Below are 226762 nucleotides of genomic sequence, written 5' to 3'. Positions count from 1 at the left end.
CGCCGTCGAGCGAGTCGCGGCCGTAGACGTCCATGAGCAGCGTCCAGGTGGCGCCCAGCCCGTCGTACGCCTCGTCGACGTCGTCGTCGCCGCGGGACGGCGCGCCCTCCTCGCGCACGACCACCCCGGGCAGCGCCGTGCGGCCCTGGGCGTCGAAGACGCGCCGGCTCGGCCCGGGCTCGCCCGGGCGCGTCGGCCGCCGGGTCAGCCGGACGGCCCGGACCGCCCGGTCCACGGTCAGGGTGCGCTGCGCCGGCTCGGCGAGCGCGGCGTCGCCGGCCCGCGCGAGGCGGTCCAGGAGGAACGGCGGGACGACGCCCGGGCACCGGCGGGCGGTGCGGGGCGTGGCGGGGGCGTCGCTGCTGCGCATGGGCGGGACCCTGCCAGGAGCCTCCGACAGTCCGCGACGGCGCGGCGCGGACTCCCGGCGGCCCGGCGCCGCGAGCGGGGTCATCATGGTGGCGTGGCCCTGTACCGCGACGAGGGCGTCGTCCTGCGCACCCAGAAGCTCGGCGAGGCCGACCGCATCGTCTCCCTGCTCACCCGCGAGCACGGGCGGGTGCGCGCGGTCGCCAAGGGCGTGCGCCGCACCCGCTCGCGCTTCGGCGCCCGGCTCGAGCCGTTCATGCACGTCGACCTGCAGCTGTACGAGGGCCGCTCGCTCGACACCGTCACCCAGGCCGAGACGCTGACGCCCTTCGGGGGCCCCCTCACGGCCGACTACGCGCGCTGGACCGCCGGCACCGCCATGCTCGAGACCGCCGAGCGGCTCACCGGCGAGGAGCGCGAGCCCGCGGTGCAGCACTTCCTCCTGCTCGTCGGCGGGCTGCGCGCCCTCTCCACCGGCGCCCACGCCCCCGGGCTCGTGCTCGACGCCTTCCTCGTGCGCTCGCTCGCCGTCGCCGGGTACGCCCCCTCGTTCTCGGCCTGCGCCGGGTGCGGCCTCGAGCCCGACCCCGGCCGCCCGCACGGCTGGTTCGCCGTGGCGAACGGCGGCGCCGCGTGCGCCGACTGCCGCCCGCCCGGCAGCGCGTCGCCGGCCGGGCCCACCATGGAGCTGCTCTCGGCCCTGCTCTCCGGCGACTGGGCCACCGCCGACGCCAGCGACGACCGGCACCGCCGGGAGGCGAGCGGGCTCGTCGCGGCGTACCTGCAGTGGCACCTCGAGCGCGGGCTGCGCTCGCTCCCGCACGTCGAGCGGGTGTGATCCCGCCCGCGGGCCCGCTGGTAGCGTCCGCCGGGTGGTCGACCGGCTGAGGAGGGGCGCGCGGCGCCGCGACGTGGTCCCCCCGCCGCCGCACCCGAGCGGCGCCCGGCCGCCGCAGCTGCCCCCGGCGCTCGTGCCCGCGCACGTGGCCGTCGTCATGGACGGCAACGGCCGCTGGGCCCAGCAGCGCGGCCTGGCGCGCACCAAGGGCCACGAGGCCGGTGAGGGCGCGCTCTTCGACGTCGTCTGCGGGGCGATCGAGGCGGGGGTGCGGCACCTGTCGGCGTACGCCTTCTCGACCGAGAACTGGCGCCGCTCGCCCGAGGAGGTCCGCTTCCTCATGGGCTTCAACCGCGACGTCATCCGCCGCCGGCGCGACGAGATGCACGCGATGGGCGTGCGGGTGCGCTGGGCCGGGCGGCGCGGGCGGCTGTGGAAGAGCGTCATCGCCGAGCTCGAGGAGGCCGAGGAGCTCACCCGCGGCAACGACGTGCTGACGCTGCAGTTCTGCGTCAACTACGGCGGGCGGGCCGAGATCGCCGACGCCGCGGCGGCCGTCGCCCGCGAGGTGGCCGCCGGGCGGCTCGACCCGGCGAAGGTCGACGAGAAGGTGCTCGCGCGGCACCTCGACGAGCCGGACGTGCCCGACGTGGACCTGTTCCTGCGCTCCTCCGGCGAGCAGCGCATCTCGAACTTCCTGCTCTGGCAGTCGGCCTACGCCGAGCTCGTCTTCCTCGACACCCTGTGGCCCGACGTCGACCGGCGGACCCTCTGGCACGCCCTCGAGGTGTACGCCGCGCGCGACCGCCGCTACGGCGGCGCCCCGCCGTCGTCGCCGGTGGGGTCGCCGCCCCCGCCGCCCGGCTGAGCCCGTCGTCCACAGCCCGTGCGCGCCGCGGTTCCCCCGGCGCCGCCGGCCTGGCACGATGCGGCGGGTGACGGCCAGCACCGAGCAGCGCGCCCCCGCCCCGCCGGACCGGCGCCGGCTGCCGCGCCCGGGCAGCCTCGAGGTGCTCACCGCGGTCCTCGTGCTGCTCGTGCTGCTGCGGGGGCAGGTCGCGGGGCTCGTCGACCACCCGGCCGTGCAGACCTGGTCGACGGTGTTCGTCTCCGTCACCGTGCAGGCGCTGCCGTTCCTCGTGAGCGGGGTGCTGCTCTCGGCCGTGCTCACGGCGTACGTCCCCCCGCAGGCGCTCGCCCGGGCCCTCCCGCGCCGCCCGGCGCTGGCGGTCCCCGTCGCCGGCGGCGCGGGGATGCTGCTGCCCGGCTGCGAGTGCGCGTCGGTGCCGGTGGCGGGCAGCCTCGTGCGCCGCGGCGTCGCCCCCGCCGCGGCGCTGACCTTCCTGCTCGCCGCGCCGGCGGTGAACCCGATCGTGCTGGTGTCGACGGCGGTGGCCTTCCCCGGTCAGCCCGAGGTCGTCCTGGCGCGCTTCCTCGCCTCCTTCGCCACGGCGGTCGCCCTGGGCTGGGCCTGGCTGCGCCTCGGGCGCACCGACCTGCTGCGCCTGCGCAGCCCGCACCTGCCCGAGGGTTCCCCCCGCGGCGCGGTCTTCCGCGCGGCGATGCAGCACGACGTCCTGCACGCCGGCGGGTTCCTCGTCGTCGGCGGCGCGGTCGCCGCGACCTTCGGCGTGGCGCTCCCCACCTCGGTGGTCGACGCGCTGGCCGAGCAGCCGGTGCTCGCCGTGCTCGCGCTCGCCCTGCTCGCGGTGGCCGTGGCGATCTGCTCGGAGGCCGACGCCTTCGTGGCGGCGTCGTTCAGCTCGGTCTCGCCGACGGCGCAGCTCGCCTTCATGGTGGTGGGCCCCGCCGTGGACGTGAAGCTGATCGCCATGCAGTCCGGCACCTTCGGCGGCGCGTTCGCGGCGCGCTTCGCCCCGGCGACCTTCGGGGTCGCGGTCCTGTCCAGCGCGCTCGTCGGGTGGTGGCTGCTGTGAGGCGCGACGTCCAGGCCGTCCTGCTCGTGCTCCTCGGCGGGGTCGTGCTGCGCCTGAGCCTCGACGGCACGTACCTGCGGTACGTCAAGGAGCAGATGCAGTGGCCGCTGGCCGCCTCGGGCGCGGTGCTGCTGGCGCTCGGCCTCGTGGGCGCGTGGCGCGACGGGCTGCTCGCGGTGCGGGGCGGGCGGGGCGGCGACGGGGGGCACGGCGGGCACGAGGGGCACGAGGGGCACGAGGGGCATGAGGCCGACCAGGCGCAGGGCCGCGGCCCGCACCCCGCGGAGGGCGCGCTCGTCGACGACGGGCACGGGCACGGCGACGGCGGCCCGCGCGTCGCCTGGGCGCTGCTCGCGCCGGTGCTGGCCCTGCTGCTCGTGGCGCCGCCGGCCTTGGGCGCCTGGGCGGCGGAGCGGGGGACCGCGCGGGTGGCCGCGCCGCCCGAGCCCGGCTTCGACCCGCTGCCCGAGGGCCGCACGGTGGAGCTGGCGCTGGGCGACTACGCGACCCGGGCGGTCTGGGACGAGGGGCGCTCGCTGCGCGGGCGGGAGGTCGCCCTCACCGGGTTCGCGACGCCGGCGCAGGACGGCGGGTGGTTCGTCACCCGCATCGCGCTGTCCTGCTGCGCGGCCGACGGGCGCCCGGTCAAGGTGCTGGTGCGCGACGCGCCCGCCCCCGAGCGGGGCGCGTGGGTGCGCGTGACGGGGGAGTGGGTCCCCGGCGGCGGGACGATGTCCGACACCGCGGTGCCGCACGTCGCGGCGCGGGCGGTGGAGCCCGTGCCGGAGCCGGCGGACCCGTACGAGGGGTAGGGCCCGCCGGCCCGGCGACGCCGGCAGGTCAGCCGCGCGGCTCGCTGACCTTGCAGTGCTTGGTCGAGGCGAGGCCGGACGCCATCTTCAGCGCGCCGGACAGGTGCCGCAGGAACATCGGCTCGCTGTACGCCTCCACCTGGTGGCCCATGCCGGTGTAGACCGAGCGGCCGCCGTCGTAGCGCTGGCACCAGGTGATCGGGTGGTCGTCGCCCATGCCCTCGGACCCGGTGTAGCCGCGCGGGTCGTACGTGTCCTCGTCGACGGTGGCGAGGACGCGCACGTACGGGCGCGGGTTGGTGCGGAAGTTGTACCACTCCTCGGTGCGCTCCCAGAAGCGCGGCAGCGCCGAGGTGGCCTTGGTGCGCGGCCCCTCGACGACGACCGTCGCCTCCTGGAACTGCTCGTTGACCGCGCCCGGGTGGTCGAGGAAGTAGGCGCCGACGAGGCCGCCGTACCAGGGCCAGTCGTACTCGGTGTCGGAGGCGGCGTGCACGCCGAGGTAGCCGCCGCCGCGCTGGATGTAGCGCTCGAAGGCGCGCTCCTGCGGCTCGTCGAGCACGTCGCCGGTGGTCGACATGAAGACCACGGCGTCGTACTTGCGCAGGTTCCGGTCGGTGAAGGCGCCGGCGTCCTCGGTCGTGTCGACCGCGATGCCGGCGGGCCGGCCGAGGCGCTCGATCGCGCGGACGCCGGCGGGGATCGAGTCGTGCCGGAAGGCCGCGGTCTTCGAGAAGACGAGCACGCGCGCCTTCTCCTGCTGGGGCTTCGCCTCGCCGGTGGCGGGTGCGGCGACGCCGACGCCCACGCAGGCCGCCGCAGCGGCGAGCGCGAGCAGGGGACGGATCCTCATCGATCGATCTCCGTACGTGAGGGGCCGGGCCCCCGTGGACCCGGACGAGGGCCTGAACTTCGCAGAAGCACCCGTCCCAGGTCAACGACCGTCCGCGGAGCGGTCCCTCAGGCGTCGTCGCCCGCGGCGCGGCGCGCGGTGCACTCCGCGCACAGGCCGAAGACCTCGACCGTGTGGCTCACCTCGGTGAAGCCGTGCTCGGCGGCCACGGCGCTGGCCCAGCGCTCGACCGCCGGCCCCTCGACCTCGACGGTGCGACCGCACGAGCGGCAGACGAGGTGGTGGTGGTGCCCGCGGCTGCAGCGGCGGTAGACCGACTCGCCGTCGGGGTTGCGCAGGACGTCGACCTCCTGCGCGTCCGCCAGCGCCTGCAGGGTGCGGTAGACGGTCGTGAGGCCCACCGCCTCGCCGCGCTGCTTGAGCAGGTCGTGCAGCTCCTGGGCGCTGCGGAACTCGTCGACGTCCGCCAGGGCCGCGCGCACCGCCGTCCGCTGGCGCGTCGAGCGCGTCCCCGCCGCGGGCACCCGCTGGTCCGTCACGTCCGCTCCCCGCTGCTCGTCGTGCTGCTCAGTGCTCGTCGTAGTGCCCGCCGTGGGCGGCGTGCCGGTGCCCGTCGTGGACGTAGTCGAGGTGGTCGTCGTGGACGACCTCCTCGTGACCGCAGCCGGGCCCGTGGCGGTGGAGGTGGTCCTCCGCCTCCTCGTGCCCGCCCGCGCGGCGCCGGTCGCGCAGCCCCGCCCACGCCGCGGCGAGCGCGAAGAGGGCGATGGCCAGCAGGACGATGGTGCCACCCGACGGCGTGTCCGCCTGGTAGGAGACCACGACGCCGCCGGTGCTCACCACCACCCCCACGAGCACCGCGAGCGCGAGGGTGCCCCGGAAGCTGCCCTGCAGCAGCTGCGCCGTGGCGACCGGCAGCACCATGAGGGCGCTGATGAGGAGCAGGCCCACCACCCGCATCGACACCACCACCGTGAGGGCGGTCGTCACCGCGAGGAGCACGTTGAGCGCGAGGACCGGCAGGCCGGCGGCGCGGGCGTACTCCTCGTCGTTGCTCACGGCGAAGAGCCGCGGCGCCAGGCCGAGGGTCACCACGAGCACGGCGACGGCGAGCGCGGCGAAGACGACGAGGTCGCGCCCGCTCGTCGTGGTGATCGCGCCGAAGAGGTACGCGTCGAAGTTGGTCGGGGTGCCCCCGGGCGCGCGGCTGACGATGACCACGCCGCCCGCCAGGCCGCCGTAGAACATCACCGCGAGGGCGACGTCGCCGCTCGTGCGCCCGCGGGCCCGCACGAGCTCGATGGCCGTCGCGCCGAGCGCGGCCACGACGAGCGCCGTGAGCACGGGCTCGGTGCTCGTGAGCAGCCCGAGCGCGACGCCGGTCAGCGCCACGTGCCCGAGCCCGTCGCCGATGAGGGAGAGCCGGCGCTGCACCAGGTAGACCCCGACGGTCGGCGCCGCGAGCCCCACGAGCAGGGCGGCCACGAGCGCGCGGCGCATGAAGTCGTAGTCGAGGAAGGACAGGTCCACGCAGGGCTCCGGCGGGTCGTCAGGGGTCGGGGGTCAGCCCGCGGGGCGGTCCAGTCTGACGGCGCCCAGGCCGGTGCCGCGCTCGGCCGGTGCCGCGCCGTGGGCGTGGTGCGGGTCCCCGCCGAACCAGGCGGCGACCGGCCCGTCGTACGTCGCGCGCCCGTCCCGCAGCGCCACGACCCGGGTGACGACCGGCTCCAGCGGGCCGAGCTCGTGGGCCACGAGCAGGATCGTCGTGCCGCCGGCGACGAGGCGGGCCATGGTGTCGGCGAGGATCTCCTGGTTGGCCGCGTCGACGCCCGCCGTGGGCTCGTCCATGACGAGCACCTCCGGCTCCGAGGCCAGCGCCCGGGCGATGAGCGTGCGCCGCTGCTGGCCCCCCGACAGGTGCGCGACGTCCTCGTGCTGCTTCTCGAGCAGGTGGACCGTGCGCAGCGCCGCCTCGACGACCTCGCGGTCGCGCGCGGTGGTCAGCGAGAACGGGCGCTTGCGGGCCAGGCGGCCCGACGCGACGACCTCGCGGACGGTCGACGGGACGCCGCTGGTCACGGTGTGGCGCTGGGGGACGTACCCGATCCGGGCGCGCTCGCGGAAGCGCTGCGCCGGGACGCCGAAGAGCTCGAGGGCGCCGCCGGACAGCGGCACGAGGCCGAGCACCACCCGCACGAGGGTGGACTTGCCCGAGCCGTTGGGCCCGAGCAGCGCCACGACCTCCCCGCGGCGCAGCGCGAAGTCGACGCCCCGCAGCACCGGGCGGCCCTCGTACCCCGCCACCGCGCCCGCCAGCCGGACCACCGGCTCCGCCGGGCGCGCGGCGCTCATGCGCAGGACTGCCCGGAGCGCAGGGCCTCGAGGTTGGCGCGCATGACGGCAAGGTAGTCCTCGCCGGCGCTGTCGTCGGTGATGCCCTCGAGCGGGTCGAGCACCGCGGTCTCGACGCCCGCCTCGCGCGCGACCGTCTCGGCGGTCTGCGGGCTCACGAGGACCTCGGAGTAGACCGTCGTCACGCCGCGCTCCCGCACGAGGTCGACGAGCTCGGCGATCCCGGCCGCGGTCGGCTCGGCCTCCGGGCTGACGCCGGTGAGGCCGACCTGCTCGAAGCCGTAGCGGTCCGCGAGGTAGCCGAAGGCGGTGTGGCTCGTGACCAGGGTGTCCACGCGGCAGTCGGCGAGGCCCTCGCGCATCTGCGCGTCGAGCTCCTCGAGGTCCGCGCGCAGCGCCGCCGCCCGCTCCTCGTAGCCCGCGGCGCCGTCGGGGTCCTCCTGCGCCAGGCGCTCGGCGAGCGCGTCGCCGACGTCGGCGAGGCGCGTCGGGTCGAGCCAGAAGTGCGGGTCGGCGCCCTCGTGCTCGTGCCCGGCGTGCTCCTCGGCGGGCTCCTCGCCCCCGGTCGCGTGCTCCTCGGCCGCGTGCTCCTCGGCCGCGTGCTCCTCGGCCGCGTGCTCCTCGGCCGCGTGCTCCTCGGCGTCGTGGGCGTGCTCGTCGGCGTGCTCCTCGCCCTCGTGGGCGTGGTCGTGCTCCTCCTCCGACGCGGCGAGGTCCAGGCGCGCGGCCCCCTCCACGTCGAGCGAGGAGTCCGCGGCCTGCTCCTGGACCGCCTCGTCGACCGAGGGCTGGAAGCCGTGCAGGTAGACGACGAGGTCGGCCTCGGACAGCGCCCCGACCTCGCGGGCGGTGAGCTCGAGGTCGTGCGGCTCGGCGCCCGGGGCCGTGAGCCCGCGCACCTCGACGGCGTCGCCGCCGACGCGCCCCGCGACGTACTCCAGCGGGTAGAAGCTCGCGACCACCGCGAGCCCGCCGTCCCCGGACCCCGCGCTCGCCGACCCGCCGGCGTCGTCGCCGCAGGCCGCGAGGGCGCTGGTGGCGAGCAGGGCGAGGGCGGTGGCGCCGGCGGCGGGGCGGAGCTTGAACATGGCAACGATTGTCGGTGGCGCACGGCGGGCCTGTCAAAGCGGTCGGCCGGGGCGCCTAGGCTCGCGCCGTGCTCGTGGTGACCCGCTACGCCGTCGCGCCCGAGGGTGCCGCCGCCTTCCTCGCCGAGGCGCGCGAGGTCCTCGACGTCCTCGCCGCGCAGGCGGGGTGCGAGGGCGGCGAGGTCGGGCGCGCCACCGACGACCCGGGCCTGTGGACGCTGGCCACCCGCTGGGCGGGGGTGGGGGCGTACCGGCGGGCGCTGTCGGCGTACGACGTGCGGGTGCGCGCCGTGCCGCTGCTGTCCCGCGCGCTCGACGAGCCGACGGCGTACGAGGTCCTGGACCGCCGCCCCGAGCCGGCCGCCGGCACGACGGCGCGGGCCGCGGACGCCGGCACGGTCGGCGTCGGCCGGGCCAGCGCGCCGCACGTCCCGACCGACCTCGACGGGGCGGGCGGGACGCCGTCCGCGGGGCGGTAGCCTGGCCGCTCGCCGACACCCAGCCGGATGGAGCACACCCCTCGTGGCCAGCACCGACGCAGGCATCGACACCATCGTCAGCCTCTCGAAGCGCAGGGGGTTCGTCTTCCCCAGCAGCGAGATCTACGGCGGCACCCGCTCCGCGTGGGACTACGGGCCGCTGGGCGTCGAGCTCAAGGAGAACGTCCGCCGCCAGTGGTGGAAGGCGATGGTCCAGGGCCGCGAGGACGTCGTCGGCATCGACTCCGCCGTCATCCTCGCCACCGACGTCTGGCGCGCCTCCGGCCACCTCGACGCCTTCGTCGACCCGCTCACCGAGTGCCAGTCCTGCCACAAGCGGTTCCGGGCGGACCACCTCGAGGAGGCGTACGAGGCCAAGCACGGCCGCGCCCCCGCGGACGGGCTCAAGGACGTCAACTGCCCGAACTGCGGCACCAAGGGCGCGTTCACCGAGCCGCGGATGTTCAACGGCCTGCTCAAGACGTACCTCGGCCCGACGGAGAACGAGGAGGGCCTGCACTTCCTGCGGCCGGAGACCGCGCAGGGCATCTTCGTCAACTTCTCCAACGTCATGCAGGCGGCGCGGCGAAAGCCGCCGTTCGGCATCGGCCAGACCGGCAAGTCGTTCCGCAACGAGATCACGCCGGGCAACTTCATCTTCCGCACCCGCGAGTTCGAGCAGATGGAGATGGAGTTCTTCGTCGAGCCGGGCACCGACGAGCAGTGGCACGAGTACTGGCTCAAGGAGCGGTGGGACTGGTACGTCGACCTCGGCCTCGACCCCGCGAACATGCGGTTCTTCGAGCACCCGCAGGAGAAGCTGTCGCACTACTCGAAGCGGACCGTCGACATCGAGTACCGCTTCCGCTTCGGCGGCACCGAGTTCGCCGAGCTCGAGGGCATCGCCAACCGCACCGACTTCGACCTGTCGACGCACGCGAAGCACTCCGGCGTGGACCTGTCCTACTTCGACCAGGAGAAGGGCGAGCGCTGGGTCCCGTACGTCATCGAGCCGGCAGCCGGCCTCACCCGCGCGACCCTGGCGTTCCTGCTCGACGCCTACCGCGTGGACGAGGCGCCCAACGCGAAGGGCAAGCTCGAGAAGCGCACGGTGCTCGGCTTCGACCGGCGCCTCGCCCCCGTCAAGGCCGCCGTGCTGCCGCTGTCGCGCAACGCCGACCTCTCGCCCAAGGCCCGCGACCTCGCCGCGCAGCTGCGCAAGAGCTGGAACGTCGAGTTCGACGACGCCGGCGCCATCGGCCGCCGGTACCGCCGGCAGGACGAGATCGGCACGCCGTTCTGCGTCACCGTCGACTTCGAGACCCTCGACGACCAGGCCGTGACCGTCCGCGAGCGCGACTCGATGCAGCAGGAGCGCGTCGGGCTCGACCAGGTCGAGGCCTGGCTCGCCGCCCGGCTGCTGGGCTGCTGAGGCCCGCTCCGCCGCGCGCACCGCTGCTCCGGATCCCCCGGATCCGCAGAAGGCGCCCCTCTGGCGGCTAGATCGCCACGAGGGCGCCTTCTGCGGTTCCAGGGTGGCGCTGTCCACAGGCGCACGGACCGCGGATCGTCCCCAGGTGCGCGCAGCGGACGCAGCGCGCGGAGCCGGCGCGCCGTCATCGTCGACCGGTGCCCCGCCGTGCCGAGTACGACGTGCCCGCGCTCGAGGCCCTGCTGCGGGCCCAGGACGCCGTCGTGACGCACCGCCAGCTGCGGGAGGTGGGCATGGCGTCGGGCACCTGGGGTCACCGCACGCGGCCGGGCGGTCCGTGGCAGCGACTGCTCCCCGGTGTCGTGCTCGCGCACGGGGGGACGCCGACGTCGACGCAGCGCGCGAGGGCCGCCGTGCTCTACGGGGGAGCGGGGTCCGTCCTCACGGGCGCGGAGGCGCTGCGCCGGTCGGGGCTGCGCGCCGCCGCGGGTGCGCCGGAGGTCGAGCTGCTGGTGCCGCACGCGAGGAGGCGCAAGAGCGTCGGCTTCGTGGTCGTGGAGAGGACCGTGCGCCTGCCGCGCGCCCGTGAGGTCGACGGCGTGCCGGTCGCCCCGGTCGCTCGCGCCGTCATCGACCGGTGCAGGCGGCTGGACGACCTCGACCTGGTGCGCCAGATCGTCTCCGAAGCGGTCCAGCGGTCCCGGTGCGACGAGGCGCAGCTGGCCCGCGAGCTCCGCCAAGCGCAACGGCGCGGCACGCTGCGGCCACGAGCGGCGCTCGCCGAGGTGGCGGCCGGGGTGCGCAGCGTGGCGGAGGCCAGGGCGCGCCGTCTGCTCCTCGCCGCGCAGCTGCCGGCCGCGTCCTGGAACGTCGACCTCGTCGACGAGGCCGGGCGCTTCGTCGCGCGACCGGACGCGTACTGGCCCCAGTGCGGCGTCGCGCTCGAGGTGGACTCGCGGGAGTGGCACCTGTCACCGGCGCGGTGGCAGGCCGACCAGCGCCGACGACGGGCGCTGGCGAGCCTCGGGGTGCTCGTCCTCCCGGTCACGCCGCAGCAGCTCCGTGACGACGCCGCGAGCGTCGTGGAGCAGCTGCGGTCCGCGCTCGCCGTGGGTGCCGGACGCCCTGCGCCGGCGGTACGCGTGTCGTCCGGGACGCGGGCCTCGTAGCCGCGGTCGGGAACCGCAGAAGGTGCCCTTGTGGTGGCTAGATCGCTAGAAGGGCGCCTTCTGCGGTTCCCGGGGAACCGTCGGCGTCCGTGCAGCGAGGGCGTGCGCCGAGGGGTGCGGGCACGGGCGCGTACCGTGGTCCGGTGCTGCCCGCGAGCCCGCTCCACCTCGGACCCCACCGCGTCGACCCGCCCGTCGTGCTGGCGCCGATGGCGGGCATCACGGGGTCGGCGTTCCGGCGGCTGTGCCGCGAGCTGAGCGGCACCAGCGGCGGGCTGTACGTCAGCGAGATGGTCACGTCCCGCGCGCTCGTCGAGCGCGATGCGGAGACGCTGCGGATGGTGACGTTCCACCCGGAGGAGTCGCGCCCGGGGATGGTGCGCTCGGTGCAGCTCTACGGCGTGGACCCGCGGACCGTCGGCGAGGCCGTGCGGATCGTCGTGGGGGAGGGGCGCGCGGACCACGTCGACCTGAACTTCGGCTGCCCGGTGCCCAAGGTGACCCGCAAGGGCGGGGGGTCGGCGCTGCCGTACAAGCGGCCGCTGCTGCGCGCGATCCTGCGCGAGGCGGTCGCGGCGGCGGACGGCGTGCCGGTGACGGTGAAGATGCGCAAGGGCATCGACGACGAGCACCTGACGTACCTCGACGCCGGCGCGATCGCGCAGGAGGAGGGCGTGGCCTGGGTGGCGCTGCACGGGCGCACCGCCGTGCAGCACTACAGCGGGCAGGCCGACTGGGACGCGATCGCCGTGCTCAAGCGCGAGCTCGACGTCCCGGTGCTCGGCAACGGCGACGTCTGGAGCGCCGCGGACGCCCTGCGGATGACCGCGCGCACCGGGTGCGACGGCGTGGTCGTGGGCCGCGGGTGCCTGGGCCGGCCGTGGCTGTTCGCCCAGCTCGCCACCGCGTTCCGGGGCGAGCCGCTGCCGGCCGACCCGGACCTGCGCGGCGTCGCCGCGGTCATGGTGCGCCACGCCGAGCTGCTCACCGAGGAGCTCGGCGAGGACAAGGGCGTGCGCGACCTGCGCAAGCACGTGGCGTGGTACCTCAAGGGCTTCGCGGTCGGCTCGGACCTGCGCCGGGCGCTCGCCATGGTGCGCGACCTCGACGAGCTGCGGGCGCTGCTCGACCGGCTCGACCTGGACCAGCCCTACCCGGTCGCGGTGCTCGACGCGCCCCGCGGGCGGACGACCGCGCAGAAGCGGGTGGCCCTGCCCGAGGGGTGGCTCGACGACCCGTACGATGCCGCCGTCCCCGCGGGCGCCGAGCTCGTCACCAGCGGGGGTTGAGGCGCCGCCGACGACGTCGGTGCATCACCGCTCCACCTCCGGCGCTCTCCTGCCGAGAGGTGTGGTGGACGTCACCGCACCGACCCTCCTCGGGAGCCCGCCATGATGCGTCGCACCGCCGCCGCGCAGCTGCCCCAGCCCCGCAACGCCGAGCGGGCGGTGCAGGCCCGCCGGGCCGTCCTCGCCGCCGAGCTCACCACGCAGCGCGCGGCGCTCGCGGCCCGCGAGGCCGACCTGCAGCGGGCGCTCGACGCCGCGCGGGCCGGGCGCGCCGCCGAGGCGGCCGGCCTGGCCGACCTGCGGGCCCTGCGCCAGTCCGTGGCGTGGCACCGCGAGAGCCTCGAGCGGCTCGCCGGGCGCCTCACCGGCTGACGCAGGGCCGGGTCCGGCGGGGCTACTGCCCCCGGCCGGACTCCTGCTGCAGCCGGTCGATCTGCTCCGACGCCTCGGCCTTGGTGAGGTCGTCGGGCGCCTCCTCGCCGGCCTCGCGGGCCAGCGTCTCCAGGTAGCTCTTCTGCGGTCCGGTCATGGGCTCGTCGCCGGTCGTCCAGTCCTTCGGGTCCTTCTCGGCGCCGCTGCTCAGGGAGTCCTTGTCTGCCATGTGCCGGACCTACCCCTCGACCCCCGCCTCCACGCGCAGGTCGACCACCTGTTCGAGCGCGACCGTCGTGGAGAGCCGCAGCACGGGCAGGTCGGCCGCGTCCGGCGGGGGCTCCTCGACCCCGTCGTCGAGCACGACGAGGCCCGCCCCCTCCCGCAGCGGCCCGGCCGGCTGGCCCGGGCGCAGGAAGCGGAACTCCGGCGCGGACGTCACCTCCGCCGCCATCGCCGCGCTGTCCTCCGGGGTCGGCGGTCGGGCGATCGACGTGGACAGCTTGCCGGGCGGCGCGTCGGCCGGTGCCGGCCCCGGGTGCGGCGCCCAGTCCCCGAGCGCCGGGCCCGGGGCCACCCAGAGCGTCGTGCCGGGCGTGCAGAGCCCGGCGAGCAGCCCCGCGGTCGTCGCGCCCGCGCCGGGGGCCAGCTCCAGGCGGTACGAGTCCCCGTCGCGCACCGCGTCGAGGGCGGCCCGCTGCTCGGGGGTCGGCTCGTCGTGCCCGAGCAGCGCCAGCGCGGAGTAGAGGTCCAGCGCCCGCTCGTGCCCGCGGCGCAGCGGCCAGCGGGGGAACGCGGCCTTCGGCCAGAGGTACGGCAGGTCGTCGGGCACGTCGGGGAAGAGCGGGCGGTAGAAGTCCGGGTCCTTGCGCACCAGCGCGGAGCGGTGGCTGACGTGCAGGGCGTCGAGCCCGAGCCACGGCGGCAGCTGGCCCCGGTCGTGCAGCTCCTGCAGCGACGGCGGCGGCAGCTCGGCGAAGTCCGCCAGCGCGGTGCGGGTGGCGTCGGCCCGCCCCCGCGACTCCCACTCGTCGACGGTCGCGACGCCGTACGCGACGAGGGCGGGCACGAAGCCGCGCCACATGCGCACGGCCGGGTGGTTGCGCCAGCCGTAGGTGGTCCAGGTCAGCGCGCGCAGGATCTGCAGGGTCTCGACCCGCTGCTTGCCGAGCCGCCGGTCGTCGAGCGACGCGGCGCTGCGCCGGAAGTCCGGATGGGTCAGGAACGTCTGCACGAACGTCACCTTCGCTGGTCGGATGTGAGGAAACCCCTGTCGAGCGGCCGTCCCCGCGGGTACCGTCCGTCGCACCCGCGGGGGTCGGCTGCGTCGTCAGGAGGACCTGTGCCCACCTACGTCTACGACTTCACCCAGGGCGGCATGGACCAGCGGGACCTGCTCGGCGGCAAGGGGGCCAACCTCGCCGAGATGACCCGCCTCGGGCTCCCGGTCCCGCCCGGGTTCACCATCACCACCGAGGCGTGCCGCGCCTGGCTGGCCACCGGGCAGGAGCCGGAGGGCCTGCGCGCGCAGGTCGACGAGCACCTGGCGGGGCTCGAGGCGCGCATGGGCCGGCGCCTCGGGCAGCCGGACGACCCGCTGCTGGTCAGCGTGCGCTCCGGGGCGAAGTTCTCCATGCCCGGGATGATGGAGACGGTCCTCGACGTCGGGCTCAACGACGAGAGCGTGCGGGGCCTGGCCGAGCGGTCCGGCGACGAGCGGTTCGCCTGGGACTCGTACCGCCGGCTCCTGCAGATGTTCGGCACGACCGTCCTGGGGATCGCGGCGGAGCACTTCCACGACGCGCTGGGCGAGGTGGCGTCGCTGCACCAGGCGCCCTGCGACCTCGACCTCGGCGCGCCGGAGTGGCGGGAGGTCGTCGACGCGTACAAGGGGCTGGTCCGCGAGCACGCCGGGCGGGAGTTCCCGCAGGACCCCCGCGAGCAGCTCGACCTCGCGGTGCGCGCGGTCTTCGACTCGTGGAACGCCGAGCGCGCCGTGCTCTACCGCCGCCAGGAGCGGATCCCCGGCGACCTCGGCACGGCGGTGAACGTCGTGGCCATGGTGTTCGGCAACCTCGGAACGGGCTCCGGCACCGGTGTGGCCTTCACCCGCGACCCCGCGACCGGCCAGCAGGGCGTCTACGGCGACTACCTGCAGAACGCCCAGGGCGAGGACGTCGTCGCGGGCACCCGCAACACGCTGCCCCTCGCGGAGATGGAGCGGATCGACGCCCGGTCGTACGCGGAGCTGCTGCGCACCATGGAGGTCCTCGAGGGCCACTACCGCGACCTGTGCGACATCGAGTTCACCGTCGAGCGCGGCACGCTGTGGCTGCTGCAGACCCGCGTCGGCAAGCGCACGGCCGCCGCCGCGTTCCGGATCGCGTGCCAGCTCGTCGACCAGGGCCTCATCGACGAGGACGAGGCGGTGCGGCGCGTCTCGGGCGAGCAGCTCGCCCAGCTGATGTTCCCGCGGTTCGCGACGGGCACCTCGGCCGAGCGGGTCGCCCGCGGGATGGGCGCCTCGCCGGGCGCCGCGGTCGGCAGGGCCGTCTTCGACTCCGCCGCGGCCGTCGCACGGTCCCGCGCCGGGGAGGACGTGGTCCTGGTGCGGCGCGAGACCAACCCCGACGACCTCGACGGCATGATCGCGGCGCGCGGCGTCCTTACCTCGCGCGGCGGCAAGACCTCGCACGCCGCGGTCGTCGCCCGCGGCATGGGCAGGACGTGCGTCTGCGGCGCCGACGCGCTGGACGTCGACGCCGCGGCGCGGCGGATGGTCGTGCGACGCCCCGGCGCCGCCCCGCTCGTCGTGGACGAGGGCGAGGTCATCAGCATCGACGGCTCCTCTGGGGACGTGTTCCTGGGCGAGGTGCCCGTCGTCGACAGCCCGGTCGTCGAGTACTTCGAGGGCCGGCTCGACCCGGGGGGCGAGGAGGCCGACGACCTCGTCCGGGCGGTGCACCGGCTCATGTCCCGGGCCGACGCGGCGCGCCGGCTGCGGGTCCGCGCGAACGCGGACAACGGCGAGGACGCGGCGCGGGCGCGGCGCTTCGGGGCGGAGGGCGTCGGCCTGTGCCGCACCGAGCACATGTTCCTCGGCGAGCGCCGGCGCTCCGTGGAGCGCCTGATCCTCGCCGACGACGAGGACGAGCAGGAGGAGGCGCTCGCCGCGCTGCTGCCCCTGCAGCGCGGCGACTTCGAGCGGCTCCTCGCCGCGATGGACGGGCTGCCGGTCACGGTGCGCCTGCTCGACCCGCCGCTGCACGAGTTCCTGCCGGACCTCACCGAGCTGTCGGTGCGGGTCGCCGTGGCGCAGGCGCGCGGCGGGGCCGACGAGGCCGACGAGCGGATGCTGCAGGCCGTGCACCGCCTCCACGAGCAGAACCCGATGCTCGGCCTGCGCGGGGTGCGCCTCGGGCTCGTCGTCCCGGGCCTGTTCACCATGCAGGTGCGGGCCCTCGCCGAGGCCGCGGCGGCGCGCACGCAGGAGGGGGGCCGCCCGCGGGTGGAGGTGATGATCCCGCTCGTCGGCAGCGTGCAGGAGCTCGAGCTGGTGCGCGAGCGGTCCGAGGAGGTGCTGCGCGAGGTCGAGCGCGCCACGGGGGTGGAGCTGGCCGCGCTCATCGGCACGATGGTCGAGCTGCCGCGGGCCGCGCTCACCGCCGGCCAGATCGCCGGGGCCGCGCAGTTCTTCTCCTTCGGCACGAACGACCTGACGCAGATGACGTGGGGCTTCAGCCGCGACGACGTCGAGGCAGCGTTCTTCCCCGCGTACCTGGAGCGGGGGGTCTTCGGGGTCTCGCCGTTCGAGTCGCTCGACGTCGACGGCGTCGGCCGGCTCGTCGAGATCGCGGTCCGCGAGGGGCGGGCGGCCCGCCCCGACCTCAAGCTGGGGGTCTGCGGCGAGCACGGCGGCGACCCGGCCTCGGTGCACTTCTTCCACCGGGTCGGCCTGGACTACGTCTCCTGCTCGCCGTTCCGGGTGCCGGTCGCACGCCTCGAGGCGGGCCGCGCCGCCCTGGCGGAGGGGGGCGGCAGCGACAGCCGCTGACGGTGCCGGGCCGTAGGGTCGCGCCCGTGCCGCACAGCCCCGCCGCGCCCTACGACGGGCACGCCCGCGCCCGCTGGGCGCCGGAGCCGCCGAAGCAGTCCGCGCGCGGCGACTTCGCCCGGGACCGGGCGCGCGTGGTGCACTCCAGCGCGCTGCGCCGCCTGGCCGGCAAGACCCAGGTCGTCGGCCCGACCTCCGACGACTTCGTGCGCAACCGCCTCACGCACACCCTCGAGGTGGCGCAGGTCGGGCGCGACCTCGGGGCGGCCCTCGGCTGCGACCCCGACGTCGTCGAGACCGCCTGCCTGGCCCACGACCTGGGCCACCCGCCGTTCGGGCACAACGGCGAGGTGGCCCTCGACGAGGCGGCGGCCCCGTGCGGCGGCTTCGAGGGCAACGCGCACACGCTGCGCCTGCTCACCCGGCTCGAGGCCAAGACCACCGGGCCCGGCGGGCGCAGCACCGGGCTCAACCTCACCCGCGCCAGCCTCGACGCGGCCACGAAGTACCCGTGGGGCCGCGAGCGCGACCGGCGCAAGTACGGCGTCTTCGCCGAGGACCGCGAGGTCTTCGCCTGGCTGCGCGCGGGGGCGCCCGACGGGCGGCGGTGCGTCGAGGCGCAGGTCATGGACTGGGCCGACGACGTCGCCTACTCGGTGCACGACGTCGAGGACGCCGTGCAGTCCGGCGCGGTGGACCTGCGCGCGCTGCGCGACCCCGCCGAGCGGGCGGTCCTCGCCCGCGTCGCGCGCGACGCCTACGCGCCCGACGCCGCGCCGGAGGACCTGCTCGCCGCGCTCGACCGGCTGCTCGCCCTGCCTTGGTGGCCGGGGCCGTACGACGGCAGCCGCCGCGCGCTGGCCGGCCTCAAGGAGCTCACGAGCCGGCTCGTCGGGCGCTTCACCGGCGCGGCGGAGGCCGCCACCCGCGCGACGCACGGCGGCGGGCCGCTCACCCGCTACGCGGCCGACCTCGTCGTGCCGCCCGCCGCGCGGCTCGAGGTGGCGGTGCTCAAGGGGGTGGCCGCGCACTGGGTGATGCGCGCCGAGCGCCACCTCGCGGTCCTGGCCGGGCAGCGCGCGCTGCTGGCCGAGCTCGTCGAGCGGCTCGAGGCCGGCGCCCCCGCGGCGCTGGCCCCGGTGTTCCGCGCCGACTGGGCCGCGGCCGGCGACGACGCGGCCCGGCGGCGGGTCGTGGTGGACCAGGTGGCGAGCCTCACCGACCCCAGCGCGGTCGCCCTCCACAGGGCCCTCACCGCGGGGCCCGGGGTCCCCGGCCCGACGTAGGATCCGGCGCGTGGCCGGGCGCATCAGGGACGAGGACGTGGCGCTGGTCAAGGAGCGGGCCGACCTCGCGCAGGTCGTCGGCGACCGCCTGACCCTGCGCAGCGCCGGCGGCGGCAGCCTCAAGGGCCTGTGCCCCTTCCACGACGAGAAGACCCCGTCGTTCAACGTGCGCCCCGACCGCGGGGTCTGGCACTGCTTCGGCTGCGGCGAGGGCGGCGACGTCATCTCGTTCGTGCGCAAGGTCGACCACCTCGACTTCACCGAGGCGGTCGAGCGGCTCGCCGACCGCTTCGGGGTGCGCCTGCGCTACGACGACGACGGCCCGGCGAGCGGGGCCCCGGTCCGCCGCACCGGCGTGAGGACCCGGCTGACCCAGGCGCACGCCGCGGCCGCGGAGTTCTACCAGGCCCAGCTCGCGACCCTGCCCGACGCGGTCGCCGGGCGGCGGTTCCTCGCCGAGCGCGGGTTCACCCAGGACGACGCCCGGCACTTCGGGGTGGGCTACTCGCCGCGCACCTGGGACGCGCTGGTGCAGCACCTGCGCAGCAAGGGCTTCCGCGACGAGGAGATCGTCGAGGGCGGGCTGGGCCGCCGCCGCAACGACGGCTCGGGGGTCATCGACCGCTTCGTCGGCCGGCTCATGTGGCCCATCCGCGACCGCTCCGGCGACGTGGTCGGGTTCGGCGCGCGCCGCCTGCACGACGACGACCGGATCGAGGCGAAGTACCTCAACACCTCCGAGACGCCGGTCTTCAAGAAGTCGCAGGTGCTCTACGGCGTCGACCTGGCCAAGCGCTCGATCCCGCAGCGCATGCAGGCGGTCGTCGTGGAGGGCTACACCGACGTCATGGCCTGCCACCTCGCGGGCGTGACGACCGCGGTCGCCACCTGCGGCACCGCCTTCGGCGACGAGCACGTCAAGATCCTGCGCCAGCTGCTCATGGACCAGGACGAGCTGCGCGGCGAGGTCGTCTTCACCTTCGACGGCGACGCGGCCGGGCAGAAGGCCGCGCTCAAGGCGTTCGACACCGACCAGCGCTTCGTCACGCAGACCTTCGTCGCGGTGGAGCCGTCGGGGATGGACCCGTGCGAGCTGCGCCAGCACGCGGGCGACGAGGCGGTGCGCGAGCTCGTCGCCCGCCGGGTCCCGCTCTTCGAGTTCGCGCTGCGGAGCACGGTCGGGCGCTACGACCTGGGCACCGCCGAGGGGCGGGTGTCCGCGCTGCGCGCCGCCGCGCCGGTGCTGGGGCGCATCCGCGACCGCTCCCTGCGCCCGGAGTACGTGCGCACCGTCGCCGGCTGGCTCGGGCTGGAGGTCGAGGCGGTGGCGGGCGCGGTGCGCCGCGCCGCCGGCGAGGGCGGTCGCGAGGAGGTGGCGGGCGCGCGCCGCGCCCCGGCGCGCCCCGAGGTGCCGGCCCGGGCCGGCGGCCCGGCCCGGCCCGACCCGGGCGACCCCGTGCTCTTCGTCGAGCGCGAGGCGCTCAAGCTCGCCCTGCAGGCGCCCCGGCTGGCGGGGGAGGGGTACGACCTGCTCGAGGCGTCCTGCTTCACCGCCCCGGCCTACGCCGCCGTGCACGCCGCGGTGGTCGGGGCCGGCGGCTGCGCGGGGGCGCAGGAGGGGCCGGCCTGGCCCGCGCGGGTGTCCGACGCGGCCGCGGACGACGGGGTGCGCGCGCTCGCGACCGAGCTCGCCGTCGAGGCGCCGCGGGACCGGGCGTGGAGCGCGCGCTACGCCGCCGAGCTGGTCGCCCGGCTCGAGGAGATGGCCGCGACGCGGCGGCTCGTGGAGGTCAAGGCGCGGCTGCAGCGGGTCAACCCGGTGGAGGAGCCGGAGGCGTACAACCGCCTGGCGGGCGAGCTGTTCGCGCTCGAGGGGCACCGGCGGCGGCTGCGCGAGCGCGGCATCGGCGCGGGGGAGCACGCCGACCGCTAGGCACGCTGCGTGCCCGCACGTGCACGGCACGTCGGGCCGGTCGTGGGAGACCAAGGCGTTGCCCCCCGCCGGGCGAAAACCTGGCGGCACGGGGGGTGACGCGGGGCACACTGGTCCCGTGCCGAAGGCCGTAGCGCGCGATGACGCGGGCGCAGCAGCGCCGATGCAAGCCCTGCCCGTCGCCCTGCCCGCCCCGCGGGCGGTCCGCGACGCCGTGCCGGCCCTCGCCCAGGGCCACCCGGTCGTGACCGCGACGGCCGTGCCCGCCCCCTCCGCCCCGGCCGCCCCCGCCGCACCACCCGGCCTGCGGGCCGTGCCCGCCCCGGGCGGGGAGGAGGAGCCCGACGAGGCCGCGCTCGCCGCCGCCGCCGCGGAGGTGGCCGTCGAGCCGGAGGAGCCCGACCTCGCGCCCTCCCTCGACGACGGAGGGCGCAGCACCACCGACCTCGTCCGGGTCTACCTGCGCGAGATCGGCCGGGTCGCCCTGCTGACCGCGGCGCAGGAGGTCGACCTGGCCCGGCGGATCGAGGCCGGGCTCTTCGCGGCGGAGAAGCTCGAGTCCACCGCGGTGGCCGACCCGGCCCTGCGCCGCGACCTGCGCCGGGTGGCCGACGACGGCGCCCTGGCCAAGGCCCAGCTCGTCGAGGCCAACCTGCGCCTGGTCGTGTCCATCGCCAAGCGGTACGCCGGGCGCGGGCTGCCGTTCCTCGACCTGGTCCAGGAGGGCAACCTCGGGCTGATCCGCGCGGTGGAGAAGTTCGACTACACCCGCGGCTTCAAGTTCTCGACCTACGCGAGCTGGTGGATCCGCCAGGCCATCTCCCGCGCCATCGCCGACCAGGCCCGCACGATCCGGGTCCCGGTGCACATGGTCGAGACGATCAACCGGCTGCTGCGCACGCAGCGCCAGATGGTCCAGGAGCTCGGGCGCGAGCCCACGGCCGAGGAGCTCGGCGCGCGGGTGGACCTGCCGCCGGAGCGCGTCGCGGAGATCCGGCGCATCGCCGTCGAGCCGGTGTCGCTGCACCTGCCGGTCGGCGAGGACGACGGCTCCGAGCTCGGCGACCTCATCGAGGACGGCGAGGCGCAGGCGCCGCTGGAGTCGGCGTCGTACCTGCTGCTGCAGCACCACCTCGAGCGGGTGCTGCACCACCTCGGCGAGCGCGAGCGCGACGTCGTGCGCCTGCGCTACGGGCTCACCGACGGCGAGCCGCACACCCTCGAGGAGGTGGGGCGGGTGTTCGGGGTGACCCGCGAGCGGGTGCGCCAGATCGAGGCCAAGACGCTCGCCAAGCTGCGCCACCCGCAGTACGCGGGGCAGCTGCGCGACTACCTCGCCTGACGCGGCGCCGTCGCACCGCTCCCCGCCCGCCCTCCCGCGCCCGGAGCGGCTGCGGCATCATCGCCGCGTGCCCACCGATGCGCTCGTCGCCGGGGTCGACAGCTCGACCCAGTCCTGCAAGGTCGTCGTCTGCGAGGCCCGTACGGGCCGCGTCGTCCGCGAGGGGAGGGCGGCGCACCCCGACGGCTCCGAGGTCCACCCGGACGCCTGGTGGACCGCGCTGCAGGAGGCCTCCGGCGGTGGCCTCCTCGAGGGGGTCTCCGCCCTCGCGGTCGGCGGGCAGCAGCACGGCATGGTCGCCCTCGACGGCGACGGCGCCGTGGTGCGCGACGCGCTGCTGTGGAACGACGGGCGCTCCGCGGGCGCGGCCGAGGAGCTCGTCGACGAGCTCGGCGGGCCCGGCGCCTGGGCCTCGGCGGTCGGGTCGGTGCCCGTCGCGAGCTTCACCGTCACCAAGCTGCGCTGGCTCGCCGAGCACGAGCCCGAGCGGGCGCGGCGGGTCGAGGCCGTCGTGCTGCCCCACGACCACCTCACGGCGCGGCTGCTCGGCGGCGGTCGCGTCGACCTCGGGCGGCTGGCGACCGACCGCGGCGACGCCTCGGGCACCGGCTACTGGTCCCCGGCGACCGGGGAGTACCGCGAGGACCTCCTCGAGCGCGCCCTCGGGCGCCGCACGGCCCTGCCCCGCGTCCTGGGCCCGGCCGAGGCCGCGGGCCGCACGCCCGACGGGGTGCTCGTGGGCGCGGGCACCGGCGACAACATGGCCGCCGCCCTCGGCCTGGGCGCGGAGCCCGGCGACGTGGTCGTGAGCCTCGGCACGAGCGGGGTGGTGAGCGCCGTGCACGACGCCCCCACCGCCGACGCCGCCGGGCTCGTCGCCGGCTTCGCGGACGCCACGGGCCGCTTCCTGCCGCTCGTCTGCACGCTCAACGCCGCGCGGGTCCTCACCGCGACCGCGGCGATGCTGGGCACCGACCTCGACGGGCTCTCCGAGCTGGCCCTCGCCGCGCCGCCCGGCGCCGGCGGGCTGGTCCTGCTGCCCTACCTCGACGGCGAGCGCACGCCGGTGCTGCCCGACGCCACGGGCACCCTCACCGGCATGACCCGCGCGAACATGCAGCCGGCGAACGTCGCGCGCGCCGCCGTCGAGGGGATGCTGTGCGGCCTCGCCGACGGCCTCGAGGCGCTGCGGGCGCTGGGCGTCCAGCCGCGCCGCGTGCTGCTCGTCGGTGGTGCCGCGCGCTCCGCGGCGGTCCAGGCGGTCGCGCCGCAGGTGCTCGGCGCGCCGGTGACCGTGCCGCCGCCCGGGGAGTACGTCGCCCTGGGCGCCGCCCGCCAGGCCGCCTGGGCGCTCGCCGCGCAGGAGGGCGGCGCCCCCGAGCCGCCCGTCTGGGAGCCCCGGGGCGCGGTCGTGCGCCCCCTGGAGGACCCGGCGACGGGCGCCGGGGTCCGCTCCCGGTACGCCGAGGCGCGCCACTTCGTCCACTCAGTGTGAGAAGTTCGGCCGAAACGCTTCCCAAGGACGCCGTACCGGTCTAGTGTCCCGGTGACCCGGGCGGGCAGCGAGGCCCCGCCCATGCCGAGGAGGGCACAGGTGCGGCGTCCCATGCGACCGGAGAACGTGCACCAGGCGCGCCTCCTCAAGCTGCTCCGCGACGACGGCCCGCGCTCGCGCGCCGAGCTCGGCGACGCCGTGGCGCTCTCCAAGACCAAGGTCGCGCTCGAGCTCGACCGCCTCGTCGAGCTCGGGCTCGTCGTCGGCGCCGGCCTGGCCGAGTCGCGCGGCGGGCGCCGCTCGAGCATCGTCCAGCTCGCGCCGACCCTGCGCTTCCTCGCCGTCGACATCGGCGCCACTTCGGTGGACGTGGCGGTCACCGACGGGCGGCTGCAGGTGCTCGAGCACCTGCGCGAGCCGATGGACGTGCGCCGCGGACCGATGCCCGTGCTCGACCTCGTGCTCGACCTCGTCGGCAAGCTGCGCGCCTCGGGGGCGGCCGACGACGTGCACGGCGTCGGCGTCGGCGTGCCGGGGCCGGTGAGCTTCCGCGAGGGCGTCCCGGTCGTGCCGCCGATCATGCCGGGCTGGGACCACTTCCCGGTGCGCGAGACGATCGGCCAGGCGCTCGGGTGCCCCGTGCTCGTCGACAACGACGCCAACATCATGGCGCTGGGCGAGCTGCACGCCGGCACCGCCCGCTCGGTCCACGACTTCCTCTTCGTCAAGGTCGGCACCGGCATCGGCTGCGGCATCGTCGTCGAGGGCTCGGTCTACCGCGGGATGAGCGGCAGCGCCGGCGACATCGGGCACATGAGCGTCGAGGACGACGGCCCGGTCTGCACCTGCGGGCGCACCGGCTGCCTCGAGGCCCGCTTCGGCGGCGCCGCGCTCGCCCGCGACGCCGAGACGGCCGCCCGCAGCGGCCGGTCCTCGCTCCTCGCCGACCGGCTGGCGGAGGCGGGCGCGCTCAGCGCCGCCGACGTCGCCGTGGCCGCCGCCTCCGGCGACCCCGTGGCGGTCGACCTGGTCCGCGAGGGGGGCCAGCGCCTCGGGCGCGTGCTCGCCTCGCTCGTGAGCTTCTTCAACCCCGGCATGGTGGTCATCGGCGGCGGCGTGGCGGGCCTCGGGCACGCCCTGCTCGCCGAGGTGCGCGGCGTCGTCTACCGCCGCTCGCTGCCGCTGGCCACCGGCAACCTGCCCATCGTGCTGTCCGAGCTGGGCGCCGACGCCGGCATCGTCGGCGGCGCCCGGCTCATCTCCGACCACGTGCTCAGCGCATGAGCGCCCAGCCCCCTGGAGGTCACTGCATGACCGACGCCCCCCTCCTGCGCATGACCGGGATCGTCAAGGTCTTCCCCGGCGTGCGCGCGCTCGACGGGGTCGACCTCGACGTCCTGCCGGGCGAGGTGCACTGCCTGCTCGGCCAGAACGGCGCGGGCAAGTCCACGCTCATCAAGGTGCTCGCCGGCGTGCACCAGCCCGACGGCGGCACCGTCCACTGGCAGGGCGAGGAGGTGACCTTCGCCCGCCCGCTCGACGCGATCCACCGCGGCCTCGCGACGATGTACCAGGAGCTCGACCTCGTCGACGGCCTCACCGTCGCGGAGAACGTGTTCCTGGGCCACGAGAAGTCGCGGGCCGGCTTCATGCGCCGCGCCGAGGCGGCCGAGGAGACGCGGGCGCTCATGAAGCGCCTGGGCCACAGCGGCCTGTCCCCGCACCGCGAGGTCGGCGACCTCTCGGCCGCGGAGAAGCAGATCGTCTCCATGGCCAGGGCCCTGAGCCACGACGCCCGGCTCATCGTCATGGACGAGCCGTCCGCCGTGCTCGACGCCGACGAGGTCGCCAACCTCTTCCGGGTGGTGCGCGAGCTGACGTCCCAGGGCGTCGCGATCGTCTACATCTCGCACCGGCTCGAGGAGATCCGCGAGATCGGCGACCGCGTCACCGTCCTCAAGGACGGCCGCACCGTCGCGCAGGACCTCCCGGCCCGCACGACCCCCACGGCCGACGTCATCAAGCTCATGACCGGCCGCTCGATCGAGTACGTCTTCCCGCCGCGCAAGCCGCTCGCGGCCGACGCGCCGGAGGTGCTGCGGGTCGAGGGGCTCGCGCGCGACGGCGAGTTCGAGGACGTCTCGTTCTCCGTCCGCGCGGGCGAGATCGTCGGCCTGGCCGGGCTCGTGGGCGCGGGGCGCTCGGAGATCCTCGAGACGGTGTACGGCGCGCGCAAGTCCACCGCCGGCTCGGTCAGCGTGCGCGGCAAGACGATGCGCGCCGGCTCGCTCGGCGCGACCATCGGCGCGGGCATGGGCCTGGCCCCCGAGGAGCGCAAGAGCCAGGGCCTGCTCATGGGCGAGCCGGTCTACCGCAACGTCTCGATCTCCTCGATGCGCCGCTTCGCCACGGGCTCGTGGCTCAAGCGCAAGCAGGAGTTCGAGGCGGCCGCGGAGATCACCCGCTCGCTCGACGTGCGCCCGTCGGACCCGCGCCGCGAGGTGCGCACCCTCTCCGGCGGCAACCAGCAGAAGGTGGTCCTGGGCCGCTGGCTGCTCAAGGGCTGCGACGTGCTCCTGCTCGACGAGCCGACCCGCGGCGTCGACGTGGGTGCGCGCAGCGAGATCTACAACCTCGTCCGCAAGCTCGCCGACGACGGCGTCGCCGTCGTCCTCGTGTCGAGCGAGGTGCCCGAGGTGCTCGGTCTGGCCGACCGGGTCCTCGTCGTCCGCGAGGGCCGCGTGGTCCGCGAGGCGCCGGCGGACGAGCTCGACGAACACACGGTCCTCGACCTGGTCATGGAAGGAAGCGCAGCATGAGCGAGCAGACGCGGGGGACGGCCTCCCCGCCGCAGATCGACAGCCCCGGGGCGCAGCCCGTGCCGCAGAACGTGCCGGGCGCCGCGGGCTCCAGCGTCGCGAGCGGCTCGGTCGCCGCGCGCTGGGCCGCGAGCGGGGCGGGGCGCAACGTCGGCCTCGTCGTCGCGCTGCTGCTGCTGTGCGTCATCGGTGCGATCACCGGCGGCGAGCAGTTCCTCAGCACGAGCAACCTGCGGATCAACCTCGAGCTCGCCGCCACCATCGGCGTCATCAGCATCGGGATGACGTTCGTCATCACCGGCGGCGGCATCGACCTCTCGGTCGGTGCGATCGTGGCGCTGGCGTCGGTGTGGTGCACGACCCTGGCCACGCAGCAGTACGCCGAGGACTACGGCTTCATGGTCATGGTGCTGTGCGCCGTGCTCGTCGGCGCCGGCGTCGGTCTCGTCAACGGCGTGCTCATCGCGTACGGCGGGATCGTGCCGTTCATCATGACCCTGGCGATGCTCGCCTCGGCGCGCGGCCTCGCCGAGCTCATCTCGGACAACCGCAGCCAGGTCGTCACGGTGCAGTCCTTCCGCGACGTCTTCCGCGGCGACCTGCTCGGGGTGCCCGTCCTCGTCATCATGTTCGCCGCCGTGGCCGTCGCGGGCTGGTTCCTGCTCAACCGCACGACCTTCGGCCGGCGCACCATCGCCGTCGGCGGCAACCCGGAGGCGGCGCGCCTCGCCGGCATCGACGTCAAGCGCCACACCATGTGGCTGTACGTCCTGCTCGGCGCGCTCTGCGGCCTCGCCGCGGTGATGATCACCGCGCGCACGACGACCGGCGTGAGCACCCACGGCACGCTGTACGAGCTCGACGCCATCGCGGCGGTCGTCATCGGCGGCACCCTGCTCTCCGGCGGGCGCGGCACGATCGTCGGCACCGTCTTCGGCGTCCTGATCTTCACGGTGCTGGCCAACGTCTTCGTCATCAACAACCTGACGTCCTCGTCGCAGGCCATCGCCCGCGGCGCGGTCATCGTCGTGGCGGTCCTGCTCCAGGCGCGCCTGGCCCGCAGCAGCCGCGCGACCTAGGGCGGCGCCACCCGCTCCACCCGCACCACCCCCGCTCCACCCCGGCACGACCCGCACCACCCCACCCCGCACGCGCCGGGCGCACGCCCGGCAGCACCACCGCAGCACATGAGACTCGACGAGGAGAACCACATGGCACGCACCGACCTGCCCGCGCTCGCCGCCCTGGGCCGCCGCCGCTTCCTGCTGGGCGGCGCCGCCATCGGCGCGGGCGCGGTCCTGGCGGGCTGCACCGGCAACGAGCCCGAGAGCACCTCCGAGGGCCAGGCCGCCGCCCCGGCCGGCGACAACGCCGAGACCGGCCGCGCCGTCACCATCGGCTTCTCCGCGCCGGCGGCCGACCACGGCTGGATGGCCGCGATCACCGACAACGCCGAGAGCCGCGCCGAGCAGTTCGAGGACGTCACCCTCGAGGCGACCGAGGGCACGAACGACCCCAGCGCGCAGATCGCCGCGGTCGAGACGCTCCTCAACGGCGGCATCGACGCGCTCGTGATCCTGCCGTTCGACGGCAACGCCCTCACCGAGATCGGCCGCCGCGCGACCGACCAGGGCATCCCGGTCATCAACCTCGACCGCGTGTTCTCGACGCCGCTGGCCTACCGCACCTACATCGGCGGCGACAACTACGGCATGGGCGTCGCGGCCGGCAACTTCATCGGCCAGCAGCTGCGCGACGCCGGCGTCAGCAACCCGATCATCGGCGAGATCGCCGGCATCGACGCGCTGCCGCTGACCCAGGACCGCAGCCGCGGCTTCCGCGAGGCCCTCGCGACGTTCGGCTTCCAGGTCGGCCCGCGCCAGGCGGCCGAGTTCACGGTGGAGTCCGGCGAGTCGGTCACGGCCAACCTGCTGCAGGCCGCGCCGCGCCTCGACGCGCTGTGGAACCACGACGACGACCAGGGCATCGGCGTCCTCGCGGCCATCGACAACGCCGGGCGCGACGAGTTCATCATGGTCGGCGGCGCCGGCTCGGCCAACGCCATGGAGCTCATCCAGTCCGGGGACAGCGTCCTCAAGGCCACCGTCACCTACCCGCCGACCATGGCGGGCGACGCGGTCTCGCTGGCCCGCCTGGTCGCGCAGGGCCGCGGCATGAGCGACCTGGTCGAGCCGTCCATCCCGTCGTCCATCGTCGTCGCCTCGGGCACCGTCACGGCCGACAACGTCGAGGAGTACCTGCCGCTCGGCTTCCGGTCCTGACGGCTGGGTCCTGTCCGACGGAGCACTCATCCCTGGAGACCGCATGACGAGCACGAGGCCGACGCTGGGCATCGGCATGGTCGGCTACGCCTTCATGGGCGCCGCGCACTCGCAGGCGTGGCGCTCGGCGGGCCGCTTCTTCGACCTGCCGATGGAGCCGGCGATGGTCGCCCTCGCGGGCCGCAGCCGCGAGCGGACGACCGAGGCGGCCCAGCGCATGGGCTGGGCCTCGGTGGAGACCGACTGGAAGGCGCTCGTCGACCGCGACGACGTCGACCTCGTCGACATCTGCACCCCCGGCGACACGCACGTCGAGATCGCCGTGGCCGCGCTGGAGGCGGGCAAGCACGTCCTGTGCGAGAAGCCCCTCGCCAACACGGTGGCGGAGGCCGAGCAGATGGTGGCCGCCGCGGAGCGCGCCGCCGAGCGCGGCGTGCGCAGCATGGTGGCGTTCAACTACCGCCGGGTCCCGGCGGTCGCGCTGGCGCGCCAGCTGGTGGCCGACGGCCGCCTGGGGGAGGTGCGCCACGTGCGCGCCGTCTACCTGCAGGACTGGCTCGTCGACCCGGAGGCGCCGCTGGCGTGGCGCCTGCAGAAGGACAAGGCGGGGTCGGGGGCCCTGGGCGACATCGGCGCGCACATCGTCGACGCCACCCAGTTCATCCTCGGCGACCGGCTGTCCGGCGTCTCCGGGCTCATGGAGACCTTCGTCAAGGAGCGGCCGCTCCCGGAGAGCTCGCACGGGCTCTCCGGGCGCGGCGGCGCCGAGCGCGGCGAGGTCACCGTGGACGACGCGGCCGTGTTCATCGGCCGCTTCGGCGGCGGGGCGCTGGCCACGTACGAGGCCACCCGCTTCGCCACCGGGCGCAAGAACGCCCTGCGCATCGAGGTCAACGGCAGCCTCGGCAGCCTGGCCTTCGACTTCGAGCGCATGAACGAGCTGGAGTTCCACGACGGCACCGAGGACCCCGCCACCGGCGGGTTCCGGCGGGTGCTGGTCACCGAGCCCCAGCACCCGTACGTCGGCGCGTGGTGGCCGGCGGGGCACGGCCTGGGCTACGAGCACTCGTTCAGCCACGAGGTCGTGGACCTGGTCCGCGCCATCGGCGAGGGGCAGGACCCCACGCCGTCGTTCGCCGACGGCCTGCAGGTGCAGCGCGTCCTGGCCGCGGTCGAGGAGTCCGCGGGCCGGGGCAGCGGCTGGGTCCCGGTGGAGGGGTGACCCCCTCCCCGTGACCGACCTGCGCGCCCTGGTCGAGCTCGTCCGCCTGCCCGCCGCGCTCACCGTCCCCGGCGACCCGCTCGCCGGGGCGGCCGCGGCGGGCCGGGCGGGCGGGCGGCGCGCGGCCGCCCTGCCGGCGGCGTCGGCCTGCCTCTACTGGGCGGGCATGGCGCTCAACGACTGGGCGGACCGCGAGCTCGACGCCACCGAGCGGCCCGAGCGGCCGCTGCCCTCCGGCCGGGTGGCCCCCGGCACGGCGCTCGCCCTCGCCGGCGGGCTCACCGCCGCCGGGCTCGGGCTCGCCGCCTGGGCCGGCGGGCGCGACGCGCTCGCCGTCGCGGTGCCGCTGGCCGGCACCGTGTGGGCGTACGACCTGCTGCTCAAGCCGACCGCCGCGGGGCCGGTGGCGATGGGCGCCGCGCGCACGCTCGACGTGCTGCTCGGTGCCGGCGCCGCCGGCGCCCGCGCCGCCCTGCCGGCCGCCCTGGCGGTCGGCGCCCACACCGTGGGGGTGACCGTGCTCAGCCGCGACGAGGTGCACGGCTCGTCCGGCCCGCTCGTGCCCGCGGCCGCGCTGGCCACCACGGGCGCGGTCGCGCTCGCCGCGGCCGCCGGGCCCGCCCGGGGCGGCCCCCGCTCGCGGGCGGCCGCCGCGGCGCTGGCGACGGCCTACGCCGCGACGGCGCTGCCCGCGCAGCGCGCCGCCCTGCGCGAGCCGACGGGCCCCGTCGTCCGCCGCGCGGTCGGCGCGGGACTGCAGGCGCTCGTCCCGCTGCAAGCGGCGCTCACGGCCCGTAGCGGCCGGTACGCCGCGGCGGTGGCCCTGCTCGCCTCCGCGCCCGTGGGCCGCGCGCTGGTCCGTAGGGTGGCGGCGACATGAACGACGTGCCCGAGGTCGTCCCCGCCGCCGCTGCCGGAGCCCCCGCGGTCGCCACCGTCGCCGACGTGTGGGCCCTGCTGGGTCCGGAGGCCACCGCCTGGCTGCGCCAGGCCGTCGCCGACGTGGCGCTGCACCCCGAGCGGGTGCGCTCGCTCTTCCCCGCGGTCGGGCGCCGCTGCGGGCGGGCCCCGCTCGACCCGTCCGACCCGCAGGGGCTGCTGCACGGCACCGTCGACGACGCCGCGCGCCTGGTCCTGCTCGTGGCCCTGCCGCTCTCCGGCGAGGCGCTCGCGACCGAGGTCGGCGCGCTCTACCGCTACGGCGACGCCGCCGAGCGCCGCGGGGTGCTGCGCGCCCTGCAGCACCTCGACGCGCCGCACCGCGTGGACGGGGTGGGGGACCGGCTGGTCCCGGTGCTGCACGACGCCCTGCGCACCAACGACGTGCGCCTCGTGGCCGGCGCCCTCGGGCCGTACGCCCGCCACCTCGACGCCTCCGCCTGGCGCCAGGCCGTGCTCAAGTGCGTCTTCGTCGGCGTGCCGCTCGCCGCGGTGCACGACCTCGCCGAGCGCTCCGACGAGCAGCTCGCGACCATGCTCGTGGCCTACGCGCACGAGCGGGTGGCCGCCGGGCGCGACGTCCCGGCCGACGTGTGGGACGTCGTGGACCGCTTCCCGCACGTGCTCGCCGCGTCCCCGATCCACGGCGAGCTGGCCTCGCCGGTGCCCGAGCGCGCGGCGGCGGCCCGCCGTGCGCTGCAGGGCCGGCCGGCTGCCCCGACCACCACCACCGTCACGGACGACGAGGCCCAGGGGGGCTCCTGACGTGCGCATCTTCGACCCGCACATCCACATGACGTCGCGCACGACCGACGACTACGAGGCGATGCACGCCGCGGGCGTGCGCGCGGTCGTGGAGCCGGCGTTCTGGCTCGGCCAGCCCCGGACCAGCGTCGGGTCGTTCGTCGACTACTTCGACTCGCTCGTGGGCTGGGAGCCGTTCCGCGCGGCGCAGTTCGGCATCCGCCACCACTGCACCATCGCGCTGAACCCCAAGGAGGCCAACGACCCGCGCTGCGCGGAGGTGCTCGACGTCCTGCCGCGCTACCTCGCCAAGGACGGCGTCGTCGCCGTCGGTGAGGTCGGCTACGACTCGATGACCGACGCGGAGGAGAAGGCCTTCCAGGCGCAGCTGCAGCTCGCCCTGGAGCACGACCTGCCGGTCATGGTGCACACCCCGCACCGCGACAAGGCGGCCGGCACGCGCCGCACCCTCGACGTCGTCCGCGAGTCGGGCATCGCGCCGGAGCGCGTCGTCGTCGACCACCTCAACGAGATGACGGTCGGCCTCGTGCACGACGCGGGGGCGTGGATGGGCTTCTCGATCTACCCCGACACCAAGATGGACGAGCACCGCATGGTGCGGATCCTGCAGGAGCACGGGACCGAGCGGGTCCTCGTCAACTCGGCGGCGGACTGGGGCCGCAGCGACGTGCTGAAGACCCGGCGCACGGGCGAGGCCATGCTGGCGGCCGGCTACGACGAGGACGCGGTCGACCAGGTCCTGTGGCGCAACCCCGTCGCGTTCTACGGCCAGAGCGGGCGCCTCGTCCTCGACGAGACCGGTCCGGCCGACGCGTCGGCGACGTTCCTCGGCAGCTCGGTGCTGCGCGGCTCCAGGGAGGGCTGAGCCGTGCGCCTGCGCCACCGGTCCGGCGCGACGGTGCACCTGGCCTACTGCACCAACGTCCACCCGGCCGAGGACCTCGACGGCGTGCTGGGCCAGCTCGCGCGCTTCGGCGAGCCGGTGCGCGCCGACGTCGGCTCGCCCGTGCTCGGGCTCGGGCTGTGGCTCGCCCACGACGTGGCGCGCGCCCTCGACGACGACCCGGCGGCCGTCGCCCGGCTGCGCGGGGAGCTGGGCCGGCGCGGGCTCGAGGTGGTCACGCTCAACGGCTTCCCGTACCGGGGCTTCCAGGCCGAGCGGGTCAAGCTCGAGGTCTACCGGCCGGACTGGGCGCAGCGCGAGCGCCTGGAGCACACGCTGCGGCTGGCCCGCGTCCTCGCGGCCCTGCTGCCGGACGACGCGGCCCGCGGGAGCATCTCCTCGCTGCCCTTCGGCTGGCGGGCCTGGTGGGGACCGGAGCGCCAGCGCGCCGCCGACGCCCACCTGCGCGAGCTGGCGGAGGGGCTGCGCGCGGTGCGCCGCGCGACGGGCCGGGAGGTCCGGGTCGGCCTGGAGCCCGAGCCGGGGTGCACCGTGGAGACGGTCGAGCAGGGCGTGCGGCTGGTGCGCGACCTGGCTCCCGACGTGCTCGGGCTGAGCCTGGACGCCTGCCACCTCGCGGTCGGCTTCGAGCGCCCCGACGACGTCGTCGCGCAGGTGCGCGCGGCCGGCGTGCCCGTCGTCAAGCTGCAGGCCTCGGCCGCCCTGCACGCGGACGACCCGTCCGACCCGACGGTGCGGGCGGCCCTGGGGGCGTTCTCCGAGGAGCGCTTCGTGCACCAGGTGCGCGAGGAGCGCCCCGGCGCGACGGGGCCGCTGCCCGGCACGGACGACCTTCCGGAGGCGCTGGACGGCGCGCTGCCGGGGGACCGGGCCTGGCGCGTGCACTTCCACGTGCCGGTGCACGCCGAGCCGGCCGGGCCGCTGCGCTCCACGGCCCCCGAGCTCTCGGCCACGCTGCGCGCGGTCGTGGCCGGCGAGGACCCCCTCACCGACCACGTGGAGGTCGAGACGTACACCTGGGGCGTGCTGCCGGAGGGCGCGCACCCGGGCGACGACGCCGGCGTGGTGCGCGGCATCGCCGCCGAGGTGGCCTGGGTGCGCGACGAGCTCGTCGCCGCCGGTGTCGACAAGGAGGACGCATGACCGAGGGGCGCCCGACCCCCCTGCTGGTGCTCGACGTCGTGGGGCTGACCCCGCGCCTGCTCGAGCACATGCCCGCGGTGCGTGCGGTCGCGGACAGCGGTTTCCGGGCCGAGCTCGGCACCGTCCTGCCGGCCGTCACCTGCTCGGTGCAGTCGACCTTCCTCACCGGCCTCACGCCGGCGCAGCACGGGGTCGTGGGCAACGGCTGGTACTTCCGGGACCTCGGCGAGGTCTTCCTCTGGCGCCAGCACAACCGCCTCGTGCAGGGCGAGAAGGTCTGGGAGACCGCCCGGCGGGCCCACCCCGGCTACCGGGCCGCCAACGTCTGCTGGTGGTACGCCATGGGCGCCACCACGGACGTCACGGTCACCCCGCGCCCCGTCTACCACGCCGACGGGCGCAAGTCGCCGGACTGCTACGTGCGCCCGGCGGCGCTGCACGACGAGCTCGTGCGCGAGCTGGGCGAGTTCCCGCTGTTCCAGTACTGGGGCCCGACCGCGTCCATCGCGTCCTCGCGCTGGATCGTCGAGGCCGCCCGCAAGGTCATGCCCGAGCAGGACCTCACGCTCGTCTACGTGCCCCACCTGGACTACGACCTGCAGCGCTGCGGGCCCGACGGGCCCGAGGCCGTCGCCGCGGCGCGCGAGGTCGACGCGGTGCTGGCGCCGCTGCTGGCCGACGCCAGGCGGCTGGGGGCGACCGTCGTCGTCCTGTCCGAGTACGGCATCACCGCCGCCCGCCGCGCCGTCGACGTCAACCGGGTGCTGCGCCGCGAGGGGCTGCTCGAGGTCTACCGCAACGCCAGCGGCGAGCTGCTCGACCCGTGGACCTCCCGCGCCTTCGCGGTGGCGGACCACCAGGTGGCGCACGTCTACGTCGCCGACCCGCAGGACGTGCCGCGGGTGCGCGCGCTGCTCGAGCCGCTCGACGGCGTCGCGGAGGTGCTCGACCGCGAGGGGCAGGCGGCGCACGGCCTGGACCACGAGCGCGCGGGCGAGCTCGTCCTCGTCGCCGAGCCGGACGCCTGGTTCACCTACTACTACTGGCTGGACGACGCCGACGCGCCCGACTTCGCGCGCGGGGTGGAGATCCACAAGAAGCCGGGCTACGACCCCGCCGAGCTCTTCATGGACCCGAAGGACCCGCTCGTCAAGGCCAAGGCCGGGGCGAACCTCGTGCGCAAGAAGGTCGGGCTGCGCTACGCGATGAACGTCGTGCCGCTCGACCCCTCACCGGTGCGCGGCTCGCACGGGCGCCTGCCGGACGACCCCGCCGACGGGCCGGTGCTGCTCTGCAGCGACCCCGGGCCCGCGCGCGGGCGCTACGAGGCGACCGAGGTGCGCGACCTGCTGCTGCGCCTCGCCGGGCTCGACGTCCCCGCCGGGGCGCCCGCCGGGGGCTGACCCCCCGGGGACGGCCCCGCGCCGCACTGCCACTCTCGTCCCGACCCCTCACAGAGACGGAGCACCCGCGCATGGCACGACCGATCACCCTGTTCACCGGCCAGTGGGCCGACCTGCCCTTCGAGGAGGTCGCGCGCCTGGCGGGGGAGTGGGGCTACGACGGCCTCGAGATCGCCTGCTGGGGCGACCACCTCGACGTGTGGCGGGCGGTGGAGGACGACGCGTACGTCCAGAGCCGCCGCGACATCCTCGAGAAGAACGGCCTCAAGGTCTTCGCGATCTCGAACCACCTCAAGGGCCAGGCGGTCTGCGACGACCCGATCGACCAGCGGCACCAGGAGATCCTCCCGGCGCGCATCTGGGGCGACGGCGACGCCGAGGGCGTGCGCCAGCGGGCCGCCGAGGAGATGAAGATGACGGCCCGCGCCGCGCGCAAGCTCGGCGTGGACGTCGTCGTCGGCTTCACCGGCTCGAGCATCTGGAAGACCGTCGCGATGTTCCCGCCGGTGCCGGAGTCGATGATCGAGGCCGGCTACCAGGACTTCGCCGACCGCTGGAACCCGATCCTCGACGTCTTCGACGACGAGGGGGTGCGCTTCGCCCACGAGGTCCACCCGTCCGAGATCGCGTACGACTACTGGACGACGGTGCGCACCATGGAGGCCATCGGGCACCGGCCCGCGTTCGGCCTCAACTGGGACCCGTCGCACTTCGTGTGGCAGGACCTCGACCCGGTCTCGTTCATGTGGGACTTCCGCGACCGGATCTACCACGTGGACTGCAAGGACGCCAAGCGCCGCGTGGGCAACGGCCGCAACGGGCGCATGGGCTCGCACCTGCCCTGGGCGGACCCGCGCCGCGGCTGGGACTTCGTGTCCACCGGCCACGGCGACGTGCCCTGGGAGGACAGCTTCCGCATGCTCAACACGATCGGGTACGACGGCCCGATCTCGGTGGAGTGGGAGGACGCCGGCATGGACCGCCTCGTCGGCGCCCCCGAGGCGCTGGCGTTCGTGCGCCGGCTCGCCTTCGACCCGCCGTCGGCGGCCTTCGACGCGGCCTTCAGCACCAGCAGCTGACGCCCCCGCCGCAGACCGGCGGCCGGCCCGCAACCGGCCCGCAGCCCGACCAGCAGCCGCCCGGCACCCCGCGCAGGGGCGCCGGGCGGCTGCGGCGTCTTCTGCCACTGAAGGGACGAAGTCGCGCGGTGCCGCGTACCAAGTCATGAGAAAGTCGGGGAAAGGGTCTTCACACGGCGGAGAAGAGTCGTTAACGTCCCGGCTCAGCAGGACGGAGCACCACTGTGCGCGCCGTCCTCGCTCACGGCAGCGGCACGACGCCCGCCGCCCGGCGCAGCGCGGCCCCGGACGAAGGAGAAGTCAGCATGTGCAACGGTCTGGTCCACAAGGCGTGCCCCGAGGAGATGGCGGCGCTCGCCTCGCGCCGCGGCTTCCTCAAGGCGGCTGCCGGCACCGCCGCCCTCGTGGGTGCCGGGGGCGCGCTCGCCGGTGCCACCGCGGCCCCCGCGGCCGCTGCGGCCGGCGAGCAGCGCATCCCCGTGCGGCGCATCAGCATCCAGCTCTACACGCTGCGCGACATCCTGTCCCAGGACGTCGACGGCACCCTCGCGGCGCTCGCGAGCTACGGCTACAAGCAGGTCGAGGCGGCCGGCGTCCCCGGGGGCCTGACCCCCGAGGAGTTCCGCGAGGCCCTGGACGACCACGGCATCAAGGCCACCTCGGCCCACATCGGCATCCCGCAGCCCTTCGACGCGGCGACGTGGCGCGAGCAGCTGCGCGTGGCGAACGTCCTCGGCGCCACCTACGTGAACCACCCCTACTTCGGCACCGACGAGAACGGCCCGATCCGCGACGCGGCCAAGTACGTGGCCCTCGCGGCGGACCTCAACAAGGCCGGCCGGATCGCGCGCAACTTCCGGCTGCAGTTCGGCTACCACAACCACCACAACGAGTTCCTGCGCCAGTCCGACGGCCGCACGGGCATGGACATCCTGTTCCAGGAGACCGACCCGACGCTCGTCCACTTCCAGCTGGACCTCTACTGGGCGTGGCGGGGCGCGGCCGACCCGGTCGACATCATCAACGCCCACCGCGGGCGCATCCGCCAGTTCCACGTCAAGGACATGGGCGTGGACGGGCTGTTCGAGGACCCGGGCAAGGGCCTCATCGACTTCCCGCGCATCTTCGCCCAGGCCCGCAAGGGCGGCACGGTGGAGTTCATCGTGGAGCGCGACAACGCCGGCACCGCGCCGCGCCAGCCCGCGGACGCCCTGGACACCGCTGAGGTCGGCTTCGACTTCCTGCGCAACGTCCGCTTCTGATCCCCTGCAGGACCCCCCACCCCCGTCGAAGGAGACGAACCACGTGCGTAGGGCACTCCCGCTCGCGGTGCTCGCCACGGCGCTCGGCGGCCTCACGGCCACCGTCCCGCTGACCACGGCGACCGCCGCCCCCTCGAAGGCCCCCGCGGCCGCGCAGGCGCCCGACCAGAGCGCCTTCCAGAAGGTCACCCTCAACGACCGTCCCGGCGAGCCGATCAGCCTCGCCGTCACGCCGGACGGGCGCGTGCTGCACACCGCCCGCGACGGCCGGGTCTTCATCCACGACCCGAAGACGGGGCTCAACCCCCTCGCGGCCAAGGTGCCGGTCTACCTGCACGACGAGGAGGGCCTGCAGGGCGTCGCGGTCGACCCCAACTTCGCGAAGAACAAGTGGGTCTACCTCTACTACTCCCCCCTCGAGGGCGACACCCCCGAGGACGACCCGCTGACGCCGGACGTCAACGAGGGCGACGCGCCCTTCGAGATCACCGACGAGCAGTACGAGTCGTTCAAGGGCGCCCTGCGCCTGTCGCGCTTCAAGCTGATCGGCAACGAGCTCAAGCTCGACACCGAGCAGGAGATCCTCGAGGTCCCCGTCGACCGCGGCATCTGCTGCCACGTCGGCGGCCAGATCGACTTCGACAGCAAGGGCAACCTCTACCTGTCGACCGGTGACGACTCGAACCCGTTCGAGTCCGACGGCTACGTGCCGGTCGACGACCGCGAGGGCCGCCACCCGGCGTTCGACGCCCGCCGCACCTCGGGCAACACGAACGACCTGCGCGGCAAGCTCCTGCGCATCAAGCCGAAGGCCGGCGGCGGCTACACCATCCCCAAGGGCAACCTCTTCGCCCCGGGGACGGAGAAGACCCGTCCCGAGATCTACGCGATGGGCCTGCGCAACCCGTTCCGCTTCGACGTGGACCCGCAGACCGACACGGTCTACATGGCGGACTACTCGCCGGACGCCAACCAGCCGAGCGACGACCGCGGCCCCGCGGGCCACGGCCGCTGGATGGTCATCGACGAGCCCGCCAACTACGGCTGGCCGTTCTGCGTGCAGCCGGACATCCCCTACCGGGACTACGACTTCGCGACGGAGACCCCGGGCGACTACTTCAACTGCAAGGCCGTCGTCAACGACTCGCCGTACAACACCGGCCTCGAGGTCCTGCCGCCGGTGGCGCACTCGGAGATCATCTACTCCTACGGCGCGTCGCGGCAGTTCCCGGAGCTCGGCACCGGCGGCATCGGCCCGATGGCCGGCCCGGCGTACGACTTCAAGCACGCCTCGAAGTCCGCGATCAAGTGGCCGGCGTACTACGACGGCAAGCCGCTCTTCTACGAGTGGACCCGTGACTTCGTCCAGGCGGTCACCACGGGTCCCGGTGGCGAGGTGGCGAGCCTCGAGCGCGTCGCGCCGGACGTCGTCGTCGACGGCCCGATGGACATGGAGTTCGGCCCCGACGGCGCGCTCTACGTCCTGGAGTACGGCACCGGCTACTTCGCCGAGCTGCCGGAGGCCCAGCTGGCCCGCATCGACTACACCCGCGGCAACCGCACGCCGGAGCCCAAGGTCGCGGCCGACGTCGTCGAGGGCCAGACGCCGCTGACCGTCACGTTCTCCAGCGAGGGCACGACGGACGCCGACGGCGACAGCCTGCGCTACCGCTGGGACTTCGACGCGGACGGCAAGGTCGACTCGTACCGCCAGAACCCGACGTTCACCTACGAGGAGAACGGCGCGTACGACGCGACCCTGACCGTCATCGACGAGACCGGCCGCCGGGCGTCCGCCTCGGTCCGGGTCATCGTCGGCAACGAGGCCCCGGTCGTCACCTTCGTCACCCCGCAGACCGGTGACACCTTCGCCTTCGGCGACGCGGTCCGCTTCGAGGTCCAGGTGACCGACGACCAGCCGGTCGACTGCAACAACGTCATCGTGTCCTACGTCCTGGGCCACGACGACCACGGTCACCCGCTGACGGCCGCCCGCGGCTGCTCGGGCACCATCCAGACCCCGCTGGAGACCGGCCACGCCGGTGCGAGCAACCTCCGCGGCGTCTTCCAGGCGACCTACACGGACACCCCGGAGGACGGCCTGCCGGCCCGCTCCGGCACCGCCGAGGTCGTCCTCGAGCCCAGCAACGGCTGAGACCGCCGCTGAGCCCGACCGCACGGCAGCGCTGAGCACGACCCGGCGCTGAGCAGGACCACGGGAGGGGCGTCGCCTTCGGGCGGCGCCCCTCTCGGCGTGCGACGGCCCGGGCGGCTCCGGCCGCCGGCGCGCGCCGTACGCTCGCGGGGTGCGCCTGCCCTCCCTGCCCGTCGCGCTGACCCCGCGCCGGCGCCCCCGCCCGCCCCGCGACCTGCCGCTCGAGGCGGGGGAGCGGGTGCTGGCCGGGGTCCCCGGGGCGTGGGCCACCCAGCGCGCCCTGCTGCTCGCCGCCGGGCCGGGCTGGGACCGGCTGCCGTGGCACGAGGTGCTCGCCGCCACCTGGGACGACGAGCGCGGCGCGCTGGCGGTGGAGTCGGTGCGCGGAGCGCGCGAGGTCGTGCTCGGCGAGCCCGGGCTGCTGCCGGAGACGGTGCGCGAGCGCGTGCAGTCCAGCATCGTGCTCACCCGGCACGTGCCGGTCCTCGGCCGCCGGGGCGTGCGCGTGGTGGCCCGCCGGGTGCCCGGGCGCGACGGGCTGCTGTGGCAGGAGGTGGCCGACCCCGGGGTGGACCCCGCGGACCCGCGGGTCCGCGCGGCGGTGGACCTCGAGCAGCGGCGCCTGCGCGCCGCGATGCTCTAGGCCGTCGCGAGCGCCTCGAGCGCGTCGGGGTCGCGGCTCACGTGCTCGGCGGGCGCCTGCTCCGGCGGCAGGCCCAGCAGGTCCAGGACAGCGCTCTCCACGGCGCCGTGGGTGGCCGGCGAGCCGTAGACGACGTCCTCGCCGAGGGACTCCAGCGCCGGCATGATCGTGATGCCGTCGTTGAACAGGTCGATGACCCGCGGGTCGATGTAGGAGCTGCGCGCGACGGTCGGGGTGTTGCCGAGGTAGTCCGAGACCTCCTTGACGACCCGGGTCACCGCGCGCTTGCGCGCGGTCGGCGACTGCGGCGCGAGGGTCGACACGGCCAGGCCGACGGCGGTGAGCACCGTGGCGTGCCAGGTCCGGAAGTCCTTCGCGCTCACCTCGCCACCGACGACCGAGCGGACGTACTCGTTGACCTCCGTGCTGCGCACGTCGCGCCACTCCCGGCCGACCTTGTACGCGAGGAGCTCGGGCTTGTCGTCCCGGCGGCGCTGCAGCCCGCGGACGACGGTGCGCACCTCGGGGTCCACGACCGACTGCAGGCGCTCCTTGCCGTGCTTGGCGAGGTACTCGAAGACCACCGTGTCGCCGTGCACGCTGACGTGCTCCCGGCGGATGGTGGCCAGGCCGAAGGTGCCGTTGTCCTCCGCGTACTCCTCGCTGCCGATCCGGAAGAAGCCGAGGTCGAGCAGGCGGAAGGCGCATGCGAGGACGCGCTCGCGGCCGTACCCCTGCTGCGCGAGGTGCCCGGCGACGACCTGGCGCGCGGCCGGGAGCCGGCGCGCGACCTGCAGCACGCGGTCGTGCTTGGCCTGGTCGCGCTGGACCCGCCAGGCGTCGTGGTAGCGGTACTGGCGCCGGCCGGCGGCGTCGGTGCCGACGGCCTGGATGTGGCCGTTGGGCCAGGGGCAGATCCAGACGTCCTGCCAGGCCGGCGGGATGACGAGGTCGCGGGCGCGCTGCACGTCCTCCGGGGACGCCGGCTCGCCGTCCGCGGTCACGTAGGAGAAGCCCCGGCCGCGCCGCACGCGGCGCAGGCCGGGGCCCTGGCTGTCCGAACGCCGGAGGCGCGGCACCGCTCAGCCCTCCTCGGGCTCCAGGTGCATGGCCTGCTCCTCGGGGGAGCCGCCGCCCGGCGAGCCCTCCTCGTAGGCGACCTCGTCCTTCTCCGTGTCGAACTCGGCGTCCCCGTCGGGAGCGACGAGCTGGCCCACCGGGTCGCCCCCGCCGGGACCGGTGCCGCCCTCGACGACCCGGTCGTCCTCGCCGGAGCCGAGCGGGTCGACGTACGGCTCGGGCTCCTCCGCGGCCAGGCGCTCGTCGAGCGTCTCGCCCTCGAGCTCCTCCTGGACCGTCGTGCCCTTGCTGTCCGAGCCGAGGTAGCCGTAGCTGCCCGGCAGGGAGCCCTCCTCGGGCTCGGGGTAGCGGTCGCGCTCGGGCGAGTCGTCGTCGACGACCTCGGGGAAGCCCTGCTCGATCGGGCGGTCCTCGAAGCTGGGGTCGGTCACCGTTCTCCTTCGCGGGGTGGTGTGCTGGTGGCGGGGCCGGTCAGGGCCGGCCGTTGCTGCCCGCCTGCGCGTCGGGGACCTCGATGGTGGTGGTCTCCATCGTCCCCGTGGCGCTGTCGTACGTCGTGAGGGTCACCTCGTCGGTCCCCCCGCCGGTGCCCCCGCCGCTGCCGGCGGAGGAGGCCTTGTCCTTGGCGGTGGACGCGAGGTCCTGGGCGGTCTGGGTCAGCTTGCCCTGCAGGTCGCCGGCGGTCTGCGTCACCTGCTCCTGGACGTCGCCGACCTTCTCCTGCACCCGCGGGTCCTCCCAGTAGCGCCGGGCGGTGCGCGCGATCTGGTCGTAGCGCTCGCGCCCGGCCCGGGCCCCGAGGACGTAGCCCACCGCGGCACCGGTGAGGAAGGCGGCCTTCGTGCGCATGGTGTCTCCCCTGGTAGGTGGTTGGTCGCGCAGGTCTCGGCGCGCTGCCAGCCGATCTACCCCCGGGCCGCCCGGGGTGAACCCCACGGGCCGTGCCGGGGCACGGACGCCGATGAGGTAGGGTCTGGCGCTGAACGAGGGCCTCCGGGCCGTTCGGTCCCGCGTAGCTCAATCGGCAGAGCATCCGACTGTTAATCGGACGGTTACTGGTTCGAGTCCAGTCGCGGGAGCCACCCCCTCCCGGCGGTGGGCCCGCCCCTCGGGGGGCGGTAGCTCAGCCGGTCAGAGCAGGGGACTCATAATCCCTGGGTCGTGGGTTCGAGCCCCACCCGCCCCACCCCCGCTCCTCCGCGCGCCGGCGCACCGCTGCCCGCGGTCCTCGCGGTGCCGCCGCACCGTGCCCCGTCGCCGTGCCCCGTCGCCGTACCCGGCGCCGTGTTCGACGCCGCCGACGGCAGGACAGTGCAGCCGACGACCCGACGGCTCGAGCACCGGGGCCGGCACGGGGCGCAGGCGGGAGCGGGGACACCATGGACAGTCGCGGTGCGCTGGGCACGAGCACGGCGGGGACCGGCCTCGGGGGGTGGGGCCCCGGCGGGGACGGGCACCACGACGGGCACCCGGGCGACCTGGCGGTGCTGCTGGACGCGGGACGCGAGGCCCCTGACGCCCCGGACGGTGCGGCGCTGGGCGAGCCCGGTGGGATCGAGCAGCTGGTCGCCGCCGCGGTGGCGGTCGTCCCGGGCGTCCAGCAGGCCAGCTCCTCCCGCGCCGACGGCTCGGGGGCGCTGCGCAGCGTCGCCGCCACGGGCGTCCTCGCCGCCGAGGTCGACCGGCTGCAGCAGCGCCTCGGCGAGGGGCCGTGCCTCGACGCCCTGCGCGGGGAGCCGGTGGTGGCGGTGTACGACGTCGACGCCGAGGAGCGGTGGCCGGGGTTCCGCGCCGGAGCCGCGGAGCTGGGGCTCGGCGGGTGCCTGCCCGTGCGCGTGCGGGCCGGCGACGAGGACCTCGGGGCGCTCAACGTCCACAGCCCGTGGCCGGGCGCCCTCGACGGCAGCACGCTGGACGCCCTGCTGCTGCTCGTCGCGCAGGCGAGCGCCGACGCGGCCCACGCCGGCCCGGCCGCACCCGTCCTGGCCCGCCTCCCCGCGGTGCTCGGCGACCACGACGTCGTCCGGGTCGCGGCCGGTGTGCTCGTCCAGCGGACGGGCGCCACCCCCGGCGAGGCCCTGCTCGTGCTCACCCGGCTGAGCCGCGCGCTCGCCCGCCCGCTGCCGGTCGTCGCCGCGGACGTGGTGGACCTCGCCGTCACCCGCGCCACCGTCGCCCCGGCCGTCGGGTCGCGGCGGCGGTCCTGACGCTGCGGCAGCCGCCGCGCGACCCCGCGACCGGTCCTGCGCGTCGGGGCGCTCCCGGGTGTTCGGCATCGTCGACCGCTCGCCCTTGTCGCCCACCGTGCAGCACCCGAGACTCCTCGCTGTCACACCCCCGGGCTGCCGGACGGCGACGACGCCGCGGCAGCCCCCTCGACGACGAGGAGCGAACGTGATCAGCAGCAGACTCCGCGGTGCCCGCGACGCGGTGCTGGCAGCGGGCCTGGCGGCCGCGCTGGCCGCGGCCCTGGCCCCGGCGACGGCGCCGCCCGCACGGGCCGCGGCCCCGGTGCGCGGCGAGGCCGCGACGGTGACCGGCCCCCTCGCGACGACCCGGGACTCGCACCCCTTCGGCGGCGCGGCCTTCCAGGAGGTCCCGCAGGACCTCGCCGACGTCGGCTACGTCGAGGAGGAGTACCTCGCGAGCGGTGAGTCCGACGTCTACTCGTGGCCCGCCGACGCGCCCGCGGTAGTCCGCACCGAGGACGCCCCGTACACCACGCGCGTCCTCGTGCGCCGGCCGGCGAAGGGCGCGGCGTTCAGCGGCAACGTCGTCGTCGAGATGCTCAACCCGTCGAACCTCTTCGACCTCAACATCGGCTGGGCCCTGGCCCACGAGCAGATGATCGCCAACGGCGACACCTGGGTGGGCATCACCGCCAAGCCCATCGCCGTCGACGCGCTGAAGACCTTCGACCCCGAGCGGTACGGCGACCTGTCCTTCGCCAACCCGCTGCCGCTCGACGACCCGGCGAACTGCGAGACCGTGGCCGCGGACAGCTCGCGCACCACGGAGAACGGCCTCGTCTGGGACATCTACACGCAGGTCGGCAACTGGCTGCGCAGCGACGCCCGGTCCAACCCGCTGCGCTACGGCACCCGCCACACCAAGGTGACGAAGGCGTACGGCCTGGGCTACTCCCAGACCGGCGGCTACCTCGTCAACTACATGAAGGCCATCCACCCGCTCGTCGTGCAGGCGCAGGGCCGGCCGACGTACGACGCGTACCTCGTCGGGGTCGCGGGCGGCGGCTTCGCCGGGGCGTACCCGATGAACCAGTGCGAGCCGGCACCGCCGGTCGGCGACCCGCGCCGCAGCCTCTACGGCGTCGGGGTGCCGGTGATCCAGATGATGTCGCAGTCGGACTACCTGCGCGGCATCGGCTCGCGCCGCCCCGACAGCGACACCCCGGGGGACCGGTTCCGGCACTACGAGATGGCCGGCGCGGGGCACGCCACCCCCGACGAGCTCTACTACTCCGCCCGCGCCGAGGACATCGTGCAGGCGGACCGCGCCGTGCCGCCGCAGTCCTGCGACCAGGGCCCGCGCAGCCGCTTCCCCAGCGACATCTTCTTCAACGCGGCGCTGCGCAACCTGGACCGCTGGGTGCGCGCCGACGTGCCGCCGCCGCACGCCGACCCGATCGTCGTCCGGTACGGCGAGCCGGTGCTCGACCGCTTCGGCAACGTCCGGGGCGGCATCCGCTCGCCGTACCTCGAGGTGCCGACGAGCACCTGGTACGGCACCGCCACCGGCGCGTCGTTCTGCTTCATCGCCGGCTACGAGGTGCCGTTCCGCCAGGCCCGGCTCGAGCGGCTGTACGAGGTGAGGGACGGGCGGAGCCCGGAGTACGTGCGGGCCGTGACGCGCAGCGCGCAGCGCCTGGAGCGCCAGGGCTTCCTGACCTCCTTCGACGCGCGCCAGATCATCCGGGAGGCGCGGACCACCGACATCTTCCGCTGACGACCCGCTGGACCACCCGACGTCCCCGCAGCGCCCCCGCGCACCCGTGCGCGGGGGCGCTGCCGTGTCCGGTGGTGCACGAGGTAGCAGCACTGGTGCTGTCGATGTAGCAGTCCTACTATCGGCGGCAGCGGTCCGGCCGGCGGGGAGGTGCACGGTGCGGGGGAGTGGCGCGGCGGTCGTGCGGGCGCGCGGCCTGCGGATGGCGTACGGGACCCACGAGGTGCTCGGCGGGGTCGACCTCGACGTGGCCGCCGGGGAGGTCGTCTGCCTGCTGGGGCCCAACGGCGCCGGCAAGACGACGACGCTGGAGGTCCTGGAGGGCTTCCGGGTCCCCTCGGCGGGCGAGGTCGCGGTGCTCGGGCAGGACCCCGCGCGGGCCGACGACGCCTGGCGGGCCAGGGTCGGTGTGGTCCTGCAGTCCTGGCGCGACCACTCGCGCTGGACCCCGCGGCGCCTCCTCGAGGGGCTGGGCGGCTACTACGCCCCGTACGCCGTGCCGGGCCGGCCCCGCCCCCTGCCGGCGGACGAGCTGCTGGGGCTCGTCGGGCTGCGCGCGCAGGCGGACCAGCGTCTCGGCACGCTGTCCGGCGGCCAGCGGCGGCGCCTCGACGTCGCCGTGGGCATCGTCGGGCGCCCGGACGTGCTGTTCCTCGACGAGCCGACGGCCGGGCTCGACCCGCGCGGCCGGCACGACGTGCACGAGCTCGTCCACCGGCTCTGCGACCTCGAGGGCACGACGGTCCTGCTCACGACGCACGACCTGGCCGAGGCGGAGCGGCTGTCCGACCGCATCCTCGTGCTCGCCGGGGGCCGCATCGTCGCCGACGGCAGCCCCGACGCGCTCGCGCGGGAGGTGGCGGCCACCAGCGAGGTGCGCTGGAGCCGCGGCGGCGAGCGCTTCGTGCACGCCACCGACGACGCGACGGGCTTCGTGCGCGGGCTGCTGGCCCAGCACGGCGACGTCGAGGACCTCGAGGTCCGCCGGGCGAGCCTGGAGGACACGTACCTCGAGATGGTGCGGCGCCACGAGCAGCCGGGCGCCGTGCCGCCCGCGCGCGGCGTGGAGGTGGTCCGGTGAGCGCCCCCGTCGCCCCCGCCGCCCCGGCCGGCGCGACCCGCCACGCGGTGCGGCTCGGCCTGCGCCGCGGCTGGACCGAGTTCCTCCTCAGCGTGCGCAGCCCGCAGGACCAGGGCTTCTACCTCTTCACCGCCGTGGTGTCCGTCGGCTACCTGTGGCTCAACCGCGACGGCGAGGTCGAGGGGACGACGCTGTCCTTCCCGACCGTGGCCCTGCCCAGCGTCCTCGCCGCGCTCGCCGCCTTCGGCGTCTTCATGGGGCCGGTCTTCGCGCTCGCCATGGAGCGCGAGGACGGCACCCTGCTGCGGCACAAGGCGGTCCCGCACGGGATGCAGGGCTGCGTCACCGGCCAGCTCGTCCTGCACGCGCTCTCGGCGGTGCCGCAGCTGCTCGTCGTGCTCGTGCCCAGCTGGCTGCTCTTCGACGGGCTGGTGCGCACCGGGGCGGGCGGGTGGCTCGTGCTCGCCGGCGTCGTCGTGCTGGGGATGGCCGCGCTCCTGCCCTGGGGCATGGTCGTCGGGGCGCTCGTGCCCAGCACCCAGAAGGCCGGCACCTGGGGGATGCTGCCCGTCCTGGTCGTCGTCGGCATCTCCGGCGTCTTCGTGCCGCTGCAGCAGATGTGGGGCTGGCTCCAGGCGGTCGCGCAGGTCTTCCCGGTCTACTGGCTGGGGCTCGGGCTGCGCTCGGCCGTCCTCCCGGACGCGGCCGCGGCCCTCGAGGTCGGCGGCTCGTGGCGCACCGGCACGACGGTCGCCGTCCTCGGCGCGTGGTGCGTCGTGGGCCTGCTCGTCGCCCCGCCGGTGCTGCGCCGGATGGCCCGCCGGCAGTCGGGGTCGCAGGTGCAGGCGGCCCGCGACGCGGCGCTGCAGTGGGTGCGGTGACGCGGGTGCCGGGCACCGAGGCCGTGCACAACCGCATCGCGCTGCTGCGCGCCGAGCAGGGCGTCACGCGCCGCGAGCTCGCCGACGCGCTCGGGGTGCACTACCAGACGGTCGGCTACCTCGAGCGCGGCGAGTACAGCCCCAGCCTGCACCTCGCCCTGCGGATCGCCGCCTTCTTCGGCCTGCCCGTCGAGGCGGTCTTCTCCACCGAGCCCTTCCCGCGGGTCAGCGACCTGCACCGGCGCTCCGGCTGAGGGCGGCGCCCCTGCGGGCGCGACGGGCGGCGGAGACCAGGGGCGCGCGGTGCGGCCCGCGCGACGTCACGCCGCCCGTCGCACCCCGCACGGATGCCCTGCCGGGCGGCCCCCCACTCACCCGGGGCAGGAGTGGTCGCGGGTGGACGCCCGGACGGCGCGCGCGGCGCTGCCGAGGTCGGGGGCCAGCGGGACGCCCGCGGCCTCGAGCGCGTCGAGCAGCGCGTTGCACGGGCACCCCGCCGTCACCACCCGCAGGTGCTCGTCCGCGACCGCCGCCTCGGCGCACAGCCGGACGAGCGCGGCCTGGCCCGGGCGGTCGCCCGGCAGCAGGTCGTCGAGGTGGACGACGACCGGGGCGCGCCGGGCCAGGGGGCGCTGCAGCCCGGCGCGCAGCGCGGCGACGACGGGCTCGTCGAGCGGGCCGGACGGGGCGAGCACGTCCACGCCGCGGTGGACGTACGAGGTGACGGGCACGGGGGCACTCCTCGTGGGGCACCGGGACCGGCCGCTGCGCTGGAGCCGGGTGCCGCGGCTGCCCCCTCCCCCGCGCCCCACACCTCCCGCGCGACGCACCTGCCCGGGCCCCCGTCCCGCGACTAGACGTCCCGGTGCGCGAGCCGGTCGCGCAGGCGGTCCACGAAGCCCACGCCCGGGCCGACGAGCTTGTGGAACAGCTCGGAGTGCGGGGCGGCCGGGTGCGGCCGGGTCGGCGCGAGCTGCTCGGCGCGGCGCACCTGCTCGGCCATCTCCAGCATGCGCTCGCGCGGCACCCGGGCCCGCAGCAGGGGGAACTGCTCGCCCTCCTCGTCGCGCACGTGGTCGCGCAGGGTGGCCTCGAGCCGGCCCACCACCTCGAGGAACTGCGCGTCGGCGGCGTCGAGGCCCTCGAGCGCCTTGAGCTGCTCCTCGAGCTCCTGGTGCTCGCGGGTGTCGTGCTCGACCGCCGCCTCGCCGTCGGGCAGGTGGTCCCGGACCGCCGGGTAGACGTGCATCTCCTCGGCGACCGCGTGGCGCATGAGCTCGGCGGTGAGGACGTCCGCCAGGTCGCGGCGGACCTCGGGCCGTCCGGCCGCCTGGATCTCGTCGACGAGGTCGAGGAACTGGCGGTGCTGCCGGGTGAGGACGTCGACGACGTCGTCGCCGGGGGCGCTGTCGTACGGGCGGTCGGTCACGGGGTCCTCCAGGGGAGCGCGGCGCGGTCGATCACCGCGCGGGTACCCGCGGGGGAGCGCCCCACGCGCCGCGCGCTCAGTCCGCGTCGCAGTCCACGCCGAGCGCGGCCGTCCCGCCGAGCGCACCGCCGGCCGCCAGCAGGCCGAGCGCGCCCCAGCGCCGTTCCGGCGCGTCGTCGGTGGTGAGGTGCACGGCCTCGGTGGCCTCGAGCGGCACGCGCTCGGGCATCGTCCGGTAGTCGGGCTCGGTCACGACGGCCTCCTCGCTGGTCACCGCTCGGGACCCCTCAGAGCACCAGCGCCCCGGCCTCGAGGTCGAGCAGCGCGCGCTTGCGCTCCAGGCCGCCAGCGTAGCCCGTGAGCGTGCCGCGCGCCCCGACCACGCGGTGGCAGGGGACGACGATCGACAGCGGGTTGCGCCCGTTGGCCAGCCCCACGGCGCGCGCCGCGCCGGGCGCCCCCAGCCGGCGGGCCAGGTCCCCGTACGAGGCCGTGCCGCCGTAGGGGATGGACCGCAGCGCCTCCCAGACGCGCAGCTGGAAGGCCGAGCCGCGGGGGGCGAGCGGCAGGTCGAAGGCGCGCAGGTCCCCGGCGAAGTACGCGGCGAGCTGCTCCGACGCGGTGCGCAGCACCGGGTGCGCGTCGTCGCTCCTCCACGTCCCCCGGTCCGCCGGAGGGTGGCGGTGCGGGGTGAAGAGCACCGCCCGCAGGCCGTCGTCGCCCGCGGCGACGAGCAGGTCGCCCACGGGACTGGGCAGGACGGTCGTCCAGGTGGTGGTCACGCGGTCCTCCGGGAGGGCTCGGCGGGCTGGTCGAAGACGCCGAGGCTCGACCAGGCGTGCAGGAGGGCGTACGAGCGCCAGGGCGCCCAGCCGGCTGCGGCGCGGGCGGCCCCGGCGGGCGAGGCGTCCGCGACGCCGAGCCCGGCAAGTGCTTTCCGGGCGGCGAGGTCGCCGGGCAGGAACACGTCCGGGTCGCCGAGCGCGCGCAGCCGCACGTACGACGCCGTCCACGGGCCGATGCCGGGCAGGGCGACGAGGCGCGCGGCGGCCTCGTCCCGGTCGACGCCGCGCTCCAGGCGCAGGCGGCCGGTGTGCAGCGCTCCCGCCAGGGACCGCAGCGCCCCACCGCGCGCCCGCGGCAGGGCCAGCGTGGCGGGGTCGAGGTCGGCGAGCGCCTCGGGGTCCGGGAAGAGGTGCGTCAGCCCGCCGCTCGGCTGAGCAAGCGGTTGCCCGTGCGTGAGGACCAGGCGCCCGGCGTGGGTGCGCGCCGCGGCCAGCGAGACCTGCTGGCCCAGCACGGCCCGTACGGCCAGCTCGGCCCCGTCGTCGTGGCCGGGCACCCGCAGTCCGGGGCGCCCGCGCACCAGGTGGCCGAGCAGCGGGTCGGCGCCGAGGAGCGCGTCGACCGCCTCCGGGTCGGCGTCGAGGTCGAACGTGCGCCGGGCGCGCTCCACCGCGGCGCCGACGTCGCGCAGGTCCGCGAGGTCGAGCTCGGCCCGCACCGCGTCCCCGTCCGGCGTGAGCGCCACGACCCCCGGGCCGTGCGGCAGGCGCAGGGTGCGGCGGTAGGTGCCGTCCACGACCTCCTCCACCCCCACGACGGCGTGGGCGGCGAGGAAGGCCACGACCGCCGCCCCGTCGAAGGGCGGGCGGGCCGCGAGGCGCAGCACCAGGCGGCCCGCGCCCGGCGCCGGCGCACCGGGCGCCGCGGCGGTGCGGCCGCGGCGCCCGGCGGCCGCGCGCAGCTCCCCGGGGGCGGCGGCGTACACCTCGCGCACCGTGTCGTTGAACTGCCGGACGCTGGAGAAGCCGGCGGCGAAGGCGACGTCGGCCAGGGGCAGCCCGGTCGTCTCGACGAGCAGGCGCGCCGCGTGGGCCCGCCGGGCCCGGGCCAGCGCGAGCGGCCCCGCCCCGAGCTCGCCGACGAGCTGGCGGTGCAGGTGGCGCTCGCTCAGGCCGAGGCGCCGGGCGAGGCCGGGGACGCCCTCGCGGTCGACGACGCCGTCGGCGATGAGCCGCATCGCGCGCCCCGCCACGTCGGAGCGGACGTCCCAGTCGGGCGAGCCCGGGACGGCGTCGGGGCGGCAGCGCTTGCAGGCGCGCAGCCCGGCGCCCTGGGCGGCGGCGGTGGAGCGGAAGAAGCGGACGTTGGCCCGTCGCGGCGTGACCGCGGGGCAGCTCGGGCGGCAGTAGATGCCGGTGCTCGTGACGCCGGTCCAGAAGACGCCGTCGAACCGCGGGTCGCGGCTCTGCACGGCGCGGTAGCACCGCTCGGCGTCGTCGGTGAGGAGGTCCACGCCAGCGATCCTGCCACCGCGCCGGTCCCGCTTCCGGCGGGAATCGGACGCGTGCGTGGGCAGCCCCGCGGGGCGGCACGGAAGGTGCTTGCAGCATGCAACTGCCGGGGTACGCTCGTCGGGTGACCGCCCCCGCCCCCGCGCCCCGCACGGTGCAGGCGCTGTACGCCGTCGTGCGGGGCCTGTCCGCGCCGTCGGCGCGCGACGCCCGCCCGCCGAGCACCTGGCACCTGCTCAAGCTCCTCTCCGCGCGCCCGCTGCGCACCGCCGACCTGGCCGCGCTGTCCGCGCTCGACGCGTCGACGGTGAGCCGGCACGTCAGCGGCCTCGAGGACGACGGGCTCGTGCGGCGCGAGCCCGACCCGGGCGACCGGCGCTCCAGCCGGATCGTCCTGACCCCGGCGGGGGAGCGGGCGTACGACGAGGCCGTCGCCCGGCGCGCCGACCTGCTCGGGTCGGCGACCCGGGAGTGGGCCGACGCCGACCGGGAAGCCCTGGCCCGACTCCTCGAGCGGCTGGCCGACGCGCTGCTGCCGGCCGCCGACGCCCACCACCCCGCGCAGGAGGCCTGACGTGGCGAGCACGACCCCCGACGCCCGCGCCGCCGCGGGCGGCCCCGGCCCCGACGGGGGCGAGGAGCCGCAGTACCTCAGCCACCGCCAGATCCTCGTGGTGATGGCCGGCGTCATGAGCGGCATGCTGCTGGCCGCCCTCGACCAGAGCATCGTCGGGACGGCGCTGCCGACCATCACCAGCGAGCTCGGCGGGCTCGACAAGCTCTCGTGGGTCGTCACGGCGTACCTGCTCACGGCGACGGCGATGACGCCGCTGTGGGGCAAGCTGTCCGACCTCTACGGGCGCCGCCTGGTCTTCCAGACCGCGATCGGGATCTTCCTCGTCGGGTCGGCGCTGTGCGGCTTCGCCCAGGACATCTACCAGCTCATCGGCTTCCGGGCGCTGCAGGGCGTGGGCGGCGGCGGGCTCTTCGCGATCGCGCTCAGCATCATCGGCGACGTCGTCCCCCCGCGCGAGCGCGGCCGGTACGGCGGCTACTTCGGCGCCGTCTTCGGCGTCTCGAGCGTCGCCGGGCCGCTGCTCGGCGGCTTCTTCACCGACGGCCCCGGCTGGCGCTGGATCTTCTACATCAACCTCCCGATCGGCGGCGCCGCGCTCGTCATCACCTCGGTCGCGCTCGCCGGGGCCCGCACCACCCGCCGCCGCCACGCCATCGACTGGCTCGGCGCGCTGCTCGTCGTGGCCTCGGTGACCGCGCTCCTGCTCTACCTGGAGTGGCGAGGGCGCGACTACGGCTGGGCCGAGGGCGGCGCGCTCGCGCTGCTCGGCGCGGCGCTCGCGCTCGCCGCCCTCTTCGTCCTCGTCGAGACCCGGGCCGCCGAGCCGATCATCCCGATGTCGCTCTTCCGGAACCCGGTGTTCGCCGGCGGCAACCTCTTCACGTTCCTCGGCGGCGCCGCGATGTTCGGCGGCATCATCTACCTGCCGGTCTACTTCCAGACGGTCCAGCAGATGTCCGCGACGCGCTCCGGCCTCGCGATGCTGCCGGTCGTCCTGGGCATCCTCAGCGCCTCGATCACCTGCGGGCGCCTGCTCGACCGCACCGGGCGCTACAAGCCCTTCCCGGTGGTGGGCGCCGTCCTGCTCGTCGCCGCGTTCCTGCTGCTCAGCCGGGTCAGCCCCGAGACGCCCTACCTCGAGATCGCGGCGTACATGCTGCTGCTCGGCATCGGCCTCGGCTGCCAGATGCAGACCCTCATCACCGCCATCCAGTCCTCGGTGCGCCCCAGCGAGATCGGCGCCGCCACGGGCTCGGTGACCTTCTTCCGCCAGATGGGCGGTTCCATCGGCACCGCCGTCTTCGGCGCCGTGCTCTCCAGCCGCCTCGCGACGTACCTCGCCGAGGAGCTGCAGGGCGCGCCGGGCGGCGCGCAGGCGGCCTCCGGCGTCGACCCCAACGACGTGGCCGCCATCCGCGCCCTGCCCGAGGCCGTGCGCGAGCGGGTGCTCAGCGCCTTCGCGCGCGCCATGGACGACGTCTTCCTCACGGCGGTCCCGCTGCTCGTCCTCGCCCTGCTCGTCGCCCTGCTGCTCAAGGACGTGCGGATCCAGCAGGGGCCGGTGGCCGCGGGCCCGGCCGGGCCGCCCGCCGTCGACCCGGCCCCCGCGCCCACGGCCGCCCCGGCGCCCGCCGCCGAGCGCGTCCCCCCGGGGGCTGGGCCGGCCCCCGCGCCGGCCCCCGCGCCGGCCCCCGCGCCGGCCCCCGCGCCGGGCGCTGGGCCGGGCCCCGCGCCGGGCGCGGTCGCGGGCACCGTGCGCGGGCAGGACGGCGCCCCCCTGGCGGGGGCGGTGCTCACGCTCACCGACGCCGCGGGGCACCAGGTGGACCTCGCCCGCACCGGCGCCGACGGCGCGTACCGCCTCGTGCCGCCGGACGGCGGCGCTCACCTGCTCATCGCGACGGCGCCCGGGCACCAGCCCTCGGCGACGATGGTCTCCGTCGGCGCCGAGCAGGTCCGCCGCGACGTCCGCCTCGAGGCCGCGGCGCGCATCGAGGGCCGGGTGCTGCGCCACGAGCCGGCAGGGCCGGTGCCGGGAGCGCGGGTCACGCTCAGCGACGCCCGGGGCGAGGTCGTCGCCGCGGCCACGGCGGACGAGGACGGGGCGTACGCCTTCGCCGACCTGCCGCCCGGCGACTTCGTCGTCTCGGCCGCGGCGCCCGGGCACCGCCCCGCCCTCGAGCGGGTCCCCGTCGACGGCGCGGCGACCCTGCAGCGCGACCTCCTGCTCGCGGCCACCGGCGCGCTCGCCGGCACGGTCCGCCGGGCCGGTGACGGCGCGCCGCTCGCGGGCGCGACGGTCACGCTCGTCGACGCCACCGGCGTCGTCGTCGGCAGCGAGGTCACCGGAGCCGGCGGCACGTACGCCTTCGCCGACCTCGCCACCGGCGCCTACGTCCTCACCGCGAGCGGCTACGCGCCGGTCGCGCACGAGGTCGAGGTGCGCCCCGGCGGCGAGGACGAGCACGACGTGGTCCTCGGCGGCGGCGCCTGACCCGTCCCCGCGGAGCCGCCCGGGCCCGGACCGCGGGCGGCGGCGGCGCGCGTCCCGGGGCGCGGGCCGCCGCGGTCCTAGGGTGGTGCCGTGCCCGCCACCCCGCGCCGCCCGCGGCGCCCCACGACGCTCTACGGCCTGCCGCTGCCCAGCGCGCGGCACGGCGTCGGCTCGGTCGCCGCGGTGGCCGGCACCGGGCGGCTGTGGACGATGGCGGCCCGCTTCGGCCCCGAGCGGCTCGTCGACGGGTCCGACCTCGCCCGGATCACGGCGGACGTGCACGCCAACCTCGAGCGCCTCGAGGGGCTCGACGCGATCACGGGCACCGGCCCCGGCACGGGGGACGGGGCCCCGTGAGCGACCGCCGCCGCACCGACCGGCCCGCGGGGGCTCCCGCCGCCCCGGCCGCGGCCCCCGCCCCGCCCACCGGACCGCTGCCCTCGCCGGACGCGGTGCAGCGCTACGAGCAGGTGCTCCCCGGCGCCGCGGACCGCATCATGAAGCTGCTGGAGAGCCAGTCCGAGCACCGGATGGACATGGAGACCGCCCTCGTCGAAGGGGCCCTGCGCACCGAGCGGCTGGGGCAGGTCTTCGGCCTCGGCATCGTCGTGCTCGTCTTCGCCGTCTCCGCCTGGCTCATCGACGGCGGGCACGGCATCTCCGGGACCGTCCTCGGCGTCACCGACCTCGTCGCCCTCATCGCGGTCTTCCTGCGCGGGCGCGGCGACACCTCGCAGCCGTGAGCAGCCTGAGAAGTCGCTGAGAGTACGCCCGCCGGGACGCTCCCCGCGGGCGTACCGGCGCCGCGGCGGGTCACCATGGCTGCATGGCCCACCCCACCACCGCCGGCGCGGAGCTCGAGCGCGCCCTGTTCGAGGTCAAGCGCGTCATCGTCGGCCAGGACCGGATGGTCGAGCGGATGCTCGTCGCGGTCCTCGCCCGCGGCCACGTGCTCCTGGAGGGCGTGCCCGGCGTCGCGAAGACGCTCGCGGTGCAGACGCTGGCGCAGGTCGTCGGCGGGTCCTTCGCCCGCATCCAGTTCACCCCGGACCTCGTGCCGAGCGACGTCGTCGGCACCCGGGTCTACAAGCCCTCGACGGAGTCGTTCGACGTCGAGCCCGGCCCGGTGTTCGCGAACTTCGTCCTCGCCGACGAGGTCAACCGCGCCCCGGCCAAGGTGCAGTCCGCGCTGCTGGAGGTCATGGCCGAGCGGCAGGTGAGCCTCGGCGGCACGACGTACCGCGTCCCCGACCCGTTCCTCGTCCTCGCCACCCAGAACCCCATCGAGAGCGACGGTGTCTACCAGCTGCCCGAGGCGCAGCGGGACCGGTTCCTGCTCAAGGTCCACGTGCCGTACCCGACCGCAGCCGAGGAGGTCGCCATCGTCGGGCGGATGAGCGTGGCCCCGCCCAGCGCGTCGCAGGTGCTCGACCCGGACCGGCTGCGCGCGCTGCAGGGGGCGGCCGACCGGGTGTTCGTGCACCACGCCGTCGTCGAGTACGCCGTCCGGCTCGTCCTGGCCACCCGCGACCCGGCCGCGCACGGGGTGCCCGAGGTGGGGCGGGCCCTCGCGTACGGCGCCGGCCCGCGCGCCTCGCTCGGCCTCGTCGCGGCGGCGCGGGCCCTCGCGCTGCTGCGTGGGCGGGACTACGTGCTGCCGGGCGACGTCGGCGACGTCGCCGAGGACGTCCTGCCGCACCGGCTCGTGCTGTCCTTCGACGCCCTCGCCGACGGCATCGACCCCCGCCAAGTCGTCGAGCGGGTGCGCGCCGTCGTGCCCCAGCCGCGGGTCAGCCCCGGGCAGGACGCCGCTGCGGGGGCGCCGGCAGCGGCGGGCGCCGGCGGGGGAGCGCACGCGGCCGACGAGCCGACCGTGGTCCTCGACCACGAGGAGCGCGGCGCGTGAGCGGGGTCCTCCCGCTCGTCCCCGGGGCGCGTCCGGGGGCGCCCGGCGCGCCGGAGGCGGCGCTGCGGCGCCTCGAGCTCACCGTGACCCGGCGCCTCGACGGCCTGCTCCAGGGCCAGCACCTGGGGCTGGTGCCCGGCCACGGCTCGGAGCCGGCGGAGTCGCGCGAGTACGTCCCCGGCGAGGACGACGTGCGCCGGATGGACTGGGCGGTGACCGCCCGCACCACGGTCCCGCACGTGCGGGACCTCGTCGCCGACCGCGAGCTCGAGACGACGCTGGTGGTGGACGCCAGCGCGAGCATGGACTTCGGCACCGCCCTCATGGAGAAGCGCGACCTGGCCGCGGGCGCCGCGGCGGCCGTCGGCTTCCTCACCCTGCGCGGCGGCAACCGGCTCGGCGCCGTCGTCGCCCACGAGCGCGGCGTGCGCCGGCTCCCCGCCGCGCAGGGGCGCGAGCCGCTGCTGCGCCTGCTGCGCCTGCTCGTGACCGCGCCGCGCTCGGAGGCGGACCGGCGCGGACCCGCGCCCGGCGGGGCGGACCTCGCCGCCGCCCTGGGGACGGCGCTGGCGCAGGCGCGCCGCCGCGGGCTCGTCGTCGTGGTCTCCGACTTCCTCGACGGGGACCCGGTGGACGGCGACGTGCCGTGGGAGCGCCCGCTGCGCCTGCTCGCCGCGCGCCACGACGTGCTCGCCGTCGAGGTCGCCGACCCGCGCGAGCACGAGCTGCCGGACGTCGGGCTGCTCGCCGTGGTCGACCCGGAGACCGGCGCCCGCCGCGACGTCTGGACGGGCTCGCGGCGCCTGCGCGAGCGCTACGCCGCCGCGGCCGCCGAGCGGCGCGACGCCCTCGCGGCGGTGCTGCGGCGCAGCGGCGCGCGGCACCTGGCGCTGCGCACCGACCGCGACTGGGTGCGCGACGTCGCCCGGCACGTGCTCGCCGAGCGGCGCACCCGGGCGCTGGGGGCCCGCCGGTGAACCCGCTCACGCTCTCCTTCGAGGCCCCCGCCCGGCTGTGGCTGCTCCTCGGCGTCCTCGCGCTCGTCGTCCTCTACTTGCTGGCCCAGCGCCGCCGGCGCGACTACGCCGTCCGCTTCACCGCCCTGGCGCTGCTCGACAAGGTCGCGCCGCGCCGGCCGGCGTGGCGACGGCACGTGCCCGCCGCGGCGTTCCTGGGCTGCGTCGCCCTGCTCGTGCTCGCCGTGGCCCGCCCCGAGGCCGACACCCGGGTGCCGCGGGAGCGGGCGAGCGTGATCGTCGCCGTCGACACCTCGATCTCCATGCAGGCGACCGACGTGGAGCCCTCGCGCTTCGCCGTGGCCAAGGAGGCGGCGGCGGACTTCGTCGACGAGCTGCCGGAGGACTTCGCCGTCGGGCTGGTGTCCTTCAACGGCGGGGCCACGCTCGAGGTGGCCCCGACCCGGGACCACGAGGCGCTGGCGGCCGCGGTGCAGCGCCTGCAGCTCGGGCCCTCCACCGCCATCGGCGAGGCGGTGTACGCCTCGCTCGCCGCCATCGAGGCCGAGGCCGCGTCGGTGCAGGGCGGCGACGGGACCCCGGCCCCGGCGCGCATCGTGCTGCTCAGCGACGGGACCAACACCGTCGGGCGCGGGCCGGAGGACGCGGCCGACGCGGCGTCCGAGGCGGGGGTCCCCGTCTCCACCATCGCGTACGGCACCGAGGACGGCGTCGTGGAGACCCAGGGCCAGCTCGTCCCGGTGCCGGTGGACGCCGAGGCGCTGGCCGCCCTCGCCGAGGCGACCGGGGGGCAGGCGTACGAGGCCGCGACGGGCGACGAGCTCGGCGAGGTGTACGACGACATCGGCGCGTCGATCGGCTACCGGGTGGAGCGGCGCGACGCGACGACCTGGTTCGTCGGGGGAGCGCTGCTGCTCGCCCTCGCGGCGGCCGCCGGGTCGCTGCGGTGGTTCGCGCGCCTGCCCTGACCCGGGCGTCCCGGCCGGCGCCCCCACCCCCAGCAGGGACCCCGGCAGCGGGGGCCGGCAGCACGGCCCCGGACGCACGTCGGCCCTGGACGCACGTCGGCCCCGGTCCCCCTGAGGGGGGCCGGGGCCGGTGCGCGGCGGGCGGCTGCGCGCCGCTGTCAGCGGGTCGTCGTCAGAGGGCGCGGACCTGCTCGGCCTGCGGGCCCTTCTGGCCCTGCGTGACCTCGAACTCGACGCGCTGACCCTCGTCGAGCGAGCGGTAGCCGCTGCCCATGATGGCCGAGAAGTGGACGAAGACGTCGGCCGAGCCGTCGTCGACGGCGATGAAGCCGTAGCCCTTCTCGGCGTTGAACCACTTCACGGTGCCCTGCGCCATGCTGCTTCTCCTCGGTGGAACCTGCAGGTCGGCCGCGCGTGGTGCGCGGCAGGGTGCGTCCGGCTCCCACCGGCGTGCTGAGCACCACTGCGGGCTTCGGTCGACCGCTCGGAGCGTACACCGCGTGCGCGCACGCGCACGAGGGTCGCGCAGGGCGACACGCGCGGTGCTGCTGGTGCTGGCGGGACGCGTGGTGCAGACTGTGCGAGGAGCAGGAGCCGCAGGGACGTCCGCGGGTCGAGGTCGCAGGGGAAGGCGCACCTCGGACAGCAGGAGGTTCCGGTGACGACTCGTGGTGTGGTGTTCGTGCACGCCGCTCCCGCCGCGCTGTGCCCGCACGTCGAGTGGGCGCTCGGCGCGGTCCTCGGCATGCGCGTGTCCCTGGACTGGACGCCGCAGCCCGCCGCGCCCGGCACCTACCGGGCCGAGCTGTCGTGGCAGGGCCGCGCCGGTCTGGGCGCCTCGCTGTCCTCCGCGCTGCGCCGCTGGACGCCGCTGCGCTTCGAGGTCACCGAGGAGCCGTCCCGCGGCACCGAGGGCGAGCGCTACGCGTACACCCCCGACCTCGGCCTCTGGCGCGGCACCACCGGCGTGCACGGCGACGTCCTCGTGGGTGAGGACCGGCTGCGCACGGCCATGGAGCGCGCCGCCGCGGGGGAGGGCACGCTCGAGGGCGAGGTCCGCGCCCTGCTCGGCGCCGCCTGGGACGAGGAGCTCGAGCCCTTCCGCCACGCCGGCGAGGGCGCGCCGGTCCGCTGGCTGCACCAGGTCGTCTGACGGACCCCGCCCTGGTCCGCGGGGCCGCAGGGGGCGCGGGCGGGGAGTTGCATGATCGCGGCCGGGCGGTCGCATGATCGCGGCCGGGCGGTCGCATGATCGCGGGCGGGGAGTTGCATGATCGCGGCCGGGGGCTGCAGTCCTGCAGGTCCCCGGCCGCGATCATGCGCCTGCCCGGCGCCGCCGGGGCTAGAGCGGGATGTTGCCGTGCTGCCCGCGGGTGCGGGGGGCCTCGGCGATGACGCGGGCGATCGCGCCGCGGGTCACGGCGGGCTCGACGACCTCGTCGACGACGCCGATCTCCTGGGCGCGGGCGAGGCCGCCGGCGAGCACCTCGTGCTCCTCGGCGAGCTCGACCTCCACCTGGGCCCGGGCGTCCTCGGGCACCTCGGCGAGCTTGCGCCGGTGCAGGATGCGCACCGCCGCGACCGCGCCCATGACGGCGACCTGCGCGCCGGGCCAGGCGAACACCCGGGTCGCGCCGAGCGAGCGGGAGTTCATGGCGATGTACGCGCCGCCGTACGCCTTGCGGGTCACCAGCGTGACCCGCGGGACCGTGGCCTCGGCGAAGGCGTGCAGCAGCTTCGCGCCGCGGCGCACCACGCCGTCCCACTCCTGGCCGACGCCGGGCAGGTAGCCCGGCACGTCGACCACGACGACGAGGGGCACGCCGAACGCGTCGCACATCCGCACGAAGCGGGCGGCCTTCTCCGCCGAGGCGGAGTCGAGGCAGCCGCCGAGGCGCATCGGGTTGTTGGCGACGACGCCGACGGTGCGCCCGCCGAACCGCCCGAGCGTCGTCACGACGTTCGGCGCCCAGCGCGGGTGCAGCTCGAGCGCCGACCGGTCGTCGAGCAGGTCGGCGATGAGGGGGTGCACGTCGTACGCCCGCTTGAACGACTCCGGCAGCGAGGCGGCCAGGTCGACGTCGGCGACCGCGCCGAGGTCCAGCTCGCCCTGGTCGCCGAGGAGGGCGGCGAGGCGGCGAGCCTCGTCGTACGCGTCCTGCTCGGTCTCGGCGACGACGTGGACGACGCCGGAGCGGCGCCCGTGCGGCTCCGGGCCGCCGAGGCGCAGGGCGTCGACGTCCTCGCCGGTGACGGAGCGGACGACGTCCGGGCCGGTGACGAAGACGCGCCCGTCGGGGCCGAGGATGACGACGTCGGTGAGGGCGGGGCCGTACGCGGCGCCGCCGGCGGCCGGCCCGAGCACGACGCTGATCTGCGGGACCTTGCCCGAGGCCCGCGTCATGATCGCGAAGACCTGCCCGACGGCGTGCAGCGAGACGACGCCCTCGCGCAGCCGCGCGCCGCCGGAGGCCCACAGGCCGACGACGGGGACGCCGTCGGCGAGGGCGCGCTCGTACGCGGTGAGGATGACCCGGCAGCCCTCCTCGCCCATCGCGCCGCCCTGGATCGTCGGGTCGGACGCGAACGCGACGACCCGCGCGCCCTCGACCAGCCCGACCGCGGCGAGCATGCCGCTGCGGTCGACGTCGGTGATGAGCTCGCAGGTGCCCTCGTCGAAGTAGCGGCGCAGGCGCAGGACCGGGCTGCGCGGGTCGATCTCGACCGCGAGGTCGGACCCGCTGGCGGTGGCCGTCACGACGCCCGGTCCGCGCGCAGCACGAGGGCCACGTTGTGCCCGCCGAAGCCGAAGGAGTTGTTGAGCGAGACGCCCTCGCCGATCGGGCGCGGCTCGTTGGCGACGACGTCGAGGCCGATGTGGTCGTCCGGGTCGTCGACGTTGATGGTCGGCGGGATGGTGCCGTGGCGCATCGCGAGGATGCAGGCGATGGACTCCACGGCCCCGGCGGCGCCGAGCAGGTGCCCGGTCATCGACTTCGTCGAGGTCACCGGGATCTCGCGGCCGCGGTCGCCGAAGGCGGCGCGGATGGCGAGCGCCTCGGCGATGTCGCCGACCGGCGTGGACGTGGCGTGCGCGTTGACGTGCGCGATGTCCGACGGGGTGACGCCGGCGTCCTGCAGCGCGGCGAGCATGGCGCGCGAGGCGCCCTTGCCGTCGGGCTCGGGCGCGGCGATGTGGTGCGCGTCGGACGTCATGCCCGCGCCGAGCACCTCGGCGTAGACCGTCGCCCCGCGCGCCCTGGCGTGCGCCTCGGACTCCAGGACGACCACGCCCGCGCCCTCGCCCATGACGAAGCCGTCGCGGCCCTTGTCGTAGGGCCGGGAGGCCCGGGCGGGCTCGTCGTTGCGCGTCGACAGGGCCTGCATCGAGTTGAAGGCGGCCAGCGGCAGCACGTGGATGCACGCCTCGGTGCCGCCGGCGATGACGACGTCGGCGCGGCCGGAGCGGATCATCTCGGTGCCGTAGGCGATGGCCTCGGCGCCCGACGCGCAGGCGCTCACCGGGGTGTGCACGCCGGCGCGCGCCTCGACCTCGAGGCCGATGGCGGCGGCGGGGCTGTTGCCCATGAGCATCGGCACCGTCAGCGGCAGGACGCCGCGCGGGCCGCGCGCCTTGAGGCGGTCGTACGCGTCGAGCAGCGTCGTGACGCCGCCGATGCCCGACGCCACGGCGACGCCGATGCGGTCGCCGTCCACCTCGGGGGCGCCGGCGTCCTTCCAGGCCTCGCGGGCCGCGACGAGCGCGAACTGCGCCGAGCGGTCCCAGCGCTTGGTCTCGGGCTTGCTCAGCACCTCGGCCGGCTCCACGGCGATGGTGGCGGCGATGCGGACGGGGAGCTGGTGCTCCTCCACCCACGGGTAGGGGAGCGTCCGGACGCCCGAGCGGCCCTCGAGCAGGGCCGACCAGGTCGACGCGACGTCGCCCCCGAGGGGGGTGGTCGCACCCAGTCCGGTGACGACGACGGTGGTCCGCTGGTCGGCCCCGCTCATGTCAGGCGCTCTGCTTGGCGATGTACGAGACCGCGTCGCCGACCGTCTTGAGGTCCTTGACGTCGTCGTCCGGGATGCGCACGCCGAACTTCTCCTCAGCGTTGACGACGATGGTCATCATCGACAGCGAGTCGATGTCGAGGTCGTCGGTGAACGACTTCTGCGGCTGGACGTCGTCGGTCGGGAGACCGGTCTCCTCGTTGATGATCTCTGCGAGACCGCTGAGGATCTCCTGCTCGCTGGCCATGCTGGGTGCTCCTCGTTGTCGGGGTCTGGGGGTGGTGCCCGTACGGGCGGTGGGCAGCCTACGGGCGGGCGGGGGGCGGCCCCGGGGGCGCCGCGCTAGGGCAGGACGACGACCTGCCCGGCGTACACGAGCCCGGCGCCGAAGCCCAGCAGCAGGGCGAGGTCGCCGCTGCGGGCCTCGCCCCGCTCGCGCAGGCGGTCCAGCGCGAGGGGGATCGACGCGCCGGAGGTGTTGCCGGTCGTCGTCACGTCGCGCGCGACGACGGTGTCCTCGGGCAGGCCGAGCTTCTTGAGGATCGCGTCGGTGATGCGGTTGTTCGCCTGGTGCGGGACGAACACGTCGACGTCCTCCACCCGCAGGCCGGCGGCCTCGACGGCCCGGCGCGCCACGCCGGGCATCTCGGTCACCGCCCAGCGGAACACCGGCTGGCCCTGCATGCCGATGTGCGGGAACGCCGCCTCCGCCGCGCCGTCGCCGATGTCGACGCCCTGGCGAGCGAGCACGGTCCACGGCTCGGGCTGGGCGATGACGTGCTTCTGGGAACCGTCCGAGCCGTAGACCGTCGGGCCGATCCCGGGGGTGTCCGACGGCGACACGAGGGCCGCGCCCGCGCCGTCGGCGAAGATGAAGGACGAGCCGCGGTCGTGCTTGTCGATGAAGTCGGTCATCTTCTCGACGCCCACGACGAGGACGTGCTCGGCGGAGCCGGAGCGCACCATGTCGTCCGCCATCCCGACGCCGTACGTGAACCCGGCGCAGGCCGCCGACAGGTCCACCGCGCCGGCCCCGCGGGTGCCGAGCCGGTCGGCGAGCTCGGCCGCCGCCGAGGGCGTCTGGTACGGGTGCGTGATCGTCGCGAGCAGGACGCTGTCGACCTGCTCGGGGCCGATCCCGGCGTGCGCGAGCGCCTTGCCCGACGCGGCGAGCGCCATGTCGACGACGGTCTCGTCGGGGGCCGCGAAGTGGCGCAGGCGGATGCCGGTGCGCTCCTGGATCCACGCGTCGCTCGAGTCGATCCAGCGGCAGATCTCGTCGTTGTCGACGACCCGGGACGGGCGGTAGCCGCCGATCCCGGTGATCCGCGCCCCGGCCCGCTGCGCCCGCGGCGTGATCGCCGGGCTCACGCGAGCACCGCCTCGGGGTGGGCCGCCTCGGGGTGCAGCCGCACGAGGGGCTGCCCCGGCCGCACGGGGTCGCCGTCCTCGACGAGGAGCTCGACGACCGTGCCGCCGTGGGGCGCGCTGACGGTGTGCTCGTCGCGGTGCGTCGCGACGACGCCGACGGGGGCGCCCGGCTCCAGGGTGGCCCCGGGGGTGGTGCCGGCGGCGCGCCACGTGCCCGCGCTCGGCGCGACGAGCAGCCGCCACGTCGGGGTGGTCGACAGCGGCGACGGCGTGCCGTGCTCCTGCACGAGGCGCCGGGCCGCGTCGAGGTCGTCGGGGGTCTTCAGGGCGAGGGTCTCGACGCCGGGGAGGTTGCGCTTCACCAGTCCGGTCAGGGTGCCGGCCGGCGGGACCTCGATGACGGCGGTGACGCCGAGGTCGGCCATGGTGCGCATGCAGAGGTCCCAGCGGACCGGGCTGGCCACCTGCCCGACGATGCGGTCGAGGGCGTCGCGGCCGTCGTGCACGACGGCGCCGTCGCGGTTGCTCAGCAGCCGGGTGCGCGGGTCGTGCGTGGTGATGGCGCGGGCGTAGCGCTCGAGCCGCGACACCGCCGGCGCCATGTGGTGCGTGTGGAAGGCGCCCGCGACGGACAGCGGGATCACCCGGGCCTTCGCGGGCGGCGCGGCCCTGAGCGCGTCGACCTGCGCGACGGTGCCCGCGGCGACGACCTGCCCCGTCCCGTTGTGGTTCGCGGCGGTCAGCCCGTGCTGCTCGATCGCGGCGAGGACCTCGTCGTGGTCGCCGCCGACGACCGCAGCCATCGTCGTCGGGGTCGTGGCGCTCGCGGCGGCCATGGCGCGCCCGCGCTCGCGGACGAGGACCATGCCCTGCTCGGCGCTGAGGACCCCGGTGCCGACCGCGGCGGTGATCTCGCCGACGCTGTGCCCGGCGCCCGCGCCGACCTGGCCGAACGCGTCGCCGGGGTGCGGGAAGAGGGCCAGGAGGGACACGAGGCCGGCCGCGACGATGAGCGGCTGCGCCACCGCGGTGTCGCGGATCGTCTCGGCGTCCGAGGTCGTGCCGTGCGCCACCAGGTCGAGGCCCGCGGCGGCGGACAGCCACGTGAGGCGGTCCTCGAAGCCGGGGACCTCGAGCCACGGAGCGAGGAAGCCGGGCGTCTGGGCGCCCTGGCCGGGCGCGAGGATCACGAGCACGGCCCCACGGTGCCCCCTCGCGGGGCCGGGGCGCGGTAGGCACGGGAACCACGTTCGGCCCCGGTCGTTGTGAGTGGCTCACAACGACGGCGCCGCCGGGTCAAGGGCGGGTCAGGCCCGGGTCACACGCCGGGGTCAGGGGCGCGCCGCGGGCGCCGGCGCCGGTGGCGGGGCTGCGGCGAGCCGGCCCAGGGCGAGCGCGAGGCGCAGCGCGAAGGCCTGGCGCTCGTCGTGCGGGGAGTAGCCGGTGACGTCGACGACGCGCCGCAGGCGGTAGCGGACGGTGTTGGGGTGCACGAAGAGCAGCCGCGCGGCGGCCTCGAAGGAGGGGGCCTGCTCGAGGTACGTCGCGAGCGTCTCGAGCAGCGCGTTGCCGGCCTGCTCCAGGGGGACGTACACCTCCTCGACCAGGCGCCGCCGCGCTCCGGGGTCGCCGCCGACGGCCCGCTCCGGCAGCAGCTCGTCCGACGGCACCGGGCGGGGCGCGAGCGGCCAGGCCCGTACGACCGACAGCCCCTGCAGCGCCTCCTCGGCCGAGCGCGCCGCGCCGAGCAGGTCGGCGGCCAGGGGGCCGACGACCACGGGGCCGGGGGCGAACTCGTCGACGACGTGCAGCGCGGCCTTCTCCGGCTCCTCGACGCCGCCCAGCACCGCGACCAGGCGGTCGCCCTGCACGCCGGTGAGGACGTCGAGCTTGGCCGAGCGCGCCCGCCGACGCAGGCCCTCGACGACCGCGTCGGTGGGCGTCGCGGGGGTGGAGCCGACCGCGACGACGACCCCGGCGTGCCCGTGCCAGCCGAGGGCCGCCGCCCTGCTGCGCACCGAGTCGTCGACCTCGCCGCGCAGCAGCGCGTCGACGACGAGCGCCTCGAGCCGGGCGTCCCAGGCGCCGCGCGACTCCGCCGCCTGCGCGTAGACCCGGGCGGCCGCGAACGCCACCTCGCGCGAGTAGCGCAGCACGCCCTCGCGCAGCGCGGTCGACCCGCCGGGCGCGGCGATGTCGTCGATGCGCTCCTCGACCACCTGGAGGACCACGCGGACCAGCTCCACCGTCTGCTGCAGCGTGACGACGCGGGCCAGCTCGCGGGGGGCGATCCCGAAGACGTCGGCGCTGATGGTCCCCTTGGCCCCCGACTGGCGCATCCACTCGACGAACTGCGCGATGCCGGCCTGCGCGACGAGGTTCACCCACGAGCGGTTCTCCGCGGCCATCCGCCGGTACCAGGGCAGCGTCTCGTCCATGCGCAGGATCGCCGCCGCCGACAGCTCGTCCATCCGCCGCTGCAGGCGCCGCACGGTGGCGGACGGCGCGCGGGTCATGCCGTGGACCCTAGTCCGCCCCGGCCGGCACCGGGTGGGGCCCGGTTGTGGCGGGGTGACAAGGGAGGGCCGGGTCGCTCAGCAGGGCGGGCCGTCGTCGGGGCCCGGTCAGGCGCGGTGGGCCTTGGCATGCTGCCGGCGGGCGGTGGTGGCGCGCAGGGGTGTGGAGGGGCTGGGGGTGGGGCCGGTGGTGTGCTGGCGTCCGGTGCGGCTGGTCCAGCTCGTCGTCCCGGCAGGGCCGGCTTCGCTGCGCCATCGTCCGAAGGACTTCTGGCCGTGGTGGCGGGCGCACAGCGGCCGCAGGGTTCGCCGCGCTGGTGGGTCCGCCGTCGTGCCACTCGTGGACGTGGTCGAGCTCTGTCCGGGAGGCGGGGCGGGCGCAGCCGGGGAACGCGCACACGTGGGAGCTGGCGAGGATGTGGTCCCGGGGGCTGAGTGGGTTGGTAGCGGGTGCGCCGTGGTCGAGCAGGTGCCCGGTGACGTCGTCGTGGACCCAGCGCTGCCACTCGGTGTCCGCGGCCATCGCGCGGGCGAGGTGGGCGGGCAGGATCCCGGCGCCCTCGCCGAGGCCGGGCCCGGTGAGGACGGCGGGTTCGGAGCGTAGGCCGAGCAGGGTGTGCAGGTCGACGTGCACGTGCATGACGACGCGCTGCCCGTGCACGCTCGGCAGGGCGGGGTCCTCCAGGGCGTGCAGGGCCCAGGTGCGCAGGGCGTGCAGGCGGTGCTGACCCAGCAGCAGGTCCTCCGGCGCATACCCAGGGCCGCGACCATGCACGACGGGGGCCGCATCCCCGGTCTCGTGGTCGGGTCCCGTCGCGTGCTGGTCGGGTGTTGCCCCCTTCGCGCATGATCGCGGCGGTTCGGTGGGGGTCGCTGTCGCGCGGGGGTGCGCTTCGGCGTGGGCGGCGTGGGCGGCGTGGGCGGCGTGGGCGGCGGCGTCGTCCGGCGTCTCCGCGTCGAGCAGCAGCTCCAGGACCGCGACCGACGGCGCGCACCGCGACAACCCGCCCGACGAGCGGCGCTCCGCGGCCTCGCCCGCCAGCCGCTCGGCCTCGGCCCACCGCTCGGCGGACCACGCCTCGCCCGGGTCCGGTGCCGCTGCCATGGCCAGAGCCCAGCACGACGCTCGAACCGGTGTTCGCACGATGGCTCGGGCGCCGGGTCAGAACGAGTCGAGCAGGCGCAGCGGGCCGCCGGCAGCGAGCAGGTCGAGCACCGAGGGGTCGCTGCCGACGTCGGCCAGCCCGGCGAGGGCCACGGCGGCGCCGCTGGCCGAGCCCGAGAGCAGCAGGGCCAGGGCGCGCGGGCCGAGGGCAGCCGCCGGGGGAGCGTCGGTGGGGCGCAGCGCGCCGCGGCCCCCCTCGACCGCGAGCTCCCACGTGCCGGTGTTCCACGGGGCCGCGGGGTCCTCGACGCGCAGCACCAGCCGGCCGGCGACGGCGGTGGGCCACCCGCGGTCCTCGACGGCGCGGACGAGGTCGACCGCGCGGAGCATCCACGTCTCGCGCTCGTGCACCCGCGCCCGCTCGACCGGCAGGCGCGCGGCGAGGGGGCCGCCGGGGACGGCGCGCAGCCGTACGGTCGGGGCCACCGACGCCCAGCCGCGCAGCAGGGCGACCAGTCCGTCGGCGCCCGCGGGCGTCGCGGCGGCGAGGTCCTGGACGGCGAGGACGCCGCCGGGGCCGTATCCGCCCTCGCGGCTCCACAGCGCCCACGCGACGACGCGGCCCGCGTCCTCGACGAGCGTCAGCCCGTCGGCGTCGTCCAGGGCAGCCCCGCGCGGGGCGAAGGCGGTGAGGAGCCCGTCGGTGGCGCGGGCGCCGGCGGCGTACGCGTCCTGGGCCGCCGGCAGGTCCTCCTCGGTCCCGCCGCGCAGGGTGGTCCGCGGGGCGAGGACCGGCAGGTCCGCGGTCGGCAGGTCGAGGGTCGTGAGGTCCCCGGCGACCTCCCACCCGAGGGCCCGGTACGGCCCCGCCGTGGTCGGGAAGAGCGCGCTCGTCGCGACGCCGCGCTCGCGGGCCCCCGCCAGCAGCGCGGTGAGCAGGGCACGCCCGACGCCCTGCCCGCGGGCCTCGGGGGCGACGGCGACGCCGCCCACGTCCGCGGCGCGGACGGCCCGCCCGCCCCACCAGCGCTCCTGGTGCAGGTCGACGGCCTTCCCGACGAGCCGCCCGCGGGCGTCGAACGCGCCCCAGCGGGTCAGGCCCGGCGCCGGCTCCAGCGCCCAGCGGGGCGGCTCCGCCGCCCGGCCGGCGAACGCCTCCTTGCCCAGCCGCCAGGCGGCGTGCAGGTCGTCGGGCTCGAGCGGGCGGACGTCGGCGGCGGGCACGCGCCGACGCTAGCCGCCCCGGCGCTCAGAGCGGCGCGACCGTCCCCGGCAGCAGCGGCACCGGCGGACCGGGGACGGTGACGCCCCACGGGGGGAGGAAGGGCGGCGTGCCCGGCGGTGCCGGGGGGGCCTCCTGCAGCACCAGGCGCGCCACGTCCCACCGCTCGCCGTTCCGCTGGGCCACGCACGTCCACGGGCCCTTCCCCGACCAGCCCCCGACGGTCGCTCGCCGCGCACGGCCCGCCTCGTCGATCTGTGCGCCGGCGGATCCGACCTCCCACGTCGAGCCCTCGGGTGGTCCCCACCTCCGCGATCCCTCGTCCCAGCAGGCGTCGAAGGCCGGCTCCAGGTCCGTCTGGACGTCCGCCGCCCGCGCGACGAGGACTGGATCGCCGCTGAGCGCCGGGTCCTCCGGCGGCACCGGGACGGCACCGGCGGCGGCGCCCGGCGCGGACGCGTCGGGGCCGAGGTCCGAGCACCCGGCCAGCACCGGCGCCCCGGCAGCGAGGAGCGCGCCCAGCAGCAGGAGGGAGCGGCGCACGGCAGCGAGGCTAGCGGCGGCGGACCGGACCGGCGCCGGTCCGCCCTCGGGGGCCACCCGAACGGCCCCCGCCCGTCGCGCACCGTCCTGCTCAGGGCACCGGGCCGGTGGCCCGCGCGGCGGCCCGGCGCACCGCGTCGACGGCGACGCGCACGTCCTGGCCGCTGGTCGTCCAGTTGCTCACCGACACCCGCAGCACCTCGCGCCCGCGCCACCGCGACCCGGACATCCAGGTGGTGCCGTCGGCGAGCAGCGCGGCCGCCACCGCCCGCGTCCGCGCGTCGTCGCCGAAGCTCGCGCAGACCTGCGTGTAGGCGACGTCGTTGAGCACCTCGGCGCCGGGCACGGCCGCGATGCCCTCGGCGAGCTGGCAGGCGCGCAGGTGCAGGCGGTCCACGAGGTCCGCGACGCCCGTGCGGCCGAGGGAGCGCAGCGCCGCCCACACCGGCACGCCGCGGGCGCGCCGGGACAGCTCGGGCACCCGGTCGAGCGGGTCGCCGGGCCCCTCCGCGTGCACGAGGTAGCTCGCGCGCATCCCCAGCGCGTCGCGCACCGCCCGCGGCCGGGCGACGACGGCGAGGCCGCAGTCGTACGGCACGTTGAGCGTCTTGTGCGCGTCGGTCGCCCAGGAGTCGGCCGCCTCGACCCCGGCGACGAGGTGCCGCAGCCGCGGCGAGGCCGCCGCCCACAGGCCGAACGCGCCGTCGACGTGCACCCAGGCACCGTGCTCGTGGGCCAGGGCGGTGGCGGCGCCCAGCGGGTCGAAGGCGCCCGAGTGCAGGTTGCCGGCCTGCAGGACGACGAGGGTCGGGCCGCTGCCGCCCTCGAGCGCCTCCGCGAGCGCGTCCAGGCGCAGCCGCCCCTGCTCGTCGGCGGCGACCGGGGTGGGGGTGCCGAGGCCGAGGTAGCGCAGCGCGAGGTCGACCGTCGAGTGCCGGTCCTCCCCGACGAGCACGCGCACCCGCGGCGCGCCGGTGAGGCCGTCGCGGTCGAGGTCCCAGCCCGCGTCCGTCAGCACCTGCTGGCGCCCGGCCGCGAGGCCGGTGAAGTTGGCCATCGTGGCGCCGGTGACGAAGCCGACGTCCGCCCCGGCGGGCAGGCCGAGCAGGTCCAGCACCCACGCCGCCGCGGCCTCCTCGGCGGCGACGGTGCCGGGGGTGGCGTACCGCATCCCGCTGTTCTGGTCCCAGCCGCTGACCATCCAGTCGGCGGCCAGCGCGGCGGGCAGCGTCCCGCCGATGACCCAGCCGAAGAAGCGGCCCGACGGCATGGCCATGAGCCCGGGCTCCACGCCGTCGGCGAGCCGGTCGACCACGGCCGCCGGGTCCTCCGGCCCGTCGGGGAGCGGCCCGCCGAGGGCGTCGGCGAGGGCGTCCGCGTCCAGGCGCGGGGGTACGGCCCGCTCCGGCAGCGTGCCGAGCCAGGCGAGGGTGCGGTCCCGGGCGCGCTCGAGCGCGGCGGCGTACGGCTCCGGCGGCGTCATGGCACCACCCTGGCCCCGCGGGCGGCGTCCGCGCCAGCAGGTGCGGCGCCCGGGGCCGGGCGCGGTCACGCGGCCCCGTCGTCCCGGTCACCCGGGAGCATGGGCGGGTGCCGCGCCACCCCGTGCTCCTCGTCGCCCTGCCGCTGGCCGCGTTCGCCGGGCTCGTCGCGCTCGGCGGCGCCCTGCAGCCCGGGTACGACCAGGGCCGCGACTACGTGAGCAGCCTCGCCGCCGTCGGCGCGCGGGCGCCCGCGGTCGGCGTCGCCGCGGTCGCGGTGCTGGCGCTCGCCCACGCGGCGGGCGCCCTCGTGCTGCGCCGGGCGACCGGCGCGCGGGCGGCGCCGGCGCTGCTCCTGGGCTGCGCGGCGGCGGGGCTCGTCGTCGCCGCCGCGCGCATCCCGTGCCCCGGCGGGTCCGCGGGCTGCGGGACCGGCGCGCCGGCCGCCGCGCCCACGACCGCGGGCGACGTGCACGGCGCGGCCGTGGCGGCGTACGCGGTGCTGGTCGCGCTCGCCATGCTCGCCGCCGCCCGGCCGGCGCTGCGCGCAGGGCACCGCCTGCTCGCCGCGGCATCGCCGGTGCTCGCCGTCGCGTCGCTCGCCCTCGTGCTCGCGCAGGACGCGGCCGCGAGCCCCGGCGGCCTCCAGCGCGCGTGGCTCGCGGTGAGCGCGGCGTGGCTGCTCCTGGCGGCTGGCGCCGCCGCGGCCGGGCGCGGTAGGACGGGGCCGTGAGCGACGTCCCGGGACCGGTCGGCCCGGTCGAGGCCCTGAAGCGCATCGCGTTCCTGCTCGAGCGGGCCCACGAGCCGACGTACCGGGTCAGGGCCTTCCGCACGGCCGCCGCGGCCGTCGAGGCGCTGGGGCCGGGGGAGGTGGAGCGGCGCGTCGCGGACGGCACGCTCACCCAGCTGCCGGGCGTCGGCAAGACCACGGCGCTGGTCGTCAGCGAGGCCGTGGGCGGCGAGGTGCCGGTCTACCTGCGCCGGCTCGAGGCGACGGGCGGGCGGCCGGTCGCCGAGGGCGGCGCCGAGCTGCGGGCGCTGCTGCGCGGCGACCTGCACACCCACAGCGACTGGTCCGACGGCGGCAGCCCGGTGCGCGAGATGGCCGAGACGGCCCGCGACCTCGGGCACGCGTACGTCGCCCTCACCGACCACAGCCCCCGGCTCACCGTCGCGAACGGGCTGTCCCCGGAGCGGCTGCGCCGCCAGCTCGACCTCGTGGCGGAGCTCAACGCCGAGCTGGCGCCGTTCCGCATCCTCACCGGCATCGAGTGCGACATCAACGAGGACGGCTCGCTGGACCAGGAGCCCGAGCTGCTGGCCCGGCTCGACGTCGTCGTCGCCTCGGTGCACTCCAAGCTGCGCATGCCCGCCGAGGACATGACCCGGCGCATGGTCGCGGCCGTCGCGAACCCGCACACCGACGTGCTCGGGCACTGCACGGGGCGCAACGTCACCCCCCGCGGGCGCAGCGGCCGGGTCCGCCCCGAGTCCGAGTTCGACGCCGAGGTGGTGTTCGAGGCGTGCCGGCGCTTCGACGTCGCGGTCGAGGTCAACTCCCGGCCCGAGCGGCTCGACCCGCCGAAGCGGCTCCTGCGCCTGGCGGTGGAGACGGGCTGCCGGTTCAGCATCGACACGGACGCGCACGCGCCGGGGCAGCTGGACTGGCAGGGCATCGGCTGCGAGCGCGCCGCGGCGTGCGGGGTCGACCCGGCCACGGTCGTCAACACCTGGCCCCTCGAGGAGCTCCTGGCCTGGACCGGCCGCGCCGGCTGACCCGCCCGGCTCAAGGACGGCCGTCCCCCTGCCGACGGGGAGGAGGGGCGCCGCGCCCCGGGAGGGGAGGGCCGCGATGGCCGCGATGTCCGAGAGCCGGGCGCCGCTGCCGCGCGCCGTGCGCGCGGGCGGGGTCGTGGCGGCCGTGGTGCTCGCGACCTACCTCGCCTCGCTGCTCGTGCGGGACCGCTACGACCCGCTCTTCGACCTCGGCGTCGGCAGCGCCGCGTACGTCGTGCCGGGCCTGCTCGTGCTCGCCCGCGCCCGGCTCGTCGAGCGCAACCGCACCGGCTTCGCGCTCGTGGGCTCGGCGGTCCTGCTGCAGGCCGCGGGCAACGCGCTGGACCTCAGCGAGGTGCACCTGCCCGACCCCCTGCCGGGCCTCGCCGCGGTCGACGCGGCGTACCTCGGCGTCTACCCCCTGCTCCTGGCCGGCGTCGTGGCCCTGGCCCGGCACGAGGTGGGCGGCGCCCAGCGCTCGCTGTGGCTCGACGGCCTCATCGCCGCGCTCGGCGGCGCGGCCGCGGGGTCGGTCCTGGGCCTGCGCACGATCCTGCCCGCCCTCGAGGGCGGTCGGCTCGGCGAGGTGCTGTCCACGGCCGCGTACCCGGTGCTGGACCTCGTGCTCGCCGCCCTCGTCCTCGGCGTCGTCACCATCCGCGGGCGCGGCCCGGGGCGCACGTGGACCTGGCTGGCCGCGGGCCTGCTGCTCTTCGCCGCCGGCGACACGGTGTACGCCCTGCGCACCGTCGCGGGCACCTTCGTCTCGGGCACGCTGCTCGACGGCACCTGGGCGGTCGCGCTGGCCGTCGTGGCCGCCGCGGCCTGGGCGCGCGACGACGTCCCGCGCCCGCACGAGGCGGTGCGCAGCGCGCTCGGCGTGCCGGGCGCCTTCGCGCTCGTGACCGTCGGCGTCCTCGTCGCCGGCGGGCGCACGCCCCTGCCCGCGTACGTCGAGGCCCTCGCCGCCGCCACCCTGCTGCTCGTCCTCGCCCGCACGGCCCTCGCGTTCCGCGACCTGCGCGCCCTGGCCGAGAGCCACCGGCTCTCCCGCACCGACGACCTGACCGGCCTGCCCAACCGCCGCGCGTTCCTCGAGCGGCTCGACGAGGCGCTGGCCGAGGCCGCGGAGGGGGAGGAGCCGACGGCGATCGCGCTGCTCGACCTCGACGGGTTCAAGGAGGTCAACGACACCCTCGGGCACCAGGTGGGCGACGAGCTGCTCCGGCTCGTCGGCCCCCGGCTCGTCCCCGCGCTGCGCGCGGGCGACGACCTCGCGCGCCTCGGCGGCGACGAGTTCGCGCTGCTGCTGCGCTGCACCGACGCCGACGGCGCGGCCGAGGTCGCCCGCCGGGTCGCGGCCGCGCTCGCCGAGCCGCTCGAGGTGGCGGGCGTGCCCGTGCGGGTCTCCGGCAGCGTCGGCATCGCCCTGCACCCGCAGGACGCCGCCGACGGGCACGGGCTCCTGCAGTGCGCCGACATCGCCATGTACGCCGCCAAGGCCGAGCGCACCGTCGTGGCCCACTACGACCCGCAGCGCGACACGGCGAGCCGCGAGCGGCTGCGCACCCGCCAGATGCTCCGCCGGGCGATCGAGCAGGACGAGTTCGAGGTCCACTACCAGCCGCAGTGCGCGCTGGGCGGCGGCGCCGCGGTCGGCGTCGAGGCGCTCGTGCGCTGGCGGCACCCCGAGCGCGGGCTCCTGCCGCCGGGCGCCTTCCTCGAGCTCGTCGAGCAGGCCCACCTCATGCCGGCGCTCACGCTCGTCGTGCTCGAGCAGGGCGTGCAGCAGTGCGCCGCCTGGCGCCGGCAGGGGCGCGAGCTCACGGTCTCGGTGAACCTCTCCGCGCGCAGCCTGCTCGACCCCGAGCTGCCCGGGCAGGTCGACGCCCTGCTGCGCCGGCACGCCCTGCCCGCCGCCGCCCTGGTCCTCGAGGTGACCGAGGAGATGATCGTCACCGACCCGGTCCGCTCGCTCGCGACGCTCGACGCGCTGCGCGCCCTCGGCCTGGGCCTCGCCCTCGACGACTACGGCACCGGGTACGCGTCCCTGCGCTACCTGCGGGACCTGCCGTTCGACGAGCTCAAGATCGACCGCTCGTTCGTGCAGGACCTCGGCACCCGCGCCGCCGACACGGCGATCGTGGCCTCGACGACGGAGCTCGCGCACGCGCTGGGCCTGCGCGTGGTCGCCGAGGGCGTGGAGACCGCCGCCGCCCTCGGCCTGCTCGCCGAGCTCGGCGTGGACACCGCCCAGGGCTACCACCTGTGCCGCCCCGTGCCCGCCACCGACCTCTCGGCCTGGCTCGAGGCCCGCGCGGCGGCCGCGCCGCCCCTGCCGGCGGGCGCTCAGCCGCTGGAGCCCGCGCCCCGCTGAGCCGTCCCGGCGCCGGCCCGCGGGCGGGGCGCCGGTGCCGCCGACGCGGCGCTGCCGGCCACGGCGGCGGCCACGAGAGCGGCGCCGAGGGCCCCGAGGGGGCTGAGCCGCTCCCCGAGGAGCAGCACGGACAGGACGGTGGCCGTCAGCGGCTCGAGCAGCGCGGCCACCGCGGCCACCGGGGCGGCCACCCCGGGGAGCCCGCGGAACCAGGCGACGTACGCCGCCGCCGTCGGCAGCAGCCCCAGCGCGGCGACGAGCAGCAGCGCCCGCGGGTCCCCGAGGTCGCCCACCGGCCCGGCGAGCAGCCCGACGGGTAGCAGCAGCAGGCCCCCGGCGAGGAACGCCGGGCCCGCGGACGCCGCGGGCGCCAGCCCCGGCAGGGACCGCCGGGTCGCGAGGGTCATCGCGGTGAAGCCGCCGGCCGCCGCCAGGGCCAGGGCGACGCCGGCGGCCGTGCGCGCCGGGTCGGCGGGCGCGGCCGGCGCCCCCACCAGCAGGACGAGCCCGGTGACGGCGAGGGCGAGCGCCGCCGCGGTCGCGCGTCCGGGCGCCCGCCGGTCGACGGCCGCGGCCGCCAGCGTGACGAGCACCGGGCAGGAGCCGAGGGTCACGAGGGTCGCGAGGCTGACCGAGGTGAGCGCCACCGCGGCGAAGTAGGCGGCCTGGTACGTCGCCGCGCACACCGCGACGACGCCGAGCCGGCGCAGCGCGGCGACCCGCGGCGCCGGGCCGCCCCGCCGCCTGAGCGGGCCGGGGAAGCGGCCGGTGGCGACGAGCCACCAGGTGACGGCCAGGCCGCCGACGACGAGGCGCAGCGCCGCCGTGAGGAGCGGCCCGGTGCCGGCGGTGCGGGACAGGGCGGCCCCGAGCAGCCCGCCGGTGCCCCAGAGCACGGCGGCGAGCGCCACGAGGCGCAGCGGGAGGGTGGGGGTGGACGTGGGCACGGCGCGGCTCCTGCCGGTCGGGGACGGGGGTCCGGCGACGGCGGGGCGGCTCGGGTCGAGGGGCCCCGCGCTCAGCGGCGGGGCGGGGGCGTGCTGGTGCGTCGTGCCACGGGCGGGAGCGTAGGCCAGCGGCGGGGGCCCGCGCACCGGCGTCCCGCACGGCGGGACGATGGGCGGGTGGACGTGCGCCGCGGCGGGGACCGCTACCTCACGCGCGACGGGGGCGTGACGACCCGGCACGCCTTCTCCTTCGGCCCGCACTACGACCCGGGCAACACCGGCCTGGGGCCGCTCCTCGTCCACGACGAGCACGCCCTGGGCCCGCGGGCCGGCTTCGCGCCGCACCGGCACCGCGAGGTCGAGGTCGTCACCTGGGTGCTCGAGGGCGAGGTGCACCACGAGGGGCCGCCGGGGGAGCGGGCGGTGCTCGGGCCCGGCACGGTGCAGCACCTCACCGCGGGCACCGGCGTGGTCCACCGGGAGGTCGCGGGGGACGCGCCGGCGCGGCTGCTGCAGGCGTGGGTCGCCCCCGCCGCCGCGGGGGCCGCCCCTGCGGTCACGCGCAGCGCGGTCCCGCTGGACGCGGGGGTGCGCTGCGCGCTGCGGGTCGGGCCGCACGCCGCGCTGCACCTGGGCCGGCTGCGGCCCGGCGAGCGCGCTCCGGTGCCGTCGGCCCGCCGGGTGCACCTGCACGTCGCCCGCGGGGCGGTGCTCCTCGACGGGGTGGTCCTGGCCGCGGGCGACGCCGCGCGGCTCGACCCGCCCCGCGCGGGCGCCGCCGCGCAGGGCGGGCCGGACGGCGCCGAGCTCGTCGTGTGGGCGCTCGGCCCGACCCCCTGACCCTCAGCGCTGCGGCCGGTACTCGTCCTCCGCCGGCCGGCGGGCCTCGTTCGACGCCGGCACCTGCCACCGCCAGATGAGCGCCCCGGCCACGACCAGCAGCAGGTGCAGCACGTTGTCCCAGGAGTTGAGCGCCAGCGCGTTGGGCCCGGTGTCCTCGTAGTTCGCGAAGACGAGCCCCCACACCAGCACGGCGCCGTAGCCCACGAGCAGGACGAGCCCGTAGAGCCGCGCGTTGGTGAGGCTGCGCCACATGAGCAGGCCCAGCACCCCGAAGAGCAGGTGCACCACGTTGTGCAGCAGGTTCACCCGGAACAGCCACAGCACCCAGCGCTCGCGGTCCGGGTCGAACCCGGTGAGGACGAGCCCCAGCACCCCCACGGCGAGGAAGCCGGCGCCCACGGCGAGGGTGAGCAGGCCGGGCAGGCCCGACGGGTCGGTCTCGTCCTGCGTGCGCAGGCGGGTCAGCAGTGCCATGCGCAGGGTGCTTGCCCCTGCGCCGCGCGCGAAACGCGGGGGCGCGCCCCGGCCGGGCCCTGGCAGCATGCGGCCGGTGAGCGAGCCCAGCGCGCCCGGCGCCCCCTCGACCTGCGCGCCCCCGGCCTTCCGCGACCCCCGCTGGCGGCGGGAGGTCCTCGGCTGGGCGCTGCCGGCGCTGGCCGGCCACGGCCTGCGCCTGACCGGCGCCGTCGAGCAGCCCCGGGTGCGCCCCTGGTCGACCCTCCTGCGCCTGCCGACCAGCGGGGGGCCGGTGTGGCTGAAGGCCCTCGCCGCGGGGACGCGCTACGAGGCGGCCCTGCTCGCGGCCCTCGCCCGCCACGGGGTCGACGCCGTGCCGCGCCCGCTGGCCGTCGAGGCCGAGCGCGGCTGGGTGCTCCTGCCGGACGGCGGGCCGGTGCTGCGCGACGCCGCCGGCGGGCAGGACGCCGGGTGGGCGGCCTGGGAGTCCCTGCTCGTCCGGTACGGCGCCCTGCAGCGCGCCGTCGCGCCGCTGGCCGACGAGCTGCTCGCGCTGGGCGTGCCCGACGTGCGGCCCGCGGCCGTGCCGGGGTACCTCGAGCGCCTGCTCGAGGACCCGGGGGTGGTGGCGCCCGAGCCGGCGCGGCGGGTGCGGGCGCTGCTGCCGCGGGTGCGCGAGTGGTGCGCCGCGCTCGACGAGGGTCCCTGCGCCACGCTGCAGCACGACGACCTGCACGACGGCAACGTGCTCGCCCGCGACGGGACGGTCATCGACTGGGGCGACGCCTCGGTCGCGCACCCCTTCTCCACGCTGCTCGTCGTGCGCCGGGTGCTCCTCGACCGGCACCCCGGCGAGCCGCACCGGGTGCGGCGGGTCGTCGACGCGTACCTCGAGGGGTGGGACGGCGACCCCGCCGCCCTGCGCGCCCTGGTCCCGGTCGCCGAGCGGGTCGGCTGCGTGGGCCGGGCGCTGGCCTGGCAGCGGGCGCTCACCGGTCCCGGCGTCGAGCCCGCCCCCGGCCACCTCGAGGCGCCGGGCGCCTGGCTGCAGGAGCTGCTCGCCGAGCCGGTGGCCTGACGGCCGGGCGCCCTCAGAGCAGCGGCAGCAGCGCGAGGGCCTGCGCCGCCACGCCGGTGAGCAGGCCCAGCAGGACGGCGAGCACGAGCGCCCGCCCGCCGGTCAGTCGGGCGTCACCGCCCGGCAGGCGCCGCTGCAGGTCGTGCGCCAGCGGCTCGCGGGCCGCGCGCCGGCGGCGGGACCACGGCGCGTCGAGGAGCAGCCAGGCCAGCACGCCGAGGGTCGACGGCAGCACGACGAGGAACCAGCACCACGCCCACTTCGTGGCGCGGCGCGGCTGCGGCCCGGCGACCAGCACCACGAGCGCGACCAGCCACGCGGCCCCCCACCGGTCCAGGGCCCGCTCCGCCCAGTCCGGGCCGAGGTCCTCGCGCACCCCCGCGGCCTCCCGGCGCAGGTCGGCGGCGGACGTGCCGCTGCCCACCACGTCGGCGCTGCGCAGCACGGGGGACCCGGTCCGCCAGAAGAGGGTGCGCCCGCCGCCCTCGCGGGCGCGCGGGGCGTCGACGCCGAGGCCGTCGCCGCTCGCCGCGTCCCCGAGCGCCTACGAGGTCACCCGGCCGGCCGCGAGGTCGGCGCGGAACGCCTCGACGTCGCTCGCCACCGGCGTCAGCACCGCGGTGGACAGCCCGAGCCAGAGCGCCCAGGCGAGCAGGGCGGCGCGCCCGGCGGCCCAGGCGCCGTCGACGAGGGCGCCCCGTCGGACGGGGTCGAGGCCGGGCACCCGCCGAGCATGGCAGGGCCCCCGCCGCTGCGTGGGCGTTCGCCACGCAGCGACGGGGGCCGTCACCCGTACGGAGCAGTCCCCGCGCACCCGGGGCTGCGCCGGGTCCTACTCCGAGCCGCCCGTGGAGTCGCCCGCCGGCGGGGCGGTGACGTCGTGCAGGCGGTAGCGCTCGATCGCCTCGCGCGGCGCCTCGCGCTTGACCTCGCCCCGGCGGGCGAGCTCGGCGAGCACGCGGACGACGATCGACCAGGTGTCGACCTTGAAGTGCCGGCGCAGGGCGCCGCGGGTGTCGGACAGGCCGAACCCGTCGGTGCCGAGGGAGGCGAAGTCGCCGGGGACCCACGGCGCGATCTGGTCCTGGACGCTGCGCATCCAGTCCGACACCGCGACGACCGGGCCCGGCTGGCCCTCGAGGCGCTGGGTGACGTACGGCACCCGCTGGCCCTCGTCGGGGTGCTGCCAGTTCCACTCGTCGGCGGCGAGCGCGTCGCGGCGCAGCTCGTTCCACGAGGTCACCGACCACACCGCCGCGTGCACGCCCCACTCCTCGCCGAGGATGCGCTGCGCGTCGAGCGCCCACGGCACCGAGATGCCCGAGGCGAGGATCTGCGCCTTGGGCTGCTCGCTCTGCAGCGCCGGCGAGACGAGGTGCATCCCCTTGACGATGCCCTCGACGTCGACGTCGTCGGGCTGCTTCGGCTGCGGGAACGGCTCGTTGTAGACCGTCAGGTAGTAGTAGACGTTCGGGTCCTCGCCCTCGCGCGGCTCGCCGTACATGCGGCGCAGGCCGTCACGGACGATGTGCCCGAGCTCGTAGGCGAACGCGGGGTCGTACGCCATGACCGCCGGGTTGGTCGAGGCGAGCAGCAGCGAGTGGCCGTCCTCGTGCTGCAGGCCCTCACCGTTGAGCGTGGTGCGCCCCGCCGTGGCGCCGAGGACGAACCCGCGCGCCATCTGGTCGGCCGCGGCCCAGAAGGCGTCGCCGGTCCGCTGGAAGCCGAACATCGAGTAGAAGATGTAGATCGGCACCATCGGCTCGCCGTGGGTGGCGTACGACGTGCCGACCGCGGTCCACGACGCCGTCGAGCCGGCCTCGTTGATGCCCTCGTGGAGGATGACGCCCTTCGTGTCCTCCTTGTAGGACAGCATGAGCTCGCGGTCCACCGAGGTGTAGTTCTGCCCGTGGGGCGAGTAGATCTTCGCCGTCGGGAAGAGCGAGTCCAGGCCGAAGGTGCGCGCCTCGTCGGGGATGATCGGCACGAAGCGCTGGCCGAGGCCCTCGACCTTCATGAGGTCCTTGAGCAGGCGGACGAACGCCATCGTCGTGGCGACCTCCTGCTTGCCCGAGCCGCGCTGCACGACCGCGAAGGCCTTGTCGTCCGGCTGCGGCAGCGGCTTGGCCGCGACCGTGCGGGTCGGCAGGTAGCCGCCGAGCGCGCGGCGCCGCTCGTGCATGTACTCCAGCTCGGCCGAGCCCTCGGCCGGCTTGTAGTACGGCGGCAGCTTCTCGTCGAGCGCGCTGTCGGGGATGTCGAGGTAGAGCCGGTCGCGGAAGGCCTTGAGGTCCTCCAGCGTCAGCTTCTTCATCTGGTGGGTGGCGTTGCGCGCCTCGAAGTGCGAGCCGAGCGTCCAGCCCTTGATCGTCTTGGCGAGGATCACGGTGGGCTGGCCGGTGTGCTCGGTCGCCGCCTTGTACGCCGCGTAGAGCTTGCGGTAGTCGTGCCCGCCGCGCTGCAGCGACCAGATCTCGTCGTCGCTCATCGACTCGACCATGGCGCGGGTCCGCGCGTCGCGGCCGAAGAAGTTCTCCCGGACGTACGCGCCGCTCTCGGCCTTGTACGTCTGGTAGTCGCCGTCCGGGGTGGTGTTCATGAGGTTGACGAGGGCGCCGTCGCGGTCCTGCGCGAGCAGCGGGTCCCAGTTGCGGCCCCACACGACCTTGATGACGTTCCAGCCCGCGCCGCGGAAGAACGACTCGAGCTCCTGGATGACCTTGCCGTTGCCGCGGACCGGGCCGTCGAGGCGCTGCAGGTTGCAGTTGACGACGAAGGTGAGGTTGTCCAGCTCCTCGCGCGCGGCCGCGCCGATCGCGCCGAGCGACTCCGGCTCGTCCATCTCGCCGTCGCCGAGGAACGCCCACACCCGCTGGCCGCTGGTGTCCTTGATGCCGCGGTGGTGCAGGTAGCGGTTGAACCGCGCCTGGTAGATCGCGTTGATCGGCCCGAGGCCCATCGACACCGTGGGGAACTGCCAGAAGTCCGGCATGAGCCGCGGGTGCGGGTACGACGGCAGGCCGCCGCCCGGGCCGGCGTGCGACAGCTCCTGGCGGAAGCCGTCGAGCTGCTGCTCGGTGAGCCGGCCCTCGAGGTAGGCGCGGGCGTACATGCCCGGGGAGGCGTGGCCCTGGAAGAAGACCTGGTCCGCGCCGCCGCCCTCGGCGCCGGGGCCGCGGAAGAAGTGGTTGAAGCCGACCTCGTAGAGCGAGGCGGAGGACGCGTAGGTCGAGATGTGCCCGCCGACGCCCACACCGGGGCGCTGGGCCCGGTGGACCATGATCGCGGCGTTCCAGCGCACGTACGCCCGGATCCGGCGCTCGACGTGCTCGTCGCCCGGGAACCACGGCTCCGCCTCGGGCGGGATCGTGTTGATGTAGTCCGTGGTCGTCAGGCTGGGGACCCCGACGTTGTTCTCACGGGCCCGCTGCAGCAGGCTCAGCATGAGGTAGCGCGCCCGGGCCCGCCCGCCGTGCTCGACCGCCCCGTCGAGGGCCTCGAGCCACTCCCTCGTCTCCTCGGGGTCGATGTCGGGCAGCTGGCTGGGCAGTCCGTTGCTGATGATCGGAGCGCGGTCGCGTCCAGGAGCCACGGTCGTCTCTCTTCGTCGTCGCCGCCGCGTGCACGGCGCCTCGTCTGGCTGTCTCGGTGGGACCACCCTATTCCGCCACCCAACCGGGCCCCACCTCGCGCCGAACGGAGGGGGACAGCACCCCCGACGCAAGGAGCCCCCTCGTGCGCACCACCACCCGCGCCGCCCTGGCGACCGCGCTCGCCCCCGCCGCCCTCGGTGCCGCCCTGCTGGGCGCCGGCCCGGCGGCCGCCGCGGAGACGTACAGCATCACGCTGAGCCCGCAGAACGACAGCGGGGCCAGCGGGACCGCGCTGCTCACCGCCGGGGACGACGGGTCGCTGCGCGTGCGCATCGACGCCGAGGGCCTCGTCCCCGGGGCGCCGCACGCGCAGCACGTGCACGGCGGCGCGGACATGAGCCGGGACTTCATGTGCCCGACGCCCGAGGCGGACGCCGACGGCGACGGCATCGTCAGCACGGCGGAGGGCCTGCCGGACTACGGCGACATCTTCATCTCGCTCACCACCGAGGGCGACACGTCCAAGGACTCCGGCCTCGCCGTCGACCGCTTCCCGGTCGCCGACGCCGAGGGGCGGGTCTCCTACGACCGCACGATCCCGGCCGCCGAGCTGCCCGAGGGCACGCTCGAGGCGATCCGCAACCTGCACGTCGTCCAGCACGGCATCGACGTCAACGGCAACGGCCAGTACGACGCGGAGGCCGGCCCGTCCGAGCTCGACCCGGCCCTGCCGCAGGAGGCCACGGCCCCCGCGGACTGCGGCATGGTCGAGGGCGCGACGATCTCCCACGTGCCCGAGGGCGGCGTGGAGACCGGCCACGGCGCGGTGGCGCACGACGGCGGCGCCTCGAGCGCCCCGCTCGTCGCGGGAGGCGCGGCGCTGGCCGCCGCCGGGGTCCTCTTCGGCCTCTCCCGCCGCGGCGCCCGCCGGGGTGAGCGGGCCTGAGCGCGACCCCGCGGCGCTCCCGCCGCCGCCCCCTGGGGGTGGTGGCGGGCGCGCTGGCCCTCGCGGGCGCGGCGCTCGTCGGGACGGCGGTGGCCGGCGCCGGCGACGACGGGGACGCGGCAGACCCCGTGACGGCGGTGCCGGCGGCCCCTGCCGCGCCGGCCGCGCCGGCCGCGCCGGACGCGCCGGCGGCGGCCCCCTCCGGTACCGCCGCGACGGCCCCGTCCGCAGCGCCCTCCGCCCCGGCCCGCGCACGCGGCGCCGCCCCGCCGGCCGTCGCCGCCCTGCCGCGCAGCCGCCCGGCGCGCGTCGTCGTGCCGGCGCTGGGGCTCGACACCCGGGACCTCGTCGACCTCGGCCTGGGGCGCGACGGCGCGATGGACGTGCCGCAGGGGCCCGCCCCGGTCGGCTGGTACGACCGCAGCCCCACCCCGGGGGAGGCCGGGCCCAGCGTCCTCGCCGCGCACCTGGTGTGGAACGGCGAGCCGGGCGCCTTCGCCCGGCTCGCGACCCTGCGCCGCGGTCAGGAGGTCCGGGTCGAGCGCGAGGACGGCTCGACGGCCGTCTTCGCCGTGACCCGGGTCGCGCAGTACGGCAAGGAGGGGTTCCCCTCGGCCCAGGTCTACGGCAACACCCCCGGGCCCGAGCTGCGCCTCATCACCTGCGCCGGCGCGTACGACGAGGGGGCCGCGCGCTACCTCGACAACGTCGTGGTGTTCGCCCGGATGACCGGGCGGGCCTGAGCCGCGGGCCGGCGGCGCCTACGGTGGGCCGGTGCGCTCCGAGCTGATCGACGTGACCACCGGCCGCTCCGAGGCGGTGCACGACATCACCGCCGCCTGCGCGGCTTTCGTGCGCGAGGAGGGCGGCGACGGCCTGCTGCACGTGTGGGTCCCGCACGCGACGGCGGGCGTCGCCGTCCTCGAGACCGGCGCCGGCAGCGACGAGGACCTGCTCGCCGCGCTGGCCGACCTGCTGCCCGCCGACGACCGCTGGCGGCACCGGCACGGCTCGCCCGGGCACGGGCGCGACCACGTGCTGCCCGCGCTCGTCCCGCCGCACGCGACGGTGCCCGTGCTCGGCGGCGGGCTGGCGCTCGGCACCTGGCAGTCGGTGTGCCTCGTGGACACCAACCGGGACAACCCGCGCCGGCAGGTGCGCCTCAGCCTGCTGCGCGGCTGACGCCGGACCGTTACCGCCGGATGCCCGCGACCGCTTGCGCGGCACCCGAGAGGGCGTGTGGAATGCGCGCACGACCGTCGAGCCGGGAGGGCAGCACGTGAGCACCACCGCGAAGGACGCGGGCGGGTCGTCGGCGCTGGCCGGCCGGCTGGCGCTCAAGGCCGGGCAGGTGGTGCAGGAGCTCGGCTGGGACGAGGACTGCGACGACGACCTGCGCGCCTCGATCGAGGAGGTCACGGGCACCGAGCTCGTCGACGGCGACTACGAGGACGTCGTGGACGTCGTGCTGCTGTGGTGGCGGGAGGACGACGGCGAGCTCGTGGACGCCCTCGTCGACTCGCGCACCGACCTCGGCGACGGCGGGGTCGTCTGGCTCCTCACGCCGAAGTCGGGGCGCCCGGGCCACGTCGAGCCGAGCGACATCGGCGACGCGGCCGTGACCGCGGGGCTCAACCAGACCTCCAGCGTCAGCGCCGCCCCCGACTGGTCCGGCACGCGCCTGGCCTCGCCGAAGGCCGCCCGCAAGCAGCGCTGAGGGCCGCCGGCGGGCCGGCGGCCGTCGAGGGGCCGTCGACGGGACCCGGCGGGCGGCTGCGCTCAGCCGAGGCCCGGCAGGCGCCGTACGAGCCGCCCGACCCCGGAGAGGTAGCGCGTGGCGGTCAGCACCGCCGCGCCCCCGGGCAGGCCGGGCACGTCCTGCACGACCCCCGCGAGCTCGAGCAGCCCGGCGACGTCGTGGGTGCGCAGCTCGCGGCGCACGAGCAGCGGGGGAGCGGCGACCCGCCCCGCCGACACGTCGAGCACGACGGCGGCCTCCGCCTCGATCGCCGGCCAGCCGAGGTCGCCCGCCCGCGCGCCCCGCGCGAGCTCGACCGTCGTCCAGTCCGCGCCGCGCGCGCCGAAGGCCCAGCCCCCGGTCGGGGTCAGCACGGCGGCGGTCAGCGCGGTGCCGGCCCGGGCGCACAGCGCGCCGGTGACGTCGACGAGCGCGCCGACCCCGGCGTGCAGCAGGTCGCGCGCGGGCTCCGGGGCGCCCGCGGGGGCCAGGTCGCCGGCGTGCACCGCGAGCTCGTACGCCGCCGCCGCGACGTGCCCGAGCAGCGGCAGCGGCCCGAGCAGCGAGCGGGTCGGGACGAGCGCCAGGGCGTCGAGCTCGGGGTCCTCGAGCAGGCCGGCCGTGGCCCCGCGCCCGGCCGCGAGCGCGGCGAGGACCTCGTCGTCCGGCGCGCCCCGGTGCGCGGCGAGCAGGGCCTCGTTGTGCGCCTCCTGGTCGAACGCCGCCCCCTGCTCCACGACGGCAGGGTCCGCCGCCGCGGCGCGCGCCTCGTCGAGCAGGCGCACGAGCGTCGGGGCGTCGGGCCAGGAGCCCAGGTGCACGCAGACGTCGCGCGCGCTCCAGCCCGGCAGGCGGCTGGGCCGGTCCAGGGCCCCGTCGTCGGCGAGCGCGCGGGCCAGGGCGAGGAAGCCGTCCCAGGCCGCCAGGACGTGCCCGGCCAGGACCGGGGTCTCGTACGACGCGAGGCCGCGCTCGCCGGGGACCGGCAGGAGCGGACCGGCTGGGGTTGGCACACTGCGCATACTGCCCGACGCGGCGCCGCCGGGCTCGACGAGGAGGAGCGCACCGTGACGCAGGTGGACCAGGCAGCGCAGGCGGAGCGGGCGGCGGGCCCCGGCGTGGGCGAGACCGCCCCGGACTTCGAGCTGCCCGACCAGCACGGCGCGCCGGTGCGCCTGTCCGAGGCGCGCGGGCACCTCGTCGTGCTCGTCTTCTTCCCGCACGCCTTCACGCCGACGTGCACCGGCGAGCTGTGCACGATCCGCGACGAGGGCCCGGCGTTCGGGCGCGAGGACGTGCTCACGCTCGGCGTCTCCTGCGACCCGTCGCCGGCGCTCGGCGCCTTCGCGCGCGCCGAGGGCATCGACTACCCGCTGCTCAGCGACTTCTGGCCGCACGGCGAGGTCGCGAAGCGCTACGGCGTGTTCTTCGAGCCGCGCGGGTTCGCCACCCGGGGCACGTTCGTGCTCGACCGGGAGGGCGTCGTGCGCTGGAAGGTCGTCAACGGCCCCGGCGACCCGCGCAGCACCGAGGACTACCGCCGGGCGCTCGCCGCGCTCTGAGCGCGGCCGCCGGTCCCGCCGGGGCCGGTAGCCTGCCGCCCGCGGGCCCGTAGCTCAGCGGAAGAGCACTCGGCTTACACCCGAGGAGTCGGCGGTTCGAACCCGTCCGGGCCCACGTGAGGACCCCAGCGCTCGGCGAGGTCGTCGACGTCGTCCACGGCCTGTACGACCCCCGCCGGGCCGAGGCGTGGGACGCCGTCGGCCTGCACCTCGGCGACCCGGGGCAGCCGGTGCGCCGGGTGCTGCTCGCCGTGGACCCCGAGGACGTCGTCGTCGACGAGGCGCTGGCGTGGGGGGCCGACCTGCTGCTCACGCACCACCCGCTGTTCCTGCGCGGCGTGCACGGGTTCGCCGCGACGACGCCGAAGGGGCGGCGCGCGCACCGGCTCGTGCGCGCGGGCTGCGCCCTGCTCACCGCGCACACCAACGCCGACGTGGCCGACCCCGGCGTGTCCGACGCCCTGGCGTCCGCGCTGGGCCTGGTCGACCTGCGCCCGCTGCAGCCGCTGCCGGCGGACCCGCTCGACAAGGTCGTGGTCTTCGTGCCGCACGCCGACGCGCCCGCGCTCGTCGACGCCCTCGCCGGCGCGGGGGCCGGGGCGCTCGGGGACTACGACCGCTGCGCCTGGACCACCACCGGCACCGGCACCTTCCGCCCGCTCGACGGCGCACGTCCGGCCGTCGGGCGGGTCGGCGAGGTCGAGGTGGTGCCGGAGACCCGGGTCGAGATGGTCCTGCCCCGGCACCGGCGCGCGGGCGTCGTCGCGGCCCTGCGCCGGGCGCACCCGTACGAGGAGCCGGCCTTCGACGTGCTCGAGCTGGCCGCCGGGGACTCGCGCCGCGGGCTGGGGCGGGTCGGGCGCCTGCCCGAGCCCGAGCCGCTGGCTGCCTTCGTCCGGCGCGCAGCCGCCGCGCTGCCCGCGGCCCCGGCGGGCGTGCGGGCCGCCGGCGACCCGGACCGGCTGGTCCGCCGGGTGGCCGTCTGCGGCGGGGCGGGGGACTCCCTGCTCGGCGCGGCGGCGGCGAGCGGGGCGGACGCGTACGTCACGGCGGACCTGCGCCACCACCCGGTCGTCGAGGCGCTGGGGCCCGAGCGCCCGGCCCTGCTCGACGTGGGGCACTGGGCGAGCGAGCACCCGTGGCTGGCCGACGCGGCCCGCCGGACCGTGGACGCCCTGCGCGCCGCCGGGGCTACGGTGGAGGCCCGCGTCTCCACGGTCCCCACCGACCCCTGGAGCGTGCACGCACCGCCGGCCGGCCCGCCGGCCCACGAGACCAGGAGCCGACGCTGAAGGCTGCACCGACCGACCAGCTGCGCCTGCTCGACCTGCAGGGCATGGACACCCGGCTCGACCAGCTGGCGCACCGCCGCCGCACCCTGCCGGAGAGCGCCGAGCTCGAGCGCGTCGAGGCGCGCCTGCGCGAGCTGCGCGACCTCGTCGTCGCCGCCGAGACCGAGCGCTCGGACGTCGAGCGCGAGCGCGCCAAGGCCGAGACCGACGTCGCCCAGGTCCGCGACCGGGCCCGCCGCGACCAGCAGCGCCTCGACAGCGGGCAGGTGACCTCGGCCAAGCAGCTGTCCGACCTGCAGCACGAGATCGCGTCGCTGGCCCGGCGCCAGTCCGACCTCGAGGACGTCGAGCTCGAGGTGATGGAGCGGCTGGAGTCGGTCGAGGAGCGCCTCGCCGGGCTGGTGGCCGAGCGGGACCGCGCCGAGGCCGAGCGGGCCGAGGTGGCGGCCCGCCGCGACGCCGCCTGGTCCGGGATCGACGACGAGGCGGCGACGACCGCCGACCTGCGCGGGACGCTGGCCGGCCAGGTGGACGCGAAGCTCGTCGCGCTCTACGAGAAGGTGCGGGCGGACCAGGGCGGCACCGGTGCGGCGCCGCTGCGCCAGCGCCGCTGCATGGGCTGCATGCTCGAGCTCACCACCGTCGACATCGGGCGCATCGCCGCCGCGCCGGAGGACGAGGTGCTGCGCTGCGAGGAGTGCGACCGCATCCTCGTGCGCACCCCCGAGTCCGGGCTGTGACGGCCGGCGGGGCGCGCCGGTTCGTCGTGGAGGCCGACGGGGGGTCGCGGGGCAACCCGGGCCCGGCGGCGTACGGCGCCCTGGTGCGCGACGCGGACGGCGAGGTGCTCGCCGAGGTGGCCGAGCACATCGGGCGCGCGACGAACAACGTCGCGGAGTACCGCGGGCTCATCGCGGGCCTGGAGGCCGCGCGCGACCTCGACCCCGGCGCGCGCATCGAGGTCCGGATGGACTCCAAGCTCGTCGTGGAGCAGATGTCGGGCCGCTGGAAGGTCAAGCACCCCGACATGCAGCCGCTGGCGCTGCGGGCGCGCCGGGTGCTGCCGCCGGAGCAGGTGTCGTACACGTGGGTGCCGCGCGAGCGGAACAAGGCGGCCGACCGGCTGGCCAACGAGGCGCTCGACCTCGCGGCGAAGGGCCTGCCGTGGCAGCCCTCGGGCCGGCCGCTGCCGGCGGCCGGGCTCCCGGGCGCCGCGGTGGACGAGGCGCAGCCCGCCCCGGCCCCGGGGCCCGCGCTCGCCGCCGCCGCGGTCGAGGCGCTCGCGCCGCCGACCCGCCTCGTGCTGCTGCGGCACGGGCGCACCGGCGACACCGCCCGCCACGTGTTCTCCGGGTGGGGCGGCGCCGACCCGGCCCTGTCGGAGGACGGCGAGCGCGAGGCGGCGCTGGCCGCGCAGGCGCTGTCCGCGCCGCGCTGGGGGATCGACGCGGTCGTCGCGTCGCCGATGCGCCGCACCCGCCAGACCGCGCAGGCCGTCGCCGACGCGCTGGGCCTGCAGGTGCGCCTCGACGAGGGCTGGCGCGAGCAGTCGTTCGGCGAGTGGGAGGGCCTGACCTTCGGCGAGGTGCGCGAGCGGTCCCCCGAGGCGCTGACGACGTGGCTCTCGTCCCCGGCGGAGCGCCCGCCGGGCGGGGAGTCGCTCGACGAGGCGTCGGCCCGGGTCGCGCTGGCGCGCGACGAGCTCGTGGCGCGCCACACGGGCCGTACGGTCCTCGTCGTCGCCCACCTCACGCCGCTGCTGCAGCTCGTGCGGATGGCCCTCGACGCGCCCGCGCCGACGGTCTTCCGGCTCGCGCTGGAGCCGGCGTCGGTGTCGCGGGTCGACGTCTACACCGACGGCCTGGCGACGCTGCGCCTGCTCAACGACACCTCGCACCTCGCGTGAGCGCCCCCGCGCCCTGGCTCGGGTGGGTCCGCGAGCTGCAGTCGATGGCGCAGGCCGGGCTGACCTACAGCGACAACCCCTACGACCTCGAGCGGTACGCCCGCCTGCGCGGGCTCGCCGCGGCGATGCTCGCCGAGCTCGCCGACGCCGACCCCGAGCGGGTGCGCCTGCTCCTCGAGGCCGAGACCGGCTACCTCACCCCGAAGCTCGACGTGCGCGCCGCCGTGCACGACGCCGAGGGCCGGGTGCTGCTCGTGCGCGAGGTGCAGGACGGGCTCTGGACCCTGCCCGGCGGCTGGGCCGACGTGGGGGAGTCGCTCGCCGAGGGCGCGGTGCGCGAGGTGCGCGAGGAGAGCGGCTACGTCGTGGAGCGCGACCGCCTGCTCGGCTTCTACGAGCGCGAGCGCTGGGGCCACCCGCCCATGCCGGCGTTCACCCTCAAGGCGGTCGTCGCCTGCCGCCTCGTCGGCGGCGCCCCCGCCCACAGCACCGAGACCGACGGCGTCGGCTGGTACGCCCGCGACGCCCTGCCCCCGCTGTCGACCGGGCGCTGCTCCCCGCAGCTGCTCGCCCGGGTCTTCGCGCACCACGACGACCCGTCCCTGCCGCCCGACCTGGACTGAGGTCGCCTGTCGACCACGCGAGGCACCCGTACGGGTGCCTCGCGAGGCGTGCAGGCCTCGTGAGGCACCCGTACGCCTCGTCCGGCGCGCCTCGGGCGCTCACCAGGGCGTGGGGACGAGCAGCGCCGTCGTCGCCGCGGCGACGAGCAGCGGCGCCCCGACGAGCCCGAGGGCGGCCACGTGCCGCCACGGCACCACGAGGCCGCGGGCGGCGCAGCGCTCGCGCCACAGCAGCGTCGCGAGGCTGCCCCACAGCAGCACGAGCGGGCCGACGTCGACGCCGACGAGCAGCGCCAGCACGCGGTCGACCGACCCGCCGGCGACGGGCTCGAGCGCGGCGTACGCCGGCAGGTTGTCGACGAGGTTCGCCCCCGCCGCGGCCACGAGGGCGAGTCGGAGCAGGTCGGGGTACGCCTCGCCGGTGCCGGCCAAGCGGGACAGCGCGCTGTCGAGCCCGTGCTCGTGGCCCGCCTGCACGACGAGGAACAGCCCGACGACGAGCACCGCGAGCCGCCACGGTACGAGCGGGCGGCGCAGGGCCGCGGGGCGCCGCACGGCGACCACGGCCGTGAGCGCGAGCGCGCAGGCGGGCGCGGCGACGGCCACCTCGACCTCGGCGACGACGAGAGCGGCGAAGGACAGCACCGCGAGCGCGGCGGCGCCCAGCAGCCAGGGGTCGCCGGGCGCGGGGCGCGGGGGTACGGGGTAGCGCCCGCGCAGCCGGCGCCGGTAGCGCAGGCCCAGCACGAGCACGGTGAGGGCGACGGCCACCGCGGTCGGCAGGGCGGTGCGGGCGACGTACCCGCCGACGCCGAGGTCCGCCAGGGCGGGGGTGCCGGTGGCGAGCAGGTTCGTGAGGTTCGAGACCGGCAGCAGCAGGGACGGCGTGGCCGAGAGCCACAGCGTGGCCATCGCGAACGGCAGCGCGTCGAGCCCGAGCTGCGCGCAGAGGGCGAGCACCACGGGCGTCAGGAGCACGGCGGTGCTGTCCAGGCTCAGCAGGACGGTGCTCGCCGTGCCGGCGAGGACCACGAGGGCGAACAGGGCCGGCGTGCGGCCGCGCGCGAGGTGCGCGGCCTCCCGGGCGGCGACGTCGAAGAGCCCCGCCTCGTCCGCGAGCTCGGCGAGGACCGTGGCGCCGAGCAGGAAGAGCAGCACCGGTGCGAGCCGCCCGAGGACGTCGAGCGTCCCGTCGAGGCCCACCACGAGCGCGGCCAGGCCCCCGGCCGCCGCGGCGGCGCGGTGCACTCAGGACCTCCCGTCGGGGGACCGGTGGCGCGCGATCGGTGGCATCCGGCCGAGCCTAGGGCCGAGCGCCGCCCGCGCTCGTCGAGGGAGCCCCGGTACCCTCGTCCCTGCGGCGGACGAGCCGGCCGGGCGGTCGCGTCAGGGCCCTTCGGGGTCCTGCCGAGGAAAGTCCGGGCTCCACAGGGCAGGGTGGTGGGCAACGCCCACCCGGGGTGACCCGCGGGACAGTGCCACAGAGAGGAGACCGCCGGGGGCGCTCGCGCCGCCGGTAAGGGTGAAAGGGTGGTGCAAGAGACCACCAGCGGCCGGGGTGACCCGGTCGGCTCGGCAAACCCCACCCGGAGCAAGGCCAGACAGGGGACGTCCGAGGGCTGCCCGCCCGAGTCCCCGGGTAGGCCGCACGAGGCTGTCGGCAACGGCAGTCCGAGATGGATGGCCGCCGCCCCGCGCGAGCGGGGGCACAGAACCCGGCTTACAGGCCGACTCGTCCGCCGCCCCGGCCCGCCGTCCCCGCCCGCCGTCCCGGCCCGCCCGCGCTCACCCGCGGGCGCCCTGCCAGACCAGGTCGTACCCGCCGATCCCGAGCGACGCCCGCAGCGGCCCTCCGCCCGGAGCGGCGACCTCGTACGTCGCGAGCGCCATGTCCCGGTGGCCCACCTCGCCCGGCAGCGGCCCCACGACCCGCACCGCGAGGGGCCGGCCGTCGGCGTCGACGCGCAGCCCTCCGGGCGCGGTGGCGACGGCCCGGCCGCTCAGGTTGACCACGGTCACGTCGAGGCGCTGCGCCGTGCCCCCGGCGGGCTCCGGCGCGCTGACGATCGTGAGCACGCCGGCGGCGTCCGCGTAGCCCTCGTCCCAGGCGGCGGCACCGGTGCCGACGGCCGGGTCGCGGACCGCGTCCCAGGCCCCGGGGCAGCCGGGGCCGCGCACGCGGACGTACCCGATGACGTCGTGGCGGCAGCCGCGAGGGTCGTCGCCGACGGCCGCGAGGAAGCTGCAGCCGGCGCGCAGCGCGGCCGCCAGCGTGCGCAGGCCGCGGCACGAGGGAGTGCTCTCGGCCGGCGTGGGGGTCCGTGCCGAGGCGGCGGCGGTCGCCGCGCCGGCGCCCGTACCACCTGCGCCGCTCCCGTCGCCCGCGGAGCAGCCCGCGAGCAGCAGCGCCGACGCGCACAGCGCCGCGAGCGTCCCCCTGAGCACCCGGACCCCCTCCGCCTGACCCGTCCCCCGGAGCCTAGGGCCCAGCCCCGACAGCCCCGTCCGCCCGGCGGGACCGGCGCCGAGGTCCACCCGTTCAGCCCAGCGCGCCGAGCTCCCGGGCGAGGGCCCGCACCCGCCGGTCGATGTCGTCGCGCACGAGGCGCATGCGCTCCATCCCCTCGATGCCGCGCTCGGACGGCTCGTCGGTCACCCAGGTCTCGACGCGGGTCCCGGGGACCGGCTCGACGCGCGCCTCGCGCCCGAGGACGACGACCACGTCGGCGGCCTCGACGAGCTCCGGGGTGACCGGGCGGGGGACGCCGCCGGCGAGGTCCACGCCGACCTCGGCCAGCGCCTGCACGGACAGCGCGTTGAGGGAGGTGCCGGGAGCCGTGCCCGCCGAGGAGACGTCCACCGCGGCACCCGCGGCGCGGCGCATGAGCCCCTCCGCCATCGGCGACTTGCCGGCGTTGCGGGCGCAGACGAACAGGACGGTCGGGCGTCGTTCCACGGGTCCCATCCTGCCCGGGGCTCAGCCCGCCGCGCGCGGCGCCCGGGCGCGCCGCCACCACGGCGACCGCCAGGCGCCGTCCGGCAGCTCGCGCCGGGCGCCGCAGGCGGCGCAGCGCGCCCGGCGCGGCAGGTCGTCGTACGCGTGCTCGTAGTCCCAGCGCACGTCGTGGCCCGCGTCCTGCCCGGGTCCGGCGCAGGCGCCGGCGGGGCGCAGCAGGGGCCGGCGGGCCGGGCGCAGCAGGGGCCGGCGGGCCGGGCGCAGCAGGGCGAGGGGGAGTGCCATGCCCAATCCCTATCACATCACTAGGGAATAGCGCTACGGGAGGGTGAGGACCTCGGAGCCGGTGTCGGTGACGACGAGGGTGTGCTCGAACTGCGCGGTGCGCCGGCGGTCCTTCGTCAGCACGGTCCAGCCGTCGTCCCACATGTCCCAGCGGTACGTCCCGAGCGTCAGCATCGGCTCGATCGTGAAGGTCATGCCGGGCTCCATGACCGTGGTCGCGGCCGGGTCGTCGTAGTGCGGGACGACGAGGCCCGAGTGGAACGACGTCCCGATGCCGTGCCCCGTGAAGTCGCGCACCACGCCGTACCCGAAGCGCTTGGCGTAGGCCTCGATGACCCGCCCGACGACGTTGAGCTGCCGGCCGGGGCGCACCGCGCGGATGCCGCGCCAGGTGGCCTCGAGGGTGCGCTCGACGAGCAGCCGCGACTCCTCATCGACCTCCCCGACGAGGAAGGTCGCGTTGGTGTCGCCGTGGACGCCGTCGAGGTACGCCGTGATGTCCACGTTGACGATGTCGCCGTCGGACAGCACCGTCGTGTCGGGGATGCCGTGGCAGATGACCTCGTTCACCGAGGTGCACAGCGACTTCGGGAAGCCCCGGTAGCCGAGGGTCGACGGGTACGCCCCCCGCTCCACGAGGTACGCGTGCCCCACCGCGTCGAGCTCGTCGGTGGTCACGCCGGGCGCCACGTGCCGCCCGACCTCCTGCAGCGCCTGCGCGGCGAGCCGCCCCGCCTGGCGCATCCGCTCGACCGTGCCGGGGTCCTGGACCTCCGGCCCCTCGTACGGCGTCGGGGCGGGCCGGCCGACGTACTCCGGGCGCGGGATCTGCGGGGGCACGGGGCGCACGGGCGAGACGGTGCCGGGGACGAGCACGGGCATGGCGCCCAGTCTAGGTCGCGCCCGGCGGGGGGAGGATGCGCGACGGGCAGGGGCAGCAGCGCACCGCAGCGAGACGTGGAGGGCGACGCAGATGGCGCAGGGACCGTTCTTCTTCAACGTGCGCACCGGGCAGGTCGAGGGCCCCGAGGGGGCGCGGGCGCAGGACCGCATGGGTCCGTACGCGACCCGCGAGGAGGCCGAGCGCGCCCTCGAGTCCGCCCGCGAGCGGACCGAGCGCTGGGACCGGGAGGACCGGCGCTGGGAGGAGGGCGACGACGACTGAGGCGCCCGGCAAGCGTTTGCGGACGAGCGCGTCCGGCCGGTCCCGCCGTGGTCGGGGACGGCCGCCGGTGGCAGGATCGCCACCGTGGCGCAGGGCGACGACAGCGGGCAGGACCCGCGGGGGCTCCTCGTGGGCGTCCTCGGGGGGACGGGTGCGCAGGGCCGCGGCCTGGCGCGGCGGCTCGCGCTGGCGGGCGTACGGGTGGTCCTCGGCTCCCGCGACCCCGCCCGCGCGCGGGCGGCGGCCGAGGGGCTGGGGGTCCCGGGGGTCGTCGGTGACGGCAACGACGGGTGCGCCCAGCGTGCCGACCTCGTGGTCGTCGCCGTGCCGTGGGAGGGGCACGCGGAGGTGCTGTCGGCCCTGGCGCCGCAGCTGCAGGGCAAGATCGTCGTGGACTGCGTCAACCCGATCGCGTTCGACGCGCGGGGGGCGTACGCGCTCGAGGTCGCCGAGGGCAGCGCGTGCCAGCAGGCCGCGGCGCTGCTGCCCCGCAGCACCGTCGTCGGGGCGTTCCACCACCTGTCCGCCGTGCTGCTGCTCGACCCCGCGGTGGACGAGATCGACTCCGACGTGCTCGTCGTCGGGGACGACCGGGTGGCCACCGACCTCGTGCAAGCGCTTGCCGGCCTGCTGCCGGGCGTGCGCGGCGTCTACGCCGGGCGGCTGCGCAGCGCCGGGCAGGTCGAGGCCCTGACCGCCAACCTCGTGTCGGTGAACCGCCGCTACCGCACGCACGCCGGGGTGCGCGTCACGCGTCCCTGACGGCCCCGGGCCGTCGACCCGCGAGCGGCACGCCCGAGCGCAGGACCGGCTCGCACTCGCGCACCGGCAGCGGCCGCGCCAGCAGGTAGCCCTGCAGGTGCGGGCACCCCATCGACGTGAGCAGCTCGGCCTGCTCCAGCGTCTCGACGCCCTCGGCCACCGTGCGCAGCCCGAGCGCGTCGCCCATCGCCACGATGCTGCGGGCCAGCGCGACGGCTGCCTCGTCGTCCGCCCGCAGCGGCGCCACGAAGGAGCGGTCGACCTTGAGCACGTCCACGGGCAGCCGGCGCAGGTAGCCCAGCGCCGAGTAGCCCGACCCGAAGTCGTCGACCGCCACCGCGACGCCCAGGCCGCGCACCGCCGCGATGCGCTCGAGCACGAGCCCCGTCTCCTCGACGAGCCCCGACTCGGTGATCTCGACGACGAGCGCCGCCGCCGGCAGGCCGGCCGCCCCCAGGGCCCGGGCGACGTCGTCGACGATCCGCGGGTCGTGCAGCTGGCGCACGGAGAGGTTGACGCTCACCCGCAGGTCGGCGAGGGCGGGCGAGGCGCGCCGGAGCCGCGCCAGGTCGCGGCAGGCGGTGGCCAGCACCCAGCGGCCGATGTCGACGATCGCGCCGGTCTCCTCCGCCACGGGCACGAACGCGCAGGGCGGGACCAGCCCGCGACCGGGACGGCGCCAGCGCAGCAGCGCCTCGACCGCGTACCAGCGGCCCGCCGCCGCGTCGGCGATCGGCTGGTAGTGCAGCTCCAGCTCGCCCCGGTGCACCACCCCCGTGAGCGTCGCCGACAGGTCGAGCCGCTCGCTCGCCGAGTCGCGCATCGTCGCCTCGAAGCGGGCGACCCGCCCCTTGCCCGCCCGCTTGGCGGCGTACATCGTCACGTCGGCGTTGCGCACGAGGTCGTCGGCGGCGCGCACGTCCTCGTCGGCCGTCGCGACGCCCACGCTGGCCCGGAGCGCGAGCGTGAGGCCCGCGACGACGCACGGGTCCTGCAGGGCGGCCAGGACCCGCCCGGCGAGCGCGAGCGCCGTCGCCTCGTCGTGCACGTCCTCGAGGAGCACCGCGAACTCGTCGCCGCCGAGGCGCGCCACCGTGTCGCCGGAGCGGGCGCAGGCGACGAGGCGCCGCGCCACCTCCACGATGACCTGGTCGCCGGCCGCGTGCCCCAGGCTGTCGTTGACGTCCTTGAAGCCGTCGAGGTCGAGCAGCAGGACGGTCGGGCCGGCCGCGCCGCGCCGCAGCAGCGCCTGCTCGAGGCGGTCGGCGAAGAGCAGGCGGTTGGGCAGCCGGGTCAGCGGGTCGTGGAAGGCCTGGTGCGCCAGGCGCTCCTGCAGGGCGTGGCGGTCGGAGATGTCGCGGGTGTTCCACACGACGCCGCCCACGGACGGGTCGGCGGTGAGGTCGCGGCAGGTGCTCTCCAGGACCCGTACGGCACCGTCGTCGCGCACCACGCGCCACTCCACGGTCCGGTCCCCCTGCGCCGCGCGGGGGAGCGCGGCGAGCGCGGCCCGCACCCGGGGGCGGTCGGCGTCGACGACGTGGCCGAGCACGTCGCTGCCCAGCCAGGCGCCGGCGTCCGCGCCGAGCAGCGGGCCGACGGCGGGGCTGACGTACGTCACGACGCCCTCGCGCGTCGTCACGAGCGTGAGGTCCGTCGAGGACTGGACGAGCGTGCGGAACCGGGCGCCCTGGCGCTGGAGCTCGGCGAGCAGCAGGGCGATGCGCCGCCGGGTGCGGGCGACGCCGCGGGAGAGGTCGGCCAGCTCGTCGCGCCCCCGCAGCACCGGCCGGGGCCCCGGGGCGTCGACGGCCACCGCCTCCAGGTCGGCGAGCACGCGGGCGAGGTCCTGGGACGTCGCGCGGAACATCGACAGGAACAGGTACGCCGCCGCGGCGAGCGCGAGGAGGGTGCCGCCGAGCTGCAGGGCCAGCGTCCGGTCGAGCGCGGCCGCCCGGTCCGCCAGCCGGCGGTCGAGCTCGGCGAGCCCCGCCATGGTCAGCGCGTCGGCCTCGTCGACGACGCCGTCCACGCCGAGGTCCTGGCGGGCCGACACCACGGCGTCCAGCGGGTCCACCGTGTGCAGCACGCCCTGGGCCCGCTGGTGCAGCCCGTCGAGGGCGGCGTAGAGGCCGTCGGCGCTGCCCACCGGCAGCGCGGCCGGGCCCAGCGAGGTCCGCAGCGCGGCGGTGCGCTCGGCGAGCCGGTCGGCCGCGTCCTCGAGGCCGCGGCGGTCGAGCCGCGGCCCGTCCTCAGCGCCGGGGCGGTCGTCCAGCGCGCTGTCCTGCAGGTCGCGGGCCGCCTCGAGGGCGGAGGGCAGGTCGTCGAGGAGCATGCCCTCCACGAGCAGGTGCGTCGGCAGGTCGCCGAGCAGGCTCAGCCCGCTGCGGTCGGCCACGCGGGCGGCGTGCGCGTCCAGCGCGTCGAGCGCCTCGTCGTACGCCTCCCGCCGCTGCGGCGCGCCCCGGTCCTGGCCGGGCTCGGCCCGCAGCACGGCGGAGCGGACGGCGGGCCAGCCGCTGCCGCCGCCGTACCGCGCCTCGACGGCGTCGACCTCGCGCAGCAGCAGCCGCGAGGGGCGCGGCGCAGCGCCCGCCACGGTGAGGTCCGAGCGGGCCTGCTCGGTGGCCAGCCGCAGCTCCACGACCGGCCCGAGGTGGGCGAGCCCCTCCCGGGCCCGGGCCGCGGCCGCGCGCTCCTCGCGCACCGACAGGGCCTGCACCGCGAGGGTCGCGACGAGCGGCACGAGGATCGCGACCGCGATGACCGCGAACTTGCCCGAGACCGGCAGGCGCCGCATGAGGCGCTGCCCCGGGCGCAGCAGGCGGCGCGCGAGGCGGGCGGTGCGGCCCCTGGCAGCGCCCACCGCCGGCCCCCTCCCCGGCGCACCGCGCCGCGCCCCCGTCCACCGCCGGCCCGGCTGGCTGCTCAGCCGGACGGGGCCACCGTCCCACGTCGCGGCCCCGCGCGGGGCCCGGGGCACCGGATCGGGCAGGTCCCCCCGGCGGGGCGCTTGCCCCCGCCCCCCGGGGCCGTAGGAGGATCGCCCCATGGGCAAGCAGGAAGACTTCGTCCTCCGGACGCTCGAGGAGCGCGACATCCGCTTCGTGCGGCTGTGGTTCACCGACGTCCTCGGGTTCCTCAAGTCGGTGGCCGTCGCGCCGGCCGAGCTGGAGGGCGCCTTCTCGGAGGGGATCGGCTTCGACGGCTCCGCCATCGAGGGCTTCGCCCGGGTGTCCGAGAGCGACATGATCGCCAAGCCGGACCCCTCGACCTTCCAGGTGCTGCCCTGGCGCGGGGAGAACCCGGGCACCGCCCGCATGTTCTGCGACATCCTCATGCCGGACGGCAGCCCGTCGTACGCCGACCCGCGCTTCGTGCTCAAGCGCGCCCTCTCGCGCGCGGCGGACCTCGGGCTGAGCTTCTACACGCACCCCGAGATCGAGTTCTTCCTCTTCGAGAAGGAGCCCGCGGGCGGCGGCGTGCCGGTGCCGATCGACGCGGGCGGCTACTTCGACCACACCCCGCACGGGGTGGGCCACGACTTCCGCCGCCAGGCGATCACGATGCTCGAGTCGATGGGCATCTCGGTGGAGTTCAGCCACCACGAGGGGGCTCCGGGCCAGCAGGAGATCGACCTGCGCTACGCGGACGCCCTCACCACGGCGGACAACATCATGACCTTCCGCCTGGTCATGAAGGAGGTGGCGCTCGAGCAGGGCGTCTTCGCCTCCTTCATGCCCAAGCCGCTGGCGGCCTGGCCGGGCTCGGGCATGCACACCCACCTCTCGCTCTTCGAGGGCGACCGCAACGCCTTCCACGAGGCGGGGGCCGAGTACCACCTGTCCAAGACCGGTCGGGCCTTCATCGCCGGCCTGCTGCACCACGCGGCCGAGATCACCGCCGTGACGAACCAGTGGGTGAACTCGTACAAGCGCCTGGCAGGGGGCGGCGAGGCGCCGGCGTACATCTGCTGGGGGCACAACAACCGCAGCGCCCTCGTGCGGGTGCCGATGTACAAGCCGCTCAAGGGCCAGTCGACCCGCATCGAGATCCGCTCGCCCGACACCGCCTGCAACCCCTACCTGGCGTACGCCGTCGTGCTCGCCGCCGGGCTGCGCGGCGTCGAGCAGGGGTACGAGCTCCCGGAGGGCGCCGAGGACGACGTCTGGTCGCTGACCGACGCCGAGCGCCGCGCCATGGGCATCGAGCCGCTGCCGGGCAGCCTCGCCGACGCCATCGCCGTCATGGAGTCGAGCGAGCTCGTCGCCGAGACGCTCGGCGAGCACGTGTTCGACTTCTTCCTGCGCAACAAGCGCAGCGAGTGGGAGGAGTACCGCCGGCAGGTCACGCCCTTCGAGCTGGGGCGCTACCTGCCCGTGCTCTGAGCGGGCGCGACGGTGGGTACGGTGCGCGACGTGCCCGCGGAGAGCCCCCTGCGCCTGCTCGTCGTCGAACCGGACGGCGGCTGCCCGCTGGACCGGCTCGGGGGGCAGCTGCGGGAGGCGCTGCCCGGCGCCCTCGTCACCACGTGCCGCCCCTGGGCGGGTGACGCCGTGCCGCCGCGGCCCGCGGCGGACGGGCTCGTCGTGCTCGGCGGGCAGATGGGCGCCCACGACGACGACCTGCACCCCTGGCTCGCCGACGTCCGGTCCCTGCTCGCCGCCGCCGTCGAGGACGCGGCGCCGACGCTGGGGATCTGCCTCGGCGCGCAGCTGCTCGCCGCGGCCGCCGGCGGCACCGTGGAGCGCGGCGCGCACGGGCGCGAGGCGGGCGTCGTCGACGTGGCCTGGCGGCCCGAGGCCGCGGACGACCCGCTGCTCGGCGGGCTGGCCGGGTCGTGGCCAGGGCCGAGCATGCACCAGGACGCCGTCACCGCCCTGCCGCCCGGCGCCGCCTGGCTCGGGGCCGGCGACCTCTACCCGCACCAGGCCTTCCGCGTCGGACCCGCGGCCTGGGGCGTGCAGTTCCACCCCGAGGTGACGGTGCCCGTCTTCGGGGCCTGGGCGCGGCTCGACCTGCCCGACCCGGACCGGGCCGCCGCGGTGACCGCGGAGCTCGCCGACCGCGACGCCGAGGTGGCGGCCGCCGGCGCCGAGCTGGCGCGGCGCTTCGCCCGGCTGGTGCGGCGGCGCGCGGTGCCCGCGTGAGCCCCGCCGGCCGCGCCGCCACCGACACCGGGCGCCTGGCCCGGCTCGGCTTCGCCGACCCGTCCCGGGCGGGCGCGCTGCTGGAGGACCCGGCGCTGGACGGGCTCGGGCGCGAGCCCGCCGTCCTGGAGGGGCTCGCGGCCACCGCCGACCCCGACACCGCGCTCCTCGGGCTGGTCCGGGTGCTGGAGGGCCTGGACGGGCCCGGGCCGCTGCGCGCCGCCCTGCGCGACGACCAGCCCCTGCGCGACCGGCTGCTCGCGGTGCTGGGTGCGAGCACGGCGCTCGGCGACCACCTCGCCCGGCGCGGCGGCGACTGGCGGCTGCTGTCCGGCCCGCTCGACCTGCCCGCGCGGCCGTCGGCCGTACGGGCCGCGCTGCTCACCGCCGTCGGGGCGGACCCCGCCGCCGCGGAGCCGGTCGCCACCGCGGCGGACGCGGCGGACGCGCTGCGGGTGGCGTACCGGCGGGAGGTCCTGCGCCTGGCGGCCGGGGACCTCACCGGGGCGCTCGACCTCGTCGAGGTCGCCGCCTCGCTGGCCGACCTGGCGGGCGCGACGCTCGACGCGGCGCTGGCCGTGGCGCGGGCGGACCTGCCCGAGGACGCCGTGCCCTGCCGGCTCGGCGTGGTCGGCATGGGCAAGTGCGGGGGGCACGAGCTCAACTACGTCAGCGACGTGGACGTCGTCTTCGTCGCGGAGCCGGCCGGCGGCGCCGACGAGCAGGCCGCGCTGCGCACGGCGACCCGGCTGGCGACGGGGCTCATCCGCGTCTGCGGCGCCACCACCGCCGAGGGCACGATCTGGCCGGTCGACGCGGCCCTGCGCCCCGAGGGCAAGAACGGCCCGCTGGTGCGGACGCTCGCCAGCCACCGCGCCTACTACGAGCGGTGGGCGAGGACGTGGGAGTTCCAGGCGCTGCTCAAGGCCCGACCGGTCGCGGGGGACCTGGCGCTGGCGGGGGAGTGGGTCGAGGCCGTCTCCCCGCTCGTGTGGGAGGCGCAGGACCGGCCCGACTTCGTCAGCGAGGTCCAGGCGATGCGGCGGCGGGTCGAGGGCACGCTGCCGGTGGCGCAGGCCGAGCGGGAGCTCAAGCTCGGGCCGGGCGGGCTGCGCGACGTCGAGTTCGCCGTGCAGCTGCTGCAGATGGTGCACGGGCGCTCCGACGACCGGCTGCGCAGCGGGAACACGCTGTCCGCGCTGGAGGAGCTGTCGACGTGGGGCTACGTGGCCCGCGACGACGCGGCGCGGCTCGACCGGGCGTACCGCTTCCTGCGGACCCTGGAGCACCGCCTGCAGCTGCAGCGGCTGCGCCGCACGCACCTCATGCCGCAGGACGACGCCGAGCTGCGCCGGCTCGGGCGCAGCGTGGGTCTGCGCAGCGACCCCGTCACGACCCTGCGCGCGGAGTGGCGCCGCCAGGCCCGCGAGGTGCGGCGGCTGCACGAGAAGCTCTTCTACAGCCCCCTGCTGCAGGCGACCTCGCGGCTGGCGCCGGACGAGGCGCGGCTCACGCCGGAGGCGGCGCGGGCCCGGCTGCAGGCGCTGGGCTACGAGGACCCGGCGGGCGCGCTGCGGCACATCGAGGCCCTCACGGCGGGGGTGAGCCGGCGCGCCGCCATCCAGCGCACCCTGCTGCCGGTCCTGCTCGGGTGGTTCGGCGACTCGCACGACGCCGATGCGGGCCTGCTCGCCTTCCGGCAGGTGTCGGACGCGCTGGGCACCACGCCGTGGTACCTCCGCCTGCTGCGCGACGAGGGCGAGACGGCCGAGCGGATGGCCCGCGTGCTCTCCGCGGGTCGCTACCCGGTGGACCTGCTGCTGCGTGCTCCCGAGGCCGTGCGCATCCTCGCCGACGACGCCGCGCTGGTGCCGCGCCCGGCGGCCGCCCTCGTGGACGAGGTCGTCGCGTCGGTGCGCCGGCACGACGACCCGACCGTGGCGGCCGGCGCCGCCCGGGCCGTGCGGCGCCGCGAGCTGCTGCGCACCGCGACGGCGGACCTGCTCGACCGGCTCGACGTGGACGGCGTCGGGCACGCGCTCTCGGACATCGCGGCCGCGACCGTCGCGGGCGGGCTCGAGGCGGCCGTCCGGGCCATCGAGGCGGAGCGCCGCGACCCGCTGCCGACCCGCGTGGCGGTCATCGCGATGGGGCGGCTCGGCGGGCGCGAGCTCGGCTACGGCAGCGACGCGGACGTCCTCTTCGTGCACGAGCCCCTCGACGGCGCCGACGAGCGCGAGGCGGGGCGCGCGGCCCTCGCGGTGGTGCAGGAGCTGCGGCGGCTGCTCGCCCTGCCAGCGCCGGACCCGCCCCTCGTCGTCGACCCGGACCTGCGGCCGGAGGGGCGCAACGGCCCGCTCGTGCGCTCGCTGGGCTCCTACGCGGCCTACTACGCGCGGTGGTCGCTGGTGTGGGAGGCCCAGGCGCTGCTGCGCGCCGCGCCGGTCGCGGGCGACCCCGACCTCGGCCGGCGCTTCGTCGAGCTCGTGGAGCCGGTGCGGTGGCCCGCGTCCGGCCTGAGCGACCACGACGCCCGCGAGGTCCGTCGCATCAAGGCCCGCGTCGAGGCCGAGCGGCTGCCGCGCGGCGCGGACCCGGGGCTCAACCTCAAGCTGGGCCGCGGGGGCCTCGCGGACGTCGAGTGGACCGTGCAGCTGCTGCAGCTGCAGCACGCCCACGCGGTCCCCGGGCTGCGCACCACGAGCACCGTCGAGGCCCTGCACGCGGCGGTCGGCGCCGACCTGGTGGCCCGCGAGGACGCCGAGGTGCTGCTGGAGGCCTGGCGGCTCGCGTCGGCGCTGCGCAACGGCGTCATGCTCGTGCGCGGGCGGGCCGGCGACCAGCTGCCGACCGACCTGCGCGAGCTCGCCGGCGTCGCCGCCGCCGCGGGGCACCCGGCCTCGCCCACGGGGGCGCTGGTCGACGAGTGGCGGCGGACGACGCGGCGGGCGCGGGCCGTGGTGGAGCGGGTGTTCTACGGGTGACGGGTGCGGGAGCGGGTTGGAGAGCGCAGGAGCGGCTGGACCGCTCCGGGTACCAGCTCGTCCTCGACGAGGCGTTCGCCGGCCCGGACCTGGACCGGGGGCGCTGGGTCGACCACTACCTGCCGCACTGGACGACCCCGGAGCGCTCGGCCGCGCGCTACGCCCTCGGGCCGGACGGGCTGCGGCTGCGCGTCGACGCGGACCAGCCGGCGTGGCTGCCCGAGGACGGTGGACTGCGCGTCTCCAACTTGCAGACCGGGTCGTTCTCCGGCCCCGCCGGCTCCTCCACCGGGCAGATGGCCCACCGCCCCGGGCTCGTCGTGCGCACGCCGCAGCCCACCCGGCGGCTCTGGACGCCGACCGCCGGGCTCGTGGAGGCGGTCCTGCGCGCGAGCCCCGACCCCACCTGCATGCTCGCCGTGTGGCTCGTCGGGCTCGCCGAGGGCGGGCCGGCGACGACCGGCGAGGTCTGCGTGGTCGAGCTCTTCGGCGACGCGCTCGGACGGACCCGGTCCACGGCGCGGGTCGGGGTGAAGGCGCACCAGGACCCGCTCCTGCGCGAGGACGTCGTCGACGTCCGCCTGCCGATCGACGCGACCGAGGAGCACAGCTACGCGGCGGCGTGGGACGAGCGCTCCACCCGCTTCTACGTCGACGACCGCCTCGTCCACGAGAGCCGACAGGGCACGGCGTACCCGCTGCAGCTCATGGTGGACCTCTTCGAGTTCCCGGTGGACGAGCGCCGCGACCCCGCGCGCTACCCCAAGGAGGCGTGGGTGCGCAGGGTCCGGGGGTACGAGCCGGCTCCCCGCTGACGGGTCAGGGGGTGCGCTCGCGCCACCAGCGGCCGAGCGCCTCGCCCTGCTGCTCCAGGAGCGTGGGACCGTCGGCCGAGGCGCGCCCGGCCGAGCCCGCGGCGTCGACGAGGCTGAGCGCGCGCTCGATGCCGGCCGCGCGCAGGGCCGCCTCGTCGAGGGCGACGCGGCCGGCGACGGCGGCGACGACGGCGCCGGCCGAGCGCGCGCGGGCGGCGACGGCCAGCGGGGCCTTGCCGCGCAGGCTCTGCGCGTCGAGCGACCCCTCGCCCACGACGACGAGGTGGGCGCCGCGCACCGCCTCGTCGAGGCCGAGCAGGTCCATGACGAGCTCGGCGCCCGACGCGCTGCGCGCGCCGAGCAGCGCCGCCGCAGCGAAGGCCAGCCCGCCGGCGGCGCCCGCGCCGGGCCGGTCCACGAGGTCCGGGGCCAGGGCGGTGGACCAGGCGCGCAGGCCCTCCTCGAGGCGGCGCACCTCGTCGGGCCCCGCGCCCTTCTGCGGTGCGAAGACGGCCGCCGCCCCGTGCTCGCCGAGCAGCGGGTTGTCCACGTCGCACGCCACGGTGACGGTGAGCCCGGCCAGCCGGGGGTGCAGGCCCGCGCGGTCCACCGCGGCCACCCGGTGCAAGGCGCCTCCGCCCTCCTCGCGGACCTCGTGCCCGTCGGCGTCGAGCAGCCGGGCGCCGAGCGCGCGCGCCAGGCCCGCCCCGCCGTCCGTGGTGGAGGTGCCGCCGAGGCCCAGCACCAGCGCGGTGCAGCCGGCGTCGAGCGCGGCGAGGACGAGCTCGCCGACCCCCCGGGTCGTCGCGGCGAGCGCGGTCGCGGGGCCGGGGTCGAGGAGTGCCAGGCCGGCCGCCTGGGCGCTCTCCACGTACGCCGTCGCACCGCCGGCCCCGTCCCCGGTGCGCGCCCAGCGCGCCCGTACGGGACGGCCCAGGGGCCCGCTGACCTCGGCGTCCTGCAGCGCGGCGCCGCCGGCGGCCAGCGCCTCCAGGGTGCCCTCGCCGCCGTCGGCGACGGGCAGCGCGACGACCTCGGCGCCCGGCAGGGCCCGCAGCAGCCCGCGCCGCACCCGCTCGGCCACCTCCCGCGCGGGGACGGTCCCCTTGAAGGAGTCCGGGGCGACGACGATCCGCGGCGGTGTGCTCACGGCCCGCAGGGTGGCACGCCCGTCCGGGGCCCGCCCGGCGCCGGTGGGGCGTCCCGCCGCGTAGCCGCGCCGCCCACGGGGTACCCGGGACGCACGCCGCGACCGCCGGCCCCGACGAGGAGGGACCCCCGTGAGCACCCCCGACGACCGCGAGCCCCGCGACCCGTACGCCCCGCCGCCCGGCGGGGCCAGCGCGGGCGGCGACCGGCCGCAGGACGCGTACGGCCAGCAGTACGGCCAGCAGCCCGGGTACGGCCAGCAGCCCGGTCACGGCCAGCAGCCCGGGTACGGCCAGCAGCCCGGGTACGGCCAGCAGCCCCAGTACGGCCAGCAGCCCGGGTACGGCCAGGGGTACGGCGGCGCGGGCTACGGGGAACCGGCCCGTGCCCCCCGCAACGGCCTCGGCATCGCGGCGCTGGTCTGCGGCGCCCTGGCGCTGCTCACCTTCTGGACCGTCTTCGGCGGCATCGTGCTCGGCGTGGCGGCCCTGGTGCTCGGCATCCTCGGGCGGGGGCGGGCGAAGCGGGGCGAGGCGACGAACGGCGGGCTGGCCATCACCGGGGCGGTCCTCGGGGTCCTCGGCGCCGCGCTGGCCGTCGCGATCATCGCCATCGGGGTCAGCTTCCTGAACTCCGAGACCGGCCAGTCGCTGCAGGACTGCCTGCGCGAGGCGGGCCAGGACCAGGCGGCGGTCGAGCAGTGCCAGCGGGACCTGCAGGAGGACCTCGGCGGGAACTGAGCGGCTCCGCCGAGCCCCGGCGGCGGGGGGTCCGCGCGGCTACCCTGTCGTGGACGAGGAAGCCGGAGGCGCCCGTGGTGCACCACGTCCCGAGCGCGGCGTACGCGGCCCCCCTGCCCGAGGACCCGGGGGCGGCGCTGCGGCGCATCGCCCGCGAGCACGACCGCTTGGTGTCGGCGCCCCCGGGGGCGGTGCAGGCGCCGCGCTCGGGCGTGCGGCCGGTGGTCGCAGCCTCCTGGCTGCGCTCTCTGCGCAGCGGCGTCGACCCCGCGACGGCCGCTCCCCTCGCGCTCGACGGCGAGGAGCTGCGCGCCTACCGCGCCGCGCACCCGCTCGCCCGGGTCATGCCGCTGCTGCGCGACCTGCTCGTCGACGTGGCGGAGGAGGCGGGCCACCTCGTGGCCGTCGGCGACGCGCACGGCCGGCTGCTGTGGGTCGAGGGGCACCGCGGGCTGCGCGCGCGGGCGGAGGCGATGCGCTTCGTCGAGGGCGCGCTGTGGTCCGAGGACGCCGCGGGCACGAACGCGCCGGGGACCGCGCTCGCGGTGGGCGCGCCGGTCGGCATCTGGACGGCGGAGCACTACGGCGTCGCGGTGCAGCCCTGGTCGTGCGCCGCGGCGCCCGTGCACGACCCGCTGACCCGCGATGTCATCGGCGTCGTCGACGTGACGGGCGAGCCCGACGTGGCCGGCCCGCGCACGCTCGCGCTCGTCCGCGCCGCCGCCGCGGCGGCGGAGGCCGAGCTGTCGCTGCTGCACCGGGCGGAGCGACGGGTGCCGCGGCGCACCGTGCGCGCCGCGCCCGCCCCCACCGCCCCGACCGCCGCGACCGCCGCGACCGCCGCGACCGCCGCGACCGCCGCGACCGCCCCGACCGTCGCGCAGCAGCCGGTCCGCCTCGAGGTGCTGGGCCGGGCGGGCGCCGCGCTCGACGCGGGCGGGCGCCGGCTCGAGCTGTCCCCCCGGCACAGCGAGATCGTGCTGCTGCTCGCGGCCCACCCGCGCGGGCTCACCGGCGAGCAGCTCGACGCCGCGCTCTTCGCCGACGCGGCCGCGGGCGCCACCGTGCGCGCGGAGGTCTTCCGGCTGCGCCGGGCGCTGGGGGAGGACCTGCTGGCCTCGCGGCCGTACCGGCTGGTGGCGCGGGTCGGGACGGACGTCGACGACGTGCGGCGCCACCTCGGCCGCGGCGCCGTGCTGCGCGCGCTCGACGCGTACGAGGGGCCGGTGCTGCCGGGCTCGGACGCGCCGTGGGTGCGCGGGCTGCGCGACGAGCTCGCCGCGGAGCTGCGCGAGGCGGTGCTCGCCTCCCGCAGCGCCAGGGCGCTCGGACGGTGGGCCGGCGGCCCGCACGGGCACGACGACCCGGCGGTTTGGCAGGCGCTCGACGCCGTGCTGCCGTACGGCTCCCCCCGCCGGGCCGCGGTCCGCGCGCGGCTGCGCGGGCTCGGGGCCGTGCCGGCGGCCGCCCCCGCGCCGCCCGCGCCTCGGCGTGCAACGTCGCTGCAACCTCGCAGCGGCTAGCGTCGGGGGCAGCGACCGGCAGTGGCGCCGGTCACGTCTCGACGAGGAGAGCTGATGGCGGTCTACGCGCCCCCCGGCCAGGACGGCAGCCCCGTCACCTACCGGTCCCGCTACGAGAACTGGATCGGTGGCGAGTGGGTGGCCCCCGTCAAGGGCCAGTACTTCGAGAACCCCTCGCCGGTGAACGGCAAGGTCTTCTGCGAGGTCGCGCGCAGCACCGCGGAGGACGTCGAGCTCGCGCTGGACGCCGCCCACGCCGCGGCGCCCGCGTGGGGCCGCACGTCCACCACGGAGCGCGCGGTCATCCTCAACAAGATCGCCGACCGCATCGAGGCCAACCTCGAGATGCTGGCCGTCGGGGAGACCTGGGACAACGGCAAGCCGGTCCGCGAGACGATGGCCGCCGACCTGCCCCTGGCCGTCGACCACTTCCGCTACTTCGCGGGGGTCGTACGGGCCCAGGAGGGCCACATCTCGCAGATCGACGACAACACCGTGGCGTACCACTTCCAGGAGCCGCTGGGCGTCGTCGGGCAGATCATCCCGTGGAACTTCCCGCTGCTCATGGCGACCTGGAAGCTCGCCCCGGCGCTCGCGGCGGGCAACGCGGTCGTCCTGAAGCCGGCCGAGCAGACGCCCGCCTCGATCATGCTGCTCGTCGAGCTCATCGGCGACCTGCTGCCCGCGGGCGTGCTCAACGTCGTCAACGGCTTCGGCGTCGAGGCCGGCAAGCCGCTCGCGTCCAGCCCGCGCATCAGGAAGATCGCCTTCACCGGCGAGACCACCACGGGCCGGCTGATCATGCAGTACGCGAGCCAGAACCTCATCCCGGTCACGCTCGAGCTCGGCGGCAAGAGCCCCAACATCTTCTTCGAGGACGTCGCCGCGACCGAGGACGCGTTCTACGACAAGGCGCTCGAGGGCTTCGCGATGTTCGCCCTCAACCAGGGCGAGGTGTGCACCTGCCCGAGCCGGGCGCTCATCCAGGCCTCGATCTACGACCAGTTCCTCAGCGCGGGTACTGACCGCGTCAAGGCGATCGTGCAGGGCAACCCGCTCGACACCGACACGATGATCGGCGCGCAGGCCAGCAACGACCAGCTCGAGAAGATCCTCAGCTACATCGACATCGGCACGCAGGAGGGCGCGCGCATCATCACCGGCGGCGAGCGCGTCGACCTCGGCGGCGACCTGTCCGGCGGCTACTACGTCGCACCGACGATCTTCGAGGGCACCAACCGGATGCGGGTGTTCCAGGAGGAGATCTTCGGCCCGGTCGTCTCGGTCACGCGCTTCACCGACTACGCCGACGCGATGTCCATCGCGAACGACACGCTGTACGGCCTGGGCGCCGGCGTGTGGTCCCGCGACATCAACACCGCGTACCGGGCGGGCCGCGAGATCCAGGCCGGGCGGGTGTGGACCAACTGCTACCACCAGTACCCGGCGCACGCGGCGTTCGGCGGCTACAAGCAGTCCGGCATCGGCCGGGAGAACCACCGGATGATGCTCGACCACTACCAGCAGACGAAGAACCTGCTCGTGTCGTACGACGAGAACAAGCTCGGGTTCTTCTGACCGTGGGCGGCGACGCGGTCGGCACGGCGGGCACCGGGGAGCAGCACCTCGGGCGCCGCGTCGACGTCACCCCGGAGGCGGCGGAGCTCTTCCGCCGCCTCCGGGCGCAGCACGGGCCGCTCATGGTCCACCAGTCCGGCGGGTGCTGCGACGGCAGCAGCCCCATGTGCTACCCGGACGGCGACTTCCTCACCGGCGACGGGGACGTGCACCTCGGCGACCTGCAGGTCGGCGAGGGCCAGGCGGTGCCCATGTGGATGTCCCGCGCGCAGTTCGAGTACTGGCGGCACACCCACCTGACGGTCGACGTCGTGGACGGCCGCGGCGCCGGCTTCTCGCTGGAGGCGCCGGAGGGGCGGCGGTTCCTCGTCCGCTCCCGGCTGCTCACCGAGGACGAGCTGCGCGACCTCGGCGAGCTCTGAGCGCGGCGCGGCTCAGGAGGGCCTGCCCGGGGTGCCCGGCAGGCCCTCCGGGCCGCGCGCGCCGAGGAGGCGCACGCCCTCGCGCAGGTCGACCAGCGCCGGGGCGAGGCGCAGGGGCGCCCCGGGGTGCACCTCGGCGACGAGGGAGAAGCCCTCCGCGCGCAGCAGCTCGCAGCTCAGCAGCGAGCGGCGGTGGTGCTGCGCGGCGAGGGCGTACCGGGGGACCTGCTCGTCCTCGGGCCGCGCCTCCGTCCGCCGGGCGAGCACGTCCAGCGGCTCGGCGGGGGTCAGCAGCGCGACCGCCGGCAGCCCGGCCCGGTCCGCCGCGACGACGTGGGCGATCCGCGACGGGCGCCGCAGGTGCGTGGCGTCGGCGACGTAGCCGTGACCCGCCTCGAGCAGCGCGCGCTGCGCGGCCTCGGCCCGGCGCACGGCGGTGAGCGAGTAGTCCTGCAGGGCCCGGGGCTCGCGCCCGCTGCGCACGTGCGCCGCGCGGGCGCTGCGGCGCAGGTCGTCGAGCGACACGACGTGGCCCGGGTCGACGCCGGCGCGCACGAGCGCCCCGCGCAGCGTCGTCTTGCCCGACGACGACGGGCCGACGAGCACCACGACGGCGGGGTGCGGGACCACGGGCACGTCCACCCTGCACTCATCACCGTTCGTGACCGGTCCACACGTGCCGGGCCCCGCGACTGCCGGTCCTGCGCCCCCGCCGACGCTCAGATCGACCGCGTCTCCCCGGCCCGGTCGCGGTACGCGGCGTCGACGTCGCCGGCGAGCGCCAGCCCGACCCTCCGGTGCAGGTCCTGCACGGCGGCGGCGTCCTGCGCGAGCACGTCGTCGCCGAGCTGGGCGAGCACGAGCGCGGCCTGGTCGGCGACGTCCCGGCGCTGGTCCTCGTCGCGGGCCGCGACCGCCGTGTCGCGCAGCAGGCGCAGCAGGGCGGTGAGGACGACCGGCTCCGAGCGCCCCGAGCGGCGGACCTGGGCGCAGACGAGGTCGAGGTAGTAGCGCAGGTCGCGGTCGGGCAGCACCGCGCGCACGGCGCCGCCCTCGTCGCGGACCACCTGCGGCCCCAGCCGCCGGCCCTGCAGGCGCACGAGGAGGTCCGCGCAGTAGCCGAGGGCCTCCGCCGCGGTCGTCGGGTCGTTCACGGCGGGGGAGACCGCCTTGAGGGCGATGTCGGTCAGCTGGCGCAGCCCGAACGCGACGTCCTGCTCCTCGGTCCGCTCGAAGCGGAGCACGACCGCCTCCGCCAGGTCGCGGGCGAGGTCCTCGACCGGCACCCCGCGCCCCGGCGGTGCGAAGGCGCTGGCCACGGGCGCCCCCTGCACGACCGCGTCGCCCGGGCGCACCCCGAGCAGGAGCACGACGTCGTGCCGGCGGGCGGCGGCCACCAGGGGCTCCGGGCGCACCACGCTGACGAACCCGCTGCTCCACGCCGGGACGAGCACGCCGCCGGCCGGGCCGGGGAGGTCGGGGGACGGCGCCTCCGGCCCCTCGCCGTACGGGTGGTACGCCGTGCCGATGCTGGCGACGGTGTCGTGGTGCACCGACTCCATCATCGTGTGCACCCGCAGCCGCCGGACGATGTGCGCGACGAAGGCCACGAGCACCACCGCGGCGGCCAGCCCGAGCAGCAGCGACAGGAGCAGGGCGAGCACCGGGAGCGGGCGCTCGGGGTCGAGCCCGCGCAGGGTCGTCAGGGAGACGACGAACGCGGACACGAGCACCGCCATCGCCGCCTGCACCTGCCAGTCGCGGGCGAACGAGCGCAGCAACCGGGGCGAGAACTGCTGCGAGGCGAGCTGCAGCGCGACGACCGTCAGCGAGAAGGTCAGGCTGGCCGCGGTCACCGAGGCGGTCGCCACCGTCTGGAGCAGGGCGGTGGCCGAGGAGGCGTCACCCGGCCACGTGCGCTCGGCCAGCCCGCTCGCCGGCTCGGGGCGCACCCGCAGCAGGAGCAGCGCGACGAGGAACGCCGTACCCGCCCCGACCGCGGGCCAGAACCAGAGGGACGCCCGGACCTCCTCGCTCGAGGGGCGCCGCCGCCCCGACGACCGCCCGGCACCGTCGCCCACGCGCCCCCGCCTCCCGTGCGTCGCGCGGCGCCCGGTCCGGCGCCGCGCCGGGCTGCTGCCCCGGACGCGGACGGGCATGCGCACGGCCCTCAGGCGCCCCCGTCGCGCTCCTGCACCCCGTGCAGGACCTCGCGCTCCTCGCGGGCCTCGCCCATCCAGGTGGCGTGGAGCACGGTGAAGCCGGCGCGGCGCGCGGCGCGCACGACCGCCGGGTCGTCGTCGACGAGCACGTCCAGCGGGCGCTCGCGGGCGAGGCGGCGCAGCAGACCGATCTTCACCACGGCGGCGGGGCGGCGGTCGCCCTCCGGGCGCAGCACGAGCTCGCCGGGGGGCAGCCCGTGCTCGCGCAGCCAGGCCGCGGTGTCGCGGCGGCAGCGCTCCGGCCGCCCGCTGAGCCACACCAGGTCGTGGTCCTGCACGAGCCGGCGCACCACGGCCTCGCCCTCGGGCAGCACCGCGTCGTCCCGGGCCGCGGCGAAGAACGCGTCCCACCGGCGCGGGCGCCCCGCCACGAGGTGCAGCCGGTGCCGCACGTCGGCCACCGTGCCGTCGAGGTCCACCGCGGCGTACGGCAGCGCGTCCACGCGGCGAGCGTACGGGGGCGGCCGGGACGTCCCCGGCCGCGCCTCCTCAGGCCTGCGTCGCGGCCCACTCGGCGAGCCGGCGCTCCTCCTCCTCGGGGCTGACGTCCTCGACGCGGGTCATGACGGCCCAGCGGTGGCCGTACGGGTCCACGATGGACGCGTAGCGGTCGCCGGTGACGAAGGTGTTCGGCTCCTCGCGCACGCGCGCGCCCCGCTCGACCGCGGCGGCGAACACGGCGTCGACGTCGGGGACGTACACGCAGGTCGACGCGGTGACCGCCTGCGCGGACGGGTCCGGCGCCACGAGGCCGTACGCCTCGAGCGGGTCGCTGAGCTGGAGCCGCCCGTCGTCACCGAGGGCGAGCTCCGCGTGCAGCACGTTGCCGTCGGGGCCGTCCATCCGGCTGAGGACGCGCGCGCCGAGGACCGCCTCGTAGAAGGCGACGGCCTCCGCCGCCGGCGAGCAGACGAGGAACGGGGTCAGGGTCGGGTAGCCGTCGGGCCGGCCGTCGGTGATCGCCATGCCGCGATCGTGCTCCCGCGGTCGTCGGCGGGCTTGATGCAACCCGACACCGGCTGAGCCGGCCGTCGCTGCGCGGGGCCTCACTCGGCGGGCAGCAGGAACCAGAGCGCGAGGTAGAGCAGGACCTGGGGGCCGGGCAGCACGCAGGAGACGACGAAGAGGACGCGCACCGTCCCCGTGCCGAGGCCGGTGCCGCGGGCGATCGCGCCGCAGACGCCGCCGATCAGCCGCCGCCGGGGGCGGACCCAGGCGCTGCCGGCCGGGAGGTTCGAGCGGGCCATGGCGTCTCCTCGCGTCGCTGCGGTGGCGCGGCCGCGCCGACCGTCGCCCCATCGTGCCCGACGGCGCCGTCAGCGGGGCGCCGCGCGCGCGTCGAGGCCGACCCCCACCCAGTACGCCAGGTCCCCGTCGTCCTCGATCCGCGGCCGCGGCACGGTGAGCCAGCCGCGGCCCATGGGCCGGTCCTCGCCCATCCACGCGGGCTCGCCGCCCCGAAGCAGCAGGTCGTCGTACCGCGCCGGGTCGGTGCGCACGAGCAGGCTGCCGTCGCGCCCGGCGGCGACGGCCAGCTGCTCGTCGACCATGAAGGAGACGCCCCCGAACATCCGCACCTCCCGGACGTCACCGTGCGGTCGCAGCACCTCGCGCAGGCGCTGCACGAGGGCGTCGCGCGCCGCGGGGGCGGGCCCTGCGGCGCCGCGCGCCGGTGCGGAGCGGGTCACGGGCCACCTCCTCGAGGTCGCGTACGGACCCCGACCGTGGCGCCTGCGCGACCGCGCGTCAAGGGCGGCCCCGGCCCCGGGCCGTGCGGGCGCACCCGCTCGGGCCGGCCGCGGCGCTCGGCACCCCTCGCGGGGCCGCGGCCGCTCGCGCCGACGCGGGGTGGGCGCGTAGGGGGCCCGAGCGGCCTGCTCGACGAGCCCGGACTGGCGCGCCTGGTGCGCCGGACCCGCCGTGCCGTGACCGGCGCGCGGCGCGCCGGGCTGCGCCCGCTGCTCGTGGGCGGCGACTGCGCGGTGGTGCTCGATGCCCTGGCGGCGCTGCGCGACGAGCACGGGCGCGCGGGGCTGCTCATGGCCGACGGCCACGAGGACGCGTGGCCCCCGCGCGCGTCCACCACGGGCGAGGCGTCGGACAGCGAGCTGGGCGTCGCGCTCGGGCTGGTGCCCGACCCTCCCCGGGAGCTGCGCGAGGTGGGCGGCGTCGTGGCCCCGTCGGCCGTCGCCCTGCTCGGCCTGCGCGACCGGGACGAGCTCGACGCCGCGGGAGTCGCGACGCTGGCTGCGGTGGTGGGCACGTCCGTCGGCGCCGCGCACGTGCCGGACCGCCCCGGCGCCCTGGTCCGGGAGGCCCTCCAGCGGCTCGACGCGCCGGCGTGGCGGCTGCACGTCGACCTCGACGTGCAGCGCACCGGCGCCTTCCCCGCGGTCGGCTACCCGCAGCCGGGCGGCCTGACGTGGGACCAGCTGACCGAGCTGGCCGTCACCGCCTGGCGCTCCCCGGGCTGCGCGGGGGCGAGCGTCGCGGTCTACGACCCGGACCTCGACCCGGACCGCCGCAGCGCCCGGCGCCCCGTCGACGTCCTCGGCGAGCTCGTGGGCGACCCCGGCGCCGCAGGGGGCTGAGGGGGCGCGGTCACGCCGCCCGGGCGCGCAGGACCGGCAGGCCGTCGCCCCGCAGGGCGTCGAGCGCCGCGCCGCGACCGGCCACGGCCAGCGCCAGCGCGTCGGCGGGTCCGGCGACCTCGGGGCCGTCGCCGTGCGCCCAGTCGAGGTCGTCCGCCGCGAACCGCAGGCCGTCCACCCTGCCCCGGGCGACGATGCCGCGCGCGGAGCGCCCGACGAGGAAGTCCAGCGACGCCCGCAGCCGCTCCTCGGGCACGTCCCGGGACAGGCCCAGCGGCCACCGGATGTCGAGGCCGTGCACGATCAGGTCGGTGAGGGGGGCCTCGGGGCCGGCGCCGGGCGGGGTGAAGCGCGAGCCGGCCCCGCGCCGCAGCACGTCGACGATCTCGTCGACCGGGCGGCGTGCCTGCCGGCGGGTGAGGCGGTCGTTGGCGCGGTCGACGTCGCCGCGGCAGACGAGCACGGTCGCCAGGAAGGTCGGCACGCCCACCTCGAGCGGCAGGACGAGGTGCGCCGCGACGTCGTGCACGCGCCACCCGGCGCACAGGCTGGGCGCTGCCAGCTGCTCCGCGGACAGGCCCGCCAGCAGGTCGGCCACCGCCCGGCGCTCGTCGGCGATCTCCGCGAAGACGTCCACGGCGGGATCGTGCCACCGCCGGGCGGGCCACGACCGCCGGTCAGCCCCTCCGGAGCTCCTCGGCGAGCATGACGATGATGCCGTCGGGGCCGCGGACGTACGTGAGCCGGTAGACGTCCTCGTAGGTCGCCACGCCGCGCAGCGGGTGGCAGCCGTGCCGCGCGGCGACCTCGAGGGCGGCGTCGAGGTCGTCGACGGAGAAGGCCACGCGGTGCATGCCCACCTGGTTCGGCCGGGTGGGCCCGGCCTCGACCGCCTCCGGGTGGAGGTACTGGAACAGCTCGAGGCGGCCGTGGCCGTCGGGCGTCTGCAGCATCGCGATCCGGGCGTGGTTGCCGTCGAGCCCGACGGCGGTGTCCGTCCACTCGCCGCTGACCTCGTCGCGGCCGAGGACCGTCAGGCCGAGGTCGGTGAAGAAGGCGATCGCCGCCTCGAGGTCCCGGACGGCGATGCCGACGTTCTCGAGCTTGATGGGCATGCGCCGCACCGTACTCAGCCGCGGCCCCGTGCGGGAGCCCGGCGAGGGGCGCGGCGGCGACGACCGGTGGGGCGCGGCCCCGCTGCCCGCCGTCCGTACGCTGCGCCCGGGGAGCCCGGCCTCCCCACGGGTGGACGACGGGAGCTCGACGATGATCCTGCCGGCGGTGCGCGACCCGCGCTTCGTCACCCTCCGCCGCGGGGGGACCCTCACCGACGCGGACCACCACCTGCTCGCGCTGTGGGCGGCGACGTGCGCCGAGCACGTCCTCGGGCTGTTCGAGCGGGCCCGGCCGGAGGACCCGCGACCGCGGCGCGCCGTCGAGCACGCCCGGGCCTGGGCGCGCGGCGAGGTCGGCATGATGCAGGCCCGCGCGGCGGGCGGGCACGCCATGGGCGCCGCCCGGGACCTGGCCGGTGCGCCGCGCCACGCCGCGTACGCCGCGGGGCAGGCCGCGGTGGTCGCCCACGTCGCCGCGCACGAGCTCGGCGCGGCCGCGTACGCCATCAAGGCCGCCCGCGCCGCCGCGCCGGCCGGCACCGCCGAGGCCGCGGGGCGGCGCGAGTGCCGCTGGCAGCGCGAGCAGCTCCCGGCGGAGGTCCGCGAGCTCGTGCTCGACGACCAGCGGCTGCGCAACGCCCTCTGCTGGTCGGTCTTCGACTGCTGAGCGGCGCTCGACGCGCCGGGGACCTCAGCCCACCGCCTGGCGGCGGGCGTCCCGCCCGCGGGGCTGGTGCAGGGGGGAGCCGTGACGGGCCCGGGGGTCGACGAGAACGGCGGAGACGCGGTGGCGATCGGGCGCTAGCGTGCCCGAGCGGGCTCGAGCGAGGAGGCAGGTCGACATGACGAGGCGTCGGAAGGGCCGACCGCAGGACCTCGCGGTGGGGCTCATCGTCAGCACCGGCAGCGAGGCGGAGCTACTGCGCGACCACGTCAGTGACTTCGCCGCAGCCGCTACCGAGCGGCGCATCATCGAGCGGGACGGCTTCATCACCTACGGCGTCGCGGGCATGTCGATGCCCACGGACGAGGTCTAGCCCCTCCTGGTGGCTGGACCGGGTGCCGGGCGGCGGTGCGTCAGCGGCACCACCTCGCCGCTGAGGACGGCGCGGACCGGACACGGCCGTCGTCAGCCGAGCGGGTCACGTACCTGCGCGTCCCCGTGCGGGCCTGGGACGAGGTGCCGACGGCACGACCGTCGTGCTGCTGGCCCTGGCCGGGCTCGTGACCGGGGCGCTGCGCGGGGACCGGTGACGGCTGGCCCTGCCGCGACGCAGGAGAGGCGGGCCCCTGGTCGGGGCCCGCCTCTCCTGGTCGTGCCCGGCGCGGCTCCTGCGAGCCGCGTGCCGGTCAGATGTCGAAGTAGAGCTCGAACTCGTGCGGGTGCGGGCGCAGGCGGATCGGGTCGACCTCGTTCGCGCGCTTCCAGTCGATCCACGTCTCGATGAGGTCCGGCGTGAAGACGCCGCCGTCGAGGAGGTACTCGTGGTCGGCCTCGAGGCGGTCGAGCACCGCGGGGAGCGTGCCCGGCACCTGCGGGATGCTGCCGTGCTCGTCCGGCGGGAGCTCGTACAGGTCCTTGTCGATCGGCTGCGCCGGCTCGATCTTGTTCTTGATGCCGTCGAGCCCGGCCATGAGCATCGCCGAGAAGGCGAGGTACGGGTTGCACGACGGGTCCGGCACGCGGAACTCGATGCGCTTCGCCTTCGGGTTCGCGCCCGTGATCGGGATGCGGATGCAGGCCGAGCGGTTGCGCTGGGAGTAGACCAGGTTGACCGGCGCCTCGTAGCCCGGGACCAGGCGGTGGTACGAGTTCACCGTCGGGTTGGTGAAGGCCAGCAGCGACGGGGCGTGCTTGAGCAGGCCGCCGATGTAGTAGCGCGCCATGTCCGACAGGCCGGCGTAGCCGAGCTCGTCGTAGAAGAGCGGCGAGCCGTCCTTCCACAGCGACTGGTGGCTGTGCATGCCCGAGCCGTTGTCGCCGAAGAGCGGCTTCGGCATGAAGGTCACGGTCTTGCCGGCGGCCCAGGCGGTGTTCTTGATGAGGTACTTGAACATCATGACCTGGTCGGCCGCGTGCTTGAGCGTGGAGAACTTGTAGTTGATCTCCGACTGCCCGGCGGTGCCCACCTCGTGGTGCGCGCGCTCCACCTCGAGGCCGGCGGCGGTGAGCGCCAGGGTCATCTTGTCGCGCAGGTCGGCGTAGTGGTCGACCGGCGGGACGGGGAAGTACCCGCCCTTGTAGCGCGTCTTGTAGCCCCGGTTGCCGCCCTCCTCGGAGCGGCCGGTGTTCCACGCCGCCTCGATGGAGTCGATGTAGTAGTAGCCCGCGTTCTGCTTCGTCTCGAAGCGGACGTCGTCGAAGATGTAGAACTCCGCCTCGGCGCCGAAGAAGGCGGTGTCGGCGATGCCGGTGCCCTTGAGGTGCGCCTCGGCCTTCGCGGCCACGGCCCGCGGGTCGCGGCTGTAGAGCTCGTCGGTGAACGGGTCGACGATGGAGAAGTTCATCGCGATCGTCTTCTCGGCCCGGAACGGGTCCACGAACGCCGTCGACGGGTCCGGGATGAGCTTCATGTCGGACTCGTGGATGGCCTGGAAGCCCCGGATCGAGGAGCCGTCGAACATCTGGCCCTCGGTGAAGAAGTCCTCGGTGAGCGACTGCGCCGGGACGTTGAAGTGCTGCATGACGCCGGGGAGGTCGCAGAACCTCACGTCGACGAACTTGACGTCCTCGTCCCTGATGTAGCGCAGGACCTCGTCCGCGTTGCTGAACATCCATCCTCCGGGTGGGCAGGCGCGGCTGGCTCTCGCCGCGGGCGTGACCAACGTAGGGACCGGCAGTTTCCCGACCATGACTTCCGCGTTTCCCCGGCGTTACGGACCCGCCGGGGCGTGCCGCCACCGTAGACCCTGCACGTGACGGGGGTGCGTCGGTGCCGGGTCGGTGCCGGGTCGGTGCCGGGTCGGTGCCGGGTCGCCGCCGGGCGCGCTCCGCCCGCGGCGCGTAGCCTCGACGGGTGGCGCGTGCGCAGCGGTCGGGGAGGTCGGGCTCGGGCCCGCGGTCGTCCGGGGGTCCCGGGGACGAGGGGCAGCGGGCCCGCCGGCCGGGGCTCGACAGCCGCCAGGTCGTCGGCAGCTGGCTCGAGGGCCCGCGCGCCGCCGCGGAGGCCGCCGGCGTCGCGTTCGGCTACCGCGGCGAGCGGCTCGGCCTGCCCGAGACCGGGCCCGGCAGCGTCGCCGGCTTCGGCCGGCGCCTGGCCGCCCTCGCCGTGGACTGGGTCCTCTGCCTGCTCGTCGCGACGCTCGTCGCCCCCTACGGCAGCCTCGACCACTCCCTCGCGACGCTGGGCGTGCTCGTCGCCGAGGTCGGCGTGCTCACCGGGACGCTCGGCACGAGCGTGGGGCACCGCCTGCTCGGCCTGCGCGTCGTGCGTCTCGACGCCCCGGTGCCCGTCGGCCTCGCGCGCGGGCTGCTGCGCGCCGTGCTCATCGCCCTCGTCGTGCCCGCCGCGGTGTGGGACCGCGACGGGCGCGGGCTGCACGACAAGGCCGTGCGCACCGCCGTCGTGCGCGCCTGAGCCGCGCCCGGGCGCTCAGCGCATCTGCGGCCCGCGGGGCAGGCGCGCGCCCTTGGGCAGCGGCCCCTTGGGCAGCGGGACCGCGGCGGCGCCCATCGCCTTGAGGCGCCGCTGGGTCTCGTCGATCTGTGGGCCGCGCAGCGTGCGCGGCATCTTCTGCACCGTGCGGTTGAGCTTGCCGAGCGCCACCTGGCCCTCGCCGTCGCCGACGACGAGCTCGTGGACGCTGACGTCGGGGACGACCCGGCCGAGCCGCTTGCGCTCCTGGGCCATGAGCCCGCCGAGGCGCCCCGGCGCCCCCTCGCCGACGAGGACGATGCCCGGCGCGCCGACCGCGCGGTGCACCACGTCCTGGCTGCGGGTGACCGCGACCGCCGGCGTGACGTACCAGCCGCGCTTGAGGGTCTGCAGCACCGCGAGCGCCGCGCCCTTCTGGCCCTCGATCTGCGCGTAGGCCGCGCGCTCGGCGCGGCGGCCGAAGACGATCGTCCAGGCGAGGAAGCCGCACAGGACGCCGAGGACGCCCAGGTAGACCGGGTGCCCGACGAGGAAGCCCAGCGCCAGCAGCACGGCGAAAACCCCGAGGCCCCACGCCCCGCTCACCAGCCCGACCCTCGGGTCGACCTTGCGGGTCATGCGGTACGTCGCCCGGATCTGCGCGATCCGTCCCTGCTTGCTGGGGTCGCGCTGCTTCCTCGCCATGGTGCCGAGGATACGGGCCGCGCGGGGTCGCCCGGGCGGGTGCTCAGCCCCGCAGGGCGTCGTGCCGGGCGTCGTGCCGGGCGTCGTCCCGGGCGTCCTGCCGGGCGTCCTGCCGGGGCAGGTGCAGCGCGGCCAGCTCGCGCTGGGCGGCGGCGCGCTCGGCGGCGCGCAGCGCGTCGGCGTGGACCGCCGCCCCGGCGTTGCGCAGGGCCGTCGCGTGCCCGTCCCAGCGGCTCAGCAGCCGGGCCGCGGCGCGCGCCCCGGCCACGAGCAGGGGGGCGGGCGGTGCGGTCGTCCTCGTGCTCATCCCGGCTCCCTCCCGCGGCGCCCCCCGTGGCCACCGCGCCGCTCAGTCCACCGCGCCCCGGTTGCCGCGCGATGACGTCGCGGTCACGCCCCGTCGACGGTCCGGCTGCCCTCCGCCCCGGGCGCCGGGTCGGGCTGCGGGGCGGGCGGGAGGTCGGGCGCGGGGGCGCTGCCGCCCAGGCGGGCCGGCAGCCACCAGCCGTCCTCGGGGGAGGCGGGGCGGTCCTCGTACGCCTCCTGGGCCTGGTGCAGCAGGTCGCTCATCCGGCGGCGCAGCTCCACGGCGGCCGCCTCGACGTCGCCGCCGCGCGGGACGACGAGCGGCTCGCCCACGTACACGTGCACCGGGATGCGGTGGCGCCCCAGCTGCCGCGGGCGCCCCTTCGTCCACACCCGCTGGCTGCCCCACACGGCCGTGGGCAGCAGCGGCACCCCGGCGTCGCGGGCCATGCGCACCGCGCCGGACTTGAAGGGGCCGAGCTCGTAGGTCCGCGAGACGGTGGCCTCGGGGAAGACGCCGACGACCTCGCCCGCCTTCAGGGCGGTGACGGCGGCCCGGTACGAGGCCGCCCCCGCGGCGCGGTCCACGTTGATGTGCCGCATGCCGCGCATGAGCGGCCCTGCCACGCGGTGGTCGAAGACCTCGCGCTTGGCCATGAAGCGGACGTAGCGGCCGGCGGGGCGGGCGGCCAGGCCGACGTACGTGAAGTCCATGTAGCCCAGGTGGTTGCACGCCATGACCGCGCCGCCCTCGCGCGGGACGTGCTCGGTGCCGCGCAGGGTGAACCGCAGCCCCTGCAGCGCGAAGACCGAGCGGGCCAGGCCGATGACGGGCGGGTAGACGAGCTCCACGGCGCGACCGTACCCCCCGCGGGGCGGGGCGGGCGTCAGGACGTGACGCGGGCGGCGCGGGCCTGCTCGTAGAGCCGGCCGGCCCGGTACGACGAGCGCACCAGCGGCCCGGAGAGCACCCCCGCGAAGCCGATCTCCTCGGCGACGCGGGCCAGCTCCACGAACTCCTCCGGCTTGACCCAGCGCTCGACCGGGTGGTGCCGGGGGCTCGGGCGGAGGTACTGGGTGATCGTCACGAGGTCGCAGCCGGCGCCGTGCAGGTCGCGCAGCGCCTCGACGACCTCCTCGGTCGTCTCGCCCATGCCGAGGATGAGGTTGCTCTTGGTGACCAGCCCGTCGGCGCGCGCCGAGGTGAGGACGGAGAGCGAGCGCTCGTACCGGAAGCCGGGGCGGATGCGCTTGAAGATGCGCGGCACGGTCTCCACGTTGTGCGCGAGCACCTCGGGGCGGGAGGAGAAGACCTCCGCCAGCTGCTCGGGCACGGCGTTGAAGTCGGGGATGAGCACCTCGACGCCGGTGCCGGGGTTGAGCGCGTGGATCTGGCGCACCGTCTCGGCGTAGAGCCACGCGCCGCCGTCGGGCTGGTCGTCGCGCGCCACGCCCGTCACCGTGGCGTAGCGCAGGCCCATCGCCTGCACCGACTCGGCCACCCGTCGCGGCTCGTCGCGGTCGAGCTCCACCGGCTTGCCGGTGTCGATCTGGCAGAAGTCGCAGCGGCGGGTGCACTGGTCGCCGCCGATGAGGAACGTCGCCTCGCGGTCCTCCCAGCACTCGTAGATGTTGGGGCAGCCCGCCTCCTCGCACACCGTGTGCAGGCCCTCGCGCCGCACGAGCGACTTCAGCTCGGTGTACTCCGGCCCGGTGCGCACCCTCGTCTTGATCCACGAGGGCTTCTTCTCGATGGGGACCTCGCTGTTGCGGACCTCGAGGCGCAGGAGCTTGCGGCCGTCGGGGGCGACAGCGGTCACGGGGTCCTCCGGGGGGTCGTCGTGCTCGTGCTCGGGTGCGGGGTCGCCGCCCGGCCAGCCTACGTCGGCCGCGCGCGACCCGTCGTGCTCAGGCGGCGGCCGCGGTGCGGACCTCGGACGGGGCCGCGCCGAGCACGTCGGCCAGGTGCCGCTCGACGAGCGGGACCACCTCGGCCACCGCCACGTCGCGGCCGAGCTCGCGCGAGAGCGACGTCACCGACGCGTCGGTGATCCCGCACGGCACGATCCGGTCGAACCACGACAGGTCGGGGTCGGCGTTGAGCGCGAAGCCGTGCATCGCGACGCCGCGCGAGACGCGGATGCCGATGGCGGCGACCTTGCGGTCCTGCTCGCCGTCGCGGCCCAGCACCCAGACGCCGCTGCGGTCCTCGACCCGGGCCGTCGCGACGCCGAGGTCGGCGCAGGTGCGGATGAGCGCCTCCTCGACCCGCCGCACGTGGGCGACGACGTCCACCGGGTCGGGCAGGCGCACCAGCGGGTAGCCGACGAGCTGCCCGGGCCCGTGCCAGGTGATGCGCCCGCCGCGGTCGACGTCGACGACCGGCGTGCCGTCCGTCGGGCGCTCCCAGGAGTTGGTGCGCCGCCCCGCCGTGTAGACCGGCGGGTGCTCGAGCAGCAGCACGGTGTCCGGCACCCGGCCCGCCACCCGCTCGGCGTGCAGCCGGCGCTGCTCGGCCCACGCCGCCTCGTACTCGACCAGCCCCGCGTGCACGTAGACGAGCTCAGCCACGGGACCGACCCTACGCCGCCCCACCGACCGGCGGACCCGTCGGAGCCTGCCCCTAGCCTCTGCGGTCATGGGCACGGGCGCGCTGAGGGTGGGACTGGCCGGCTACGGGTCGGCGGGGCGGACGATCCACGGGCCGCTGCTGACCGCGGTCGGGGGGCTCGAGGTCGCCGTCGTCGTCACCTCCGACGCCGCCCGCGCGGCCGCCGCGCGCGAGGAGCACCCCGGCTGCGCGGTGGTGGCGTCGTACGCCGACCTGCTCGCCCGGGCCGGTGAGCTCGACCTCGTCGTGCTGGCCACCCCGAACGCGGGGCACGTCGAGCAGGCGCGGGCGGCCCTCGAGGCGGGTCTCGCCGTCGTCGTCGACAAGCCGCTCGCGCTCGACGCGGCGTCCGCGCGCTCGCTGGTCGCCGCCGGCGGGCCGCTCACCGTGTTCCAGAACCGCCGGTGGGACCCGGTGCACACGACGCTGCGCCGGGTGCTCGCCGAGGGCGCCCTGGGCGAGGCTGTGCGCCACGAGGCGCGCTACGAGCGGTGGCGCCCGCAGCCCAAGGACCGCTGGCGCGAGGGCCTGACGAGCGAGCAGGGCGGCGGGCTGCTGCTCGACCTGCAGTCCCACCTCGTCGACGGCGCGCTGGACCTCTTCGGGCCGGTGGAGCAGGTCTTCGCCGAGCTGGCGTCGGTGACGACGGTCGGCGACGACGTGGCGTTCCTGGCCCTGCGGCACGCCTCGGGCGTGCGCAGCCACCTCGGCGCCACCTCGCTCGCCGGGGCGCCCGGCCCGCGCGTACGGGTCCTCGGGCGCGGGGGGACGTACGTCGCGGGCCCGATCGACAACGACGTGACGACGCTCGCGCCCACGTGGACCGACGACGCACCGGACCAGCGCGGCTGGCTCGTGCGCGGCGACGAGCGCGAGCCGGTGCGGGCCGAGCCCGCGCGGTGGGAGGAGTTCTACGAGGCCGTCGTGCGCTGGGTCCGGGGCGAGGGCCCGGCGCCCGTCGACCCGGCCGACGCCGTGGCCACGCTCGAGGTGCTGGACGCCGCGCGGCGCTCGGCGCGCGAGGGCGTGGTGGTGCCGATCCGGCACAGCAGTTGACCTGAAGCGCGCTGCAGCTCCTAGCGTCGCCCCATGAGCATGGAGATGACGGCGTGGAACGCGCTCTACCAGGCGATGCACGCGCAGTCCGAGCGCCGTCCCTTCTCCCGGGCGACGGTCGCGCGCATCTGGGCGTTCGCCCGCCCGCACCGGCGCGCGCTCGCCGCGTTCGTGGCCCTGAGCGTCGTCCTCGCGGTGCTCGCCGTGGCGACCCCCGTGCTCGCCGGTCGCGTCGTCGACGCCCTGGTCCAGGACCGCGAGACCTCGCGCGTGGTGTCGCTGGCCGTGCTCATCGCGGTCATCGCCGTGGTCGAGGCGGGGCTGGGCATCGTCGCGAGGGGGCTCTCCGCGAGCATCGGCGAGGGGCTCATCCTCGACCTGCGCACCGCGGTGTTCGACCACGTCCAGCGCATGCCGGTGGCCTTCTTCACCCGCACCCGCACCGGCGCCCTGGTCAGCCGGCTCAACAACGACGTCATCGGCGCGCAGCGCGCCTTCAGCGACACGCTGTCCGGGGTCGTCGGCAACCTCGTGATGCTCGTGCTGACCCTCGTCGTCATGGTCGGGATCTCGTGGCAGGTCACGCTGCTCGCGATGCTGCTGCTGCCGGTGTTCGTCGTGCCGGCGCGCCGGATGGGCCACCGGCTCGCGGCGCTCACCCAGGAGGCGGCCGAGCACGACGCCGCCATGGGCACGCAGATGACCGAGCGCTTCTCCGCGCCCGGCGCGACCCTCGTGAAGCTCTACGGCCGCCCCGAGCGCGAGTCCGCGGAGTTCGCCGCCCGCGCCCGGCGGGTGCGCGACATCGGGGTGCGCACCGCGCTGGTGCAGTGGGTCTTCGTCACCGCGCTGACGCTCGTGTCCGCGCTGGCCCTCGCCCTGGTGTACGGCCTGGGCGGCGCCTTCGCGCTGCGCGGCAGCCTGGACCCGGGGTCGGTGGTCGCGCTGGCGCTGCTGCTCACCCGGCTCTACGCACCGCTCACGGCGCTGGCGAACGCCCGTGTCGAGGTGATGAGCGCCCTGGTGAGCTTCGACCGCGTCTTCGAGGTGCTCGACCTGCAGCCGCTGGTGGCGGAGCGGTCCGGCGCGGTCCGGGTGCCCGACGGGCCGGTGGCGGTCGAGGTCGAGCACGTGTCGTTCGCCTACCCCTCGGCGGACAAGGTCTCGCTCGCGAGCCTCGAGGAGGTGGCGGCGCTGGACACCCGCGGCGGGGAGCCGGTCCTGCACGACGTCTCGTTCCGCGCCGAGCCGGGGCAGCTCGTCGCGCTGGTGGGCACCTCCGGGGCCGGCAAGTCGACCATCGCGCAGCTGCTCGCCCGGCTCTACGACGTCGACGAGGGGGCGGTGCGCCTCGGCGGCGTCGACGTGCGCGACCTCACCGCGGCCTCGGTGCGCGAGACCCTCGGGATGGTGACGCAGGACGGGCACCTGTTCCACGAGAGCGTGCGCGAGAACCTCCTGCTGGCCCGGCCCGAGGCGAGCGAGGAGGAGCTCTGGGACGCGCTGCGCCGCGCGCGGGTCGCCGACCTCGTCGCGTCGCTGCCCGACGGCCTCGAGACGGTGGTGGGGGAGCGCGGCTACCGGCTCTCCGGCGGTGAGCGCCAGCGCCTCACGATCGCCCGGCTCCTGCTCGCGCACCCCCGGGTGGTGGTGCTCGACGAGGCGACGGCGCACCTGGACTCGACGTCGGAGGCGGCGGTGCAGGAGGCGCTGGGGGAGGCGCTCGCCGGGCGCACCTCCGTCGTCATCGCGCACCGGCTCTCGACGATCCGCTCCGCGGACCTCATCCTCGTGGTCGAGGGCGGGCGGATCGTCGAGCGCGGCCGGCACGAGGAGCTGCTGGCCCTCGGCGGGCGGTACGCCGAGCTGCACCGCACGCAGTTCGCGCAGGAGCCGGGGGCGCCGGCGCCGGCGTGAGGTCAGGCGGCCGCGGCCCAGTCCACGAGCTGCACGACGACGCCGTTGGGGTCCTGCACCTGGAAGGCGCGCTCCCCCCACTCCTCGACGGTGAGCGGCATGGTGATCGCCACCCCCTCGGCCTGGAGGCGGGCCAGCTCGCCCTCGAGGTCCTCGACCTCGAAGGCGAGGATCAGCCCGCCCGAGACCGGGACGCGCTGGGCCTCGGGGAGCGTCGGCATGCCCTCGACGAGGAGCACGACGTGCACGCCGACGTCGTCGCGGGTCAAGGAGGCGAAGCCGTCGGCGGCCATCGCCTCGCGGAAGCCGAAGTGCTCCTGCAGGAACCGGCTCGAGGCGGAGGGGTCGCGGACGGTCAGCGAGACGGCGGTGCCGGTGACGCGCACGGGCTGCTCCTGTCGTGGGGTGGACCACCACGGTACTCCGTACAACGTACGACGTCCAGGGCGCGCAGACTGGGCCCGTGGCGGTCGACGGGTCCGGGCGGGCGGGCGAGGTGCTCGCCGGGGGGCCGGCGCCGCGGCGGGCCCGCCCGCTGCGGCGGGCCCTGGCGCTCGCGCTGGCGCTGGCCGCGGTCCTGCTGCTGTGGGCGGACCGCCGGCACGAGCAGGGCGAGGCGCGCGACCTGCTCGCCGCCGTGGCCGAGGCCGAGGGGACCGCGGACTGGGCCGGCGCCCGCGTCGCCGCCGCGGTGCAGTACGCCTCCCCGAAGGTCCAGCTCTCCTCGACGCCCCCGCGCGTGCGGCGCAGCCTCGCCGGCATCGTCGAGGACGCCGCGGCGGAGGCGGCCGCGGCGCTGCGGGCCGACGCCGGCGGGGTGCGCGCGCTGGCGGTGCTGCCGTGGCACGCCGGTGCGCGCGAGGCGCGCGAGGCCTACGCCCGGCACCTCGAGGAGCGCGCGCGGCGGTGGGACGCGCTCGCGCGCGACGCGCTGCGCGCGCTGCCCCCGGACGAGGCCACCCGCTCCTCGGCTGCGAGGGCGCGCGACGCGCTGGTCGCGGTGGCCGGCGAGGACGCGGTGGCCGCGGCGCTCGGGCCGCGCCGCCCCGCGTAGGCGCCGGAGGCCGGACGCCCGGCCGGAGCGCCGGGCCTAGCGGGTCGGCCCGAGCCGGCGCGGCTCGATGCGGGTCTCCACGGCGCGCCCGTCCGGCCCGCGCTCGACGCGGTACGCCGCCACGCCCGGGCGGTCGCTGACCGCCTCGACCAGCTCGGTGCCCTCGTAGACGAGACCCACGCCGTCGTCCGTCGCGTACGACAGCGGCAGGGTGCCGTCGGACACGAGCCGGTGCAGCAGCGGTCGGCGCTGCTCCTCGCTGTCGTAGTGCACCCCGTTGCCGTACGGCAGCAGGGCCAGCCCGTCGGTCACCGGGCGCAGGTCGGGCCCGAACGAGTCCGTGGTGCCGCCGACGTGCCAGCACAGCGACCCGGCCGAGACGCCGCCGAGCACGACGCCCGCCTCCCAGGCCGCGCGCATCGCCCGGTCGACCCCGTGCAGCCGCCACAGGGCGAGCAGGCCCGCGACCGACCCGCCGCCCACCCACACCACGTGCTGGCCGAGCAGGTGCTCCTGCACGTCGGGCACGCTCGGCATCGGCAGCAGGTCGAGGACGCTCACCTCGACGCCGGTGCCGGCGAAGGCCTTGTGCACCTCCGCGGCCATCCACGCCTGGTCGCCGAGGGCCGTGCCGACGTAGCACAGGCGCGGGCGGGACGGGCTCCCCGCGAGGTCGAGCGCGTGCTGCAGCAGCGGCCCGACCGCCAGGCGGCTGCGCTCGCCGGGGACGAAGCCCCCGGACGTGGCGAGGATCCTCACGGACGGCCTCCGGGGCTCGGGGTGGTCGGGGTCGTGCGGGCGGGCGGGGCGGGCGTCGTCCTCGCGGCCGGGCTCACAGGCCGAGGTCCTGCAGCACGGCGGCCGCGGCGCGGCGGCCCGAGACGAGGGCCCCCTGCTGCGACGCGGTGTCGCGGTGGTCACCCGCGACGTAGAGCCCCTCGCGCACCCGGACCGGCCGCGCGACCTCGAGGGGCGGGTCCATGGCGGGCAGGGCCCACGGCACGGCGTAGGTGCCGACCAGCTCCCAGGCGCGGGTGTCGCAGCCGTACACGGTGGACAGCTGCGCGCGGACCACCCGCTCGGTGGCCGCGTCGTCGTGCGCGCCCAGCACGCTCGTGCTGACGAGGTGGCCGCGGCCGCCCGCGTAGGCCGGGACGACGTTGCTGATGACCGAGGTGTTGACCACCGGACCGTCGCCGCTGCCGTCCACGTGCAGCGCCGCCAGGTCGCTCGGCGGCTCCGGGGCCAGGTGGTAGAGCGTCGTCAGCGCGTGCGGACGCGGCGCGGGGACCCCCGTCAGCCGCTCCGCGGACGCCGGGTCGGTGGCGACGACGACCGCCCGGGCCGCCAGGTCGCCCACGTCGTCCACGCGGCGGCCCAGCTCCACGCTGCCGTCGGGGAGCCCCTCGGCGAGCTGGCGGGGGACCGCCCCCATGCCGGCGGCGGGCAGGCTCGGCGTGCCGCGCACGAAGCTGCGCAGCACGAGGTCGGCGAAGCGGCGCGACGTCGCCAGGCCCGCCTCGCCGAACGTGCCGGAGAGGAAGGGGCGCACGACGCGCTCGACGACCGGGCCGCGCACGCCTGCCCGCGACAGGGCCAGGCGCAGCGTCGCGTCGGGCTCGGCGAGCTGCGCCCGCACCGGGCGCCGGGCCGCGCGCAGCGCGTACGCCGCGAAGCGCGCCTTCGCGAGCGGGGACCCCACCGGGGCGAGGGCGCTGGACAGCGCCCAGGAGGGCTGGCGCAGCGGGTCGGCGAGGCGGTGCCGCCGCCCGCGCAGCGCGACGACCACGCCCGCGACGTACGGCCGCAGGTCCAGCGCCTCGTGGTCGAGCATGCGCTGGCCCTCGGGGTAGCCGGGGTTGTAGAGCTGGAAGCCGCGGTCGAGGAGCAGGCCGTCCACGGCGTCGGTGCGCACCCGGCCGCCGACGCCGTCGGAGGCCTCGAGCACGCGCACCGCCAGCCCCGCGGCGACGAGGTGGCGGGCCGCCGCCAGCCCGGCGAGCCCTGCTCCCACCACGACGACGTCGGTCCCCGGCACAGCCGCGAACCTACCGCGCGGGCCCGGCGCCCGCCCGCCGCCGTGCACGGGGGGACCTGTGGACAGCCGCCGACGCGGTCCGCCGCGCCGCGCCATGCTGCCGCCCGTGCAGGGACGAGCGCCCGCGGTGCCGGGCTACGAGGTGCTGCGCCCGCTGGGCGCAGGGGGTACGGGCGAGGTCTGGCTCGCGCAGGACGCGGCGACGGGGGAGCGGGTCGCGCTCAAGCGCGTGCAGCCCGCGCTCGACGGCCCCGCCGCGCGGGCGCGGGTGCGCCGCGAGGCCGCGGTGCTGGCCGGGCTCGAGCACGAGCACCTCGTGCGCCTGCACGCCCTGCACACGCTGCCCGAGGGGCTCGTGCTGGTCCTGGGGCACGCCGGCGGGGGGACGCTGGCCGACCTGGTGCGCCGGCGGGGGCCGCTCGGGCCGGGCAAGGTGGTGACCGTCGCCGCGCCGGTGGCCCAGGCCCTCGCCCACGTGCACGCCCACGGGGTCGTGCACGGCGACGTGGCCCCGGGGAACCTGCTCCTCACCGACGACGGGCGCCCCCTGCTCGCCGACCTGGGCCTCGCCCGGTTGCTCGGGGAGCAGGGCGAGGTGCACGGGACGGAGGGCTTCACCGACCCGGCCGTCGTGGCGGGGGCCGAGCCGACGGCCGCCGCCGACGTGCACGCGCTCGCCGCGGTGTGCCGGTGGGCGCTCGGGGGCGCCCTCGACGCGGCGCCCGACGCGCTGCGCGCCGTCCTCGAGCGCGCGCTCGACCCGGACCCGTCCGCCCGTCCGCACGCCGGGGACCTCGCCCGTGCCCTTTTCGACGCCTGCCCGCCGGAGCCGGTGCGGCTGCCCGCCCGTGCGGCGGGTGCAGGGGAGGCGCCGGAGGGAGCGCGGGTGCCCGCGGACCCGAGTCGTGCAGCGCCCGACGGCGCGCCTGCAGCGGGCGGGGAGCCGGGGGGCGCGGGGCTGGGCGCCCCGCGCCCGCCCGGATCCCTGGCGGCGCTGCTGCGCGGGCCCGGTCCAGCGGCCGCTGCCGCGCCCGGTGCGGCCCCGGAGGGCGGGGCGGGCCGCCGCTGGCCGGCGCCGGGTGGGGGCCCGACGCCGGTCGGGGCCGACCTGCTCGCGGGGCTGCGCGCCCGCGGCCCGGCGCCCGGCAGCGCGTCCGCGGGCGAGCCCGTCACCCGCCGGGTGCGCCCGGCGGCGCCGACCGCGCCGGTCGAGGACCCGCCCGCCGGGCGCTTCCCGGGACGCGCGCTCGCCGCGGCGCTCGCGGGCGCGGTCTGCGTGGGCCTGGTGGCCGGCGGGGTCGTGCTCCACCGCGCCCAGGGCGGTCCCGCGGGCGCCGGCCCGGCAGCGGGTGCGGCGGCTGCGGCGGAGGTGCCCGCGGCGACCCCGGCGGCGACCCCGTCGGCGACCCCGGCGGCGACCCCGGCGGCGACAACGCCCACGAGCCCGAGATCGACCCCGCCGGGCAGGCCGGCGGAGCGGTCCGCGGCGGCCGCTGCCGCCGGCACGGACTGGGCCGCCGTGCTGCAGGACCTCTACGCGCGCAGGTCCGCGGCCTTCGCGGCGGCGTCGGAGGTCGCGCTGCGCGACGTCTACGCGCCGGGGTCGCCCGACCTGGCCGAGGGGGAGCAGCAGCTGGCGGCCCTGCGCGGTGCGGGCGTCGTCGCACCGGACGTGCGCCTGCGGGTGCTCTCGGCCGAGCCGGTGCCCGCGGGAGAGGCAGCCGCAGAGGCAGCCGCGGGTCGTCGGGGCGGGGTCGTGCTCGACGTGGTCGACGCGCTCGCGCCGTGGACGCTCACCGACGACGCGGGCACCCCGCTGGGGCGGCGGGAGGGGCGCGCGGCGCAGCGGGTCCGCGTCGAGCTGGTGCCCGGCGGGACCGGCTGGCTCATCGCCCGGACGGAGCGGGCGTGACCGGCCGGCTCATCGCCCGGACGGAACGGGCGTGACCGCCGCGCGCAGCCCGTCCTCGAGGTTGGGGTGGCGCCAGGCGAAGCCCGCGCCCTCGAGCGCGCGGGGCATCACCCGCTGGCTGCCGAGCACGTCGCCGCTGAACTCGCCGAGCGCCACGCGCAGCGCGAGCGCGGGCACCGGCAGCACGGCCGGGCGGTGCACGACGCGCCCCAGGGCCCGGGTGACCTCGGCGTTGGTGGCCGGCGCCGGCGCGGTGAGGTTCACCGGCCCGGAGAGCCGGTCGTCCTCGAGGAGGGCCCGCAGGGCGCGCACCTCGTCCTCGAGCGTGATCCAGCTCCAGTACTGCCGCCCGGAGCCGAGGCGCCCGCCGAGCCCCAGCCGGAAGAGGGGGAGCATGCGGGCCAGCGCGCCGCCGCTGCGGTCCAGGACGAGGCCGGTGCGCGCGTGGACCACCCGGATGCCCGCGGCCTCGGCGGGCTTCGTCGCGGCCTCCCAGTCCACGCACACCTGGGCGAGGAAGTCGTCCCCCGCGGGCTCGCCCTCGGCGACCGCGCGGTCGCCGGTGTCGCCGTACCAGCCGATGGCCGAGCCGGACACCATGACGCGGGGGAGGGGGTCGAGCCGTGCGAGGGCCTCGGCGACCACCCAGGTGCCGTCCACGCGGCTCGAGCGGATGGTGCGCTTGTACGACGCCGTCCACCGGTGGTCGCCGACGCCCGCGCCGGCGAGGTGCACGAGCCCGTCGAGCCCGGCCAGCGGTGCGAGGTCGACCTCGGAGCGCTCGGGGTCCCAGCGCACCTCGTCCGCGGCGCCCGGCGCGCGGCGGACCAGCCGCAGCACCTCGTGCCCGTCGGCGCGCAGCGAGCGCACGAGCGCGGAGCCGATGAGGCCCGACGCCCCGGTGACGGCGACCTTCACGCGGCGACCTCCAGGACGTCCACGACGACCCCGGGGACGCGGTGCGGACCGACCTCCGGGACGGCCCGCGGGGGTGCGGGCACCGGCCCATCCTGGCCGGGGTGCGCGCGGGGCGCACCCCGGCCGGGGACGGGGACGGTGGTGCGGGGGTCAGAGGCCGAGGTCGGCCTCGAACGCCCCCGCCTCGAGGCGCTGCTTCATCGTCGTGAGGAAGCGCGCCGCGTCGGCGCCGTCGACGAGCCGGTGGTCGTACGACAGCGCGAGGTACATCATGTGCCGCACGGCGATCGTCTCACCCAGCTCCGGGTGGTCGATCACGACCGGGCGCTTGACGAGCGCGCCGGTGCCGAGGATCGCCACCTGCGGCTGGTTGATGATCGGGGTGTCGAAGAGCGCGCCCCGGCTGCCCGTGTTGGTCAGCGTGAACGTGCCGCCGCTCATCTCGTCCGGCGTGATCTTGTTGTCCCGCGTGCGGGCCGCGAGGTCCGCGATCTTGCGGGCGAGGCCGCCGATGTTGAGGTCGCCGGCGTCCTTGACGACCGGGACGAGCAGGCCCCGCTCGGTGTCCACCGCGACCGCGAGGTTCTCCTGGCCGTGGTAGACGATCGTGTCGCCCTCGATGCTGGCGTTGACCTTGGGGTGGGCCTTGAGGGCCTCCACCGCGGCCTTGGCCAGGAACGGCAGGTACGACAGCTTGACGCCCTCGCGCGCCTCGAAGTCGCGCTTGGCCCGGGCGCGCAGCTGCGCGACGCGGGTGAGGTCGACCTCGACGACGCTGGTGAGCTGCGCCGAGACCTGCAGCGACTCGACCATGCGCGTGGCGATGACCTTGCGCAGGCGCGACATCTTCTCGCTGGTGCCGCGCAGCGGCGACACCGCCGGCGCGGCGGGCGCCGCCTGGGAGCCGCCGGCCGTGGCGGGCGCGGCGGGCGCGGCGGGGGCCGCCTGCTGCGCCGCGGCGGGAGCGGCCGGGGCCGGCGCCTTCGCCTTCTCGGCCGCCTCGAGGACGTCCTGCTTGCGGATGCGCCCGCCGACCCCGGTGCCCTGCACCGACGCCAGGTCGACGCCGTGCTCCGCCGCCAGCTTGCGCACCAGCGGGGTGACGTAGGGGGAGACCCCCTCCGGGGCGGGGGTGCCCGCCACCGCGCCGGTGCCCGTCGGGGCCTGCGCGCCGCCGCCCTGCCCCTCGCGCGACTCCGCCGGGGCGTACTCCCCGGTCGGCTGCGTGCTCGCCTGCGCCGGCGTGGCCGCCGGGACCGTCGGCTGCGGCTCCTCGGTGACCGGGGGGACCTGCTGGGGCTGCTGCTGGGGGGCCTGCTGCTGGGGGGCCTGCTGCTGCGGGGCCTGCTGCTGCGGGGCCGCGGCGACGACCTGGGGCTGCTCGCGCTGCTCCTGCTGGGGGGCCTGCTGCGCAGGGGCGCCGCCCTGCGCCGACGGGTCCCCGACCACGGCGAGCTCGGCGCCCACCGGGACCGTCTCGTCCTCGCCCACGCTGATCGCGAGCACGGTGCCGGCGACGGGGGAGGGGATCTCCGTGTCGACCTTGTCGGTCGAGACCTCCAGCAGGGGCTCGTCGACCTCGACGGTCTCGCCGACCTGCTTGAGCCAGCGGGTCACGGTGCCCTCGGAGACGCTCTCGCCGAGCGCCGGCATCGTCACCGGCACGCCCTGCGGGGCGCCGCCGCCCTGCGACCCGCCCGCGGGCGCCTGCTGCTCCGGCTGGGCCTGCTCCTGCCGGGGCGCGGGCGGCTCGTACGAGGCCTGCGCGGGCGCGGGGTCGGCGTCCTGCTGGGGGGCGTCGGCCTGCGTCGCCGCCGCCGACGCCTCGGCGGGCTGCCCGCCGCCGCCCCCGGCCGCGTCGCCGATGACCGCGAGCTCGGCGCCCACGTCGACGGTCTCGTCCTCGCCGACGACGATGCGCTGCAGCACGCCCGCCGCGGGCGAGGGGATCTCGGTGTCGACCTTGTCGGTGGAGACCTCGAGCAGCGGCTCGTCGACCTCGACCTGGTCACCCTCCTTCTTGAGCCAGCGGGTGACCGTGCCCTCGGAGACGCTCTCCCCGAGCGCAGGCATGGTTACCGAGAACGACATGTGCTCTCCTGTCTGCTTCGACCGTGGGCCGGGTCTGGCGGCGTGCTGGGGTGCGGCGCGCGCTCAGCCGTGGGCGTGGAGCGGCTTGCCGGCGAGGGCGAGGTGCGCCTCGCCCAGCGCCTCGTTCTGCGTCGGGTGGGCGTGGACGAGCTGCGCGACCTCCGCGGGGAAGGCCTCCCAGTTGTAGATGAGCTGGGCCTCGCCGACCTGCTCGCCCATGCGCGAGCCGACCATGTGCACGCCCACGACCGGGCCGTCCTTCTGCCGCACGAGCTTGACGAAGCCGGTGGTCTTGAGGATCTGGCTGCGGCCGTTGCCGCCGAGGTCGTACTGCAGCGACTCGACGCCGTCGTCGCCGTAGGCCGCCTTGGCCTGCGCCTCGGTGAGGCCGATGGAGGCGATCTCCGGGTCGCAGTAGGTCACCCGCGGGATGCCGCGCTCGTCGATGACCGCGGGGGAGAGCCCGGCGATCTCCTCGGCGACGAAGATGCCCTGCTGGAAGCCGCGGTGCGCGAGCTGCAGGCCCGGCACGATGTCGCCGACGGCGAAGACGCCCTCGACGTTCGTGCGCAGCCGCTCGTCGGTGAGGACGAAGCCGCGGTCCATGCCGACGCCGACCTCCTCGTACCCCATGCCGCTGGCGTTGGGCCCGCGCCCGACCGCGACGAGCATGAGGTCGGCCTCGAACGCCTTGCCGTCCTCGAGGGACACCTTCACCCCGTCGGCGGTGCGCTCCACGCCGGAGAACCGCACGCCGGTGCTGAACTTGATGCCGCGCTTGCGGAAGGCGCGCTCGAGCGCCTTGGAGCAGGCCTCGTCCTCGGAGGGCACGAGCCGCGGCAGGGCCTCGACGATCGTGACGTCGACGCCGAAGGAGCGCCACGCGCTGGCGAACTCCACGCCGATGACGCCGCCGCCGAGCACGACGACCGAGCGCGGCACGTCGCCGAGCTGCAGGGCGTGCTCGCTGGCGATCACGCGCTCGCCGTCCAGCTCGAGCCCGGGCAGGGTGCGCGAGGAGGAGCCGGTCGCCAGGACGACGTGCCGGCCCTGCAGGCGCTGCCCGTCGACCTCGACCGCGTCCTTGGCGACGAGCCGGCCGGTGCCCTCGACGTAGGTGATGCTGCGGCTCTTCACCAGGCCCTGCAGGCCCTTGTAGAGGCGCGCGACGACCCCGTCCTTGTACTTGTTGACGCCGGCCATGTCGATGGACTCGAACGAGGCGCGCACGCCGAACTGCTCGCTCTCGCGGGCCGAGTCCGCGACCTCGCCGGCGTGCAGCAGCGCCTTGGTCGGGATGCAGCCCCGGTGCAGGCACGTGCCGCCGAGCTTGTCCTTCTCGACGAGCGCGACCGACAGGCCGAGCTGGGCGGCCCGCAGGGCGCAGGCGTACCCGCCGCTGCCGCCGCCGAGGATGACGACGTCGTACACGTCCGCCACGTGAGGCTCCTCCGCAGTCGTTCCTCACGGCCGCTGCGGTGGCAGCGCCGTGCCGCCCGTCATCCTCGCACCCGTACGGGTGGCGCGGGGACCCGGGGCGCGCCGTCCCGGCGCGATCGGCCGCGGCGGCGCCCGTCCTCGCCTACGGTGCCGCCCAGGAGCACCCAGGCGACCCGCGGCCGGCGCGGGCGGTGCGCGGGCGCGGAGGTTCGTCGTGGGGCTGTTCGACCGGGTGCGGCGGGGCCGGCGCCAGGCGCCGGGGACGACCCGCTCGGCGGGGTCGGGCGACCGCGCGCACCTCGTGGAGTGGGCGCGGGCCCGCACCGGCGTCGAGGCCTTCGTCGAGCCCCCGACCACCGTCACCGCGACCACCGTGGTGCTCGTCGCGTCCACGGGCGAGTGGACCCGCCGCCGCTGCCCCGACGCGCGCGCGGCGCACGACCTGGCGCACGAGCTCGGCATCCCGAGCTACGACGCGGCCGTGGTGGGCTACCCGCGGCGCATGCGGGAGTGGAACGCGCGGGTGGCCGCGGAGCAGCGGCGGGCGCGCGAGGGCTGAGCCCGGCTGCGGCCGACCCGCTGACGGCGGGCGCCGGCGGTGCCATGCTCGCGGCCGTGGGACCCGCCACGGGGGACTGGCCCCTCCTCGGCCGCGACGCGGAGCGCCGCCGCTGCGAGGCGGCCCTGCGCGGCGACGGCGCGGCCGTCGTGCTGACCGGCGAGGCGGGCGCGGGCAAGACCCGCCTGGCCCGGGAGGTGGCGGCCGGCCTGGAGGCCGACGGGTACGCGGTCCTGCGCGCCGTCGCGACGCGGGCCGCGTCGGGCATCCCGTTCGGCGCGCTCGCCGGCCTGCTGCCGCCGGCGGAGGCCGACGCGGACGTGCTCGCCCTGCTGCAGCGCACCCGCGCGGCCTTCGACGCCCGCGCCGGCGGGCGCCCGGTCCTGCTCCTCGTCGACGACGCCCACGCGCTCGACGCCGGGTCCGCGACCCTGGTCCTGCAGCTCGTGCTCGCCCGCGCCCTGCGGCTCGTGGTCACCGTGCGGTCCGGTGAGCGGGCACCCGACGCCGTCGCGGCCCTCGACAAGGACGCGGGGGCGCTGCGGGTGGAGGTCGGCGCGCTCGGCGAGGACGCCGTGCGCGAGGTCCTGGAGGCGGCCCTGGGGCCGCCGGTGCTGCCCGCGGCGGTGCGCCGCCTCTGGCAGCTCTCGCGCGGCAACCCGCTCCTGCTGCGCGAGCTCGTGCGCGAGGAGCTCGAGGCGGGCCGGCTCGAGCGCGGCTCCGGCGCCTGGGCGCTGCGCCCCGGCCTGCGCCCCGGCCGGCGGCTCACCGAGGTCGTCCGCGCCCGGCTCGGCGCGCTGACGCCCGAGCAAGCCCACGCCGTCGAGCTGCTCGCCGTCGGCGGCCCGCTGGGGCTCGGCCTCCTCGAGGGGCTCGTGCCCGTCGCGGCCCTCGACGACCTCGAGGAGCGCGGCCTCGTCGAGGTCGCCCTCGACGGGCGGCGCACCACCGTGGCGCTGGGCCACCCGCTCTACGCCGAGGCGGTCGCCGGCGCCCTGCCGCTGCTGCGGCGCCGGCGCCGGCACGGCGAGCTCGCCGACGCCCTCGCGCGCACCCGCGCCCGGCGCCGGGAGGACCGCCTGCGCGCGGCGTCGTGGCAGCTGGAGGGCGACCGCCCGCCGGCGCCGGGGGCGCTGGCCGAGGCGGCCGAGGAGGCGCGCCGCCGCTTCGACCTGGGCCTGGCCGAGCGCCTGGCCCGCGCCGCCCTCGGCGCCGGGCCGCACGTGGCGGCCGGCGTCGTCCTCGCTGAGGTGCTCTTCTACACCGGACGGCCCGAGGAGGCCGCCGACCTGCTGGCCGGGCTGGCGCCGGCGGCGCGCACGGACGAGGAGGTCGCCTCCGTCGCGGACACGCGCGCGCACGTCCTCAACCTCCTGCGCCGCGACGAGGAGGCGTGGCAGGTCCTGCACGACGCGGCGGGGCGGCTCGTCGACCCCGACCGGCGGCGCGACACGGCCTCGCGCGGCGCCCTGCTGCACCTGCTCGCCGGGCGCCTCGGCGCGGCGCTCGAGGAGGCCGACGAGGTCGGCGGGCAGGCGCGGCCGGGCGAGGGCGGGCCGGAGGGCGCGCCGGCGCCGGACCGCGCCGGGATGCGCGCCGCGTACGCCGCGACGACGGCGCTGGCCAGCCTCGGGCGCGCCGCGGAGTGCCTCGAGCGGGCCGAGGCGGCCCGGCGGGCCGGCGAGGGCCGTCGCGTCCTGCCGGTGCCGGAGGTGTTCCTGTTCCCCCAGGCGTCGGCGCTCGTGTACGCCGGCCGCCCCGGGGCCGCCCTCGACCTCCTCGGGCGCACCGAGGCGGCCTTCCTCGCCGCCGGCGACCCGGAGGGCGTCGGCACGTCGGCGCTCATCGCCGGGCGGGCCGAGCTCGCCCGCGGCGACGCGGACGCGGCGCTGGCCCGGTTCCGGGCTGCGGCCGCCGCCTACCGCGGGCTCAACGACGAGGTGGCGCTGCGCTGGTGCCTCGGCGGCGTGGCGCTGGCGCTCGGCACCGCCGGCGACGCCGAGGCGGCCGCGACCGCCGCGCGGGAGGTCGCCGCCCTCACCGGTCCGCCAGCGGGGCTCTACGAGCCCGACCTCGTGCAGCGGGGGCTGGCCTGGGCGTGCGCCGCGGCCGGGGAGGCGTCGCGGGCGCGGGACCTCCTCGAGGGCGCGGCGTCGCTGGCCGCGGGCCTGGGGCAGGACGCCCCCGAGCTCGTCCTGCGCCACGACCTGCTGCGCCTCGGCGAGCCCGCCGCCGCCGCGCGGGTGCGCGACCTCGCGGGCCGCGTCGAGGGGGCGTTCGCGGCGGCCTGCGCCCTGCACGCCGCCGCCCTCGGCGGCGACGAGCCGCGCGCCTGGGCGGGCGCGGCCGAGGCGTTCGCCGCGGCCGAGGCGCCCCTGGAGGGCGCGGAGGCGGCGCTGGCCGGGCTGCGGCACCTCGCGGGCCGCGGGGAGGGTCGGCGCGCGTCCGCGCTCGCCCGCCTGGGGCAGGAGCTGCTCGCCCGCTGCCGGGGTGCGGGCACCCCGGGCCTGCAGGCGCCGGCGCCGGCGGGCCCCGCCCTCACCGCGCGCGAGCTCGAGGTGGCGCGCCTCGCCGCGCGCGGGCTGGCCAACGCGGACATCGCCGCCCGGCTCGTCCTGTCGCGGCGCACGGTCGAGAACCACCTGCAGCGCGCGTTCGTCAAGCTGGGCGTCACCCGGCGCGAGGACCTCGCGCACGCGCTCGGCCCGCGGGCCCCGCGGTCGTCGCCGCCGGGCCCGCGGGCCGCTGGCGCCGCCGGTGCTGCTCGGGCCGCTGGACCCGCGGGTGCAGCCGCTCAGGACTCGCAGCCCGAGCGGGTGTCGCCCGCGTCGCTCGTGCAGGCGTCCGCGCCCCCGCCGCCGAGGACGGTGTCGCCGCCGGCCCCGTCGAGGCCGTAGACCCGGTCGGCGCCGTCGCCGCCCTCGCCGCGGTCGGTCCCGGCGTCGCCGCCGGTGCTGTCGTCGTAGAGGTAGAGCTCGTCCGCGCCGCTGCCGCCCTGCAGGACGTCGCGGCCGGTGCCGCCGTAGAGGTAGTCGCCGTCGCCCTCGCCGAGGACGCGGTCGTTGCCGCCCCCGCCGCGGACCAGGTCGCTGCCGCCGCCGGCGCAGATGGTGTCGTCCCCGCCGCGGCCGTCGACGTAGTCGGCGCCGCCGAGGGCCACGATGACGTCCTTGCCGCTCGTGCCGACGAGGTCGTCGTAGCCGGCCGTGCCGACGATCGTCGCCTTCTTGCCGGCGCAGGTCGGCGTGCCGGCGCCGGCCGGTCCGGCCGCGAGCGCCGCGACGGGCAGGGCGAGGGCCGCCACGAGGGTCACGGCCCGGGTGGTGCGGGTCCGGCTGCGGAGGTCGCCGGGGGTGCGGGTGGTCGAGGTGCGGGTGCGCACGGTCGTGCTCCTGTCGGTGTCGTGGACGAGGTGGTGGGGGGCGCGGGAGCGCCGGGTGGTGCTCGCGGGCGGCGCGCCGTGCCTCACGGCGCGGCGCAGACGGCACGGGTCGTGAGCGACCAGCCGTCGGGGGTGCCGGCCCAGGTCTCCGCGGCCCAGCCGCGGGCCTTCGTCCCGCTGCTGAGCGGGCGGAAGCCGGCGAGGACGACCTCACCCGCGGGGCCGTCGACCTGCGCGGAGGCGCTGAGGACGACGGTGCCCGCCGGGCAGGTGGCGGTGCGCTCCTTCGAGGTGCTCGAGGACACCGGCGAGGAGCTCGTGACGAGCGCCTGCCCCGGCAGCGGCGCGGCGCAGATCGCGTACGCGCCGGCGTACCAGCTCTCCGCCGACCCGGTCGGCGGCTCGGCGGCGACCGCCACGACCCCGGCCAGCTGGGGCAGCGGCGTGACCTCGTCGAGGCCGGCGACCCCGGCGGTGCCGTTCACCTGGCCGCCGCCGCCGACGAGCTTGGTGCCGCTGGGGCAGGAGGCCGTCACCGAGCGCGTCGCGGCCGACGTGAGCGTCGACTCCCGCACGACGAGCACCTGCCCCGGCAGGGGCGCGGCGCACTGCGCGGTGAGGTAGACGTTCCAGGCCGCGCCCGTGCCGGGGCCGACCTCGGCCGCCACGACCCCCGCCATCTGCAGGCTGGGCGTGGGCTTCACCTCGTCGAGCACGACCCGCCCGGCCGGGCCGGTGTGCGAGGCGCCGACGCCGATGACCTTCGTGCCGGCGGGGCAGGTGACGCTCAGCTGCTTGACGGCGGAGGAGTCGTACGCGCTCGCCGCCGTGGCGACCGTCCGCCCCGGTACGGCCGCCTGCGCGGCCGCGGCGCCGAGCCCGGGCACGGCCTGCGCGCCGGGCAGGGCCGGCAGGGCGCCGAGGGCGGCGGCGGCGCAGCCGGCGAGGGCGGCGCGGCGCAGCGCGGGAGAGCGGGGTCGGTCGAGGGTCGGGTGACGGGTGGTGCGGGTGGCCATGCTCGGTCCTTCGGTCCTGGGGCTGCCGCCGGCGGCGTGTCCCGCCGGCAGCACCCACTGGACCACCGGGGGCGCACCCCGGTCGTGAGTAGACCGTGCTCAAGTGCGCGCGGGCCGCGGCCCGCGCTGCTCAGCCGTCAGACCGCGACGGCCCCGCTCGCGAGGTCCTCGGCGAGCGCGACGAGCGTGCGCACCGCCGCGCCGGTGCCGCCCTTCGGCGTGTAGCCGAACGGCTCGCCGTCGTTCCAGGCAGGGCCCGCGATGTCGAGGTGCGCCCAGGGGATGCCCTCGCCGACGAACTCCTGCAGGAAGAGCCCCGCGACGAGCATGCCGCCGTACCGGTCGCCCATGTTGGCGATGTCGGCGACCTGCGAGTCCATGGACCGGCGCAGCTCCGGCGGCAGCGGCATCGGCCACATGGCCTCGCCGGCGCGGGTCGCGACGCCGTGCAGCGCCTCGCGCAGGCCGTCGCGGTTGCTCATGATCGCCGCGGTACGGCTGCCGAGGGCGACGAGCTGCGCGCCGGTGAGCGTCGCGGCGTCGACGATGAGGTCGGGGGACTCGCTGCTGGCGTCCACGATGGCGTCGGCGAGCACGAGGCGACCCTCGGCGTCGGTGTTCAGCACCTCGACGGTCGTGCCGCCGCGCATGGTCAGCACGTCGGAGGGGCGCTGGGCGGTGCCCGACGGCATGTTCTCGGCGATCGGCATCCAGCCGGTGACGTCGACGGCGGGGCCGAGGTCCGCGACGGCCGCCATCGTGGCGAGCACGGCCGCGGCGCCGCCCATGTCGGACTTCATCCACTCCATCGACTGCGGCGGCTTGAGCGACAGGCCGCCGGAGTCGAAGGTGATGCCCTTGCCGACGATCGCGAGGTGGACCTGCGCCTCGGGGTGCCGGTAGGCGAGGCGCACCAGCCGCGGCGGGTTGGCCGAGCCCTGCCCGACGCCGAGGATGCCGCCGTACCTCCCCCGCTTGAGCGCGCGCTCGTCGAGGACGGTGACCTCGAGGGCGCGGCCCTCGGCCACGCGCTGCGCCTCGGCGGCCAGGGCCGCCGGCGGCAGGTCGGACGGCGGGGCGTTGACGAGGTCGCGGCACAGGTGCACGGCCGCGGCGAGCGCGGTGGCCCGCTCGACCGCCTGGCGCGCGGCGCGCTCGCGGGCGACGGGCGTGACGAGGGTGACCGCCTCCACCGGCGGCTTGTGCCGCTCGAGCGAGGCCGTGCGGTAGCGCAGGTAGGCGTAGCCCCCCAGGAGCGCGCCCTCGGCGACGGCCGCGACGGCGCCGGCGTCCTCGGCGGGCAGCGCCAGCCCGACGCGCGCGGTGCCGGCCAGCTCGCGGACCGCGGCGCCGGCCGCGCGGCGCAGGGCCTCGGGGTCGTACGACCCCCCGCGGCCCGGCGCCGCCCCGAGGCCGACGGCGACGAGCACCGGGGCCCGCAGCGCGCCCAGCGACGCGGTGCGCACCACCTCGCCGGCGGCGCCGGTGGCGCCGAGCGCGGGCAGGACCTTGGCGAGGCCGCCGGGGAAGGCGCCCTCGACGTCGGCCGAGCCCGGCGCGAGCACGGGCCCGCGCGGTCCCTCGGCGACGCCGACGACGACGGCGTCGACCCGCAGGCCCGCGGCGGAGGAGCTGGTGAGCGTCAGGCTGGTCACGGTGGGCGATGCTAGCGTCCGGGTCGTGACGGACCCGGTGACGGACCTGCTGCGCTCGCCCCTGCACGACCGGCACGTCGCGCTCGGCGCCCGCACCGGCGACTTCGGCGGCTGGGAGATGCCGATCCAGTACGCGGGCGTCGTCGAGGAGCACACCGCGGTGCGCGAGGGCGTCGGCGTCTTCGACGTGAGCCACCTCGGCAAGGCCGACGTCCGCGGCCCGGGGGCCGTCGCGTTCCTGGACCGCTGCCTCACCGGCGCGCTGGGCGGGGTCCCGGCCGGCCGGGCGCAGTACACCCTCGCCTGCGACGACGCGTCCGGCGGGGTCGTCGACGACCTCATCGCGTACGTCCGCTCGGACGAGGAGGTCTTCCTCGTGCCGAACGCGGCCAACACCGCGGGCCTGCTCGCGCGGCTGCGCGCTGCGGCCCCCGCCGGCGTCGACGTCGTCGACCGGCACCGCGACTTCGCGGTCCTCGCGGTGCAGGGCCCGCGCGCGGACGAGGTGCTGACCGCGCTCGGGCTGCCGCACGGGCACGGCTACATGTCGTTCCAGGACGCGGGGTGGAGCGGCGCCGCCGTCACCGTCTGCCGCACGGGCTACACCGGCGAGCGCGGGTACGAGCTCGTCACCCCGGTCGAGGCCGCCGCGGCGCTGTGGGACGCGGTGCTGGCCTCGGTCGAGGGGGTGCGCCCGTGCGGGCTCGGCGCCCGCGACACGCTGCGCACCGAGATGGGCTACCCGCTGCACGGGCAGGACCTGACCCTGGGCACCACGCCCGTGCAGGCCGGCGCCTCCTGGGCCGTGGGCTGGGACAAGCCCGCCTTCTGGGGCCGCGAGGTGCTGCTCGCCGAGCGCGCGGCCGGCCCGGGGCGCCGGCTGCGCGGCCTGGCCGCCCTCGACCGGGGCATCCCGCGCCCGGGCATGGCCGTCACCCGCGACGGCGCCGAGGTCGGCTCCGTCACGAGCGGCACCTTCTCGCCGACGCTCAAGCAGGGCATCGGGCTGGCCCTGCTCGACGCCGCGGTGGGCCTCGACGACGAGGTGGCGGTCGACGTGCGGGGCCGCACCTCGCGCTTCCGCGTCGTCAAGCCGCCCTTCGTGCCCTCGCACGTGCGCTGACCCCGCCCGCGGGGCGCGGCGGCGCGGCAGGATGCGGCGGGTGGACCCCCTGCGCGCCCTCGCCGACGCCGAGCCCGCCGTCCTCTGGCTGGACCGCCCCGACCGGCCGGACCCCGCGCCGGCCCTCGTGGGCGACGCCCGCTGCGACCTCGCCGTCGTCGGCGGCGGCTTCTCCGGGCTCTGGACCGCCCTGCTCGCCAAGGAGCGCGACCCGGCCCGCGACGTCGTCCTGCTCGAGGGGCACGAGGTGGCGTGGGCGGCGTCCGGGCGCAACGGCGGCTTCGTCGCCGACAGCCTGACCCACGGCTACCGCAACGGCGTCGAGCGCTTCGGCGAGGAGTACCCGCTGCTCGCCCGGCTCGGCCGGGAGAACCTCGACGGCCTCGAGGCGGACGTGCGCCGGCTGGGCATCGACTGCGGGTGGGAGCGCACCGGCCAGCTCGACGTCGCCGTCGCGCCGTGGCAGGAGCAGGGGCTGCGCGAGGACGCGGCCGCGCTCGACGACCCCGACGTCGTGCTGCTCGACCGCGACGCCGTGCGGGCCGAGGTGGACTCGCCCACGTACCTCGCCGGGCTGTGGGACCGCCGCGGCGCCGCGCTCGTCGACCCCGCCCGGCTGGCCTGGGGGCTGCGCCGGGCGTGCCTCGAGCGCGGGGTGCGCCTGCACGAGCGGACCCCCGTGACCGCCCTCGACGGGACGCTGCTGCGGACTCCGTACGGGACGTTGCGGGCGGAGCGCGTGGCGCTGGGCACCAACGCCTTCCCGTCGCTGCTGCGCCGGGCCCGCCCGTTCACCGTGCCGGTGTACGACTACGTGCTCGCGACCGAGCCGCTGGCCCCGCAGCAGCGCGCGGCGCTGGGCTGGCACCACCGGCAGGGCCTGGCCGACGCGGGCAACCAGTTCCACTACTACCGGCTGACGCCGGACGACCGGGTGCTGTGGGGCGGGTGGGACGCGGTCTACCGCTTCGGCGGGCGGGTCTCCGCGGACCACGACCACGACCACCGCACCTACGCCACGCTGGCGCGGCACTTCCGGGAGACGTTCCCGCAGCTGGAGGACGTGCGCTTCACCCACCGCTGGGGCGGGGCGATCGACACGTGCTCGCGCTTCAGCGCCTTCTTCGGCACCGCCGCGGGCGGGCGGGTCGCCTACTCCGCGGGCTACACCGGGCTGGGCGTCGGAGCGACCCGCTTCGGCGCGCAGGTGGTGCTCGACCTGCTCGCGGGGGAGCCCACCGAGCGCACCCGCCTCGGCATGGTCCGCCGCAAGCCGGTGCCGTTCCCGCCCGAGCCGCTGGCGTGGGCCGGCATCCAGCTCACCCGGCGCGCCCTGGCCCGCGCCGACCGCCGGGGCGGGCGGCGCGGGCCGTGGCTGCGGACGATGGACGCCCTCGGGCTCGGCTTCGACTCCTGAGGGGCGCCCCGGGGGCTCGCCCCGGGCACCCCGGCGGCGGGTGCCTCAGGCGAGCGCCTGCGCGAAGAGCGGCACCGCCTCCTCGACGGCGTACCGGATGCCGAGCGCGGACCCGCTGGAGAACGCGTTGACCAGCGCCGGGTCCTCCAGGACCACCAGGCGGCCCGCCTGCGCCGAGCCGATGCCCTGGAGCAGCTCGTCGCCGCGCAGCTCCTCGACGACGTCGCCGATGGGGAACACCACGCTCAGGTCGGCGTCGAGCACGTCCAGCCGCTCGCGCGCCACGTTGACGTAGAAGGAGCTGCCGTCGGCCAGCGCCTCGACCTCGGGGGAGTTGGTGAACCCGAGCTGCTCCATGAGGTCGACGCGCGAGTCGCCGCGGACGTACGCGCCGTACTGGCCGGCGAAGTAGGCGCCGACGGCGACCTCGGTGCCCTCGAACCCGGGGTGCGCCTCGCGCGCCTCGGCGATCGCGGCCTCGGTCTCCTCGGTGAGCTGCTCGCCCTCCTCGGTGCGGCCGAGGGCCTGCGCGACGAGGTCGACCTGCTGCTGCCAGGTCGTGCCGTACTCGATGACGCCCTCGGGCGGGCCGACGACCGGCGCGATCTGCGACAGGGCGTCGTAGCGCGCCTGGTCGCCGTCCTGGCGGGTGTCGAGGATGAGGTCCGGCTGCAGCGCCGCGACGGCCTCGGGGTCGAGGTCGGTCGTCGGGAGGATCTCCGGCGCCTCCTCGTAGAGGCCCTCGGCCCACGGGCCGACGCCCTCGCCGCCGAACCCGAGCCAGTCGGTGGCCCCGACGGGCTGGACGCCCAGCGCGAGCGCGGTCTCGGCGTCGGACCAGCCCAGCGCGACGACCCGCTGCGGCTCCTCCTCGACGGTGACGTCGCCGAAGGCGGTGGCGACCGTGACGGGGAAGCCGTCGGCACCGGCGGCCGCGGTGGCCTCGGCCTCCGGCTCCTCCGAGCCGGTGCTGCAGCCGGCGAGGGCCAGCAGGGCCGCCGCTGCGGCGGCGGTCGCCCGGAGGGCGAGGCGCAGGGTCATGCGGGGGTGCTCCGTCTCGTCGTCAGAGTAGGGAAGGCGACCCTAACCTACGGAGCGGCGACGACGGCGACGAGGGCCACGAGCGCGGCGCACTGGGCCGTCTCGACGCACGCGCCGAGCACGTCGCCCGTCGTCCCGCCGAGCCGGCGCACGCACCGGCGGAGCAGCACCAGCGCCGCGGCGGCGCCCGCGGCGGCGGCGGCGGCCCCGGCGAGGGCGCCGTGCAGGGCGCCGCCCGCGCCGGTCGCCGCGCCGGCGAGCGCGCCGGCCGCCGCGAGCGCCCCGGCGGTGCCCAGCGCGGCGGCGGCCGCCGCCGGACGCGGCACGGACCCGGCCACGAGCGCGCCCAGGCCGCCGGGCCGCGCCGCGGGCACCCCGGCGCGGCAGGCCAGCGGCAGGGCGAGGCGCCCCGCCGCGGGGGCGAGGGCGGCGAGGGGGCCCCAGCCGGCGGCGACGAGCTGGGCGAGGGCGGCCGCGTCGGCCAGGAGCACGAGCACGAGCACGACGACGCCGAAGGGACCGACGTCGGAGCGGCGCATGACCTCCAGCGCGCCCTCGGCGGGCCGCCCGCTGCCCAGGCCGTCGGCGGTGTCGGCCAGGCCGTCGAGGTGCAGCCCCCGCGTGAGCAGGGCGAGCCCGGCCATGCCGGCGACGGCGAGCAGCGCGGGACCCAGCCCGAGCAGCCCGAGGGCCGCCCCGCCCGCGAGCAGCGCCGCGCCGAGGGCGAGCCCCAGCGCCGGTGCCCAGAGCATGGCCGCGGCGGCGGTGCGCCGGTCGACCGGCGGCGCCCCTGCGGGGACGACGGTCAGCAGGCCGAGGGCCAGCCGGGCGCCCCTCACCCCGCCGCGGGGCCGGAGACCCCCGCCTCCTCGAACGTCGCCATCTCGGCGAGCGTCGCCTGCGCTGCGCGCAGCAGCGGCAGCGCCAGCAGCGCGCCGGTGCCCTCGCCGAGCCGCAGGCCCTGGTCGACGAGCGGCACCAGCGAGAGCCGGTCGAGCGCCTTGCGGTGCGCGGGCTCCGTCGACAGGTGCCCGGCCTGCCACCAGTCCACGGCCCGGTACGACACCCGCTGCCCGACGAGCGCCGCCGCGCCGCTGACGACCCCGTCGAGGAGCACCGGGGTGCGCCGGGCGGCGGCCTGCACGAGGAAGCCGGCCATCGCCGCGATGTCCGCCCCGCCGCCCGTCGCCAGCACCTGCACCGGGTCGCCCAGCACCGCGCGGGTGCGGCGCATCGCGTCGCGCACCGCGGCGCACTTCACCATCCACGTGCGGTCGTCGATGCCCGTGCCGCGGCCCATGACGGTGGCCGCGTCGTTGGCCGTGAGCACCCCCGTGAGCACCGCCGCGGGCGTGGTGTTGCCGATCCCCATGTCCCCGGGGACCAGCAGGTCCGCGCCGGCGTCGACCTCCTCGTCGGCGACCTGCATGCCGGCCCGGAAGGCGGCCTCCGCCTCGCCGCGGGTCAGGGCGTCCTCGACGTCGATGCGGCCCGAGCCGCGGCGCACCTTGTGCGCGGACACCTCGGGCGGCGTGTCCGCGTCGACGGCCATGTCCACCACGCGCACCGACGCGCCGAGGGTGCGGGCGAGGACGCTGACGGCCGCCGACCCGGCGAGGATCCCCGCCACCATCTGCGCGGTGACCTCGGGCGGGTACGCCGAGACGCCGGCCCGGGCGATGCCGTGGTCGCCGGCGAAGACGACGACGCGCACCCGCTCCAGCGGCCGCGGGGGGCTCGCGCCCTGGGCGCCGGCCAGCCAGACCGACAGCTCCTCCAGGCGCCCGAGCGCCCCCGCGGGCTTGATGAGCGCGCCCTGGCGCTCGCGGGCCGCGGTGCGCGCGCCCTCGTCCGGGCGCCGCACCGACTGGGACAGCCGGTCGAGGTCGACGAGGGCGGTGGCGCCGCCGGCGCCCTCCGGCGCCGCGGCCGCCCCGTGCTCGGGCTGCTCCGGGGGGGCGGGGGTGTCGGTCACGGGCGCCGAGCCTAGGGGCCCCGCTCAGCGCAGGCGCAGGGCCTGCCCGGCCACGACGAGCAGCACCTCGTCGCTCGCCGCGGCGACGAGCGCGTTGAGCCGTCCGAGCTCGTCGCGGAACAGCCGTCCCGACGCGGTGGCCGGGACGACGCCGCTGCCGACCTCGTTGCTCACCGCGACGACGGGAGCGGCGGCGCCCGACCAGGCGGTGACGAGCTCGTCGACCCGCCGGCGCACCCGCTCGCGGGCCGCGGGGTCGCCGTCCCAGGCCCCCGGCCCGGCGCCGTCGACCACGCCGGTGAGCCAGAGCCCGAGGCAGTCGACGAGCAGCGGAGGCCCGGGCACGGCGAGCGCCCCGGCGACGTCGGACGTCTCGGTGGTGCGCCAGCCGGGCGGCCGCCGGGCGCGGTGCGCGGCGACCCGCTCGGCCCACTCGGCGTCGCCCGGGCGGTCCGGCGCGGTGGCGACGTAGCGCACGCGCGGCTCGGCGCCCAGGCGCCGCTCGGCCTCCAGCGACTTGCCGGAGCGCGCCCCGCCGAGGACGAGGACCCGGTGCGGCCGGGGCGGTGCCGCGGGGCCGCCCACCACGAGGCCGTCCTCACCGACCTGCACGCCCCACGCGCGGGCCCGGCGCGCCAGCTCGTCCGGCGGCGGGGCGTCGTGGTCCAGGCCGGCGAGCACCACGCGGGTGCGCGGCGCGGCCGCGCCGGAGGCGCGCAGCGCCGCGAGGGCGGGGACCGCCGCGGCGAGCGGGAGGGCGAGCACCACGACGTCGTACGCGGCCCCGGCCGTCGCGTCGAGGACGGGGGGGCCGAGCGGTGCGGCGGCGAGCAGCAGCCGGTCGCCGTCCGGGCCGCGCACGTCGACGACGCCGGGCGCCGGCTGGCGCAGCGCGTGCGGCGGCACCGGGGCGACCGGGGCCGGTGCGCCCGCGGTGCCCGGCAGCGCGACGACCCGGCCCAGCCCGGCCAGGGAGCGCCCCGCGCGCGCGGCGGCCGCGACCACGTGCGGCCCGCCGCCGAGCAGCAGGGCGCCGTCCACCAGGACGGCGGTCGGACCGTGCCACGCCCCCCGCTGCCGCAGGGCCGAGCACGTCGGGCACGCGCACGTCGGGCGCGGGCAGCCGGCGGCGCCGCCCGTGCCGAGCAGGACGACCTCCACGGCCCACCTCCGTCTCCTCGCCGGGCCCCCATCCTCCCGCGGGCCGCCCGCCGCCGGCTCTGGCACAGTGGCCGGCGCGCGGGCGCGCCGGCGCCCGGCGGGGAGGAGCAGCCGTGGCGACGTCGTGGACCTGGCGCTACGAGACGCCCGAGGGCGCCGAGGTGGACGACCCGGGACTGCCGCGCGAGGGCTTCCCGACGCAGGCCGACGCCGAGTCGTGGCTCGGCGAGACGTGGCGCGAGCTGCGCGAGCGCGGCGTCGCCCAGGTGGTGCTGCGCGAGGACGGGCGCACGGTCTACGGGCCGATGAGCCTCGACCCGGCGTCCTGACGCCCGCCCCCGCGCCCGGCGTCCCCGCGGGGCCGCCGGGGGGGCACCCTCAGGGGCGCTGCTGCGGGGCCCCCGCCGCGGTGCGGGCCGGGTCGGTCTCGGCGACCGGCGCCAGGACCTCCTCGATGCGCGCCATGACGTCGGGGGACAGGCGCACGCCGGCGGCCTTGACGTTGTCGTGCACCTGCTCCGGGCGCGAGGCGCCGATGATCGCCGCGGAGACGCCGTCGTTCTGCAGCACCCAGGCCACGGCGAGCGCCGCCATCGACATGCCGAGGTCGTCCGCGACCGGGCGCAGCTCCTGCACCCGCTCGAGCACGTCGTCGCGCATCCAGCGCGCGATCATGCCCGCGCCGCCGTTCTGGTCCGTCGCCCGCGAGCCCGCCGGCGGCTCCGCGCCGGGCCGGTACTTGCCGGTGAGCACGCCCTGCGCGATGGGCGACCACACGATCTGGCCGATGCCGAGCTCGCGGCAGGTCGGCACGACCTCGCCCTCGATGACCCGCCACAGGGCGGAGTACTGGGGCTGGCTCGACACCAGCTGGATGCCCAGCTGCTGCGCCAGCGCGTGGCCCTCGCGGATCTGCTCGGCGGTCCACTCCGAGACGCCGATGTAGTGGGCCTTGCCCTGGTGGACGATGTCGGCGAACGCCTGCATCGTCTCCTCGAGCGGGGTCTCCACGTCGTAGCGGTGCGCCTGGTAGAGGTCGACGTAGTCGGTGCGCAGCCGGCGCAGCGACCCGTGGATCGACTCCATGACGTGCTTGCGCGACAGGCCGCGGTCGTTCGGCCCCGGGCCCGTGGGCCAGTAGACCTTGGTGAAGACCTCCAGGCCCTCGCGGCGCTGGCCCTGCAGGGCGCGCCCGAGCACCTCCTCGGCCCGGGTGCCGGCGTAGACGTCGGCGGTGTCGAAGGTGGTGATGCCGGCGTCGAGGGCGGCGTGCACGCAGGCGAACGCCGCCTCCTCCTCGACCTGGCTCCCGTGGGTGAGCCAGTTGCCGTACGCGATCTCGCTGATCATCAGGCCGCTGCGGCCCAGGTGGCGGAACTCCATGGCGCCACCCTCGCCCACCCCCGCGGCCCCCGCCACGGCGGGGTCGCACGACGGCTCAGACGACGGCGCCCGGCTTCACCCTCGGCGCCGGCAGGCGCAGGCGGCGCAGCTGGGTGCTGCGCATCAGCCCGTACGCCACCGCGCCCTTCGTCGTCTCGTCCGGGAAGCGCCGGCGCACCTCCTTCTTCAGGCGGGTGCCGAGGACGACCGAGTCCAGGACGATGAGCACGAGCATCACGGTCCACAGCAGGAACGCCGCGTTGGCGACGACCACGAGGCCCAGCGGCGGGGCGACGACGCTGAGCACCAGCACCGCGAGCGCGACGACGATGAAGAACTCGGCCACGCTGCGCCGCGCGTCGATGAAGTCGCGCACGAAGGCGCGCACCGGGCCCTTGTCGCGCGCCGGCAGGTAGCGCTCGTCCCCCGACACGAGCGCCTGGCGCCGGCGCAGCCGCTCGGCCCGCGCGTCCTCGCGCATGCGCTTGGCGGCCTCGCGCCGGCTCGCCGGCGGCTTGGCCCGCTGGCGCCGCGCGGCCTCGGCCTCGGAGCGCTTCGGCGTCGGGCGCCCCTTGCCCGTCCCGGTGCCGCGCTCGGGCTGCAGCGCGGTGGCCCCCGTCGCGGCGGGGGCGGGGTCCTGGGCGGTCTGGGAGGAGCGGCGTCCGAACACGCGCCCAGGATAGGTGGACGGCGGCCCCGGCGGCGCCGCCCGGCGCCCGCGCCGGGACGACCCCCGGGGAGGACCCCGGGCCGACCCCCGGCCCGACCCGGGGTCGTCCCGTGCTGCGACCCTGGCTTGTCCCCGGCCCGCCGGGGAATCCCTCGCCCGTCCCGATCGTCACCCCTAGTGTGGTCGCGTCCGGGACGGGACGTCAGGGCACCGGAGCGCGCCGAGGTGAAGGGGGAGCCCCTCCATGGGACTCATGAAGCGGATGTCGATGGTCTTCTCCGCGAAGGCCAACAAGGCGCTCGACCGCGCGGAGGACCCGCGCGAGACGCTGGACTACTCGTACCAGAAGCAGCTCGAGCTGCTCCAGAAGGTGCGCCGCGGCGTCGCCGACGTCGCCACGTCGCGCAAGCGCCTCGAGCTGCAGATGAACGGGCTCCAGCAGCAGTCCGACAAGCTCCAGGGCCAGGGCCGCCAGGCGCTGGCCGCGGGCCGGGAGGACCTCGCCCGCGAGGCGCTCACCCGCCGCTCCGGGCTGCAGCAGCAGCTGACGGACCTGCAGACGCAGTACGCCGCCCTGCAGGGCGAGGAGGAGAAGCTCACCCTCGCCTCGCAGCGCCTGCAGGCCAAGGTCGACGCCTTCCGCACCCGCAAGGAGACGATCAAGGCGACGTACACCGCGGCCGAGGCGCAGACGCGCATCGGCGAGGCGTTCAGCGGCATCTCCGAGGAGATGGGCGACGTCGGCCTGGCCATCCAGCGCGCGGAGGACAAGACCGCGAGCATGCAGGCCCGCGCCGGCGCGATCGACGAGCTCATGGCCTCGGGCGCGCTCGACGACCCCACCGGCACGTCGAAGGACGACATCACCCTCGAGCTCGAGCGGCTGTCCTCCGGCAGCGACGTGGAGCTGGAGCTGCAGCGCATGAAGGGCGAGCTCGCGGGCTCGGCGGCGCCGCAGCAGCTCGAGGCCGGCGCCCCCGCCGCGCAGCCGGCGGCCCAGCCGCAGGCCGCGCAGCAGCCGCGCGAGGGGGACCAGGCGTGATCATCCGGATCCTCGGCGACGGCCAGTACCTCGTCCCCGACGACGCCGTCGAGCAGCTGCAGGCGCTGGACGACGCGCTCGAGGAGGCGGTCGCCACCGACGACGACGACACCTTCCGCCGCGCCCTGACCGGCCTGCTCGACCACGTGCGCCAGGCCGGCGAGCTGCTGCCCGACGAGGACCTCGACGCGTCCGACGCGATCCTGCCGGGCGACGACGCGCACGTCGACGAGGTGCGCGCGCTGCTCCTCGACGACGGCGTCATCCCCGGCTAGACCCACTCCACGAGGAGGCACGACCCCTTGGCGCGCACGCGCTTCGCCCCCGACCGGGGGCTCTCCGCCCGCATGGGCCTGACGATGTTCCTGCTCGGCCTGCTCTTCGTGGTGCTCGGTGCGGTGCTCGTCCGGTTCCTGGGCGGCGTCGGCCTCGTGCTCGTCGTCGTCTTCCTGCTCGCGCAGTGGTTCTTCAGCGACCGCGTGGCGCTCTACGCCATGGGCGGGCACGAGGTGACGCCGCAGCAGGCGCCCGAGCTGCACGCCATGGTCGACCGGCTCTGCGCCCTGGCGGACATGCCCAAGCCGAAGGTGGCGATCGCCGACACCGACGTGCCCAACGCGTTCGCCACCGGCCGCTCGCCCGAGCGCGCGGTGGTGTGCTGCACCACCGGCATCCTGCGCCGGCTCGAGCGCGACGAGCTGGAGGCGGTGCTCGCGCACGAGCTGTCGCACGTCGCGCACCGCGACGTGACGGTCATGACGGTCGCGTCGTTCGTCGGCGTGCTCGCCGGCTTCCTGACCCGCTCGGCCATGTGGTCGTCGATGGGCTCCGGGGGCCGCCGCAACGACAACCAGCCGCCGGTGTGGCTGGTCATCATGCTCGTGAGCATCGTCGTGTACGCCCTGTCGTTCCTCCTCACCCGGGCGCTGTCCCGCTACCGCGAGCTGGCCGCGGACCGGGCGGCGGCGATCCTCACCGCGCAGCCCTCGGCCCTGGCCAGCGCGCTGACCAAGATCTCGGGCCAGATGGCCCGCATCCCGCAGCGCGACCTGCGCCAGGCCGAGCCGTTCAACGCCTTCTTCTTCACCCCGGCCGTGGCGCCCGGCTTCAGCATCTCGACGCTGTTCTCCACGCACCCGTCCACCGAGCAGCGGCTCGCCCAGCTCGCGCGGATCTCCGCCGACCTGGGCCGGCCGCTCTCGTGAGGGGCTGACGGTGGGCTTCCTCGACAAGCTGCTGGGACGGACCACGCCGGTCAAGCCCGACCTCGACCAGCTCTTCGGCGTCCCGTCGGCGGCGCTGACCCTCGAGGCCTCGGCGGGCTTCCGCCCGACGGGCCTGGGCTCGGTGGCCTTCCGGGCCGCCGAGGGCGGGGCCTTCGCGAGCACGGAGCGCGAGGTGCAGGCGCTGCTCGACGCCGACGACGGCCCGCCCGTGGAGCGGTCCCAGGACCCGTACGGCTACACCTGGCTGCTCGTGCGGCACGATCCGGGGGACGTCGCCGGGCTGGTCACCGACCTGCACGCGGTGAACACCACGCTGGAGGGGCAGGGCTTCGGCCCGCAGCTGCTCTGCTCGATTGTCGGGTTCGCCGACGACCGGGGCCGGCGGCTCGCGCTGGTCTACCTCTACAAGCGCGGGGCCTTCTACCCCTTCGCCCCGAGCGGTCCCGAGCGGCGCGACAACGCCCTGGAGCTGCAGGTGCGCGGCCTCCTCACCGACGACCTGCGGGTCGAGCAGGACCTCTCGCGCTGGTTCCCGGTCTGGGGCGCGCCGGGGCTCTGACCGGGCGGGGGGCCGGCGCGTCCGCTCGCTAGGGTCGGTCGGTGACCCCGCAGCAGCCCGACCTGCGCGCCGCGATCGAGCGCGTCCTGCCGTCCGTCCGCGCCGACCTCGAGGCGCTCGTGCGCATCCCCTCGGTGAGCGCCGACCCCGCGCGCGCCGACGACGTGCTGCGCAGCGCCGAGGAGACCGCGCGGCTGCTGCGCGCGGCGGGGTCGCAGGACGTCCGGGTGCTCGCCGCCGACGGCGGCGCACCCGCGGTCGTCGCGCGCTGGCCCGCGCCGCAGGGCGCGCCGACCGTCCTGCTCTACGCGCACCACGACGTGCAGCCGACGGGGGCGCGGGCGGACTGGACCGATGACCCGTTCGAGCCCGTCGAGCGCGACGGGCGGCTCTACGCCCGGGGCGCGGCCGACGACAAGGCCGGCGTCGCGGCGCACCTGGCGGCGCTGCGCGCCTGGGACGGCCGGCCCCCGGTGGGGGTCACCGTGCTCGTCGAGGGCGAGGAGGAGGTCGGCTCGCCGACGCTCGCGGCGTTCCTCGCCGAGCACCGCGACCTGCTCGCCGCCGACGCCATGGTGCTCGCCGACTCGACCAACTGGCGGGTGGGCGTCCCGGCGCTCACCCGGACGCTGCGCGGGCTCGCGGACTGCGTCGTCGAGGTCCGCACGCTGGAGCACGCGGTGCACAGCGGCATGTACGGCGGCCCGGTCCCCGACGCGCTCACCGCGCTGTGCCGCCTGCTCGCGACGCTGCACGACGAGCGCGGGGACGTGGCCGTGCCCGGCCTCGTCACCGGCCCGGCCGACCCGCTCGACCTCACCGAGGAGCAGCTGCGCGCCGACGCCGGCGTCGTCGAGGGCGTCGAGCTCATCGGCTCCGGCGCGCTCACCGAGCGGCTGTGGACGCGCCCGGCCGTCGCCGTGGTGGGCCTCGACGCGACGCCCGTGGCGAGCGCGTCGAACACGCTCGTCCCGGTCGCCCGCGCGAAGGTCTCGCTGCGGGTCGCGCCGGGCGACGACGCGGGCCGGGCCCTCGCCGCGCTGGGGGAGCACCTGCGCGCGCACGCCCCCTGGGGCGCGCGGGTCACGGTGTCCGACGGCAGCACCGGGGAGCCGTTCTCGACCGGCCCGGACGGCTGGGCCGAGGCGGCGGCGCGCCGGGCGTTCGCCGCGGCGTGGGGCCGGGACGCGGTGGACACCGGGATCGGCGGCTCGATCCCCTTCATCGCGGCCTTCGCCGAGGCCTTCCCGGACGCCGCGATCCTCGTCACCGGGGTCGAGGACCCCGACAGCCGGGCGCACGGCGCCGACGAGAGCCTGCACCTCGGCGAGTTCGCGAAGGTCTGCCTCGCCGAGGCGCTGCTGCTCGCCGAGCTCGCCGCCGGCCCGTCCGCCTGAGGCGGTCGCGGGCGGGAAGGGGCCTGACCCCGCCGCGACCGAGCGCCGGGGGCGGCAGCGGTCAGGGGCGGGGCCGCTCGAAGTCGGGGCGCAGCGCGAAGCGGGCGTCGCCGCGGTCGGCCTTGACGCACAGCACCTGGTGCAGCTCTATCGACCCGCGCTCGAAGCCGAGCCGCGAGCCGGCCATGTAGACCCGCCACACCCGCGCCTTGCCCTCGCCGATCTCGGCGACGGCGTCGTCCCAGTGCTCGTCGAGGTTGCGGCCCCAGTCGCGCAGCGTCAAGGCGTAGTGCTCGCGCAGGCCCTCCTCGTGGCGCACCTCGAGGCCGTGGTCCTGCAGCGCGCCCACCACGGTCCCGAGGCCCTCGAGCTCGCCGTCCGGGAAGACGTACCGGTTGATGAAGCCGCGCTTGACCACCGAGGGTCCCTTGGTGGTGGGCCGCATGATGCAGTGGTTGAGCAGCCGGCCGCCAGGGCGCAGCCGGGCGTGCAGGTGCCGGGCGTACGCCCCCAGCTGGGCCTTGCCGATGTGCTCGGTGAGCCCGATGGAGCTGACGGCGTCGAAGCCGTCCTCGTGCACCGCGCGGTAGTCGCTGTGCCGCACCTCCGCGAGCCCCTGGAGGCCGCGGCGGCGGATCTCCTCCTGCGCGTACGCCGCCTGCTCGCGCGAGAGCGTCACGCCGAGGGCCTTGACGCCGTAGTGCTCGGCGGCGTGCATGACCATCCCGCCCCAGCCGCAGCCCACGTCGAGCAGGCGCTGGCCCCGCTCGAGGCCGAGCTTGCGGCACACGAGGTCGAACTTCTCCTCCTGCGCCTCCTCGAGCGTGGCCTCCTTGCGGGGGTAGACCGCGCAGGTGTACGCCATCGAGGGGCCGAGGACCCAGCGGTAGAAGCGGTTCGACACGTCGTAGTGGTGCGAGATGACCCGCCCGTCGCGCATCGGGGTGTGGCGCGGGCCGACCCCGAGGAACGAGCGGCGCACCTCTTCCGGCGGGGGCGCGACCGGGCGCAGCGCCCGCGGGTCGAGCGCGCGGAGCACCTCGAGCCGGCCCTGCCAGGTCAGGTTGCCGATGCCCGTCGTGGCGAGCGCGCGCAGCCCCTCGTAGATGTCGCCGTGCACGTCGAGCTCGCCGGCGACGTACGCCCGGCCGAGGCCCAGCCCCCCGGGGGAGCCCACGAGGTACGACAGCGCCCGGGGGGAGCGCAGCTCCACCCGCACGCTGGCCTCCGGCGGCCCGGAGCGGCTGCCGTCGTACGCCGAGAACTCGATCGGCGCGTCACCGCCGAGCACCCGCGAGAGCGCCTCGGCGATCGAGAGCCGGGGGCGACCCGTCCTCACTGCCATCCGTCCTGCCTCCGTCCTGGAGCGTCAGCGGCCGCCCACGCACTTGGCGTAGAGGTCGAGCAGGCGCCCGTCCGCGTCGTACGTGTCCTTGAGCCGGGCGTAGGCGGCACCCCCGTAGAGGCGCCAGAAGTCCTCCGGGGCGTAGTAGGCCCGCGAGTACAGGGACTTGCGCCCGCCCAGCGCGTCGACCCGCGCCTCGATGCGCCGGTCGTGGTGCCCGTCGACCTCGCCCGGCGCCAGGGGCACGGTGCCCCAGAAGCCGAAGTTCACGTAGGTCGTCGAGCTCTCGAAGGGGTAGAGGTCCCACGTCGTCGTGGGGTCGTGCTGGCGCAGCGGGCACGCCCACACCGGCCGCATGCCCACCTCGCCGTCGAGCCACCGCGCGAAGCCCGCTGCCCGGTCGAGCGGGATCTCCACGTCCTGGATCACCTTCTCGCGCGGGGGTCGCCCGCGGACGCGGTCCAGGCGGCGGCTGAAGCCCGTGCGCTCGTCCAGCGCGACCAGCCTCCAGTACGTGTCGCTGCGCAGCTTCGCCTTCGGCCACAGCCGGCGCACGCGCGGGTCCTGGGCGCCGAACGCCTTGGAGCACCAGAACCAGTCGGTGTCCCACCGCCACAGGTAGTCGCGCACGGTGAGGTGGTCCTCGCGCCGGGCCGGGATCGAGCGGTAGTAGACGTCCATGCCGGTGTAGTCGGAGGCGTACGGGGCGCCGTCCTCCCACGTCGCGGCGGTGAGGTACGCCTCCTCGGGCGAGAAGAGCGTGGCGTCGAGCCCGTCGACCCGCACGCCGTCGACCTCCCGGGCGTCCACCGCCGCGCCCATGGCGGCGAAGAGCTCGTCGAGCGCGCGGGGGCCGCGGAAGGGCAGGTGCCGCAGGCGCACGTGCGACGGCACCGGCTCGAGCTCGATGACGAGGCGCAGGGCGTAGCCGAGGGTCCCGTACGAGTTCGGGAACCCGTGGAAGAGGTCGCGGTGCTCGCCGGTCGGCGTGGCGGTCACGACCCGGCCGTCGCCGGTGAGCACCTCCAGCTCGCGGACGGTCTCGTGCGGCAGCCCGTTGCGGAACGAGGTGGACTCGATGCCGAGCCCGGTCACCGCCCCGCCGAGGGTGATGGTGCGCAGCTGCGGCACGACCTTGGGGATGAGCCCGTGGGGGAGGGTCGCGTCGACGAGCTCCTCGTACGTCGTCATCCCCAGCACGTCCGCGGTGCGGGCGGCGGTGTCGACCGAGAGGACCCCGTGGAAGGCGGAGACGTCCAGCCCCGGCACGCCGGTGGCGGCCCGCGGCCGGAACAGGTTCGAGGTCCGCTTGGCCAGCCGCACCGGCGCGCCGGGCGGGATCGCGGCGTACTGGGCCCGCAGGCGCGCGACCGCCGCGTCGTACGCCGCGCGGGGCACCGTGCGGGGCGGGGCGTCGGTCACGCCCCGCACCCTACTGGCCGGTTCCCGGGGCAACCGTCGGTTTTCCCGGCGGCGTGCCGGGCGTCACCTCAGCGCTGAGCGGGGAGTGACCGCGCCTGCACGCCCGGCAGCGCCAGCATGCGCTCGAGGGCGACGCGCGCCCAGTGCGCGGTGTCCTCGTCGACGACGATGCGGTTCGGCACCCGCCCCTCGACGAGCGACTCCAGCGCCCAGACGAGGTGCGGCAGGTCGATCCGGTTCATCGTCGAGCAGTAGCAGACGGTGCGGTCGAGGAAGACGACCTGCTTGTCGGGGTGGGCCTGCGCGAGCCGCGACACGAGGTTCAGCTCGGTGCCGACGGCGAACGCCGAGCCGCTCGGCGCCTCGTCGAGGGCCTTGATGATGAACTCGGTCGAGCCCACGAGGTCCGCGGCGGTGACCACCTCGTGCCGGCACTCCGGGTGCACGAGCACGGTCACGCCCGGGACGCGCTCGCGCACGTCGGCCACGTTCTGCGCCGAGAAGCGCCCGTGCACCGAGCAGTGCCCGCGCCAGAGGACCACCTTCGCCGCGCGCAGCTGCTCGGGGGCGAGCCCGCCGTGGGGCTTGTGCGGGTCCCAGACCACGCAGTCGTCGAGGCCGAGCCCGAGCTGCAGGACGGCGGTGTTGCGCCCGAGGTGCTGGTCGGGCAGGAACAGCACGCGCTCGCCCTGCCCGAAGGCCCACTCCAGGGACTGGCGGGCGTTCGAGGAGGTGCAGATCGTGCCGCCGTGGCGCCCGGTGAAGGCCTTGATGGCCGCCGAGGAGTTCATGTACGCCACCGGCACCGTCGTGGCCGCCGCGCCGGCCGCCTCCAGCGCCTCCCAGCACTCGCGCACCTGGAGGTCGGTCGCCATGTCGGCCATCGAGCAGCCCGCGGCGAGGTCGGGCAGGACGACCTGCTGCCCGTCGCTGGTGAGGATGTCGGCGGACTCGGCCATGAAGTGCACGCCGCAGAAGACGACGTACGGCGCCTCGGGCCGCGCCGCGGCCTCGCGCGCGAGCTTGAACGAGTCGCCGGTGACGTCGGCGAAGGCGATGACCTCGTCGCGCTGGTAGTGGTGCCCGAGGACGAAGACGCGCTCGCCGAGCGCCTCCTTGGCCGCCCGGGCCCGCGCGACGAGCGTCGGGTCGCTCGCCGCCGGCAGGTCGCCGGGGCAGTCGACGCCGCGCTCGCTGGCCAGGTCGAGGGGGGCGCGGCGCCCGAGGAGGAGCCGGGCCAGCGGCGTGGGCTCCACGCCGAGCAGCGCGGGGGGCGTGGTCGCGTCGGGGGTGGTGGTCACCGGGTCTCCAGGCGAGCGGGGCGCCGGCCGGGCGGCGCCGGGCGCGGAGGGGTACGGGCCCATCGTCCCACGCGGGGCGCCCGCCGGCGCTCCCGTCGTCCACCTGCGGGCGGCCCCGCGGTGTGGTCCCCGTCACCCGGCGGCCACCGGAGGAGCCCGCGCGCCGCGCGTACGCTGGGGAATGCCCCGGCGCCCGCGGCCCGTTGGCCCCCACGAGGGCCACCGGCAGCGACGGCGGCCAGCACCGACCACCTCAGGAGCGCGCATGACCGTCCAGGACCAGCAGCAGGACAGCAGCACCGGCATCGTCCTCAGCGACACGGCCGCCTCCAAGGTCGCGGCCCTGCTCGAGCAGGAGGGGCGCGACGACCTCGCGCTGCGCGTGGCCGTGCAGCCCGGCGGCTGCTCCGGCCTGCGCTACCAGCTCTTCTTCGACGAGCGCACCCTCGACGGCGACGTCGTCAAGGAGTTCGGCACCGTCAAGGTCGTCACCGACCGCATGAGCGCGCCGTACCTCTCGGGGGCGTCGATCGACTTCGTCGACACCATCGAGAAGCAGGGCTTCACCATCGACAACCCCAACGCGACGGGCTCCTGCGCCTGCGGCGACTCCTTCCACTGAGCCGCCGGCGCCGCGCGCCGCAGCACGACGAGGCCGTCCCCGCCACCGGCGGGGGCGGCCTCGTCGCGCATCCGGGCCCCGCACGGGTCGCGCACGAGGGAGGATGCGCCCGGACGCCGGTGACCTGCCGGCCGGACCCGGGGGGACGCGGTGCGACGGACGCGCGGGGCGGGGCGGGCGGGCGGCGCGCTGGTGGCGGCGCTGGCGCTGCTGGCGGGCACGGGCGGGCCCGCGGGGGCGGCGACCGGCGGGGTGCTGACGACGGGCCTGGACGACCTGGGCCAGCTCGGGGACGCGGGGCCCGCCGGGCGCACGAGCTTCGGCGGGCCCGTGCTCGACGGGGTCGAGCAGGTCGCGGGCGGGCGCGAGCACGTCCTGGCCCTCGTGGGCGGGAGCGTGCGCAGCTGGGGCGACCCCCGCAAGGGCGCGCTGGGGCGCCCGGTGGGCGCGACGTCCCCGGCCGCCGTCCCCGGCACCGTCCCCGGGCTCGCCGGGGTGGACGAGGTGGAGGCCGGCCACTACCACTCGCTGGCCCTCGTGGACGGCGCCGTGTGGGCGTGGGGCATGGGCTCGCTGGGTCAGCTCGGCGACGGGTCCACCGCGAAGCGGACCGCGCCCGTGCGCGTCGCCGGGCTGGCCGGCGCGAGCGCGGTCGCCGGCGGGCGCGACATGAGCTACGCCGTCGTCGGCGGCGGGGTGCGCGCCTGGGGCAGCGACACCCACGGCGAGCTGGGCGACGGCGGGGCCGCGCAGCGCAGCCTCGTGCCGGTCGCCGTCGCCGGGCTCACCGGGGTCGTCGACGTGGTCGCCGGACGCAACCACGCGCTCGCCCTGCGCTCCGACGGCTCGGTGTGGGCCTGGGGCCTGAACGCCTCGGGGCAGCTCGGCGACGGCACGAGGACCACGCGCTCGTCGCCCGTGCCGGTCGAGGGGCTCGCCGGGGTGGTGGCCCTGGCCGCCGGGGCCGACCACAGCGTCGCCGTCCTCGCCGACGGCACCGTGCGGGCGTGGGGCGAGTCGGCCCGGGGCCAGCTCGGCCTCGCCGGGACCACCGACCGCACCCGCCCGGCCGCCGTGCCCGGCGTCGCCGGCGCGGTCGACGCCTGGGCCGGGCGCGACACCACGTACGTCGCGGCCGGCCCCGAGCGCCGGCTCGTGCGCTGGGGCCACGACGACGCCGGTCAGCTCGGCGCCGGCGCGACCGCCGCGCGGCGGGCGCCCACCGCGGTGCCGGGGGTCGAGGGCGTCCTCGACGCCGGGGGCGGGCGGGCGTACGGCGTCGCGCTCACCGCGGGCTGAGCGCCGGCCGACCGGGGCCCGGCGGGGGCGGCCCGGCCGGCCGGGGTCGCCGACCCTCGCGGGGCGCCCGGTCGCCTAGGGTGTCCCGGTCCCGCTCCCGCGCCCTGGAGGGCCGCCCCGTGCGCATCGCCGTCGCCGGCTCGATCGCGACCGACCACCTCATGACCTTCCCCGGCCGCTTCGCCGACTCCCTCGTCGCCGAGAAGCTGGACACGGTGTCGCTGTCGTTCCTCGTCGACCACCTCGAGGTCCGCCGCGGCGGGGTCGGCGCGAACATCGCCTTCGGCATGGGCTGCCTGGGCCTGCGCCCGGCCCTCGTCGGCGCCGTCGGACCCGACTTCGGCGACTACCGGTCCTGGCTGGAGCGCCACGGCGTGGACACGGCGTCGGTGCTCGTGTCCGACGTGCACCACACGGCCCGCTTCGTCTGCACCACCGACAGCGAGCACAACCAGATCGCGTCGTTCTACGCCGGCGCGATGTCGCAGGCGCGCGACATCGAGCTCGGCCCGGTGGCCGAGCGCCTCGGCGGCCTCGACCTGGTGCTCGTCGGCGCCGACGACCCGGCGGCGATGGTGCGCCACACCCAGGAGTGCCGCGAGCGCGGCTTCGCCTTCGCCGCGGACCCGTCGCAGCAGCTCGCGCGGATGGAGGGGCCGGAGATCCGCACCCTCGTCGACGGGGCGGCGTACCTCTTCACCAACGACTACGAGGCCGCCCTCACCGAGCAGAAGACCGGCTGGTCCTCCGACGACATCCTCGAGCGGGTGGCGGTGCGCGTGACGACGCTCGGCGCCCGCGGCTCGCGGGTGGAGCGCAAGGGCGAGGCGCCGGTCGTGGTCGCCACCGCCGCCGAGGTCCGCCTCGCCGACCCGACGGGGGTCGGCGACGCGTACCGGGCCGGCTTCCTCGCCGCCACGGCTTGGGGCGTCTCGGACGAGCGGTGCGCCCAGGTCGGCTCGGTGCTCGCCACGCTCGTCATCGAGACCGTCGGCACCCAGGAGTACGTCGTGGGCCGCGCCGACTTCCTGCGCCGGCTGGCGGCCGCGTACGGCGACGCCGCCGCCGCGGACGTCGAGCCGCACCTCGCCTGCCCGGTGCCCTGACCGCCGCGCCCCGAGCCCCGGAGGGTCAGGCCCGCCCGTGCCCGTCGAGCCGCCGCCCACCGCGTGGGTGCTCCCGCGCGCCACGCGCCCGCTCGTCGGCGACGTCGTGGGCGTCGGCGCCGACCTGGAGCCCGGGACCCTGCTCGCGGCGTACCGCGGCGGGCTGTTCCCCATGCGCCTGCAGGGGCTGTCCGGCCCGCTGGCCTGGTGGTCGCCGCAGCCGCGCGGGGTGCTGCCGCTCGACGGGCTGCGGGTGACCCGCAGCCTGCGCCAGTCGGTGCGGCGCACCGAGGTGCGGGTGGACACCGCCTTCGCGGCGGTCGTCGACGGCTGCGCCGACCCGTCCCGGGACGGGCGGTGGATCGGCGAGGACGTGCGCGCGGCGTACCTGCGCCTGCACGGGCTCGGCTGGGCCCACTCCGTCGAGGCCTGGCGCGCCGGGCGCCTCGTCGGCGGCCTGTACGGGGTCGCCGTCGGCGGCCTCTTCGCCGGGGAGTCGATGTTCCACGTCGAGGGGCCGGAGGGCCGCGACGCGTCGAAGGTGGCGCTCGTGGCCCTGGTGGACCTGCTCCGCGAGGGCGGGTCCCCCGGGGAGCGCCTGCTCGACGTGCAGTGGAGCACCCCGCACCTGGCCTCCCTCGGCGTCGTCGAGGTGGCCCGGCGGGCGTACCTGCGGGCGCTGCGGCACGCGCTCGAGCTGCCGCTGCCGCCCGCCCTGGACGACGGGCGGCGCTGACCCGCCTCAGCCGGCGGTGCGCACGACGTACGCCGTCCCGGCGCCGGCCGGGCGCTCGCCGAGGTAGGCGTGCCCGCGCATCGCGCACCAGGCCGGGACGTCGTGCCGGGCCGCGGCGTCGTCGGCGAGCACCTCCAGGACCGTGCCGGGCGCGGCGCCCGCCGCGGCCCGGGCCAGGTCGATGACCGGCAGGGGGCAGCGGCGCCCGAGCGCGTCGACGGTCACGGCCGCGGGCGGGGGAGCGGTCACAGCGCCTGCACCCCCGCGGCGGCGCGCAGCCCGGCGACCACCCCGGGCAGGTCGTCGAGGAAGCGCTCGACGTCGGCGTCCGTCGTGCCCGCCGGCAGGCTCACCCGCACGTTGCCGTGCGTGAGCACCCCCATGGCCTCCAGGACGTGGCTGGGGCGCAGCGTGCTCGCCGTGCACGAGGAGCCCGAGCTCACCGCGTGGCCGGCCCGCGAGAGCGCGGTGACCACCGACTCGCCGTCCACGTAGAGGCACGAGAACGCCACGAGGTGGGGGAGCCGGTGCTCGGCGGACCCCAGGAGGGCGACGTCGGGCACCCGCCGCGGGACCTCGCGCCGCAGCCGCTCCACCAGGCGGGAGAGGCGGGCCGACTCCGCGTCCTGCGCGGCGGCCGCCGCCTGCAGCGCGACGGCGGCCGCGAGCACCGCGGGCACCGCCGGCGGCCCGGGGACCCGCCCGCCCTCGCGCTCGTCCTCCGGCAGGGGGGAGCGCCAGCGCGTGCCGCGGCGCACGACGAGCACGCCGACGCCGGGCGGCCCGCCCCACTTGTGCGCGCTGGCCGTGAGCAGCGACCAGCCGGCCGGCACCGGCGCGCGACCGACGGCCTGCGCGGCGTCGACGAGCAGCGGCACCCCCCGCTCGGCGCAGGCGGCGCCCACCTCGGCGACCGGCTGCGTGGTCCCCACCTCGTGGTTGCCGGCCTGCACCGCGACCAGCGCCGTGCCGGGCCCGGCGAGCGCCGCGACGTCCTCGGCGGCGGCGCGCCCCTCCCGGTCGACGGGCACGAGGCGCAGGGCGCCGCCGGAGCGCTCGTGGGCGCGCGCGGCCTGCAGCACCGCGGAGTGCTCGACCGCGGTCGCGACGACCGCGCCGGCGGGGTCGCGGCGGGCCGCGGAGGCGCCGAGCACCGCCAGGTGGCAGGCCTGGGTGCCGCTCGCGGTGAACGACACCTCGTCGGGGTGGGCGCCCAGGACCGCGGCGACGCCCGCCCGGGCCTCCTCCAGGAGCAGCCCCGCCCGGCGCCCCTCCGCGTGCAGCCGGGCCGGGTCGGCCCAGCCCTGCTCGAGCGCCGCGGCCCAGACCTCCCGCGCCGCGGGGTGCAGCGGGTGGGCCGAGGCCGCGTCGAGGTACGCCACGCGCCCGAACGTACGTGACCGGTCCGACAGCGCGCCGCGGCCCGCCGGGCGCGCCCCTGAGGAGCAGGTCGTGACCCCCGGTAGTAGTCTCGGCCCCGGTCGGCGTCGCAGGTCGCCGGCCGCGGGGAGGCCGGCGGGACCGTCGTCCCCCCGCAGCCCCTCGACCCGTGGAAGGCCCCGTTGAGCCCGACCGGCACCTCGCGCTCCGCGCGGGACACGTCCCCGCCCCGCCCGCGGCGGCACCTCCGTGCGCTCGCCCTCCTCCTGCCCCTCGCGCTGCTGGCCACCGGGTGCAGCGCGGAGTCGCGCGAGGAGTGGCGCCGCGGCGGCCTGCCCGAGGGCGCGAGCAACTACACCGACCGCGTCACGACGCTGTGGCAGGGCTCCTGGGTCGTCGCGCTCATGGTCGGCGCCCTCGTGTGGGGCCTCATCTTCTGGAGCGTCGTCCGCTTCCGCCGTCGCGCGACGGACACGGGCCTGCCGCCGCAGGTCCGCTACAACGTCCCCGTCGAGGCGCTCTACACGACGCTGCCGATCATCGTCGTCCTCGTCTTCTTCTACTTCACCGCGCGCGACCAGTCGGAGATCCTCGAGGTCTCCGACTCCCCCGACCGGGTCGTCCAGGTGGTCGGCAAGCGCTGGAGCTGGGACTTCAACTACTTCCAGGGCGGCAGCGGCGTCGCCGACAGCGAGGCGGTCGCGTTCGAGACCGGCACGCCGGGCGAGCCGCCGACGCTCTACCTGCCGCAGGGCGAGTCGGTCCGGTTCGTCCTCGACAGCCGCGACGTCGCGCACTCGTTCTTCGTCCCGAACTTCCTCTTCAAGATGGACCTCTACCCGGGGCGCACCAACGAGTTCGAGCTCACCCCGACGCGCACCGGCCTGTTCCAGGGCCGCTGCGCCGAGTTCTGCGGCCTCGACCACTCCCGGATGCTGTTCAACGTGCAGGTCGTGACCCCCGAGGAGTACGACCAGCACCTCGAGGACCTCATCGACCGCGGCCAGGCCGGCCAGCTGCCGGCGGAGCTGGGGCCGAAGCCGGGCCTCGACGACTCCCGCCAAAGCACCCTGGAGGGTGACCAGTGACGCTCCTCGAGGAGCCCCGCGCCTCGGCGTCGGGGGCGATCCCGACCCGCCGCTCGCTCGGCAGCGTGGTGGTCAAGTGGGTGACGTCGACCGACCACAAGGTCATCGGCTACCTCTACCTCGCCACCTCGTTCCTCTTCTTCCTGCTCGCGGGCGCCATGGCGCTCGTCATGCGCACCGAGCTGGCGCGCCCGGGCATGCAGATCCTCGGTGAGGAGCAGTACAACCAGCTCTTCACCATGCACGGCACGATCATGCTGTTCCTCTTCGCGACCCCGCTGTTCGTCGGGTTCGGCAACGTGATCGTCCCGCTGCAGATCGGCTCGCCCGACGTGGCGTTCCCGCGGCTGAACATGTTCAGCTACTGGCTGTTCCTCTTCGGCGGGCTCATCACCGTCGGCGGCTTCCTCACCCCGGAGGGGGCGGCGGCCTTCGGCTGGACGGCGTACACCCCGCTGTCGACCGCGGTCTTCTCCCCGGGGCACGGCGCGGACATGTGGGTGCTCGGCCTGGTGCTCTCCGGCCTGGGCACGATCCTCGGGTCCGTCAACTTCATCACGACGATCTTCTGCATGCGCGCGCCCGGCATGACGATGTTCCGGATGCCGATCTTCACCTGGAACATCCTGCTCACGAGCGTCCTGGTGCTCATGGCCTTCCCGGTGCTCGCAGCGTCGCTGCTCGCGCTCCACGCGGACCGCGCGTTCGGTGCGCACGTCTTCGACCCGGAGTCGGGCGGGGCGATCCTCTGGCAGCACCTGTTCTGGTTCTTCGGGCACCCCGAGGTCTACATCATCGCCCTGCCGTTCTTCGGCATCATCACCGAGATCCTGCCGGTGTTCAGCCGCAAGCCGGTCTTCGGCTACAAGGGCCTGGTCTTCGCCACCATCGCCATCGCCGGCCTCTCGGTCGCGGTGTGGGCGCACCACATGTTCGTCACCGGCGCGGTGCTCCTGCCGTTCTTCAGCTTCATGACGTTCCTCATCGCGGTGCCCACCGGCGTGAAGTTCTTCAACTGGGTCGGCACCATGTGGCGCGGCTCGATCACCTTCGAGACGCCGATGCTCTGGGCGATCGGCTTCCTCGTGACGTTCCTCTTCGGCGGGCTCACCGGCATGATGCTCGGCTCGCCGCCGCTGGACTTCCACGTCTCGGACACCTACTTCGTCGTCGCCCACTTCCACTACGTGGTCTTCGGCACCGTCGTGTTCGCGATGTTCGCCGGCTTCTACTTCTGGTGGCCGAAGTTCACCGGGACGATGCTCGACGAGCGCCTGGGCAAGCTGCACTTCTGGACGCTCTTCGTGGGCTTCCACCTCACGTTCCTCGTCCAGCACTGGCTGGGCGTGGAGGGCATGACCCGCCGCTACGCGGACTACCTCGCGGCGGACGGCTTCACCGGCCTCAACATGATCTCGACGGTCGGGTCGTTCCTCCTCGGCGCCTCGACGCTGCCGTTCCTCTACAACGTGTGGAAGACGGCCAAGCGCGGCCGCAAGGTCACGGTCGACGACCCGTGGGGGTACGGCGCCTCGCTCGAGTGGGCGACCTCCTGCCCGCCGCCGCGGCACAACTTCACCCAGCTGCCGCGGATCCGCTCCGAGCGCCCGGCGTTCGACCTGCACCACCCGGAGGTCGTCGCCGTCGACACGCCGACGCCCGACCGGGGGGTCCTCGACCAGTTCCTCGGCGAGCCCGACCTGGGGGAGCGCAAGTGAAGATCGAGGGGATGCTCTTCGCCTGCGGGACCGTCTTCTACGCGGTCGTCGCAGTGATCTACTTCCTGCTCTCGCGGGAGCCGGTCGGCACGACGGCGCTGGCCCTCACGGCCGGCCTGGCGTTCCTCGTCGGGTTCTACGTGCTCTTCACCGGCCGCCGCGTCGGCGAGCGCCCCGAGGACCGGATCGACGCCGAGATCGAGGAGGGCGCCGGCGAGCTCGGGTTCTTCAGCCCGCACAGCTGGTGGCCGCTGTACGTCGCCGTCGGCGCCGCCGTCACCACCCTCGGCCTGACCTTCGGCTTCTGGCTCAGCTACATCGGCGTGACGATCCTGGGCCTGTCGATCATCGGCCTGGTCTTCGAGTACTACCGCGGGGAGCACGCGCACTGAGCGCCCCCACCCGCTGACGACGGCCCCCGCCCCGGACCCCGGGACGGGGGCCGTCGCACACCTCGCCCCACCCCGCCGTGATCATGCGCTCGTGGTGCGCAGGCCCCCGGGTCGCGGAGGCGGGATGCCCCGCCGGAGACCCCGCCGTGATCATGCGCTCGTGGTGGCGCAGCCCCCCGGGTCGCGGACTCGGGGACGGCCCCGCCGGAGACCCCGCCGTGATTATGCGCTCGTGGCGCGTTCGGACCGCGGCCCGCCCCCCCGCCGCGATCATGCGCCTCGTGGCGCCCCTAGGCCCCGCAGCCGCGGACCGTCCCACCTCGATCGTGCGGTCGTGAGCATGCGGTCGAGGCGGAGCCCGACGAGCCTCCCTGAGCCGACGACGGAGGAGCGGAGGCACCGCTGGAGGTCGTCGCCGGCAGTGGTGCAGGCCGGACATCGCCCCGCCGAGGCATGCAGGCCACCCCCGACCCGCCGTGATCGTGCGCGCGGGGGGACGGTGATCCCGGGGGCCGCGTCCTCAGGGCCTCCTGCGTGCCCGCCGGCGGTGCCGTTCGCGCAGCCACAGGTGCAGCGGGAGCCCGGCCGAGGGGCCGGCCAGCGTCGCGAGCGCGACGGCTGCGCGCTGCCGGGCGGGCAGCTCGTCGTCCAGCGCGGACAGCGCCAGCACGGCCGCAGCGCTGACGACGACGTCCCACCCGAAGAAGGCGCCGGCCCTGCTGCTGCCGAGCTGCCGCGCCAGGAGACGGGCGTCGGGCCCGTGCTCGACGAGCCACGGCAGCCCGTGCCGGTACGGCAGCACCACGCCCGCCACCGCGAGCCCCAGGTACGTCCGCTCCCGTGCCCGCTCCACGTGCCCTCCTGTGCGTCCGCGTGCCTCCCTGGGTACACGGGCACCTCCCGGCCGGCAAGGCCCGCTCCGGGCTCTGAGGGCCGTCCTGGCCGGTGCTGCCAGCCGTCCCACGAGGTCGCCCCCTGCGCGCACCTATGCGGGCTGTGACGGGGCCGGCTCAGCCGCCGGCTGGTCGCGGTCCCACGCGCGCTGGCCGGCAGGGCCCGTACCTCCGCTGCAGGGCCACGGGACGCAGCGGAGGTGTCGAGGTTGCCGAGCGGGAGCGGGCTCGGGGCGGACGCCCCGGCAGGGCCCGCCGCGGCGGCGCGCCACCTGTGCATGATCGCGGCGGGGAGAGGGCTCGTCGACGGCGGGCCTGTGCCGCCGGCTCGGGGTGCCCGCGGTCACCGCCGCTCGAGCCGCCGCTCCGCGCTCCAACCCCAGAGGCCAGGGGGCCTGCACCGGCTCAGTCCTGGCTGGTCGCCCCGCACGCCGCGCCGAGGCCATCTGAGCCCGTACGTCGACGCAAGGGCCACCGGACGCCGCGGAGGCGCCTGGTTCTGCGGGACGGGCTCTCTTGGGCAGCGCCCGGCAGCGCTCGGCTGCGGCAGTCCCGCCACCTGCGCATGATCGGTGCGGGGGGAGAGGGGCGGTGGCGGGTCGGTGGGCCGCCCGCGGACGGCCGCTCGCGCTCCGCCGCGCCGGCGACCCAGGTGCCCGCCGGCCCGGGCGTGCGGGTGCCGGACAGGGCGTGCGGGTGCCGGACAGGGCGTACGAGCCTGGGTCGGCACGCGTACGGGTGCCTCACGTGGTCACCACGACCCCCGGACGCGCCGGAGGCCGGCCCGCGGTGCGGGACCGGCCTCCGGTCGGTGGTGCTGCTCGCGGCTCAGTGGCCGCCGTGGCTGGCCTCGAGCTCGCGGACCTCGTCCGGCGTCGGGGGCTCGACCCGGTCGCCGAAGTAGAACCGGGAGACGCGGGCGCGCAGCCGGTGGTGCAGGGAGCCGGGGCGGCGCACGCCGTTCTCGTCGGTCGCCGGGCCCAGCTCCAGCGGGCGCTGGACCTCCTGCTGGGTGAGCACCCAGGCCTCGGCCGGGGTGACCGGCTCGTGGACCTCGACGAACTCGCCGTTGGGGAGGCGCTGGATGATGCCCGTCTCGCGCCCGTGCAGGACCTTCTCGCGGTCGCGCCGCTGCAGGCCGAGGCAGATGCGCTTCGTGATGACGAAGGCGATCGGCGGTGCCACGAAGAGCAGGATGCGCGTCGCCCAGGTGATCGCGTTGATGGAGACGTTGAACGTGATCGCGAGGATGTCGTTGCCGCCGTTCGCGAAGAGGATCGCGAAGAACACGAGCGACATGACGCCCAGGGCGGTGCGGGTCGGCTGGTTGCGCGGCCGGTCGAGGATGTGGTGCTCGCGGCGGTCGCCGGTCACCCACGCCTCGATGAAGGGGTAGAAGATCATCAGCGTGAAGAGGATGCCCGGGAGCACCATCGCCGGGACGATGATGTTCCAGCTGATCGTCACGCCGAAGACCGTCGTCTCCCAGTTGGGCATGGAGCGGACCGCGCCGTCCAGGAAGCCCATGTACCAGTCGGGCTGGGAGCCCGCCGTCACCTGCGTCGGCTCGTACGGGCCGTAGCCCCAGATCGGGTTGATCGTGGCGATCGCGGCGAGCAGGGCCATGACGCCGAAGACCAGGAAGAAGAAGCCGCCCGCCTTGGCGATGTAGACCGGCATCAGCGGGTAGCCGACGACGTTCTTCTCGGTCCGGCCCGGGCCCGGGTACTGGGTGTGCTTGTGGAAGAACACCAGCGCCAGGTGCGCGGTGATGAGCGCCAGGAAGATCGCCGGCAGCAGCAGCACGTGGATCGTGTAGAGGCGCGGGATGAACGCCGTGCCCGGGAACTCGCCGCCGAAGACGAAGAACGAGAGCCAGGTGCCGACCACCGGGATGGCCTGGATGATCGCCTGGGCGATGCGCAGCCCCGTGCCGGACAGCAGGTCGTCGGGCAGGGAGTAGCCGGCGAAGCCCTCGACGATGCCGAGGATCAGCAGGATCGCGCCGATGACCCAGTTGAACTCGCGCGGCTTGCGGAACGCGCCCGTGAAGAACACGCGCAGCAGGTGGACCATCATCGAGGCGACGAACAGCAGCGCCGCCCAGTGGTGGATCTGCCGCATGACGAGGCCGCCGCGCACGTCGAAGGAGATCTCGAGCGTCGAGGCGTACGCCTCGGACATGTGCACGCCCTTGAGGGGCACGTACGAGCCCTCGTAGGTCACCTCGGCCACCGAGGGCACGTACCAGAAGGTCAGGAACGTGCCGGAGATGAGCAGGATGATGAAGCTGTAGAGGGCGACCTCGCCCAGCATGAACGACCAGTGGTCCGGGAAGACCTTGCGCAGCAGCTTCTTGCTCTGCGAGGCCACCCCGAGGCGGTCGTCGAGGTACTTGCCCGCGCCCCCGGCGGCGCGCCCGAGAGCGGTCGGCGGGGGAGCGGTGGTGCTCGAAGTGGTGGTGCTCATCCGCGCTCCCAGAAACTGGGCCCAACGGGCTCCTGGAATGGCTGCCTCGCCACCAAGTATCCCTCCTCGTCGACCGAGATCGCGAGTTGGGGCAGGGGGCGGGCGGCAGGGCCGAAGATGACCTTGGCGTCCTCGGTGACGTCGAAGGTCGACTGGTGGCACGGGCACAGCAGGTGGTGCGTCTGCTGCTCGTAGAGGGCCACCGGGCAGCCCATGTGCGTGCAGATCTTGGAGTAGGCGACGATGCCGTTGTAGCCCCACTCCTGCTCCTTCTCGGAGAGGATCTCCTCCACCTCGAGGCGCATGAGCAGCACGGAGGCCTTGGCCTTCTCGTTGAGGACCTCGCCCTCGGCGCTGTCCTCCTCCAGGCCCTCGGGGAGCACGTGGACGACCGAGCCGATGGCGACCTCGTCGGCGCGGATCGGCAGCCCGGCCGGGTCGGTGACCAGGCGGGTGCCCTCCTGCCAGAGGGTCTCGCTGATGATCTCGTACGGCGGCGGGGCGTCGCCGCGGATCCAGGTGTCGCGCAGCGAGACGACGGCGGGGATCCCGAGCGCGCCGAGGGAGGCGGTGAGGGACCCCCAGATCATCTTGCGGCGGCCGAAGCCGGTGGCCTCGCCGCCCTGGCGCAGCACCTCGGCGGCCTCGGCGCGGTCCTCGTCGCTGGACGCGACGACGTGGCGCTCCTCGACGACCTCGTCGTCGGGCATGAGCTTCTTCGCCCAGTGCACCGCGCCGGCGCCGATGAAGAACAGCGCCATCGCCAGGCCGAGGCCGGTGAGCAGGCGCGAGTAGACGAGGTTCTCGCCGCTGGTCAGCGGGAACGCGAAGTAGGCGACGACGAAGAGGACCGTGCCGAGGAACGAGAGCAGGAAGAGGAAGCTCACCTGCCGCTCGGCCCGCTTGGCGGCCTTGCGGTCGATGTCGGTCAGGCGGTGGACGTGCGCCGGCACGCCCGGGTCGGTGAAGCGGGTGGCGAGGCCCTGGCCGGGCTCCGCGCCGGTCTCGGTGCCGTGCGGGGCGTAGCCCGCCGCCGCCTGCACCGCCGCGTGCGTGCCGGCGTCAGCGGCGCTCGCGCGCCCCGCTCCGGAGCCCGGCGTGCCCTGGTTCTGACTCAATGCGACTTCGCCCCCAGCCAGACCGCGACCGCGATGAGGCCGCCGATCCCGACGATCCAGATGAACAGGCCCTCGCTCACGGGGCCGACCCGACCGAGCGTCACCCCGCCGTACTCCGGCTGGTTCTGGATCTGCTCCAGGTAGGCGACGACGTGCTTCTTCTCCTCGGCCGTCAGCGAGGCCTCGGAGAACACCGGCATGCTCTGCGGGCCGGTGAGCATGGCCTCGTAGACGTACTTCGGGTCCACGCCGGCCAGCGAGGGGGCGTACTTGCCCTCGGTGAGGGCGCCGCCGGCGCCGCTGGCGTTGTGGCACATGGCGCAGTTCGTGCGGAACAGCTCGCCGCCCTCGGCGATCTGCTCGTCCTCGACGTCCTGCACCTCGTAGAGCTCGGGCTCGGGGATCGAGGGGCCGGGGCCGAGCGAGGCGACGTACGCCGCCATGGCGTCGATCTCGTCCTGCGTGAAGACGCGCTTGGCCTTGGGGACCTGCACGACCTGCGAGCTGTACGCCGGCATGCGGCCGGTGCCGACCTGGAAGTCGACCGACGCCGCGCCCACGCCCACGAGGGGCGGGCCGTCGGAGCTGCCCTGGGCCTGCAGGCCGTGGCAGGTCGAGCAGTTCGTGAGGAAGAGCTCGCGCCCCTCGTCGACCAGGTCGGTCCCCGAGGCGGTCGTCTCCGACGCCTCGGTCCGCTGCGGCGAGAGCACCGCGAAGAGCCCGCCCATGAGGACGAGGCCCAGGAGGATCACGGCGTACGCCGCGGCCGGGCGGCGCCGTCGTACGGAGTGGGAGGTCACGCGGAGGGGTCCCTACTGGATGAGGTAGATGGTCGCGAACAGGCCGATCCACACGACGTCGACGAAGTGCCAGTAGTAGGACACGACGATGGCGCTGGTGGCCTGCTCGTGGGTGAAGCGCCGGGCGACGTAGGTCCGCCCGAGCACGAGCAGGAAGGCGAGCAGGCCGCCGGTCACGTGCAGGCCGTGGAAGCCGGTGGTCAGGTAGAACGACGTCCCGTACGCGTCCGAGCTCAGCGTGAGGCCCTCGCGGATCAGCTCGGCGTACTCGAACACCTGGCCGCCGATGAAGAAGGCGCCCATGAGGAACGTGATGACGAACCAGCGCCGCAGGCCCTCGACGTCGCCGCGCTCGGCCGCGAAGACGCCGAGCTGGCAGGTCACCGACGACAGCACGAGGACCGTCGTGTTGGTCGCCGAGAACGGGATGTTGAGCAGCTCGGTGCGCTCGGCCCACAGGGTCGGGTCCACCGAGCGGTGCGTGAAGTAGATCGCGAACAGCGCCGCGAAGAACATCAGCTCCGAGGACAGCCACACGATGGTGCCCACGGAGACGAGGTTGGGACGTTCGGCCGGGGCGTGGACCGCCTGGCCGCCTACCGCTGTCGCTGTCGCCACGGGCGCCATTATTGCTGCGGCCCCCGGCGAGCACACGTCGGGGGGCCGCGTGTCACCGTCCGGTCGCGCTGCGCCGCCGCGCCGCCCGTCCGGCGCCGGTGCCCGCCCGGGGTCCGTCGAGGGAGGTCGCTGTGCTGCGCAGGCTGCTGGACCGCGCGCTGGGGCGCCGCCGCGACGAGGGGCCCGCCCTGGCCGACGACGGGACGCTGCAGGTGGTGGGCGCCTCGTGGGACCCCGCTGCCGCGGACTCGGCCGTGCTCGCCCGCCTCGGCGAGGGGGGCCTCGACCTGGACCGGCCGCTGCTCGTGCGGCACCACCTGCGGCTGCCGGCCCGGGCGCTGGACGAGGCCGCGGGCCTGCTCGCCCAGGACGGCTGGGCGCTGCGCCCGGACGGGCCGGCGGAGGAGGACGCGTCGGCGGGGCAGGACGCGTCGGCGGGGCAGGGCGCGGCGGAGGGGCAGGACGGGCAGCCCCAGGGGCTGGTCCGCGCGCGGGCGAGCCGCCCGGAGCGCGTGACGGGGCTGTCGCTGGCGCAGCAGCGCTCGCGGATGGCGGGCCTCGCCCAGCGGCTGGGCGGCGACGTCGACGGCTGGGACCTGCTGGCCCCGCCGGGCGCCGGGCCCGACCGGCCGGGCCCGGGGCCCGGCTGAGGGAGCGCGGCCGAGGGAGCCCGGCGGAGGGAGTCCGGCCGACGGGGCCGCCGACAGAGCCGGATCGGGGGAGCGCGGCTCGGGAGGCCCGAGGGGCCGTGGCGTCCGGCCCGGTGCCGTCCCCGGGGCCGTACGGCGCGCCCCGCCGCCCGGCGGGTGCCCGGCAGTAGCATGCGCGCGATGAGCAGCGACCTGCCCCCCAGCACCCCGCAGGCCCCCGCGCCGGGCGGCGCGCAGGACGCCGGGCCCGGCGCGCCGGACGCCGCCGTGCAGGCGGCGCTCGACCCGACGACGACGGACGCACCGGCCCCGCGGCAGGCGCCCCCGGCGCCCGAGCGGCGGATGACGGTGCTCGTCTACAGCGACGACGCGGGGACCCGCCAGCGGGTGCGGCTCGCCCTCGGGCGCCGGCCCGCGGCGGACGTCCCGCTCGTCGACGTCGTGGAGTGCGCCACGGCGCCGGCCGTGGTGTCGCGCACCGACGCCGGGGGCCTGGACCTGCTGGTGCTCGACGGCGAGGCCGCGCCCGCCGGCGGACTGGGGCTCTGCCGCCAGCTCAAGGACGAGGTCTTCCAGTGCCCGCCCGTGCTCGTGCTCACCGGGCGGGTCCAGGACGGCTGGCTCGCCGCGTGGTCCCGCGCCGACGGCGCGGTCGCGCACCCGCTCGACCCGGTGGCGGTCGCCGCTGCCGCCGCCGAGCTCCTGCGGGCCCGGGCCGCGCGCACCGCGCCGGCCGGGCGCTGAGGGCCGTGGCGGTGCAGGAGGGCCCCGCCGCGCCCGCGCGCGAGCCGCTGCGCACCTGGCCGTCGGTGCTCGCCGCGCTGCTCGCCGGGCGCGCGCTGAGCGAGGACGAGGCGGCCTGGGCCATGGGCGAGGTGATGCGCGGGGAGGCCACGCCCGCGCAGGTGGCGGGCTTCGTCGTCGCGCTGCGCGCCAAGGGCGAGACGGTCGAGGAGGTCAGCGGGCTGGCCGCCACGATGCTCGACCTGGCCGTGCCCGTCGCCGTGCCCGCCGGGCTCGGTCCGGTCGTGGACATCGTGGGCACCGGCGGCGACCGGGCCCAGACGGTCAACATCTCGACGATGGCCGCGCTCGTCGTCGCCGCGGCGGGGGTGCCGGTCGTCAAGCACGGCAACCGGGCCGCGTCCTCGCTGTGCGGCGCCGCGGACCTGCTGGAGGAGCTCGGGGTCGTCATCGACCTGCCGGCGGACGACGTCGCCGCGGTCGTCGCGGAGGTCGGCATCACGTTCTGCTTCGCGCCGACCTTCCACGCGTCGATGCGCCACGCCGCGGTGCCGCGCCGCGAGCTCGGCGTGCCCACGGTGTTCAACTTCCTCGGCCCGCTCACGAACCCGGCGCGCCCCGCGGCGCAGGCGGTCGGCTGCGCCGACGCGCGGATGGCGCCGGTCATGGCGGGCGTGTACGCCGCCCGCGGTGCCTCCGCCCTCGTCTTCCGCGGCGACGACGGGCTCGACGAGCTGACCACCACGACCACCTCGCGGGTGTGGGTCGTGCGCGACGGGCGCGTCGGCGAGACCGTCGTCGACCCCTCCCGGCTCGGGCTCGCGCCGCCGGCGCCGGGCGCCCTGCGCGGGGGGCGGGCCCCGCACAACGCGCGGGTCGCCCGCGAGCTGCTCGCCGGCGATGCGGGGCCGGTGCGCGACGCGGTGCTGCTCAACGCCGCCGGGGCGCTCGTGGCCGCGGGGGCGGTGCCCGCCGGCGCCGCGGGGGACGACCTGCACGGCCCGCTCGCCGCCGGTCTGGAGCGCGCCGCCGCCGCCGTCGACTCCGGCGCGGCCGCCGCGCTGCTCGAGCGCTGGGTGGCGGCCACCCGGTCCCGCGGGGGCTGACGGCGCGGCCCGCCGTGGCGGGGCCGCCGGGACGTGGGGCCGCCGGGACGGCGGGCCCGCCGCGGCTGGGCCGCCGGGCGTCGGGCCGGCTGGCGACCGCTCGTCGGGCGCTCAGTCGGCGTCGGGCATGCCCAGGGAGAAGGCGGCGTCGAGGTCGTGCCGCGAGTAGGCGCGGAAGGCGATGTGCGTCTCGCTGCTGCGCACGCCGGGCACCTTGTTGAGCCGGTCGGCGATGACCTCCGCGAGCTGGTCGTGCTCGCGCACCCGCACCATGGCGATGAGGTCGACGTCGCCGGTGACCGAGTAGACCTCGCTCACGCCCTCGAGGTCCGCGATCTCCGCGGCCACCTCCGGGATCCGGTCGACCTCGGCCTCGACGAGCACGATCGCGGTGAGCACGGGACCTCCGGTGGGACGGCTGCGGTGCGCCGAGCGTAGTGCCGCGGGTGCCCGCGAGGGCCCGCGGCGCCTCCCGCACGGACCGCGCGGAGGCGCCGGACCGGGGGCAGGGGCGGGGTCACACGGCGAGCCGGCTGCCCGCGGCCACCGGGCGCGACGCCATCGGCAGGTGGCGGCGGTCCTCGAACGGGGCGGCGGCGCCGCGGGCCTCGTCCGCGGCGTCGAGCAGCGCCCGGTGCGCACCGGCGCCGAAGGCGGGGGAGGTCCACTCGCCCTCGACCTGGACCAGCCGGGTGCCGGGCTGCTCGACCCACCGCAGCACGCACTCCGTCTCCTCCGCGGTGGCCGCCGGGGTCGGGGTGAGCCCGGGGAGCACTGGCTCGACGACCTCGCCGGCCGCGACGAGCGCGCGGACCGCCGGCCACGGGTCGACCCCGCGCTCGACCACGGCGCTGCCGCACAGCCGGCCCCAGCGCACCAGCGCGAGCTCCCAGCCCAGCTCGGGCGTCGGTCGGGCGGCCACGACCTCGGGGCAGCGGGTGAGCCCGGCCAGCCGCTGCATGCGCGCGGCGGCCCGCACGAGGGCCGTGAGGCGGTCGCGCTGGGCGGCGGCCTCCTCGAAGCGCTCGCCGGCCGCGAGCGCGGCGATGCGCGCGCTGAGCGCCCCGACGACCGGCCGGGCGTCGCCGGTGAAGGCGGCGCGCACCGTGGAGGCGTGCACCGCGTAGGACTCGCGGCTCTGCCGGCCCTCGCAGGGCGCGCCGCAGCGCCCGATCTCGGCGAGGACGCAGGCGCTGCCGCGGCCCGAGGCGGACAGGCGCTGGGTGCACTGGCGCAGGGGCACCGCCTCGTGCAGCGCGCTCATCGCCGCGGTCGCGCTGCGCGAGGAGCTGAAGGGCCCGAGGTAGGCGCCCCCGTCGTCGCGCACGTCGCGCACCAGGGACAGGCGGGGGAAGGCCTCCGGGGTGAGCTTGAGCCACGTGACCTTGTCGGGCCGGCGCGAGCGCCGGTTGTAGCGCGGGGCGTGCTCGGCGATGAGCCGCAGCTCGCGCACCTGCGCCTCGAGGGCGGTGGCGCACACGACCGGCGTGACCGACTCCGCCAGCCCCACCATCTCCGCCATCCGGCTGCGGGTCTCGGACGCCGTGAAGTAGGACCGCACGCGGGTGCGCAGGTCCTTGGAGGTGCCCACGTAGAGCACGCGGTCCTGCGCGTCGCGGAAGACGTAGACCCCCGGGGCGTGGGGGAGGCCCTCGGCGAGGTGGCGCTTGCGCCGCTGCGCGGGGCTGACCCGCGAGGTGTAGGTCGCGAGCTCCTCGAGGCTGTGCACCCCGAGCCCGCCGAGGCGCTCGAGCATGCCGTGCAGGACGTCGACCGTGGCCCGTGCGTCGGACAGCGCCCGGTGGTCCGGGGTGGTGCGGGCCCGGAAGACCCGCGCGAGCGTGCCCAGCTTGCAGTTGGGCGCCTCGTCGCGGCTCACGAGCTGGCGGGCGATGCGGGCGGTGTCGAGCACCCGCGGCCCCGGCCAGGGCCGGCCCGTCGCGGCGCACGCCGCCTGCAGGAACCCGACGTCGAAGGGGGCGTTGTGGGCCACGAGCACGGCGTCGGCGCCGAGGAACTCCAGGAACGCGGGCAGGACCGCCTCGATGCGCTCGGCCCCGGCGACCATCGCGTCGGTGATGCCGGTGAGCACGGCGATGAACGGCGGGATCGGCGTGCCCGGGTCGACGAGCGCCTGGAACTCCCCGAGCACCTCGCCGCCGCGCACCTTGACCGCGCCGACCTCGGTGATGGCGCAGGAGGCGGGCGAGCCGCCCGTCGTCTCGAGGTCGACGACCACGAAGGTGGCCTCGCGCAGCGGCGTGCCGAGCTCGTCGAACGTCGCCTGGACGGCGACCGGCGCGGCGACCGGCGCGGCGGCGGGAGCGGGGCGGCGCTGCTGCGGGGGACGTGGTGCGACCTGCATGGCGGGGACCGTAGGCGGCGGGTCCGACAGGTCCGGGGAGGCGCACCGGGGGCCCCGGCGCCCCGGGACCCCGGCGCCCGCGGAGCGCGCGCCGGCCGCGGGCGGGCGCCCCGTACGCTCGGGGCATGCCCGTCCCCCTCCCGGCCACCGGCACCCGCTGGCGCTGCGCGCAGTGCGGCAACCTGACGCGCTTCGACGTCACCCGCTCCACCCGGGTCGTGGAGTACTGGCACGCCGACCTCGCGGGGAACCCCCGCGTGGAGGAGCGCGAGGTCCTGCAGGACACGGTCGAGCGCGTGCGCTGCCGCTGGTGCGACGCCGTCGACTCGGTGCAGGTCGAGCCGGCGCCGGGCGCGGCGGGCGGCTAGGGGTGGGCGCGCCCGCGGCGCCGCAGGGCCCGCCCGGCGCGCTGCCCGAGCCGGTGCGCCAGCGGGTCGTGGCGCTCGCGAGCGAGGCGCTCGACGGGCTCTCCGCGGACGAGGTGCCGGCCTCCCTGCGCCCCTTCCGCCGCTTCGTCACCGCCCGTCGCGCCCACCTGGCGGCCAGCCCCCTCGCCGCCGCGGTCGAGCGCGACGCGGCCTTCCGCGCCCGGGTGGCGGCCTCGGTCCGCACGGCGGTGCCCGAGCTCGCCGCCGCCGTCGACGCGGGCGACCCGCCGGCGGCCGCGGACCCCCACGACGTGGCCGCGCTGGCGCTGCTGCTGCGCCCGGACGGCTGGGAGGCCCTCGTCGAGCGCGCGGCGGGCGCCGCGCTCGAGGCCGGCGAGCGGGCGGCGTCCGCGCAGGCGCAGGAGGCCCTGGCCCGGGCCGAGGAGCAGCTCGCGGCCGCCCGCGCGCAGGCCAGGGCGGACCTCGAGCGGGTCCGGGCCGACGCGGCGGCGCTCAAGGCCGAGGTCGCGACGCTGCGGCGCAGCCTGCACGAGGCGCGCACGGCGCGCCGGGAGGCGCAGGACGCCGCCCGCGCCGCCCAGGAGGAGCTCGAGGTGCTGCGCCGGGCGGCCGCGGCGGCGCAGGGCGCGGCCGACGCGGAGCTGCGCCGCGCCCGGGCCCGGGCGGGCGAGCTCGAGGCGGCCCTGGAGGCCGCGCGCCGGGCGGGGCGCGAGGGGCGCACCTCCGCCGACGCCCGGCTGCGCCTGCTCCTGGACACCCTCCTCGAGGCGGGGCAGGGGCTGCGCCGCGAGCTGGCCCTGCCGCCGGTGGCCCCGGGGGCGCCACGGCCGGCCGACGCCGTCGCCGCGCAGGAGGCGCGGGCCCCGGACGGGGCCGGGGTCACCGACGTCCCGGGCCGCGCGCGGCCCGAGGAGGACCCGGGCGCGCTGGAGCAGCTCCTCGGGCTGCCGCGGGTGCACCTGCTCGTCGACGGCTACAACGTCACCAAGCTCGGGTACGGCGGGCTGCCCCTGCAGGACCAGCGCGAGCGGCTGGTGCGCGGGGCGGCCGCGCTCGCCGCGCGGCACGGCGCCGAGGTCACGGTCGTCTTCGACGGCGCCGACGTCGAGCGGGCCCCGGCGGTGCGCGAGCGCGGCGTGCGGGTGCTCTTCAGCCGGCCGGGGCGGACCGCGGACGAGCTCGTGCGCCGCCTCGTCGCGGCGGAGCCGCAGGGCCGCCCGGTGGTCGTCGTCTCCAGCGACCGCGAGGTGGCCGACGGGGTCCGGGCCCGGGGCGCGCGCCCGGTCGCGTCGGCCGCCCTGCTGCGCCTGCTCGGGCGCGGCTGAGCCCTGCGCCCGCACGGCGGGGCCCCCGCGGCGGGGGAGCGGGCGGGACGAAGCTGTCGGAGGCCGTCCCTAGCGTCCCCGCCCGTCAGCCCGGACGACCGGGCGGGCCCGAGGACTGCGGAGGAGGGGCGCTGTGTTCATCGACTGCGGCACCTGCGAGGTGCGCGACGTGGCGTGCGGCGACTGCGTCGTGACGGTCCTGCTCGGCGAGCCGGGCGAGCTCGACGAGGAGCAGCGGGGCGCGCTCGACGTGCTCGCCGGCTCCGGGCTCGTCCCGCCCCTGCGGCTCGTCGTGGGCGTCGACCCGCCGCGCGGGCACCGCCCGCCCGAGGCGGCGGCCGGGTGACGGGGCGTGGCGGGTGACGGGCGTGGCGGGTGACGGGCGTGGCGGGCGCCCGGCCGGCCGCCGCGGCCCGTGTGGGATCCCTCACGGCTTCCCCGTGCTCCCCGTGCGCCTGACCTGCACCGACGGTCACCTCCTTGACCTGCGCATCACCTTGCAGGGCGAGTCTTGACGCGATCGGGGTGTGAGCGGCTTGGTCGCCCGTCCACGCGTGGTTAACGTTCTCGCCGACCACCCGGTCCGGCGTCGCTGACAGCAGCGGCCACGGGTGGTCCCGTCGAGTCCAGCGCCGCGCGCAGCCGCGCGGCGCGGAGCCGGGGACCCACTCGTCCCGGGGCGAATCGACGTGCGGGCGGCACCCCTCGCGGGGCGCCGGTGCACGCGTAGGGCGCTCCCTTCGCCCGAGCCCGTCAGCTCACCCGGTAGGCGGTCGAGGGAAGAGGAGTCCCGCCCCCGTGGCGCTACGCCGTCAGCTCCGCCCTGCCACCGCTCTGGTGGCCCTGTGCAGCGCCGCGCTCAGCGGCGCCGTGCTCGTCCCCGGGACCGCCCAGGCGGACCCCCGGCCCACGCTGGCGCAGGTGCAGCGGCAGGTCGACGCCCTGGAGCGCGAGGCGGAGGTCGCGGCCGAGCGGGTCAACGCCGCCGCGGACGCCGCCGACGCGGCGCAGGCCCGCCTCGCGGTGGTCCGGGCCCAGGTGGCCCGCACCGAGGCGCGCCTCGCCCGGGCCCGCACCGCGGCCGGCGAGCTGGCCGCGGCGAACTACCGGGCCGGCGGCGTCTCGCCGGTGCTGCACGTCCTCTTCGCCGAGGACGCGGGGCAGTTCCTCGACCGCGCCGCGTCGGCAGGGCGCATCGCCGAGCGGCAGAGCGAGGTCGTGGAGCAGGTCGCGACCGCGCAGGCCGCCGTCGACGAGCGCCGCGCCGCCGTGGCCGCCGAGGTCCGCCGGCTCGCCGAGATCGAGAGCCGGCGCGTGGCCGACCAGCGCTCGGTGCAGGACCGCGCCGAGCGCGCGCAGGCGCTGCTGGCCACCCTGCAGGAGGAGGAGCGCCGGCGCATCGCCCGCGCGGAGGCCCGCGCCGCGGCCCGCGCCGCCGAGGCGGCCCGGGCCGCCCGCGACGAGCTGCGCGCCGTCCCCGCCGACGCCTCGGACGCCTCGGACTCCTCGGACTCCCCGGACGAGGGCGCCGCGCCGGCGTCGTCGGGCTCGCAGCAGGACGCGCCGTCCTCCGGCTCCTCGTCCGCCTCGGGCGCCGCCGCGGTGGCGGTCGAGACCGCGCTGGCCCAGGTGGGCGACAGCTACGTCTACGGCGCCACCGGCCCGAGCTCGTTCGACTGCTCGGGCCTCACCGGCTACGCGTGGGCCGCGGCCGGCGTCGACCTGCCCCGCTCCTCGAGCGCGCAGTACGCCGCGGGCACCAAGGTGTCCAAGTCGGACCTGCAGCCCGGCGACCTCGTCTACTACTACAGCCCGATCAGCCACGTCGGCATGTACATCGGCGACGGCATGATCGTGCACGCGGCGAACCCGCGCTCCGGCGTCGGCACCGCCCCGCTGGACTCGATGCCGTACGTGGGGGCCACCCGCCCCTGAGGCACGGCCCCCGCCGGCACCCGCACCACCAGCGCGCCCCGACGTCCCGCCCGGACGCCGGGGCGCGCTGCTGCGGCCCTCCGCGCCCCCCGCGCCTCCCGCGCGGCCCGGCCGGGCGCCACCGCGCCGCCTACGATCGCGGGGTGGGCCGGCGGAGCGAGCAGGGGGCGCGGGCGCGCCGGCGCCTGGTCGCGGCCACGGCGGCGGCCGGTCTTGTGCTGCTCGGCGGGCTGGCGGTGCTCGACGTGCGCGGGCGCTCCGGGCAGGACGCGGCGCGGGCCCCCCAGGGCGCGCCCACGGCGACGGTCCCCGCCCGTCCCCCCGCGACCGGCCCCGGCTCCACCACCGGCCCCGGCTCCACCACCGGCCCCGGCCCCACCACCGGCCCCGGCCCCGCGGCGCGCACGGCACCGGGCAGCGCACCCGGCGGCGCCGACCCGTCCGGCGGCCCCGGCGGCTCCGGCGGCCCCGGCGGCCTCGGCGGCCCAGGCGGCGCGGTCCCCGGGGCGCGCCCCGGACGCGGCGGCCCCAGCGCGGCCCTGCCGGGCGACGCCGCGGTGCGCGACCTGCTCGCCGCGCGGTCCCGGGCGGTCCTCGACGGCGACGCGGCGGCCTGGATGGGCACCGTCGACGGGGCCGACGCGGAGCAGGTCACCGCGCAGGCCGACCTCTTCGCGCGGCTCGCGCCGCTGCCGCTCGCCGCGTGGGACTACGCCCTCGCCGGGCGCGGCACGGCCGACGCCCGGCGCGGGGAGCGGACGGTGCCGGTCCGGCTGACGTACCGGCTCGAGGGGTTCGACACGCGCGCGGTGGTGCGCGAGCAGCGCCTCGTGGTCGTCGCGGCGCCGGGGGGCCGGGCGCTCGTGCGGGCGGCTGCCGCGACCCCGGGCGTGCCCGACGTGTGGGACCTCGGCCCGGTGCAGGTGCGCGAGGGCCCCCGCTCGCTGGTGGTCGCCCGGGCGCCGCTGCCCGGCGGCGAGGCCGCCCTGGCCCGGCTCGTGGCCGAGGCCGAGCGGGCGGTCGCCGGCGCCTCCGCGCGCTGGTCCTCGCCGTGGCCGGGGCGGGTCGTGGTCGTCGTGCCGGCCGACGCCGCGGAGGCCGGGCGCCTGCTGGCCCGCGACGCGGCGCAGGTGGCCCGGCTCGCCGCGGTCACGACGGGCCTGCCGGGGGAGCACGGCGCGCCCACGGCCGGCGACCGGGTGGTGCTCGTCCCGGGGACGTACCTCGGTCTGGGCGCGCAGGCCCGGCGGGTCGTCCTCACCCACGAGACGGTGCACGTGGCGACCCGCGCCGCCGGGGGCCGCGAGGTGCCGGCCTGGCTGTCCGAGGGCTTCGCCGACGAGGTCGCGTACAGCGCCGAGGGCGTGCCGCCGCGGGTCGTCGCGGCGCCGCTGCTGGCCCTGGTCCGCGCCGGGCGCGGCCCGGCGGGCCTGCCCACCGCCGCGGACTTCGCCACGGGGGCCGGGCTGCCGTACGAGGCCGCCTGGTCGGCGTGCCGCCGGATCGTCGCGGTGCAGGGGCGGGGCGCCCTGGCGGCGCTGTACGCCGCCGTGCAGCGCGACGGGCTGGAGCGCGCGTTCGCCGACGTGCTGTCGACCACGCCGGGGGCCTTCGAGGCCCAGTGGGCGGCGGGCCTGCGCGCGGCCGCGGGGGCGCGGTGAGGCCGGACCCGACGGGCCGGCGCTCCGCGCTGGCCGCCCTGCTCGTGCTCGGCGCGGCGGTGGCCGTCGTCGTCGCGGTCACCACCCCGTGGGACCCCCTCGGCGTCGACGTCCCCGGCGGGCGGGCCCCCGTGGGGCCGGACGGCGACTTCACCGCGGCCGAGGTGGCGCGCGCGGACGCGTACCGGGGCGCGGTGCGCCCGCCCTCCTGGCTCTCGCTGGGCGCCGGGCTGCTCACCGCGCTCGTGCTGGGCCTGACGCCGCTCGGCGGGCGGCTCGTCGCGGCCGCGGCGCGCCCGCTCGGCGGGGGCCGCCGCGCGCGGCTGCTCGCGGGCGGTGCGGGCGTGGTCGTCGTGACCCGGCTCGCGTCCCTGCCGTTCGACGCGCGGGCCGAGCAGGTGGCGATGCGCGCCGGGCTCTCGACCCGCGACTGGCCGGGCTGGCTGCTCGACGTCGGGCGGGGGCTCGCCCTCGACCTGGTCCTGCTGCTGCTCGCGCTCGGCGCGCTGCAGGCGATGGCCCGGCGCTGGCCGCGGCGATGGTGGGCGCCGGCGGCGGGTGCGGGGGCGGCGCTCGTCGTGGCGGTGTCGTTCGCGTACCCGCTGGTCGTCGAGCCGCTCTACAACCGCTTCACCCCCCTGCCGGAGGGGCGGCTGCGCTCGGACCTGCTCGCGCTGGCCGAGCGCGACGGGGTCCCGGTGGCGGACGTGCTCGTCGCCGACGCGTCCCGGCGCACCTCCACGCTCAACGCCTACGTGTCGGGCTTCGGCGCCACGAAGCGGATCGTCGTCTACGACACCCTGCTCGAGCGGGCCCCGCCGGAGCAGGTCGAGAGCGTCGTGGCCCACGAGCTCGGCCACGCCGAGGAGCAGGACGTGCTGCACGGCACGCTCGTCGGGGCGCTCGGCGTGGCCGCCGGGGTCTGCGCGCTGGCCCTCGCCCTGGGCTCGCCGCGCCTGCTGCGCCGGGCGGGCGCGTCGGGCGCGGGCGACCCGCGCTCGACGGCGCTGGCGCTCGCGGTCGTCGCGGTGCTCACCACCGCTGCCGGGCCCGTGCAGCTGCTCGTGTCGCGGCAGGTCGAGGAGCGTGCCGACCTGCACGCCCTCGAGCTCACCCGCGACCCGCTGTCCCTGGCCGAGCTGCAGCGCCGGCTCGCCCTCACCAGCCGCTCCGACCTGACGCCCCACCCGCTCGTCGAAGCCCTCTTCGCCTCGCACCCCAGCGCGCCCGAGCGGATCGCCCGGGCCCGGGACTGGGCGCGGGCCACGACGCTGCCGGGGCGCGGGCCCGCCGTGCCCCCGCCGGGCCCGCTCGCGCCCGGCGGCTAGCGTCGGGGCGTGCCCCAGCCGACCCGCGCGCGTGCGCGCCGCACCCTCGTCGTGACCAACGACTTCCCGCCGCGCCAGGGCGGGATCCAGTCGTTCGTGGCGGCCCTGCTGGAGCGGCTGCCGCCCGAGCGCGTCGTCGTCTACGCGTCGCGGTCCGAGGGCGACGCGGCGCACGACGCCGCGCTGCCCTACCCGGTGCACCGGGACCGCTCGCGGGTGCTGCTGCCCACCCCGCGGGTGGCGCGGCGGGCGCAGCGACTGCTGCGCGAGGAGGGCTGCGACAGCGTGCTGTTCGGCGCCTCGGTGCCGCTGGGCCTGCTCGCGCCGGGGCTGCGCCGCGCGGGCGCGCGCCGGCTCGTCGCCCTGACCCACGGGCACGAGACGTGGTGGGCGCGCGTCCCGGGCGCGCGGGCGGCGCTGCGGCGGGTCGGCGCCGGCACGGACGCGCTGACGTACCTCGGCGAGTGGACCCGCTCGCAGATCGCTCCGGCGCTCGCCCCCGCCGACGCCGCGCGGATGGTGCGCCTGCCCCCGGGCGTGGACGTCGACCGCTTCCGCCCCGGGGCGGGGGGTGCGGCCGTCCGGGCGCGGCTCGGCGTCCCCGGGGACCGGCCGGTGGCCGTCTGCGTGTCGCGCCTCACCCCGCGCAAGGGCCAGGACGTGCTCGTGCGCGCCTGGCCCGAGGTGCTCCGCCGCGTCCCGGGGGCGCTGCTGCTGCTCGTCGGGGGCGGGTCGGACCGGCCGCGGCTCGAGCGGATGGTCCGCGACGGCGGGCTCGAGGGCGACGTGCTGCTCGCGGGGCCGGCGCCGGAGGGCGAGCTGCCGGCCTGGTACGACGCGGGCGACGTCTTCGCGATGCCCTGCCGTGACCGCCGCCGGGGCCTGGAGCGCGAGGGCCTCGGGATGGTCTTCCTCGAGGCGTCCGCCACCGGCCTGCCGGTCGTCGTGGGCGACTCCGGCGGTGCGCGCGACGCCCTGCTCGACGGGCGCACCGGCGTGCTCGTCGACGGGCGCGACGCCGCCGCCGTGGCCCGGGCCGTGGGCGACCTGCTCGCCGACCCCGCCCGGGCGCGGGCCATGGGCGGGCGCGGCCGCGCCTGGACCGAGGAGCAGTGGCGCTGGGAGGGCCTCGTCGCCCGTCTCGACGCCCTGCTGGACCCTCAGGCGGAGGTCGAGACCCGCTCTCGACCGGAGGTCGAGGGTGAGGGCGCGGCGGGCGCGGACAGCCCGAGCGCGACGAGCAGGAGCACGCCGGAGAGCCAGAACTGGTTGTAGAAGGCCTGCTTGTTGACCAGGTTCAGCACGAGCAGGAGCAGCGCCCACAGCAGCGCGAGCCGCGCGGGCGCGGGCTGCTCGCGGCGCACCACGAGCGCGGTGCCGAGCACGGCGACGAGGGTCACGAGCCCGGTGAGCCAGAACGGCGGCTCGTGCCCCTCGCGCAGCAGCGCGATGTAGAGGTTCGGCGACAGCGGCAGCGGCGGGTAGTCGAGCAGCAGCACCACCGTGTCGTGCAGGAAGGCCCCGAGGTCCGCCACGACGAACGGCAGGCACAGCAGGCCGGCCACCGCGGCGGCGGCGGCCGCCCGTACGGGCCCCACGGGGCGCCAGGCGGCGAGCGACGGCAGGAGCAGGGCGAGGTGCTGCTTCGTCGCGAGCCCGGCCGCGAGGGCGCCGACCGCCCCGCCGCGCCGCCCGCCGCCGGCCAGGACGAGCACCGCGGTCAGGGCGCAGAGCAGCAGCGGCTCGGTCCAGGCCTGCTCGGTCTGCACCAGCTGGCCGGGGGTGAGCCACAGCAGCGGCACCAGCGGGCGCGCCGCAGGGCGGCGCCGGGCCAGCAGCCAGCCGGCGAGGAGCAGCGCGAGCAGCAGCCCCCACCGCACGTCGCCGAGCAGCCACTGCACGGGGGCGAGGAGCACCGCCGTCATCGGCAGGTAGGTGAAGGCGTCGCCGACGCCGGGGGAGCCGTACCAGTCGGTCGTGTAGGGGTTGTCGCCGGTGAGCAGGCCGGCGGCGGCGCGGTCGACGGAGTACCAGACGTCGATGCGCGGGACGGGGTCGTACCGGACGGCGAGGGACGTCGTCACGACGAGCGAGGCCCCGGCGACGGCCACGGCCGCCCCGGCGCGGCGCACGAGGAGCAGGGCCGCCGCGGCGACGGCACCGCCCGCGGCGACCGCCGCCGACGCCTGCTGCACGTCGGCGGGCAGGTAGCCGAACCACCGCCCCTGCAGCGCCGCGACGGCGCAGGCGACGAGCGCCGCGGGCGCGGCCCAGCCCGGGAGCGGCCCGAGCCCCGAGCGCCGGGTCGCCACGAGCAGGGCGAGCAGCGCCGGCGCGGCCAGGCCCAGCACCAGCACGGTCAGCGGCTCCCAGCGGGCGATCGAGTGCTGGTTCGCCGCGGACAGGGCCACCCACCCCGCGAGCAGCAGGACGGCGCCGGCGCGCGCCCTCACCGCTGCCACGAGGCCGGGCGGGTCGGCCGGCGCTCGTCCGCGGTGTCGCTGGCCACGAGGTACGGCGGGCGGTGCTGCGCCTCGGCGTAGAGGCGGCCGACGTACTCCCCGAGCAGGCCCAGGCAGAGCAGCTGCACGGCGCCGACGAAGAGCACCGCGACGAACGTCGAGGCCCAGCCCGGCACCGTCGCGCCGGACAGGTGCGCGCCGACGGCGGTGAGCATCGCGAGCAGGCAGACCAGGCTGCCGAGGACGCCGCACCAGGTGGCCACGCGCAGCGGCCGGGCGCTGAAGGAGGTGAGGCTGTCGGTGCCGAGGCGGACCATGCGCGCCAGGGGGTACTTCGAGGTGCCCGCCGCCCGCTCGTCGCGGCGGTAGGCCACCACCGTGCTCGGGTGGCCGAGCCACGGCACGAGCAGGCGGTAGACCCGGTGCCGCTCGGGCAGCGCCGCGAGCTCGTCGACCACGCGCCGGCTCAGCAGCCGGAAGTCGCCGGCGTCCGCGGGCACGTCGGCGCCGGCCTCGCGGCGCATGAGCCCGTAGTAGAGGCCGGCGGTGCGCCGCTTGAACCAGGTGTCGCTCGTGCGGTCGTCGCGCACGCCGTAGACGACGTCGACGCCCTCCCGCCGCGCCGCCGTGAGCATCACCGGCACCAGCTCGGGCGGGTCCTGCAGGTCCGCGTCGATGCTCGCCACCCAGGCGCCGCGGCTGCGGTCGAGCCCCGCGGTCAGCGCCGCCTGGTGCCCGCAGTTGCGGCGCAGGCGGACCACCCGCAGCTGCGGCCACCCGGCGCGCAGCGCCTCGAGCAGGCGCGGGGTCGCGTCGCGGCTGCCGTCGTCGACGACCACGACCTCGTACGGCTCCCCGAGCGGGTCGAGCGCGGCGCGCAGCCGGGCGGCGAAGAGCTCGAGCACGTCCTCCTCGTCGTACACGGGGACGACGACGCTCAGCTCCAGCGGCTGCGGCGGCTGCGGCGGCTGCGGCGGCGGCGGCGGCGGGGGCTGCACTGCGGACCGGGACAGCGGGGGCTCCTCGCGCGCTGGTGCAGGATGGCTCGCCGTGGAGGCTACCGAGGTCCGCAAGCTGGCCGCGCTGGAGGACCGCCACTGGTGGTACGCCGAGCGCCGCGCCCTGCTGCGCCGGCGGGTCGCGGCCGCCGGCGCGCGCGGGCCCTCGCTCGACATCGGCGCCGCCGGGGGCGGCAACACGCGCGTGCTGCGCGAGCTCGGCCTGGCGCCGGTCGCGCTCGAGCACGGGGCGGAGGGCGCCGAGGTGGCCCGCGACCGCGGCCTCGACGTGGTCCGCGGGGACGCGCAGGCGCTGCCGGTCGCGTCCGGCGCCCTCGGCCTCGTCGTCGCGTTCGACGTCCTCGAGCACCTCGAGGACGACGCGGCGGCGGTGCGCGAGGTGGCGCGCGTGCTGCGCCCCGGCGGCACCTTCCTCGTCGCGGTCCCCGCCGACATGCGGCTGTGGTCCGCGCACGACGAGGCGGTGGGCCACGTCCGCCGGTACGACCGCGCCGGGCTCGTCGCCGCCGTCGTCGCCGGCGGGCTCGTCGTGCAGGACGTGACGAGCTGGAACGTGCTGCTGCGCCCGGCGGTCCGGTTCCGCCGCCGCGCGTCGACCGGCAGCGACCTCGACGACGTGCCCGCGCCGCTCAACGCCGCCCTGCGCTCGGTCGTCGTCGCCGAGCGGGTGCTGCCCGTCGGGCGGCTGCCCGGGGTCTCGCTCCTGCTCACGGCGCGCAGGCCGGCGTAGCGCGCCGCTCAAGCCGGGGCCGTCGACGGCCGACCCCCGTGGAGTGAGCACCGGTACGTCCGCCCCCGCGCGCTGCCCGTCCTGCGGCACGCCCCCCGCGCCCGGGGCCGCGTGGTGCCTGCTCTGCTACGCGCCCTTCGCGGCCCGGCAGGACGTGGACGCCCCGGAGGCGGCCCCGGGGACCGCGGGCGCTGCGCCGGTGCCCCCGGGCGGAGCCGCCGCGGCCCCGCTGGACGCCCCCGGGCGGCGGGACGACGCGCCCGACGACCTCGCCGAGCGGGCCGACGCGCTGCTCGCCCGGCTCGCCGCGGAGACCGCCGCGCCGCCCGTGGCCGGGCCGCTGGCGCCCCTGCTCGGGACCCGCGCCGGGCGGGCCGGGCTGGCCGCGGGGCTCGTCGTCGTGCTGTCCGTGGCGCTCGTCGTCGCCCTCTCCGTGCTCGGCGCGGTGCTCGGCTGAGGCGCCCCGGGTGACGCTGTAGCCTTCCCGGCGACGATCCGGCGCCACCTGGCGCCCCGGCGGGAGGCAGGTCATGGCGGACCGGACCGAGTCGAGCACGACGGTCGGGGCCAGCCCCGCGCAGGTCATGGCGGTCATCGCCGACATGGAGGCGTACCCGGACTGGAACGCCGAGGTGAAGCGGGTCGAGGTGCTCAGCCGGCACGCCGACGGGCGCCCCGAGCGGGTCCGCTTCGTCCTCGACGCCGGCCTCATCAAGGACACGTACGTCCTCGCCTACGCCTGGACCGAGGCCTCCACCTCGTGGTCGCTCGTCGAGGCCAGCACGCTCACGGCGATGGACGGCTCGTACGCGCTGCGCGAGGTGCCCGGCGGCACCGACGTGACCTACCGGCTCACCGTGGACGTGAAGGTCCCGATGCTCGGGATCATGAAGCGCAAGGCCGAGCAGGTGGTCGTCGACCGCGCCCTCAAGGGCCTCAAGCAGCGCGTCGAGGGCTGAGCCCCGCGTGCGGGCCCTCCTCCTCACCGGGAGCGGCGGCGCCGGGACGAGCACCCTCGCCCGGGCCGCCGCCGCCCGCGCGCGCGCCGAGGGCGCCGACGCGCGGCTGCTCGCGGCGCCGCCGGACGCGGCGCCGGGCGCGGCCGCCTGGGCCGACGTCCTCGCGGTCGGCGCCGCCCTGACGGGGGTGCCCGTCCCGGCGGGCCTCGGCCCCGAGGAGCTGCCCGCGCTGCCGCTCACCGAGGACGTGCGGCTGCTCCTCGCCCTCGCCGCCGCCCTCGACGGCGCGGGCGACCTCGTCGTCGCGGACCTGGGCCCGCTGCCCGCCGCCCGGCGCCTGCTCGCCCTGCCCGGCGCCCTCGCGGGGTGGGTGGACGCGCTCGCCCCCGTCGACGCGCGGCTCGCCCGCGCGCTGGCCGCCCGGGGGCCCGGCGCCCTCGAGGCCCTGGACCGCCTGCGCCGCGCGCTCGACGCCCCCGACCTCCCGGCGAGGTCGAGCCTGCGGGTCGTCGTGCGCCCCGAGGCGGCCGCGGTGGACGAGGCGCTCGCCGCGCTGCCGGCCCTCGCGCTGCTCGGGCACCCCGCGCAGCGGCTCGTCGCCTCGCGGGTGGCCCCGGGCGGCGGCGACGACCTGTGGCGGCACGCGGTCGCCGCGCAGCACGCCGAGCAGGTGCGCCGGCTGCGCGACGCGGCGCCCGTGCCCGTCGACGTCGCGCCGTGGGCGCCGCGCCCGCCCGCCGACGCGGCCGCGCTCGCCGCGCTCGGCGCGCAGGCGCTGCCGGGGGTGCTCGACGCCCCGGCGCCCCCGCTGGTCGTCGAGCCGGCGGGTGAGGGGTACGTCCTGCGCCTCGCCCTGCCCCTCGCGCGCCGCGACGACCTGCTGCTCGGGCGCGTCGAGGACGACCTCGTGCTCGCGCTCGGCGCGCTGCGCCGCCGGCTGCCGCTGCCCGCGGCGCTGCGCCGGTGCACCGTGGAGGGCGCCGCGCTGCGCGGCGGGGAGCTCACGGTGCGCTTCCGGCCCGACCCAGCGCTGTGGCGGACGGCGTGAGCGAGCCCGCGGGCGCCGCGGGGCTGGCGGCCGAGGCCCTGCGCCTGCTCGCCGCCCTCGTCCCGCCCGAGCCGCAGGGGTCGCCGCACCGGCCGCCGTCCGACGTGCCGCCGGGCGTCCCGCACGACGGGCCGCACGACGTCCCGCACGACGGGCCGCAGGACGGGCCGCACGGGGACGGGACCTGCCGGGCCTGCCCGGTGTGCCGGCTGCTCGCCGCCCTGCGCGAGACCCGCCCCGAGGTCGTCGAGCACCTCGGCGACGCGGCGACGAGCCTGCTCGCCGCCCTGCAGGCCTTCCGCGCGCCCGGGCCCGCGGCGCCCGCCGGCGCCCGGCCCGGCGACGGCCCGCGGACGGGCCACGACCCCGGGCCCGGTGACGGACCGGGCCCCGGGGGCGGACCGGGCTCCGGTGGCGGCCCCCGGCCCGGCGCCGACGGCCGGTCCGACCCGGCGCCCGCGCCCCGGCTGGCGCCCGTGCCGCTGGACCCCGACCCGCCGGCGGGCGAGGACCGCGCGGGCCCGCCGGGGCCGCAGCCCCCGCAGCGCTCGCAGACCCCGCAGACCCCGCAGCCCCAGCAGACCGAGCACCCCGAGCACCCCGAGCACCCCGAGCACCCCGACCCCGAGGAGCGGCAGCGATGACGGCCCAGACCGGACCGGCCCACACCATCGGCGTCGACGTCGGCGGCACGAAGGTGGCCGCCGGCCTCGTCGCGCCCGACGGCACGATCGTGGCCAAGACGCGGCGCTCCACGCCGCCGGGCGACACCGGCGCGGGCACGGTCGCGGCGATCGTCGACACCATCGAGGAGCTGCGCGCGGGGGCGCAGGAGGTGGAGGTCCGCGCCGTCGGCATCGGGGCGGCCGGGTTCGTCGACGTCCAGCGCACCACCGTCGTCTTCGCGCCCAACCTCGCCGAGTGGCCCGACGACCCGCTGGCCACGCAGGTGGAGGCCCGGGTCGGGCTGCGCACCGTCGTGGAGAACGACGCCAACGCCGCCGCCTGGGGCGAGGTCGAGCACGGCGCCGGGCGCGGCGAGGCGTACGTCGTGTGCATCACCGTCGGCACCGGCATCGGCGGCGGGATCGTGCTGGGCGGCGAGCTCTACCGCGGGCGCTGGGGCGTCGCCGCCGAGATCGGCCACCTGCGCGTCGTGCCGGGCGGGCGGCCCTGCGGGTGCGGCAACCGCGGCTGCTGGGAGCAGTACGCGAGCGGGCGCGCCCTCGTCCGCGAGGCCCGCACCCGCGCCGAGGAGGACCCGGACCTCGCCCTGGACCTGCTCGCCCTCGGCGACGGGACCATCGAGGGCATCGAGGGCCGGCACGTCACGGCCGCCGCGCAGAAGGGCGACCCGGTGGCGCTCGGCGCCTTCGAGGCCTGCGGCACGTGGCTCGGGCAGGGCATGGCCGACCTCGCCGCGATCCTCGACCCCGGCTGCTTCGTCATCGGCGGCGGCGTCTCCGAGGCCGGCGACGCGCTGCTGGAGCCGGCCCGCCGGGCGTTCCGCGCGGCGCTGACCGCCGGGAGCCACCGGCCGAACGCCGACGTGCGCCGGGCCGTGCTCGGCAACGACGCGGGCATCGTCGGCGCCGCGGCGCTGGCCCGCCGGTGAGCGCGCCCGGGCACGCGACCGGGGACGCGACCGGGACCGCCGCCGGGGGCGCGGGGACGCTGCGCCTGCTGAGCTGGAACGTCCGCTCGCTGCGCGACGACGTGGGGGCGGTCGTCGAGGTGCTGCGCGACCTGCGCCCCGACGTCGTCTGCCTGCAGGAGGCGCCGCGCTTCGGCCGCTGGCGGCACGCGCTGTCCGAGCTCGCGCGGCGCTCGGAGCTCTACGTGACCTGCGGCGGCGCGACGACCACCGGCCCGGCGCTGCTGACCTCGCTCGCCGTCGACGTGCGGGGGACGTACGAGGCGCGCCTGTCGCGCACGCCGCGCCTGCGCCACCGGCTGCACCGGCGCGGGCTCGCGGCGGCCCGGCTGCGCCTGCGCGGGGCGGAGTGGCTCGTCGCCAGCACGCACCTCGGCCTCGACGCGGGGGAGCGGGCGCGGCACGCCGCCGAGGTCGCCGGGCGCCTGGCGGCCTGGCGCGGTGACGGGAGCGCGGCCGTCGTCCTCGCCGGGGACCTCAACGAGGCGCCGGGCGGCCCGGTGTGGTCGCTGCTGGCCGGCGACGACGCGGTCGTCCCGGGCCTCGGTCTGCGCGACGCGCGGGCCGCGGCGCCGGACGGCGGCGACCTGACGTTCCCGGCCCGGGCGCCCCGCCGGCGCATCGACGCGGTGCTCGCCGGGGGGGCGCGGGTCGACGGCTGCGGCGTCCCGGAGCACCTCGACCCGGACCTGCTCGCCCGGGCCACCGACCACCGGCCGGTCCTCGCCCGGCTCACCGCGGCGCGGCCCGCCGCGGGGGAGTGACCCCCGCGCCGGGCTGCCGCGCCGTCAGCGCCCGAGGAGGGCGCGCAGCTCGGTGATGCGCTGGTCGGCCTCCGCGGCGCGCACGCCCTCGGGGACCTCCTCGCCCGCGGCGGCGGCGAGCTCGCGCAGCTCGGCGAGCTGCTCCGCGCCCGCGGGGCGCTCGTCGGCGGGGGTGCTGGGCTCGCTCACGGGTCCTCCCGGGTGGGGTCGTCCTCGACGCCCGGGAGCGTGCTCCGCCGGGGCCCGCCCCAACCCTCAGCGGCGGCGGCGCCCCACGGGCACCACGAGGGGACGGCCCGTGACGGGGTCGGGCAGGACCCGCGCGGCGAGGCCGAAGACCTCCTCGAGCAGCTCCGGCGTGAGCACGTCGCCGGGGGCTCCGGCCGCGACGACGCGCCCGCCGGCCATGACGACGAGCCGGTCGGCGTAGCGGGCGGCCAGGTTGAGGTCGTGCAGGACCATGACGACGGTCCGCCCGAGGGTGGCGTTGAGCTCGTCGACGAGGTCGAGCACGTCGACGGCGTGCGCCAGGTCGAGGTAGGTCGTGGGCTCGTCGAGCAGGAGCACGTCGGTGCCCTGCGCGAGGGCCATGGAGATCCAGGCGCGCTGGCGCTGCCCGCCCGAGAGCTCGTCGACGGGCCGGTCGGCGAGCTCGAGCATCCCGGTGCGGGTCAGCGCCTCGGCGACGTGCTCCTCGTCGTCGCGGGACCACTGGCGGAACCACGACTGGTGCGGGTGGCGCCCGCGCGCCACCAGGTCGCCGACGGTCAGCCCCTCGGGGGCGGTCGGCGCCTGCGGCAGCAGCCCGAGCACCTTGGCGACGTCGCGGGTGCGCAGCGCGTCGATCCGCTTGCCGTCGAGCAGCACCTGCCCGCCGCGCGGGGCCAGCAGGCGCCCGAGGGCGCGCAGCAGGGTGGACTTGCCGCAGCCGTTCGGACCGATCACCGCGGTCACCGTGCCCTCGACGACCTCGAGGTCGAGGCCGTCGACGACGACCCGCTCGCCGTAGCCGAGGGTCACGCCGCGCGCCTGCAGCCGCGCCCGGGGGGCGCGCAGGTCCTCGGGCACGCCGGGGTGCGGCGCGACGGGGGTGCTGGGGCTCATGCGCTGGCCTCCCGGGTGCGGCGGACGAGCAGGTGGAGCAGGTACGGCGCCCCGAGCGCGGCGGTCACGATGCCGACCGGCAGCTCGACGGGCAGGAGGGTGCGGGCCACGAGGTCGCCGCCCAGGACGATGGCGGCGCCGACGAGCGCGCTGGCCAGCAGCGGCGGCCCGGGGCTGCGCACGAGGCGCAGCGCGATCTGCGGCGCGCAGAGGGCCACGAAGGCGATGGGGCCGGCGCAGGCGGTGGCGACCGCGGCGAGGACCACGCCGGCGAGCAGCAGCGCGCCCTGCCCGAGCTGCAGGCGCACCCCGAGCCCGCGGGCGCTGTCGTCGCCGAGCGCGAGCGCCCGCAGCGCGAACGCGGCCACGAGCACGGCGCCGCCGACGACGACGAGCGCCACGAGCGCGGGCAGCACGTGCTCCCAGCCGCGGGCGTTGAGGCTGCCGGTGAGCCACACCTGGGCGCGCCCCGCGTCGGTGATCTCCGCGCGCAGCAGCAGCCAGGACGTCACCGAGCCCAGGGCCGCGCTGAACCCGATGCCGACGAGGACGAAGCGGAAGCCGTCGATGCCGCCGCGCCACGCCAGCGCGTACACCGCGACCCCGGTGAGCAGGCCGCCGAGCAGCGCGGAGAGCGGGAGGCCGACGTACGCGAGGGCGCCCCCGGCGGCGCCGCCGCCCAGGACGATGAGGGCGACCGCCGCGGCGCCGGCGCCGGCGGTGATGCCCAGCAGGTCGGGGCTGGCCAGCGGGTTGCGGGTGATGGTCTGCGTGAGCGCCCCGGCGAGCCCGAAGGACGCGCCGACGAGCAGCCCGGTCAGCGCGCGGGGCAGGCGCAGGTCCACCACGACGAAGCGCTCCGCGCCCTCGCCGCCGCCGGCGAGGATGCGCAGCACGTCGCCCAGGGGCAGGGCCAGGTCGCCGCGGGCCACGCCGAGCGCCACGAGCAGGGCGCAGAGCGCGGCGAGGACGAGCGGGACGAGGACGCCGCGGGGGGTCCAGGTGCCCGACACCGGGCCGAGGCGCACGGCGCGCCGGTGCGGCAGCGGCCCGGCCGGCGGGCGCTGCAGGGTGGCGCTCACAGGGCGGCCAGCTTGCGCCGGCGCACGAGCGCGACGAAGAACGGCGCGCCGACGACGGCCAGCACGATGCCGACCTGCAGCTCGCCGGGCCGGGCGACGACCCGGCCGACGACGTCGGCGGTGAGCAGCAGCAGGGCGCCGAGGAGCCCGGCGCAGGGGACGAGCCAGCGCTGGTCGGGCCCGGTCAGCGCGCGGGCCACGTGCGGCACGACGAGCCCGACGAAGGCGATCGGCCCGCAGGCGGCGGTCGCGGCGCCGGCGAGCAGGGTGATGGCCACGACGCCGACGACCCGGGTGGCGCGCACGTCCTGGCCGAGCCCGCGCGCGACGTCCTCGCCGAGGGACAGCGTGTTGAGGGCGGGGGCGTGCGCGAGCGACAGGACCAGGCCGAGCACGAGGAACGGCGCGAGCTGGCCGAGGACCTCCACGTCGCGCCCGGCGAGCGAGCCGACGTTCCAGAACCGGTACGCGTCGAGGGTGGTCACGTCGAGCAGCACCACCGCGCTGGTGAGGGCCTGCAGCAGGGCGCTGACGGCGGCGCCGGCGAGCGCGAGCGTCACGGGCGTGCCCCCGGCCGGGCCGGCCGAGCCGAGGACGAAGACGACGACGCTGGCGGCCAGGGCGCCGGCGAAGGCGAACCAGACGTACCCGAGCGCCGAGGTGACCCCCAGCAGGTAGATGGCGAGGACCACGGCGAAGGACGCGCCGAAGGTGACGCCGAGCAGCCCGGGGTCGGCCAGCGGGTTGCGGGTGTGGCCCTGGATGAGCGCGCCGGCGACCCCCAGCGCCGCGCCCACGGCGAGCCCGAGGACGGTGCGCGGGACGCGCAGCGAGCGCACGATGACGTCCTCGTCCGAGCCCGTGGGGGACCACAGGGCGGACCACACCTCGCCGAGGGGGATCGAGCGCGCGCCGACCGCGATGCTCGCGAGGACCACGACGACGAGCGCCGCGGTGACGGCGAGCAGGACGGCGACCCGCGCGCCGCGCGCCCGGGCGAGCCCCCGCGCCGGCGGGTCCGCCCGTACGGGGGCGGGGGGTGCCGCAGCGGTCATGGGTCGCGGTGCTCCAGCGGCTCGGGGAGGACGTACGCAGGTGAGCCTAACCTGAGCAGCTCCCCCCGGTCACCGTGACCGGCGCCCGGGCCCCCCGGCCCCGCTCAGCGCTGCGCGTCCCACCCCGGGACGAGCTCGCCGGCGAGGGTCTCGAGGAACAGCCCGATGTCGGTGACGATGCCCTGGGCCTGCGAGGAGCCGCGGTCCGAGAGCTTGGTGACCGTCGCGGGGTTGATGTCGACGCAGAAGAGCGGCACGCGCGCGGGCAGGAGGTTCCCCGTGGCGACGGAGTGCAGCATCGTCGCCACCATGACCGCGACGCCGACGTCGTGCAGCTCGCGGCGCATGGCGCGCTGGCCCTCGACGACGTCGGTGAGCACGTCGGGGAGCGGGCCGTCGTCGCGGACCGAGCCGACGAGGACGTACGGCGCGCCCTGGCGCACCAGCGCGTGCATGACCCCGCCCGTGAGCACGCCCTGCTCGACCGCCGCGGCGATCGACCCGGCGCGGCGGATGCGGTTGATGGCCCGGATGTGGTGCTCGTGGCCGTGGTCGACGCCGGCGCCGCGGGTCAGGTCCACCCCGAGCGAGGTGCCGTAGAGGGCGGACTCGATGTCGTGGGTGGCGAGGGCGTTGCCCGCGAAGAGGACGTCGACGAAGCCCGCCTCGACCAGCGCGACCATCGCCGGGGCGGCGCCGGTGTGCACGACCGCCGGGCCGGCCACCCAGAGCACCCGCTCGCCGCGGGCCTTGACCGCGCGGACCTCGTCGGCGACCTGGCGCACGAGCAGGGCCTGCGGCTTCTCGCTCGACACGACCGAGTTCATGAACTCGAACGCCTCCGCCGAGGAGCGCAGCTGCTGCGGCACCTCGACGCGCACGCCGCGCGCGCCGCAGACCACGAGCTCGCCGGCGCGCACGTCGCTCACCGCGACGGTGCGCGCCCGCCCGTCCGCGACGACGATGCCGCAGTCCATCTCCGGCGGCTCCACCGGCACCCACCGGCCCCCGAGGCGCACGGACGTCTCGAGGTTCGTCGTGGAGTAGAAGTCCTCCGGGAAGACCCCGTCGCCGTCGGTCGGGCGCAGCAGCGCGTCCGCGGCCTCGGCGAGGTTGACCCCGGCGCCCTGCAGGGTGCCGAGGAGCCGGGCCAGGGTCGCGGCGTCGTCGTGGCGCACGGTGAGGCGCGCGTACGACGCGTCGGGCTGGTCCTTGCCGACGTCGAACCGGTCGATCGTGTAGTCGGCGCCGTACTCCCGGATCGCGTCGAGCACGCCGGACAGCACGCCCGAGTCGATGAGGTGGCCCCGGATCTCGACGGTCTCGCTCATCCCGGCCACGCCGCTCCGCCTCCCGCCCGTCGGCTCAGACGACGGCGCCGTCGTCGGCGTCGCCGCGCCCGTCGCCCATGCGGGCCACGAGCACGACGAAGCCTCCCACGAAGGCGGCGACGCCGAGGAGCACCATCCAGCCCTCGAGGTCGAGGTCGAGGAGCACGGCGAGGAAGAAGAAGACGGGGGTGCCGAGCAGGCCCAGCCAGGCCCAGCGCGAGACCGCGTCCCCGCGGGGCAGCGGCGGCGGGGGCGGCGGGACGAAGTGCTCCTCGGGGTCGCGGCGCGGCGCCGGCTCCCCGCCCTCCGGGCGGCGGGGGCCCCAGTCGTCGTCGGGGTCGCCGGTCCCGTCCGCGTCCTCCCCGCCGGCGCCCGCCGGCGCCGCGTCGTCCGCGCGACGCCACCGCAGGCCGCGGGGGACGTCCTCGCGGGCCACGTCCTCCGCGTCCGGCCACGGGCCGGCGCCGGCCGGCGCCGGGGCGTCGTACGAGGCGACGAGCTGCGCCCACACCTCGTCGTCGCTCGGCGCGGCGGGGGGCGACGCGGGGGAGGAGGGGGACGCGGGCGCGGCGGGGCCCGCGGGACCCGCGGGGCCGCCCTCGAGGTCCTCGCGCGCCGCGGCGAGCAGGGTCCGGGCCCGCTCGCGCGAGCCGCTGTCGACGTAGACCCGGTCCAGGACGCTGCGCACGCGCGGCGCGACGATCTCGCTGGTGCGCCGCTCGCCCGCCGGGGCCGCGTACGCCGCGATGCCGGCGTCGGCGAGCAGGTCGAGCACGGCGTCGGCGACGTAGGGCTGCAGGTCGGCCAGGGGGACGTACGCCGCGGCGGTCAGCCCGTTGCCGCGGCCGGCGGGGCCGGCCACTCAGGGCCGCCCTGGGACCGGTCGGCGGGGGAGCGGCGGGCACGGCACCCGCGCATCGTCGCACGCGGGCACGGGCTTGCCATAGTGTTCACCGACACGGCTCGGCGGAGGTGGCGGATGTTCTACTGGGTGCTCAAGCACCTCCTGGTCGGGCCGGCCCTGCGGGTCGCGTTCCGGCCCGAGGTCGAGGGCCTGGAGAACGTGCCCGCCGAGGGGGCGGCGATCCTCGCCAGCAACCACCTCTCGTTCTCCGACTCGATCTTCCTGCCGCTCGTGCTCGACCGGCGGGTGACGTTCCTGGCGAAGTCCGACTACTTCACCGGCCGCGGGCTCAAGGGCCGTGCGACGGCGAAGTTCTTCGAGGCCGCGCGCCAGCTCCCGGTGGACCGCTCCGGCGGCCGCGCGAGCGAGGCGGCGCTGCGCACCGGGCTCAAGGTGCTGCGCTCGGGCGAGCTGCTCGGCATCTACCCCGAGGGCACCCGCTCCCCGGACGGGCGGCTCTACCGCGGCAAGACCGGCGTGGCCCGCATGGCGCTGGAGGGCCGGGTCCCCGTGATCCCGGTGGCGATGATCGACACCGAGAAGGCGCAGCCGCCCGGCCAGGTCATCCCCAAGGTCATGCGGGTGGGCGTGCGCATCGGCAGGCCGCTGGACTTCTCGCGCTACGAGGGCATGGAGGGCGACCGGTTCGTCCTGCGGTCCATCACCGACGAGGTCATGTACGAGCTCATGCAGCTCTCCGGGCAGGAGTACGTCGACGTGTACGCCGCGTCGGCCAAGGAGGCCCTCAAGCGCGCCGGCGGCTCCGGGGGCGGCACCTCCGCCGTGGACCGCCCCGCCGCCTGACCCGCCCCGCTCCGCGCGCCCGTGCCGGCGGTCGAGGTCCCGCTGTGGCGGGCGGTCGCGGTGTTCCGCGCCCTCGCGCTGGCGTACGCCGCCGCCGTCCTCGTCCGGGTGCAGGGCGAGCTGCCCCGGCCGGGCCTGGCGTGGGCGGTCGTGGCCGCGATGGCGCTGTGGACGGCCGCGGCCGTCCCGCTCTACGCCCGCGCCCCGCGCGACCGGGTGGCCGTGCTCGACGTCGTGCTCGCCGCGTGCGCCGTGCTCAGCACGGCCCTCGTCGACGCGCCCGAGCGGATCGACCGGGGCACGCAGACGCTGCCGATCGTCTGGCCCGCCGCCGCCGTCCTCGCCGCGGCGGTGGTCCGCGGCCCCTGGGCCGGCGCCGGGGCGGCCCTCGTGGTCGGCGCGGCGGGGCTCGCGGTGCGCGGCGAGCCCGCTCCGACGACGCTGCACAACGCGCTGCTGCTCCTCCTCGCCGGCGCGATCGTCGGCTGGGCCGTGCGCCGGGCCCGCGACGCGGAGGAGCGCCTGGCCCGCGAGCAGCGCCGGCTCGCGGCCGCGCAGGAGCGCGACCGGCTCGCGCGGGTGGTGCACGACGGGGTGCTCCAGGTGCTCGCCCTCGTCGGGCGGCGCGCCGGCGACGGCGTGGACCCCGCGCTGGCCCGGCTGGCCGCGGAGCAGGAGGCGGCGCTGCGCTCCCTCGTCGCCGGGCGGGCGGCGGCCCCGGGCGGCGCGAGCCGGGCGGCCGCCCCGCCGGCGGAGCTGGACCTCGTGGCGCTCGTACGGTCCCTGGCCGGCCCGGGCGCCCAGGTCGCCGCGCCGGCGGGGGCCGTGGAGCTGCCGGCCGCGACCGCGCGGGAGCTGGCCGCGGCGGTGGGGGCGGCGCTGGACAACGCGCGCCGGCACGCGCCGGGCGCGCCGGTGTGGGTGCTCGTGGACGACGAGGGGGACGCGGTGACGGTCGTGGTGCGCGACGAGGGGCCCGGCGTGGCCCCGGGGCGGCTCGAGGAGGCGGTGGCCGCCGGCCGGCTGGGCGTCGCGCAGTCCATCGTGGGCCGGGTGCGCGACCTCGGGGGCGCGGCCTCGGTGGCCTCCGCGCCGGGCACGGGCACCACGGTCGAGCTGCGGGTGCCGCGGTGAGCGCGGCGCTGCGGGTGATGGTCGTGGACGACCACCCGATGTGGCGCGACGCGGTGGCCCGCGACCTCGAGCAGGAGGGGTTCGCCGTCGTCGCCACGGCCGCCACCGGCGACGAGGCGCTGCGCCGGGTGCCCGCGGCGCGCCCGGACGTGCTCGTGCTCGACCTGCAGCTGCCCGGCGTCCCCGGCGTCGAGGTGGCGCGCCGGGTGACGGCGGGGGAGCCGCCGGTGCGGGTGCTGGTGCTGTCGGCGAGCGGGGAGCAGGGCGACGTGCTCGAGGCGGTGAAGGCGGGCGCCACCGGCTACCTCGTGAAGTCGGCGTCCCGCGAGGAGCTCGTCGCCGCCGTGCGGGCCACGGCTGAGGGCCGGGCCGTCTTCACGCCGGGGCTCGCGGGCCTGGTGCTCGGCGAGTACCGCCGCATGGCCGCCGCGCCCGCGGGCGAGGGCCCCGCGGCGCCCAGCCTCACCGCCCGGGAGACCGAGGTGCTGCGCGCCGTGGCGACCGGGGTGCCGTACAAGCAGGTCGCCGAGCGCCTCGGCATCAGCCACCGCACCGTGCAGAACCACGTGCAGAACGTCCTGGGCAAGCTGCAGCTGCACAACCGCTCGCAGCTCGTGCGGTACGCCCTCGAGCAGGGCCTCGACGGGGACCCGCGGACCTAGCAGGTCGCGGGGTCGGGGGACGGGCTCAGCCCCAGCGGCCGGGGCCGTGCTCGGGCTCCGGCTCGGCCGGCTGCACCGTGACGCTCGGGAACTCCTCGAGCGGGCCGGTCGGCGTCGCGTCCCACTCCTCGAAGGTCAGCGGCGACTGCAGGTAGAGCACGAGCAGCTCGGCCACGGCGCGCACCCCGTCGAGGTGCGTCCGCTCGTGCCCGTGGCTGGAGTCGATGCCGAAGCCGACGAGGGCGGTGCGCAGCTCGAGCCCGGACTCCACCGCCGGCGCCGCGTCGGAGCGGTAGAAGCGGTAGATGTCGCGGCGCACCGGCAGGTGGTGCTCGCGGGCGAGCGCGAGCAGGCGCCGCGTCAGGTGGTAGTCGAACGGGCCCGTCGAGTCGTGCATCCCGATGTTGACGGTCTCCTCGCGGGACTGCTGCCCGTCGGCGACGACCGCGTTGTCCACCGCGACGAGCTCGGCGACCGAGTCGTCGAGCCCGTGGGTCGCGCCGACGCCCACCTCCTCGCCGATGGTGACGAGCAGGTGCGCGGTCACGGGGATGCCCACCCCGGCCTCGGTGAGGGCCTTGTACGCCGCCAGGCACGCCGCCACGCCCGCCTTGTCGTCGAGGTGGCGGGACTTGACGAAGCCGTTGGGGGTGACCTGCGGCGAGGCGTCCAGCGCCACGAAGTCGCCGACCTGGATGCCGAGCGCGGCGAGGTCCGCGGCCCCGCCGACCGGCTCGTCGACGCGCACCTCGACGTGCTCCCAGCCCACGCCCTGCGTGTCGACCGCGTCGCCGTAGTTGTGCCCGCTCGACAGCAGCGGGATGACCGTGCCCGTGTAGATCGTCTCGAGGTCGTCGACGAAGATCGTCACGTGCGCGCCCTCGGCGAAGCGGGCGCTGTGCGTGCCGACGGGCACGACCTCGAGGCGGCCGTTGTCCTTGAGCCGCTTGACCATGCAGCCGATGGTGTCCGCGTGCACGGCGACGGCCCGGCTCGACCCGGGCAGCTCGCCGGGCAGCGTCGCGCGCAGCACGCCGCGGCGGGTCACCGTCGTGCTGACGCCGAGCTTGGTGAGGTGCTCGCCGACGAGCTGCATGACCGAGTCGGTGCGGCCCGAGGGGCTGGGCATGCGCAGCAGCTCGAGCATGGTCTCGCGGAGGTAGTCCTCGTCGATGGGCAGCAGGCGCACGGGGGCGAGCGTACGGCCTCGGGCGCCGGCGCCGCCCCGCCCGGCCCTGCCGTCCGGCTGCGCCCCCGGGCCCGCCGCCCGCTGCCCCGGCAGGGCCCTGCGAGGATCGGCGCGTGTTCCGCTCCGCGTACTCCCACGGCTTCGCCCGCGTGGCCGCCTGCACGCTGCCCGTCGCCCTCGCGGACCCCCGCACGAACGCCGCCCGGGTGCTCGAGGAGGCCGCGGCCTGCCACGACGACGGGGTGGCCGTCGCCGTCTTCCCCGAGCTCGGGCTCTGCGGCTACTCGGTGGAGGACCTGCTCCTGCAGGACGCCCTGCTCGACGCGGTGGAGGAGGCGCTCGCCGAGGTCGTCGCCGGCAGCGCCGACCTGCTGCCCGTGCTCGTCGTGGGGGCGCCGCTGCGGTGGCGGAACCGCGTCTACAACGCCGCGGTCGTCGTGCACCGGGGCCGGGTGCTCGGCGTCGCGCCGAAGTCGTACCTGCCGACGTACCGCGAGTTCTACGAGCGCCGCCAGCTCGCCCCCGGCGACGACGTGCGCGGGACGCTGCGGGTCGCCGGGCAGGAGGCGCCGTTCGGCCCCGACCTGCTCTTCGCCGCGGAGGACGTGCCGGGGCTGGTGCTGCACGTCGAGGTCTGCGAGGACCTCTGGGTGCCGGTGCCGCCGAGCGCGGTGGCCTCGCTCGCCGGCGCCACGGTCCTGGCCAACCTCTCCGGCTCGCCGATCACCGTCGGGCGGGCCTCGGACCGCCGGCTCCACGCCCGCTCGGCCTCCTCGCGCTGCCTCGCCGCGTACGTCTACGCCGCCGCCGGGGAGGGCGAGTCCACGACGGACCTGTCGTGGGACGGGCAGACGATGGTCTTCGAGAACGGCGTGCTCCTCGCCGAGACCGAGCGCTTCCCGCAGGGGCCGCGCCGCTCGGTCGCCGACGTCGACCTCGACCTGCTGCGCGCGGAGCGCGCCCGGATGGGGACGTTCGACGACAACCGGCGGGCCTTCGCGGACCGTACGGGGGCGTTCCGCACCGTCGGGTTCGTCCTCGACCCGCCCCGCACCGACCTCGGGCTGCGCCGCACCGTCGAGCGCTTCCCGTTCGTCCCCGCCGACCCGGCCCGGCTCGAGCAGGACTGCTACGAGGCGTACGCGATCCAGGTCGCCGGCCTCGAGCGGCGCCTCGACGCGCTCGGCGGGACCAAGGTCGTCATCGGCGTCTCCGGCGGGCTCGACTCGACCCACGCGCTCATCGTGGCCGCGCGCGCCATGGACCGCCTCGGGCGCCCGCGCTCGGACGTCCTCGCCTTCACGATGCCGGGGTTCGCGACGAGCGGGGAGACCCGCGGCAACGCCGTGCGGCTCGCGACGGCGCTCGGGGTGACGCTCGAGGAGCTCGACATCCGCCCCACCGCCTCGCTCATGCTCGGCGAGATCGGCCACCCGTACGCCGCCGGCGAGCCGGTCTACGACGTCACCTTCGAGAACGTGCAGGCGGGCCTGCGCACCGACTACCTGTTCCGCCTGGCCAACCAGCGCGGCGGCATCGTCCTGGGCACCGGCGACCTGTCGGAGCTGGCGCTGGGCTGGTCGACGTACGGCGTGGGCGACCAGATGTCGCACTACAACATCAACGCCGGCGTGCCCAAGACGTTCATCCAGCACCTCATCCGCTGGGTCGCGGACTCCGGGCGGTTCGAGGAGGAGGTCGGGGCGGTGCTCCGGCTCATCCTGGCCACCGAGATCTCCCCGGAGCTCGTGCCGGCCGCCGAGGGGGAGGTCCTGCAGAGCACCGAGGCCAAGGTCGGGCCGTACGCGCTGCAGGACTTCGCCCTCTTCCAGGTCCTGCGGTACGGCTTCCGCCCCTCCAAGGTCGCCTTCCTCGCGCTGCGGGCCTGGGAGGACGTCGACCGCGGCCCCTGGCCGCCCGGCTTCCCGCCGGAGCGGCGCACGGCGTACACCCTCGCCGAGGTGAAGCACTGGCTCGAGGTCTTCTGCCAGCGCTTCTACGCCTTCAGCCAGTTCAAGCGCTCGGCCCTGCCGAACGGGCCCAAGGTGTCCGCCGGTGGCTCGCTCTCGCCCCGCGGCGACTGGCGCGCCCCGTCGGACGCCACCGCCCGCACCTGGCTGGACGAGCTGCGCCGCGAGGTCCCCGACGCCTGACCCGCCGCGACCACGCAGCCCCCGGCCGCGACCACGCATCCCCCCGGCCGCGACCATGCAGCCCCGCGGCCGCGATCATGCGCCTCCCCGGCGCCGGTCGTGCAGCGGCCCGACGCTCAGTACTCGACCCGGAAGCCGCCGATCACGGTGACGACGTTGCCGTCGGGGTCGGTGAGCGCGCAGAGCCGCACGCCTCGGGACGCCTCGACCACCGGCTGCGGGTCCAGCCCGCGCGCCCGCAGCGCCTCGCGCTCGGCGTCGAGGTCGTCGACGGCGAGGTTGAGCCGGCTCGACCCCGCGAGCCCCGGGTCGACGTACGCCTGCACCCACGCCCCGGGCACCACCTGCCACTCCACCAGGGAGGGCATCGGGCGGTTGTCGGGCGCGCGGTCGAGCAGCCGCGCGTAGAACGCCTCCGCCGCCGCCAGGTCGCGGACGCTCACCACGGACAGCACGTGCTGGACGGTCATCGCTCCTCCTCGGTCACCGTCGTCGGCCTCCTCCCCGTACGACCCCCGCCGCGCCCCGGACTCACCGCACGGCACCGTCGGGACGCGCCGACAGCGGACAGGACCTGACCGCAGGCGCGCCTAGCGTCGGGGACGGCGACGGGACACGCCCGGCGCCGCACCCGACAGGAGGACCCCGTGGACATGCGCCTCGAGCTCGTCGCCGTGCCGGTGACCGACACCGACCGGGCCAAGGAGTTCTACGTCGAGCGGGTCGGGTTCGTCGCCGACCACGACCACCGGGTGCACGAGGGGCTGCGCTTCGTGCAGCTCACCCCGCCCGGCTCCGCGTGCAGCGTCGTCATCGGCGAGGGGACGAGCGAGATGGCGCCGGGGTCGCAGCAGGGGCTGCTCATGGTCGTCGCGGACGTCGAGGCGGCGCGCGCCGAGCTCCTGGCGCGCGGGGTCGCCGCGAGCGAGGTCGACGAGCAGCCCTGGGGCCGGTTCGTGGGCTTCGCCGACCCCGACGGCAACACGTGGGTGCTGCAGCAGCCGCCGGCCGGGTGAGCGGACGGACGGCCGCGCCCCCCTCAGCCGTGCCGGGAGCCGGGCTCGGGGGGCCGCCACGCCCGGGGCCGGGCGGACGTGCCGGGGAAGAGCAGGTCGACGAAGCGCTCGGCGGTGGGCTGGGGCTCGTGGTTCGCCAGGCCCGGGCGCTCGTTGGCCTCGAGCACGACGTACTCGGGGCCGTCGACCGCCGGCACGAGCAGGTCGAGGCCGGTCACGGGGACGTCGAGGGCGCGGCTGGCCTTCACCGCGGCGGCGGCGAGCTCGGGGTGCAGCCGGGCTGTGACGTCGTGGATGGTGCCGCCGGTGTGCAGGTTCGCCGTGCGCTGCACGGCGAGCTCCTGCCCCTCGGGCAGCACGTCGTCGAGGGTGTGCCCGGCCGCGCGGACGGTGGCCTCGGTGCGCTCGTCGAGGGGGATGCGCGACTCCCCGCCCGTGGCGCGGGCCCTCCGGCGGCTGTGCACCTCGACGAGCTGGCGCACGGTGCGCCGCCCGTCGCCGACGACGGTGGCGGGCCGGCGCACCGCGGCGGCGACGACCTCGTGGTCGATGACGACGACCCGCAGGTCCTCGCCGGCGACGAGCTCCTCGAGCAGCACGTCGGGGCAGTACGAGCGGGCGTGCTCGACGGCCCGGGCCAGCTGCTCGGCGTCGGTGACGCCCACGGTGATGCCGCGGCCCTGCTCGCCGCGGGAGGGCTTGACGACGAGCTCGCCGACCTCGGCGAGGAACGCGCTGTCCTGCTCGGGCCCGGCGGAGAGCTGCCCCCGCGGCACGCGCAGCCCGGCCCGCTCGAGGGTGCGCCGGGTGATGCGCTTGTCGTCGCAGCGGCTCATGGCCACCGCGCTGGTGAGCTCGGAGAGCGACTCGCGGGTGACCACGGAGCGGCCGCCGTGGGTGAGGCGCATCTCGCCCCACTCCGCGTCGATGACGTCCACCCGGATCCCGCGCCGGCGGGCCTCGTCGGCGATGATCCGCGCGTACGGGTTGAGCCCCTCGAGGTCCGCCCCGGCGCCGGCGTAGAGCGGCTCGTTGATCGGGTTCTTGCGCTTGACCGCGAAGACGGGCACGCGGCGGAAGCCGAGCTTCTCGTACAGCGCGATGGCCGGGGCGTTGTCGTGCAGCACCGACAGGTCGAGCTGGACGCGGCCGCGGGCGTGGTAGCGCTCGACGAGGACCCGCACGAGCGCCTCGCCCGTCCCGGGCACCCCGGCGCCGCGCTCCACGGCGAGGCACCACAGCGACGAGCCGCCCTCGGGGTCGCCGAAGGCGAGGACGTGGTCGATCCCGGTCACGGTGCCGATCACCTGCCCGGTGCGCGCGTCCTCCGCGACGAGGTACGTGAACACGGGCGTGCGCTGGTTGGCCCAGATGAGCTCCGGGTCGGCGGTCACCATGCCCGCGCCGGCGTACACCCGGTTGATCTCGTGGGCGTCCTGCAGGCTCTGCACCTTGCGCACGAAGACCCCGGGGATGACCTCGCGGCGGGGGCGGTACCGGGTGAAGTCCAGCCGGTACGTGAAGCTCGGGTCGATGAACAGCTCGTCCGGCGCCCGGGAGACGAGGACGTGCGGGTCGCGCGGGTAGAGGCAGATGTCGCGCTGCCCCTCCTCCTCCGCGCGCAGCACGTCGCGCACGTCGAGCGGCTCGTCGAAGGTGTGGCCGAACACCAGCCGGCCCCAGCCGCAGTCGAGGACGACGTCCGAGGCCATGCCCTTGCGCAGGTGCTCGGGGGCCTCCTCCCAGGGTCGGGCCGAGGGCCGTGGCGGCTCGGCGCCGCGCGGCCAGGACCGGGGGGCGGTGCCGCGGCGGAACCCGCCCCCGCCGACGTCGCCGCCCCCGCTCACCGCACGCCCTGGGCCTGCAGCCACATCTCGAGCAGCGCGAGCTGCCAGAGCCGGTTGCCCCGCAGCGGGGTGAGGTCCTCGTTGGGCGCGGCGAGCAGGCGCTGCACCTCCTCCTCGCGGAACAGCCCGCGCGAACGGGCCTCCGGCGCCTGCAGCGCGTCGCGGACCCGCTCGAGGTAGGGACCCTGCAGGTGCTTGAGCGCCGGCACCGGGAAGTAGCCCTTGGGCCGGTCGATGACCTCCGACGGGATGACGCGCCGCGAGGCCTCCTTGAGCACGCCCTTGCCCCCCTGCGCGAGCTTGAGCTCGGGCGGGCAGGTGGCGGCGAGCTCGACGAGCTCGTGGTCGAGGAACGGCACGCGCGCCTCGAGCCCCCACGCCATCGTCATGTTGTCGACCCGCTTCACCGGGTCGTCGACGAGCATGACCTCGGTGTCGAGCCGCAGCGCGGCGTCCACCGCGGTGGCCGCGCCGGCCCGGCCCATGTGCGCCGCGACGAAGGCGCCGCTCGCGTCCTGGTCGAGGAGGTACGCGGGCGAGAGCACCTGCGCCATCTCCTCGTGGGTGCGGTCGAAGAACGCCCGGCGGTACGTCGCCACGGACTCCTCGCGCCCGACGCCGGCCAGCGGGGGGTACCAGTGGTAGCCGCCGAACACCTCGTCGGCGCCCTGCCCGCTCTGCACGACCTTGACGTGCCGCGACACCTCCTGGGAGAGGAGGTAGAAGGCCACGGCGTCGTGGCTGACCATCGGCTCGCTCATCGCGTGGATGGCGTCGTCGAGGGCCGGCAGCATGCGCTCGGTCTCGATGCGGATGCGGTGGTGGTTGGTGGCGAAGCGCTCCGCGACGAGGTCGCTGTACTTGAACTCGTCGCCCTCCTCGCCGCCGAAGGACTCGAAGCCGATGGAGAACGTCGCGAGCCCGCTCTGCCCCGCCTCGGCGAGCAGCCCGACGACGAGCGAGGAGTCGACGCCGCCGGAGAGGAGCACCCCGACGGGCACGTCGGCGACGAGCCGGCGCTCGACGGAGACGCGCATCGCCTCGAGGACGGCCTCCTCCCAGTCCTGCTCGGACCACGCGGCGCGCTCGGGCAGGCGCTCGTACGCCGGCGACCAGTAGACGTGGTCGCGGGTGGCGCCGTCGGGCTGCACGACCCGGACCGTCGCCGGCGGCAGCTTGCGCACGCCCTGGAGGATGGTCAGCGGGGCGGGGACGACCGCGTGCCAGGACAGGTAGTGGTGCAGCGCGACCGGGTCGATCGAGGTGTCGACCCCGCCCGCGCGCAGCAGGGCGGGGAGGCTGGAGGCGAAGCGCAGCGCGCCGCCGACCTGGGCGAGGTAGAGCGGCTTGATGCCGAGCCGGTCGCGGGCCATGACCACCCGCCCGGTGTCGCGCTCGTGGATGACGATCGCGAACATGCCGAGCAGGTGGTCGACGAACGACTCGCCCCACCGGTGGTACGCCTTGAGGACCACCTCGGTGTCGGAGGTGGAGAAGAAGGAGTAGCCGGCGGCCCGCAGCTCCTCGCGCAGCTGCTTGTAGTTGTAGACCATCCCGTTGAAGACGACCTCGAGGCCGAGGACCGGGTCGACCATCGGCTGGTGCCCCGACGTCGACAGGTCGACGATCGAGAGCCGCCGGTGGCCCAGGGCGATCCGCCCCGCGGCGTGGACCCCGTGGTCGTCGGGGCCCCGCCGCTGCATCGCGTCGCACATCCGCGCGACGGCGGCGACGTCGGCCGCCGTGCCGTCGAACCTGACCTCACCGGTGATCCCGCACATGGCGGTCCCCCTTCCCCTGGTCCACGGCGCCGATGCGCCCTCCGGTCGGCGTGCTCCGGGCGCGTCAGTGGGCGGCGGCGGGCTCGCCGAGCGGCTGGCCGATCTCCTCGAGCATCCGCACGAACCAGGGGGTGGTGACGTCGAAGGCCTTGCCGCCGGCGACGCGCTCGAACTCCACGGCCCGCAGGCGCCCGCCGGCCGCCTCGTCGTGCCCGATGAGCCCGGGCTCGCGGCGCAGGGCGCACTCGACGGCGTAGTCGGTGCAGCTCTTGATGAGGCGCAGGTCGTCGGCGTTGGGGGCGGCGGAGCGGCTGAAGTAGCCGCTCTTCTGGACCATCGTCTTCAGCGCGCCGATGCGCTCGGCGAACTGCCCGGCGAACCAGGACCCGGGGTTGATGGTGTCGATCTTGACGTGGCCGAAGGGGTCGCGGGCGACGGTCTCGCCGCGGCCCTCGATCTCGCCGACGATGGTGTCGATGCCCGCGCCCTCGCTGAGGAAGATGTTGACGCAGCCGACCTCGTCCATCGTCCGGCGCAGGCGGGCGGCCTCGGCCTCGACGTCGAAGGAGAGCTCGGGGACGTACACGCCGTGGACCTCCCAGCTCATGCGGTCCAGGCCGATGCCGGGGTTCCAGCCGAGGTTGTCGCGGTCGTCGAGCCAGCCGCGGTAGTACTTCGCCGTCGCGGCGGCGAGCCAGCCGCAGTGCCGGCCCATGATCTCGTGGACGATGAGCATGCGCGGGTTCGACCCGTGCTCGGCGACGATGTTGCGGGCGAAGAGGGCGGACTGCTCGGCGGCCGTCCACGCGCCGAGGCTCTGGCGCACCGGGACGATGTCGTTGTCGATGGTCTTGGGCAGCCCGACGACCGTCAGGTCGTAGTCGTTGCGCCTGAGGTACGCCGCGAGGTCCGCCGCGGTGGTGTTGGTGTCGTCGCCGCCGATGGTGTGCAGCACGTCCACGCCGTCGCGGGTGAGCTGCTCGGCCGCGACGCGCAGCGGGTCGTCGCCCTCGGCGACGAGGCCGCGCTTGACGAGGTCGGCGACGTTGGTGAGCTTGACCCGGCTGTTGCCGATGGGGCTGCCGCCGAACTGGTGCAGCAGGTGCGCGCTCTCGCGGACCTCGGGGGTCACGCGGACCGAGTCGCCGGTGAGCAGGCCCTGGTAGCCGTCGCGGTAGGCCAGGATCTCGACGTCCGGGGCGATCTCCGTGTAGCGCTCGATGAGTCCGCCGACGGCGGAGGAGAGGCACGGAGCGAGGCCGCCTGCGGTGAGCAGGGCCACGGTGCGGACGGACATGGGGAGGACCCTCCACGGGCTGACGGGGGCGCCTGCTCTGGCGCCCCGCGGGGCGGACTGCCGACCGGCGACGCTGCCGTGGGCACCCACCCTAGACCTGTGGACGACCCGTACGGGCCCCGCGCCGGGCCGTACCCTGGCGCGGTGAGCACCAGCGCGCCCGCGACCCCGTCCGTGCCCCCCTCGCGTGCCGAGGCCCCTGCCGGGGCCCGTGCCGACGCCCGGCTCGACGCCTGGCGCGACCTGCCGGCCGCCCAGCAGCCGGAGTGGCCGGACCGGGCCCGGCTCGACGCGGCGATGGCCACGCTGGCGACGCTGCCGCCCCTGGTCTTCGCGGGCGAGTGCGACCAGCTCAAGGAGCGCCTGGGCGCCGTCGCGCGCGGCGAGGCGTTCCTCCTGCAGGGCGGCGACTGCGCCGAGACCTTCGCCGGGGCCACCGCCGACGCGATCCGCGGCAAGGTCAAGACGGTGCTGCAGATGGCGGTCGTGCTGACGTACGGCGCCTCGGTGCCGGTGGTGAAGCTCGGGCGCATGGCCGGGCAGTTCGCCAAGCCGCGCTCGAGCGGCAGCGAGACCCGGGTCGTCGACGGCGAGAGCGTGACCCTGCCGGCGTACCGCGGGGACGCCGTCAACGACCTGGCCTTCACCCCGGAGGCGCGCACGCCCGACCCCGAGCGGCTGCTGCGGGTCTACAACGCCTCGGCCGGCACGCTGAACCTCATCCGCGCCTTCACCCAGGGCGGCTTCGCCGACCTGCGCCAGGTGCACGAGTGGAACCGCGGCTTCGTCCGCGACAGCGGCGCCATGGCCCGCTACGAGGACATGGCGCGCGACATCGAGCGCGCCCTGGCGTTCATGGCGGCGTGCGGCGCGGACCCCCGCGAGTTCCGCACGGTCGACTTCTACGCCTCGCACGAGGCGCTGATCCTCGACTACGAGCGGGCCCTCACCCGCACCGACTCGCGCACGGGCCTGCCGTACGACGTCTCGGCGCACCTGGTCTGGCTCGGCGAGCGCACCCGCCAGCTCGACGGCGCGCACGTCGCCTTCGCCGCGGGCATCCGCAACCCGATCGGGGTCAAGGTCGGGCCGACGACCACCCCCGACGACGCGCTCGCGCTCATCGAGCGGCTCGACCCCGACCGCGAGCCGGGCCGGCTCACCTTCATCACCCGCATGGGCGCCGGGCGCATCCGCGAGGCGCTGCCCGAGCTCGTGGCCAAGGTGACGGCGTCCGGGGCGCAGGTGGCGTGGGTGTGCGACCCCATGCACGGCAACACGTACGAGTCCGCGAGCGGCTACAAGACCCGCCGCTTCGAGGACGTCGTCGACGAGGTGCGCGGGTTCTTCGAGGTCCACCGCGCGCTGGGCACGTGGCCGGGCGGCCTCCACGTCGAGCTGACCGGCGACGACGTCACCGAGTGCACCGGCGGCGGCGGCGGGCTCGCCGACGCCGACCTCGGCACGCGCTACGAGACGGCCTGCGACCCGCGGCTGAACCACCAGCAGTCGCTGGAGCTCGCCTTCCTCGTCGCCGAGATGCTCGCGGAGCGCTGAGGTGCGGGCGCCCCGCCTCGAGCACCCGCTGCCGCCCATCGTCCTCATGGGCCAGCCGGTGCTCCACGCGCCGGCGCAGGAGGTCACCGTCTTCGACGACGCGCTCGCCGACCTCGTCGAGCGGATGTTCGCCTCGATGAAGGCGGCGGTCGGCGCGGGGCTGGCGGCCCCGCAGATCGGCGTGGGCCTGCGCGTCTTCGTGTACGACACGGGCCCCGGCGAGCGCGGCGTCGTCGTCAACCCGTCGCTGGAGCGGCTCGAGGGCGGCCTGCAGGAGGGCGAGGAGGGCTGCCTGTCGGTGCCCGACCTGGCGTACGAGACCCCGCGGGCGGAGCACGTGCGCGTGACGGGCGTCGGCGTGCGCGGCGAGCCGGTCGCGGTGGAGGCCGAGGGCTTCCTCGCCCGCTGCTTCCAGCACGAGGTCGACCACCTCGACGGCCGGCTCTACCTCGAGCGGCTGGGCGGGCGCACCCGCCGGCGCGCGCTCAAGGACGCGCGGGCCGCGCCCTGGTACGGCGACGCGGTGCGCGAGCTCTCCCCGCCCGCGCAGGCCGAGGGCACGGCCGCGGGGGCCTGAGCACCCCCCGCCCGAGCACCCCCGAGCGTGCGGGGCGGGGCGCCGGGCGCGAGGCTGGGGCCGGCCCGGCGACGTCCAGCCCGGCGACGGCCGGCCCCGCGACGAGGAGGAGCACGATGCAGACGCGCAGGCTCGGCACCACCGGACCCGAGGTCTCGGCCCTCGGGCTCGGCTGCATGGGGATGTCCGACCTCTACGGCCCCGCCGACCGCGACGAGGCCCTGGCCACGGTCCGCGCGGCGCTGGACGCGGGCGTCACGCTGCTGGACACCGGCGACTTCTACGGGATGGGCGACAACGAGCTGCTGCTGCGCGACGCCCTCGCCGGGCGCGACCGGGACGGCGTCGTCCTCAGCGTGAAGTTCGGGGCGCTGCGCGGGCCCGACGGCTCGTGGCTCGGCATCGACGGCCGCCCGGCCGCAGTCAAGAGCGCGCTGGCGTACACCCTGCGCCGGCTCGGCACCGACCACGTCGACGTCTACCGCCCCGCGCGGGTGGACCCCGCGGTGCCGGTCGAGGAGACCGCGGGGGCGGTGGGCGAGCTCGTGCAGGCCGGCTGGGTGCGGCACCTGGGCCTGTCGGAGGTCGGGGCCGACTCGCTGCGCCGGGCGCACGCCGTGCAGCCGGTCGCCGACGTGCAGATCGAGTGGTCGCTCGTGTCGCGCAGCGTCGAGCGCAACGCGCTGCCGTCCGCCCGCGAGCTCGGCGTCGGGTTCACCCCGTACGGGGTCCTCTCCCGCGGCCTGCTCAGCGGGCACTGGACCCCGGACCGGCGGCTCGGCGCCGACGACTTCCGCGCGTACGGGCCCCGCTTCCAGGGCGAGAACCTGCAGCGGAACCTGGCGGTCGTCGAGCAGCTGCGCGCCCTGGCCGAGGAGAAGGGCTGCACCGTCGCCCAGCTCGCCATCGCCTGGGCCCTCGCCCGCGGCGAGCACGTGGTGCCGCTCGTCGGCGCGCGCACCCGCGAGCGCCTGGCGGAGTCGCTCGGCGCCCTCGACGTTCAGCTCTCCGACGAGGACCTGGCCCGCGCCGAGCAGGCCGCGGCCGGCGTGGCGGGGGAGCGGGACACCCCCGAGCACCTCGCGGCCCTCGACAGCGAGCGCTGAGGGGACGGCCGCGCCCGGAGCCCTCCGGGCGCGGCCCCCGACCGACCGCGACCATGCACCCCGCCGCCGGCGATCAGGCACCCCGCCGCCGGCGGTGGTGCTCCCGCTCAGCCCTCGACGGCCTGCTGCTCCGCCGAGCCCACCGAGCCCACCGAGCCCGCCGCGCTGCCGGCGACGGCCTGGCGGCCGGCGCGGTGGGCGACCTCGATGCGCCGCGGCCGGGCCTGCTCGGCGACCGGCAGGGTCACGGTGAGCACGCCGTCCTCGTACGTCGCCTCGATCCGGTCGAGGTCGAGGCCGCTGCCCAGGGTGAGCTGGCGGGCGAACGAGCCCACCGGGCGCTCCTGGGTCAGCCACTCGAGGTCCTCGCCGCGCGGGCTGCGCTGCGCGCGCACCGTGAGCACGCGCCCGTCGACGCCCACGTCCACCGAGCCGGGGTCGACCCCGGGCAGGTCGACGTGGAGCACGTAGTGGTCGCCCGAGCGGTAGAGGTCCATCGGCATGGCGCGGGCGGCCTGGCCGACGTCGCTCGCCGCGGTGAAGAGCCGCTCGGCGAGGCGGTCGACGTCGCGGAAGGGGTCGAACCTGGTCACCACCGGAACCACCTCCTCGTCACGTGCGCCGGGCCGCTCTGGCTCCGGCGGTCGCGGGGGCGGTGCTGCGGGTGGTGGTCGCGCACGCGCTCCGCGACACCCCAGTATTTAGCACTCACGACGCGGGAGTGCCAACCCCCTACCGCTCGAGGGCCAGCGCTGGGACGTCCGGCACGACGACGCCGCAGACCTGCCCGGTGAACGACAGCTCGGCCTCGAGCGAGGCCCGCTGCGCGGCCGCGGAGCGGAAGCCGTGCTGCTCGCCCTCGAAGGCGACGTACGCGTGCGGGATCCCCTTGCGCCGCAGGGCGTCGCGGAGCATCTCGGCCTGCGACGGCGGCACCACCCGGTCGTCGAGGCCCTGCAGGAGCAGGACCGGGCAGGACAGCCCGTCCACGTGCGAGAGCGGCGCCCGCTCGACGTAGAGGTCCTGGGCCTCCGGCAGCGGGCCGACGAGCCCGTCGACGTAGCGCGACTCGAAGTCGTGGGTGTCCTCGACGAAGTGGACGAGCTCGGCGACCCCGAAGTACGACGTCCCGCCCGCGAACGCGGAGGTGCGGGTCAGGGCGGCCAGGACCGTCCAGCCGCCGGCGCTGCCGCCGCGCACGAGCAACCGCTCGCCGTCGGCCTCGCCGCGCTCGGCGAGCGCCTGCACCACGGCGACCACGTCCTCGACGTCGACGACGCCCCACTGCCCGCGCAGCCGCTCGCGGTACGCGCGCCCGTACCCCGTCGAGCCGCCGTAGTTCACGTCGACCACGCCGATCCCGCGGCTGGTGAACGCCGCCTTGACCAGGTCGAGCCCGGCGCGGACCTGCGCCGTCGGCCCGCCGTGGACGAAGGCGACGTACGGGGGCCGCTCCCCGGGCAGCGGCACGGCGCCCGGGTTGCGCGGGGGGTAGACGACCGCGTGCACCTCGCGGCCCTGGGGGCCGGTCACGGTGAGCGGGTGCGGCCGCGGGAGGTAGCGCTCGTCGGGGACCTCCGCCAGCGCGCGGGCAACGACCTCGGCGCGCCCGGTGGCCAGGTCGACGTCGAGCACCTCGGCCGGCGTCGCCGGCCCGCCCGCCACCGCCGCGACGTGCCCGCCGCGGGCGCGGACCGAGGCCCGCCAGTCGGTCTGCGGCAGGTCGACGCGCCGCAGGCTGCCGTCGGCCGGGTCGAGGACGGACAGGGCCCACTCCGCGGTCCCGTGGGTGACGGCGAGGCGGCCGTCGTCGAGGACGGCGTACGTGGTCATGCCGAACTGCCACTGGGGAACGCCGAACTCCTCCTCCCGGGGGCACAGTGCGCGCACCGCGCCGTCGAGCCCGACCTCGTGGAGGTTCCACCAGCCGCTGCGGTCGCTGACCGCGACGAGCCGGTCCGGGGCGAGCCACTCGGGCTGGAACACGCTCTCCGAGGCACCGCCGAGGACGGTGCGCGCCGTGCCCACCGAGCCGTCCGGGGCGACGTCGGCCACCCGCAGCTCCGTGCCGTCCCAGGGCAATCTCGGGTGGTCCCACCGCAGCCACGCCAGGCGGCGCCCGTCGGGCGAGGGTCGCGGGGTGGACAGGAAGTGCCCGTCGGCGGCCAGCACCCGCTCGCCGCCGCCGTCGAGGGGCACGGCGACGATGGCGCGCCGCACGTCGGCCCCGTCCACCTCCTCGCGCACGCACCACACCTCCGCGCGGTCGGGGGAGGGGACGAGGTCGGCGTAGCGCACGCCCTGCGGCCGCACCGGCTCGGGGGTGAGGGCGCGCACCGCGCCGTCCGGCTCCACGAGGTGCAGGCGCTGGTCGGCCCACCCCGCGAGCACCAGCCGCCCGCCCACGGGGACCCAGGCGCCGCCGCCGTACTCGTGGGCCCGCGTGCGCGGGTCGAGGCCCGGCGGGGTGACCTCGCGCACGGAGCCGTCGGCACCGCGCCGCAGGACGACGGCGCGCCCGCCGCCGTCCGCGCGGCCCTCGGACCACCACAGCGACCCGTCGTCGTCCCAGGCCACGCCCTCGAGGCGGACGGTGGAGCCGGACGCCAGGGCGGCGCTGACGGGGGTGCTCCAGGTGCCGCACGGCTGCGGCGCGGGACCGGGGCTGCCGGGGGTGACGACGCTCATGCCCGGATCCTGCCCCACCGGCGGGGGCGAGCACCCTACGGCACCGTAGGATTGGAACCGTTCCAGAGAAGAGCCCACCCCTGCCGAGGAGACCGCCATGAGCACCACCCTGCTGCGCCCCGCGCGCACCGCCCGCACCGCGACCCCCTCGACCCGCCCGGTCGGCGCGTACGTCGACCGGGACGGCGCCCGCCGGCCCCTCGTGCCCGGCGCCTACGCCGGCACCGCCCCGGCCGTCGCCGGCTCGTACGTCGACCGCGACGGCCGCGCCCTCGCCCCGGCCCGCGTCGGCAGCTACACCGACCGGGACGTCCTCGGCGCCTGAGCGCCGGCCGGCCCCGCGGTTCGCCGCCCGTCCCACGGGCGACACCCGGACGAAACACCCGTCTCCCAGAGTGGGCGCCCCAGCGCCGACAGAGGGAGGACCACGTGCCGGTCACGCCGGAGGAAGCCGCGGCCATCGCGGAGGGCATCGGGCGGGCCCGGGGGCTGCGCCCCGGGCAGCTGCCCTCGGGGGCCCAGTTCGCGGAGGGGCTCAACGGGCTCGAGGAGTGCTCCGCGTTCGTCGCCCGGGTGGGGCAGCCCCGCGGGCCCTACCCCCTGCCGCGCTACGTGCCCGTCCCCGTGGTCGAGCCGTCGGGGCGTGAGCGCCGTGGCTGAGCCGGTGAGCCGCGCGGCCTTCCTCAAGGGCGCTGCGGGGGCGGCGCTGGCCGCCGCCGCGGCGCCGGCGCTGGCCGGTCCCGCGTCCGCCGCCCCCGCAGGGGCCGGGGCGCCAGGGGCCGACCGGCCCCTGCACGACCTGGAGATCACCGAGGCGGCCCGCCTGCTGCGCACGGGGCGCGTCACCGCCGTCGAGCTGGCCCAGGCGGTGCTCGAGCGCAGCGCCGAGGTCGAGGGCCGCGTCCTGACCTACGCCCTGGAGTACGACGCCGACCTGGTGCTCGCGCAGGCCCGGCGCGCGGACCGGCTGCTGCGGCGCGGGCGCTACCTGGGGCCGCTGCACGGCGTCCCGATCGGCCTGAAGGACATCATCTTCACCAAGGGCATCCCGACCGAGGGCGGCTCCGCGCTCTACCGCGGGTTCCGCCCGGACTTCGACGCCACGTGCGTGACCCGCCTGCTGGAGGCGGGCGCGGTGGTCGTCGGCAAGACCCACACCATCGAGCTGGCCTCGGGCGACCCCGCCCCGACGAACAACCCGTGGGACCTGCAGCGCCAGCCCGGCGGGTCGAGCTCCGGCTCGGCGTCGGGGGCCGCCGCCGGGCAGTTCCTCGCCGGCATCGGCACGGACACCCGCGGCTCGATCCGCGGCCCCTCGTCGAACTGCGGCCTCACCGGCTACCGCACGACGTACGGCATGGTGAGCAAGCACGGCGTCTTCCCGCTGAGCTACACCATCGACAACGTCGGCCCCCTGGCGCGCTCGGCGCTCGACGCGGCGATCCTCGTCGACGTCATGGGCGGGCACGACCCGCAGGACCCGACGAGCCGCCCCGTGGAGCGCTACGCCCTGGCACGGGCGCTGCGCGCGTCGGAGGGGCGCCGCCCGCTGCGCGGGCTGCGCGTCGGGGTGCCGGCTCCCGGCGACTACTTCCGCGGCGTGCCGAGCGACGACCAGCTCGCCGCGTTCGACGAGGCGGCAGCCGTCCTGGCGAGCCTGGGCGCCACCGTGGTGAGCGTGCGGACCAGCACGCTGCCCGAGCCCTTCACCACGCTCGCCTCGATGACCACGCCCATCGTCAACAGCGAGGTCGCGGCCTTCCAGTACGACAACTGGGTCGAGCGCGCCGAGGCCTTCACCGCCCCGTACCGCAACCAGGTCAACAACGGCAACGTGCTGCCGGCGAGCGCGTACGTGCAGGCGCAGCGCGCGCGGAGCCTGTGGAACGAGCAGTTCCTGGCGATGTTCGAGGACGTCGACGTGTTCCTGCACCCGGAGGACGACGTGGCGCCCTACAAGGACGCCGAGCGCAACCCCGCGCGGCCCCGGCCGTCCTCGGGGAGCAAGCGCAGTCCCTGGAGCCTCACCGGCTCGCCGTCAATCGCGGTGCCGACGGGGCTCTCGTCGGCGGAGCGGATGCCGCTGTCCATGCTCGTCAACGCCGCGCCCGGCGACGACGAGCTCGCGCTGCGCGTCGTGCACGCGTTCCAGCAGGTGACCGACCACCACCGGCTGCGCCCGCAGCTCTGACCCACGACGGCCGTCGGGCCCCCGGGCCGTGCGGGGGCCCGACGGCGCGGGCGGGCGGCGCGGGGCCGTACCCTCGCCCGGTGCTCGACCTGCGCAGCGACACCGTCACCCGCCCCACCGCCGCCATGCGCCGGGCCATGGCCGGGGCGGACGTCGGCGACGACGTCTACGGCGAGGACCCCACCGTCGCCGCGCTCGAGCGCCGGGTGGCCGACCTGCTCGGCCACGAGGCCGGCCTCCTCACCGCCACCGGCTCGCTCGCCAACCAGCTGGGGATGCGCCTGCTGGTGGACCCCGGCGAGGAGCTCCTCTGCGACGTGCGCGCGCACGTGGTGCGCGCCGAGCTCGGCGCCGGCGCCGCCCTGTCGGGGATCACGACGCGCACCTGGCAGAGCGAGGACGGCAGGCTCGACGCCGAGGCGGCGGCGGCGCTCATGGAGCCCGACGCGGGGCCGTACCTCGTCTCCACGGCGGCGGTCGCCGTGGAGAACACGCACAACTTCGGCGGGGGCACCGTCCAGCCGCTCGCGCAGCTGCAGCGCCTGCGCGCGCTGACCGCCGACGCGGGCGTCGCCGTGCACCTCGACGGGGCGCGGCTGTGGAACGCGCACGTGGCGGCGGGCGTGCCGCTGGCGGCGTACGGGGCCTGCGCCGACACCGTCTCGGTCTGCCTCTCCAAGGGCCTCGGGGCGCCCGTCGGCTCGGTGCTCGTCGCCAGCGCGGAGCGCGTCGCGCAGGCGCGCGTGCTGCGCAAGCGGCTCGGCGGCGGGATGCGCCAGGTGGGCCTGCTCGCCGCCGCGGGCCTGCACGCCCTCGACCACCACGTCGAGCGCCTCGCCGACGACCACGCCCGCGCCCGCCGCCTCGCCGAGCGGCTCGCCGACGCCGACCCCGCGGTCGTCGACCCCTCGCGGGTCGAGACGAACATCGTCGTGCTCGCCGTCGACGACGCGCCGGGCCTGGCCCGCGACGCCGCCGCCCAGGGCGTGCTCGTCAGCGTGCTGGGGCCGCGCACCGCCCGTCTCTTGACGCACCTGGACGTCGACGACGAGGGCGTGGACGCCGCGGCCGAGGTGCTCGCGAAGCTGCTGGTCACGCGTCGGTGACGACCCCTGGACGCAGCGCCCGCTGAGGCGCACCGTCGGCGTATCAGGCGCGGTGCGGCGCCGCTCCCCGTCCCACGGGTCCGGCGCTCGGGCCGGGCGTGGGGGCGACGGCGAGGGGGCCGTGATGGGCGTTCGGGGTCTGGCGGGGCGGACGGGGCGAGGGGCGCGGCGGGCGACCGCCGCGCTGGGGGTGGCGGCGCTGCTCGGCGGCGGCGCGGTGGCGGCGGCACCGGTGGCGGGGGCCGCCGGCTGCGCGACGCCGTGGGGGTCGCTGGCCGAGCGGGCGCCGGCCACGACGACGGGGACGGTGCGCGGGCTGCGCGCCGGGCAGCACCCGTGCTTCGACCGGCTCGTCGTCGACGTGCGCGGACGGGTGACGGGCTACGCGGTCCGGTACGTCGACCAGGTCCGCGCCGACGGCTCCGGGCAGGTCGTCCCGCTGCGCGGCCGCGCCCGGCTGGAGGTCGTCGTGCAGGCGGCCGGGTACGACGGGCAGGGGCGCCCGACCTACGCGCCGGCGCGTCCGTCGGAGGCGGTCGGGGTGGGCGGCTACGCGACGTTCCGGCAGGTCGCCTGGGTGGGCAGCTTCGAGGGCCAGAGCCAGGTCGGGCTGGGGGTGCGCGCCCGCCTGCCGTTCCGGGTGCTCGTCCTGCCGCCGGTCAGCGGGACCTCGCGGCTCGTCGTCGACGTGGCGCACAGCTGGTGAGGCGCGGCGCGGGCGCCCCTCGCGGGGCGCCCGCGCCGGCGGGTCGTACGCCTCAGGCCACGGCCGGGCCGCGCCCGAGCAGCGGCGGCAGCTGGCGCACCGCCGCGGCGAGGGCGCGCAGGTCCCCGTCGACGAGCGCCTGCGGGCCGTCGCACAGCGCCTGCTCGGGGTGCGGGTGCACGTCGACGATGATGCCGTCGGCGCCGACCGCGATCGCCGCGCGCGACAGCGGGAGCACGAGGTCGCGCCGGCCGCCGGAGTGCGACGGGTCGACGACGACCGGCAGGTGCGACAGCCCGTGCGCGACGGCGACGGCGCTGATGTCCAGCGTGTTCCGGGTGGCCTTCTCGAACGTCCGGATGCCCCGCTCGCACAGGACGATGTCGAGGTTGCCGCGCTGCGCGACGTACTCCGCCGCGCTCAGCCACTCCTCGATGGTGGCGCTCATCCCGCGCTTGAGCATGACCGGCTTGCCGACCGAGCCGACGGCCTGCAGCAGCGCGAAGTTCGCCATGTTGCGGGTGCCGACCTGCAGCATGTCCGCGTACGACGCCACGAGCTCCACGTCGTGCGCGTCGACGACCTCGGTGACGACGGGCAGGCCGGTGGCCTCGCGCACGTCGGCGAGGATCTTCAGGCCGGTCTCGCCGAGCCCCTGGAAGGCGTACGGGGACGTGCGGGGCTTGTACGCCCCGCCGCGCAGCAGCGTCGCGCCGGCGGCCTTGGCCATCTCGGCGGCCTCGAGGGTCTGCTCGGGGTCCTCCACGGCGCACGGGCCGGCGATGAGCGTGAAGGTGTCGGGGCCGATGGGCACCCCGCCGACCCGCACCGTCGTCATCCGCTCGTGGTGCTCGCGGCTCACGAGCTTGTACGGAGCGCTGACCCGCACGACGTCGACCACCCCGGCCATGCCGCGCAGGTTCAGCGCGCGCATCTGCTCGACGTCGCCGACGAGGCCGACGATGGTGCGGGACACGCCGCGGCTGACGAAGGCCTCGCCGCCGGCCTCCTCGACGCGGCGGACGACGGCGTCGACCTCCGCCGTCGCGGCCTCGGGACCCATGACGACGACCATGCTGCTCTCCTGCGGTGGTGGGTGGTGGGTGGTGGGTGGTGGGTGGTGGTTCGGCGCCGGGCATGCGAAGAGCCCCGGGCGGTGGCCCGGGGCTCTGCGGTGCGGGGTGCTGGCTGGCGCTCGCCTAGGGAGCGCAGGCCGGCCGACCCGCCCGAGGGACCTCGGACCGGGTGGCATAGGGGAACCAGCGCGTCACGGGGGCCACGCTAGCCCACCGTCCTCCTGCTGGACAGCCCGTCCCAGGATGCGGGACGCAGGCCGGACGCAGGCCGGACGCAGGCCGGGGGCTGCGGTTGCGGGGGGCGGGTGCGATCACCAGGGTCGTGGGTACGGGAGCGCCGGCGCGCCCGTACGACCGCTCGGAGGAGCCCGTGGCCAGCAGTCCCCAGCTCGACGTCCTGCCGCTCGAGGTGGAGGTCGAGCGCGCCGCCCGCCGCCTCGCCGACGCCGGGGTGCGCGACGCGCGCGCCGACGCGCAGGCCCTCGCCGAGCACGTCGCCGGCGGCGGGGCGGCGCTCGACCGCGCCGGGGCCGGGCGCCTGCGCGACCTCGTCGAGCGCCGGGCCGCCCGCGAGCCGCTGCAGCACCTGCTGGGCACGGCGCGCTTCCGCGGGGTCGACCTGCTCGTCGGGCCGGGCGTCTTCACGCCGCAGCCGGAGACGTCGAGCGTCGTCGACGCCGTCGTCGCGGGGCTGGAGGGGCTGGACGCGCCCGTCGTCGTCGACCTCTGCAGCGGCGCGGGCACCATCCCGATGTCCGTCGCCCACGAGGTGCCGGGCGCGCGGGTGCACGCGGTGGAGGCCGACCCCGGTGCGTTCGCCTGGCTCGAGCGCAACCGCGACGCGCTCGGGCTCGACGTGGCCTGCCACCTCGGCTCCGCCGAGGACGCCCTGCCCGGGCTCGACGGGCGGGTCGACGTGGTCGTGAGCAACCCGCCGTACGTCGCCGAGCACGAGCTCCCCGCCGTCGACCCCGAGGTCCGCGACCACGACCCGCTGCGCGCCCTCGTCGCCGGCGCCGACGGCCTCGACCTCGTGCGGATGGTCGAGGCCACGGCCTGGCGCCTGCTGCGCCCGGGCGGCCTCGTCGTCGTCGAGCACTCCGACCGCCAGGGCCGCAGCGCCCCCGCGGTCTTCGCCCGCCGGTGGCGCGACGTCGCCGACCACGTGGACCACGAGGGCCTCGACCGGTTCGTCACCGCCCGCAAGCCCTGACCCGCGGGCGCGCCGGGACCCCCGGGTCCCGCAGAAGGGCACCTCCTCGCGGACTAGCCGCGAGGAGGTGCCCTTCTGCGGTACCCCGGGGGCTGCGCAGGGGTGGCAGGGTGGGCCCGTGGGGACCCGCCGCACGCCCGAGGTCGAGGCCTGGCTCGCGGAGCACGCGGGCGAGCTGGTCGGCCCCGTGCGCCTCATGGTCGACCACGGCGTCGACTGGCCGGTGTGGACCGACGCCGGTGCGCTGCCCGCGGGGGAGCCGCCGGTGAGCCCGGGCCTGCACGCGGAACTCGTCGCCTGGTGCGAGCTCTTCGCGCGGGGCAACGCCCGCCCGGAGGAGGGCTGGGCCGGCGCGGACGTGCGACGGGCGTTCGTCCGGCAGGGGCGGGGCCTGCAGCGCCGGCTGTCCGCCGAGCTCGACCTGGACGTGCAGCTCCGGGTCTGAGGGGCCGGGGGGACCTCCCGCGCCCCGCCTGCCCGGTTCGCGCACGCAGCGCACGGCGCGTCGCGGCGCCCCGGCCGGGACACGCCGCTCCTGGGGGACCGTCGTGTGCGCGAAGCGGACACAGGTGCGCGCCGGGCGCCCCTCAGCCGTCCCGCAGCCGCTCGAGCAGCGCGATGTCCTCGCGGTGCTCGGGCTCCTTCCCCGGCGTCTCGAGCACGACGGGGACGCCCTGGACCGCGGGGTGGCGCAGCAGCTCGGCGAAGGCGGCCTCGCCGATGTGCCCGCGGCCGATCCGCTCGTGCCGGTCGCGGGCCGAGCCGCAGACGTCGACGGAGTCGTTGGCGTGCACGAGCCCGAGCCGGCCCGGGCCCGCGACCTCGACGAGCCGGTCGAGGGTGGCGCTCGTGCCGCCGGGCGCGGCGAGGTCGTGGCCGGCGGCGAACACGTGGCAGGTGTCGAGGCACACGCCGACGCGGGGGTGGTGGTCGAGGGCGGCGAGGTACGGCCCGAGGTCCTCGACCGTCGCGCAGAGCGAGCGGCCCTGCCCCGCCGTGGGCTCCAGGAGCAGCTGCGGCCCGCCGTCCTGCAGCGCGTCGAGCACCGGGAGCAGCTGCTCGCGCACCTGCGCGATCGCGGCGTCGTACGCGCCCTCGCCGACCGCCGAGCCCGTGTGCACGACGACCCCGAGCGCGCCGATGGCGCGGCCGCGGGCGAGCCCGTGCGCGACGGCGGCGACCGACCGCTCCACGGTGGCGGCGGTGGGGGAGCCGAGGTTCACCAGGTACGGGGTGTGGACGTACGCCGGGACGCCCTCCTCCCCGCAGCGGTCGCGGAACGCGCTGTCCTGCGCGGGGTCGCCGGCCGGCGTCGCCCAGCCGCGCGGGTTGCCGACGAAGACCTGCACGGCGCGCGCGCCGACGGCGTCGGCGTAGGCCAGGCCCTTGCGGGCGAGGCCGCCGCCGACGGGCACGTGGACCCCGACGGGCGGGGGGAGCGGGGCGGGCACGCTCAGATCGTCGTCAGGGTGACGGTGGAGCCCTTGGGCGCCTGCCCGCCGCCGGGGCTCTGGGTGAGGACGCGCCCGAGGATCTCCGTGCCGCGGGTGCGCACGGCGAACCCGGCGCCCTCGAGGGCCTCCCGCGCGTCGTCCACCTTGCGGTCGACGACGCGGGGCACGTCGACGAGCGGCGGGCCGAGGCTCACGAGCAGGGTGACGGTGTCGCCGCGGCGCACCGTGGAGGCGGCCGGGTCCTGCACGAGGACGTCGCCGCGGGCGACCTGCTCGTCGTACGCCTCCTCGCGCTCGACGACGAGCCCGGCGCCCTCCAGCGCCTCGGTCGCCTCGTCGGCCGGGCGGCCGCTCCAGTCCTCGAGCTCGACGGGGGCGGGGCCGCGGCTGACGACGAGGGTGACGGCGGTGCCGCGCCGCAGCTCCTGGCCCTCGCCGGGCGACACCGAGACGACCTCGCCGGCGGGCACGTCGTCGTCCCAGCGCCCCTCGACGACCGGCTGCAGCCCGGCGCCGTCGACCGCCGCCTCGGCGTCGTCGCGGGGGGCGCCGACGACGTCGGGCACGGCGATCCGCTCGGGCCCGCGGGACAGGACGACGCCGACGGTGCCGCCGTCGGCGACGGACCCGCCGGGCCCGGGCTCGGTGCGCAGGACCTGCCCGGCGGGGACGGTCTCGCTGTACGCGGGGTCGAGCGTGCGGACCTCGAGGCCCGCCTCGCGCGCGCGGTCGGCCGCCTGCTCGGCGGTGAGGCCCAGCAGCGCGGGGACGTCGGTGCGGGCGCCGGGGCCGGCGGCGTACCACCAGGCCGTGCCGCCGCCGAGCAGCGCGAGGACGAGCAGCAGCGCCACCAGCGGGCTGCGGCGGCGGCGCCGCGGCGTGCCGTGCCGCGGGACGGCCGTCGTGGGCTCGTGGCCGTCCGCGTCGACGACGAGCGTCGGCTCCGGCGCGCCGGGGTCGTGCTCGAGCGCCTCCGCGCCGAGCCGGCGGTGGGCCGCCACGACCTCGTCGAGCATCGCCCCCGCGTCGGCGGGCCGGCCGTCGGGGTCGCGGGAGGTGGCGCGGGCGACGATGCGGTCCAGCGCCGGGTCCAGGCCGGGCACCCGGCTCGACGGCGGCGGCACGTCGTCGTGGACGTGCCGGTAGGCCACCTGCACCGCCGAGTCGCCGGTGAACGGCTTGCCGCCGGTGAGCAGCTCGAACAGCACGACGCCCGCGGAGTACACGTCGGAGCGGGCGTCGGCCACCCCGCGCTCGACCAGCTCGGGGGCGAGGTAGGAGACGGTGCCGACGAGCGCGCCGCCGGTGTGGCTGCTCGTGGCGGCCCGGGCCAGGCCGAAGTCGGCGACCTTGACCCGGCCGTCGTCGGCGAGCAGCACGTTCTCGGGCTTCACGTCGCGGTGCACGATGCCGGCGCGGTGCGCCGCGGCCAGCGCCGCGAGCACCCGCTCGAGCAGGTCGAGCGCCTCGCCGGGGCCCAGCCGGCCGCGCTCGCGCAGCAGCGCCCGCAGGGTCCGGCCCTCGACGTGCTCCATGACGAGGAAGACCTCGTCGCCGTCCGTGCCCTGGTCGAACACGGCGACGACGCCGGGGTCGGACAGCCGGGCGCTGGCCCGCGCCTCGCGGATGAACCGGGCCACGGCCTCCTCGTCGGCGGCGAGCGCCGGGTGCATGACCTTGACCGCGACGGGGCGGTCCAGGCGCGTGTCGAGCGCCTCGTACACGGTCGCCATGCCGCCCCGGGCGATGCGCGCGACGACCCGGTAGCGCCCGTCGAGCACCCGCCCGACGAGGGGGTCCGAGAGCGCCGTGTCCACCCGGACACTCTACGGTCCGTGCGCTCCCGGACCCCGTCGCCGCGCGTCAGCGGCGGAAGCGGTCGAACACCCCGTACATGAACTCGGTGCCCTGGCGCAGCGCCTGCACCCCGATCCGCTCGTCGTTGCCGTGCATGGTGACGAGGCTGGGCCCGTCGAGGACGTAGGGGTAGACGCCGTAGCCGGGCACCCCGCGCTCGACCCACGGCCCCAGGCTCGTGCCGGCCTCGAAGAGGGCGGGGGCGAAGACCGCCTCCGGGTACGTCGCGCGCGCCGACGCGGCGATCGCCCGGTAGAGCGGCGAGTCCACCGACGAGGCGATCTTGGGCTGGGCGAGGCGCGCCTCGACGTCCTCGTCGCTCTCGCCCTCGTAGCGCTGGAACTCCAGGGTCACGTCGTCGCCGGCGACCCGGCGCAGCTGGGCCATGAACTGCTGCGGCGTCTGCCCGCCGGGCAGGCCGCGGCAGTTGAGCCGTGCGGTCGCCGTGGACGGGATGACGTTCTCCTTGTAGCCGGCCTCGGCGATGACGAAGGAGTGCGTGGTGCGCAGCAGCGCGCTGTGCAGCCACGGGTAGTCGCTGCGCGACACGACCACCTTCGCCGCCCGCTCCCGCACCGCCGCGTTCCGCGCCCCCAGCATCTGGCGGATCGCGCGCGCCCACCGCTCGTCCTCCGTCGCGCGGGCGAGCGCCTCGAAGTACCGCCGGGTCACGGGCGTGATGCGCACCGGCGCGGACCACTCGCCGAGCCGTGCCAGGGCCCGGGACAGCTTCACGACCGCCGCGTCCGGGATCGGCTTCGACGAGTGGGTGGCGGTCGCCTCGGCCGTGACGTCGATGTTGAAGTACTGCTTGTCCTGCCGGGTGACGGTGATCATCATCGGCGTCCGGCCGTCCTCCTGGGCGAGGAACCAGCCGCCCTCGGTGAGGACCATGCCGGCGTCGATCTCGTCCCAGTGGTTCTGCGCCAGCCACGCGGAGCCGTACGAGCCGGCCTCCTCGTCCGCGTCGGTGAGGACGATGATGTCGCGGTCGAACTTGGCGCCCTCCGACACGTGCCGCAGCAGCGCGCTGATGAAGGCCGCGTTGGCGCCCTTCATGTCCAGGGCGCCGCGGCCGTAGACCATGCCGCCCTTGACCACGCCGCCGAACGGGTCGACGCTCCACTGCTCGCGCTCCACCGGCACCACGTCGGAGTGCCCGAGCAGCAGCAGGGGGTCGTTCGACGCGTCGCCCTCGATGCGGGCGACGAGGTGGACGTTGTCCGGCTGCGGCGTCGGGATGATCTTCGAGCTGACGCCGGCCGCGTCCCACTTGGCCTTGAGCATCTCCGCGTGCGGGCGGGTGTTGCCGCCCTCGCCGAAGTTCTGGGTGTCGTACGAGAGCATCTCCCGCAGCAGCGCCAGCGGGTCGAGGTCGCCCGCGGCGACCTCGCCGGCGGCCCGGGCGGGCGCCGAGCCGCCGAGCAGGTCGGCGGCCAGGCCGCCGCCGGCGACGCCCGCGGCGAGCAGGCCGCCCAGGGCGCCGGTGCGGCGCAGGAAGGTGCGCCGGTCCAGGCCGTCGTGGGGGCACGCGCCGGGCGCGTGCTGGTGGGTCTGGTGGTGGGGGGACTGGCCGGTCACGGGCACCTCCGGGCGCTGGCGCGATGACGGGCCGGGACGGAGGCCGCACAGCGCCCGTACCGGGACGTCCGGGGCGCGAGACGCTACTCCGACCGCGTGACCTCCGGAAGTCCCCGCGTGACGATCTGGTGTCGGAGGGTGCCGGGTGCCCGGTGGGGTCCCTCAGGAGAAGCGCTGCTTGAGCGCGAGGACGTTGCGCACGTAGAGCTCGGTGTCCGCGTGCATCCCGCGCTCGCGCACCGAGGTGAGCCCCTGGTAGTAGCCGGCGACGGCCTCGGCCTCCGAGCGCGCCTGGGACAGCAGGAGGCGCAGCAGCGCGACGCCCGCAGTGGCGTTGTCCCGCGGGTCGAGCAGGTCGAGGTCGCGCCCGACCACGCCGGACATCCAGGTCCCGGTGG

The 226762-nt window shown here is 77.1% G+C and carries 223 protein-coding genes, 3 tRNA genes and 1 other RNA gene (2 of these 227 only partly in view); 126 read left to right on the top strand and 101 right to left on the bottom strand.

Annotation, left to right across the window (positions count from 1 at the left end):
* A protein-coding gene (locus tag D5H78_RS07365; RefSeq protein ID WP_119949750.1) for a M4 family metallopeptidase crosses the window boundary here: on the bottom strand, positions 1 to 370 show its 5' portion. 692 nt of this gene lie to the left of the window's left edge; 370 of the gene's 1062 nt are visible here — the first part of the coding sequence; it begins with the start codon at positions 368 to 370; its stop codon lies beyond the left edge, outside the window.
* Positions 371 to 463: 93 nt separating this feature from the next.
* Here D5H78_RS07365 and recO point away from each other — a divergent pair, with 93 nt between their 5' ends.
* Genes recO through D5H78_RS07345 form a run of 4 tightly spaced genes read left to right on the top strand, consistent with a single transcriptional unit; the run spans position 464 to position 3956 of the window.
* Entirely contained in the window at positions 464 to 1207 is a 744-nt protein-coding gene (gene recO / locus D5H78_RS07360; protein ID WP_119949749.1) for a DNA repair protein RecO, read from the top strand.
* A gap of 34 nt (positions 1208 to 1241) precedes the next feature.
* The gene (locus D5H78_RS07355) at positions 1242 to 2075 is read left to right on the top strand and encodes an isoprenyl transferase (protein ID WP_119949748.1); all 834 of its coding nucleotides are present in this window, start codon (positions 1242 to 1244) and stop codon (positions 2073 to 2075) included.
* 58 nt (positions 2076 to 2133) lie between these two features.
* Complete coding sequence (locus tag D5H78_RS07350; RefSeq protein WP_119949747.1) at positions 2134 to 3144, top strand: permease; 1011 nt, start codon at positions 2134 to 2136, stop codon at positions 3142 to 3144.
* Positions 3141 to 3956, top strand: a complete 816-nt coding sequence (locus D5H78_RS07345; RefSeq protein WP_119949746.1) for a TIGR03943 family putative permease subunit — start codon at positions 3141 to 3143, stop codon at positions 3954 to 3956. The genes D5H78_RS07350 and D5H78_RS07345 overlap by 4 nt, the downstream gene beginning before the upstream one ends.
* A gap of 28 nt (positions 3957 to 3984) precedes the next feature.
* Here the strand turns inward: D5H78_RS07345 and D5H78_RS07340 are convergent, their stop codons facing one another.
* From D5H78_RS07340 to D5H78_RS07320, 5 genes are all read right to left on the bottom strand, one after another.
* Positions 3985 to 4809 (bottom strand): ThuA domain-containing protein, encoded by an 825-nt coding sequence (locus D5H78_RS07340; protein WP_119949745.1) that lies wholly within the window; start codon positions 4807 to 4809, stop codon positions 3985 to 3987.
* A 107-nt stretch (positions 4810 to 4916) separates the two neighbouring features.
* Positions 4917 to 5348 carry a Fur family transcriptional regulator gene (locus D5H78_RS07335; RefSeq protein ID WP_281268672.1) on the bottom strand — a complete coding sequence of 144 codons (432 nt, stop codon included), beginning with the start codon at positions 5346 to 5348 and terminating at the stop codon, positions 4917 to 4919.
* A gap of 28 nt (positions 5349 to 5376) precedes the next feature.
* Entirely contained in the window at positions 5377 to 6333 is a 957-nt protein-coding gene (locus tag D5H78_RS07330; RefSeq protein WP_342782434.1) for a metal ABC transporter permease, read from the bottom strand.
* 39 nt (positions 6334 to 6372) lie between these two features.
* Entirely contained in the window at positions 6373 to 7161 is a 789-nt protein-coding gene (locus D5H78_RS07325; RefSeq protein WP_119949744.1) for a metal ABC transporter ATP-binding protein, read from the bottom strand.
* The gene (locus D5H78_RS07320) at positions 7158 to 8249 is read right to left on the bottom strand and encodes a metal ABC transporter substrate-binding protein (protein ID WP_119949743.1); all 1092 of its coding nucleotides are present in this window, start codon (positions 8247 to 8249) and stop codon (positions 7158 to 7160) included. Before D5H78_RS07320 ends, D5H78_RS07325 begins: the two co-directional genes overlap by 4 nt.
* Positions 8250 to 8317: 68 nt before the next feature.
* Between D5H78_RS07320 and D5H78_RS07315 the strand changes: the two genes are divergently transcribed.
* From D5H78_RS07315 to D5H78_RS07295, 5 genes are all read left to right on the top strand, one after another.
* Positions 8318 to 8728, top strand: coding sequence for an antibiotic biosynthesis monooxygenase family protein (locus D5H78_RS07315; protein WP_119949742.1), 411 nt, complete (start codon positions 8318 to 8320; stop codon positions 8726 to 8728).
* A gap of 43 nt (positions 8729 to 8771) precedes the next feature.
* Positions 8772 to 10160 carry a glycine--tRNA ligase gene (locus D5H78_RS07310; RefSeq protein WP_165865642.1) on the top strand — a complete coding sequence of 463 codons (1389 nt, stop codon included), beginning with the start codon at positions 8772 to 8774 and terminating at the stop codon, positions 10158 to 10160.
* Between the two features lie 197 nt (positions 10161 to 10357).
* Positions 10358 to 11329, top strand: coding sequence for a hypothetical protein (locus D5H78_RS07305; RefSeq protein ID WP_119949741.1), 972 nt, complete (start codon positions 10358 to 10360; stop codon positions 11327 to 11329).
* Between the two features lie 143 nt (positions 11330 to 11472).
* Positions 11473 to 12618, top strand: coding sequence for a tRNA dihydrouridine synthase DusB (gene dusB / locus D5H78_RS07300; protein WP_119949740.1), 1146 nt, complete (start codon positions 11473 to 11475; stop codon positions 12616 to 12618).
* Positions 12619 to 12720: 102 nt separating this feature from the next.
* Positions 12721 to 12990 carry a hypothetical protein gene (locus D5H78_RS07295; protein ID WP_133412017.1) on the top strand — a complete coding sequence of 90 codons (270 nt, stop codon included), beginning with the start codon at positions 12721 to 12723 and terminating at the stop codon, positions 12988 to 12990.
* A gap of 22 nt (positions 12991 to 13012) precedes the next feature.
* Here D5H78_RS07295 and D5H78_RS07290 read toward each other — a convergent pair whose 3' ends face one another.
* Positions 13013 to 13219, bottom strand: coding sequence for a DUF3072 domain-containing protein (locus tag D5H78_RS07290; RefSeq protein ID WP_119949738.1), 207 nt, complete (start codon positions 13217 to 13219; stop codon positions 13013 to 13015).
* A gap of 9 nt (positions 13220 to 13228) precedes the next feature.
* Positions 13229 to 14224, bottom strand: coding sequence for an MSMEG_6728 family protein (locus tag D5H78_RS19575; protein ID WP_177891157.1), 996 nt, complete (start codon positions 14222 to 14224; stop codon positions 13229 to 13231).
* A 108-nt stretch (positions 14225 to 14332) separates the two neighbouring features.
* On the opposite strand from D5H78_RS19575, the gene ppdK reads away from it, so the two are divergent.
* The 19 genes from ppdK to D5H78_RS07190 all read left to right on the top strand — a co-directional run bounded on the left by ppdK (position 14333) and on the right by D5H78_RS07190 (position 39716).
* The gene (ppdK, locus tag D5H78_RS07280) at positions 14333 to 17044 is read left to right on the top strand and encodes a pyruvate, phosphate dikinase (protein ID WP_218566332.1); all 2712 of its coding nucleotides are present in this window, start codon (positions 14333 to 14335) and stop codon (positions 17042 to 17044) included.
* Positions 17045 to 17070: 26 nt separating this feature from the next.
* On the top strand, positions 17071 to 18330 hold the full coding sequence (locus D5H78_RS07275; protein ID WP_177891155.1) for a deoxyguanosinetriphosphate triphosphohydrolase: 1260 nt from the start codon (positions 17071 to 17073) through the stop codon (positions 18328 to 18330).
* Between the two features lie 10 nt (positions 18331 to 18340).
* Positions 18341 to 20263, top strand: a complete 1923-nt coding sequence (gene dnaG, locus D5H78_RS07270; RefSeq protein ID WP_119949736.1) for a DNA primase — start codon at positions 18341 to 18343, stop codon at positions 20261 to 20263.
* 172 nt (positions 20264 to 20435) lie between these two features.
* The gene (gene rpoD / locus D5H78_RS07265; protein WP_425472927.1) at positions 20436 to 21605 is read left to right on the top strand and encodes an RNA polymerase sigma factor RpoD; all 1170 of its coding nucleotides are present in this window, start codon (positions 20436 to 20438) and stop codon (positions 21603 to 21605) included.
* Between the two features lie 67 nt (positions 21606 to 21672).
* Positions 21673 to 23100, top strand: coding sequence for a xylulokinase (xylB, locus tag D5H78_RS07260; protein ID WP_119949734.1), 1428 nt, complete (start codon positions 21673 to 21675; stop codon positions 23098 to 23100).
* 111 nt (positions 23101 to 23211) lie between these two features.
* Positions 23212 to 24384, top strand: a complete 1173-nt coding sequence (locus D5H78_RS07255) for an ROK family transcriptional regulator (RefSeq protein WP_218566331.1) — start codon at positions 23212 to 23214, stop codon at positions 24382 to 24384.
* A 26-nt stretch (positions 24385 to 24410) separates the two neighbouring features.
* Positions 24411 to 25919: a sugar ABC transporter ATP-binding protein gene (locus tag D5H78_RS07250; RefSeq protein WP_218566330.1), complete on the top strand. Its 1509-nt coding sequence runs from the start codon at positions 24411 to 24413 to the stop codon at positions 25917 to 25919.
* On the top strand, positions 25916 to 26998 hold the full coding sequence (locus D5H78_RS07245) for an ABC transporter permease (protein WP_119949732.1): 1083 nt from the start codon (positions 25916 to 25918) through the stop codon (positions 26996 to 26998). Before D5H78_RS07250 ends, D5H78_RS07245 begins: the two co-directional genes overlap by 4 nt.
* A gap of 132 nt (positions 26999 to 27130) precedes the next feature.
* Positions 27131 to 28201, top strand: coding sequence for a substrate-binding domain-containing protein (locus tag D5H78_RS07240; protein ID WP_119949731.1), 1071 nt, complete (start codon positions 27131 to 27133; stop codon positions 28199 to 28201).
* 43 nt (positions 28202 to 28244) lie between these two features.
* On the top strand, positions 28245 to 29423 hold the full coding sequence (locus tag D5H78_RS07235; RefSeq protein WP_119949730.1) for a Gfo/Idh/MocA family protein: 1179 nt from the start codon (positions 28245 to 28247) through the stop codon (positions 29421 to 29423).
* A 19-nt stretch (positions 29424 to 29442) separates the two neighbouring features.
* Positions 29443 to 30303 carry an SCO3242 family prenyltransferase gene (locus D5H78_RS07230; RefSeq protein ID WP_119949943.1) on the top strand — a complete coding sequence of 287 codons (861 nt, stop codon included), beginning with the start codon at positions 29443 to 29445 and terminating at the stop codon, positions 30301 to 30303.
* On the top strand, positions 30300 to 31127 hold the full coding sequence (locus tag D5H78_RS07225) for an EboA domain-containing protein (protein ID WP_177891153.1): 828 nt from the start codon (positions 30300 to 30302) through the stop codon (positions 31125 to 31127). The genes D5H78_RS07230 and D5H78_RS07225 overlap by 4 nt, the downstream gene beginning before the upstream one ends.
* Before the next feature lies 1 nt (position 31128).
* Positions 31129 to 31992: a TatD family hydrolase gene (locus D5H78_RS07220; RefSeq protein ID WP_119949729.1), complete on the top strand. Its 864-nt coding sequence runs from the start codon at positions 31129 to 31131 to the stop codon at positions 31990 to 31992.
* A gap of 3 nt (positions 31993 to 31995) precedes the next feature.
* Positions 31996 to 33174: a metabolite traffic protein EboE gene (gene eboE / locus D5H78_RS07215; RefSeq protein WP_119949728.1), complete on the top strand. Its 1179-nt coding sequence runs from the start codon at positions 31996 to 31998 to the stop codon at positions 33172 to 33174.
* Positions 33171 to 34577 (top strand): alkaline phosphatase family protein, encoded by a 1407-nt coding sequence (locus D5H78_RS07210; RefSeq protein WP_119949727.1) that lies wholly within the window; start codon positions 33171 to 33173, stop codon positions 34575 to 34577. Before eboE ends, D5H78_RS07210 begins: the two co-directional genes overlap by 4 nt.
* A gap of 71 nt (positions 34578 to 34648) precedes the next feature.
* Complete coding sequence (locus D5H78_RS07205) at positions 34649 to 35656, top strand: sugar phosphate isomerase/epimerase family protein (RefSeq protein WP_119949726.1); 1008 nt, start codon at positions 34649 to 34651, stop codon at positions 35654 to 35656.
* A gap of 305 nt (positions 35657 to 35961) precedes the next feature.
* Positions 35962 to 36918: a sugar phosphate isomerase/epimerase family protein gene (locus tag D5H78_RS07200; protein ID WP_218566328.1), complete on the top strand. Its 957-nt coding sequence runs from the start codon at positions 35962 to 35964 to the stop codon at positions 36916 to 36918.
* 43 nt (positions 36919 to 36961) lie between these two features.
* A complete protein-coding gene (locus D5H78_RS07195; RefSeq protein ID WP_119949724.1) occupies positions 36962 to 39073 on the top strand; it encodes a PQQ-dependent sugar dehydrogenase in 2112 nt (703 codons plus the stop codon).
* 151 nt (positions 39074 to 39224) lie between these two features.
* Complete coding sequence (locus D5H78_RS07190; RefSeq protein WP_218566327.1) at positions 39225 to 39716, top strand: hypothetical protein; 492 nt, start codon at positions 39225 to 39227, stop codon at positions 39714 to 39716.
* Here D5H78_RS07190 and D5H78_RS07185 read toward each other — a convergent pair.
* The 3 genes from D5H78_RS07185 to D5H78_RS19275 are packed head-to-tail and all read right to left on the bottom strand — an operon-like array spanning position 39713 to position 41645.
* A complete protein-coding gene (locus D5H78_RS07185; protein ID WP_165865641.1) occupies positions 39713 to 40795 on the bottom strand; it encodes a DNA topoisomerase IB in 1083 nt (360 codons plus the stop codon). The two genes, D5H78_RS07190 and D5H78_RS07185, sit on opposite strands and share 4 nt — an antisense overlap.
* 3 nt (positions 40796 to 40798) lie before the next feature.
* A complete protein-coding gene (locus D5H78_RS07180) occupies positions 40799 to 41227 on the bottom strand; it encodes a DUF5709 domain-containing protein (RefSeq protein ID WP_119949723.1) in 429 nt (142 codons plus the stop codon).
* Between the two features lie 40 nt (positions 41228 to 41267).
* Positions 41268 to 41645, bottom strand: a complete 378-nt coding sequence (locus D5H78_RS19275; protein WP_165865640.1) for a YtxH domain-containing protein — start codon at positions 41643 to 41645, stop codon at positions 41268 to 41270.
* A gap of 157 nt (positions 41646 to 41802) precedes the next feature.
* Between D5H78_RS19275 and D5H78_RS07170 the strand changes: the two genes are divergently transcribed.
* The 7 genes from D5H78_RS07170 (at position 41803) to D5H78_RS07140 (ending at position 46978) form a co-directional block, all read left to right on the top strand.
* Positions 41803 to 41878, top strand: a tRNA-Asn gene (locus tag D5H78_RS07170).
* A gap of 30 nt (positions 41879 to 41908) precedes the next feature.
* Positions 41909 to 41982, top strand: a tRNA-Ile gene (locus D5H78_RS07165).
* 193 nt (positions 41983 to 42175) lie between these two features.
* Positions 42176 to 43003: a GAF and ANTAR domain-containing protein gene (locus tag D5H78_RS07160; RefSeq protein ID WP_119949722.1), complete on the top strand. Its 828-nt coding sequence runs from the start codon at positions 42176 to 42178 to the stop codon at positions 43001 to 43003.
* 187 nt (positions 43004 to 43190) lie between these two features.
* Positions 43191 to 44762, top strand: a complete 1572-nt coding sequence (locus D5H78_RS07155) for an alpha/beta hydrolase domain-containing protein (protein WP_119949721.1) — start codon at positions 43191 to 43193, stop codon at positions 44760 to 44762.
* Between the two features lie 202 nt (positions 44763 to 44964).
* A complete protein-coding gene (locus tag D5H78_RS07150) occupies positions 44965 to 45843 on the top strand; it encodes an ABC transporter ATP-binding protein (protein ID WP_119949940.1) in 879 nt (292 codons plus the stop codon).
* Positions 45840 to 46724, top strand: coding sequence for an ABC transporter permease (locus D5H78_RS07145; RefSeq protein ID WP_119949720.1), 885 nt, complete (start codon positions 45840 to 45842; stop codon positions 46722 to 46724). Before D5H78_RS07150 ends, D5H78_RS07145 begins: the two co-directional genes overlap by 4 nt.
* Positions 46721 to 46978, top strand: coding sequence for a helix-turn-helix transcriptional regulator (locus D5H78_RS07140; RefSeq protein ID WP_245941614.1), 258 nt, complete (start codon positions 46721 to 46723; stop codon positions 46976 to 46978). The genes D5H78_RS07145 and D5H78_RS07140 overlap by 4 nt, the downstream gene beginning before the upstream one ends.
* Before the next feature lie 117 nt (positions 46979 to 47095).
* On the opposite strand, the gene D5H78_RS07135 is transcribed toward D5H78_RS07140, so the two are convergent.
* The 5 genes from D5H78_RS07135 to D5H78_RS07120 all read right to left on the bottom strand — a co-directional run bounded on the left by D5H78_RS07135 (position 47096) and on the right by D5H78_RS07120 (position 50452).
* Positions 47096 to 47455: a hypothetical protein gene (locus tag D5H78_RS07135; RefSeq protein WP_119949719.1), complete on the bottom strand. Its 360-nt coding sequence runs from the start codon at positions 47453 to 47455 to the stop codon at positions 47096 to 47098.
* Positions 47456 to 47577: 122 nt separating this feature from the next.
* Positions 47578 to 48153: a hemerythrin domain-containing protein gene (locus D5H78_RS07130; RefSeq protein WP_119949718.1), complete on the bottom strand. Its 576-nt coding sequence runs from the start codon at positions 48151 to 48153 to the stop codon at positions 47578 to 47580.
* A gap of 76 nt (positions 48154 to 48229) precedes the next feature.
* The gene (locus tag D5H78_RS19270) at positions 48230 to 48406 is read right to left on the bottom strand and encodes a hypothetical protein (protein ID WP_165865639.1); all 177 of its coding nucleotides are present in this window, start codon (positions 48404 to 48406) and stop codon (positions 48230 to 48232) included.
* A 34-nt stretch (positions 48407 to 48440) separates the two neighbouring features.
* Positions 48441 to 48935, bottom strand: coding sequence for a methylated-DNA--[protein]-cysteine S-methyltransferase (locus tag D5H78_RS19570; RefSeq protein WP_245941613.1), 495 nt, complete (start codon positions 48933 to 48935; stop codon positions 48441 to 48443).
* Positions 48932 to 50452, bottom strand: coding sequence for an AlkA N-terminal domain-containing protein (locus D5H78_RS07120; RefSeq protein WP_218566326.1), 1521 nt, complete (start codon positions 50450 to 50452; stop codon positions 48932 to 48934). The genes D5H78_RS19570 and D5H78_RS07120 overlap by 4 nt, the downstream gene beginning before the upstream one ends.
* Before the next feature lie 122 nt (positions 50453 to 50574).
* Between D5H78_RS07120 and D5H78_RS07115 the strand changes: the two genes are divergently transcribed.
* The 7 genes from D5H78_RS07115 to D5H78_RS07090 all read left to right on the top strand — a co-directional run bounded on the left by D5H78_RS07115 (position 50575) and on the right by D5H78_RS07090 (position 57372).
* A complete protein-coding gene (locus tag D5H78_RS07115) occupies positions 50575 to 51024 on the top strand; it encodes a MarR family winged helix-turn-helix transcriptional regulator (RefSeq protein ID WP_177891151.1) in 450 nt (149 codons plus the stop codon).
* A gap of 1 nt (position 51025) precedes the next feature.
* On the top strand, positions 51026 to 53521 hold the full coding sequence (locus D5H78_RS07110) for an MFS transporter (RefSeq protein WP_119949715.1): 2496 nt from the start codon (positions 51026 to 51028) through the stop codon (positions 53519 to 53521).
* Positions 53522 to 53611: 90 nt separating this feature from the next.
* Positions 53612 to 53878, top strand: coding sequence for a hypothetical protein (locus D5H78_RS19265; protein ID WP_165865638.1), 267 nt, complete (start codon positions 53612 to 53614; stop codon positions 53876 to 53878).
* The gene (locus tag D5H78_RS07105) at positions 53875 to 54264 is read left to right on the top strand and encodes a DUF2335 domain-containing protein (RefSeq protein WP_165865637.1); all 390 of its coding nucleotides are present in this window, start codon (positions 53875 to 53877) and stop codon (positions 54262 to 54264) included. The genes D5H78_RS19265 and D5H78_RS07105 overlap by 4 nt, the downstream gene beginning before the upstream one ends.
* An 83-nt stretch (positions 54265 to 54347) precedes the next feature.
* Positions 54348 to 55427, top strand: coding sequence for an AAA family ATPase (locus D5H78_RS07100; protein WP_119949713.1), 1080 nt, complete (start codon positions 54348 to 54350; stop codon positions 55425 to 55427).
* Positions 55424 to 56404: a DUF58 domain-containing protein gene (locus D5H78_RS07095; protein WP_119949712.1), complete on the top strand. Its 981-nt coding sequence runs from the start codon at positions 55424 to 55426 to the stop codon at positions 56402 to 56404. The genes D5H78_RS07100 and D5H78_RS07095 overlap by 4 nt, the downstream gene beginning before the upstream one ends.
* Positions 56401 to 57372, top strand: a complete 972-nt coding sequence (locus tag D5H78_RS07090) for a VWA domain-containing protein (protein ID WP_119949711.1) — start codon at positions 56401 to 56403, stop codon at positions 57370 to 57372. The genes D5H78_RS07095 and D5H78_RS07090 overlap by 4 nt, the downstream gene beginning before the upstream one ends.
* 172 nt (positions 57373 to 57544) lie before the next feature.
* On the opposite strand, the gene cspE is transcribed toward D5H78_RS07090, so the two are convergent.
* Positions 57545 to 57748 carry a transcription antiterminator/RNA stability regulator CspE gene (cspE, locus tag D5H78_RS07085; RefSeq protein ID WP_119949710.1) on the bottom strand — a complete coding sequence of 68 codons (204 nt, stop codon included), beginning with the start codon at positions 57746 to 57748 and terminating at the stop codon, positions 57545 to 57547.
* A gap of 282 nt (positions 57749 to 58030) precedes the next feature.
* On the opposite strand from cspE, the gene D5H78_RS07080 reads away from it, so the two are divergent.
* Complete coding sequence (locus tag D5H78_RS07080) at positions 58031 to 58525, top strand: DUF3145 domain-containing protein (protein WP_119949709.1); 495 nt, start codon at positions 58031 to 58033, stop codon at positions 58523 to 58525.
* A 189-nt stretch (positions 58526 to 58714) separates the two neighbouring features.
* Here D5H78_RS07080 and D5H78_RS07075 read toward each other — a convergent pair whose 3' ends face one another.
* The 10 genes from D5H78_RS07075 to D5H78_RS07030 form a co-directional block, all read right to left on the bottom strand.
* Positions 58715 to 60130: an acyl-CoA carboxylase subunit beta gene (locus D5H78_RS07075; protein WP_245941612.1), complete on the bottom strand. Its 1416-nt coding sequence runs from the start codon at positions 60128 to 60130 to the stop codon at positions 58715 to 58717.
* A complete protein-coding gene (fabF, locus tag D5H78_RS07070) occupies positions 60127 to 61383 on the bottom strand; it encodes a beta-ketoacyl-ACP synthase II (protein WP_119949708.1) in 1257 nt (418 codons plus the stop codon). Before fabF ends, D5H78_RS07075 begins: the two co-directional genes overlap by 4 nt.
* A gap of 1 nt (position 61384) precedes the next feature.
* A complete protein-coding gene (locus D5H78_RS07065) occupies positions 61385 to 61630 on the bottom strand; it encodes an acyl carrier protein (RefSeq protein WP_119949707.1) in 246 nt (81 codons plus the stop codon).
* Between the two features lie 95 nt (positions 61631 to 61725).
* Positions 61726 to 62754, bottom strand: coding sequence for a beta-ketoacyl-ACP synthase III (locus tag D5H78_RS07060; protein WP_119949706.1), 1029 nt, complete (start codon positions 62752 to 62754; stop codon positions 61726 to 61728).
* The gene (locus D5H78_RS07055; protein ID WP_119949705.1) at positions 62751 to 63950 is read right to left on the bottom strand and encodes an acyltransferase domain-containing protein; all 1200 of its coding nucleotides are present in this window, start codon (positions 63948 to 63950) and stop codon (positions 62751 to 62753) included. Before D5H78_RS07055 ends, D5H78_RS07060 begins: the two co-directional genes overlap by 4 nt.
* A gap of 135 nt (positions 63951 to 64085) precedes the next feature.
* Positions 64086 to 65270, bottom strand: coding sequence for a PucR family transcriptional regulator (locus D5H78_RS07050; RefSeq protein WP_119949704.1), 1185 nt, complete (start codon positions 65268 to 65270; stop codon positions 64086 to 64088).
* A gap of 10 nt (positions 65271 to 65280) precedes the next feature.
* Positions 65281 to 66375, bottom strand: coding sequence for an HNH endonuclease signature motif containing protein (locus D5H78_RS07045; RefSeq protein ID WP_119949703.1), 1095 nt, complete (start codon positions 66373 to 66375; stop codon positions 65281 to 65283).
* 57 nt (positions 66376 to 66432) lie between these two features.
* Complete coding sequence (locus D5H78_RS07040; protein WP_119949702.1) at positions 66433 to 67599, bottom strand: GNAT family N-acetyltransferase; 1167 nt, start codon at positions 67597 to 67599, stop codon at positions 66433 to 66435.
* 25 nt (positions 67600 to 67624) lie between these two features.
* Positions 67625 to 68140, bottom strand: a complete 516-nt coding sequence (locus tag D5H78_RS07035) for a hypothetical protein (RefSeq protein WP_119949701.1) — start codon at positions 68138 to 68140, stop codon at positions 67625 to 67627.
* 91 nt (positions 68141 to 68231) lie between these two features.
* Complete coding sequence (locus D5H78_RS07030; RefSeq protein WP_119949700.1) at positions 68232 to 69623, bottom strand: pyridoxal phosphate-dependent decarboxylase family protein; 1392 nt, start codon at positions 69621 to 69623, stop codon at positions 68232 to 68234.
* A 107-nt stretch (positions 69624 to 69730) separates the two neighbouring features.
* Here D5H78_RS07030 and D5H78_RS07025 point away from each other — a divergent pair, with 107 nt between their 5' ends.
* The 3 genes from D5H78_RS07025 (at position 69731) to D5H78_RS07015 (ending at position 73777) form a co-directional block, all read left to right on the top strand.
* Positions 69731 to 70354: a DUF998 domain-containing protein gene (locus D5H78_RS07025; protein WP_119949699.1), complete on the top strand. Its 624-nt coding sequence runs from the start codon at positions 69731 to 69733 to the stop codon at positions 70352 to 70354.
* Entirely contained in the window at positions 70351 to 71400 is a 1050-nt protein-coding gene (locus D5H78_RS07020) for a PHP domain-containing protein (protein WP_119949698.1), read from the top strand. The genes D5H78_RS07025 and D5H78_RS07020 overlap by 4 nt, the downstream gene beginning before the upstream one ends.
* Positions 71401 to 71476: 76 nt before the next feature.
* On the top strand, positions 71477 to 73777 hold the full coding sequence (locus D5H78_RS07015; protein ID WP_119949697.1) for a putative bifunctional diguanylate cyclase/phosphodiesterase: 2301 nt from the start codon (positions 71477 to 71479) through the stop codon (positions 73775 to 73777).
* On the opposite strand, the gene D5H78_RS07010 is transcribed toward D5H78_RS07015, so the two are convergent.
* A complete protein-coding gene (locus D5H78_RS07010; protein WP_119949936.1) occupies positions 73750 to 74724 on the bottom strand; it encodes an EamA family transporter in 975 nt (324 codons plus the stop codon). The genes D5H78_RS07015 and D5H78_RS07010 overlap by 28 nt on opposite strands.
* A gap of 177 nt (positions 74725 to 74901) precedes the next feature.
* On the opposite strand from D5H78_RS07010, the gene D5H78_RS07005 reads away from it, so the two are divergent.
* On the top strand, positions 74902 to 75564 hold the full coding sequence (locus tag D5H78_RS07005) for a pirin family protein (RefSeq protein ID WP_165865636.1): 663 nt from the start codon (positions 74902 to 74904) through the stop codon (positions 75562 to 75564).
* A gap of 3 nt (positions 75565 to 75567) precedes the next feature.
* On the opposite strand, the gene D5H78_RS07000 is transcribed toward D5H78_RS07005, so the two are convergent.
* A complete protein-coding gene (locus D5H78_RS07000; RefSeq protein WP_165865635.1) occupies positions 75568 to 76041 on the bottom strand; it encodes a DUF4383 domain-containing protein in 474 nt (157 codons plus the stop codon).
* A 76-nt stretch (positions 76042 to 76117) separates the two neighbouring features.
* On the opposite strand from D5H78_RS07000, the gene D5H78_RS06995 reads away from it, so the two are divergent.
* Positions 76118 to 77101 (top strand): phosphotransferase, encoded by a 984-nt coding sequence (locus D5H78_RS06995; protein ID WP_119949694.1) that lies wholly within the window; start codon positions 76118 to 76120, stop codon positions 77099 to 77101.
* A gap of 13 nt (positions 77102 to 77114) precedes the next feature.
* Here the strand turns inward: D5H78_RS06995 and D5H78_RS06990 are convergent, their stop codons facing one another.
* The 3 genes from D5H78_RS06990 to aceE all read right to left on the bottom strand — a co-directional run bounded on the left by D5H78_RS06990 (position 77115) and on the right by aceE (position 80693).
* Entirely contained in the window at positions 77115 to 77546 is a 432-nt protein-coding gene (locus D5H78_RS06990) for a hypothetical protein (protein ID WP_119949693.1), read from the bottom strand.
* 99 nt (positions 77547 to 77645) lie between these two features.
* A complete protein-coding gene (locus D5H78_RS06985; RefSeq protein ID WP_119949692.1) occupies positions 77646 to 77825 on the bottom strand; it encodes a hypothetical protein in 180 nt (59 codons plus the stop codon).
* Positions 77826 to 77933: 108 nt separating this feature from the next.
* Positions 77934 to 80693, bottom strand: coding sequence for a pyruvate dehydrogenase (acetyl-transferring), homodimeric type (aceE, locus tag D5H78_RS06980; RefSeq protein WP_119949691.1), 2760 nt, complete (start codon positions 80691 to 80693; stop codon positions 77934 to 77936).
* 143 nt (positions 80694 to 80836) lie between these two features.
* Here aceE and D5H78_RS06975 point away from each other — a divergent pair, with 143 nt between their 5' ends.
* From D5H78_RS06975 to D5H78_RS06960, 4 genes are all read left to right on the top strand, one after another.
* Positions 80837 to 81640: a superoxide dismutase family protein gene (locus tag D5H78_RS06975; RefSeq protein WP_119949690.1), complete on the top strand. Its 804-nt coding sequence runs from the start codon at positions 80837 to 80839 to the stop codon at positions 81638 to 81640.
* Between the two features lie 41 nt (positions 81641 to 81681).
* Positions 81682 to 82383, top strand: coding sequence for a class F sortase (locus tag D5H78_RS06970; RefSeq protein WP_218566325.1), 702 nt, complete (start codon positions 81682 to 81684; stop codon positions 82381 to 82383).
* Positions 82384 to 82414: 31 nt separating this feature from the next.
* Positions 82415 to 82822 (top strand): YjbQ family protein, encoded by a 408-nt coding sequence (locus D5H78_RS06965; protein WP_119949688.1) that lies wholly within the window; start codon positions 82415 to 82417, stop codon positions 82820 to 82822.
* A 97-nt stretch (positions 82823 to 82919) separates the two neighbouring features.
* Positions 82920 to 83357, top strand: coding sequence for a DUF3052 domain-containing protein (locus tag D5H78_RS06960; protein WP_119949687.1), 438 nt, complete (start codon positions 82920 to 82922; stop codon positions 83355 to 83357).
* 62 nt (positions 83358 to 83419) lie between these two features.
* Here D5H78_RS06960 and D5H78_RS06955 read toward each other — a convergent pair whose 3' ends face one another.
* Positions 83420 to 84391 carry a maleylpyruvate isomerase N-terminal domain-containing protein gene (locus D5H78_RS06955; protein ID WP_218566324.1) on the bottom strand — a complete coding sequence of 324 codons (972 nt, stop codon included), beginning with the start codon at positions 84389 to 84391 and terminating at the stop codon, positions 83420 to 83422.
* 54 nt (positions 84392 to 84445) lie between these two features.
* Here D5H78_RS06955 and D5H78_RS06950 point away from each other — a divergent pair, with 54 nt between their 5' ends.
* From D5H78_RS06950 to D5H78_RS06920, 6 genes are all read left to right on the top strand, one after another.
* Entirely contained in the window at positions 84446 to 84940 is a 495-nt protein-coding gene (locus D5H78_RS06950; RefSeq protein WP_218566323.1) for a peroxiredoxin, read from the top strand.
* Between the two features lie 43 nt (positions 84941 to 84983).
* A tRNA-Val gene (locus D5H78_RS06940) sits at positions 84984 to 85055 on the top strand.
* Position 85056: 1 nt separating this feature from the next.
* On the top strand, positions 85057 to 86232 hold the full coding sequence (locus tag D5H78_RS06935; RefSeq protein ID WP_119949685.1) for a Nif3-like dinuclear metal center hexameric protein: 1176 nt from the start codon (positions 85057 to 85059) through the stop codon (positions 86230 to 86232).
* Positions 86229 to 86972: a zinc ribbon domain-containing protein gene (locus tag D5H78_RS06930; protein WP_119949934.1), complete on the top strand. Its 744-nt coding sequence runs from the start codon at positions 86229 to 86231 to the stop codon at positions 86970 to 86972. Before D5H78_RS06935 ends, D5H78_RS06930 begins: the two co-directional genes overlap by 4 nt.
* On the top strand, positions 86969 to 88138 hold the full coding sequence (locus D5H78_RS06925; RefSeq protein WP_119949684.1) for a bifunctional RNase H/acid phosphatase: 1170 nt from the start codon (positions 86969 to 86971) through the stop codon (positions 88136 to 88138). The genes D5H78_RS06930 and D5H78_RS06925 overlap by 4 nt, the downstream gene beginning before the upstream one ends.
* Positions 88135 to 88761, top strand: a complete 627-nt coding sequence (locus D5H78_RS06920; protein ID WP_119949683.1) for an NUDIX hydrolase — start codon at positions 88135 to 88137, stop codon at positions 88759 to 88761. The genes D5H78_RS06925 and D5H78_RS06920 overlap by 4 nt, the downstream gene beginning before the upstream one ends.
* 99 nt (positions 88762 to 88860) lie before the next feature.
* Here D5H78_RS06920 and D5H78_RS06915 read toward each other — a convergent pair whose 3' ends face one another.
* The gene (locus D5H78_RS06915) at positions 88861 to 90009 is read right to left on the bottom strand and encodes an SLC13 family permease (RefSeq protein ID WP_119949682.1); all 1149 of its coding nucleotides are present in this window, start codon (positions 90007 to 90009) and stop codon (positions 88861 to 88863) included.
* 117 nt (positions 90010 to 90126) lie between these two features.
* On the opposite strand from D5H78_RS06915, the gene rnpB reads away from it, so the two are divergent.
* Positions 90127 to 90500, top strand: an RNA gene (gene rnpB, locus D5H78_RS06910) — RNase P RNA component class A.
* Between the two features lie 46 nt (positions 90501 to 90546).
* Here rnpB and D5H78_RS06905 read toward each other — a convergent pair.
* The 4 genes from D5H78_RS06905 to map all read right to left on the bottom strand — a co-directional run bounded on the left by D5H78_RS06905 (position 90547) and on the right by map (position 92884).
* Positions 90547 to 91206, bottom strand: coding sequence for a hypothetical protein (locus D5H78_RS06905; RefSeq protein WP_119949681.1), 660 nt, complete (start codon positions 91204 to 91206; stop codon positions 90547 to 90549).
* A gap of 94 nt (positions 91207 to 91300) precedes the next feature.
* Positions 91301 to 91717, bottom strand: coding sequence for an arsenate-mycothiol transferase ArsC (locus D5H78_RS06900; protein WP_218566322.1), 417 nt, complete (start codon positions 91715 to 91717; stop codon positions 91301 to 91303).
* Between the two features lie 21 nt (positions 91718 to 91738).
* Positions 91739 to 92002, bottom strand: a complete 264-nt coding sequence (locus D5H78_RS06895) for a hypothetical protein (RefSeq protein WP_119949679.1) — start codon at positions 92000 to 92002, stop codon at positions 91739 to 91741.
* Between the two features lie 33 nt (positions 92003 to 92035).
* Positions 92036 to 92884 (bottom strand): type I methionyl aminopeptidase, encoded by an 849-nt coding sequence (map, locus tag D5H78_RS06890; RefSeq protein WP_119949678.1) that lies wholly within the window; start codon positions 92882 to 92884, stop codon positions 92036 to 92038.
* Between the two features lie 91 nt (positions 92885 to 92975).
* Between map and D5H78_RS06885 the strand changes: the two genes are divergently transcribed.
* Both D5H78_RS06885 and npdG read left to right on the top strand, forming a co-directional pair.
* Positions 92976 to 93167, top strand: a complete 192-nt coding sequence (locus D5H78_RS06885) for an SPOR domain-containing protein (RefSeq protein WP_119949677.1) — start codon at positions 92976 to 92978, stop codon at positions 93165 to 93167.
* An 84-nt stretch (positions 93168 to 93251) separates the two neighbouring features.
* Positions 93252 to 93929, top strand: coding sequence for an NADPH-dependent F420 reductase (npdG, locus tag D5H78_RS06880; protein ID WP_119949676.1), 678 nt, complete (start codon positions 93252 to 93254; stop codon positions 93927 to 93929).
* Here npdG and D5H78_RS06875 read toward each other — a convergent pair.
* Entirely contained in the window at positions 93916 to 96795 is a 2880-nt protein-coding gene (locus tag D5H78_RS06875) for an EAL domain-containing protein (protein WP_165865634.1), read from the bottom strand. The two genes, npdG and D5H78_RS06875, sit on opposite strands and share 14 nt — an antisense overlap.
* A gap of 184 nt (positions 96796 to 96979) precedes the next feature.
* Here D5H78_RS06875 and glnA (D5H78_RS06870) point away from each other — a divergent pair, with 184 nt between their 5' ends.
* Genes glnA (D5H78_RS06870) through D5H78_RS06855 form a run of 4 tightly spaced genes read left to right on the top strand, consistent with a single transcriptional unit; the run spans position 96980 to position 102878 of the window.
* Positions 96980 to 98317, top strand: a complete 1338-nt coding sequence (gene glnA, locus D5H78_RS06870; protein WP_119949674.1) for a type I glutamate--ammonia ligase — start codon at positions 96980 to 96982, stop codon at positions 98315 to 98317.
* A 30-nt stretch (positions 98318 to 98347) separates the two neighbouring features.
* Positions 98348 to 99079, top strand: coding sequence for a type 1 glutamine amidotransferase (locus D5H78_RS06865; RefSeq protein ID WP_119949933.1), 732 nt, complete (start codon positions 98348 to 98350; stop codon positions 99077 to 99079).
* The gene (locus D5H78_RS06860) at positions 99076 to 102063 is read left to right on the top strand and encodes a bifunctional [glutamine synthetase] adenylyltransferase/[glutamine synthetase]-adenylyl-L-tyrosine phosphorylase (RefSeq protein WP_119949673.1); all 2988 of its coding nucleotides are present in this window, start codon (positions 99076 to 99078) and stop codon (positions 102061 to 102063) included. The genes D5H78_RS06865 and D5H78_RS06860 overlap by 4 nt, the downstream gene beginning before the upstream one ends.
* Positions 102060 to 102878, top strand: coding sequence for a glycoside hydrolase family 16 protein (locus D5H78_RS06855; RefSeq protein ID WP_119949672.1), 819 nt, complete (start codon positions 102060 to 102062; stop codon positions 102876 to 102878). The genes D5H78_RS06860 and D5H78_RS06855 overlap by 4 nt, the downstream gene beginning before the upstream one ends.
* Positions 102879 to 102882: 4 nt before the next feature.
* Here the strand turns inward: D5H78_RS06855 and D5H78_RS06850 are convergent, their stop codons facing one another.
* Positions 102883 to 104028: a glycerate kinase gene (locus D5H78_RS06850; RefSeq protein WP_119949671.1), complete on the bottom strand. Its 1146-nt coding sequence runs from the start codon at positions 104026 to 104028 to the stop codon at positions 102883 to 102885.
* A 130-nt stretch (positions 104029 to 104158) separates the two neighbouring features.
* Between D5H78_RS06850 and D5H78_RS06845 the strand changes: the two genes are divergently transcribed.
* The 4 genes from D5H78_RS06845 to D5H78_RS06830 all read left to right on the top strand — a co-directional run bounded on the left by D5H78_RS06845 (position 104159) and on the right by D5H78_RS06830 (position 108290).
* Positions 104159 to 104767 carry a DUF4190 domain-containing protein gene (locus D5H78_RS06845; protein ID WP_119949670.1) on the top strand — a complete coding sequence of 203 codons (609 nt, stop codon included), beginning with the start codon at positions 104159 to 104161 and terminating at the stop codon, positions 104765 to 104767.
* 74 nt (positions 104768 to 104841) lie between these two features.
* Entirely contained in the window at positions 104842 to 106290 is a 1449-nt protein-coding gene (locus tag D5H78_RS06840; protein ID WP_119949669.1) for a GAF domain-containing protein, read from the top strand.
* 54 nt (positions 106291 to 106344) lie between these two features.
* Positions 106345 to 107868 (top strand): aldehyde dehydrogenase, encoded by a 1524-nt coding sequence (gene adh, locus D5H78_RS06835; RefSeq protein WP_119949668.1) that lies wholly within the window; start codon positions 106345 to 106347, stop codon positions 107866 to 107868.
* A 2-nt stretch (positions 107869 to 107870) separates the two neighbouring features.
* A complete protein-coding gene (locus D5H78_RS06830) occupies positions 107871 to 108290 on the top strand; it encodes a DUF779 domain-containing protein (protein WP_245941611.1) in 420 nt (139 codons plus the stop codon).
* Positions 108291 to 108302: 12 nt separating this feature from the next.
* Here D5H78_RS06830 and D5H78_RS19260 read toward each other — a convergent pair whose 3' ends face one another.
* From D5H78_RS19260 to D5H78_RS06800, 6 genes are all read right to left on the bottom strand, one after another.
* Entirely contained in the window at positions 108303 to 108932 is a 630-nt protein-coding gene (locus tag D5H78_RS19260; protein WP_165865633.1) for an AAA family ATPase, read from the bottom strand.
* Positions 108933 to 109009: 77 nt separating this feature from the next.
* Entirely contained in the window at positions 109010 to 110371 is a 1362-nt protein-coding gene (locus tag D5H78_RS06820) for a DUF2254 domain-containing protein (protein ID WP_165865632.1), read from the bottom strand.
* 89 nt (positions 110372 to 110460) lie between these two features.
* The gene (locus D5H78_RS06815; RefSeq protein ID WP_218566321.1) at positions 110461 to 110955 is read right to left on the bottom strand and encodes a phosphatase domain-containing protein; all 495 of its coding nucleotides are present in this window, start codon (positions 110953 to 110955) and stop codon (positions 110461 to 110463) included.
* Between the two features lie 46 nt (positions 110956 to 111001).
* Positions 111002 to 111478, bottom strand: coding sequence for a VOC family protein (locus tag D5H78_RS06810; RefSeq protein ID WP_119949666.1), 477 nt, complete (start codon positions 111476 to 111478; stop codon positions 111002 to 111004).
* Positions 111479 to 111558: 80 nt separating this feature from the next.
* Entirely contained in the window at positions 111559 to 111759 is a 201-nt protein-coding gene (locus D5H78_RS06805; RefSeq protein WP_119949665.1) for a PspC domain-containing protein, read from the bottom strand.
* Between the two features lie 69 nt (positions 111760 to 111828).
* Positions 111829 to 112200: a TfoX/Sxy family protein gene (locus D5H78_RS06800; protein WP_133412013.1), complete on the bottom strand. Its 372-nt coding sequence runs from the start codon at positions 112198 to 112200 to the stop codon at positions 111829 to 111831.
* Between D5H78_RS06800 and D5H78_RS19255 the strand changes: the two genes are divergently transcribed.
* Complete coding sequence (locus D5H78_RS19255) at positions 112105 to 113103, top strand: arginase family protein (RefSeq protein ID WP_342782415.1); 999 nt, start codon at positions 112105 to 112107, stop codon at positions 113101 to 113103. The two genes, D5H78_RS06800 and D5H78_RS19255, sit on opposite strands and share 96 nt — an antisense overlap.
* 10 nt (positions 113104 to 113113) lie before the next feature.
* Here D5H78_RS19255 and D5H78_RS06790 read toward each other — a convergent pair whose 3' ends face one another.
* Entirely contained in the window at positions 113114 to 113740 is a 627-nt protein-coding gene (locus D5H78_RS06790) for a maleylpyruvate isomerase family mycothiol-dependent enzyme (protein ID WP_119949662.1), read from the bottom strand.
* Positions 113741 to 113780: 40 nt separating this feature from the next.
* Positions 113781 to 114218: a VOC family protein gene (locus D5H78_RS06785; RefSeq protein ID WP_119949661.1), complete on the bottom strand. Its 438-nt coding sequence runs from the start codon at positions 114216 to 114218 to the stop codon at positions 113781 to 113783.
* Positions 114219 to 114369: 151 nt separating this feature from the next.
* On the opposite strand from D5H78_RS06785, the gene D5H78_RS06780 reads away from it, so the two are divergent.
* Positions 114370 to 114885: a putative immunity protein gene (locus tag D5H78_RS06780; protein ID WP_119949930.1), complete on the top strand. Its 516-nt coding sequence runs from the start codon at positions 114370 to 114372 to the stop codon at positions 114883 to 114885.
* A gap of 175 nt (positions 114886 to 115060) precedes the next feature.
* The gene (locus D5H78_RS06775) at positions 115061 to 115255 is read left to right on the top strand and encodes a hypothetical protein (RefSeq protein ID WP_133412012.1); all 195 of its coding nucleotides are present in this window, start codon (positions 115061 to 115063) and stop codon (positions 115253 to 115255) included.
* A gap of 313 nt (positions 115256 to 115568) precedes the next feature.
* On the opposite strand, the gene glnA (D5H78_RS06770) is transcribed toward D5H78_RS06775, so the two are convergent.
* A complete protein-coding gene (gene glnA / locus D5H78_RS06770; RefSeq protein ID WP_119949659.1) occupies positions 115569 to 116993 on the bottom strand; it encodes a type I glutamate--ammonia ligase in 1425 nt (474 codons plus the stop codon).
* Positions 116994 to 117235: 242 nt separating this feature from the next.
* Between glnA (D5H78_RS06770) and D5H78_RS06765 the strand changes: the two genes are divergently transcribed.
* The gene (locus tag D5H78_RS06765) at positions 117236 to 117796 is read left to right on the top strand and encodes an RDD family protein (protein ID WP_119949658.1); all 561 of its coding nucleotides are present in this window, start codon (positions 117236 to 117238) and stop codon (positions 117794 to 117796) included.
* Between the two features lie 15 nt (positions 117797 to 117811).
* On the opposite strand, the gene D5H78_RS06760 is transcribed toward D5H78_RS06765, so the two are convergent.
* From D5H78_RS06760 to lipB, 5 genes are all read right to left on the bottom strand, one after another.
* Complete coding sequence (locus tag D5H78_RS06760; protein WP_119949657.1) at positions 117812 to 118498, bottom strand: DUF4191 domain-containing protein; 687 nt, start codon at positions 118496 to 118498, stop codon at positions 117812 to 117814.
* 43 nt (positions 118499 to 118541) lie between these two features.
* Entirely contained in the window at positions 118542 to 118805 is a 264-nt protein-coding gene (locus D5H78_RS06755; RefSeq protein WP_119949656.1) for a hypothetical protein, read from the bottom strand.
* 83 nt (positions 118806 to 118888) lie between these two features.
* Positions 118889 to 119656, bottom strand: a complete 768-nt coding sequence (locus D5H78_RS06750; RefSeq protein WP_119949655.1) for a lysophospholipid acyltransferase family protein — start codon at positions 119654 to 119656, stop codon at positions 118889 to 118891.
* A gap of 35 nt (positions 119657 to 119691) precedes the next feature.
* Entirely contained in the window at positions 119692 to 120624 is a 933-nt protein-coding gene (gene lipA / locus D5H78_RS06745) for a lipoyl synthase (protein WP_119949654.1), read from the bottom strand.
* 88 nt (positions 120625 to 120712) lie between these two features.
* Positions 120713 to 121444, bottom strand: coding sequence for a lipoyl(octanoyl) transferase LipB (gene lipB / locus D5H78_RS06740; RefSeq protein ID WP_119949653.1), 732 nt, complete (start codon positions 121442 to 121444; stop codon positions 120713 to 120715).
* Between lipB and D5H78_RS06735 the strand changes: the two genes are divergently transcribed.
* Together D5H78_RS06735 and D5H78_RS06730 are read left to right on the top strand one after the other, a co-directional pair.
* Positions 121443 to 122471, top strand: coding sequence for a Gfo/Idh/MocA family oxidoreductase (locus D5H78_RS06735; RefSeq protein WP_119949652.1), 1029 nt, complete (start codon positions 121443 to 121445; stop codon positions 122469 to 122471). The two genes, lipB and D5H78_RS06735, sit on opposite strands and share 2 nt — an antisense overlap.
* Before the next feature lie 33 nt (positions 122472 to 122504).
* On the top strand, positions 122505 to 124388 hold the full coding sequence (locus tag D5H78_RS06730; RefSeq protein WP_119949651.1) for an ABC transporter ATP-binding protein: 1884 nt from the start codon (positions 122505 to 122507) through the stop codon (positions 124386 to 124388).
* 2 nt (positions 124389 to 124390) lie between these two features.
* On the opposite strand, the gene D5H78_RS06725 is transcribed toward D5H78_RS06730, so the two are convergent.
* A complete protein-coding gene (locus D5H78_RS06725) occupies positions 124391 to 124774 on the bottom strand; it encodes a VOC family protein (RefSeq protein ID WP_119949650.1) in 384 nt (127 codons plus the stop codon).
* 77 nt (positions 124775 to 124851) lie between these two features.
* Here D5H78_RS06725 and D5H78_RS06720 point away from each other — a divergent pair, with 77 nt between their 5' ends.
* Positions 124852 to 125442: a hypothetical protein gene (locus tag D5H78_RS06720; RefSeq protein WP_119949649.1), complete on the top strand. Its 591-nt coding sequence runs from the start codon at positions 124852 to 124854 to the stop codon at positions 125440 to 125442.
* 36 nt (positions 125443 to 125478) lie between these two features.
* Here D5H78_RS06720 and D5H78_RS06715 read toward each other — a convergent pair whose 3' ends face one another.
* On the bottom strand, positions 125479 to 126201 hold the full coding sequence (locus tag D5H78_RS06715; RefSeq protein ID WP_119949648.1) for a Type 1 glutamine amidotransferase-like domain-containing protein: 723 nt from the start codon (positions 126199 to 126201) through the stop codon (positions 125479 to 125481).
* Positions 126202 to 126274: 73 nt separating this feature from the next.
* Positions 126275 to 127480, bottom strand: a complete 1206-nt coding sequence (locus D5H78_RS06710) for an NAD(P)/FAD-dependent oxidoreductase (RefSeq protein WP_281268669.1) — start codon at positions 127478 to 127480, stop codon at positions 126275 to 126277.
* A 106-nt stretch (positions 127481 to 127586) separates the two neighbouring features.
* Here D5H78_RS06710 and D5H78_RS06705 point away from each other — a divergent pair, with 106 nt between their 5' ends.
* Positions 127587 to 129392 (top strand): serine/threonine-protein kinase, encoded by a 1806-nt coding sequence (locus D5H78_RS06705; protein WP_165865630.1) that lies wholly within the window; start codon positions 127587 to 127589, stop codon positions 129390 to 129392.
* Positions 129393 to 129401: 9 nt separating this feature from the next.
* Here D5H78_RS06705 and D5H78_RS06700 read toward each other — a convergent pair whose 3' ends face one another.
* The 3 genes from D5H78_RS06700 to lpdA all read right to left on the bottom strand — a co-directional run bounded on the left by D5H78_RS06700 (position 129402) and on the right by lpdA (position 133841).
* On the bottom strand, positions 129402 to 130310 hold the full coding sequence (locus tag D5H78_RS06700) for a TIGR01777 family oxidoreductase (protein WP_119949645.1): 909 nt from the start codon (positions 130308 to 130310) through the stop codon (positions 129402 to 129404).
* Between the two features lie 150 nt (positions 130311 to 130460).
* Positions 130461 to 132401 (bottom strand): 2-oxoglutarate dehydrogenase, E2 component, dihydrolipoamide succinyltransferase, encoded by a 1941-nt coding sequence (sucB, locus tag D5H78_RS06695; RefSeq protein WP_119949644.1) that lies wholly within the window; start codon positions 132399 to 132401, stop codon positions 130461 to 130463.
* A 63-nt stretch (positions 132402 to 132464) separates the two neighbouring features.
* Positions 132465 to 133841, bottom strand: coding sequence for a dihydrolipoyl dehydrogenase (gene lpdA / locus D5H78_RS06690; protein WP_119949643.1), 1377 nt, complete (start codon positions 133839 to 133841; stop codon positions 132465 to 132467).
* A gap of 214 nt (positions 133842 to 134055) precedes the next feature.
* Between lpdA and D5H78_RS06685 the strand changes: the two genes are divergently transcribed.
* Both D5H78_RS06685 and D5H78_RS06680 read left to right on the top strand, forming a co-directional pair.
* The gene (locus D5H78_RS06685) at positions 134056 to 134400 is read left to right on the top strand and encodes an oxidoreductase (protein WP_119949642.1); all 345 of its coding nucleotides are present in this window, start codon (positions 134056 to 134058) and stop codon (positions 134398 to 134400) included.
* Between the two features lie 56 nt (positions 134401 to 134456).
* Positions 134457 to 137297, top strand: coding sequence for a LuxR C-terminal-related transcriptional regulator (locus tag D5H78_RS06680; protein WP_165865629.1), 2841 nt, complete (start codon positions 134457 to 134459; stop codon positions 137295 to 137297).
* On the opposite strand, the gene D5H78_RS06675 is transcribed toward D5H78_RS06680, so the two are convergent.
* The 3 genes from D5H78_RS06675 to D5H78_RS06665 form a co-directional block, all read right to left on the bottom strand.
* A complete protein-coding gene (locus D5H78_RS06675; protein ID WP_133412011.1) occupies positions 137195 to 137782 on the bottom strand; it encodes a calcium-binding protein in 588 nt (195 codons plus the stop codon). The genes D5H78_RS06680 and D5H78_RS06675 overlap by 103 nt on opposite strands.
* Before the next feature lie 83 nt (positions 137783 to 137865).
* Complete coding sequence (locus D5H78_RS06670) at positions 137866 to 138798, bottom strand: hypothetical protein (protein ID WP_119949639.1); 933 nt, start codon at positions 138796 to 138798, stop codon at positions 137866 to 137868.
* Positions 138799 to 138935: 137 nt separating this feature from the next.
* A complete protein-coding gene (locus D5H78_RS06665; protein WP_119949638.1) occupies positions 138936 to 140453 on the bottom strand; it encodes a leucyl aminopeptidase in 1518 nt (505 codons plus the stop codon).
* A gap of 25 nt (positions 140454 to 140478) precedes the next feature.
* Here D5H78_RS06665 and gcvT point away from each other — a divergent pair, with 25 nt between their 5' ends.
* Together gcvT and D5H78_RS06655 are read left to right on the top strand one after the other, a co-directional pair.
* On the top strand, positions 140479 to 141576 hold the full coding sequence (gene gcvT / locus D5H78_RS06660) for a glycine cleavage system aminomethyltransferase GcvT (RefSeq protein ID WP_218566318.1): 1098 nt from the start codon (positions 140479 to 140481) through the stop codon (positions 141574 to 141576).
* A 31-nt stretch (positions 141577 to 141607) separates the two neighbouring features.
* Positions 141608 to 142993 (top strand): NAD(P)/FAD-dependent oxidoreductase, encoded by a 1386-nt coding sequence (locus D5H78_RS06655; protein ID WP_119949637.1) that lies wholly within the window; start codon positions 141608 to 141610, stop codon positions 142991 to 142993.
* A 45-nt stretch (positions 142994 to 143038) separates the two neighbouring features.
* Here the strand turns inward: D5H78_RS06655 and D5H78_RS06650 are convergent, their stop codons facing one another.
* The 4 genes from D5H78_RS06650 to D5H78_RS19955 form a co-directional block, all read right to left on the bottom strand.
* Positions 143039 to 144034 (bottom strand): iron-siderophore ABC transporter substrate-binding protein, encoded by a 996-nt coding sequence (locus D5H78_RS06650; protein WP_119949636.1) that lies wholly within the window; start codon positions 144032 to 144034, stop codon positions 143039 to 143041.
* 47 nt (positions 144035 to 144081) lie between these two features.
* On the bottom strand, positions 144082 to 144873 hold the full coding sequence (locus D5H78_RS06645) for an adenosylcobinamide-GDP ribazoletransferase (protein WP_119949635.1): 792 nt from the start codon (positions 144871 to 144873) through the stop codon (positions 144082 to 144084).
* Positions 144870 to 145910: a nicotinate-nucleotide--dimethylbenzimidazole phosphoribosyltransferase gene (gene cobT / locus D5H78_RS06640; protein ID WP_342782431.1), complete on the bottom strand. Its 1041-nt coding sequence runs from the start codon at positions 145908 to 145910 to the stop codon at positions 144870 to 144872. Before cobT ends, D5H78_RS06645 begins: the two co-directional genes overlap by 4 nt.
* A 123-nt stretch (positions 145911 to 146033) precedes the next feature.
* Complete coding sequence (locus tag D5H78_RS19955) at positions 146034 to 147170, bottom strand: bifunctional adenosylcobinamide kinase/adenosylcobinamide-phosphate guanylyltransferase (protein WP_119949633.1); 1137 nt, start codon at positions 147168 to 147170, stop codon at positions 146034 to 146036.
* A 113-nt stretch (positions 147171 to 147283) separates the two neighbouring features.
* On the opposite strand from D5H78_RS19955, the gene D5H78_RS06630 reads away from it, so the two are divergent.
* Complete coding sequence (locus D5H78_RS06630) at positions 147284 to 147499, top strand: hypothetical protein (RefSeq protein WP_119949632.1); 216 nt, start codon at positions 147284 to 147286, stop codon at positions 147497 to 147499.
* A 49-nt stretch (positions 147500 to 147548) separates the two neighbouring features.
* On the opposite strand, the gene D5H78_RS06625 is transcribed toward D5H78_RS06630, so the two are convergent.
* Both D5H78_RS06625 and D5H78_RS06620 read right to left on the bottom strand, forming a co-directional pair.
* Positions 147549 to 148553, bottom strand: coding sequence for an aldo/keto reductase family protein (locus tag D5H78_RS06625; protein ID WP_119949631.1), 1005 nt, complete (start codon positions 148551 to 148553; stop codon positions 147549 to 147551).
* 55 nt (positions 148554 to 148608) lie between these two features.
* Complete coding sequence (locus D5H78_RS06620; protein WP_218566316.1) at positions 148609 to 149223, bottom strand: DUF3043 domain-containing protein; 615 nt, start codon at positions 149221 to 149223, stop codon at positions 148609 to 148611.
* A gap of 253 nt (positions 149224 to 149476) precedes the next feature.
* Here D5H78_RS06620 and D5H78_RS06615 point away from each other — a divergent pair, with 253 nt between their 5' ends.
* Genes D5H78_RS06615 through D5H78_RS06595 form a run of 5 tightly spaced genes read left to right on the top strand, consistent with a single transcriptional unit; the run spans position 149477 to position 153447 of the window.
* On the top strand, positions 149477 to 150265 hold the full coding sequence (locus D5H78_RS06615) for a PspA/IM30 family protein (RefSeq protein WP_119949630.1): 789 nt from the start codon (positions 149477 to 149479) through the stop codon (positions 150263 to 150265).
* Positions 150262 to 150540, top strand: coding sequence for a PspA-associated protein PspAA (gene pspAA, locus D5H78_RS06610; RefSeq protein WP_119949629.1), 279 nt, complete (start codon positions 150262 to 150264; stop codon positions 150538 to 150540). The genes D5H78_RS06615 and pspAA overlap by 4 nt, the downstream gene beginning before the upstream one ends.
* A gap of 27 nt (positions 150541 to 150567) precedes the next feature.
* On the top strand, positions 150568 to 151470 hold the full coding sequence (htpX, locus tag D5H78_RS06605) for a zinc metalloprotease HtpX (protein WP_165865628.1): 903 nt from the start codon (positions 150568 to 150570) through the stop codon (positions 151468 to 151470).
* Between the two features lie 10 nt (positions 151471 to 151480).
* On the top strand, positions 151481 to 152050 hold the full coding sequence (pspAB, locus tag D5H78_RS06600; protein WP_119949628.1) for a PspA-associated protein PspAB: 570 nt from the start codon (positions 151481 to 151483) through the stop codon (positions 152048 to 152050).
* A gap of 41 nt (positions 152051 to 152091) precedes the next feature.
* Entirely contained in the window at positions 152092 to 153447 is a 1356-nt protein-coding gene (locus tag D5H78_RS06595; protein ID WP_119949627.1) for a dipeptidase, read from the top strand.
* A gap of 61 nt (positions 153448 to 153508) precedes the next feature.
* On the opposite strand, the gene D5H78_RS06590 is transcribed toward D5H78_RS06595, so the two are convergent.
* From D5H78_RS06590 to nadA, 3 genes are all read right to left on the bottom strand, one after another.
* Positions 153509 to 154786 carry an SAM-dependent methyltransferase gene (locus D5H78_RS06590; RefSeq protein WP_218566314.1) on the bottom strand — a complete coding sequence of 426 codons (1278 nt, stop codon included), beginning with the start codon at positions 154784 to 154786 and terminating at the stop codon, positions 153509 to 153511.
* A gap of 30 nt (positions 154787 to 154816) precedes the next feature.
* Positions 154817 to 156214, bottom strand: coding sequence for an FAD-binding oxidoreductase (locus D5H78_RS06585; protein ID WP_218566313.1), 1398 nt, complete (start codon positions 156212 to 156214; stop codon positions 154817 to 154819).
* Between the two features lie 68 nt (positions 156215 to 156282).
* Positions 156283 to 157515, bottom strand: a complete 1233-nt coding sequence (gene nadA / locus D5H78_RS06580) for a quinolinate synthase NadA (protein WP_218566312.1) — start codon at positions 157513 to 157515, stop codon at positions 156283 to 156285.
* 265 nt (positions 157516 to 157780) lie between these two features.
* Between nadA and D5H78_RS06575 the strand changes: the two genes are divergently transcribed.
* From D5H78_RS06575 to aat, 4 genes are all read left to right on the top strand, one after another.
* Positions 157781 to 158137, top strand: a complete 357-nt coding sequence (locus D5H78_RS06575) for a HesB/IscA family protein (protein ID WP_119949623.1) — start codon at positions 157781 to 157783, stop codon at positions 158135 to 158137.
* Positions 158138 to 158287: 150 nt separating this feature from the next.
* Positions 158288 to 159436: an RCC1 domain-containing protein gene (locus D5H78_RS06570; RefSeq protein WP_133412010.1), complete on the top strand. Its 1149-nt coding sequence runs from the start codon at positions 158288 to 158290 to the stop codon at positions 159434 to 159436.
* A gap of 119 nt (positions 159437 to 159555) precedes the next feature.
* Positions 159556 to 160542, top strand: a complete 987-nt coding sequence (locus D5H78_RS06565; protein ID WP_119949621.1) for a carbohydrate kinase family protein — start codon at positions 159556 to 159558, stop codon at positions 160540 to 160542.
* Positions 160543 to 160579: 37 nt separating this feature from the next.
* Entirely contained in the window at positions 160580 to 161278 is a 699-nt protein-coding gene (gene aat / locus D5H78_RS06560) for a leucyl/phenylalanyl-tRNA--protein transferase (protein ID WP_119949620.1), read from the top strand.
* 6 nt (positions 161279 to 161284) lie between these two features.
* Here the strand turns inward: aat and D5H78_RS06555 are convergent, their stop codons facing one another.
* Both D5H78_RS06555 and D5H78_RS06550 read right to left on the bottom strand, forming a co-directional pair.
* Positions 161285 to 161527 carry a sulfurtransferase TusA family protein gene (locus D5H78_RS06555; RefSeq protein WP_119949619.1) on the bottom strand — a complete coding sequence of 81 codons (243 nt, stop codon included), beginning with the start codon at positions 161525 to 161527 and terminating at the stop codon, positions 161285 to 161287.
* Complete coding sequence (locus D5H78_RS06550; protein ID WP_119949618.1) at positions 161524 to 162660, bottom strand: cysteine desulfurase family protein; 1137 nt, start codon at positions 162658 to 162660, stop codon at positions 161524 to 161526. The genes D5H78_RS06555 and D5H78_RS06550 overlap by 4 nt, the downstream gene beginning before the upstream one ends.
* Before the next feature lie 180 nt (positions 162661 to 162840).
* Between D5H78_RS06550 and ctaC the strand changes: the two genes are divergently transcribed.
* The 3 genes from ctaC to D5H78_RS06535 are packed head-to-tail and all read left to right on the top strand — an operon-like array spanning position 162841 to position 165856.
* On the top strand, positions 162841 to 163746 hold the full coding sequence (gene ctaC, locus D5H78_RS06545) for an aa3-type cytochrome oxidase subunit II (RefSeq protein ID WP_119949617.1): 906 nt from the start codon (positions 162841 to 162843) through the stop codon (positions 163744 to 163746).
* Complete coding sequence (ctaD, locus tag D5H78_RS06540) at positions 163743 to 165464, top strand: aa3-type cytochrome oxidase subunit I (protein WP_119949616.1); 1722 nt, start codon at positions 163743 to 163745, stop codon at positions 165462 to 165464. Before ctaC ends, ctaD begins: the two co-directional genes overlap by 4 nt.
* On the top strand, positions 165461 to 165856 hold the full coding sequence (locus D5H78_RS06535) for a cytochrome c oxidase subunit 4 (RefSeq protein ID WP_119949615.1): 396 nt from the start codon (positions 165461 to 165463) through the stop codon (positions 165854 to 165856). The genes ctaD and D5H78_RS06535 overlap by 4 nt, the downstream gene beginning before the upstream one ends.
* A gap of 520 nt (positions 165857 to 166376) precedes the next feature.
* Here the strand turns inward: D5H78_RS06535 and D5H78_RS06530 are convergent.
* The 5 genes from D5H78_RS06530 to ctaE form a co-directional block, all read right to left on the bottom strand.
* Positions 166377 to 166709: a DUF2834 domain-containing protein gene (locus D5H78_RS06530; protein ID WP_165865627.1), complete on the bottom strand. Its 333-nt coding sequence runs from the start codon at positions 166707 to 166709 to the stop codon at positions 166377 to 166379.
* Between the two features lie 868 nt (positions 166710 to 167577).
* On the bottom strand, positions 167578 to 169218 hold the full coding sequence (gene qcrB, locus D5H78_RS06525; protein WP_119949613.1) for a cytochrome bc1 complex cytochrome b subunit: 1641 nt from the start codon (positions 169216 to 169218) through the stop codon (positions 167578 to 167580).
* On the bottom strand, positions 169215 to 170261 hold the full coding sequence (gene qcrA, locus D5H78_RS06520) for a cytochrome bc1 complex Rieske iron-sulfur subunit (protein ID WP_119949612.1): 1047 nt from the start codon (positions 170259 to 170261) through the stop codon (positions 169215 to 169217). The genes qcrB and qcrA overlap by 4 nt, the downstream gene beginning before the upstream one ends.
* A gap of 71 nt (positions 170262 to 170332) precedes the next feature.
* A complete protein-coding gene (gene qcrC, locus D5H78_RS06515; RefSeq protein ID WP_119949611.1) occupies positions 170333 to 171136 on the bottom strand; it encodes a cytochrome bc1 complex diheme cytochrome c subunit in 804 nt (267 codons plus the stop codon).
* Positions 171137 to 171148: 12 nt separating this feature from the next.
* A complete protein-coding gene (ctaE, locus tag D5H78_RS06510; RefSeq protein WP_119949610.1) occupies positions 171149 to 171763 on the bottom strand; it encodes an aa3-type cytochrome oxidase subunit III in 615 nt (204 codons plus the stop codon).
* Positions 171764 to 171885: 122 nt separating this feature from the next.
* On the opposite strand from ctaE, the gene D5H78_RS06505 reads away from it, so the two are divergent.
* The 3 genes from D5H78_RS06505 (at position 171886) to trpD (ending at position 174254) form a co-directional block, all read left to right on the top strand.
* Positions 171886 to 172404, top strand: coding sequence for a ribonuclease E inhibitor RraB (locus D5H78_RS06505; RefSeq protein ID WP_218566310.1), 519 nt, complete (start codon positions 171886 to 171888; stop codon positions 172402 to 172404).
* Positions 172405 to 172746: 342 nt separating this feature from the next.
* The gene (locus D5H78_RS19950) at positions 172747 to 173148 is read left to right on the top strand and encodes a response regulator transcription factor (protein ID WP_119949925.1); all 402 of its coding nucleotides are present in this window, start codon (positions 172747 to 172749) and stop codon (positions 173146 to 173148) included.
* Between the two features lie 11 nt (positions 173149 to 173159).
* Complete coding sequence (trpD, locus tag D5H78_RS06495; RefSeq protein WP_245941609.1) at positions 173160 to 174254, top strand: anthranilate phosphoribosyltransferase; 1095 nt, start codon at positions 173160 to 173162, stop codon at positions 174252 to 174254.
* A 111-nt stretch (positions 174255 to 174365) separates the two neighbouring features.
* On the opposite strand, the gene D5H78_RS06490 is transcribed toward trpD, so the two are convergent.
* Together D5H78_RS06490 and D5H78_RS06485 are read right to left on the bottom strand one after the other, a co-directional pair.
* A complete protein-coding gene (locus tag D5H78_RS06490) occupies positions 174366 to 174653 on the bottom strand; it encodes an Lrp/AsnC family transcriptional regulator (RefSeq protein ID WP_119949609.1) in 288 nt (95 codons plus the stop codon).
* 118 nt (positions 174654 to 174771) lie between these two features.
* Positions 174772 to 176619: a DEDD exonuclease domain-containing protein gene (locus D5H78_RS06485; RefSeq protein WP_119949608.1), complete on the bottom strand. Its 1848-nt coding sequence runs from the start codon at positions 176617 to 176619 to the stop codon at positions 174772 to 174774.
* A gap of 125 nt (positions 176620 to 176744) precedes the next feature.
* Here D5H78_RS06485 and D5H78_RS06480 point away from each other — a divergent pair, with 125 nt between their 5' ends.
* The 7 genes from D5H78_RS06480 (at position 176745) to D5H78_RS06450 (ending at position 184532) form a co-directional block, all read left to right on the top strand.
* Entirely contained in the window at positions 176745 to 176987 is a 243-nt protein-coding gene (locus D5H78_RS06480; RefSeq protein WP_119949607.1) for a hypothetical protein, read from the top strand.
* 2 nt (positions 176988 to 176989) lie between these two features.
* On the top strand, positions 176990 to 178333 hold the full coding sequence (locus tag D5H78_RS06475; protein ID WP_177891146.1) for an NYN domain-containing protein: 1344 nt from the start codon (positions 176990 to 176992) through the stop codon (positions 178331 to 178333).
* A 133-nt stretch (positions 178334 to 178466) separates the two neighbouring features.
* Positions 178467 to 178679 (top strand): hypothetical protein, encoded by a 213-nt coding sequence (locus D5H78_RS06470; RefSeq protein ID WP_119949606.1) that lies wholly within the window; start codon positions 178467 to 178469, stop codon positions 178677 to 178679.
* 452 nt (positions 178680 to 179131) lie between these two features.
* On the top strand, positions 179132 to 180268 hold the full coding sequence (locus D5H78_RS06465; protein ID WP_218566309.1) for a C40 family peptidase: 1137 nt from the start codon (positions 179132 to 179134) through the stop codon (positions 180266 to 180268).
* A gap of 143 nt (positions 180269 to 180411) precedes the next feature.
* Complete coding sequence (locus D5H78_RS19250) at positions 180412 to 181929, top strand: hypothetical protein (RefSeq protein WP_165865626.1); 1518 nt, start codon at positions 180412 to 180414, stop codon at positions 181927 to 181929.
* Positions 181926 to 183257 carry a M48 family metalloprotease gene (locus D5H78_RS06455; protein WP_119949922.1) on the top strand — a complete coding sequence of 444 codons (1332 nt, stop codon included), beginning with the start codon at positions 181926 to 181928 and terminating at the stop codon, positions 183255 to 183257. The genes D5H78_RS19250 and D5H78_RS06455 overlap by 4 nt, the downstream gene beginning before the upstream one ends.
* 9 nt (positions 183258 to 183266) lie before the next feature.
* A complete protein-coding gene (locus tag D5H78_RS06450; RefSeq protein ID WP_119949604.1) occupies positions 183267 to 184532 on the top strand; it encodes a glycosyltransferase family 4 protein in 1266 nt (421 codons plus the stop codon).
* Here D5H78_RS06450 and D5H78_RS06445 read toward each other — a convergent pair.
* Both D5H78_RS06445 and D5H78_RS06440 read right to left on the bottom strand, forming a co-directional pair.
* Positions 184418 to 185710, bottom strand: coding sequence for a hypothetical protein (locus tag D5H78_RS06445; RefSeq protein WP_119949603.1), 1293 nt, complete (start codon positions 185708 to 185710; stop codon positions 184418 to 184420). The two genes, D5H78_RS06450 and D5H78_RS06445, sit on opposite strands and share 115 nt — an antisense overlap.
* Positions 185707 to 186717, bottom strand: coding sequence for a glycosyltransferase family 2 protein (locus D5H78_RS06440; RefSeq protein ID WP_218566308.1), 1011 nt, complete (start codon positions 186715 to 186717; stop codon positions 185707 to 185709). The genes D5H78_RS06445 and D5H78_RS06440 overlap by 4 nt, the downstream gene beginning before the upstream one ends.
* 52 nt (positions 186718 to 186769) lie before the next feature.
* On the opposite strand from D5H78_RS06440, the gene D5H78_RS06435 reads away from it, so the two are divergent.
* The 7 genes from D5H78_RS06435 (at position 186770) to D5H78_RS06405 (ending at position 191893) form a co-directional block, all read left to right on the top strand.
* Complete coding sequence (locus tag D5H78_RS06435) at positions 186770 to 187468, top strand: class I SAM-dependent methyltransferase (RefSeq protein ID WP_119949602.1); 699 nt, start codon at positions 186770 to 186772, stop codon at positions 187466 to 187468.
* Positions 187469 to 187511: 43 nt separating this feature from the next.
* Complete coding sequence (locus D5H78_RS06430; RefSeq protein WP_119949601.1) at positions 187512 to 187925, top strand: hypothetical protein; 414 nt, start codon at positions 187512 to 187514, stop codon at positions 187923 to 187925.
* A 73-nt stretch (positions 187926 to 187998) separates the two neighbouring features.
* On the top strand, positions 187999 to 188427 hold the full coding sequence (locus D5H78_RS06425; RefSeq protein WP_119949600.1) for an SRPBCC family protein: 429 nt from the start codon (positions 187999 to 188001) through the stop codon (positions 188425 to 188427).
* Positions 188428 to 188434: 7 nt separating this feature from the next.
* Positions 188435 to 189475 carry an ArsA family ATPase gene (locus D5H78_RS06420; RefSeq protein ID WP_119949599.1) on the top strand — a complete coding sequence of 347 codons (1041 nt, stop codon included), beginning with the start codon at positions 188435 to 188437 and terminating at the stop codon, positions 189473 to 189475.
* A complete protein-coding gene (locus D5H78_RS06415) occupies positions 189472 to 190119 on the top strand; it encodes a hypothetical protein (RefSeq protein ID WP_133412009.1) in 648 nt (215 codons plus the stop codon). The genes D5H78_RS06420 and D5H78_RS06415 overlap by 4 nt, the downstream gene beginning before the upstream one ends.
* The gene (locus D5H78_RS06410; RefSeq protein ID WP_119949597.1) at positions 190116 to 191090 is read left to right on the top strand and encodes an ROK family glucokinase; all 975 of its coding nucleotides are present in this window, start codon (positions 190116 to 190118) and stop codon (positions 191088 to 191090) included. Before D5H78_RS06415 ends, D5H78_RS06410 begins: the two co-directional genes overlap by 4 nt.
* Positions 191087 to 191893 carry an endonuclease/exonuclease/phosphatase family protein gene (locus D5H78_RS06405; protein ID WP_119949596.1) on the top strand — a complete coding sequence of 269 codons (807 nt, stop codon included), beginning with the start codon at positions 191087 to 191089 and terminating at the stop codon, positions 191891 to 191893. Before D5H78_RS06410 ends, D5H78_RS06405 begins: the two co-directional genes overlap by 4 nt.
* Positions 191894 to 191917: 24 nt before the next feature.
* On the opposite strand, the gene D5H78_RS06400 is transcribed toward D5H78_RS06405, so the two are convergent.
* From D5H78_RS06400 to D5H78_RS06375, 6 genes are all read right to left on the bottom strand, one after another.
* Complete coding sequence (locus D5H78_RS06400) at positions 191918 to 192082, bottom strand: DUF3072 domain-containing protein (RefSeq protein WP_165865625.1); 165 nt, start codon at positions 192080 to 192082, stop codon at positions 191918 to 191920.
* 66 nt (positions 192083 to 192148) lie between these two features.
* Positions 192149 to 192997 (bottom strand): ABC transporter ATP-binding protein, encoded by an 849-nt coding sequence (locus D5H78_RS06395; protein WP_119949594.1) that lies wholly within the window; start codon positions 192995 to 192997, stop codon positions 192149 to 192151.
* Complete coding sequence (locus tag D5H78_RS06390; RefSeq protein WP_218566307.1) at positions 192994 to 194079, bottom strand: FecCD family ABC transporter permease; 1086 nt, start codon at positions 194077 to 194079, stop codon at positions 192994 to 192996. Before D5H78_RS06390 ends, D5H78_RS06395 begins: the two co-directional genes overlap by 4 nt.
* Positions 194076 to 195134 (bottom strand): FecCD family ABC transporter permease, encoded by a 1059-nt coding sequence (locus D5H78_RS06385; RefSeq protein WP_119949593.1) that lies wholly within the window; start codon positions 195132 to 195134, stop codon positions 194076 to 194078. The genes D5H78_RS06390 and D5H78_RS06385 overlap by 4 nt, the downstream gene beginning before the upstream one ends.
* Positions 195135 to 195238: 104 nt before the next feature.
* The gene (locus tag D5H78_RS06380; RefSeq protein ID WP_119949919.1) at positions 195239 to 196465 is read right to left on the bottom strand and encodes an ornithine cyclodeaminase, nickel-pincer nucleotide-dependent; all 1227 of its coding nucleotides are present in this window, start codon (positions 196463 to 196465) and stop codon (positions 195239 to 195241) included.
* Positions 196466 to 196499: 34 nt separating this feature from the next.
* Positions 196500 to 197327 (bottom strand): hypothetical protein, encoded by an 828-nt coding sequence (locus D5H78_RS06375; protein WP_119949592.1) that lies wholly within the window; start codon positions 197325 to 197327, stop codon positions 196500 to 196502.
* Between the two features lie 117 nt (positions 197328 to 197444).
* Between D5H78_RS06375 and D5H78_RS06370 the strand changes: the two genes are divergently transcribed.
* From D5H78_RS06370 to D5H78_RS06360, 3 genes are read left to right on the top strand one after another with little or no spacing between them, the layout of a single operon-like run.
* Positions 197445 to 198173, top strand: coding sequence for a lysophospholipid acyltransferase family protein (locus D5H78_RS06370; RefSeq protein ID WP_119949591.1), 729 nt, complete (start codon positions 197445 to 197447; stop codon positions 198171 to 198173).
* Positions 198174 to 198194: 21 nt separating this feature from the next.
* Complete coding sequence (macS, locus tag D5H78_RS06365; protein WP_119949590.1) at positions 198195 to 199307, top strand: MacS family sensor histidine kinase; 1113 nt, start codon at positions 198195 to 198197, stop codon at positions 199305 to 199307.
* A gap of 17 nt (positions 199308 to 199324) precedes the next feature.
* Positions 199325 to 199969 (top strand): response regulator transcription factor, encoded by a 645-nt coding sequence (locus tag D5H78_RS06360; protein ID WP_119949918.1) that lies wholly within the window; start codon positions 199325 to 199327, stop codon positions 199967 to 199969.
* Positions 199970 to 199994: 25 nt separating this feature from the next.
* Here the strand turns inward: D5H78_RS06360 and D5H78_RS06355 are convergent, their stop codons facing one another.
* A complete protein-coding gene (locus D5H78_RS06355; protein ID WP_218566304.1) occupies positions 199995 to 201158 on the bottom strand; it encodes an osmoprotectant NAGGN system M42 family peptidase in 1164 nt (387 codons plus the stop codon).
* A 113-nt stretch (positions 201159 to 201271) separates the two neighbouring features.
* Between D5H78_RS06355 and D5H78_RS06350 the strand changes: the two genes are divergently transcribed.
* Positions 201272 to 203311, top strand: coding sequence for an NAD(+) synthase (locus tag D5H78_RS06350; protein WP_119949589.1), 2040 nt, complete (start codon positions 201272 to 201274; stop codon positions 203309 to 203311).
* A 116-nt stretch (positions 203312 to 203427) separates the two neighbouring features.
* On the opposite strand, the gene D5H78_RS06345 is transcribed toward D5H78_RS06350, so the two are convergent.
* Positions 203428 to 203781, bottom strand: a complete 354-nt coding sequence (locus D5H78_RS06345; RefSeq protein ID WP_119949588.1) for a VOC family protein — start codon at positions 203779 to 203781, stop codon at positions 203428 to 203430.
* 177 nt (positions 203782 to 203958) lie between these two features.
* Between D5H78_RS06345 and D5H78_RS06340 the strand changes: the two genes are divergently transcribed.
* Positions 203959 to 204327, top strand: a complete 369-nt coding sequence (locus D5H78_RS06340; protein ID WP_119949587.1) for a glyoxalase superfamily protein — start codon at positions 203959 to 203961, stop codon at positions 204325 to 204327.
* A gap of 23 nt (positions 204328 to 204350) precedes the next feature.
* On the opposite strand, the gene ngg is transcribed toward D5H78_RS06340, so the two are convergent.
* The 3 genes from ngg to D5H78_RS06325 form a co-directional block, all read right to left on the bottom strand.
* Complete coding sequence (gene ngg / locus D5H78_RS06335) at positions 204351 to 206174, bottom strand: N-acetylglutaminylglutamine synthetase (RefSeq protein ID WP_218566303.1); 1824 nt, start codon at positions 206172 to 206174, stop codon at positions 204351 to 204353.
* Positions 206171 to 207955, bottom strand: a complete 1785-nt coding sequence (locus tag D5H78_RS06330) for an N-acetylglutaminylglutamine amidotransferase (protein WP_119949586.1) — start codon at positions 207953 to 207955, stop codon at positions 206171 to 206173. Before D5H78_RS06330 ends, ngg begins: the two co-directional genes overlap by 4 nt.
* 64 nt (positions 207956 to 208019) lie before the next feature.
* The gene (locus D5H78_RS06325; RefSeq protein ID WP_119949585.1) at positions 208020 to 209252 is read right to left on the bottom strand and encodes a pyrophosphate--fructose-6-phosphate 1-phosphotransferase; all 1233 of its coding nucleotides are present in this window, start codon (positions 209250 to 209252) and stop codon (positions 208020 to 208022) included.
* Between the two features lie 174 nt (positions 209253 to 209426).
* On the opposite strand from D5H78_RS06325, the gene D5H78_RS06320 reads away from it, so the two are divergent.
* From D5H78_RS06320 to D5H78_RS06310, 3 genes are all read left to right on the top strand, one after another.
* Positions 209427 to 210809 (top strand): class II 3-deoxy-7-phosphoheptulonate synthase, encoded by a 1383-nt coding sequence (locus D5H78_RS06320; RefSeq protein WP_119949915.1) that lies wholly within the window; start codon positions 209427 to 209429, stop codon positions 210807 to 210809.
* Between the two features lies 1 nt (position 210810).
* Positions 210811 to 211386, top strand: coding sequence for a peptide deformylase (gene def, locus D5H78_RS06315; RefSeq protein ID WP_218566302.1), 576 nt, complete (start codon positions 210811 to 210813; stop codon positions 211384 to 211386).
* 116 nt (positions 211387 to 211502) lie between these two features.
* On the top strand, positions 211503 to 212492 hold the full coding sequence (locus tag D5H78_RS06310; RefSeq protein WP_119949584.1) for an aldo/keto reductase: 990 nt from the start codon (positions 211503 to 211505) through the stop codon (positions 212490 to 212492).
* Between the two features lie 107 nt (positions 212493 to 212599).
* Here D5H78_RS06310 and D5H78_RS06305 read toward each other — a convergent pair whose 3' ends face one another.
* Together D5H78_RS06305 and D5H78_RS06300 are read right to left on the bottom strand one after the other, a co-directional pair.
* On the bottom strand, positions 212600 to 213088 hold the full coding sequence (locus D5H78_RS06305) for an Hsp20 family protein (protein WP_177891144.1): 489 nt from the start codon (positions 213086 to 213088) through the stop codon (positions 212600 to 212602).
* Positions 213089 to 213224: 136 nt separating this feature from the next.
* Positions 213225 to 215180: a S9 family peptidase gene (locus D5H78_RS06300; protein WP_119949583.1), complete on the bottom strand. Its 1956-nt coding sequence runs from the start codon at positions 215178 to 215180 to the stop codon at positions 213225 to 213227.
* A 97-nt stretch (positions 215181 to 215277) separates the two neighbouring features.
* On the opposite strand from D5H78_RS06300, the gene D5H78_RS06295 reads away from it, so the two are divergent.
* The 5 genes from D5H78_RS06295 (at position 215278) to D5H78_RS06275 (ending at position 219183) form a co-directional block, all read left to right on the top strand.
* Complete coding sequence (locus tag D5H78_RS06295) at positions 215278 to 215505, top strand: hypothetical protein (RefSeq protein ID WP_119949582.1); 228 nt, start codon at positions 215278 to 215280, stop codon at positions 215503 to 215505.
* Positions 215506 to 215609: 104 nt separating this feature from the next.
* Positions 215610 to 215840, top strand: a complete 231-nt coding sequence (locus D5H78_RS06290; RefSeq protein ID WP_119949581.1) for a hypothetical protein — start codon at positions 215610 to 215612, stop codon at positions 215838 to 215840.
* Positions 215824 to 217371 carry an amidase gene (locus tag D5H78_RS06285; protein ID WP_119949580.1) on the top strand — a complete coding sequence of 516 codons (1548 nt, stop codon included), beginning with the start codon at positions 215824 to 215826 and terminating at the stop codon, positions 217369 to 217371. The genes D5H78_RS06290 and D5H78_RS06285 overlap by 17 nt, the downstream gene beginning before the upstream one ends.
* Positions 217372 to 217451: 80 nt before the next feature.
* Entirely contained in the window at positions 217452 to 218477 is a 1026-nt protein-coding gene (locus D5H78_RS06280) for a threonine aldolase family protein (protein WP_119949579.1), read from the top strand.
* Between the two features lie 124 nt (positions 218478 to 218601).
* Complete coding sequence (locus D5H78_RS06275; protein ID WP_119949578.1) at positions 218602 to 219183, top strand: AMIN-like domain-containing (lipo)protein; 582 nt, start codon at positions 218602 to 218604, stop codon at positions 219181 to 219183.
* 52 nt (positions 219184 to 219235) lie between these two features.
* Here the strand turns inward: D5H78_RS06275 and aroF are convergent, their stop codons facing one another.
* Positions 219236 to 220258, bottom strand: coding sequence for a 3-deoxy-7-phosphoheptulonate synthase (gene aroF / locus D5H78_RS06270; protein ID WP_119949577.1), 1023 nt, complete (start codon positions 220256 to 220258; stop codon positions 219236 to 219238).
* A 371-nt stretch (positions 220259 to 220629) separates the two neighbouring features.
* Here aroF and prmC point away from each other — a divergent pair, with 371 nt between their 5' ends.
* The gene (gene prmC / locus D5H78_RS06265) at positions 220630 to 221472 is read left to right on the top strand and encodes a peptide chain release factor N(5)-glutamine methyltransferase (RefSeq protein ID WP_218566301.1); all 843 of its coding nucleotides are present in this window, start codon (positions 220630 to 220632) and stop codon (positions 221470 to 221472) included.
* A 118-nt stretch (positions 221473 to 221590) separates the two neighbouring features.
* Positions 221591 to 221917, top strand: a complete 327-nt coding sequence (locus D5H78_RS06260) for a hypothetical protein (protein ID WP_119949576.1) — start codon at positions 221591 to 221593, stop codon at positions 221915 to 221917.
* A gap of 142 nt (positions 221918 to 222059) precedes the next feature.
* On the opposite strand, the gene D5H78_RS06255 is transcribed toward D5H78_RS06260, so the two are convergent.
* From D5H78_RS06255 to D5H78_RS06240, 4 genes are all read right to left on the bottom strand, one after another.
* Positions 222060 to 222929: a deoxyribonuclease IV gene (locus tag D5H78_RS06255; RefSeq protein ID WP_119949911.1), complete on the bottom strand. Its 870-nt coding sequence runs from the start codon at positions 222927 to 222929 to the stop codon at positions 222060 to 222062.
* Positions 222926 to 224743, bottom strand: coding sequence for a Stk1 family PASTA domain-containing Ser/Thr kinase (pknB, locus tag D5H78_RS06250; RefSeq protein WP_119949575.1), 1818 nt, complete (start codon positions 224741 to 224743; stop codon positions 222926 to 222928). Before pknB ends, D5H78_RS06255 begins: the two co-directional genes overlap by 4 nt.
* A 46-nt stretch (positions 224744 to 224789) precedes the next feature.
* Positions 224790 to 226364, bottom strand: a complete 1575-nt coding sequence (locus D5H78_RS06245; RefSeq protein ID WP_218566299.1) for a M20/M25/M40 family metallo-hydrolase — start codon at positions 226362 to 226364, stop codon at positions 224790 to 224792.
* Between the two features lie 162 nt (positions 226365 to 226526).
* Positions 226527 to 226762 carry the end of a LysM peptidoglycan-binding domain-containing protein gene (locus D5H78_RS06240; protein ID WP_119949574.1) on the bottom strand. 946 nt of this gene lie beyond the right edge of the window, so 236 of the gene's 1182 nt are visible here — the last part of the coding sequence; its start codon lies beyond the right edge, outside the window; its stop codon occupies positions 226527 to 226529.

This window comes from Vallicoccus soli (assembly GCF_003594885.1).
In the GTDB taxonomy this organism is placed as follows: Bacteria; Actinomycetota; Actinomycetes; order Motilibacterales; family Motilibacteraceae; genus Vallicoccus; species Vallicoccus soli.
This window is presented reverse-complemented; position numbering and strand designations above follow the sequence as displayed.

What these genes read in the sequence shown, in the direction of transcription:
- D5H78_RS06370 (WP_119949591.1), top strand. Translation starts at nt 197,445, where the DNA reads ATGTTCTACTGGGTGCTCAAGCACCTCCTGGTCGGGCCGGCCCTGCGG.
- D5H78_RS07225 (WP_177891153.1), top strand. Translation starts at nt 30,300, where the DNA reads ATGAACGACGTGCCCGAGGTCGTCCCCGCCGCCGCTGCCGGAGCCCCC.
- lipB (WP_119949653.1), bottom strand. Translation starts at nt 121,444, where the DNA reads ATGACCGCAGAGGCTAGGGGCAGGCTCCGACGGGTCCGCCGGTCGGTG.
- D5H78_RS06805 (WP_119949665.1), bottom strand. Translation starts at nt 111,759, where the DNA reads ATGGCCCGCTCGAACCTCCCGGCCGGCAGCGCCTGGGTCCGCCCCCGG.
- D5H78_RS07200 (WP_218566328.1), top strand. Translation starts at nt 35,962, where the DNA reads ATGTGCAACGGTCTGGTCCACAAGGCGTGCCCCGAGGAGATGGCGGCG.
- D5H78_RS06650 (WP_119949636.1), bottom strand. Translation starts at nt 144,034, where the DNA reads ATGACCCTGCGCCTCGCCCTCCGGGCGACCGCCGCCGCAGCGGCGGCC.
- D5H78_RS07290 (WP_119949738.1), bottom strand. Translation starts at nt 13,219, where the DNA reads ATGGCAGACAAGGACTCCCTGAGCAGCGGCGCCGAGAAGGACCCGAAG.
- adh (WP_119949668.1), top strand. Translation starts at nt 106,345, where the DNA reads ATGGCGGTCTACGCGCCCCCCGGCCAGGACGGCAGCCCCGTCACCTAC.
- D5H78_RS06360 (WP_119949918.1), top strand. Translation starts at nt 199,325, where the DNA reads ATGGTCGTGGACGACCACCCGATGTGGCGCGACGCGGTGGCCCGCGAC.
- D5H78_RS06330 (WP_119949586.1), bottom strand. Translation starts at nt 207,955, where the DNA reads ATGTGCGGGATCACCGGTGAGGTCAGGTTCGACGGCACGGCGGCCGAC.
- D5H78_RS19950 (WP_119949925.1), top strand. Translation starts at nt 172,747, where the DNA reads ATGACGGTGCTCGTCTACAGCGACGACGCGGGGACCCGCCAGCGGGTG.
- D5H78_RS06485 (WP_119949608.1), bottom strand. Translation starts at nt 176,619, where the DNA reads ATGCAGGTCGCACCACGTCCCCCGCAGCAGCGCCGCCCCGCTCCCGCC.
- D5H78_RS07045 (WP_119949703.1), bottom strand. Translation starts at nt 66,375, where the DNA reads ATGGCAGCGGCACCGGACCCGGGCGAGGCGTGGTCCGCCGAGCGGTGG.
- D5H78_RS07250 (WP_218566330.1), top strand. Translation starts at nt 24,411, where the DNA reads ATGACCGACGCCCCCCTCCTGCGCATGACCGGGATCGTCAAGGTCTTC.
- D5H78_RS07030 (WP_119949700.1), bottom strand. Translation starts at nt 69,623, where the DNA reads ATGACGCCGCCGGAGCCGTACGCCGCCGCGCTCGAGCGCGCCCGGGAC.
- D5H78_RS06785 (WP_119949661.1), bottom strand. Translation starts at nt 114,218, where the DNA reads ATGCCCATCAAGCTCGAGAACGTCGGCATCGCCGTCCGGGACCTCGAG.
- D5H78_RS06755 (WP_119949656.1), bottom strand. Translation starts at nt 118,805, where the DNA reads ATGAGCACGAGGACGACCGCACCGCCCGCCCCCCTGCTCGTGGCCGGG.
- D5H78_RS06655 (WP_119949637.1), top strand. Translation starts at nt 141,608, where the DNA reads ATGCGGCGGGTGGACCCCCTGCGCGCCCTCGCCGACGCCGAGCCCGCC.
- D5H78_RS06895 (WP_119949679.1), bottom strand. Translation starts at nt 92,002, where the DNA reads ATGGCACTCCCCCTCGCCCTGCTGCGCCCGGCCCGCCGGCCCCTGCTG.
- D5H78_RS07050 (WP_119949704.1), bottom strand. Translation starts at nt 65,270, where the DNA reads ATGACCCGCGCGCCGTCCGCCACCGTGCGGCGCCTGCAGCGGCGGATG.
- D5H78_RS06760 (WP_119949657.1), bottom strand. Translation starts at nt 118,498, where the DNA reads ATGGCGAGGAAGCAGCGCGACCCCAGCAAGCAGGGACGGATCGCGCAG.
- D5H78_RS06380 (WP_119949919.1), bottom strand. Translation starts at nt 196,465, where the DNA reads ATGAGCGAGACCGTCGAGATCCGGGGCCACCTCATCGACTCGGGCGTG.
- D5H78_RS06670 (WP_119949639.1), bottom strand. Translation starts at nt 138,798, where the DNA reads ATGGCCACCCGCACCACCCGTCACCCGACCCTCGACCGACCCCGCTCT.
- D5H78_RS06275 (WP_119949578.1), top strand. Translation starts at nt 218,602, where the DNA reads ATGGGCGTTCGGGGTCTGGCGGGGCGGACGGGGCGAGGGGCGCGGCGG.
- D5H78_RS06395 (WP_119949594.1), bottom strand. Translation starts at nt 192,997, where the DNA reads ATGAGCCCCAGCACCCCCGTCGCGCCGCACCCCGGCGTGCCCGAGGAC.
- D5H78_RS06575 (WP_119949623.1), top strand. Translation starts at nt 157,781, where the DNA reads ATGACCGTCCAGGACCAGCAGCAGGACAGCAGCACCGGCATCGTCCTC.
- fabF (WP_119949708.1), bottom strand. Translation starts at nt 61,383, where the DNA reads ATGAGCGGGGCCGACCAGCGGACCACCGTCGTCGTCACCGGACTGGGT.
- D5H78_RS06325 (WP_119949585.1), bottom strand. Translation starts at nt 209,252, where the DNA reads ATGTCCGTCCGCACCGTGGCCCTGCTCACCGCAGGCGGCCTCGCTCCG.
- D5H78_RS06295 (WP_119949582.1), top strand. Translation starts at nt 215,278, where the DNA reads ATGAGCACCACCCTGCTGCGCCCCGCGCGCACCGCCCGCACCGCGACC.
- D5H78_RS06385 (WP_119949593.1), bottom strand. Translation starts at nt 195,134, where the DNA reads ATGACCGCTGCGGCACCCCCCGCCCCCGTACGGGCGGACCCGCCGGCG.
- D5H78_RS06300 (WP_119949583.1), bottom strand. Translation starts at nt 215,180, where the DNA reads ATGAGCGTCGTCACCCCCGGCAGCCCCGGTCCCGCGCCGCAGCCGTGC.
- D5H78_RS07255 (WP_218566331.1), top strand. Translation starts at nt 23,212, where the DNA reads ATGCGACCGGAGAACGTGCACCAGGCGCGCCTCCTCAAGCTGCTCCGC.
- D5H78_RS06310 (WP_119949584.1), top strand. Translation starts at nt 211,503, where the DNA reads ATGCAGACGCGCAGGCTCGGCACCACCGGACCCGAGGTCTCGGCCCTC.
- D5H78_RS06810 (WP_119949666.1), bottom strand. Translation starts at nt 111,478, where the DNA reads ATGGCGATCACCGACGGCCGGCCCGACGGCTACCCGACCCTGACCCCG.
- D5H78_RS06885 (WP_119949677.1), top strand. Translation starts at nt 92,976, where the DNA reads ATGGCGCAGGGACCGTTCTTCTTCAACGTGCGCACCGGGCAGGTCGAG.
- D5H78_RS06615 (WP_119949630.1), top strand. Translation starts at nt 149,477, where the DNA reads ATGAAGCGGATGTCGATGGTCTTCTCCGCGAAGGCCAACAAGGCGCTC.
- D5H78_RS07000 (WP_165865635.1), bottom strand. Translation starts at nt 76,041, where the DNA reads ATGGCACTGCTGACCCGCCTGCGCACGCAGGACGAGACCGACCCGTCG.
- D5H78_RS07350 (WP_119949747.1), top strand. Translation starts at nt 2,134, where the DNA reads ATGCGGCGGGTGACGGCCAGCACCGAGCAGCGCGCCCCCGCCCCGCCG.
- cspE (WP_119949710.1), bottom strand. Translation starts at nt 57,748, where the DNA reads ATGGCGCAGGGCACCGTGAAGTGGTTCAACGCCGAGAAGGGCTACGGC.
- map (WP_119949678.1), bottom strand. Translation starts at nt 92,884, where the DNA reads ATGCCCGTGCTCGTCCCCGGCACCGTCTCGCCCGTGCGCCCCGTGCCC.
- D5H78_RS06735 (WP_119949652.1), top strand. Translation starts at nt 121,443, where the DNA reads ATGGGCACGGGCGCGCTGAGGGTGGGACTGGCCGGCTACGGGTCGGCG.
- D5H78_RS06780 (WP_119949930.1), top strand. Translation starts at nt 114,370, where the DNA reads ATGATCCTGCCGGCGGTGCGCGACCCGCGCTTCGTCACCCTCCGCCGC.
- D5H78_RS07240 (WP_119949731.1), top strand. Translation starts at nt 27,131, where the DNA reads ATGGCACGCACCGACCTGCCCGCGCTCGCCGCCCTGGGCCGCCGCCGC.
- D5H78_RS07015 (WP_119949697.1), top strand. Translation starts at nt 71,477, where the DNA reads ATGGCCGCGATGTCCGAGAGCCGGGCGCCGCTGCCGCGCGCCGTGCGC.
- D5H78_RS07235 (WP_119949730.1), top strand. Translation starts at nt 28,245, where the DNA reads ATGACGAGCACGAGGCCGACGCTGGGCATCGGCATGGTCGGCTACGCC.
- D5H78_RS06730 (WP_119949651.1), top strand. Translation starts at nt 122,505, where the DNA reads ATGAGCATGGAGATGACGGCGTGGAACGCGCTCTACCAGGCGATGCAC.
- D5H78_RS07245 (WP_119949732.1), top strand. Translation starts at nt 25,916, where the DNA reads ATGAGCGAGCAGACGCGGGGGACGGCCTCCCCGCCGCAGATCGACAGC.
- D5H78_RS06775 (WP_133412012.1), top strand. Translation starts at nt 115,061, where the DNA reads ATGACGAGGCGTCGGAAGGGCCGACCGCAGGACCTCGCGGTGGGGCTC.
- D5H78_RS07210 (WP_119949727.1), top strand. Translation starts at nt 33,171, where the DNA reads ATGACCGAGGGGCGCCCGACCCCCCTGCTGGTGCTCGACGTCGTGGGG.
- glnA (WP_119949659.1), bottom strand. Translation starts at nt 116,993, where the DNA reads ATGTTCAGCAACGCGGACGAGGTCCTGCGCTACATCAGGGACGAGGAC.
- D5H78_RS06410 (WP_119949597.1), top strand. Translation starts at nt 190,116, where the DNA reads ATGACGGCCCAGACCGGACCGGCCCACACCATCGGCGTCGACGTCGGC.
- D5H78_RS07065 (WP_119949707.1), bottom strand. Translation starts at nt 61,630, where the DNA reads ATGGCCAGCGAGCAGGAGATCCTCAGCGGTCTCGCAGAGATCATCAAC.
- D5H78_RS06425 (WP_119949600.1), top strand. Translation starts at nt 187,999, where the DNA reads ATGGCGGACCGGACCGAGTCGAGCACGACGGTCGGGGCCAGCCCCGCG.
- sucB (WP_119949644.1), bottom strand. Translation starts at nt 132,401, where the DNA reads ATGTCGTTCTCGGTAACCATGCCTGCGCTCGGGGAGAGCGTCTCCGAG.
- glnA (WP_119949674.1), top strand. Translation starts at nt 96,980, where the DNA reads ATGGGCAAGCAGGAAGACTTCGTCCTCCGGACGCTCGAGGAGCGCGAC.
- D5H78_RS07100 (WP_119949713.1), top strand. Translation starts at nt 54,348, where the DNA reads ATGGCCCACCCCACCACCGCCGGCGCGGAGCTCGAGCGCGCCCTGTTC.
- D5H78_RS07295 (WP_133412017.1), top strand. Translation starts at nt 12,721, where the DNA reads ATGATGCGTCGCACCGCCGCCGCGCAGCTGCCCCAGCCCCGCAACGCC.
- ctaE (WP_119949610.1), bottom strand. Translation starts at nt 171,763, where the DNA reads ATGGCGCCCGTGGCGACAGCGACAGCGGTAGGCGGCCAGGCGGTCCAC.
- D5H78_RS06345 (WP_119949588.1), bottom strand. Translation starts at nt 203,781, where the DNA reads ATGACCGTCCAGCACGTGCTGTCCGTGGTGAGCGTCCGCGACCTGGCG.
- qcrB (WP_119949613.1), bottom strand. Translation starts at nt 169,218, where the DNA reads ATGAGCACCACCACTTCGAGCACCACCGCTCCCCCGCCGACCGCTCTC.
- D5H78_RS07320 (WP_119949743.1), bottom strand. Translation starts at nt 8,249, where the DNA reads ATGTTCAAGCTCCGCCCCGCCGCCGGCGCCACCGCCCTCGCCCTGCTC.
- D5H78_RS07160 (WP_119949722.1), top strand. Translation starts at nt 42,176, where the DNA reads ATGGACAGTCGCGGTGCGCTGGGCACGAGCACGGCGGGGACCGGCCTC.
- D5H78_RS06625 (WP_119949631.1), bottom strand. Translation starts at nt 148,553, where the DNA reads ATGGAGTTCCGCCACCTGGGCCGCAGCGGCCTGATGATCAGCGAGATC.
- D5H78_RS19275 (WP_165865640.1), bottom strand. Translation starts at nt 41,645, where the DNA reads ATGCGCACGAAGGCCGCCTTCCTCACCGGTGCCGCGGTGGGCTACGTC.
- D5H78_RS07150 (WP_119949940.1), top strand. Translation starts at nt 44,965, where the DNA reads ATGGCGTACGGGACCCACGAGGTGCTCGGCGGGGTCGACCTCGACGTG.
- D5H78_RS07325 (WP_119949744.1), bottom strand. Translation starts at nt 7,161, where the DNA reads ATGAGCGCCGCGCGCCCGGCGGAGCCGGTGGTCCGGCTGGCGGGCGCG.
- D5H78_RS06480 (WP_119949607.1), top strand. Translation starts at nt 176,745, where the DNA reads ATGCCCGTCCCCCTCCCGGCCACCGGCACCCGCTGGCGCTGCGCGCAG.
- D5H78_RS07340 (WP_119949745.1), bottom strand. Translation starts at nt 4,809, where the DNA reads ATGAGGATCCGTCCCCTGCTCGCGCTCGCCGCTGCGGCGGCCTGCGTG.
- D5H78_RS07205 (WP_119949726.1), top strand. Translation starts at nt 34,649, where the DNA reads ATGGCACGACCGATCACCCTGTTCACCGGCCAGTGGGCCGACCTGCCC.
- aroF (WP_119949577.1), bottom strand. Translation starts at nt 220,258, where the DNA reads ATGGTCGTCGTCATGGGTCCCGAGGCCGCGACGGCGGAGGTCGACGCC.